Raw genomic sequence first — 209,278 nt, forward strand, 5'->3', positions numbered from 1 at the left:
ACTCAATAGCTGAACTTACTTCTTGCTGATTTGGGCTTTGTGAGCCCGTGCCTGTTTCGCTGATAACCTGTGATGCTTGGCGTTTCATCACTGCGGCAATACTGGTTTTTACTGATTCGGGCAACATACTTTCATTACCAGACCCTGATTTTAAAATTGTAGTGCTGGCTTTATTAGCACTACCTAATGCACTACCAATTGAGTTCATCGTACTGCCGATACCGGAAACACCTAACATAACAATAAGTACTGTGCCTACAGACCACACAGTTAGGCCGTGTAGGGCACCTATTCTATCATCAGCAGTTCCTGCCATTTTTGCAGCAAGTACACCACCTGCAAACGTAGAGAAAATAGTGGTTATTAATATCCAAATAATCGACCCTATGCCTAATCCGTTACCCATTGCAGATAGGTCTGTAGCATCTGCGATACCCACGCCAATAGCAGAGCCCAAAAGGAGCATAAGCCAACCCAACGCAATCATTAACATAATACCAGCAATGATAGCGCCCCAACTGATGCGATGCCCTATTGGAAGGCTAAAATTAGCGGCCGTTGAGCTTGGTGTTCCAACGATTTCTCTTTCCATAATGAATTCCTCTAATAAATGAAGGACGGCGTATTTAAACCTTGCCATCGTAGTGCTAATACTGAACGCACTATTAAAATGGCAATAACTAAGCCAGAGAGCAGAAGTCGTTAGAAGTTTATTAGAGGTGCCTTAATGGCTGCGGTGTGCGTCGATTCTTCAATATCAATTAAACTTAAGTAAATGAAGAAAATGTAATAATTAATGCAATACTTACCAAGCATTAAGTAACATTTACATTTAGTATTATATCTTGGAAATTATATTTAATAGAGATGGTGTAGCAAGAAATAAATGTTAATAAATGGACTGTTAAATATATCTAAATACTTGTAGTTGATTACATGTAAATGCATGTCAGTACATTTAAAATCGTGGTTCTATTTTCATGGCGGCTATTTTTAAAGAAAAGGGGGGTGGAGTTTTTTACTTATTTTTGATGTTGTTATTTATTTAAAAGTGTCGAATTATTAATGTCGAATAAAAACCCTGGAGCTCCAGTAATTTGACTTCGCATAAATAGCGTTAAGTGGATTATAATTTGCTGCTATTGAAGACATTGCTTAGTAATGCTCGAGCACAATGGTACGTGCCATATCACCGCTGTTGCGATAGAGGAGTGAATAGAATAGGTGCTAGCAATATTAAGTGAAATCAACAATAGTTAATCTTTAAGAAGCAGGAGGGGAAATTACCTTAGCTGGCTATCTTTGCTTCCTCGTCGATTAAAGGCCGATTCAACCTTAGTCGCCTTTTCCAATTTAGCTTGACAGTTTATACACAGCTGCACACCGAGCACAGCTACTCGTCTTCGTTCTGGTATACGAGCGTCACATTCTTCACAGAACTCTGCACTTTCACCCTGATACATGCTGTTTTTAGCACGCGCCACGGCATCTTCAACGCTTGCATCTATCTGATCTTGTACTGCCCCGTCTTTTGCCCAGCCACCGGCCATGTTTCCTCCCAATTGTTGCTTGTGGGTCTTGCTAATAAATAATATCCAATCCATCGGTATCAAAACCAATCAGCATCGATACTCATCACTAGCGCTAACGATAGAATGAAGCAAAAACAGTGCCGAGCCTTTCCTCAAGAATTTTTGGTAATAGTTACAGAAGGTTAAGGTAGGTGAAGAAAGGTAAAGTAATGTAGGGAGCCCGGAGTGCCCGTAGTCTTTACTGAATGCAGTGAAATATTTGCTTCGTTCTATGATGGAATGGTCTAAGACAGAGTGGTCGAAAACAAAACAGCCTTGTTTGAAGAAAACACTAAAAGGAGCAAGAGCTCCTTTTAGTATTCTTACTGTTTTGGCTTAAGCTTACTTATCAGTGCCCGCCGTTAATGGCTGGTCAAGTTTATAGTCGAGCTGCACTAACAAACCTGTTTGCCTGCGGGCTACACCACCTTTAATTGCTGGTTTGTATTTCCATTGCTCAAGCGCAGCTTTTGCACTTTCATCAAATATACCTTCGGGAGTGGCATTAACTACAGTGACATTGTCGGTGTTACCGTTTTTAGTAATATCAAACTGCAGTACGACGAAACCTTCAATATTTCCTTTTTCGGCCGATTTGGGGTATTCAGGCGATACAAATTCTACCGGGGCTGCTTCGTCAACTTTCGACTGTTTGTGTTCAGTATTTTGAAGTGGCACATTGGCTAACGCCATGTTGGCCGTTACTAAGGCAAAAATAGCAGCTGTGCCAGCGGCAAGTAATTTATTACCTTTATGCGGGGTTTTAATCGCGTTTAATCTTTTAATCATTGTATTTTTCTCTCCAAAGGTTGGGTACAGGTTTACTGCTTGTGAATTATGCTCGGCACAACATACAAGTGCTTTTGCATAAATGAGTTTCTCGGTTGGTGATTTGTTGGCGAGCACTGCGTTATCGCATGCTAATTCTTGACTGCTACGAAACGATTTCAACGCAATCCAGAGCACGGGGTTAAACCAAAAAAGCACCGCAAACGCTAACGCAATAGCATTCCATAGGTTATCTTTGTGTTGGTTATGGACACTTTCATGTTCAAGTATTAATGATTGTTGGGAGTTTGAAAAAGCGGTCTTAAAGTAACTTGGCAGCAGTACGGCTGGTTTCAAGAAGCCAAAGAGCATAGGCGTAGAAGCTTTATCAGAATAATAAGCGCGAAGGGAAGGTGATGTATTTGAAGTTACCGGAACCGTTGCGCTAGGCGCTCGCACAAGGTGCTTTTTATCAATAGATCTTAATATACTTATATGGTTTGCCGCTATGTAAGCCGCTACTGCGCTAGCACCCGTTGCCCATAACCAAAACAGCACATTAAACTGCCCACCGGATACATTAGGGTTAATACCTACTAAATAGCGGCTAATGCTATTAGCGGGAATAGAAACCAAATCAATTGGTAGGTTGTTCATCACAAGTGCAGCCGGAAGTAGTAACCATGCTTTGTAAACAAACGTAGTGCCTAGTTGGGGAGTGAGGAATCGCTCACAAAGAATCAATAGCGCCAGAACAACGGTTAACATAGTTTGCTGAGAAATCATCCACTCAATCATTGTTTTTCTCCCATTGCTTGATCACCGCTTTAAGCTCATCGATATCTTCTTTAGATAACTCGTTTTGGTTGGCAAAGCCTGCAATCATTGGCGCAACTTTACCTTTGAAGAGTCGGCTTAAAAAGCTACTGGTTTCTTCTTGAACATATTCTTCGCGGGCAATTAAGGGGTAGTAAAGGTATTGGCGCTGCTGCTTGTGAAAACTGATAGCCCCCTTTTTTACTAAGCGTCCAAGCAAGGTTTTCACCGTTTTTTCATGCCACGGTTTATGTTGATTAAGGCGCTCAATGACCTCGTTAGACGAAATCGGGTTGCTGTCCCAAATCACGTCTAATACTTCAAACTCGGTATTGCTAATATCTGGCTGCGCTTTAGGTGTGTTCATAATTATTTCGCTTTAACCAATGTGGTAGTGACTTTTCTATAAATGGATTACATGTGTAGTCTTAATTAAAGATTACATGTGTAATTCTAAAGCGCAAGTTTTTATCGCGTTTTTTTTAATCAGTGCTGGAGGGAAGGAGGCTGGCCTGTCACGGGAGTGGCCTATCAGTGGAGCAGGAAAGTGTGAGTGGTAGGGCGAGAGGGGATAACTAGTAACTATTCATGCCCATCTATTTCATTTTGTAGGGTGTCTAGCTCATCCAGTACTCTCATAAACTTTCTGCCAAACTCAGTGACCTCGTACTCAACTCGGGGCGGAACTTCGTTGTAAGAAACGCGGGCTAAAATATTAAACTCGATATTTTTGCGTAAACATTGGTTGAGTACTTTTGTGGTAAGGCCATCTACGCACCGCACCATTTCGCCGGGGCGATTAATACCATTATTCAGAAGTTGGTAAATGGTAAGCGACCATTTACAGCCATAAATAGTTTCTACCATTTGAGCCGCTTTGCTTGGTGCTAATTTTTTTGAAAAATTCTTCTCTAATGTTTTCATTAAGATGTACCAAAAAGTACCTACCTTACCGATAAGTACTTACTTTTTAAGCCTATTAATTACCGTTAAATTCGCCACACAGTTTAACATAACCAAGGTAATTAATTATGCATACTTCAAACATAGCACTAATAGTAGGTGGCTCTAGTGGAATGGGATTGGCCACCGCCAAGCAACTTATTGCTAAAGGTATTAGTGTTGTTATTTTAGGTAATAAAGGTAGCAAATTGGCTACTGCTAAATCTGATTTAGAAGCGATATCGAAAGGTGGCGCTACGGTAGAAATTATTCAAGCAAATTTATATCTTAAGCAAGACATAGACAGAGTTATTCATAGTATAAACACTGAAAATCGACATATTCAGCACCTAGTGAACGCTGCTGGCTACTTTAACCCTAAGCCCTTTTTATCTCACGAGGGCAGTGATTACGATACTTATGCAAGCTTAAATCGCGCTACTTTTTTTATTAGTCAGGCAGTGGCGAATAATATGATTAAGCATGGCGGCGGCGCTATTGTGCATATTGGTTCTATGTGGGCGAAACAGGCAATAAAAGCAACACCGTCTTCTGCCTATTCAATGGCAAAAGCAGGCTTGCATGCATTAACGCAACATATGGCTATGGAACTAGCAGAGCATAATATACGGGTAAATGCAGTATCGCCTGCGGTAGTTAAAACGCCTATTTATGAGTCGTTTATTGACCCATCTGAACTTGATGATGCGCTAGCCGGCTTCAACGGTTTTCATCCAATAGGTCGCATTGGAACACCTGATGATATCGCTAATAGTATTGTCTTCCTGTTACAAGAACAAACGAGTTGGGTAACCGGTGCGATTTGGGATGTTGATGGCGGTGTTATCGCTGGGCGAAATTAAGCGGATTATTTCATTGCAAATTGGTAGCTAGCAAGATCGCTTATTCGAAGGCGTTTAATTGGCTGTTTTACTGTCATTAAACGCCGCGAATTTTCTTGAAAATACTAGCGGACAATAACGATAAAAGCCCTGTAACTATACCCGCAAGTAAGCCAACCCAAATAGCGTGCAGGGGAATAAAAAGAAGTGCCAATGCGGCTGTCGATGATAGGCGCTCACCATTATAGGAAGGGTAATTTAAGCCCCAATATCCCCAAAAATGAAAAAGCGCTATTGCTATTAGTGCTCCCCAAAATGCCATTTTTTCATGAACAGAATAATAGTCACCAAGGAAAGCAGCTAGGCTAGTAAGTAGCAAGTAAGGAATGAGCCGAAAGGGAGCCGATTCAAAGTAAGCAAAAGGAGAGGAATATCGAAAGATATGCTCGAAGCTGGCTTCGAAACCATAACCGCCAATGGTAATGGCGAGTAACCAATCTACTGTTATCTCATTGATTACAATAAAGCAGAAAATCAATACACCCCAAAACCATTTGTTCATATCTCGCTCCTTTTTGATTCAGTGCAATCATTGCTTAGTATCTGAAACCTTAATTAACTTCCCGCAAAAGTGCCTTAGGCTTTACGTTTTTTTGCTGGAAATTTACACAAAATAACAAAGCAGCAGTTCTGAGTATCGAAGTTATTTTGCCCCATCAAGTAAGGTAATTAGAGGTGCGGTATGCACAAGGCGTAGCCAACAGAAATACACACCATTAAATCATGTGGTTTAACAATTGCTTCAATTGGCTGCGATAGACTCCTTATGATTCAAATTTAGTGAAATACGATGTTTTTCTTTTCAATGTAGGCCTAGTAGTGAGCGTGATTTCATGAGTGTAGTGCCGGAGTATTTAAACCGTAGGCGGGCGTTAAAAACCCTAATTGGTGGGGTGTTAGGAACCTTTGCGGCGTCAAAATTGGTTCATTCTAATAGTAAAGTTGCATCATCGACCACCGCTAAGTTACCCCCAAGACCTAATAATATATCGCCCGAGTTGCTGGCAAAAGATGAATCATTTTGGGCACAAGTTGCACTGAATTATGACAAAGCGCAGCGGATAGTTAATTTAGAACATGGTTACTGGGGAAAGATGTCTAAGCAGGTGCAGGAAGTATTTGTTGATAAAACGAAAATGGTGAATACACAACTTTCCGTTTATGCACGTAAGCATTTCTCTGAGGACCTAAAGCTAAGCGCTGGCAAAATCGCACAAGCGCTAGGTGCTAATTATGATGAAGTCGTTATCACTCGTAACGCGACGGAATCGATTCATAACTTAATGCGTCAGTACAACGACTTTAATGCTAACGACACCGTATTATTTGCCGACATCGATTATCCTAGCTTTAAAGACACCATGCGGTGGTTGGCTAAAACGCAGAGCGTCGAACCTGTGGAAGTCACGTTGCCCGCGCAAACCAATCAAGCAGAGATCCTCAAGGTATACACGAAAGCCTTTGATGAAAACCCTAATTTGAAGCTAATGCTGCTTACTCATGTGAGTAATCAGCACGGCCTCATATTGCCTGTTGCTGATATCGCTAAAGCCGCAAAAGCCCGTGGTATAGATGTTATTTGTGATTGTGCCCAATCGTGGGGGTTGCTCGACTTTAACATTACCGACTTAAATGTGGACTGGGCAGGCTTCAACTTGCACAAATGGATAGGCAGCCCAGTGGGGGTGGGAGCGCTTTATATGAAGAAGGGCACGTTAGGCAAAATATCTCCATACCCCGGTGAGACCGACCCTACCAATACGTTGGCTCACAAACGGGTTCATACTGCCACATCAAATTTTGCGTCTGTTTTAACGATTCCTGCCGCTATCGACTTTCATCAGTCTATTGGGGCTGCCAATAAAGAAGCGAGGTTGCGTTACTTGCGCAATTTGTGGGTAGAAGAAGCAAGAAAACTGCCTAATATTGAAGTGTTGGGCGGCGAAGATGACGCATCAAGCACAGGAATGGGAGCATTTAGAATGAGAGAGAAAGTGTCGTTAAACGACGCAAAGGTGCTGAAGAAAAGACTGGAAAATGAATTCAACGTATTTACGGTATTGAGAGTAGGGCTAGCCAGTGGTTGTTGTATACGAGTTACACCGCAGATATTCATTTCAGCTGAAGAAATAAATCACTTAATTCTCGCTTTAAAAAGCCTGTAGAAAGGAAAAATGATGAAAAAATTTATAGTATCGACAGCAGCTTTATTAATATTAATGCCTTTAGTTGCAAGCGCGAATTCGCCAGAGGAAAACCTCAAAGCGGCGGGGTTTACTTTGCCAGCGCCAGTGAAGCCGATAGCCAATTACGTAACATGGCGACGTGCGGGAAACATATTGTACTTATCGGGTCACGGGGCCTGTGAAGGCAAGAGTGTACTTGGCAAATTGGGGCAAGACGTATCGGTAGAGCAGGGTTACGATGCTGCTCAATTGGTGGGGCTATGCGCGTTGGCAACGATTAAAGAAGCCACTGGCGATTTGAGCACGGTAAAACAAGTGCTACAGATAACGGGGATGGTAAATGCCACTGATGATTTCACTGGGCATTCACTCGTGATAAATGGCTTTTCCGATATTTTTGTCACTGCGTTTGGTGATGATGGTAAAGCAGCAAGAGCCGCCGTTGGCATGAGTAGCTTGCCGGGCAATATGGCGGTTGAAGTGAGCGCAGTTCTTGAATTGAATGGGAGTTAAACGAGGAGCTTGAGGGAGAGCTCTACAGTGGCTAAATCTAAGTTCGCATGTACGCGGCACTAATATTTGAGAGTTTTTTAAAGATGGTGATCAGTGTTGTGTGCATACACATCCATGCTACGCCATTTCTCACCTAGACAGAGAATACACATCCATGCTACGCCATTTCTCACCTAGACAGAGAATACATGGCCGGCTTGCCCGGCTTCACGTATTAACCCCTCAACAATATAACGACCCAGAGCTCAGCTTTTTATGTGGAACATCGCCGAGCCTAATATGCCAAAATCTTGGCAAGGCTAACCCCGATCTCTCAATTCGCTTTTTAGTAAGAAAGGTCTATTTTTGAATGAGATAATTGCGAAGACTTGCGCTTGATTTTTATGAAGTATGTGGCGAACTTGATGCCTAAGAGTAAGAATTATCTGAGTTTTTACTATGTTTATACATTGTTAATTAAATCTTAGTCTAAAACGATTAAGTTAATGGTGGGTAAAAACTAAAATTAAAATGAACTTTTTTATCTTGTTAGTTTTTTGTATAAGGTTCTGATTTTTATGTATTTGTAATTTTAGTTTGCTAATAGGGTGAAATGGATTTGGTCATTTTTTTAAACAAATATTTTACATAATGCAATTTTTCTAGTAATCTTTTGCTTAATCGATTAAGTCAATGTTTGTTAATTTATGGTTTTAGTTCTCTTTCGCTTCTTTCTATAAAGCTGAGCGCAAGAGAATTTCGCTTAGCTTTGGAGAATACCCATGCATACAACATTTAATAAAAGCGCATTGGGCATTGCAGTGTTATTAGGCCTGAATGGCGCTGCTTTAGCTCAGGACTCTTTAGTTCAAAAGAATTTATCTCAAGAGAATTCATCTCAAGAGAAGAAAGCAAAAGAAACGTATGAACAGATCGTGGTAACAGCCAGCCCCGCGGGTGTTTCCGCACAAGAGGCAAGTGTCTCTGTTAGTTCGTTTGATGAAGAAGAAGTCATGAAGCTTGCACCTCGCTCAACGGCTGAGGTGTTCCGTGCGCTGCCAGGTATTCGTGCCGAATCATCAGGCGGTGGCGGTAACGCAAACATCACTATTCGTGGTATTCCTTTGGCTACCGGCGGCTCTAAATTCATGCAAATTCATGAAGATGGCCTTCCCGTTTTAGAGTACGGCGATATTAACTTCGGTAACGCAGATAACTTCTTACGTTATGACTGGTCTGTAGAACGGGTGGAATCGGTACGTGGTGGTTCAGCATCTACATTTGCCAGTAACTCACCGGGTGGGGTCATCAACATGATCAGCGCAACGGGTGAACAAGGTGGTGGTGCAATCGGCACATCCTTTGGTCTTGACTACGAAGAGTTTCGTTTAGACTTCGCTTACGGCGGTGAAGTAAACGACGACCTCTATTTCCACATTGGTGGTTTTGCGCGCGGTGGTGAAGGTGTTCGTGACACCGGCTATAACGGCGACCAAGGTGGCCAAGTAAAAATCAACTTCACTCAACTACTCGAAAACGGTCATTTACGCTTTTACTTCAAGCATTTAGACGACAGAGTAACGACCTATTTACCAGCTCCGGTATTGGTAAAAGGTAACGGCAGCTATGGCGCAGTAGATAACTTCGATGCAAGCAGCCAAACACTGCATTCTGCTTACACTACCAATGTTTCGACTTTCGATTCTTTCGGTAACCCAGTTAATCGTGATCTAACGGACGGTATTGAATCTGAGGTGACCTCTTTCGGCTTTGAAGCTGATTTGGAAGTGGCAGAAGATCTTTACCTGCTTAACAAATTCAGAACGTCTGATGTAGGCGGTGGATTCGTATCTCCATTCACTGATACTTTCGGAGCTTATGGACCGCAGTCTGCTAGCAGTATGGCTACCGCAATTTGTGCTTCAGCCTTAGACGGTGATGGTAATGCGTTCAACTGTGATTCAACCAGCGTAACGCTTGCGAATGGTCCAAATGCCGGTGAAGAGTACAACGGCTTAGCTTTCCTTAATTTATTGTTCGATACGACTTACAATGATTTAGGTAATATGATCAACGACTTGAGTCTTCGTAAAGAGTACGCCAATGGGGTAACGCTAACCGCAGGTTATTACTACTCTAAGCAAGATATCGCTATTAGCTGGAACAGCTGGAATACGTTTATCCAAACGGTTGACGGTACTAACTCTCAGTATCTTCATATTGAAGATGCCGACGGTACTGCACTTGTTGACCAGGGGCTTTGGGCTCCAAGCTTCCTTTCATGGGAATGGGATTTAAACTACACCACTACGGCGCCGTACATTAACGTAGGCTTCGAAGTAGGTGATAACTGGTTGTTTGACGTGAGTGCACGTCGTGACACAGTGCAAGCGAATGGCGAACTTATTAACTCGTGTTGCGGCGGTAATACCGATGTAGACATTAATGGTGATGGGGTTATTTCAGGTAATACTGAAGATGCATCTGCATCAAATGGCTTTGGCTTCGGTGGTGGTGTAATTCGTTTGAACCGAGCTAACGCAACAAGTCAAATTGTTGATTACGAAGCAAGTAACACATCATTCTCACTTGGTGGTTCATACCTGTACAGCGATTCTGTGACTTTCTTTGGTCGCTATAGTGAAGGTGGCCGGGCTCTCGCCGATAGACTACTTCAAATTGCTGGTACCCTTAATGCCGATGGCAGCTTAACAAGCACAACGAGTGGTTTCGACGAAACAGAGCAGTTAGAGTTTGGTGTCAAGTACGGTACGCGAGACTTCAAATTTAACGCGACGTTGTTCAATACGGTAACCCAAGATACTCAAGCTGAAGTGACAAGCGGTTTAACCTTTATTCGTGAATACGAAGCAACAGGTTTAGAACTTGAAAGTAAGTACGATTTTGGTAACGGTTTCACAATGTCAGGAAATGCAACGTGGACAGATGCAGAAATTAGTGAAGACAAGTTCAATCCTGCATTAGTAGGTAAGACTCCTCGTCGTCAAGCTGATTTCATCTACACGGTTATTCCACAGTATGACTTTGAAAACTTCAGTATTGGTGCGTCGTTACAAGGCTCAACAGAGTACTATGTTCAAGACTCAAACGAGCTTAAGCAAGACGCTTACGTAGTAGCTAACTTATTTGCCACTTGGTATGTATCTGACCAATTCTCAGTATCGTTGAATGTAAACAACGCCACCGATGAGTTTGTTATTACTGAGTCTGAAGAAAGTGCTGCATCAGCTGGCGACATCATTCGTGCTCGCCCGATTAGCGGAAGAACGTCTTCAATTCAATTGAAGTACGCCTTCTATTAATGGTCGTTAAAACTATTCGCTGCGGCGCTTTTTAATAAGCGCCGTAAGTGATAGTTCTGGTATTTCGCTGCAAGCGCTACATAAGATAATTCGCCGCAGCAATGCATTTTATCTTTCTTTAGTTTCAAAGGTAAATCTTCATGTCTACTAACCAAACGAGCGAGCATAACTACGGGTTAATTCGCTGGTTAACCTATTTGATGTTTATGATGTTTGCGATGACATCCGACTCGGTAGGCGAAATCATAAAAGAAGTAAAAATTGAGTTTGCAGTGACCAATACGCAAGCGAGTCTAATGCACTCTTTGTTCATGATTGGTATTGCATTTTCTGGGCTATTTCTTGGCTTTTTGGCCGACAAATTTGGTCGCAAAAAAACGCTTATCTTGGGCTTAGCTTTATTCGCGATATCTTGTTATCTGTTTATGGTAGGCAGTACCTTTGCGTTTATTCTAAGTTTGGTAACTTTGTCAGGCTTGGCTGTTGGGGTGTTTAAAACCGCTGCACTTGCCTTAATCGGCGATATTTCACGCTCAACTAAAGAACATACTGGCACCATGAACGGTGCTGAAGCATTCTTTGGTGTGGGCGCAATAATAGGTCCAATTCTGGTCGCCTGGCTGATTACCCAGGGTGTTCATTGGACTTGGCTATACGTGATTGCAGGTGGTTTATGCACCGTGCTCATTTGCATGGCACTGATGGTTGAATATCCAGAAAGCAAGGCGATAAAAGAAAAGCCTACTAGTCTTGTCGATAGCTTAAAGTTACTAAAAGACCCTTACGCACTAGGTTTCTCAATCGGCGCGTTTCTTTATGTTGCGGCCGAAAGTGCAATTTATGTGTGGATGCCAAGCTACTTAATTTGTGACGCTAATTCGGCATCAGATATTTACAGCTGCTACGCCAATGAATCTACCCAAACACTTGCCATTTACGCCGTTTCCGTATTTTTCGCGTTGCGCGCGGTAGGTCGGTTTGTTGGTATTTGGATGATGCAGCACTTCGAGTGGACCAAAGTGCTTCTGTTATTTAGTTTCATGATAATGATGTGTTTTGTGGTTGGCTTAATAGCAGGCCAAACGCTAGCCGTTTTCCTTTTTCCATTAAGCGGCATATTTATGTCAGTCATTTATCCTACTTTTAATTCCAAAGGCATTAGCTGCTTCGAGAAGCGACAGCACGGTTCAGTGGCGGGGGTTATTTTATTCTTTACTGCGGCGGGTGCTGCGGCTGGGCCTTTTATTATGGGTGTGGTAAGTGATGCCAATGGCGGCGATGCCAAGTATGGATTTGTCGTAGCCACGGGCTTTTCTATTTTGTTATTCCTAGGCTTACTTTACAACGCTATTGCTCAGCCAACGCGAGAGCGTCTCGCCATGATTGAGAAAAGAGAATATGGAGTGCCTCAACACACCTAGCCAGAGCATTATCAAGTTCCACTATTTACATTAAATCAATGCAGTGCTTCTTGTTGCTATAGGAAACACTGCAAATCTTCGGTGCATTTTTGCTTTTTAATAAGGCGCACCCCCGTTAATTGGAGAGTTTTCATGCCTTTACGCAATGGCGTTCAACTTATTACCTATGCAGACCGTTTAGGTAAGGGAAATATGACAGGCCTCAACACGCTGCTAAGCACCACGTTGAAAGGGCTATTTACAGGCGTTCATATTTTACCTTTCTATTACCCCTTCGATGGTGAAGATGCAGGTTTTGATCCTATCGATCACACGACCGTTGATTCGCGCTTGGGCAGCTGGGCCGATGTGAAGCAGATTGGCGAGTCGATGAATATTATGGCAGACCTAATAGTGAATCACATGTCTGCGCAAAGTGAGCCATTTTTAGATGTAATTAAACACGGCCGTGAATCACAATACTGGCCGCTATTTTTAACAAAACAATCTGTATTTAGCGAAGATGATGCGGCTAATATTGCCAATATTGGAAAGGTATTTAGGCCTCGCCCTACGCCATTTTTCTCTGAGTATGAGCTAGATAACAAAGAGGTTGTGCCTTTTTGGACAACGTTCACCGCCAATCAAATCGATATTGATGTTGAGTCTGATTTGGGTAAAGCATACCTAGAATCAATCCTAGAAGCTTTTACACAAAGTAATGTCGATTTAATTCGTTTAGATGCAGCAGGTTATGCCATTAAACGCGCTGGCACTAACTGTTTTATGTTAGAAGAAACCTTTGAGTTTATTGAGGCATTAAGCAAGCGTGCACACGCGATGGGCATTCAAAGCTTGGTTGAAATTCACAGTCATTATGAAACTCAAATTGCTATTGCGTCTCGTTGTGACAGCGTTTATGACTTTGCGCTTCCACCATTGGTGTTGCACACCCTATTTAGCAAAGACGCATCTGCCTTGGCGCATTGGTTGTCTATTTCCCCTCGCAATTGCTTCACCGTACTAGATACCCATGATGGAATTGGTATTGTTGATGTAGGAGCCAGCGGTGATAAGCCAGGGCTTTTAACTAACTCGCAAATCGATAATTTGGTAGAAACCATTCATGTTAACTCGAATGGCGAGTCGAGAAAGGCCACTGGGGATGCGGCAAGTAATGTCGACCTGTATCAAATTAACTGCACTTATTATGATGCGCTAGGAAAAGACGATTATAAATACTTGCTTGCGCGTGCGATACAGTTTTTCAGTCCAGGGGTACCACAAGTGTATTATGCTGGGATGCTAGGGGCGACTAACGACATGGAGCTACTTGCGAAAACCAATGTGGGGCGTGATATCAATAGACCTTATTTAAGTGAAAGCGATATTGATGAAGCTCTCGCTAAGCCAGAGGTAAAAGGCCTAATTGAATTGATTCATATTCGTAACAATACGAATGCGTTTAACGGTGATTTCTCTGTTACTGAAGATGCAGGTACTTTGTTATTAGTCTGGACTTTAGGTGAAGACCGCGCCGAATTACGGATAGAAATGAACACGCTTGATGCAACTATCACATTGCTAGAAGGTGGACTTAAATCCACCCTATCTTTAGCGAAACTTACGGCATAGCCCTTGTTCTAGCCCGAACAAAAACAAAAAAACGGTAGTGACTTCTTTTATTTAATCGAAGTCACTACCGATTATTCATTATTAAATTCAGCTTGTTACCTTCATAAATAATTGCATAGCCCAATCCTTTTAACGCTACGTTTATCACTCTCTTCATATAACACACAAAACTGAAACTGAATTGGTTGTATTTTGTACAAATAATGTTAAGTTAATATTTAACCAGTTTAAATAATAACCATCGAAATGAAGTATGTTTCAAGGTTGCATGGACACAACCCAATGCACTTCACCACTTCAGAGCGACTAAAACGAATTCAACAACACTTAGGTGTGTCACCTGATGGTGTACTTGGTGGGGAAACCCTTTCAGCCCTTGAAAAGCGGTTACTTCCCATCGCAGAGCGCCTAACCCAAGTTACTTCAACAACAACGCCAGCCAGCTCAGATGAAATAAGCCTTACGCTTTCACAAAAGGGGATAAACCTCATAGTGCAACATGAGATCAGTTCAAAGCAATATTATGAGAAACGGCTTACCCGTCCAACATGGCCTAAAGGTGAGTCTGGGATAACAATCGGTATTGGCTACGATTTAGGTTACGCGAGTAAGAGTCAATTTCAATCAGACTGGCAGTCTCTCCTTAGTACCTTTGATATGGTGAAACTTACCCGAGTATGTGGCCTGAAGGGGCAAGCGGCTAAAATTCATGTCTCCTCTTTACGTTCTGTCACTGTGCCCTTCGATGCCGCGAAGCATGTATTTGTGCACTCATCACTGCCGAAATATGCACAAAAAACAAAATCTACTTTCCCTGGTGTCGAGTACTTGAATGCTGATGCTCAAGCTGCCTTGGTATCGTTAGTATATAACCGTGGTGGGAGCCTAAAAGGGGATTCACGACGAGAAATGGCTGCCATAAAGCCTTTGGTGGCAAGCAAAGATTATATTGGCATTGCGCAGCAAATTACGAAGATGAAGCGATTGTGGCAGGGCAGAGGGCTCGATGGTTTATTACACCGGCGAGACGATGAAGCTAACCTAGTCAGGCATTCAGATAGAAAGTATATCGCTGGCGACCTAGTAAGGGTTGCGTAATGAAAACGCTTCAGCACGATTTACATTTACGGTACGAAGCCTACACCCGAGCACATCAGCGTTTTGCTGAAAGGGGAGAGTTTCGGGTTGAAATCTACCAAGGCAGATTGGAAATCGACAATCAGCATGACTTTAAACATTTGGCGACTTATCCATTTTCACAGGAAACGGAAGAAAGCCCAGTGATACCAGCATCTTTACCCGTATCTATACCAGCAAATCAGGGTACCGCTTTGCCTTTGTTTAACGCGCTGTTCAATACAAACTTTGTTAAGGCAATAAAGCTACTTTTTTATTAATTTATAGAAGGAATTTTATGATGGGAAAGTTCAAAGACGCAATGCAAACCATGGCTGACGGGATTGGTGATTTGTCTAAGCTTGATGTGGTGACATTTCAAGGCTCAGTCACATTGAACGCGACGGATACCGCGCCGTTAAAATTTGATGCCGTGATGTCGTCTGCAATGGGAAACGCCACCGTGGCGGTTAAGGTACTCGCTAGTACTCAAACCAGTATTGATGGTGACATTGTTGCTTTCTACGATAAGGATATCACCGAAGAGCAGCGACTTGCTCATGCTGATTTGGTGCTCGCGGGTGCTGAATCTCGAGCCGCATCTATTGAGTTCGTGAGATCTATCGTAGGGGAAATTGCGGATTTGTAGTGATGGACGACAAGTTTGGCATAATCGACAAGTTAGGAAGAGGGCTTGATGCTTCGGTATCTAAGCATTATTTGCCCAACGCAACGTTAGCTTCCGATAACCCTAACAAGACAGATTCTTCTGCCTATATTCGCGCCATAAGAGCCCGTTTAATTGAGCTTGGTTACTTAGGAGAAGGGCATAAATTCGCAAATCGACATAACCCGCAGACTGACCGCATACTGATTAAAAAAATAAAGCAGTTTCAACATGATGCTGGTATTACCCAAGACGGTTGGGCCGGAAAGCTTACATGGCGGGTTTTGGAGTGCCTAGTAAGTTTTGAAAATCAGCAAAGCCCTGCACTATGGGGGACTGTTTGGCGAAAAGCTGCTAGCGAGAAATGGAGAAGCTTATGGCAGCAATCAACACAGGAAAATCAACACCACATTTGGTTATTAAAAGGTGAGGTACTACAAAACAAAACCGTGATGCGAGCGGTGTACTGCCGCTTGTACACGCTCGGCTTTTTCACCGATTGGGATAAACATCGTATTCACACCAAAACTATTATCAACCCTAGCGAAAATGCCGACTTTCAAAATGCGATTGACCAGTTTTGTGTGTTTGCCAAACAGCTAAAATTAGTGAAAAACGCGTGCTCCGGATTGGATATAAATTTACTCAATGCCATGTTTGAATACGATAATATCGTTGCTAGGTTAGGCGACAATACACACTTTGCACCAGCATTTACTGCGTATCCTAACACTATAGAAGCGATAGCCAGAGTAGAGCTTTGGTTGCTCGGTTATGATATCTCACCGGGGAAAGAACAGACGATTAGAAGGGCTACCAGAAGATTCAAAAAACGCACCTTTGCGAGTGTATCTAAAACTCAACTCGCGGTTAGGCAGTTTTATTCTGACTACCCTGTGGTGCGCCTAAGTGATAATGAAAATGATAAAATATATGATGAAAGAAGCGACAATAGACAGCCTCTAAATGCTGCTTTAATGGCGGCATTCTCCGCACTTTCCACCAGTATTGAAGTGACTGATAGCGACAATGAAAGCTTAAATGCTTCGGTAAGCCAATTATGGCAAAGTAAAAGTAAGCAAAATGCGTTAAGAACGCAATTTAACAAACTAGCCAATGGTATTTTCGACGGATTAAAGCGAATGGTAAGTTGGCTTTTTGGTGCAGTAAAGCGCGTGCTTGAAAAAACAAAGGAAGTGATTGCGAATATTGCACGTTACATTAGTAAAAAAGCACGCACATGTTACTTGAGTGTGGTGAAAGCGTTCGATATTGTTTATTCAGGCATGTCGTATTTAAAAGGTCATGCATTTCATTATGGGGCACCCTCTAAAACGTGCTTTGCTCATGATAATGACTTTGATCAGTTTTGCTGCATAGACTCAAAAGCGCTGCCCCACCAAATTAGTTTTGATAGAACCCAGTATGGTTTCCAAGCCAAACTCTATGCTGCAGGACTGACGATTGTTGGTCATCTGTTGCGTATAGCGCAGCGAATAGTAAGAACAGTCTCTTCACCCGTTGGATGGCTTTTAGCCCTGCTTTCATTGGCAAATGTTGCTAACGCTATTAAGGCAATAAACCAGCAAATAAGCCTTGTTGAGAAGTATGAACTTGACGTTACACATCGAAAGTCTTTATTTAAAACCCGTATCTCTTAATATCATATATTGTCTTTTACTCGCCTGTTTTTAACTTCCACTTTTTCTCCACATTGTTTCCCTTTCTAATTTAGTAAGGTAGTTGCCCAGTCATTATTTATTGCCTGAATCTGCCCCTGTGCCGGCTAAGTACTTGTTTACCTAGCTGGTTATAGATATGCGGCGGTAAATTGAATTTATGCCCTATATTTTACAAAGGAATTAACGTGAATAACAATCTGCTCAAAATTGCTTTTATTTCACTATCTTTGTTTTTAACTGCCTGTGGCGGTTCAAGCGATTCAAGTACTGAAGTCACCGACAGTAGTGCAAGTGAAGGCTCTGATGATAGTTCAGCCAGTGACGATAGCTCTGATGACGACGCGCAAGATGAGAATGCAGGATTGGATGTGGATGCGACTTTGTTTCTTACTGGAGAAAACGTCAGCATCGATACCGTATCTTGTACCTTGGTGAATGGTACGCAAACGTTGTGCTACGAAATAACATCGAAGCACACGGCAGAAGAGCACGATATGGGCCCCTGGTGCCCAGAGACAATTTACGATACGGCTGAAGAGGGCGGGCTTTGGTTTGATAAAGGTGAAATAAATGACCTAGATGGCGCTTTTATTGAAAACTTGGCCACCTATTATGATGACCCCGGCTTTAAGATGTATGAAGATGACGGCACAGTGCGCCGTATGGAAACCGCCGAGGAGTGCGCCGAGGGTGCAGATCCTAATATTGAAGATAAATATACGAACATGTGTGCTCAGTGTTTGCCTGAGTGGGTAAGTACACAAGTGACCTACCTCATTCCTATTACACCCATTAAGCAAGACGAACCGGTTGAGCTAAGCGATGGCCCTACGTTAGAAGTGGCTGGCGTTGAATACGGACCTTCAGTAAGGGGCTTGGCATTCAATGGTGTTAGATTCGATCATCCCGCCGACATCGATATTATTCTAGCTGGGTATCAAATTGCGCCGGTAGATGATGCAGGTGGGCACGTGAACAACAGCTTGGGTTATCACTATCATGGTGATACCGGAATGACTACACGTATTGAGCAATCGGACGGTCACGCGGCAATGATTGGCTATGCCCTTGATGGTTTTGGTTTGTACGCAAAGTTAGATGACAACGGTAATGAAGCAGAAGATATGGATGAATGCCGGGGGCACAACGATGACACACGTGGCTACCATTACCACGTATTGTCGCTAGAAAGTAATGAGTTCTTAGATTGCTTTTATGGCGCGTGGGCAGAGTAATCCAGCAGGTATATTATGAATGTAGTTAAACAGTCGGTGTTATTTATCACCTTGTTATGGTGGTCAATTAGCGTTCATGCCCACGGATTCGATTATTCTGTTGTTAGGTTAACAGAAACAGAAAACCATACGTGGCGCTTAGCCATAACCTCATCATTAGATGCTTTTAGAAAAGAAGTGCGTTTGCACTTCTCCAAAACCCCTTACACTACTCCAGAGGAATTTAACGAGCAGCTTCTTAACCATATTAGCGCCACGTTGAGTATCAACGCAGAACTTAAATCTATTCCACTTGGTGAAGGTACGGTATCTCTTGGGCACGAAACGTCGGTTGTTTTTACCCAAATCAAGCTTCCCAAAAGCGCCAAGCAAGTTGTGCTTACTAACGGCGCAGTAAAAGATATCTACCGTCACACCACTAAGCTAATTGTTACGCCATGGGCTGCAAATAAACAGTCATTTATTTTAAATAAGTCGAACAATTTTACGGCAACTATCCCTATACGTTGAACTGATTGAAGCGCGGCTATAAAAATTGGGCATAACTTTTCGTTAAAATTCGTTACCATGGCCTTATAGCATCGATTTTAGCAGTCAGTTTGATGTACTTATTCATATTGCATCTTCCATCTTGCAGATTCGGTTTCTGTGGGGTGTAAATGGCGTGATATTTGATTAAGCGAAATTTGATTGTGTGAAATTCGGGATAGTGTAAAAGAAAGGACACGTAAATGAGTAAAAACACAAAGCTTGTTGTAGGCGTTTTAGTTGCACTTGGCGTTTGTTATGTAGGAGGAAATGTTTATGCTTCCTCAAAAGCCAAAGACGCAGTAGATGAAATGATCGCCGACCTCCCTGCTACCACCCAGGTTTCTTACGGCCATGTAAGTGCGACTATTTTTGGTGATGTGTCCATTGACGATATTCGCATTGGTGATGCCAGACAGGGAGATATTCTGGTCGATAACATAGCGCTTTCGGGCTTTGAAGCCGAGTTGGAAAATACCACAGAAGGTGAAGTGCATTTTTCGGGAGTTTCTTTTTTAGAATTTAAAGGCCAGGGTGTTGATGATACGCCTGACGATATTCAAGAGATTCTGGTTCACATGCTGATGAAAGAAGGAAAAACGCTAGATCAACGTTTTTCCTTTGAAGTAAATGAAGAAGACAACGAATATCGTATTAAAGAGCTTTCTTTCGATGTAGAAGATGCTGGTCGCGTTTCACTTTCAACCGATCTTTTCACTAAAGCACCGATATCAACAGCCCCCGAGTTAATGGCACAGCATTTAATGGCCGCCATTGAAATTGGCGCGTTTGAGTTTTCGTTAGCAGATGATGGATTAGTAGATAGACTATTTGCTTCTCAAGCTACTGCTGAAAAAGACGGCGATAATTTACGTGATGAAGCGATAGAAGAGTTAAAATTAGCGCTGGAGCAAGCTGAGGAACCAAGACAAATGATATTGGAAGGAATGCTTGCGCTACTTGAAGGCGAGGAGGTCACTCTTTACCGTGATAGTGATGAACCTTTTTCAGTTGTACCTATGATGATGATGTCAGATCCCAATGGCGCATTTGCTACTTTCATGCGAGATGGTAAGTTTAAAATTAATACCAAATAGACAGACTGAAAAATCTATTTAAAAGGCTGTTCTACAACAATAGAACAGCCTTTTTTTGTACTTCGCTTATGGCTTCCACAGCTCATACTGCGTCATTACTTTATTAAACATAACACTTTGTATATAACTGTTTAGCCACTGCTTTAGGTTAGGGTAGGGCGATTCTCGATACCATTTTCGTTCAACTTTAGAAAATTGGCGAATAAAGGGCAGTAGGGCGATATCTGCTAGGCTTTCTTTTGTGCCAAAAATAAACCGCTTCGATTGTGCATCTTCGAGGCCTTGTTGAGCACTTCCTTCAATGCTATTAGCACCTAAACGCGCTTCTAAATCTTGCAGGTATACTTCACAGGCTTGCCTGCACTCGGTGACATTATTTTCGTGATAACGTTTAGCAGCTTTGTAAGCATTTAACTGTGTTTTGAATTCGTCATCGAATATTTTAATTAATGCCAGCATGGCGGGCAGAGCGTTGGGGTCTTGCTGATGCAGTAGGTCTTCTGGATCGTTTTGATGCAGTGCCCACAGCATCACATCCAAACTTTCATCTATCACGGTATTAGTGCCATCTGAATTTGGCAATACGAGAGTGGGCACCGTACCTTTGGCAGACGCTTCAATCATGGCATCGGGCTTATTGCTTAATACCACTTCACGCACTTCAACGTCTTGCGCCGCTTTAAACAAACCAATTCTTCCGCGCATGGCATAAGGGCAATTACGTAAAGAATAAAGTATGGGGCGCTGCCCACGTATAGGTTCATATTTTTGTGCAATTGCAGGTGCGTTTTTGTGATTAGGTTGTAGCGTAGCAGGTGGCTTTGACGGTGGCATTGGGTGTTTTATCTCCATTTACCGCGATTAATCTGCCGTTATGATATTCATTGGGCAAATATGCAGGTAAAATCCTCGGCATAAAGTTTCCCACAATATAGCATCTACATGAACAGTACTCACACGAATCCGAAAATTGAATTATTAGCCCCAGGTGGCGATGTTGATGCGATTAAAGCCGCCATTATTGCAGGCGCCAATGCGGTGTACTGCGGGTTAGATAATTTTAATGCGCGAAATCGTGCGTCTAATATTTCATTTGATGCGCTGGTGGGCGTTATTCGCTTGGCGCACCAATACGACTGCGAAATCTTTTTAACGTTGAATATCGTTATTCTTGAAAAAGAATTTCCCACTCTTGCAAAGCTACTAAGCAAGTTGGTAAATACCACGCTTGATGGCGTGATTGTGCAAGATATTGGCATGTTCAATCTTATCAAAAAGCATTTTCCTACGCTTGATATTCATGCTTCTACCCAAATGACCACGCATAACATCGGTCAAATCCCTTTCCTTAAAAAACTAGGGGCTTCACGGGTTAATTTGTCGAGAGAATTAAACCTGCGGGAAATTACTGCCATTACCAAAGTAAGCCGCGAACACGACGTGCTAACCGAGGTGTTTGTGCATGGGTCTTTATGTGTGGCGTTCTCAGGGCTATGTTATTCAACCTCTGCGAGTGCCGGAAACTCGGGTAACCGAGGCCGCTGCAGTCAGGCTTGCCGCGAAGAATATGAAACCACCGAATCGGGGCATAATTTTCCGCTAAATATTAAAGACAATTCAGCCTTTTTCGACCTGCCTGCATTGATAGAAGCTGGCGTGTATTCTTTTAAAGTAGAAGGGCGGATAAAAGGCGCAAGTTACGTTCATACCGTTATTGATAGTTTTAGAAAGCAGATAGATGGCTTTTTAGAAACAGGCGAATTGTTAGAAGACGGCGAACGCCTTTATAAGGTTTTCAACCGAGACTTTTCTAACGCGTTCTTACGTGGCGATTTGAATCAATCGATGTTTATTGATAATCCACGTGATAACTCAAAAAATCATGCCATTGAAAAAGCGGTTCAAACGGAAAGCGCAAATGATGCGTCGGCGAAAGACGTTAATCGTATTTCAGTGGTGCAAATACAAGAAGTGAAGCAAACTCTTTATCAAGAAAAGAACGAGCTACACGACTTGGTAAGAGAGAAAATTCAATACTTATCTATTGATAAAATACCTACAACACTAGTGTTTTCAGGTGAAGAGGGAAGTTGCTTAACCCTGACTATCAAATCCCATGGGTTAGCAGCAGGCAACTCTTCTAATACTGAAGATGTTCAAGGCGAGTCTGGTAAGGACAGTATCAACACCATTGCTCCTAAAACCATTACGCTACGTTCTGAAGGTGTGTTGTCTAAAAGCGAGAAAAACGCGCTAGACGAAACCTTGTTAGAGAAGCGTTTTAGAAGTTTAGGCACAGGCGAATATGGCATCGCCGACCTTGATGTCACACAATTAGGTACAGGCCTTAGTTTGCCGTTTCGCGATGTAACGGCGCTTAAAAACGAAGCCATGAAGCAGCTTAACGGTGAACAGTCGTTAATACCTGAAGTGATATTACCAAAACTCACGAGTTACCCTAAAAGCGAAGCCGATAAACAGCCCGCGCTTTCGTTGCTAATCTGTGATGAGGCAGACGTGCATTTAGCTGATGAGACGGATGCTGATATCTACTTTAAGTTGCCAGATGCTTACAAGCGTAATTGCACTAAATATATAGGCTTTTTACAAGACAACCCCCGCTTAATTCCGTGGTTTCCTGCAGTACTTATTGGCAAAGACTACGATGTGGCAGTGAACATTCTTGAACAAGTCATGCCGCCATTAATTATAACCAACAATACCGGTATTGCTTTTAAAGCGAATGAACTGGGTATCAAGTGGATTGCAGGGCCTTTCTTAAATACCACTAACTCGTATGCTTTAATGGCCATGAAAGAAGATTTCGATTGTCACGGTGCGTTTATTTCAAACGAGCTAAACCGCATGCAAATGAAGAACATTGCACGGCCTGAAAACTTCAAACTGTTTTACAGTATTTATCACCCTATTTTGTTGATGACCAGCCGTCAGTGTTTTTTCCAGCAAAGTGTAGGTTGCGAGAAGCCGCGTATCGATAACGGGTGTATGCTCTCTTGTGACAAATCAACCAGCATTACTAATATGAAAGGTATGTCGTTCGCCATCGATAAGCAAAAAGCCGGTTATCCGAGTATTTATAACGAAGACCAGTTTTTAAATATGGAAGTAATGAACGATTTATCTGACTTGTTCGACGGCTTCATGATTGATTTAACCAACATTGGTGCGGGAGACAAAGTATCGCCAGACAAGGTAGCGCTAATTCGCCAATTCGAACAGCTATTAGCCGGTGATAAACAAGTTGAAGACACGCTAAATAGTATGGTGCCAGCGTCAACAGTAAGCCAGTACCACGCAGGATTGTAGGCTAGCGCATACCTGTGTAAGCATTAATAAAAGCCCTTGGTTGTTGCAAAACACCAAGGGCTTTTTTGTATCTTACTCTTGGGTATAAGACGCATCTTTGTCGAAGGTGATGGTGCAGCGCTGTTTATCAAGCAATACAAAGTCTTCTTTTGGAATGAAGTCGTCGTGTTCTTTTTGTATTCTTGCCTGCGCTTCTCGTTTTACTTTATTACGCTTAATCGTTGTGACAAAATGACGCATTTCGTGAGGGTTACTGAGTTCAAGCTCGGGCACTTTTACTGGCACACCGTTGTCGTCTTTAGCCACCATCGTGAAAAAGCTGTTATTGGTATGCTTCACTTTATTGGTCTTGATGTTCTCAGACGTGACTTTAATACCCACCACCAATGAAGTGTTTCCGACGTAATGCACAGTAGCATCTAGCGATAATAGTTCGCCCACTTCCACAGGCTGTAAAAACTCAACGCCATCAACGGTAACCGTAACGCAATAGGCGCCAGCGTGCTTACTGGCACAGGCGTAGGCCACTTTATCCATTAAAGACAAAATAATTCCGCCATGGACTTTTCCACCGAAGTTGGCAAAAGAAGGAACCATTAGCTCAGTTAAGCGTGTTCTTGAAAATGCGACAGTACGTGGGCTCATAGTTAACCTTTATATTGTGATAGTTGATGAAGTTGTAGGGTAGGTGGCTATTTAGGGTAAAAGTGTTTTTATCATAAGCGCGCTTAGGTTTGACCTTCTAACAATGCGAGCGACTTCTTTTATCGCGTTAACGATGTAATGAGCTTACTGTGCTGAGGAAATTGCTTAATTAACTCAGCGCGTTCGCCCAACTGCATATCAATATATTCGAAACCAGGCGCTACCGCTTCTCCTATTAGGCCGTAACCATAGGAGCCGGTAGTCAGTATTTTTGACGCCTTCCAGGTTCCGCCTTTTACCACCATTTGCATCTTGTGGCCTTGCGTAGGATCGGGGCCTAATACATGGGTTTCAAGGCTGCCATCTTGGTTAATGAGGTAATACGTAATGGGGTCTCCCATGTGGAAGTAATGCATGATGTCAGAACGATTCATATGAAAATGTCCTATAGGAGATTGGGCACTTAGCAGGTAATAAATAGAGGTCATATTCACTCTATCGCCGGTTTCTGTACTTATTAGCGGCCTGTGATCTGCTTTAAAAGTTTGGCGAAAAAAACCGCCTTCAACGTGGCCGGTTAAATCAAGAGACTCGATGAGTTGTTCTGCGGTGAGTTTTTTATCGAGAGACTTTGCCGATTGAGTAGTGGTAGTAACGTTAGTGCAGGCACTTAGCAGGGTACACAGCAAGGTTACTGACAAAACAAAAGGGAGAACGGATGTTTGGGTTTTAGTTTTTAGCATGGTAGCCCCACAACGTAATACGTAGTTTTGTTTTCTAGCATACCTAGATAAACAAAAAAATATTAGCTTTTTCAGGTTCAAGATAAGTAATCTTATGGCATGCCTAGCTAAAGTGGCTGTTTGGCAATAAAGAGAGGCGCAGAATAGAAGGGGGAGAACACAGGGGACGTGTTTAGTGAATAAGTGAAAAACTCACACCAGTGGATTCTAAAAACTCACCTTGAATGCGAGCCTGCTGATTTCCGCGAGGCACCATGGCATAACAAGGCGGTGCAGGCTCCGTTTCTTCAAGCTCAAACCAGAGTGTATCAAGCACATCTTTCCCGTGGAATAAAAAGGTTTCGCCCCACGATGTGGTATACAACACAGAGACTTCTTCAACGCTCGCCTTTTGCCTAAGCGTGTTGAAATTTACAACAGCTAAGCAGGTTGTAATGCGAGCGCTAGTGAGCAAATTATCTCTTTGCAGCGAAGAGACTTTAATGGGCGGAAAGTAGCGGCAGATATGTTTCAATAAGTCGTTCAAATCCAGTTCGCTTACCTCTGTGGCATTGTAATCAAGGTAGATGGTGGTTTTTGCGTCGATAATACGATTTGCTACGCACCATACAATTAACTCAATAGCAGAGGATGTTTGCGTTATCTTTTGATTTTGCGATACTTTTCCCGACTTGCTGAGCAAATCAGTGGCATACACAGTCCAAGTTTCTTGCCCTGTTTTACTTTGCTTCAACGCCACGGTTACCGTTTCGCAGTAAAGGTTTTCATCAAACGCGCGGCGTAGAAATTCAATTTTGTTCGGTTTCTTGCCATAAAACGTACTCAGTCGACGACCTAGCACGGTCATGTCTTCTTTACTCATTGTTTGTTGTTCAGCACCAAGCTGACTTGAAATACGTCGATAGCATTTCAAAAGAAACCGATGAATACGTCGGCTTAATTGAACCCGCTCATGAAACGACCATTCGTGCTGATTATCTAAATGATAAAGGTCTTGTTTTGTCCACCCCCACTTTTTAGCATAGGCCGCTATTATCTTGCGTTTAAACGTTGAGGTTTCGCCACGTAGCGGCGGTTGGCTGAGTTTGCAATTGCATTTGAGGTATAGGCACTGTTGAAGCAATAACATGTCTTCAGGCTGCCCCTCTTTTTCATAATGTTCAATAAGTTGGTCGAACATCAGCGCATAAGGGTCGATAACTGCGACTTTTCCAGGTGCTTCGGCACCTCGGTGAACATGCTTTTTAAGCAAGCTGCATAAAGGCTGACCGTGCTCAATATGAGCAAGATAAACTTCTAACTTCGCTATTTTTAGTACCGACTTGAACGGCGAATCCATGGCCTTGCTTAACTGCCATATTGCAGCACCAAACAACTCGCTGGCGTCGAGCTTTTCAAGGTTACCAAGGTCCATAAACCAACTTAAATCTGGAGATCCACCGTCTTCTAGGTGATCTTTTAATGCTGCATATTGCTGATCATTTGTTTTTTCTGGGGTTAACCACCAAAAAGGAGCCTTTCCAGCCACTACAATATTGGTGGTGTAAAACTCAGCTTTAAGAAACAGGGATTGAGCGGAGCCTGCGCTTTCTCCATCGGCGATACCAAAGTCGTTACGTCGCACATTGTCAATTTCAGATAGGAAAAAGTGCACTTCTATACCGAATTTGCTGTCTGCCCAACTTTCAATGGCAGTTAATTTTTCTTGTAGTTTAGTAAGCGATGTTTCTGATAGTTGCTTACCATCGACACACACCCAATAGTCGAAATCAGAGGTGTCAGTTTGTGCAATGGTGCCAATACTTCCCATAAGCACTAACGCATCAATCGCTCGCTGACGGGGCCACAGAGGCTTGATATCAGAGAGCAAATCACGCTTATCTGGGAAGCATTGCAAAAGTGCATTTTCAACAACATCGCGAAATGAGTAGTTATGAATACCAAAGGGAATATTTTCACCTTCAATATAACCTGGAAGCTCAGGATGATTTACGTGCAGTAAAAACGGCAGTACATGGAACAACGGCTTGTGCTCAGCAGGCATAAGCATAAGTGCACGTTCTACTCGTGCCTTGTTGTACCTAAGTACACGTAACAGGCGTATTGTTAGATTCTTTTTAATTGATAGAGACTGCTGCTCTGTCATTACTGCTCTTTAGTATCGATAGTGATTTCAAAAATAGCGCGATTTTCTATTGTCTGCCTCCTATTTCTAGTATGGCAGTGAAAAATAGACGTTTAGCCTGCGCTTCCATTATCAAAAATTTGTTTAAACTCATTCAATCATTACTGGGCTTATCGTCTTTAGTATAACTCGTTAAACTTCTCTGCATCTAAAGTATTCGCATTAAATATTAGGAATTAGTTATGTCTAACCAAATTATCAGTGATTTAAACCAGCGTTATACCGTTAAAAAGTACGACAGTAGCAAACGTATTTCTTCAGAAGACTTAACCACTATATTGGAAGCATTAAGGTTATCAGCCTCTTCTATAAACTCTCAACCTTGGAAGTTTGTTGTGGTTGAAAGTGACAGTGCAAAACAGCGCCTACACGACACTTTTGCTAACAAGCACCAGTTCAACCAATTGCATGCAAAAGAAGCATCTCACACAATCTTATTTGCTTACGACCCTAAGTTTACCAAAGAGAAATTTGTTAAACGTGTTGATGCTGAAGTGGCGTCTGGTCACTTACCAGAAGCAATGCGAGACTCGTTTATGGGGGCTTACGCTTTTGCAGAAGCTAATACTGATGAGAACGGCTACAACGGCGCATGGACAAAAGCTCAAGTTTATCTAGCATTTGGAAACTTGCTCCACACTCTAGCCCGCCTTGGTATTGCTTCTACACCGATGGAAGGCGTGGACGCTGACTTGATTGGTGAATTGTTTAGCGAAGAGTTAGACGGACATGTTTGTGAAGTGGCGCTTGCACTTGGCTATGCAGACGAAGAGCAGGACTGGAACCACGGTTTACCTAAAGCACGTTTGCCAATGGAAGATGTGATTACCGTTGTATAGTTACGTTAGTCTTGCGCTCTAGCAAGAGCCTCGCTCCACAAGGTGACCCGATTACGGCCTAATGATTTCGACTTAAATAATGCGAGATCGGCTTGGTCTATAAACTCAGAAGGCGTCGTCGCGTTAAAGCGAATAGATGATACGCCTAAGCTGCAGGTAATCGCGATATCATCAAAGCGACAAACTTGAATAGTTTCTCGCATATTTTCCGCTATACGCATGGCTTGGTGTGAGGAGGTATCTGGCAATACAATGCAGAACTCCTCCCCACCAAACCTTGCAACAATGTCGTTCTGACGAACACACTTTTGTAAAGTTTTAGCAACGCCTCGAAGTACTAAGTCACCGATGGTATGCCCGTAACTATCATTGATAGATTTAAAATAATCGATATCTATCATTATCACGCAATAGTCTTCAGGCTTTGGCTTTCTTGCAAAATCTCGTTCCATTAAATCAAACAGAACGCGGCGATTAAAGCAGTTCGTCAATGGGTCTCGCGTGGCTAAATAGTCGAGTTCCCTGTTGTGTTGTTTCGACAACATAAAGCGACGATAAATTAACAGTATAGCTGCTAAACAAACGGCCAATAACAATGCTAATGCGACACTGGCATATCTATTTTTAGTTAATTCAAGTTCTGAAATGGTGGTGGCTTGCTGGGCTATCTCAATTTCATTGTTCTTTCGGGCCAGTTCAAGTTTATCGAGTTTGTTTTTTTCTCGCAGAGTTTCTAACTCTATTTCTAGTCTTAATGAATGTAGCTTGGCTTTCTCCAGCGCGAGTTCGTTGTTACTGGTGTCTTCTTGAATAACTTCGCTTAAGGCAATTTCTTGTTCAGCGTATTGTAAAGATGCCGCTGTATTGCCTCTACGTTTCTCTGCTAGTCGCAAATAACGATAACTTTCTAACGTATAGGCTTTGTAGCCATTTTTACGTGCTAATGTCAGGGCGCTTTTTAACAGCTTAATAGCCTCTTCCATGTCGGTATCAATGAGCATACCTGCTAATGGAATGAGCGTTTTAATTTGATAAAAATCACTTTCGATCTCTGTGGCTAAAGCCAGTGATTCTTTATAATAATCAAGCGCGCCGGAAACGTTATTTTCGTCTCGTTTGATGTTCGCCAATATTCGCTGGGTTATTGATTGCTTTGCCTTGTCATTGCTGTCCCGATAAATATCATCTGCTTTTTGCGCTAACAAGGTTGCCGAAGCATAGTTACCCTTGTTGTAATCGATAATCGCGCTTTCTCTTAGCGCGGTAGCAAGGGTTTTAGGCTCAACTTTTTCCTCTGGCAAGCTAATGGACTGCATGTAGAACGAGCGGGCTTGGTCGAATTGTTCCAGCCTAAAATATATATGACCTATCTGATTCGACGTTTTTGCTATGCCCGTCGCATCATTGACCTTCTTATAATACTTATGAGCTTGATGTACATGCTTTAAAGACTGTTCATAGCGGCCTATGTAGCGGTAAATAATCCCTGCTCCCATCAACGCTTTAGCGCGGCCCTCAGCATCATCTATTTGGCCGTGAAGGGCTAAACTTTGTAATGCGTAGTCTAGCGCAAGTACTAAGTTACCAAGGTATCGTTGTGCTTCAGCCAGTGTATTAAAGGTACGTGCCATAGACTTTATTTCATTTAAGTCTGTATATATAGCTAATGCTTTTTCATAATATTCAACGGTTTTTTCTCGGTTTTCTAATCGCTTGTAGGCCTCAGCAATTCTGACGAGGGTTCTTGCGTTTAGTTTCTGAATGTGGCTTTCGTTGACCGTAAGATATTCAATAGCCATCAAATATTGCACAACCGCAATAGTGTATTCTGCCCGTGCGAAATGGTAATCACCTTTGGCTTTTAAGGTAATCCCAATAGGGAAATCTACGCCGTATTGAAAAGCCAATGGCACTAGCGTTGTAATCGCGTTTTCCGCTTTGGTGAATTGTTTATCTTTCACCAATACATCGATATAGCCCACATTCGACGATATATAATTTTCCGTATCGTTGAGCTTTTCGAATATAGCTGACGCGGTAAAAAAATGGTGCTGTGATTTTTTGTATTGATCGGTTCGACTCGTTAGTTTTCCAAGTAGAAAATGCGCTTGTGCTGACGTGCTAACGTCGTCTATTTCTTCCGATATTTTTAGGGCTTGATTAGCCCATATAGTGCTGCGTTTTGGTGAGGAATCTTGTGCTTGTTGTGCCTGGGAAAGTAATGTTTCAGCGCGCTGAAATGAAGCTTCATCCTGAGAAGGCAAGGGGCTAGCCTGCTGCGAACGGGCGGAAGTACAAATGACCAGTAACAGGATCAAAACAAAAAAGCGCATTTACTATGAGTTCGGGTTATGCCAACTGAATAAACAAAGTATAAATGTTCAGGCTTTGTACTAACAGAGAGAATGTGCTGCTATCAAAGGTCCAATAGTCTAAGCCGTTGTACAATAAAACATCTATTGCTGCTTTCATTGTTGCTTATAGCTTTGATTGCCCCCATTTAAAGCACTGACGAAGTCACTTAACTAAGGATACTATTTCAATGAGCCGACATTTTGATAACGCCGAAGGATTGTGTGAAGACAAGGATAAGGCGACAGAAGGGTTTATTTTCAACCAGACCATGCTACGTATTGCCGACCCTGCACGTTCACTCGATTTTTATACACGAGTAATGGGAATGACCTTGCTAAAACGTCTTGACTTTGAAGGGATGAAATTTAGCCTTTATTTCTTAGCAGCGGGTGACGATTTTTCTGATATTAGCAAAGATGACAGTGAGCGAACCGCCCAAACCTTTGGTCGTCCAGCCATGTTAGAACTCACTCATAACTGGGGCGATACCGCAGACACGGTTCATTATCATAATGGCAATAGCGAACCGAAAGGCTTTGGTCATATTGGCTTTCACGTACCGAATCTAGACGCTGCATGTGAAAGGTTTGAAGCGCTAGGTGTCCCTTTCCAAAAACGTCCTAACGATGGTTCGATGAAAGGCATCGCATTTATTAAAGATCCAGATGATTATTGGATTGAAATATTCGATGCTAAGCAAACGGCTAAGGTATGCGCCCCGCATTTAGCTAAGTAGCGTAAGGCGCCCCGTCTTGTAATGCCAAACTTAGTCAGCATAGCCCCATGGTGCCGCAGGTACGGGTATAGGTTGGGTTAAATCAAAATCGACCCGGAACTCTCTGCCTTCTCTAATCAATCGGTAGGTAAAGGTTTCCGGGTAAATAAACATTTGCCAAATATTGGAGCTTGATTGGGGAATGCCACTTTTCGCAAACAAGGCTTTAGAGTAGGCATCGGCGGGAAAAGATTGAACTTGGGGCCAACCAGCATCAAGGGTATGGCCGCCGTACATGGTCGATTCCGAGTAGCTACCATCTTTATGGCGATGATCATGCTTGAGCGACAACCCAGAGCCCGTTTTTGTAATGATCCACGTCCGAGATGCATCCTCACCCACGTGGAAGGGGATATATAACACATCGTCTTTACAGCGCCTGACATGCATAACCAAAGGTTTATCAGTCATGCTGCTAGTGGGCTGGTTATCAACCGTTACTTTCCCCGCAAACGCTTTACCACACAGCGCGCGTATACTGTCAAAAAAACTATCGTGGCTGGCAATCGACACTAAAGGGGCTGGCTGAATAATAGGGACAGTCGCCATTTTTTCTGCGCTAAAAGCGGTTGCTGGCATTAGTATTGGCGTCATTATTAGCGCTAAGGTGCCCAGTGCGACTAATCGAGGTGCTATTTGAAGCAGTGTTAAGCTAATTTTCATGCGTTACCTTATTATTATTTTTTATTATGGCCTAGTTATTCCAGTTTCTTGGTACTAATTGAACAGCACCCTCAACCACTTTCATGTCTAGCGGTACTTTGCTTAATAGCGCCACTTTAGGGTTATTCATATCTAATTTATAAACAGGGTTAACCGCCAGAAAAGCGTTGAGTAAATTCATCACTTCATTGTTTAATGGTTTTAGATTCCCCTTATAGCTTCCTGCTTCTACGCTTGAGTCGAGTAAATTAAGGTTGCGGAGAAATACGGCTTTTTGCTCACTATCATAGTAAGGGCTGCCTTCAATCTGAAAGGTTAAACGTACCGGATATTTAAAGGCGAAAGCATTAATTTCTGCCCCTGTGTCTAACCCCAGTGATATGACATCGCGGTTATCTGGGCCAATATTTACGCTCACATCATTCACATTGAGCTGTACAGGCAAGCCCATAAGATTAACGTTTTCAGTTAAATTAGGCATTTGCTTGGTAAGCAACGACTGAACTTCAGCATTTGAAAAAGAGAAAACCGCTAAGCCGTTAGTGCTTGCACATCCAGTGAGAAAAAGTGTGATAGCAAATAATATAACTTTCATAAAAAACCTTCTGTATAGAGTTTATAGCCTACGATGAAAACAAGAGAGTGTCTTATAACAAGCAAGCTAACTATTCTCATTATGTCATGTGCCCGACATAAGTGACTTTTATTTTGCTGGAAAGGCTTCAAGTAAATTGGCCACTAACTCGCCAAGTTTATTTTGGATAGTGACTGAATCGGTAGATTCTACTTCTACACTACCCAACGCACTGTAAATAAAGGTATCGCCTCTTACTACGTCGATTTGAAGATTTTGATATTGCGTCACACGCTCACCAATAGGTACGCTGAATATACTGCCAAGAGAGATGCCACCAGAACGCCCAAACACACCCGTGCCTAATCCTAGATTTAACCGCGTGTCATTTTCTTCACTGGCGGTAGAAGGAAGGAAACCTACCAGTACATCTGCCCCTTCTTCTGGCGAGGGCTTGAGCCCCTTGGCGATAAGAGCTCGGCTAATCGCTGATGTAAGTTGGCTTTCTATTTCTGGGTTCAAACTATTAAGTGGTGGTCGAACAAAAAATGTATTGATTTCAGCAAAATTTTGGCTTTCATCAATGTTAATTTGGGGGCCCTTGCTGGCACACCCAGCTAAGAAGCTTACCGCCAATAAGACTAAAATCAGGTAAAAGGGTTTGCTTGCCGTATGTTTACTTTTATTTGTTGGTGTCATAAGTACGCCGAATAAAGAGCTGCTTTAGTAGTTTAAAGAAGAAAACCACCAATTAGGATCGATTTATTACCGTAAATAACACGAATTAAACATAAAGCCGAATCAAATCACGCAAACCCGCGCTTTTAATTCGCGGTCTATTAGCCATTGCGATAAACTACGCCATAATAAATGAGCCACCTCTAGATTAAGACTAAAAACCATGATCCACAATGATGTTCTACGACGCCTACGTTTTGCTTTGGCAATTAACGATACCGCTGCTATCGGTATTTTCAAGTTAGTAGATTACGACATGGATGTAGACTACCTTCATTCAATTATGAAAAAAGAAGGTGAAGAAGGGTATCTACCTTGCAGAGACAAAATCATTTCTTTGTTCTTAGACGGCTTAATCATTAAAAGACGTGGCAAACAAGAAGGTGTTGAGCCTGTTATTTTAAAAGCCGGTGAGCGTTTGAGTAACAACGAAGTGCTTCGAAAAATCCGTATTGCTATGAGCTACAAAGACGAAGACATGATTAACGCGCTTCAAATGGCTGATTTCAGATTAAGCAAGAACGAACTTTCTGCGTTTTTCAGAAAACCCGATCACAGAAACTATAAAGTGGCTGGCGACCAAGTTGTGCGAAATTTATTGCAAGGCATGGTGAAAAAATACCGCCCTGATGCGAAAAAAACAGCGCATACGAAAGAGCAAGTACGCGAGAACGTAAAAGCGGATATGCAGGCCCAAAAAGCGAAAGAGAAAGCGAAAGAGAAAGCCAATAAGCCAAGTTCAGTGTGGGGTAAAACCTCTTAAGCGTAAGCTGGTAATCATCGAGCGTTGCGCTTTGCACTGTGTTCATAGAGTGTAATAGTTTGAAAGTTCAAACATACGCGCAACGCTATCTTCCTCGGCAACAATCATTTAAAAACCTGTATGCAACGGTCCTCACCGCTTACCAAATATCAAGCGTTAGTCGATTCGGGTAAACTTCAAAAAGACCCATCACAAGAACACGCCATTGTATTACTTCAGCAACTGTATCTTTCGTTACAGGGTGCTCACGAAGACGCTTCTCATAAAAGTAAGCAACCACAGAGTAAAGGCATTTATTTGTGGGGCAAGGTAGGGCGGGGCAAAACCTTTTTAATGGACTTGCTAGACGCGTGTTTGCCTAGCGCTTTGTGTAAACGACAACATTTCCATCATTTTATGCAGGATGTGCATAAGCGTCTTACTGAGCTATCCGGTAAGTCTGAGCCCCTGCGCCATATTGCCAAGCAGCTAAGTAAGCAGTACAAGGTTCTGTGCTTTGACGAATTCTTTGTCTCTGATATTGGCGATGCCATGTTACTAGGTAACTTACTGCAGTACATGTTTGAACTTAACATGGTAGTGGTGTGTACCAGCAATTGTGCGCCAAACGAGCTTTATCGAAATGGATTACAGCGCTCACGTTTTTTACCCGCTATCGCGGCCATTGAAGCCCATTTACACGTGCTGCATCTTAATGGTGAACAAGATCATAGAAAGCGTGCTCTTAATTACCTTCAACGTTATTTCGAATTACCTAAGCCATTGCAAGCGCAGGCGGAATTGCATCAAACCCTCCTTCGTCAGTACGACTTAACATTCAATGATGTGGCGTCAAGCGTAACGGTGTTGGGGCGAACTATTAATATCATCGCCCAAAGTGACGCTGATACAAGCAACTCAGGCATAAGCCATAAGGCAGTTTGCTTTGATTTTTCCTCGTTGTGTGAAGGGCCTCGTAGTCACTTTGATTACGTAGAGTTAGCCAAGTTGTACAAAACCATATTAGTGTTCAACGTACCGCCTATGAGTGGCCAGGCATACGAGAGAATTAAAGCGCGGGGCACTGAAGATAATGGTTCGAATATCAACATCGCCTCTGCTGAAACCGGAGAGCGGGAAGTGGTTTTAGCGCCAATGGATGATGCATTACGCCGATTTATTGCATTGGTAGACGAATGTTATGACAGTAAAACTAACTTGGTCATGACGGCTTACGTACCTCAGGATGAGATTTATACTAGCGGCTCACTGATGTTCGAGTTTGAGCGTACTAAAAGCCGGTTGATAGAGATGGCATCAGAAGATTATTTACAATTAGTGTCGAGTTGTTGATGTTGCGGTAATTATTTAAATTACCGTTTTAGTGGGTTACGAAGAAGGTAAATATTGGCATACGAACATGCACTTTTATAAAGGGCTAAAATTTAGTGAGAATGACTATTCAATAGTGTTAATGAGAAAGGTTAAAATCCGATAAATACCCTGATTCGGCTTAACTTGTTGATTTTACTTATTTAAAAATATTGGCATTTAGGTTGCAAAATTAACTTCGACTTAACCTAAAGGATGACAATGATGAATACTCTCACTAAAACACTAGCTACAATTACACTTTCTTTATCTACTATTGGTATGGCAAACGCAGCAGATTCTTTATTTGCAGCAGACGAATCAGTATCTTCTAAATTATGTGTTGTTGCAGCACAAGGTAGCAAGATTCAATTGCACAAATCGATTAAAGATTCTGGTTTGAGCAAGCGCTATATTGCTGAAAATGTTACCTGTAACGATCAAAATATTTTAGCCTTTGTACAAGATTATGCTAAAGATCCCGATGAAATGAACAATGCTTTAACCAATGGTAAATTTAATACTAACGTTGAAATTATTGATTTGGCCGCAGCGAATACAAAAAAGTAGTAAGAGGTAAAATTGAAGCCTGAGTATGTCGTTTTTGTTTTTATTGTTGTTGCTCAGCACATAATTTAAAAAAGGTGGCCATGGCCACCTTTTTGCTGTTTTGAATATATCTACCGAGGTCTAGTATCTTACTCTCTAGATTGCAAGCAAATAGGCTTACATACTTTTAAGTGCATCAATAATATCTTGCGGCTCTGAACGAGTTCTATAATCAACATCCACATAACGCCAGGTTACGTCGCCATTTTGATTGAGCACAAAGGTTGCTGGAATAGGCAGAATGTTACCATTACCGTTGTTGATGGTTTCTAGATCGAGTTGCCTATCATTTTTCATGTGCTCAATGAGAAATTCAGGCACTTCCCATGCTACGCCGTACTGGCCTGCAACTTTGGCACTTTGATCTGACAATACGATAAAATCCATCTTGCTAATTTCATCTTCACTGAGCGAATCATCGGGCACCTGCGGGCTTATAGCCACTAACGTTGCCCCTAGACTTTTAATATCGTCTAATCGAGACTGTAGGGCACGAAGCTGCAAATTACAGTACGGACACCAACTCCCGCGATAAAAAGTGACTACAACAGGCCCTTGGTTTAATAGAGAAGTGAGTGAAACAGTATTCAATTTTGCATCTGGCAGCGTGAACTCAGGTGCTTTATCACCCAATGCCAATGCATCACTGCCTTGCTGAAACGATTTAGCTTTTGCTATTTCTGCATCAACCCCTTTCATGAAATCTGGGTTGCCTTTACGGCCAGCTTCAACCTTCGCTTCAGTTTGTTCTTTTAACGTTGCCATACAAGCCTCATGGTTTACTACATCATAATGACGTATCAAAATAGTGATATTGGAGTAAAGTTAACGCCTTCCTAGTAGTAATGAAACCTATTTGCACTACATTTACGACTACCTTCGCCATAAATGCGGTACGGCGCAAAAGTGCGCCTGTTTTCATAATATATTGGATATTAGTCGGATATTAGTCTGGACACCCACACTTATTTAGTTATTAACTAGCAGTTCACTTACCGAGCATTACCACTTTGTGTCATTAAGGATTAACTATGAGCCTTCAGCAGGAAAACAAAGCCATTCCACAAGAAGCTTTCGATTGGTACGACGCTTATGCCCACGGTGGCATGGACAGACGCACATTCATGACCAAACTCACAGGATTAGTTGCCCTTGGCTATTCCATGTCCTTCTTAACCTCGTCATTACTGCCTAATTACGCGTTGGCTGAACAAATATCCTTTAACGATCCCGACATAACCGCAATCTACGAAACCTTTCCTTCACCCCATGGACACGGCGAAGGTAAGGGATATTTAGTGGTCCCAAATGCTTTAACCCAAAATGAAACCACGCAAAAAAAAGCGCCAGTAGTATTGGTAATACACGAAAATCGTGGATTAAACCCTTACGTTAAAGATGTAGCCAGAAGGCTTGCGAAGGCAGGTTTTATCGCGTTTGCTCCCGATGCTTTATTTCCGTTAGGCGGTTATCCGGGTAACGATGACGAAGGGCGCGCGATGCAGCGTAGTCTAGAGCGTTCAAAAATAGAGCATGATTTTGTTGCCGCCGCTGAATTTATCAAAGCGCACGAATTGTCTAATGGAAAATTAGGCGCTGTGGGGTTTTGTTTTGGTGGTTACATGGTGAATTACCTAGCTGCCGTCGATAGCGACCTTATAGATGCAGGTGTTCCTTTTTACGGTACGCCAGCAGCCAAAGAGTTACGTAAAAATATTGAGGCGCCTTTACTTATTCAACTTGGTGAATTAGATGAGCGAGTAAATGCAACTTGGCCAGGATACGAAGAAGATTTGAAAGCAAATAATGTGTCGTATGAAATGCACATGTATAAAAACGCGAATCATGGTTTTCATAATGATTCTACTGGGCGGTTTGACAAAGACAATGCTGAGCTAGCATGGTCTAGAACCATTGCATTTTTTAACGCTAAGTTGGCGTAAACTAACTATTTTACTTAAGCATTACAGCAGATATTCCCAAGCGTAAAGCTTAAGAAACATAATTTAAGACTCATATCATCAACGCAAGGTCTTTAAAATAAGCCGCTTTTATCAAGGGTTTTAGGAGTGATGAGGACCTTGCTTATACTATTCGCTTTTTGCCTCTCCACAATGTGCTTTTATGATACGGCACATCGTGTTCGATGGCTTTTTGTCTAATGAAGTTTTCTACCATTGTCCGACTACACTGGAATTTTTGTATATCAATATAGATACGTTTTTCTCTGTTATTTGAATCAAAAGATACGCTGGTATGATATCTGGTTCGGGAGTACTCGATGGACGTAATATCAACCCATACTAATCTAGCATCTTGCCCTTTTAAGCAATAAAGCACGCCATCTTCATTTAATATGAAGTGATCCTGAGCGTGAATTTTCCACTTTTTCTTGTAATACCAATATAAAAAAGGGGAAGCGGGTAGCAATAAGGCGCCAACTATATGCCTAAAATCATCTTCGCTTTCTTTAAATAGCATCCAGGCGCATACCGCACCAATTACCGAACTAAATAAAAATAGTATGAGGCTAATATCTTTGTAGTCTCCGCGAATAGATGCGCTAGTGCTGTTCTGAGTTAGTGTAGCTAATCTAGCTTTAATGCTATCGACTCGCTCGGGGTATGCGTGATGGTCAATAGTTTCTAGTACCTCTAGTAACTCATTGTAGGAGTAATTGGCGTAATTCGGTTCCATGAAGTTTGAATTAGTTGGTTGATGTCATTATTTAAGCAATATAAAAATTGCAAAAGTGAATAGCAAGCATACCGCAGTTTTTACACTCAATAATGTGTTGTAAAAATAGCGTGATCGGCACGACAGACTTAATGTCTTAGCTGTTTAAAATTAAAGAGTGTTTTAATTTTTTAAGGCAAGTAATTCACTGTTGTGGTGCACCTTTCATTACCAGCGGCGATCTCTTGGTGCATTGCTATAACGTAATGGTGGTTAATGTGAATGGTTATCTTCCAAAACGATTGAGAATGAACTCATCAGATGAGTTGCTTAGGCTAGGTGGCTGCTCGCCTGATTAAAATGCCGCCTATATTTATACTAAAGTCTAACGTTGTTGGTATGTTTATTGTGATGTGTTGATAGAACTCCCACTCGGTTTTCCTCCGAGTTGGTACGTAGTTGCAGTCACAGCAGGAAACACACTCATGATAAAAACCAATAAAACGTTCCGTCCCACACTATTAAGTGTCTCTATTGCGGCAATGTTTGCCGTCAGCCCTGCGTATGCACAAGAAAGTGAAACCGCCAGTGCTGAAACTGAAGAAGAAAAAATTCAAGTAGTAGGGCGTCGTATCTCTACTACCGAGGTCGCCATTGGTACGGGTGAAGTGACCAATACGCTGGCCGTTACCCGAGAAGCGTTGTTGTCGGCCCCAGGCGGTATATCTGGGCTTAAAATGTTAGAAAGTTTACCAGGGTTTAATGTGCAAACGGACGGTGCATTAGGGTTATATGAGTTTGGAAACTCTGTGAATGTGCGCGCATTCAATTTGAGTCAGATGGGCTTTGTGCTAAATGGCGTTCCAATGGGGCGTTCAGATGCTTTCGGCGGTAGCCCTATTTTCAGATATGTAGATAATGAGAACTTAGCGTCTGTAGTGGCTTCTCCAGGTGCAGGCGATGTTTCCGCACCAAGTTATTCTACCTTAGGGCCTATAGCTTCGTACTATTCGGTAGACCCGTCTGACGAAGCCGGTGGCATGATGTCTTATACCATTGGTGATGATGATTTAAATCGCTCTTTCGTTAAATTAGAAACCGGAGATATTAATGGTTTCAAGGCTTATGTAAGTCGCTCGAAAACCGACAGCGATTTATGGCGCGGGCCAGGTACCATCGACAGAGAACACATTGAGGGTAAAGCAATTTATGCCTTTAGTGACGAGACTACATTTACCGTTAGCTATGTGGCGAATGACTTCTTCGATTATGATTCGCCATCAGGTACCGAAGCGACTTTTGACGATAACTATTATTACAGCTACTTAGATGCCATTCCGGAAGGCTGTATTGCACCACTACCCGGTGTTTACGATTTCAACCAAGATGGAGTGGCTGATGAAAGCGACTTTACCCCTGTGTTCACCGGCAGTAACTGTACAAGTTATTACGAAGACCGCGTAAACGTTCGCGACGATAAGCTTTATTCTGCACAGCTTGAAACCTACTTGTTAGATAACTTGTTATTTACCGGTACTTATTATTTTGAAGATAAAGATGGTTATGGTGTTTCTCCCGATTCTTACAGTAACACCTTAAGTATTTATGAAGATCAGGCGGCAGCAGGGCTAGATGTAGTGCACCCACGCGGCGTGCAATATGGCTTATCGTCAGTAGGTGGTGATAGAAAAGGCTTTGTTGCTGATTTCAACTTAACGCTCGATGCCCACGATATACAATTTGGTGGCTGGCAGGAAAAAGACACTTACCATCGTACGCAACAGCGTTTGAATAAAACCGGCGGTAGTGCTGACGGTGACGTGATTTGGGATGAGGTGGCATATTATCGTCGAGATTATACCTCGGTACGTGAAACTACGCAGTTGTACGTGAAAGATACCATTAGCTTAATGGACGATAATTTAAAGCTTGAAGTGGGTATAAAGTCATTAAGTGTGGATTATTCACTTGATGGATATCGTGATTATGATGATTACGAAATTGACGGTGAAGCGGGCTATGGGCCTCAATCTGTGGGCGGCAAATTTAGTAACCATTTCTTACCTTCAATAGGCGCGGTATACACCCTAAATGACACCGACCAACTCTTCGCGTCTTACTCGAAAAACTACGCGCTACCTAATGGTACAGATGACATTTATGACAATGCGGTTAGCTTTGAACCCGATACTCCCGAAGGTGAAGAAGCCGATAATATTGAATTAGGCTACCGTACCAACAAAGAAAACTTTAACGCGGCATTAGCGTTATTCTATACCCGCTTTGATAATCGTTTGTTTGCCAGTAACGTATTAAACCCCGCCACTGGGCAGCCAGAGAGCTTCTATATTAATGGCGGCGCTTCAGAAGCCTACGGCTTTGAATTATCAGGTGTTTATCAGCCTGACGTATTCAAAAAACAGTTATACATGAATGCCAATATCTCGTACAAAAATGCCAGCTTAGTAGATGGCTTTGGTAGTAATCCTGAAGGCAGCGCCTTGGCTGATAGCCCAGACTGGGTGATGACAGGTGGCATTACCTACGAGCCAACAGAATGGCTAGTAGCGAATGTATCGGCAAAATATACCAGCAGTCGTTATACTGATTACGCCGAAACCTATGAAATGGATAGCTACACCACGGTAAGTGCCTATGTGGATTTAGGCGGTGTGAACCCCTTCGGTATGCCTGAAAATGTGAGCTTACGGTTAAACGTAGATAACCTTTTCGATAAAGAAGTGTTGTCGTTTGCGTTTGTAGGATCGGCTTTCTATCGCCCTTTAAGCCCACGCAATGTTCAAGCATCATTAACGGTGGCTTTCTAACATGACAACTAAAACGAATACAAAACTGTATCAATTAAACAAAGCAATGATTGGGGTAGTGGTAGCCTTAGGTCTTGGAACCACGATGGCGAGTTCTGTAACACAGGCAGCCGATAAGGTATCTCTAGAAGAAGCCGAAGCTATTCAGCGAAAACTCGTGACCTTGGACACCCACCTAGATACGCCTGCGCATTTGGTCAGGCCCGGGTTTGATATCATGGAGCGTCATACCTATGGCCACGACTTTTCGCAAGTTGATGTACCACGTATGCAAGAAGGGGCACTAGATGGTGGTTTTTGGGTGCTTTATACCCCACAAGGCCCGCTTACTACAGAAGGTTATCAACAAAGCCGTGATACCGCTTTACTACGGGCGCTTGCTGTTCGCACCATGGTTACCGAACATCCAGAAACCTTTGCATTAGCACTAGAGCCCGATGATGCTAGTGAGATTAAAAAAGCCGGCAAACATATTGTCTATATGAGTATGGAAAATTCCTATCCCCTCGGGACGGATATGAGCCTACTTGAAACTTTTTATAAGTTTGGGCTACGAATGGCGGGGCCAGTACATTTTAAAAACAATCAGCTTGGTGATAGTTCTACCGATCCCGAAGGGGTGAAGTGGGGCGGGCTTTCGCCGTTAGGTGAAACCTTTGTGAGCGAAGCCAATAGATTGGGTATTGTACTTGACGGTTCCCACGCTCACGATGAAACCGTTAAAGACATGATTAAGCTGTCTAAAACTCCCATCATTTTGTCCCACACCGGCGTGAAAGCAATTTACGATCATCCGCGAAACATTGACGACGACTTACTGAAGCAGCTTGCGGAATCTGGCGGTGTCATTCAAATGAATGCTTACAGCGACTACCTTACTGCACTGCCTGAAAACCCCGAGCGAAAAGAAGCTTACAAGGGGTTAATGGCCATGGTCAAACAAGGTGCTGATCACAAGGATTTGTTAGAAAAGCGCAGGGACATTGAGCATGAGCATCCCGCGGTTAAAGCGTCTTTTGATGTTTACATGAAGCACTTTTTACATGCGTTAGCGGTGGTAGGACCTAAGCATGTAGGAATTGGCGCTGACTGGGATGGCGGCGGCGGTGTAGACGATATGATGGATGTGGTTAATTTACCCATGATCACACAGCGATTGTTAGAAGAGGGCTATACCAAAGAAGACTTAGCAGATATATGGAGTGGTAATGCATTAAGAGTGCTTCAACAGGCTCAAGACTATGCTGCTAGTTTGAAAACAGCGAGTAAATAGTTTCACTGAATTGTAAACGCGCTCTATTCATTTGGTGAGTAGGGCGCTTTTTTATTTCTGATTAATAACGTGGAGTATGCATGAAATCGTTACCTCTTTTAGCCTCAACACTTGCCGCAGTATCTGCTTTATCGACGCCATTGTTTGCCCATGCGGGCACTGATGATTTTGCCGCAGGCCCCGTTTTTAATAACTATGGCAAGCATGCACCTGTGCCAGGTGTGAGTGTGTCGCCTCAGCAACAATTTAAAGTTGCCTTCGATGTGGCTAAAGGGGCAGATGCGGGCAAGGTAAACCGCAAATTTGACTCGCTTGCCCGTTTTATTAATATGCATGTCGCCAATGGCGCTAAGCTTGAAAATATTCAACTAGCGTTAGTGGTTCACGGATCAGCTACCCTAGATGTTATTGATAACGCGGCCTATCAAAAGCGAAAAGGTGAAGATAACGGTAACTTAAGTTTATTGCGTGCACTAATAGATAAAGGCGTACGTGTAATCGTGTGCGGCCAATCATCAGCGGCTAACGATGTAAGTACTGAAATGTTAATAGAGGGCGTTGAAATGGACTTATCTGCAATGACAGCCCATGCCCGCTTGAGTGAACAGGGTTACAGTACTAACCCGTTTTAATCTTTAACACAGCTGAGCATTCCTTTTTTAATAATATCAAGAAAAGGCGTGTTAGCAGGCAGTGTTCCATAAGCTAAACCCTGCTGTTTGCCTAACCTTGCTTCGCAAAAAGTGTTCGCCATTACGCTATCGCTCTCGTTAAGTAACAAGGCGCCTTGCATGGCAAGGGCGGTTTGCTCTGTAATTAATCGACTGCGAATTTCTAGGTTGGTAACATCCTCGAATGAATCTAAAAGACGTTGAAGGTGGGTGTCGTAGAAAGCGTTTTTCCCTTTTGCACTGTGCAATAAATCAAAAAGCGCCGCTTTAGATTCAGGCTCTTTGTGCAATGCGCGAAGTACATCTAAGCATTGTACATTACCACTGCCTTCCCAAATTGAATTAAGCGGAGCTTGGCGATATAGCCGAGGCAAAATATTCTCTTCAACATAGCCAATGCCCCCCAAGCACTCTTGGGCCTCGTTAATAAATGCCGGGGTTCGCTTACAAATCCAGTATTTACCAATCGCCGTTGCGATACGTGCTAGTGCGGCTTCTTTCGGATTGGTTTTACTTGCATCAACGGCGCGGGCGACCCGCATGGTAAGTGCCAATGATGCGGTACATTCAAGAGTCAGGTCGGCGATGACATTTTGCATTAAAGGCTGGTCAATAAGTGTTGCACCAAAGGCTTCTCGATTACTAACATGATGATAGGCTTGCACTAACCCTTGTCTCATAGTAGCCGAAGAGCCAATCATACAATCAAGGCGAGTAAGCGATACCATGTCGATAATCACCCGTACGCCTCGACCTTCTTCACCTATTAAGTACGCAGTAGCGCCTTGAAACTCTACTTCTGATGAAGCATTGCTCCAGTCGCCTAATTTGTCTTTCAAGCGTTGAATGCGTACTTCGTTTAAGGTGCCATCAGGCATAACCCTAGGCAATAAAAAGCACCCTAGGCCAGCGTTGGTTTGCGCAAGAATTAAATGGCCGTCACACATGGGTGCAGAAAAGAAGAACTTGTGCCCCACAATGCGGTAGCTGCCATCTTGTTGTTTTGTGGCCGTGGTCGTGTTGCGGCGAACATCTGAGCCCCCTTGTTTTTCAGTCATTCCCATACCGATAGACAGGCCATGCTTGTGCTCTGCTGGCAAGGTGCGGTCATCGTATTGGCCATGCACTACCTTATCTACCCAATAATTTGGTAAGCCTTTAGCTTGTCGTAGTGCAGGAATAGCAGCATGGGTCATGGTTAGGGGGCAGGTTGTGCCCGCATCAGCTTGAGAATGCATGAAAATTAACGCCGCTCTTATGACATGCGCGCCTTGTTGACTTTCATGCTGCCACGAATAATTGTGTAAGTTACCCTTCATGGCCGCACTCATAAGCGTGTGGTAGCTAGGGTGAAATGCTACATCATCGATTCTGCGACCATACCGATCGAAGGGGTGGAACTCGGGTTTATTTTTGTTAGCAATTTCACCGTGTGCCATTAATTCATAGCCCGCGGCTTGCCCAAATACACCTAGTTTTAATTCTACGTCAGCGTTTGGCGACGTTATATTAGCCATCACAGCGTGCTTAAGCAGGGGGTCATCCAGCCACAAGTTATACGCGGGTAGGGGATGTGGCTGATTCTCAACAACATGGGTATTGAACAATGTAGGTGAAGACATAACAAACTCGTCTTAGAAATTTATTAAACATTACTCCTTGTGTCTTTTTGTGTCAAATTGTGTAATTTGATTGGCTGCTGGTAGTAAGAAAGCGGGTTCAAGAGGCTTTACGCTAAACGTTCTGCATAAGGGGCCGTTCGGGTGCTTTGTTTAAGTGCTAAGTTTAAGTGCTCTGTTTAAGTGCTTTTGAACACGAGTTTATATTCACGTGCCTAGGTTCACATGCTTATGGGCAAGTAAGAAAGCGGAAAAAGGATATACTTTGTAAATGCATGGCATTTAGGTAAAGTGCTCACTTGATGTCGTTTTAATTACTAAAAGATTGGTAAAGCAATATGTTACCCGAAAAACCTACCGGTAAACCCGTAGCCCGCCACTTGTTAATGAAGCTACTTGGTTCACGCCCCGGTATAAAAATGGATGCAGCCAGCGCGGTTAGAGTAGGCGCCTTGTTTGGCATTTCGGAAAATAACATACGCGTTACCCTTACTCGCTTACAGTCGGCTAAATTGCTCAAGGTGGTAGAGCGTGGTTATTATCAGTTAGGCAAAGAGGGCGAGCAATTTGCTGGCGAGATCAGCAGTTGGCATACGGCAGAATCTAGATTATGTGAATGGCGTGGTGATTGGCTTACCGTGCTAACCACCGCGTTAGCAAAAAGTGATCGTAAGGCCACACGGGCACAAGACAGGGCGCTTAAATTAATGGGTTTAAAAAAGCTCTCTGCAGACTTTTATGTTAGGCCTAACAACCTTAACGATACGGTGGGAACAACACGAGAGCGCTTGTACCGATTAGGGTTAGATAAAAGCGCTGTGGTGTTTAATGCATCTGACTTTGCTGACGCGACGGAAAAAAAGGCAGCAGGGTTATGGCAGACCAAAAACCTTGAAGCCAGTTACGAAGAAGGATTAATTGAACTCGCGCGGTCGCGCAAGCGTATAGAAGGCTTATCACTAGATGATGCAGCAAAGGAATATTATATCGTCGGCGATAATGCCCTAAAACGATTAGTGTTCGACCCACTGCTTCCAGCACCTTTGGTTAATGTCGACCTTCGCAGAGCATTTCGCGCAAAAGTAGAAGAGTACGATAAGGCTGGCGCTGAAGTCTGGTATGAATTTTTAAATATAAAGAAGTGAGGAAAGAGGTATGAGCACGGAGGTGCTTGCCTGATGCTATCTTTGTGGCACACTGTCATTTGAATTACCGATAAACGGTTGCATAGATACGCACAGATTTTCCAACTTAAATACGTGACATGGAATAAGTAGTATGACGTCAAACCGCCCCCTGTTTAAACACATTCGGAACCACACCGCGCTTTTCAGTGAATTGTCGCGTTATCGTAACATCGCGGTGCAGGGTCTAGGCCTTTCTCAGTACGAATTTCACAAGACCCCAAAGTTCGTTGCAGAAGATGGACGTCGGCTTACCATTGAGCCGGAGCGAAGTATTGTTTTGCCTAATGTAGAGCAACTTAAAGGCGTAAAGAGTAAGCTTGAAAAAGCCATACCTACACTCACAATGGTTGAGCACAGCGAGATTGGTTATCGCTATCCTACCGCCGCGCTGGCGGGGTTAGATGCCCCTTTTATCAAGCGAATGCGCTCTGAGTACTTTCATAAAGTTGATGAAGATCGCAGTATTTGCAGGCCGGTAAATTTATCTTACGGCATTAAAAGCCGTGGAAAAGCAGATAATCGCCAAGAGTATGAAGTGTGGATGCCTGACGAGGCACCAGAGCAAAACCCCTTGCCACTGTTAATCGATCTTTATGGCGAAGACCTACCTAACGATGTGCGCCATTTTGTAGAGCAACCTTCGAAAGTGCATGGTTGGATGGGCGTTAAGCGAGCAGCATTTGAAGCCTTATACCAAAACAAAGAAATATGTGGCGATTTGGTGATTTGTGTTGCCATGAGTGTAGACGCATACAATATTGGCGCGCGCCCTGACTTGTCGTTCTCGCCAGAAGCAGAAAGCAGTATTGCGGCTAGCAATGCAGAGCTAGAGTGGGAAATAGAAGGCTATTATGCGCCACGTGACTGGGAGTTTGACCACGATATGGTGTGGTCGGCAATTAATCACACCCTGGCAGCGATTAATGCGCCTTTAAATGATTTATACGGCAATACCATTTTGCCAGTGGTAGAAAGCAAAACAGAACGTATTTTGTCTACGCTTAAAAGCTTAGGTGTTCAACAGGACGAGATTGATGATATGAATCTACAACCGTGGGAGTTTATGCTTAATGAAAGTTCCCATAGGGTTAAATCTCACGATCCATCCAGACCTGTTAATCTTTTAGGTAGGCTAAATCGTTTGTTCTACCAAGAAGACCGCAAACTTCCTTCGTTAAACTGGATGCACGATTTAATCACCTAGTCGTGAAAGTATAAAACCAGTTGCAGCTATTAACTTAATTATTGATGCCTGCCGCACAAAGTCGGTGGGCATTTTTGTATCTAAAGCCTCATTGCCTTTCTGATCACGCATTATAAATACCTACCATCACTCTCGCACTATTTCGATTAGTACATGAAACAGTGTAAGCACGTCGATTACTTCAAATAGGTACCTTCAGGCTACAGGATATAGCCGTATCCAATATTAGATAACAATAATGTAGGTTACATATATTCGCATTTTGTAGCAACGATTGTTAAAAAGGTTAAATTCTGTAAAAAACTTACATAACTGATGTGAAAATACAGTTTTTTGTCAATTTATGTAATTTAATTACAAAATAAGCTTTCTTTTACGTGATTTTTGGTCATAATGTACTCGTTGCTTAAGAAAACTCTAATTTTGTTACACAATAGGAATTACATTATGAAACTGTCAACTTTCGCCATTGCTCTTATCTCTTCAGTAGCGTCTTTAAATGCTTTTGCTCAAGACGTTCGTTTAAACCCAGTTAATCAAAACATTGAAACGCAAGCTTGCTACACAGCCGCGACAGAAGGCTACAGAGCAGCAAAACGTTTAATTCGTGACAACGGATTAAATGTTGAGTCTTTCAGTGCATCATTGCTTTGTAACGATGTAAGCTTGAGAAAGTTTGCTGATTTATACAGCGATAAAACTACTAATGAAACTAAAGGCATTGCCCTTGTTGCTAAGAACGAAGATATCGCTTCTAAAGCTTGTTTAGATGCTGTTTCAATCGGTACAGAAAAAGCACTTGCTAAGCACGGCTTAGAAGGCGAAACCATTATTTGTAATCACAAAGAAATGTCAGCATTTGTTCGTTCTTATAACGCTGAAACAGTTGTTGTACGTCCATTCTCTGAATAGTATAGCCTCACTGATTTAACGTTTGTTTACAGTTTCATGGCCCACTCGGCAACTGGGTGGGCCAGTAACTTATTTTAATCACCACGCTTACTGGTGTTAGAAAATATCCCTCGAAAAAACTCCCAGCGAAAATCTTCACTTGAACGATAATCCCTCTTTGAAATATAAATCATCGAACCCATTTTCTTAACCTAAAAATAATAAATACGACTTACCCTTAACACCGCGCTATTCGTTTTGAAACCTGTACTTTTGTATCCAGTTACCTATACGTCTTCCCATCAAAATCTCCATTGAATATGCACATTGTGCACGCAAGCGCTGTGCTAGTTTATTGATTACTCACGTTCCTTACGTTTGTTTGCACTGGGCATAAGCGTAAGAATACAGCGACAACAAATATCAATAGAGAGAATCATTATGTCGAAAAGTCACTACGCAATACGTACATTGTTATGCGTAAGCATTCTATCAGTGTTAGCTGCTTGCGGCGGGGGCTCATCAACTGACGAAACTGTAGACAGCGACACCAGTGTTGATGCGGGCACCGGAACAGACACGGGTAACGACAGCGACTCGAGTACCACAACGTGCGACTCACCGATGACAGAGCTTTCAAGTGCCTATCTTGAATTTGTTGCGGCACCAAATGTCACTATTGTGTTGTCTGAAGATGGATGCACAGTGTCGCTCGAGTCGGCAGGTAAACCCGATCACACATCATCATATTGGGATTCAGGCAATGCCAGCGGCTTATATGTTGAGCCTGAAGATGAAACTCTATTCAATCAAAAGCGCTCACCGGGTGATATTGAAGATTACCTAAATGATTTTGATTTAACCGTCCCCGTATCGCCGGAACTAGCCGCCACATCATCGGCCACGCCGTTAGGTGCAATAGGTATTGCTTTGAGCGGCGCGCCCATTTTCAACGATTCCGAAGGTACGGGAGATGTATCGATAGGCGTGATACAAGGTTTTGATCGCAATGGTGCGCATACTGGCCCGCAAACTTACCATTACCATTTAGAGCCACAAGCTATCTCTTATGATGATGATTCGCTGGTAGGTATTATGGCAGATGGATTTTTCATATTTGGAAGACGTTGCTATTCAACCGTAGACTACCCCACCGATTTAGATGAATCGAACGGCCATACGTCAGTCACCCTTTATACAGGTGCTTCAGAGGAAGATGCTGAATATCACTACCACATATCAAATGAACAATACTTAAACGGCGAGTATTACCTAATTTTCCCGGGTAACTTCCAAGGTACGCCGAGTGACATTAACTAAATCAACAGGTTACAAAGTACTCCTGTTTTGTGCACTTTGGCTGGCAGCAACTTCTGGGTCGGTATCCTTTAGCGATAGAGCACAACTAGTGGTGTATGAAAATGCCATATCGCTGAATAAGCAAGGCGTTCGTATATATCAAAACGCCCCGTTTACAGGAAAAGTGGTGAGCTACCACTCAACAGGCGCCCTTGCTACAGAAGATGAGTTTGTAGCCGGTCGCCGCGCCGGGGTGGCAAGAAAGTGGTTTTCGAACGGTACCTTAGGTTACGAGGCCTATTATGCGTCTGGCGCCAGAGAGGGTAGTGTAAAAACCTGGTGGGTTAACGGAAACCTTCGGTCGGCATTTGTGTATGAAAACGGCAAGGTCGAAGGTGAAGGCTGGCGTTGGTACAGAAGTGGAGCCAAATTCAAGAAATTTAACTACCACGAAGGGCAACCGGTAGGCTTGCAGCAAGCGTGGCGAAAAAATGGCACCTTATACTCTAATTTTGAATACAAGAATGGGCGGATCTATGGGCTTAGAAAAGCAAACAACTGTGTGGGGCTTGAAGATGAGGTTATCTCTGTTGATTACTACCAAAATCAAGCCAGTCTTCGTTTCTAGTGCATTGCTGTTGCTATGCAGTACCAGTGCAATAACGGTAAATTCAGCCCATAGCGCGGACGAACTATCCTACCAATTACCTTATTACAACAGCAAAGAATTTACACCGCACTGGATTGAAAGCGGTAGTGAAGCGCTTGATGGTTTTCACAAAATACCGCCCTTTAGTTTCACCAATCAAGATGGGGAAGAAGTTAGCGAGAAAGACTTTGAGAATAAAATCTATGTGGCAGGCTTTTTCTTCAGCACGTGCCCGGGAATTTGCCCCATGATCCGGTCTAAGTTGGCCAAGGTGCAAGAGGCATTTATTGACGACGATAGCGTAAAAATTCTTCAGCATTCGATTAGGCCGAATACTGACACGGTCGATTTGCTTAAAGCTTATGCAGATAAAAACGGCATTTTAAGTAATAAATGGTATTTGGCAACCGGAGAGCGGGACGCTATTTATTCTCTGGCAAAAAGCGCGTACTTCGCCAGCGACGACTTGGGTAACTTGCAAAATACAGAAGATTTTTTGCATACCGAAAGCCTATTATTAATAGATCAGAATCGTCATATTCGCGGCATATACAACGGGCTCAATAGTGCTTCTGTCGATTATTTGATAGCGGATATTAAAGCGCTGAACGCTCAGTGATAGTTTAGCTTAACAACTGCATATACGCCTGAGCATTTAATTTAGCGCGTTTATCGTGACTAGAGAGCATCAAATAAACGCGCTGTTGTAACTAACGGCTACTCCGCTGATGAAATAAGATGCAGTACTTTTTGTCTTCCGTCGAGATACTCTACTTTTTCACCATCAAAAAACGCATCTTCTTCTAACATAATGCGTATGTCTTTATCCCATTCTGGAATATAGGTGGCGGCATTTAGCTCTATAGAGTAAACCGTGTTTGGATACACAGGGTAGTCGCCCTGAACGGGAACCCCTTCTTGTGCATCCCACATACCAATGGTGGGGCCTGCTGCATGACCATGAAATCCCAGTGGGTGAGTATAAATAGCAGGGGTTAGCCCTTCTTCTATGGCTTGCTCTCGAGACATTTTCAAAATCTCATTGCCGGTGCGTCCAACCTTAAAATTGTTGGTAAGAATATCTTGCAATCGGTTTCCTGCTGCAAAAGCTTCAATTATGCTTTTAGGGGGCGCGGTTTCATCGGGTTTTAACACGTATGCATGCTGTTGTTGGTCGGTGTTTAAACGCAGGTAAGTAATACCAAAATCAACATGGATAAGGTCTCCTGGCTGTATAATATTTTCACCAGCGCGCTTACTAAACGCTTTTATTTGATCAAATTTTTCATTGTCTGCACGTTGAATAGACACTGAAGGATGAAACCAGTTTTCTAACCCTAATGCCTTGCTTTGGTCACGCAACCACCATATGACATCGTCGGTAGTAGTGATTCCAGGAGTAACAACTTCATTTGAAAAATCCGTTGCTATAAGTTGGTGGCCAATTTGAGTCAGGGAAGGGTAGTGTTGCATTTCAAGCTTACTACGAGTTTCTAGCCAAGCAATGGCCAGTTTTTCACCCGATACCACACGGTCTTTAAATTTAGGAGAAAGGGCGGCTATGAACTTGCTGTTTTCGGTGCTACTCATACCGTCAGCAAGTGCAAATGCATCTGACACATTCACTGCAATTCGTTTGGGGTCGCGCGCTTCAATAACATCAGCAAGTGCTTCCCACTGATTAGGCTGAGCTTCTTTGTCCCATGCTTTTTCGAATAAATCAGCCACGGCATACCGAGCTACCGCTAAACGTTCTAGAGGCTTTCCTTCGCCAGGGTTAAAAATGACCAACATGGTATGCCTGCGGGCCGATAGCCACGTTGATGGCAGCATGGTTTTGATGACGGGGTCTTCGTTGTATTCCCGCGACATGATTACCCACATATCAATATTAGTACGCTGCATAAGACTGGGTAAAACCTGCTCGAATCGTTGTGCTAGTATTTCATCGACCAACTCGCTCCTAGCTTGCATATCCATGACATCCTTGGCCATAGATTGCAAACTCACTAGCAGTAACACAAGCGTACAAACTGCTCTCATTCTCTTTCCTTATTAGTTTGAATTATAAGCATGTAATCATTAAAACTAGCACAAGCTGTTTGGCTTAAGCAATGGTGGCTACAATTAAATAAGGGAGCAACTGGTGTGGATTATTATTGAAAATATGGCGAAGATTTAACCACTGCATAGCCTGTATTTATAGTCACTATAAGGCTACGAAGATTGGTAACACTACTCATATTGATACGGATCAATACTTAAAACCGAAATCCCTAGTCTACTTAACGCTAGCACGTTTGGCATGTTGTAGAATTTTTTGAATTCAATGTCGGCAATTTTCCTTCAGTAGATAAATTAAATTGTGATTGCAGTTTAATCATCATCGATTTAGGTATTACCCTAGCCGGAGACAGTTATGAATGCAGAGATTGATTTACAGCAAATAATAGAAAATACCATGGTGTTAGTGCTGGCAGGTGGGCAGGGCTCACGGTTAAAAGCACTTACTGAAACCCGGGCTAAACCGGTACTAGAGTTTGGCAGTCATTGTCGAATCATCGATTTTCCCCTTTCAAACTGTGTTAATTCAGGCCTAAATCAAATTGCGGTACTCACCCAATATAAGTCTCAGTGTTTAATTCGGCATTTGATGCAACATTGGGGCACATTGAATAACAGTTTTGGGGGGCGATTAGATATTCTTCCTGCATCCCAGCAACAGTCTGAAAGCTGGTACCAAGGTACTGCAGATGCGTGTTTTCAGAATATTGACTATATCAAATCCAGAGCACCTAAATATGTGATGATCTTATCGGGGGATCACGTATATCAAATGGATTATCGAAAACTGCTGGCTGAACATGTGAAAAACGGCGCCGAAATGACAGTATCTTGCATAGAAGTGCCTACTAAGAATGCGGCAAATCAGCTGGGCGTATTAAGTGCTGATAGCAAAGGTCGGGTAACCGCTTTCGATGAAAAGCCATGTAAACCACACCCATTATTAGATGCGCCAGAGTATTGTTTAGCTTCAATGGGCAATTATGTAGTGAATGCTGAAGTGCTTTATCGGCTACTTAAAGCAGATGCCAAAGCGTTGGAATCTGATCACGACTTCGGTAAAAACGTAATTCCAAATATTATTGAGCAGCACAAAGTGTTTGCGCATCGATTCAGAGGCGCCGATGGTTGCCAAATTCCCTATTGGCGAGATGTAGGCACCATTGATAGTTACTGGCGGGCTCATATGGATTTGCTGAACAACAGCGATATGTTGAATTTAGCTGACCCGTCTTGGCCTATCTGGGGAAGTGCTTTATCTAGCGCGCCAACCCAAATACGGGGCGGGACTCAAAAAGGCCAGTGCGACCTCAATCAGATTTTGATTGGCACCGGTTGCCAATTAACTAATTGCCGTATCCATCACACTGTTTTGTCATCCAATTGCGCAATCGGTGATGGCGCTTCACTTCAAGGGTGTGTATTGCTGCCTGATGTGACTATCGAGGCCGGCGCTAAATTAAAAAACGTTATCGTAGATAAAGGTGTGACGGTGCCCGCTAATTTAGCCATTGACGATATTAATATTGCTAAGCACTTCGGATTTTCAGTTAGCGAGAAGGGGGTTGTTTTAATTACCCAACAAGTAATAGATAGTTTTGCCGATGTGGAAATATATTTTGACGTACCGCAAAAGTCGACGAGTGTAAGTCCAATTAGACCAATGCATTCAGAGCTATCAACTCGAAACATCGTTCGTACTCATGTACCCAGCGCACTGAACGAGCGTTAAGAACGCAAAGGCAACGCCTGTGCGTTGCCTTTGATCTGGCTATTTAATTAGCTTCACTGCGCTGGTTGGCGCATTAGCCGCGTATAGAACTTAACGGCATCTTCCATATTTTTAATATCAATTCTCTCGTTAGTGCCGTGAAACCCTGACAAATAAGCAGGTGTCAGATTAATCGGATTAAAGCGATAAGCATCAGTTATTTTTGAGTAAAACTGGCTATCTGTCGCGGCAATAGTTAACCCAGGTGTGACGATAATATCGCCCTGAACATCCCGTGTTACTGCGGCAATATTTTTAAACCCCTGACTGTCACTATTGGCCACGTTTGACGGCTTAAATGCTTGCGATGTTTTAATGGTGATTCGAGGATCGTTGATGGCAGCTTCTACCCAACTGGTAACACTTTCAATAGTGTCTCTAGGATGAATACGAAAATTGATAGTGGCTGTCGCGGTAGCCGGCAATACATTCGCTTTAACACTACCCGAGAGCATGGTAGGGGCTGTGGTGGTGCGCAACATCGCATTGCCCGCAGGCGACTGAGATACTGATGTCTCAATCAATGGCTTGAACAGCCATTGATTGGCAAAGAGCATACGCTTGAAGAAATCCATGTGCTTAGCGATATTGGTGTACATAGTTTCGCCAAGGCCTTCTAACCCGCCAGGTACCGGTGAGTTTTTAACGTTGACGATGGCTTCAGCTAAAATGCTTACAGCCGTATCTTGAGGTGGCATTGAGCTATGTCCACCTTCACCTTTTGCGATAAGCTCAAGCGTAAGAAAACCTTTCTCAGCCACATTAATACTGGCGACACGCTTGTCTGACCCAGGTACTAAGCCATCAAGAATAAATGAGCCCTCATCAAGCGACCACGCTAGTTTGATGTTTTGCTCAACAACATATTCTGAAACTGCTTTTGCGCCATATTGGCTGCCAATCTCTTCATCGTGAGTAAAAGCAATATAGATGTCTTGCTCTGGGGTATAAGCCGCTTCTAGCAGCAAGGTAACAGATTCCATTAGAGCTATCACTGCGCTTTTATCATCGAGCGCCCCACGGCCCCAAATAATACCGTCTTGAATTACACCACCAAATGGCGGGTGCTGCCATTGAGATTCAGTACCTGGATTAATCGGAACCACATCATAATGAGCTGAATACAATACGCTAGGTTTGGAAGGTGCTTTACCGCGCCATTTAAAAAGTAGGGTGTAGTCGTTCAGCAAAGTAAGGGTTAAGCTTTCGTGCACTTCAGGATAAGTACTGGCCAACCATGCGATAAATTTTTGAAATTCAGCACGGTCGCGGTCTTCAGCATGTTCATAAGAGATAGTTTGAATTTGAATAGCCTGTGAAAGGTGCTCTGCTATCACGCTGCCATCTGGCGATATCATAGTGGTGTCGGGGGAAGGCTGGTAGGTTTCTGGAGTGAAAGTTACAGTGCGCACTAACACAACTACAACCAAAGCTAAAAGCACTATGCTAAGCCCCAGTAATCCTTTTTTTATTATTGTCATAGGGAGTCCCTTAAGATGCCAGTTTCATTGTCTGTACATGCAAATATTGCAGTTGTCGCAACGTTGTCATTTAGTGTATCTGCAATAGTAGGTTTGAGTATATTGAAAATAGTGAGTACATCAGAAAATAAATAAAACGCAGACAAAAAAATAGGCGCTTTAAGCGCCTATTTTTATTCTTTAACCATAAACAATGTGGCAGTTAATGACTAATCAATTAACGGCTCATCGTCGTCTTCTTCTTCCTGCTTCTCGTATTTCTCTTCTTCTACTGGAATAACTTCCTCAGAAGAATAGTAAACACTGACAGGCGCTGAATAGTTTGGCACGTCGTCATAGGCAAACACAGAATAATACTTTTCAACATTCGGGTTACCAAAGTTGTCATAGGTATATTCATCAGAACCTGCGTAAAGCTTCACACCATCAAGCGGGGAGCGCGGCGAGTGGAAGCGATTTCTTACCACAAACGCACCCACTAAATCGGCATGCTTCGGATTGCTCCAACTTAGCTTAACCTGACGATTTTCTAAGGTTACGCTTAAGTTCGCTGGTGCCGGTAAAGGCTCTTTGCGACGCTCAATGTACTTAATCACCAACTTACACACATTGTTACTGTGTAAGTCGTGCCAATTTACTAGCATGTTCTTTTCAGCACTTGATGACGTTGAGCGAACCACGAAATGGAAAGGCGCATGCTTCGCATGCATATCTTCGAGCGCTTCACGGCAATAACTATCAAAAATAAAGTTATGAGAGTTTTTGTCTTTAAGCTGAGCATTACTCACCTCGTAGCCAATAAACTCTTTTTTCTCTCTATTTTTAACGCTTTCATAATCAAGATCTTCAAGACCAGCCAATTCAATGGTGAAACGAATATCTTGCGATGTAGGCAAGGCATTGTCGTTACTCATCGTTAAATAAGCTTCCGTGATCACGGTTTTCTTAGGATCAGGCAGATTTTCGGTTAAGAAGGTCATTTGCCCATACACCACATCGCCATTTGCATCGAAACCAGACTGCAGTTCGTTTTTCTTAACCTCGGCTTTTGATACCGTGCTAAGAGATGATGGCGTTAGCTCTACTTGTTTGCTTGGAAGGGTATAAATAACTTCCAAGTTAGGGCGGTAATGGATACCTGAACCAAACTTTCCGTACCCAATATCAAACTGCATCATTTGCGAGTCTGCACCAAGAGGCAGTTTTCTTGGACCTTCAACGCGAAGCAACAAGGTACCGTTCTTAATAGATTTGCGAATAATGCGACGCTCGGCCACATTTAAATCCCAATGAGACCAAATACCTTGAGTTAGCTTATCTGAGCGAATTTCATCACCAAGCGTTTGAATAGGCTTCGCTTGATGAATTTGGTTGAAATCGGTGATGTCAGATATTTCTGATGGGTCAAGAATTGATACTGTCCATTCACCAAAATTTTCTACTTTGGCGTTAACACGGTTCATCGGATACAAGGAGAAACTCGCATTCTTAATACGGGCTTCTTCCGGTAAGTTTTCCATATTAAACGCAATCACACCGTAACAAATACCACGGCGTTTATTCACACCTACAAACAACGAGTTGTAGCCGAAATGGTCGCGGTTTTTCTCGAGAGTATATTGGCCTACATAACCAATACCACGCTTCGATGGGAACAAACCTCTGAAATATTCATCTTCAGATAACTGCGTTTTCAGCTTAATTTCAGGGCTGAAAGGCGACTTGGTATCAGTAACTTTATTAACTGCACGTATATTGTAGAAGTATTTCTGACCACTTTTAAGCTGCACATCGGTGAACGTGTGTTTGCCAATAATCGCAATAAGATTATCTTCGCGACAAGGGCTTTTCACAGTTTCGGAGCGATACAGTTCAAAATAGATATCATCAGACTCTGGGTAATCCCAGCACAGGGTCGCTTCGTAAACGCCCACTGATTCAATTGTGAAGTTATCTACCCGAGCAGGTGCTTCATCAGAGTAGTTTTTCGCTTCTGAAAGTGCATAAAGTACCGCAGGCACATTCTCATCTACACTTTGCGACATATTCGCCATGTAATCAGGAATGTTGCGCGTGCCCACTTCTACCACAGCCGAGATAATACCTAACGAGTAATAATACTCACGGCCACTACCGTTAATCAGGTTCGTAGGTGGCTTGCCACGGTGAATACCGTATTGGCGACCCGTTACCTTATGGATTTCACGGTTCATATTGGCGCACAATACGTTTAAGTCGGTGCCTTCAATTTCAGACTCGTGATTAAACTTATGGGCAGGGAAGAACACGTTACCTTGCGAATGGTAATCCAGCGCAATAGTGATGTTCTTATGTTCCAATACGAAGTCGCGTATAGCGGCGGTTTCTGGCTCAGAGAACGCGGCTGGGCCTGAGTAGGTGTTTACCGTGGTATCGGCAGAGCGCTTAAAGCGAACACCGAAGTTACGGTTTAAATCTACACCAAAGGTGCCATCGCCGTTGTCACGTCTATTCTTGCGCCAAAAAGAGAAGTGGGTGCGAGAATACTCAAACCCATCAGGGTTCAAACAAGGCACCATATATAGCGTATTGCGGCTTAATGCCTGTTGTATAGATGGGTTGTGGTCAATATTGGTTAGCACATTATCAATAAACTTAATGGCTAACTCATTTCCAATCCACTCACGAGCGTGGATGGTTCCTGTAAAAAGCAGAGCGGGTTTACTGTCCGCAGTTTCAATGTTAGCAGAAAGGGTCGCCATCATGATTGGCCTGCCTTCCCACGTCGTTCCAATGCTATGCACGCGAATAAGCTCAGGGTACTTTTCCTGAGCTTGTTCTAAAAACGCCATTGTTTCTTGATACGAGGTATATTGTTTTTTCATTGTTTCTTCTTAGCTAAGAGAAATCAGTGGTTACCAGCGTAGTCTTAAAATTATCCCAATGCGCGATAATTGCATCGACTTTCTTTTGCTGAATGTTTTTAACCGTCAGAAACACGCTTGGATCAGCGGTTATAGCTTCTGACGTACCCTTTTCACCCAGAGTACTGATTATCACCTCTGTAAGTTTAGGGCCTATACCTTTTACGCCAGCAAAAAAATTTTCTAACTCTGACGTAGTTAAAATGAGTTCGCCCGCATCTACTTCGGCGTCGACTTCAAACTCATCGTTGCTATCATTTAATACACGTTCTAGTCCATCACCGATGACGTCTTCTAGGCCATCATCTTCACTCACATCTTGGTTTTCTAAATGCAAGTCGGTTACTATTTTGGCCTTACTTTTGGGCGTGTAATTATCTTGAAAATTCCAGGATTCACTTGGCCACTCTTCATCGAGCTGTAGTTCAACGGGTAACAAAGGATAAAGTTCAGGATTAGTTACCGCTGCTGAGTCTGCACTATCACTACTTGGAGTATATTCGCCAAAAGTAATATTTCTCATGGTGCGTAATAGCGGCGTGCGAATCTTACCCAGTTCCTCCCAGTTATACAAAGGAATATGCGGCTTCTTAAAGCGCTCTGAACACAAGGTCCACATTATATACTGGCCAATCCAATCACGAATGTAAGGGAAGGCGGCAAACGCAGTTGCACATTCTAAAATACGGTATTTGCCGTCTACACCCAAGGCAATATCAGATGCCCAATATTCAGCTTTTGCGGCTTTAGACGCATTCACTGCTATTTGTAACGCTTCTTTGGGCACATCAGAATAATCCATCGAGCCACCCTGACTGGTATTGGTTAGCCATTCACCTTCAGGTGGACGACGCCAAAACGCACAAACAGGCTTGTGGCCAATTAGCATCACGCGAATATCGGCCTTCATTGGCACAAATTCTTGCGCGTAAATCGGGTGGTATTTCTTTTTATTAAGCAGTTCAACCACTTCTTTAAAGCTATCTACTTTATGTACGAAGTAGCCGCCATAGTTAGATGGGCCATAAGATTTTTTAATAATTTTTGGATAACTGGTTTTACGTAAAAACGCCATAGCTTCGTCTTTTTCGTAAAAAATATCAGTTTTCGGAATAGGCAAGTCGTGCTTTTCGCAAAAATGGGTCACATTTTCTTTCGACTTGTTGGCAAACTGCGTATCCATTGAAGGCAAAAAGCGCACGTCTGGCAGTTCGCGAGCAATTTCACGGAACGTCTCATAAGCCGTAGCAGGAATATTACCAATAAGAATATCGATATTTTTGCTTTTCACTTCACGAACAAAGCGGGCTTTGTCGTTGCCCCAGTGGTAACACACAGTTTCAATTTTATCTGGCCAGCTTTTAAAGTTAGACTTGTCGAAAAAGCGCAGTACATGGTCTAGGTAGAGAAGGCCAATAGTAGGTAGTTTAGTCGTAGACATTTTACTTTCTCGTTTAAAGTTGAGAGGTTAGCGCAGCTTGCAAACTTGCGCGCTTTTCAATTGCTTTTCGCTCAATCAAGTTAACGATCCGCTCGATTTTTCCATCATTAAACGTCAAGCCTGCAGCTTCTTGCTCAGGCGTGGCGAATGCAGGAATACCGTTTACTTCTAGTACTACATATTCTTCATGTTCTTGGTCATAAATTACATCAACTCCAGCGATATCTAGGCCGGTAACTTTTGCTGCTTTAATGGCTAGGGCAACTAATTCATCATTGGGTTCACGGCGAATAACAGAGCCGCCGCTGGTGACATTGGTTTTCCAGTCGTCTTTAGGTGCTTTGCGTCCATAACAGCCTACAAATTCACCATCTACAATGTCGATGCGATAATCTGTCATGTCGTAATTGATAAAACGTTCGACATAGAAGTGGGGAATATTGGTTTGATCCAAAAAAGGGATAAGCATATCTAAAGAACGCTCATCTTCCACTTTTACTATGCCCATTCCACCCCAGCCGTCGGTAGGCTTGTAAACCAAGCGTCCGCCCCATTCGCGGATGGTATTTTTAAGCATGGGTTTGTCTTTGGTATTACATAGTCGGTAATCAGGTGTACGAATACCTGCTCGAGATAAGCGATGCGAAGTGCGAAGTTTATCTTCAGATAACGAAAAAGACTCAAAACTGTTAAGGCACGGAATTGATTCGTTCAATACTTGATAAAGAAAAACTTGATAAGGTGTTTGTTGACCTGCATTGTATGAAAAGAACGCATCTAATTCTTCCATATTCACGTTATGACACGTAATGGTTCCGTTGTGTGCGTTTGCATGGCCTAAATTAAGATCGGTAATTGCTTCGATATCGCGATCTCGTAATTGGTTGACGATTTTAGCCTGTATGGCAGTACCGCCGCTGTTGCTGTACATCCACATCCCGACTGTATACTTTGGCACGACTTTTAACCCTGTTTTTATGAATCGATGAATTGACATTCTGTTCGATTTAAGTGAGAAGATTTCTCAAAATAAAATTCTGCACCAAAATGGGTGGTAAATATCTATTTTAGATGAGAAATATGACATATATTAGACTTCAGGGTACGTCTTGGTACGAGGAGTCCCTCCCAAAAGCGGCGCTATTAAACGGCTAAATTGCGAACTATTCAAGTTTAATTTTTGCTCAACTGGAATTAATTTCAATATTTGTAACTTTAACGTTTAAAGCATGTGTTATTACTGTGAATAGCTCAATTAAAACAAGGGCTTTAGCGTAGTTTGGTTTTAATCAATACTTGGAATAAATATCATGAATAGTAGTCTGGACTTTACCGAACTTGCCTCAATTATATCGCTCAACTCTTACACTAAAAATAAAGCGGGTGTAGATCACAATGCTGACATCTTTAATGCGTGGATGGAGCAACTTGGATTCTCTGTAGAAACGCATCGACGTGAAGCAATAGGTAACCATGTTCACTACCTGTCTAAAAAGAGTGAAGGTGCAAAATTACTGCTACTTGGCCACCTAGATACCGTTTTTCCGCCAGACACTTTTACCGAATTCCGTGAAGATAAAGAATGGATTTACGGCCCTGGCGTATGTGATATGAAAGGCGGCAATTACATCGCTCTTGCCGCACTTCGAAATGTATTTGCCGAACAAGGCCACATCGCGAACATTGATATGCTATTGGTAAGCGATGAAGAAAGTGGCAGTGACGACAGTAAGCTGCTTACCAGTGAATTAGCCAAAGCCTACGATGCCTGTATGGTTTTTGAAGCGGCGGGCCCCGATCATGATGTGGTTATCTCTCGCAAGGGTATTGCGACTTTTCAAATCGAATTCGAAGGTAAAGGCGCTCACGCGGGTAATCATTATACCGACGGTATTAATGCGAACTTGGCTGCGGCTCATATGTTAATTGCATTGACTAATCTAACCGACCTAGAAAAAGGCACCACGGTTAACGCCGGTAAAATGAAAGGTGGATTAGGCGCAAACACTATTTCGCCTAGTGCTAGCTTAACGGTAGAAGCGCGGTTTACTCAATCAGAAGAGCGAGACAGAGTATTAGCCGCGTTTGAAGAAGTAACCCAAAACCCTGCTGTCGAAGGGGTAAAAGTAGCGGTAACTGGTGGATTGCAGCGTGATGTCATGCAGCCTACAGAAGCACAGGCACAGTTTATCGCCGAGCTAGAAAACGTGTTAGGTGCCCCCCTTAAGCTGGAAAAACGTGGTGGGGTGAGTGATGCGAATGTGGTATCGGCTGCCGGTGTGCCAACCCTTGATGGTTTTGGCCCATACGGAGATGGCGATCATACCATTCATGAACGTGCAAGCAAGGCTAGCTTTGAACGGCGTATAGGCGAGGTAAGTAAAATTTTAGCGCACTTTAATGGTTGCTAAGTAATTAATAATTAGGCAAAACGATGCAAGGTCAGAGTTGGTTTTATTAACTCTGACCTTAAAGATTAGTATAGTTTAGCTAGTATACGACACCACTTCAGCTTCAAGACCCTCTCCAAGCATGAAATAAAAGCGCCTTCCAGGTTCATAATCACCGTGGTTGTAAGTATTAAATCCTAAAGCGAATACCTTTTTTTCTACCTCGTCTAAATTATCAACCACAATACCTAAGTGATTAACGTGGGCTACCGTGGTGTGATCGAATGTGTTCTCGGCACTTGAGTTCGACGCTAGTCCATTTTGATTGTAGTGATTCGAGCTAAACTGTTTTGGCTTATACAGCGCTAAATAAGCGGTATCTGATCCCACGTGCACCGTATAACCATCGTCTTTGGCTGGGCCGCGCCAACGTATGTGCCAATTGAACAACTGGCACAAGGCATCAGCAATAGCATCTGGGTTAGTGACGGTAATATTGGCGTGTTCAAGTGAGGCTGCTTGCATCGTATTTCCTTATTTTCTGTTGTGTGTTTTTCACCGGTAACTTTTTCGATAAAAAAGCGCAGTGGATTAATAGACAGCAACAGCTTAATATCTAAAGCTAACTTTAGATCAAGCGTTAAATGCAGATTTTTAAAATGGCCCCTGAACCCCTAGTAAGTATTGGCTTTGTTGCAAAGCGAACCGGTAACGCAGTATCGCTTATTCGCTATTATGCCAACGAATCCCTTATTCCTTCCGTGCGAACCCAAGGCGGAAATAGAATGTTTCCTCGTTCAGTCATTCGCAGGGTATCGTTTATTTTGATTGCACAAAACATGGGGTATGCACTTGATGATATTCGACAACTGCTGCAAACCCTGCCAGATAATCGCACGCCGAATAAGGAAGATTGGGCTACGCTTAGTGAAGTATTTAACACACACATTACAAAGCGTATTGCTGAGCTAACGGCATTGAAATCTTCGTTAGAGGGCTGTATTGGTTGTGGTTGTTTGTCTTTAGATAAGTGCAAGCTGTACAATAAGCACGATCGCATTGCCGAGAAAGGGGCGGGCGCTCGGTTTTTACTAGGCGATAGCCCTAGCGATGCTGTTATAAAATAGCCTTTTCTCATCTATTTAGTTATTTCTGATGTGGTGCCTGTAGCCTCGACGGCGACTAAACATTTATTAGAAATTCACTTAGCCAAATACCTAAAAATAGGATAGTCGCCTTGGTAGACTCCACACCTAACAGCAACTCAAGTTCAACCAGTAAAACCAGACCCAAAACAAAAAGTTCGCCTAAGTCTTCGTCTAAGTCCACGACTAAGGCCGGCTCTACCATGCATGTTCGTAATGTACATAAAGATGGTTACCCCATGGCGGCGTTGTGCCAGGCACACCCAGCATTATCTGGCTATGTGATTAATGCAAAAAGCGGCAAGAAGAGTATCGATTTTGCCAACCAAGACGCGGTTAAAACCCTCAATGCAGCATTGCTTATTCATTACTACGGATTGAAAACGTGGGACATACCTAATGGTTATTTATGCCCTCCCGTACCGGGTCGTGCTGATTATATTCATGGCATTGCCGATATATTGGCATCTAGCAATAAAGGCGTTATCCCTCAAGGGAATAGCGTAAGAGGGCTGGATGTAGGCATAGGCGCTAATGCTATTTACCCCATTATTGGCAGTCAAAGCTATGGTTGGCAGTTTGTGGGAAGCGACATCGATGCGGTATCGGTAAAATCGGCGAAATCTATTGCTAACAAAAACCCAAAGCTTACCCCTTTATTGTCGGTTCGAAAGCAGTCGAATAAAGCGAAAATCTTTGAAGGTATTATTCAGCCTAACGAGCACTTCACTTTTACTATGTGTAATCCGCCGTTTCATAAATCTGCCGAAGCGGCAGCGCTGGGAAGCGAGCGCAAGGCCATTGGCCTTAAGGGAAATAAGCACAAGCGAAGTGGTAAAAAGCCTCGTGCTGATATTAACGCTCATGCCAATGCTAGTACATACGCGAAGACCTTTGCTAAAGCGAAGCCCGATACCAGTAACATAAAGCTAAACTTTGCAGGAACTGGCAACGAATTGTGGTGCGAAGGAGGCGAACTTGCCTTCATTCAGCGTATGATTATTGAAAGTGTGGCCTATAAAAACCAAGTAGATTGGTTCACCTGCTTAGTGTCAAAAAGCGAGCACTTAAAGCCCATTGAAACCAGTATAAATTACTACGGTGCAAAGAAATTTTTAAAAGTAGATATGGGGCAAGGCCACAAACAAAGCCGCTTTGTGGCGTGGACGTTTAGTGAATAAACGCATTGATTAATGGGGACAGAGTCTGAGGGATCCCCACGAATTTAATTTCATGTGCCTCTGGCCCAGGCCTAGTCTACTAAGGAGCAGTACTACTTTAGTGCGGCTCTCCATTGTTTGCAGTAAAACGTAACTGGCACGCGTTAGCGCTGATCCTAAGATAGTGGAACGATAACACGCTTTGGGTCTCAGTATTCGTTTGGAAACGACGATATTTATTTGAGACTACTAGCACGATTCCAAGAAATATAGCGGCTAGAGGAGCTATCATTGTCAGTAGTGTAAGATATTGTTTGTAAGTATTTTATTTTTCGTAGCCAAGCCGAACCTTGTGCTTTTTATATCCTTGAAGCCCCCTGTAATCTGCATAAGTTACCGATAGATAGTGACAACCTGTTCAGATAAATGACGATGAGAAGCAAGTGATGTGGCTAACAGCGACGGTACTCTCGATCCTTGGGGATGTATTTTCGAGCGTTTTGATGCTGGCGTGTTCCACTGTAGGGCCATAACCTCCCTAAACCGAGGCGATTAAAATCCTGCATCGGTAACGATAATAGGCCGACAATGTGAGGGTATTATGGCGTGTGAAGTCTTTAAAATACCTTATGTGTTGCAGCTTTCTCTTTGCGCTTGTTGCAGTGAACTAGCTTCGAATCTGCGCATGACAGCGTAAAGCGTGCCAAAAAAGAAAAGTGGTTTACGTGTTTGATTTAAAATTGAACATTTGAAAGTGATTAAAAACGATTTTAATTGTTATCATTCTCTGTCTTTACGAATAAGGATAATGGACATGGGAGAGAACTTTAGCCACTTGTTTTCTCTGAACTATCTGACTTTCATCTGTCTTTTCTACTAAGACGTCGCGTGAGTGGAACACACACTCCAACGCCGTCAGCAATTAGTGTTTCTCTTCTCATTACGAAAGCGAGCCGTGCGCTGCTTAAAAAAACACCCGCAGCCCGCTTTTAATCTAAATTTTCGTGCCAATCGAACTTCGAAAAGTGTTAATCACTTCTCTGGGATTACGAGACTATAGTATTATTTCATTTTAAATTTAGTAAATCGTTTACCATAAATATTCTTTTATTAATCAGTGTTTTATTTTTATTTGTTTATATTTTATGGTTTATTTATGGTAAACGTTTACCATGCTATGTTATAAATATGTTATCCGTTGGTGGGGTGCTGTTTTTGCACTGAACATTATTTATAAATTTAAGGGTTGCTATGAAGCCATTTTTTAAACTGAGTGTAACTGCGTTCGCCATCGCTCAGTGTTTTCATGTTCCGACGTTATTTGCACAAGAGTTAGAAAATGAGAATCAAAAAGCGTCGATACCTGAAAATACAGAAGTGATTGAAGTTCGCGGTTTTGGCAGCACACTAACCCGCTCTCTTCAACACAAAAAATTAGCCGACAGTACAGTTGAGATTATCTCTACTGACGACTTGGGGCAGCTTCCGGATGTCACAATAACTGACGCGTTAGCTCGCTTGCCAGGAATTGCGGCAGATCGAGATCGTGGAAATGCGAGCCAAATTTCAATTCGAGGAATGGGGCCTCGACTTAATTTAGCCACAATGAATGGGCGCGAAATCGTTAGTGGTGAACCTAGTAGAAGTGTTCGATATGAGCAATTTCCAGCTGAGCTGATTACCTCGGTTGAGGTATTTAAAAGCCCGCTTGCAAGTAACATTGAAGGTGGAATTTCTGGATTAGTCGACATGAAATTTGTTAAGCCTCTAGATAGAGACGAGCGAGCGGTCAACGTAAGTGGACACATTATGGATTATCCTCTTGCAGACGATATTGAAACCGCTGACTCTAGAGGGTATCGGGCCAATTTTAGTTATATTGAGCCTCTCTCTGACTCCCTCGGTTTTGCATTTGGGATCGCATATCAAGATCAGCCCTCTTTGCAGAAAGATGTAACCTCATGGGAATATAACAATGACGCTTCGGCACAAGGTGACGTTGACGGGAATGGCATTACAGAATCGGTACCTTGGGGCGGACAAATCGCTACAAAAGGAGGAGAAAATGAACGTGTTGGGGCAATGACAGTGCTTCAATGGTTGCCTACCGATACTCTTGAAGTGAAATACGATTTGTTTTACTCAAAATTTGAAATCGAAGAGCGGGAGGATCAACTTTGGTTCGATGGCTGGGGTAATTGGGGAGGGCTCAATAACTGGAATATTGCTAACGCTAGTAACCCACCGCAAATTATTACGAAAGACGATGGCAGCGAACAAGTTGTAGCAGGGGGAATGTTATGGGGCGGAAGTCATACAGCGAATAATTCCACATGGTTTCAAGAGAATGAACTCATTAGCTCTGGCTTAAATATAGAGTGGTTGGGTGACAAATGGAAAGTTAATGCAGATTTTGGGTTTTCTGAGGCTTCAATAACGTCGCGCTGGGTTAATATGCAGTCGTGGTTTTGGATCCCTGAAGCGGACAGCGAAGGAATGAATTACAGCTGGGACACTACTGGAGAAAAGCTTGCTATTGATACAGCGTACGATATTGGTAACGTTGACGATTATGGGCTCAGTAGTATGCAAGTGGACAATGATCGCGAACTAAAGGATGAAATGTTTACTGCAAAAGTAGATCTTTCTAGGGAAGTTGAATGGGGGCTAGTAGAAGATGTTAGCTTTGGTATTAGGTTCAGTGATCGTGAAAAAGATAACGACGTTGTAAGCTGGGACCAATCGGTTACAGACACCTCCGCAGCCGTTGATGCGCATACCTACTCGCTAGGCAGTGCCTACGATGTGCCCGCCATTTATAGTATTCGGAATTGGCGAGAGGTTGCGAACACAGCATTTGGTGGTATCGATAACCGTTCCGACCATACTAAAGAAAATGGCGACTACCTTAACTCTTGGAATGTTGAGGAATCTAGCTTTGCAGCTTATGTGATGTTTGATCTAATAGGGACATTGGCAGGCGTTGATTACACTGGAAACGTGGGCGTGCGTTATGTCACTACTGATTCAACATCGTCTGGCTATCAAACCACTATCGATGGTGGGTTGTCGCCACTATCGGTCGACCACAGCTACAGCGAAGTGTTGCCGTCACTAAACTTGAGATTCAGTGTGACTGAGGCATCACAAATTCGTGTCGGACTAGCGCGAACTATGGCACGTGCGCCCCTTATAGAAATGCGAACGGGATATAGCTTTAGTACTGATGGTACAGTAAATACAGCCTCTGGCGGAAATCCCGAGCTAGACCCTTTTATTGCAAATCAACTCGATCTTGGTTACGAGTATTTCTTTGCTGACGATGCAGCATTGACTCTGTCACTTTTTTATAAAGACTTACAGAGCCATATCGGGACGCAAACTGAGGTAGTGAATTTTGATGGTGTTGATTACCAATTTTCTCGGCCCGTAAATGGTGAAGGCGGCTCGATTCGAGGATTTGAGGTTATGTATCAACAGGCATTCTCTATGCTGTCAGCTCCTTTTGATGGCTTAGGTATCTATACGAACTACAGCTATACCGATAGCAATGTAAACGAATTTGAGCCTGAGGCCACCCCACTTTCATTAGGTGGACTTTCAGAGAAAGTGGGAAGTCTAACACTCTGGTATTACAAAAAAGGGGTTGATGCAAAAATTTCCTACAACTATCGAAGTGCTTATACCAGTGTGGGCAGCTGGGACCCTGGCGCTATCTTTACCATTGATGATGAAGCTACCCTTGACGCTAGTATTTCTTATGAATTTACCAGTAACTTTAAGGTTATGTTGCAAGGGCAAAATCTGACTAACGAAGCCTCGCAGTCTTATTTTGATAATGACGTTTCGCGTCCTAGACAATATGCCGAGTGGGGTAGACGCTATTTATTAGGCTTTCAATACGCGATGTAAATCACTGTGTAGGTCGCCTTTTGCGACCATTTTCTCCGGCCACCTATGTGGCCGGTTTTTTGTCCGCGCTATCCACTGTCATAGTGCTTTTTATCGTCTCTTAACCTGAGGTCCATTTTGTGCAGAAATATGCATCTTTTTTGCTCTTGTTTTCTCTTTCATTGCTAATTGGGTGCTCGCCCAAGCCACAATTGACAAACGTGAGCGACGTAACGTTGCCTCAAACATCGATAGCGCACGTAGAGTCTTTTAATAAAGGTTGGATGTTTAGACGGTCGACTCGTCAAGCTGAATCCATTAATGATGATACTGTGTGGCAGAAGGTAGATTTACCTCATACGCCTAAACTAGAGCCTGAAATCGTCAACAGTCAATGGCAAGGAATAGCACGGTATCAAAAGTCCTTTAATGTCCCAAAAAGCTGGGAAAATAAAGTGGTGTTAGTTCGCTTTGAAGCAGCAATGAATGTAGCTGATATATGGGTTAATGACAAAAAGGTCGGGCACCACAAAGGGGGCTATCTTCCTTTCACATTAGACATTACCGATGTGCTCCAAAAAGGAGCGAATATGATAAGTGTGCATCTAGATAATCGAGACAACGAAATTACTGGGCCGAAGCCTTTAAAGTTACTGGATTTCAACACTTACGGTGGAATTTATCGAGGAGTAAGCTTATTGATAAAAGATAAGTTAATGATTACCGACGAGATGTTAGCTAACGAGGTTGCAGGGGGAGGTGTTTTTGTGACATACCCGACGGTAAGTAAAGCTATGTCCACAGTTAATGTTAAATCTCATATACAAAACCAATACAGCCAAGCGCAACGTGTTCGTATCGAACAAGTGTTAGTAGATAACCATCACATCGTTGCGAAAGGCGCAAGAAGCTGGGTTATCGACGGTAACACGCAAGAGTATGCATCGGTGGATTTTGATGTTATAGAACCTTCCTTATGGAGCCCCAAATCGCCTCACCTTTATCAGCTTAAAACTCGTCTTTATAGAGAGGATATACTGGTGGAGGAGCAGAGTAGAAAAATTGGGATTAGAGAGTTTAGCTTCTCTGAAAACCATGAATTGCTCATCAACGGTGAAAAAGTGTTTCTCAGGGGGGTTAACCGTCATCAGGAATATCCTCATGTTGGTTATGCCATATCGGAGCAGGCGGACTATCGAGATGCGGTAAAAATAAAATCTGCAGGTTTCGATTATGTTCGTCTATCCCATTACCCGCACTCAACTGCTTTTATGGAGGCTGCAGATGAGCTGGGCCTAGTAATTTTAGATGCCGTTCTTGGCTGGCAATACTACAATGATGAACCAGCCTTTCGACAGCACATAGTCAACAGTTGTGCTGACCTTATTCGAAGAGATAGAAACCATGCAAGCGTACTAGCATGGGAATGCTCGTTGAATGAATCTGCTATGCCACAGGATTTTGTTGCTGAACTAAATAACACAGTAAAACAAGAGTTTCCGGGCGCTTTTTCAGCTGGATGGATGAAGGGATACGATATTTATCTACAAGCGCGGCAGCATAGGCTTCAGCACTATGAAGCGCCGTCTCAGCCCTATGTAGTATCTGAATACGGAGACTGGGAATATTACGCCCAAAATGCAGGACTCAATCAAGATAGTTGGTCTGGGCTGAAAAACCAAGATCGCACTAGTAGACAACTACTAAATAGCGGTGAAAAGCGCTTACTTCAGCAAGCATTAAATATTCAAGAGGCGCATAACGATAACTTAAATGTACCGGCCTTTGCTGACGGTTATTGGGTAATGTTTGACTATAATCGAGGTTATGCGGACAACATCGAAGCTTCAGGCATCATGAGTCTGTACCGCCAGCCAAAATATAGCTATTACTTCTTTGCTAGTCAACGAGATGCAGACGAAGTAAGTGGCCGATTTCAAAGTGGGCCGATGGTGTATATCGCAAGTGAGTGGACCGCTGCTTCATCTACCAATATTCGTGTATTCAGCAACGCAGACAAAGTTGCCTTGTACTTAAATGATACGCTTATTAGTAAGCAAAGTACCAGTAAGGGAAAGTACTCTACCCACCTTCGTCACCCACCATTTGAATTTCAGGTAGACGCATTTCAAGCAGGCACTCTTCGCGCCGAAGCTTTTATAAATGGGGTCCGGGTAGCCATTCATGAAGTTACCACTCCAGATGTTCCTTATTCACTTAACCTTACCACTGATATTAGTGGCGTCGCGCCAGAGGTAGGCGTGAAAGATATCATATTTGTCTACGCTCAAGTGCTCGACAAGCATGGGAATGTGGTGCCAATCAATGGTTTACCTCTATCCGTCACTTTAAGTGGCGACATTAAACTATTAAATCAGTCCACGGTTTTAACATCAAAGGGGCAAGGTGCATTACTCATTCAAGTTGGGGACTCACTCAAAAATGCGCAAATAAGCGTGTCAGCTTCAGGTCTAAGAGATGCCATTTGGCGTTAGATTAATCATTGAGAGTTTCGGAATATTTTCATCATGAAATATAGTGAATTTTGCTTAAGTTATTTTAAAGAAAACCGTATCAACGAGGATGTTCAATGTTGTTAGCATCAATAGATATCGCTGTTGTCGTTTCTTATGTCGTAGCCTTATTAGGCTTAGCTTGGTGGGTCTCTCGGGAAAAACCGGGGCATGATAAAAATACACAAGATTATTTTTTGGCCAGTAAAAGTTTGCCGTGGTGGGCAATTGGAGCTTCTTTGGTAGCTTCGAATATCTCTGCTGAGCAAATTATTGGTATGTCGGGCTCGGGTTACGCCATTGGTTTGGCTATCGCATCCTATGAATGGATGGCGGCGATTACTTTGATAATTGTAGGTGCGTGGTTATTGCCAGTATTTCTTAAGCGTGAAATTTACACCATGCCACAATTTTTACAACAACGTTACGACAGTCGTGTTCGAGTAACGATGGCCCTGTTCTGGTTGGGGGTGTATATTTTTGTAAACCTCACCGCTGTTCTCTGGCTTGGAGCGCTAGCAATAAGCACTTTAACTAGTTTAAGTATTACGGTTAGTCTAGTCCTTTTGGCCATATTGTCTCTAGCCTATTCTTTATATGGTGGTTTGAAAGCAGTAGCTCTAACTGACATTATTCAAGTAGTGTTATTGGTGTTGGGTGGATTGTTTCTTTCTTATATTTCGCTTGAGCAATTGGGGCAGGGCAATGGCGCCTTTGCCGGTTTTGAACATCTGACACAAGCGCTACCTGAAAAATTTGATATGATCCTCACACCCGATAATCCGCACTATGCAAGCTTGCCAGGTATTTCTGTATTGCTTGGCGGGTTATGGGTTATAAATCTGTCTTATTGGGGTTTTAATCAATACATTATTCAACGTGCTTTGGCAGCAAAAAACTTAACAGAGGCGAGAAAAGGCATTGCGTTTGCAGCATTTTTAAAGCTGTTGATGCCCGTTATCGTTGTGCTACCGGGGATTGCAGCAGTACTTCTTCTTCCTCCGCTAGAGAGATCCGATCAGGCATATCCTCAGTTAATGGCGCTAATGCCTGTTGGGTTAAGAGGGCTGATCTTCGCTGCTTTATTAGCTGCGATATTATCTAGTCTTGCATCTATGACCAATAGTATATCGACTATATTTACTATGGATCTTTATGCCCCGTTGTATCCTCGAAAGTCGCAGCATCATTATGTGAAAATAGGACGCTCAACAAGCGTTAGTGCAATTGTTATAGCGCTATTCACGGCTAGGCCTTTATTGGGTAACGCGGAACAAGCTTTCCAATACATTCAAGAGTTTACAGGTTTTTTTACACCTGGCATTGTTGTGCTGTTCTTACTTGGCCTATTTTGGAAAAAAGCAACTGCAAATGGCGCATTATCGGCCGCGATAAGTTCTGCTGTACTCTCGCTTTTAGCTAAACTTTGGCTCCCGCATGTGCCATTCATGGACCGTGTAGGTTACGTATTTATTGTGTGTTTAACGATCGCGGTTGTTGTGTCGTTAGTTCAGGGCGAAGGCCGAGACCATCCTGGGGCCGTTAAATTAAACGATATCGAATTCAATGCGGCAAAGAGTTATAAATTGAGTGCTGCAGTTATCTCTCTCATCCTTATTTGTTTCTACGCAACGTGGTGGTAAAAATGAAAAAACAACAACGTTTAGTGTTGGTCGGTATTTGTTTATCTATTTTTAGTTTGATGAGTTCGAAGGTTGGGGCCACCGACCGAAGCGCGTCAGTGGTAAATGGTGAATTACAATGGAGCAATGGTGAATCAGTCCACCTTTTTGGGGTGAATTATAGTCTTCCATTCGCCTTTGGCTACCGTGCGGCTAAACAGCTTGGTATCGATCACAAAGCGGCCATCGATATGGATGTAGATCATATTGCTAGGCTAAAGCTAGATGCTTATCGTGTGCATGTGTGGGATAGGTTAATAAGTGATAAACAAGGTAACATAATAAATAACGAGCATTTGGCATTATTTGATTATTTGATGATGCGCTTGGCTGAAGAAAACATTACCGCCATAATCACACCGGTTGCATGGTGGGGGTCTGGCTACCCCGCTCCCGACCCCCTCGAGCCTGGTTTTTCAGCAGACTATTCTAAAGCACAAATGAATCAGGAACCTAGTGCAATAGCTGCTACAAAAAATTATTTGAAACAGTTGCTTACACACAAAAATCGTTATACGGGGCAGCAGTTGTTTAACGATCCCAATATTATCGCTTTTGAACTTTTTAATGAGCCAAAACACACAGCCTCAGCTAGTGAAAGTATTCGCTATGTTGAATCTTTACTCAGCACGGTACGCACCTTAGGAGGTGATAAACCACTATTTTACAATATTAGTGAACAAGGGAATGATCAAGAGTATGCCAAGGCGCTATGTAAAAGTTCGGTAGATGGTATTGCTTACCAGTGGTATCCCACTGGCTTAGTTAAAAATAGTACTCTAAATGGGAATATGCTGCCTGCGGTCTCGCACTATACTAATCCTTTTTCGTCCATTACAGAGTGCGATAACAAAGCGAAAATGATATATGAATTTGACGCCGCTGACATCACTCAAAGTGTAATGTATCCGGCCATGGCGCGAAGTTTTCGTGAAGCTGGCTTTCAGTGGGCTACGCAGTTCGCTTACGACCCTGCGGTTATTGCTCATACCAACGCAGAATACAATACACACTACTTAAATTTGCTTTATACACCAGAAAAAGCCATTAGCATGTTAATTGCCGGAGAAGTTTTCAGACAATTACCTCTTAATTATCAGTCTCGAGAGTATCCAGCAAGCAATGTGTTTGGTGATACACAATTAGATTATCAACAAAATGCGAGTATTTTCAATGATGAAACCCAATATTATTATACTCGCACGACGACTATACCAGTAAAAAAGCCAACTACGCTCGAACATATTGCGGGCGTTGGCAGTTCAAGCTTAGTTAGCTACGCGGGCACAGGAGCTTACTTCCTAGATAAAATTGAGAACGGAATTTGGCGCCTTGAGGTATATCCAGATGTACTTGCGTTATCGGACCCACATCAGTCTTCTAGTCTTCGACGAGAAGTAGCACGATTGTATGTAAATACACATAAAATGTCAGTTAATGTGAACAATTTAGGGGAGCAATTTTTTGTGACTCAAGTCGACGAAATGTCGTTAGGTAACCAGAAAAAGAAAAGGCAGCGAGCAAGCAATCACACTTTTGAGGTGGGGCCGGGTGTCTATTTACTGACGAAAAAAGAAGAAGGGTCAGTTGGCAATGTCGATAAACGCTATCTTTTGCCAAGTATACACGTGCGTGAATTGGCGTTGGTGCACCAACCACAACGCCAACGAAACGTCTCAGATAAGATAACTTTTGAAGTGACGCTAGCGGGTAATAGTGCTAATGATAAGGTGTCGCTGGCTATCAGGTACCAAGGTCATCGGGATTTTACATTGCTTCCCATGCAGAAAACCGATAGTGCTCAGCATTATAGCGTATCACTACCCAAGGAAAATTCATGGCAACAACCGGGTGTTCTTGAATACGGATTTGTTGTGACACAAAAAGATCAAACATTCACTTGGCCAGGTAATAAAAAGGGACATCCTAATGATTGGGATTTTGTGGCCAATACATATTACTCTACACTATTAACGCCATCAGGTAGCCCCATCAATTTATTGAATACGGGCGAAGATCGCCAAGCAATATTTACTCCTAAGTACCCAAAGGCATGGCCAGCGTCTTCTGCAATAGAAGATGGCGCCACGATCACGCTAAGTTACTTTGATGAGGATAAAAGCACCCCAGGTGCATTGCTGCGCACTACGCTGGCGAACAACAATCAGCTCAAAGGACGGGATTTGGCTGGCTACAATGGACTCGTGATACGTGTACGTTCGTTAAGCGGCAACGACAGAGTAAAAATCGGATTAATTGCGCAAGACGGTTTGGCATGGGGCACCGATTTTCCGGTTAAACCAGAATGGCAAACACTAGTTATACCTATAAAACAGCTGTTACCTACTCCAGTATTGATGGCAAATGCATATCCCACTTTTATGCCATTCACGGTTGGGCCGTACAACATGCAGAATGACATAAACCTTAACGCGCTAAATGGATTGCAATTGATGATGGGAGAGCGTTTGTCAAATAAGGCGACGGAAAGGGGAATAGAGCTATTGGATGTTACGCTAGTGCAGTTATAGGAGATTAAGTAGCAGAACGGGCATGTATTTAAGTCTGTCTCATGACGTACTTTAGTGCTGGCGTTATACTGGCGCCAGCACTTTGGCGATTGAATATAGGGGAACCGTTCTACTTTGACTTATACCATAACGCTGGGAAAACAGAAATTGGCACTAGGTGCTGGTTTTTTTTCTATGACCTTTGCCAGTAATGCTGTTGTTGTGCTTGCTATCCCATTTTATCAAATGACCATGGGCGTAGACCCCTTTTTGCTAAGTTTAGCTATGGCACTTCCAATAGGGCTTGGAATTATAGCCTCACCATTTATTGGGCATTTAAGCGACCAAAGTACAAGTCGCTTTGGTCGCAGAAAGCCCTTTATCGCCGCAGGAGCTTTTGTTAGTGCCATAAGTTTTGGGGCTATGTGGATGGTTCCGCAGAGTTGGTCAAGTGACGCTCAAATAGTGTATTTTAGTGTGACTTACTTACTGTTTTATTTTGCTTCGTTGTTAGTTGCTATTCCTACCACTAGCTTAAGCTATGAAGTGAGCAAAGATCCGACACATAGAATGTCGATTATGGTAATTAATACTTATTTTATTAAAGCTGCATCTTTGCTTTATCAGTGGCTTTACCCTGTAGCGGGGCTGGCTTCTTTTAGCTCGATATTGGTGGGAATCAAATGGGTGGGGTGGAGTGTTGCTATTGTTCTAATTGGCGCGATGGCCTTGCTGCCCACGCTAGTATGTAAGGAATCTACGAAGATAGCCGCCCGCGTTTCTGATGTATCATTTTCAGTAACATGGCGGCTATTAATAGCCAATCGAGCATTGCGTTGGTTAATGGGAATTTGTTTGCTGCAACTTGGTGGCAGCGTATTTGCTGCCAGTATGGATTATTACTTGCTGGTGTACTATGTGTACGATGGAGATATAGCACAGGGTGCGGTATGGAAGGGCATACTGTCGACTGCATATGCGGTTGTTGGCTTTGCTAGTGTCCCTTTTGTAAGTCTAATTTCGCGTAAAATAGGTAAAGAAAAAAGCTTACAAATATTGTTGCTGATGAGTATTTTTGGCGGAGTCTTAAAATGGTTTCTTTTTGTACCCGGAATAGGTTGGTGGATTATTTTAGATGCCATACTCTGCAGTAGTGTTTGGACCGCGTTAACTACGATTATCCCTGTGTTGAATGCGCAGCTAAGTGACGAACATAAATCTAGTCACAGACGGCCTGCGGCTGGTATGTTTGCTGCCGCTTTCAGTTCAGTAGCTGCGCTTGCTGGTATTCTCGCTTTGGTCACCTCTGGTATCGTGCTTAATACCATTGGCTTTGATGCAAACAACGGCGCCCAGCAAACAGATTTTACCTTGCATGCTATGCGGCTAATTCTCTCGTTAGGGACCTGTATTTTTGGCATGCTATCGTTGCTATGTTTATTGAATTATAGAAGTACTAAAAATGATTAAGTTCAATGATTTATGTTTACTTTGGATGAGTGAATTTAATGGTAACTATTAAGGATGTAGCCCGAGTGGCTGGTGTTTCTACGGCCACAGTATCTAGGGTGATACACGATGGTGGGCATGTGGGAGCTGCGTGTAAGGCTCGTGTCAAAAAAGTGATAGATGAGCTTGGCTACCGGCCCAATACCAATGCGCAGGCATTAGTAAAAAGAACGACCTATACATTGGGTGTGGTTACACCAAAATTATCAATGTCGTTTTTTGGTACGTTAGCTAGTGGGGTTGAAGACTCAGCCAGAGAAAAAGGCTATAAACTCTTAATGTCTAACTCTTTGTATAAAACAGAATCTGAACTTGATGCAATTAACTCACTCAGAAATCACGATTGTCAGGGCATTATTCTTCATAGTGAATACTCAGATGAGGAAACGTTAATCAAATTGGCTAAGGATGTTCCGGGTTTAGTGTTAATTAATCGGTATATCCCTTCATTGGCGAATCGGTGTGTGTGGTTAGATAACGAAAGCGGTGCTAAAAAGGCCACTGAATATTTACTTGCATACGGACATCGTCAATTCGCAGTGGTTACCAGTATCTACCAGAATCGGGATCCTAGCACGCGGTTAGAGAGTGTTAAAAACACATTAGAAAGCTATGGTTTAACCCTTCCCAAAAAAGCGGTCGCGGAATCTACGGCGAACATTGACGGGGGCGAATTGGCGATAAAAGAACTTCTTGCTAAAGGGGTAAAATTTACTGCAGTTGTTGCTTACAATGATTTGATGGCGATTGGTGCTATTCACGCTTTATTTGATGCTGGTTTACGCGTACCAGAAGATGTTTCTGTCATTGGTTTTGATGATTTACCTGCAGCACGCTCGTGTCGGCCAAGACTAACGACCATGCATTACCCTATAGAGGAGATGGCTGCATACGCCGCAAAGCTTGCCATCTCATTGAGCGATCCCGCTAATTCACCTGGAAGCAAAACTCATTTATTTATCCCTGAGTTAGTAGAAAGAGACTCAGTCTCCCAGATGGGAGGAACGAATAAATAACGTTGATTGTTATGGCGTAAACATTAGCAAAAATTTAGCTCCCCAATTGAGAGGCGAGTATTAAGTATAAAATGGGTCCTCACGCATTATTTAGAACCGATGTATGCTCAATACACATTCCGTGTGGGAGCAGCACAACTGCTATCGTTATGGGTACTTAGCTCTAAAGTGTCTTGTTTCATCATCCTAGTATGGCGCAGTGGCAGTGTGCAGGATCTATTGACCATGTACGCCAGAGCATTCAGCGCGTATACCCTTTATCGGTTATTGTCGAAATCAGAAGGGAACATGATAAATTTTACTTTGTCGTTCATCTGCTTGCGTACAATCGATTATTAATGAGGTCTCTGGCGCGTTTTTAACTTCCTTTTCTAGGTGGTAATTTCACCCCTGAGTTCGCATTGCTTTATAGTTTTCGGATTCGTTTAATTTCAGCTGCATCTATACCAAGGGACTCCAAAAACTTTTGCTGCCATTTCAGTATCTCGATCTTATTACCCATTTCGTGGATGTGATGCTTCAAAAAATGGTACTGAGATTGTACTTCCTTTCGGTGTAGTAAATTCAGAATTTGCGCTACCGGCATTCCGGAAGAACGGTAAGCTAAAATTGTGCATGGTCGTTCCTCCTCGCTTATTCCATACCATCAGTAACTGTTAGCTGTGCGGGTTTGGGCAAAAGAAGGCCTTCGCGCTCGTAATAGAGTAGCGTTGCTCGTGAGATACTATATTTTCTAGCGAGTTGAGTTACTGTAAGCATATATTTTTACCTGAACTTACTATCCGAAGCGCTATCTTCATTTGCAGTTAATAGCCCGTTGTCAGATGAACCTTTTAGCCTTGTTAAAGGTTAGGAAAGCAATGAAAATAAAGTTTGCGATAGAAAGGTTGGTGAGGAAGCATTCGTGTTGATTAAAGATGATGTAGAGCTAAAAGCTTCTATAACCGAGCTTTTAGGCGCATTGTAAGTCGTTCATAAAAACATGCGCTGCACGGTTTATTTCTCAAGTCGGAAAAAGTAACCCATTATATTTTAAGGAGAGCTCAATTGTTTATCAAACTGGTTCGAAATCTCGTACTTCTTAGCTCAACATTGCTCTTTTGTTCTATTTCTACTGCTGATTCTAAAATAGAGCGAAAAATGTATAACCCGTGGGAGGCAGAAATTGGTTACTCCCAAGTTGTTATTGCAGGTAACAACGTTTACTTATCTGGTATCGCAAGTGATAAAGCTACGCTGGAAGAGCAAGTTAGAGAAATCTATACCCTTATACAAAATACCCTTAAAGATAATAACCTAGGCATGGAAAGTATCGTAAAACAGGTAATTTATACCACTGATATTGAAGCGTTCAAAAAGCTGGGCAAGGTGCGAAAAGAAAAATTTAGAGAGGGCCAGTATCCAAGCTCTACGCTAGTAGAGGTACAAAGGCTATATAGCCCAAACCACCTGGTTGAGATAGAGGTGGTTGCATTTAAAGAGTTGACGTATCAGGGGATTAATTTAGTCATTGATTGAATTGTGAGAATGTAACAAAAAAGAATGGTACGGCTCTACAAAGCAACTTAACACCTCAAATGGAGTAGCGATATGAAACGGATATTCATTGTTCTGATACTGATGTTTACCCAACACGTTAATGCTGACGCTGTAAGAGAAATAGAAGAAAGAGACGTTTTCTCTAAAGTGTTAAACGAGCAGCTTTCGCTGTTTATTCAGCTTCCCCTTTATTACCACAAGAATGCTGACTATGCCTATCCAGTGCTGTATCTATTAGATGCGCCTGTAGGTATCACATTGAATTCCGGTATTCTCGACCCCTTAATTGGTTACAATAATGCGCCTCAAATGATTATTGTTGGGGTGTCTACAAATGATAGAGACAGAGATTTTACCCCCACCAACGACCGCAAATATGCAGAAAATAGTGGTGGCGCAGGTGCATATCTGAAATTTATTGAAGCGGAAGTTATTCCCTACGTAGATGCTAATTTTAGAACCGAAGATTACAGAATATTTTCTGGGCACTCTTTCGGCGGCCTGCTAGTGGCCCACGCATTTTATTCAGCACCAGACCTTTTTGACGCCTATTTTGCATTTAGTCCTAGTTTGTTTTGGGATGAGAAGTTAGTGGCTAAATCCCTAGTATCATTCACCGCTAAACAACAAAGTAATCACAGTGTGCTTTACCTGAATATTGGGAATGAAGGGAATGCGGAAGTTAAATCTCCAGAGGGTAAAGCAATGCTAGAAGGTATTAAGTTTATTGATAGCGCCTTAAGCCAACACACACCTAAAGGTCTTCGCTATAAAAGTGATTACTTTTCACAAGAGCCCCACCAAGTAACCCAAATTATTGGTACCTATCACGCTTTTAGGCACCTCTACCCATCATGGGATGTGCCTTATGAAGCTTATTTATCTGGATACAATGCAGTTGCTGCTCACTTTGCATCATTAAGCGACATGTATGGTTATCATATGGAGGCTAAAGACTGGCAACTATCTGATGCAGCGCTATACGAACTGCACGAGCGTAATAACCCTAATGAAGCCATCAAATATTTACACGCGCTGTTAGAACAACACCCTGGAGATATTGAATATATGGCTACGCTCGCATTGGCCTATGAAAAGAGTGGCGCCCTGCCAGAAGCTTTAAATACGCTTAATGAAATAAACGGGCTGATAGGTGAAGAAGACGAAATGTACACCGACATCGCTGTAAGAATTAGCAGAATTTCTAAGTTACTGAGTGCAAGTTAAAAAGATAAGAGCTGCAGTGGAGAAGCATTATTTGTCGGCATGTTGGCAGCCTACAAGTGGAAGAATAGATTCTTACTTTCGGAATTAGAGCCATAAATAGTAGAGGCAGAGTATATTAGTAACCAGTAAAGTACTCTGCCCCCATTTCGATTTACTCGCCCACTATATCTGTGGTTTCCAGCGCTACATCAATACTATTCGCTACCCCAGGGTAAGCTGATGATAAAGTGCTTCCATTTTCATTGGTTAAATCGCGGATATTTTTCTGAACGGTAATGATAGAAAATAAGCTAAGTATAAATGCCATACCGTAAAATCCTTTTTCACTTAGAAACATGTCGGCATTAAAAAGACCTATACCCAGCAGGGCAACTGCACTAAAAAAAGCTGCCCAACACATACCAACGAAAACAGTGGTAGTTGGTAGGCCTTCTTGTTTATCTCTTACCGTCTTTTGTAAGGTTACAGCTGAAAACATGGCTAAAATGAATATAGCTAAATAATAGCCTTTTCATTAAGTAGAATGTTGGCGTTCCTCAATCACAAGCTTGTCGCAATAAGTCTCTAGCTTGTAGGTGGTCTACCGCAAAACGGCTTACTGAAGATATTCTGATTTTACAAGCAATTACACGGAAGGTTAGTTTCCAAAAAATACTGAAGCAAATATACGAACATTAATTGTATTAGTAAATACTAAAGCTCGAATCTGCCTAATAGTGTTTGATGCAGCCTCTAGGGGGTGGTACCTAAGGGCTAGTACCTAGAGAGTAATAAATAGAAACTAAAAAATAGAGAATAATAAATTTTGCCATTTCGCAGTAACGCTTTCATTAATAGATGTAAATCTTTAGTAAATAGAATTCGCTCAACATTTTTCAGTATAATATTTGAACATGACTGTGTACTAAGGAGCGTGAAATGAAGCATTTAACTTTGTGTGTTTTGTTATTAAGTAGCGGTTTATTTAGCCATCATGTGTTTGCGTGTTCATTTAATTGTGTAACCGCAGAGCGATCGGGGAATACGTTAACCGTGACAGGGTATAACGCCGACGGGGAGGCGATATATGTTGAAACCGTATCACTTGAAGAAACACTAAGTCCTAACATCACGGAGCTTCCAGCAACTGAGAACCCCGTCACTGCAGTGCCTACTGGCACTGATATATCAACGACCACCACGTCTTTGGCGGATGGAGGAAGTGTGTTAACCACTGTGAGTACTTTTACCACTATCAAGAGTTTTGTGATTGTTACTAGTACTGAGGTTTATGATTTAAATGGGGAGTTGACGTTTGTTGATACAGACACAAAAACATACGAAAGATTTAAAATAGAAGAACAAATAACCGAACGTAAAAAGGGCATCATTTGATGCCCTTTAGTATTTATACCGGTTTTCCTATCTACTAAAGCTAAAGCTAAAGCTAAAGCTAAAGCTAAAGCTAAAGCTAAAGCTAAAGACTAAAAGCGATAAGTAGCCGATACGCCAACAGTTCTAGGATCGACAACTGCGGCATAACCGCTAGGATAACGTGTGCTAACAGGCTCTTGCGAAACTAATGCGGTTTCATCGAACGCGTTATCTAAATACGCAGTAAGCAGCCAGTTGTCAGAGGTATAGTTAGCGGTGAAGCGGGCTATTGTATAATCGCCGGCAACCCGTTCTGCGGTATTGGTGAAGTCGCCAAAGTATTCGCCAATGTAACGAACAGAGCCGCCAACGCTGATGGCATCTGTCACCCAATATTTGGCACCTACATTAGCGTTAAAGCTTGGGGCTGAGTTTAATTCATTGCCCTGCGCATCGGTGTAATCCGCACCGGCATCCTTAATCTCTGATTGAAGAAACCCCATTCCAGCGTTCACTTCTATGCTATCTGTTACGTTGGCATGTACTTCTAACTCAGCGCCGTATGTCGCCACACTTGGCATATTGGTAATGAAGCGTGTAGAGCTTAGTGCTTGAAAGCCATCGTAGTCGTTGTAGAAAATGTTGGCACTAACAAAACCCGCGCCATTTTCAAACTGTGTGCGGCTGCTTAGCTCGAACGTATTTACCTTCTCTTCTTCATAGTAATAGTACTCTTGCGCGGTAAAGTTCAGCGCACCGCCGCCTGCGTTGTATCCTTTACGCGCACTAAACGCTAACGTGGTTTGTGGTGTAAATGCATATTGAATAACGAATTTCGGCAAAAATATGTTGGTATCATCATCCAGTTCAGAATCTATGGGTTCATAAACAAAATGTCTGAACTGACTCTCACGTTCTACCCGTACACCGGCAATAATGTTAAGTTTGTCAGAAAGCGCAAACGTGGTTTCACCATACACTGCGATAGATTCGCTTTCATCGCTACCGTAGTAGGGGTAAGCGCCTGTGCTTAAAATATCTTGCTCACGCTCGAAATAATACAAACCAACAAAACCATCAATGTTGTTACTCGGTAAGGCAAAGTTAATTTTTGCATCTACCGTTACATTGGTTTCATCAAAAATTAGGGTTTGCTCAGCATCGTCAGAGGCTTCGTAAGAATCAAAGCCCCACTTGTAATCCATGAATGAAATGAGCAGGTCTAAAGATACATTGTCAGAAATCACGTACTGGGTATTCAACGCAGTTGTCGAAGATTCTGTGCTGATATCGCGAAAATAAATACGGTTGTATTCTTCCAAATTCTCTAGCGCATAATAAACGCGGCCAGTATCGCCTTCTTCATTATTGTAGGTATGAGACAGCGTGAAAGATAAATCATCAGATGGTGTCCAAAGTAATTTACCACGTACGCGCTGGGTTTCAATTTTATCAATATCATAGTCTGGTGGGTTAGATTCATAACCCTCACCATCGGTAATAGTATCGGCATTCAAGTTTTGAACGCTCAAACGAAACGCGAGTTCATCTTCAATAAGCGGCCCTGAAATTACTCCTGCAGTATCTATGTATTGGTCGTTATTTCTATAACCTACACGCGCTGCACCTTCCCATTCTTGGCTAGGATCGTTAGTTTTAATATAGACTGCGCCACCAATGCTGTTGCGCCCATTACTGGTAGATTGCGGGCCGCGGTATACTTCAATTTGTTGTAAATCCCACATGCCAGAGTCGCCGGTTAAATCAGCCACAAAAGGTTGTGATACACCATCAATTAACGTCATCACCCGGCCATTTGCGCCGCCAGATATAGAATTAAATCCACCCGCTGCACCATTGCCTGACACACCTCGAATATCAGGTAAAGAGCCTGTTTGAACCACGACATTTGCAATATCAGATATGGCATCAGACACCGATTTATATTGGGTGTTATTAATAGCCTCTTCATTAAAAACGGAAATCGATGTAGTTGAGTCTTTTAATGAGCGATTCGCTTTTTCACCAATAACCACAATCTTTTCAATATCAGTAATATCTCTATCTGGGGTTTGTATCTCTTGTGCATGCACGCCGCTTATGGCAGAGGAAATGGCGAGTGCTAGCAAAGATGTACTTGGTAACAGCCTTGTTGATAGCCGTGTGGATTTTCTATTTGATACGTTTTCTGTTGAGCAGAAAGTCATAGTAATTTTCCTTTAAGTCAGTGTAAATGAGTAATGTGGCAACCTTCAAAGGTGCTCTTATTCTTAAGGTCTTGGTGCAAAAGTGCGGTTTACAGTGGGTAAGTTGCGCCAACGGCTAGCGCAAAGACCTACAAGGTGAAAATACTCATCTCATTTGCAATTTTCCTAAGTATCTTGTTATCTGGTTAAGCCCACACCGAGTCGATAGGAATAGCCGAACGGCGGTTTTGTAAATGACGGGCGGTAAATAGAAGTGTGAGCAATATGATTGCTGACACTAAGCAAACCCCAATATCAATGCTTGCAGATAAACTACTGCTGCTGAAATAAAGGGTAATGCCAATAGTGGCAAGGAGCAGCAAGCTCGATAGGTAGAGTGAATCGATAGCGGCTTTTATTGGCGTCACAACGAAGCTGTAAAGTACAGGCGTGAAAAAACCGATGTAATAAGCGATAAGCTGATAAGTACGAATATTGGGGTTATCGATTGAGAACACTTTCGCTGCTAGCAATGACAATACAATACCTACAACCGCACCGGCACACACGCCAATGGTAAGCCGTGCCATAATACGAACTGAGCGTCTTTGCTCTGCCGGAGCTTTATTCTGAATTTGTTTTTTGCGCCTGGATTCAACCCAAACCACATTGCCCGTTAGAAATAACAGTGCGCCGCTTAAGCCCATAGCAAAGTAAACCCAGTGAATAAACGCGCCACCAAATCCGCCAAAGTGCAGGGTAAAGAAACTATTCACGACCTTGCCCGGCACACCAGAAATAGACGGTAGCATCGCGGTATAACCTGAAGAGGCAGTGTAGGGATCGGTAACCCAGAAAGCGTAATCGGGCCCACGTATTATTTCTCCTACTAACTCTCCACCTACTAGCACCCTTGCACGGGGAGTCCCTAGGCCTGCAAAGCGAAGCTCTGCAATCTCGAATTCGGGTTCAATATCGGTAATTTCTTTGGTGAGCTGGGCAATTGAAATTAGATTATCAACGCCTCGGTCCATCTCGGTAGGAGCGGGGCGGTTAAACATAGGGCTGTCTTTATAAACCCATTGTTGCATGCTGCCATATAGAATGTCGTGGTAAGCAAAGACCACGGTAGTGATGGCAATAATAATATGAAAAGGCAAAGCGGTAATGCCCAGAATATTATGAAAATCGACCCAAAATCTTTTTCCGTTCTTCTTTTTCCGTAAGCTAAATAAATCTTTAAACCATGTGGGTAGGAAAATGATTAAACCTGACACTATGGCCACAAAGTACAAAATCGATACAAATCCCATCACGAAAATGCCTAACGCATCATGATCATCGCCGCCAGGAATACCCGCGGTACGGTGTATATGATCGAGAAAATCGCCAATAGCTGAAATATGAGTTTGTTTGCTTACCAATTCCCCTGAGCTATCTAATGAAGCATGCCAAAAGGTGTGTGTATGTGTGGCTTCGTCTTCAATAGTCCAAGTAACTGGGGCATGGTTTGGCTGGGCAGAAGGAAGATAAACCGTCATCTCTCTGCTAGCGTCGGGGTGAGTCTGTAAAACGGTTTTAATTAGGCTGTCATATTGGTTTAGTTCAATAGCTGGTAGCGCATTTTTTTCGTGCATAGCCCATACGTTTAGTGGCGCCTTGAACATGGTTAACGCACCGGCCACAAAGCAAATGAATAACAGTAAGCCTGAAATAATGCCGGTCCAAATGTGTACTTGCTGATAACTTTTATAATTCTGTAATTTCATTAGTGTTACCCCAGAACCTGTAAAACGGTAAATTCAAACAGTGTAATAAGCGTCAGCAGAGCCAACGGAAGCCAAGGTTTTTTAGCAAAAAAGATAAGGCTTAACGGGGTTAACCAAAAAGGGACTATCAGCCACATTAAAAATTGGCTCTTCACATCAAGAGGTGTGTGAGAAAGAAAAAGAAAACTAATTAAACTGCTAGTGAATAGTGCAAAGGGAAAACTAATTAATGTTGCACCAGTAGTTTTTAACCACCAGTGCGCCTTAAAGGTAGTGTAACTTTCATCTCTAGTGAGCCCTGTACCGCGAGAGCGTCCAGATTTAAGAGGCGCGGTGTAACGGGTAAAGAAAGGAATGGTTCCCAACAGCAGCATACACAGCGTAATAACGGTATAGATGGCGGCAGGTAATGAAAACGTGAAGCTGAATATTGCCGTGCTTAAGATCAATAGCGCCAAGGCAATTAACAGTGTGGTATTAAATGATAGTGGCCTTTTCTTAAACCATTGTTGGTTCGGACAGCCTGCGTAAAACACTAGATTAGCCAGCAAACAGCCTAGCGTCCCCATGAGAATTGCAGCATTCACCTTTGTTGCTCCTTGCAAATACATTTATATTTTTCGTACGCTGTTTTGAACAGCATGTTTTAAAGTGGAGCTAGAATAAAGTTTAAAATCATTTAGTGCAAATGGAAATCATTTTTATTTACAAAATTTGCATTAAGTGGTGCTAAGGCAAGATAACCTCAATAATCGCGACGCTTTGTTTTCTAGTTACTTTGCAACCCGAAATAAGTATATCTGGTCTTGTTTTGGTATCTAGATATCCAACTTTTTTGTAGGTTAGTTGACTCGATTTTCAAAAATTTCAAACAGCAGGTGGCATATGGAAAATGTAAAGGTAGCTTTGGTAACAGGTGGCGCGAAAGGCATTGGCGCAAGTATTGTTGAAAAGTTAGCGGCAAATAATTTTGCCGTGGTGATTAATTATGTCAGTAGTAGCGATGCGGCAAACGAACTTGCTGATAAAATCAAAAGTAAAGGTGGGCAAGCGATTGCGGTGCAAGCTGATGTGTCGAAACCCACTCAGGCAGAAAGCTTGTTTGAAGCAGCGTTACAGGCATTTGGTAAGGTAGACGTACTGGTGAACAATGCGGGCGTGATGGCGCTTTCAACACTTAACGAAACGAGCGATGACGATTTTAATGAACAATTCGACGTTAATATGAAAGGGGTATTCAACATGCTTCGCTTAGCCTCGAAACATCTTCATCAAGGTGGCAGTATTATTAATTTATCCACCAGTGTAGTGGGGCTGAAATTAGAGCGTTACGGCGTTTATGCTGCTACAAAATCTGCGGTTGAAACCATGTCGGCTATTTTGTCGAAAGAGCTTAGAGGTAAGGATATCGCGGTAAATTGTGTAGCGCCGGGGCCTACTGAAACTGATTTGTTTACCGAGGGAAAATCCCAAGAACTCATCGATAAGCTTGCCAATATGAGCCCCATGGAAAGGCTAGGGCAGCCAGAAGATATTGCCAATGTAGTTAACTTTTTAGCCAGTGACGAAGGGCATTGGGTTAATGGGCAAGTGTTACGGGCAAATGGTGGAATTATTTAACATATCGCGATAAATATTTTAATGAAAGTAAAGTTCCTAAAACGCAATTGAAAATGATTATCATTTGAGTTAAAGTGCGGCCAAATTTTATCCGTTTATACTTTAGTGGAATATAAAAAATGTCGCGCAGCACTACCTCACTTGGAATTTTTCTTTCTGGCTTATCTGGGTTCGTTTCTCTTGGACTTAGTTCTACTAATGTTTACGCTCAATCTGCTATACCCCCACAAGCTGCAGTTCTTGCAGAGTCTAATGGACAGGCTCAAGAGGGTGAACCTGACACGGTAGAGCGTGTTGAAGTAAAAGGGCGGGCGCAGCAGTTTTATTTAGATACTAAAACCAAAATTGGTACTAAAACTGATGCCGATCTCATCGATATTCCCATGTCAGCACAAGTACTTAGTGCGCAGCTTATTGCTGACCAGGCTGCTCGTGATATTACCGACTTGTATCGCTCTATCGCTGGCGTCAGCGAGTACAGCTATTCCGGCGTGTCATTTCGCGGCTTTCGAGACGAAGACAACGTATTTTATGATGGTGTAAGGGGCGACCCTTACTCAGGCTTTAGTGTGCCTGACTTATTCAATGTCGCCAGAGTAGAAGTACTGAAAGGTCCTGCGGCAGCGTTATACGGCGGTGGTGAACCTGGAGGCATGATTAATTACGTCACCAAAAAACCTACCTTTACCGAAAATAAAGAAATAACCCTAACAGGTGGTAACTATGACCTTCGCGGTATTTCAGGTGAAGCGACAGGTGGGCTAACAGAAGATGTAGCCTATCGAATTGGTGGCTTTTATGAAGTCCAAGATAGCTTTAGAAATAACGCAGATATGGAAAATATCGAACTTGCTGGCGGCTTACTTTACGATGTTAGCGACAACACTCGATTAACCACTACCTTCGATTACATAGTACAAAACCTAGGTGGTCATCGACTTCGCGGCGTACCGGTAGATGATGAAGGTAATTTCCTTGTTGATTTAACCTATAACGCGAATGAAGAAAGTGACTTTCAAGATATGGAAGCATTTGTTTTTCAAACCCAGTTAGCACATACCTTTAGCGACGCATTAAAAGTTAATTCTACCCTTCGCTATTTAACGAATGAGCGAGATCAGGCTTATCACGAGTCCCGCAGTTGGGTTGATGTTAACGGTGACGGCGAAGCCAATATTGATGACGAGACCATTCAACGTGAATATCGAGACCAATACCGCGCTAACGATGAAGTCAGCTTAACCACCGACTTTGTTTACGATTTCAACGCAGCTGGTGTGGAGCATCAGTTCCTGTTTGGTGGCGATTGGCACTATATGGACACAGAGTACGATTACTTACGTGCTCGGTATGAAGCTGACGGCGTGGCCAACTTAAATATCTTCACCTTAAATTATGGCGAAACCGACCCTAGTACCTATAACCTGACCGACTTAGATAGAGACGGCATACGTCGTAATCGTCAGGGGTTGTACATTCAGGATATGATGCACCTGACAGATAATATTATTGTAATGGCTGGCGCACGCTTCGATAGGTTTGACGAGCGAGACAAAGAAACTGGCACCGAATACGACGATTCAGATGTAACGTATCGTGCCGGTATTACTTACAAACCTTTTAAAGCGATGTCGATGTACGCCAACTATTCCGAAAGCTTCAATCCTGTTGATGCTACTGACCAAGCTGATGCCAATGTTACCGCACTAGAGCCGGTTAGCGGTGATGCCATTGAGTTCGGTGTGAAAAACGAATGGTTGAACGGCAGCATTATGACCACATTCGCCGTGTACCACATAAGTAAAGAAAACTTAGTGTATAGCAACCCAGACTATATTGAAGGCGTGAATGACGATACCGAGTCAGCACTTATCAATTTTGGTGTAGTAGAAAGTGACGGTGCTGAATTTACCTTGGTAGGCGATATAAGCAATACCATCAGCGTAACTGCAAATTACGCGTACAATGATACTATTGTGGTTGACGGTAGCTCAAGTAACACTTTTGGTGCGGGCGATAGATTTGTAAATGCACCTCGTCATCAAGCCGGTTTGTGGACAAGATATGCCATCGACAGTATCGACTCATCGATTGCTTTTGGAGTGAATTATGTGAGCGAGCAAATAAGTGCAGATGCACAAAAGGTGAAGCCTTTCACTGTATTTGATGCAAGCTGGACAACGCGATGGGACGCGGTTTTACTTAGCGTAAACGTGAACAACCTGTTTGATAAAGAATATGCAGTAAGCGGATTTAGCGAAAGAAATGGCCACTTTCCAGGGCAACCCCGCGAAATTATCGCTCAGCTTCAATATAACTTTTAATAAGTGCTAAGCAAGTCTACATGGATTGCAATTCACAGTTGGGTGGGCGTTAAGCTTTCCATCCTGCTGTGCTTTATTGTAGCTACCGGTACGCTTTCTGTGGTGTCACACGAAATTGATTGGTTAGCTAACCCTGCAAAACGGATTGCCCCATCAACCGTAAGTGATATGAATTTGCAGGCGGTTTATGTACAAGCTCTTAATGAAACTGCGAAATTAGCCACCCCTGTACGAAAAATAGAATCTATCCACGCGCCTCTTCACCCTTGGTTCAGTGCAGAAGTTATCTATCGAGATAAGGATAGCTTGCGGCATCGCTTGTTTTTTCATCCCACAACCGGTGAATATTTAGGTGACGGACGCTGGTTAAATTGGCAGCGTTTTTTTCGTGTAACCCACCGGCATCTAATGTTACCGCTAACCCTTGGTATTACCATTGTAAGTGCCTTTTCTATTGCTATATTAGCCCTACTGATATCTAGCTTATATATTTATAGGCACTGGTGGAAGGGCTTCTTTCGCAAGCCTCGTTGGCGGCACAGACAAACCCGTTGGGGCGACTTACATCGAATCGTGGGTGTTTGGAGCTTGTGGTTTTTGCTTGTGATAGGGCTTACCGGCAGCTGGTATTTAGCTGAGCGTTGGGGCGCAGCCGCTCCTAGTACAGACAAAGGTTACGCTGTAACCGATGACGCGATAAATGAACCTGTAATGCCAACGCAAACCTCGCTTAACACTATGCTGCATATTGCTCGCGTGCAATTCCCAGCCCTTAGTATCAAAGAAGTGCGCTTTCCTAACAAAGCGGGTGGGGTAGTGGCGTTTCAAGGGCAAGCTAGTGCAATACTGGTACGAAACCGAGCGAACACTATTCAATTTGACCCCGTTTCTGCTGAAGCCGTTTTTAAGCAAGATGGTAGTGATTTCTCGTTACATACCCGTGTTTCAGAAGCAGCCGACCCGTTGCATTTTGGCGTGTGGGGGGAAGTGCAAGGAAATACGGCTAAGTTATTGAGTAAGCTTCTGTATTTTGTATTTGGTGTTTTTCTTACTGGCCTTTGTATAACTGGCACTTACCTGTACGGATTGCGAGTAGGGCGAAAAGGCAAAAGTATTTCTTCTAAAAGCTCACCGATGAAAAATGCCCGGCTAACAGTCAAATCACTACCCAATACTCCGTTTCGGACCTGGCAAGCCGCTTTACAAAAGGTGGGGTGGGTAGCGTGGTTCTTTACTTCTGCTGTTATTACTTGCTTGGGCTATGGAGCCTATATCTATCTACCTTTTGGCGGTTAGTAAAGACTTTCTTCTCTATTTTTATCAATACAGATATTAGCTTATCTTAAAAATAATTATCTGAATGTGAATGTTTATCATTTGTGTTTGTGGTAGCATCGCGTTTTTTGAAAGCTACTGTCAGTTTTGTGTAAAGGGAAAATAAAGATGCAACTTAGTCGCACATCAGTAAAAGTTCGTTTAGGCCTCAAGTTAGGCAAAAGTTTGGGTCTAGGCTTGGGTCTGAGCGTTGGGGGCATTGCATTATCGAATGCGGCTTACGCAGAAGAAACAATGACAAGCGAAAGCGAAGTAGAAGTAATCAAGGTAAAAGGTACCTATTTTAACGACTATAAAGTAGGTGATGCTTCCGGTGCTATGCGTGCTAATGTCTCATTGCTTGAAACCTCTCAAGCAGTAACAGTAATCCCAGAAACTATTATTGATGAGCAGCTTGCCACCACGTTAGGGGAAGTCCTCAATAACGATGCAAGTTTGTCGCCGGGCTCTAAACAGCGAAACCGTGAAGTATTCAGCTCTCGTGGCTTTGAATTAAGCTCTTCTACCGGCTATTTACGTGACGGACATCAGCATTGGTCGCACTACCAACAGCCTATAGAAACGCTTTCAAGAGTAGAGGTTATTAAAGGCCCATCTAGTATTTTATATGGTCAGTCTGCACCTGGTGGGCTTATTAATATGGTAACTAAGCAACCGACTGCATCTCGTTTGCTGGAAATTAGCGCAGACACCGACCAATATGGTTCTACGCGATTTATGCTAGATGCTGGTGGCGAGATTACTGAAGACACCGGCTATCGCGCAGTATTGGTGAAACAAGATGTTAATTTCGATCGTGAATATCAAAATGGCGAAACAAGAGAGCGTGATCGTTTCCTTGGTTCATTGGTGCTTGAGCATAAAATTAATGACAGCTTAATAGTGAATGCTTATTACGATCGCACTAACGATAAAGCGGGTTTAGATACAGGCGCTTGGTTAGATGAAGATGCTAATGTAATTAGCAATAGAAATACCATTAACGATTTTTCTTGGGCGTTCACGGATATCCACGTTGAGAACAAAGGCGTTAAGTTAACTTATTTCATGAACCCAGAGTGGCAAGTGAAGGTGGGGTACAATGAGCAATCGTTTGAAAGACAACGTTTTGAATCATCGCCTCGTCTTCCTTCTGATTATGAAATTGGTAACAGCTATACCTCTAATCCTTACGATCGTTCAGACGATTGGCAGTTCAAAACCGCATTTATAGATATTAATGGTGAAGTATCGTTTGGTGGTATCGAGCACAATATTCTGATTGGTGCGAACGCACTAGATTATTACTACGGTCAACTTATTGAAAGAGGGGATTCAATCACTTACACCGTAGGGCAACCCGAACCGGCCAAACCAGATTTAAATTTCAATAATGATGAAACGTTAAGTACCACTGAATACGATTATTACGGTGTTTATTTTCAAGATTTGATGACCTTTAATGACCAATGGCAAGTTGCTATTGGCGGGCGCTTCGATAAGCAGAGTCGTGAAGGCGCTGACAACGAATCTTTACTGCCAAAAGTTGGGGTGTTGTATCACCCAGCAGAGAACAGCACGATTTATGTGAACTATTCAGAAGGGTTTGAGCCTCAATCAAGTGAAACCATTGAAGACGAACTTGATCAAAACTTTGGTATGGAATTAGATGCAACAACGTCGAAGCAAATTGAGTTGGGCGCGAAATGGGAAGTATCAGAACGTCTATTGTTGAATGGTGCACTATTTAATATAGAAAAAACGGGAACCCTTATTTCAGAGCAGTTATTGAACGACCCACTTTACACCACGGTTACCACCCAATCAGGTAAGCAAACTCACCAAGGTTTAGAGCTTGCAGCACAAGGTGCAGTTACTGATAAGTGGTTTGTGATGACATCAATGATGTACTTAGATGCAGAGTATGAAAAAGATGAGAACTTTGAAGGCAATACGCCAGTTGATGCGCCTAAATGGTCAGCATCGTTATGGAGCCGCTACGAAGTTACTGAAAAATTAGCATTGAATGCGGGTATCTTTTACCAGGGTGAACGCTATGCAGACAACGCAAATACTGTGTTAAAAGACGCTTATAGTCGTGTTGATATAGGTGCTACATACCGAACTGATATTATGGATAAGCAAGTTGATGTAAGGCTAAATGTAGAAAACGTATTTGATACTGATTACCTTGTTGGTGGCGGCATTAACAACGTCACCATTGGTGATGGGGCTACTGCACGTATAGAGCTTAAAATGTCGCTGTAATAGCGGTTAGTAGTGTAATAAAAAGCATCGCCTTAGCTTGTTCAAGCTAAGGCGATGCTTTATTTAAAATTCTCTCACGCACAATTTGAGAAATTAACCCTTCAATCACTTCCTTGTTTCAAATCGCCTTAGAATATTTTTCATATTAAGTAGCCACTGCGTCAAGCAACCCTTAGCTTGTCCCTGCAAACTTGACTTACGCATTGTATTGGCTAAGCACACGTTTGTTTATCACAACGGTCACTAGTTCTCTCTGCACTTTAATACCCAGTTGTTAAGGACTGAGTATTTAGTGATTGCACGAGAGCATTTGGCGCATCTACACATAAATACACTTCAGTTGGGCGTTCACAAAAGGTACCCATTAGCGTGAACCAGTAAACGGGTGCTGAAAAAGTGAGCTTAATATTTGCGGTGCCCCGACCCACTTTCAATTGTTCTTTGTCACATTCCCACTTACCTGCCTCACAGGTTTGAAGGTGAGATAACGGGATAAAAAGCAAATTGAAAAAACTGGCATTCACCACAAGGTGATTGTTGTGACAATAAACAGAAAAATGTCTGCTAATCCGATGACTTGCCGTAACACTAACGATGCCGTAGAAAATGACTGACGCGACAATAATGGCGGCAATTTCACTCCATAATATTAACAAAGAATAAGACACACACGTCAGCGCCACTAAACCTAACAATACCAATGCGAAATGCCACCGTTTGGCGCTTAGCAGCGATAGGTTAGCTAAAACGGGCGTGTGGGCTTTTGTGAATTTAGGAATAGCGTAATACCAACTCGCCGGCTCGCTAGCCATTATTAAGGTAATTTCTCTTTTCTTATCGTCTGCATCAATGTTGTCAATTAGCGCGTTAATCCGTGGGTCACCTTTTAGCTTTCTTGATTTCCAAAGCATGGAAACCACGTGATAGATAACCACAAACTCAATAATAAGCAGTACGGCGATAACCGGATAGCGCACCCAGCTTAAAAATTCAAAGTAGCTAGCAAGAGAAACCGGCATTGAATAGCGTGCCACAACACTGGCGAGACTAAAGGGAATGATGATCTTCCATTTTTTCTGCTCACCGACCTTAATAACGCAGTACCAAAACAGAGCTGGTAGAACAATGAAGTAGGCAAACAGGAAGCCAGCAGAAAGTATCTGGTCGAATGAAGAATTAATAGTTTCTGGTAGTAGTATGAAGCCTAAAATGTAGGTGGCTATAGCAAACAGTAAATAAAGTACTCTAAAGCGAACGGACTTGCGCATTAAACATCCTTGTTGAGTTTATAACTTTATGTTTTTATTGTTTAATCACTACCTTAGAAGGTAAGTTATATTACGCAATAAGGCAATTTTAAGTGATATTGGCGTAGAAGACTTTTCTTTTAATCTGAGGTTCGGCCTACTAGTGCCCACCATGTGATGCACTGTTTCGAAATATTCGAAGAAGATACACAAAGCAAAATAAGTGCATTAACTTCACTTGTCTATCTACGCTACCCCCTAGTTTGTTATCAATTTGAATTAATTGTCGGCTTTACGACAGTGTGAAGTGCTTTTTCTCTATAGTCTCTTTTCAGTATAAGAAAAAGTTTATAGGTAGCTAAATGAAAACGCTTGAGCAGCATCTAAGTGAGTACGCAAAATATCATAGAGATCAGCGTAATATTTTCACCCATTACATTGGTATTCCCCTTATTGTTTTTGCGTTTTTAAGCTTGTTAAGCCGCCCGGCTTTTGAAGTGACAGCGCCAGTTGTAGGGGTATTATTGCTAAGCCCTGCGTTATTCGTGTGGGTTATCGGTAATGTGTTTTATTTAAAGTTAGATGTGAAGTTAGGTCTTACCATGGTGGTGTTAACAGGGGTATTGCTTTACATCGCACAACCTTTAGCACAAAGCGCAACGTGGGTATGGCTATCTGTCTCAATTGGTATATTCGTAGGTGGTTGGATTTTACAATTCGTTGGCCATCATTTTGAAGGTAAAAAACCAGCCTTTGTAGACGATATTATGGGGCTAGCCATTGGACCGCTATTTGTAGTCGCCGAGCTTGGTTTCGAACTGGGTTTGCGAGGAGAGCTTCAAGCAAAAATTGAAGAAACCTCAGGTGCAGTGCATTAGTTACCTGTTTAGTAGGTAAAACTAGAATGGCACCTCAAGGGTGCCATTTATTATTAGGCTACTTCAACCTAAATGGATTCTAGGTGTATTCTAAGCAATTCTTTGCGTACTAGTTACGTTGAATACCTAAGCGTTGAATGTCTAAGTTTTGATACCTAAGTTGCAAGGCCTAAATCTCAATGCCTAATTTGCAAGGCGAGACTAGCTGCGCATTTTAGATAGGGTTTCTTTGCGAAGTTGTAGCTTAGATTCAGCAAACGCTTTTGCAGGCAACATTTTAAGCTTTTCAGCATATCCCATAGCGGTAGCAAGTACTTGCTCTTGCGGCACTGCAGCATCTAAATAGCCTACTTTTACCGCATCCTTCCCTTGGTATACCCGTGAAAAGAGTAACGCTTCTGTTAATGAAGTAGGGGCTAAACGTGATTTCGCCAATTCCATCCCAAACGCAGGTAATACCATGCCAATAGCGGTCTCGGTTAAGCCATATTTGGTGTCGCCGTCTTTACCAATACGTAGGTCAGCGGCCATCAAGAATATTGCACCCAATGCGATACTATGGCCTTCAGCAGCAACAATAAGGGGTTTTGGATAGCCGTACAGCCTTACAATTAAATCAGCGCCTGCCTGAACCAGTTTTACCTGTTCGGTCTTATCTTCAGCTTTCATCACTGAAAGGTCGAAGCCGCCGCAAAACTTATCCGCACCGCCATACATCACTACTGCATCAGCGTTTTGCTCAGCTTCATCTAATGCGTTATTCAATGCGTCAATAAGAGAAAAGCCTACTGCGTTTACCTTGCCGTCATCAAAGGTAATCAGTGCTACCTTGTTTTCAATTTTTAATTCGAAAGCCATTACTGCCTCTTTGTTATTAGTACTATAGGTGGAGTTTGTTTTTAGTGGTGCAAAGAAGCAAGTTTTTTTAAGTAATGCAGGGGAGTAGTCATTGCTTATAAACTCAAAAACAGCAGTATTCCGCCGCCCGCCATATTATCTCTGTGTTTGTAATTAAAGTGATTAGCCAATGTGTTAGGTAGCATTATGGAAGATGTTCATTTAACGAATTTGAGAGCGACCGCAGAACAGTTGGGCGATGATTGATTGCTTAATCAAAGCCGATAAATGAAAGGGCCTAATGGCCCTTTTTTATTAAAAATGGTTAAAACTGCTCGATAACTAAGCCGAAGATCAGTATTTTACTTTCTCTCCTGTTAGTAAGCTTTCCTTGCTAGACAACACTAGCGAATTAATTGAATACCTAAAAAGGAAAGCAAGGATATGAAACAACTTACTGAATTAGAGTTAAATCAAGTGGCTGGTGGCTATGAATGGGAGCAAATCGGCGTTGGAATTGCTATGGTAGGGCTTGGAATTGCAATAGTATCTACCGCTGGATTAGCAACCGTTCCTATTGCCTTAGCGGGTGCAGCAACGATTGGCGAAATTGGATTAGGAGCAGCAGGTATAGGCCTAGCCGGTATGGGGGGCTTCGCCGCGGGTGGAGGCATCAGTGGCGGTTCAAGCAGCTCTAGCAGTACAAAAATGCCAGAATCTGAAACCGAAGACGAATAGAGCCAACTATGTATAAAGTCATTGTAAGTGGGAACAATATTGATACGGTATCTGCACTAAAAGTGCTGCGCACACTGGTTGATTTACCACTATCGAAAGTGATTCAAATGGCTAAAGCCATTAGTTCATTAGAGCGTTTTACCTTGGTAAGTGGTGTAGATGAAGTATATGCCCAGCAGTTAGTACTTGAACTTAACAATGTTCAGGTGGATGCCAAAATCGAGCCTTGCGATACTGAAGAGCGGGTAGTAAGAATTCCGCTGGCACAGCATCGCAAGAAATGGCGTTTATTTGGTTTGCTTAAATGACTCCCTAACGGTCAGTAATAAAAACTGACCGTATTCCCCCATATAAGCAATGGAGGAAATGCTACTGGGAGTTAGGTATTAGAATCTGAAGGCACCAAAGCCAGTGCTACCGCTTCTGCAACGCGAATTCCATCAATACCTGCAGACCAAATACCACCAGCATAACCCGCACCTTCACCGGCAGGGTACAAGCCTTCAATATTCACGCTTTCGTATTGTTTATCACGTTTAATACATACAGGTGATGAAGTACGTGTTTCAACGCCTGTAAGCATACCGTCAGCTTTAGCAAAGCCTTTAATTTGACGATTGAATGCGGGAATGGCTTCGCGGATAGATTCGATAACAAAGTCGGGAACAACCTTACTTAAATCAGTCAGGGTAATACCTGGGGTATAAGAGGGCTTCACGTCGCCTAATTCTTTACTCGGCTTGCCATCTAAGAAGTCGCCAATAAGCTGCGCAGGTGCATGATAATTCTCACCGCCCACTTTAAATGCCAGCTCTTCCAATTTGCGCTGAAGATCTATGCCTGCCAAGGGGTGTGCGGGGTAGTCTTTTTCGGGCGTAATACCTACCACAATAGCACTGTTGGCATTTCGTTCATGACGAGAGTACTGGCTCATACCATTAGTAACTACGCGGCCAGGTTCAGACGCCGCTGCCACCACGGTGCCGCCCGGGCACATACAAAAGCTGTATACGGTACGTCCATTTCTACAGTGGTGAACGAGCTTGTAATCGGCTGCGCCCAAAATAGGGTTACCAGCGTTCTCACCAAATCGACAGCTGTCGATCATGCTTTGCTCGTGTTCAATTCTAAAACCAATGGAAAAAGGTTTGGCCTCTATGTATACACCTTGGTCATAAAGCGATTGAAAAGTATCGCGGGCACTATGACCAATAGCCATAATGACTTTGGTGCAGGGTAGGTAGCTGCCATCAGATAAGAATAGCCCTTTAATTTTATGGCTTTTTGAGTCTGTGCTTGCTTCATCAGCTGGTTTTGAATTCGCGCTGTCTAAATCTAAGCTTTCAACACGGGTGCTGAAACGAATTTCACCACCTAGAGAAATGATTTGCTCACGCATTTTCTCTACCATGCTCACCAGTTTGAATGTACCGATATGTGGCTTACTCACATACATGATTTCTTCAGGTGCGCCAGCAGCAACAAATTCGTTCAATACCTTACGGCCATAGTGCTTGCGATCTTTCACCTGACTATATAGCTTACCGTCAGAAAAGGTGCCTGCGCCACCTTCGCCAAATTGTACATTCGACTCTGGGTTTAGCGGTTGTTTACGCCAAAAACCAAAGGTGTCTTTGGTGCGTTCGCGAACGGCTTTGCCTCGCTCAAGCACAATAGGTTTGAAGCCCATTTGGGCTAAAATAAGCGCAGCGAATAATCCACAAGGGCCAAGGCCAACTACCACTGGGCGGTCGGTTACTTCTTCAGGAGCGGTAGCCACAAACTTATAGCGCATATCAGGGGTTACCCGCACGCTGGTATCTTTGGCGAATTTTTCAAGCAGCGCAGCTTCGTCTTCTACCGTTACATCAAGGGTGTAAATAAGTTGGATGTCTCTATTATTGCGCGCATCGTAACCGCGTTTAAATACCGTGGTTTCAAGAAGCATCGATTTTGTGATTTGAAGCTTATGTAAAATTGCGTTTTCTATTGCAACTTCATCGTGATCTAGCGGTAATTTAATATCGGTTAAACGCAACATAATAATAGGTACTCTTGGCTTTGCCGGACGGCCTCTCCGTCAGGGCGCGCGTATGGTAAATCAGCAACAAGACTAATACTAGCTGCAATCACGGGTAAGCAGTGGGTTAATTAGCTTATTTACCCTAGAATAATAGAGTAAAAAGAAATTTGAGTTTTACACAGGCTAATTTAAACTTGGCACCCTGAAATAATAACCCAAGCATGTAGGTGCAAATGACCTTTGTAGTGACAGACAATTGCATAAACTGTAAGTACACAGACTGTGTTGCAGTATGCCCAGTAGATGCATTCTTTGAAGGACCTAATTTTTTAGCCATAGATCCTGCTATATGTATCGATTGTGCGCTTTGTGTACCTGAATGTCCTGCCGACGCCATTGTTCAAGATACGCATCTCACTGATGCGCAAAAGCCGTATTTGGCTATTAATGAAGAGCTTGCAGCGAAGTGGCCTAATATTATTGAGCTAAAAGCGCCGCCTGAAGACGCCGATGTATGGAATGGTGTGCCAGATAAACTCGCCCTGCTTGAGCACGAATAGCGTGCAAGGTTAATAAATAACAATGCACCTGTGCGCTTCGCCTCCTAAAACGGAAAAATAGAATGATGAAACTTGACGATGTTAAAAAGCTGCATCAGAAAAAATACCGTGGGCAATTTGGCTTTTATTTGGTGGAAGGCGAACATCTAGTTTTAGAATTAGTAAAAGCCGTTAGGACCAATGCTTACAGAAATACGAGTAGTGCTCCATCAGCTGAATTTATCACCCTTTATATTACCGATGACTTTGAGCAAAAGGCGAGGGCGCTTGATTCGGGGTTTACCCTAGTAAACGTCACTCAAAAGCAAATGTCACAGCTTAGTGATACTAAAACCCCGCAAGGTATTATTGCCTGTGTGCCATTACCTCGTTCTACCGCTGGCGCGACCAATACTCTAGAGCAAGTGTCGGACAAACATTCGAATCAAGCTTTTGGACATAAAGATAAGCCGCGCTACGTATACTTGCACGAAGTTCAAGATCCAGGAAATTTGGGCACCATATTAAGAACATTAGCCTGGTTTGATAATTTCTCCTTGTTACTAAGCCCCAATAGTGTGGATCCCTTTAATTCTAAAGTGGTGCGTTCGAGTATGGGGGCAATATTTCACGTGCCTATTGAATTAGATGTGAGCCTAGATGCATTGCAAACTCGCTTCAGCCGGTTCGCCTATTTAGATATGTCAGGTGAAGCCGTTACCGCACCGTCGTTTTCAGATTTCGACTGCTACTTGTTTGGTAATGAAGCGAGGGGTGTTCCCAAAGCAGCGCTTTCGACATTTAATGCCAAGGCATACACCATTGCGGGTAGCGGAAAAATAGATTCGCTCAACTTGGCCAGTGCCGTGAATATGTGTGTTTATGAGTTGTCCCGTTAGCCTTTTGCTAATGCTATTCAGACGCTCACATTAGCGCTGCTATTTGCAGTTTATATATTATTGAACATTTAATGCGGATTAGCGTTATGCGCTTGCTTCTCATTAGCTTGATAACAGCCCAGGCATTAGCGAAGTGCTAATAGCTTGGTATCACCACCCCCTAAAAGGATAATAACAGTGGCCTTACAATGGTTTCCTGGGCACATGCACAAAGCCCTTAAAGAGATTAAGGAATCGCTTAGTCAGGTAGATGTACTGATTGAGGTGCTTGATGCACGCATACCGTTTTCAAGCGAAAATCCAGAGATTGCAAAATTGCGAGGCGATAAGCCGTGCATAAAAATTTTGAACAAGTACGACTTGGCTGACCCTGAAATAACAGCGCAGTGGCAAGCGCATTTAGAGTCTGAGCGCGGGGTTAAAACCCTGACTACCTCTAGCGACAACCCCGCTAGCAGTAAACAAGTCATGGGGCTGATTAAAACCATTTGTGCACACAAAGACGTGCAGCATAAAGTGATTAAAGCCATGATCACGGGCATTCCAAACGTAGGGAAGTCTACCCTCATCAATATTTTGGCCGATCGTATTATTGCTAAAACCGGTAACGAGCCAGCGGTGACTAAAAGCCAGCAACGTATTAACTTAGGTGATGGTATTGTACTTTTCGACACCCCTGGGGTGTTATGGCCAAAACTGGAAAATCCTAATTCCATATATCGTCTAGCCTCTTCAGGTGCAGTGAAGAACACGGCAATGGAATATGATGACGTGGGTTTTTATGCTGCCGATTACCTGATTAAAGCTTACCCAGATGTGTTAAAAGCGAATTATAAGCTTGAAGAAATTCCCGACACTGAAATAGAGTTTTTAGAAGCCGCGGCGAAAAAGCGGGGCGCTATAATGACCGGCGGCCGTGTTAATCTTCATAAAATATGTGAAGTGTTATTGAACGAACTACAATCGGGTAAATTAGGCAGAATAACCCTAGAAACGCCAGAGATGATTGAAGTCGAAAAGCGTGAAATAGCTGAAGCGGCAGCAAAGAAAGCCGCTGATAACGCGAAGCGAAAGCAACGGTTTAAAGATGGCTCGCTCACGCCAGATAAACAAGCTAGAAAAGAAAAACGAAATGAAAAACGTGAAGCGCAAAGTAAAAGAATGAAGAAAAACGCGAAGTAGAACGCACAAAAGAATATAGAAATATTCGCATAAAAAACGTATGGTCAATGGTATGAGCAGCCAGTGCGCTTTCTTAATCAGTGACAAATATCAAGGAACGACTATTTATGAAGTTAGGCAGTATTGTTACCTCTTTATCTTTCTCAAGTTTGTTGGCGTTTAACGTAAGCGCTGTTGAATTAGTCAACCTTAGTGATTTTCCAGACTGGTTCAAAGAGGCAATGGCTAGAGATACCAAGGTGACTAACACTTCACCTATTGAAATAGCTGATTTTCAGGTAAATAGTTCGGTGTTGGGGCAAGCGACTGCACAAGAAGCTTCTGACGGTACTTGGTACTACACCATCGATATAGGTACTGATTCACCAGTCGAATGTTACGCATTTAATGAATTTGATGGCCCAGCTAACTCGCTATATTCAATTGTTGAATATAGCTTGTCGGGTGTGGAAACTTTAAATGAAAAAACGCTTTCTGGACAATTTAACTATGCCATGGATTCGGGTGTGGTCGACGCAACGCCTTACCTCTCACTCGATACGTTGTATACGGTAGGTGAGGGCGATGAAAAGGTCTCCGGCCTTTTAAAAGGCCTCTCTGCTGAAACTGATAATAGTTTGCAAGTTTGCATCCATAACGAAATGGGTTATCAAAGCGCTTTTGTCGCTGTATTTAAGTCGTTCGTACGCGCGTTTACTGCGGCTCAGCCTTCCCCTGAATTTTACCGTTCTACCTATCAGATAGTCATTAATGATATCCCTATGGGTTTCACCCGTGAAAAATATATAGAAGATAGCGATGGTGATATTGAAATTGTGGTAGGGACAGCGTTTATGATCCCCGTAGATGAAACATCAATTGCTCGTTCAGATTCAGTCGCTTTTTCGTGGAGTAACCCAGACGGTTCTCTGATTAATGCAAGTGAATACACCATTGAAAACAGCACGATGACATCAAGCTTTAATATTAGTTACGTTGAAGACGCTTGGCAGGTTAAAGGGGAGTTGCAGGGTAAATCTTTAGAAATAGAACTGGCCCATAAAGACTGGTTACTATCCAGCTACGGCAGCTATTTAGAATCGGTCAATCTGCTTAACTCAGACAATAACTCAGGCAGTTTTTATATGTGGACGGCAGATGCCGACCCAACCGCAGCCATTGAGGTTGTGATAAGCGAAGAGGCAGGCAATCCTAGTGGCAACCTTAAAATAGATATGGGGCCACTGGTAATGACCATGCAGTCTGACAAAAAGGGCGTCATTAGCAAGGGTGTTATGCAACAAGGCGGTCTCAAGATGGACATGGTATTGATGCACTCCTACGGAACCCCCACACTGTAATGCGGTCCTCAACTAGGTTATCTATTGGGTTTAGCCTACTATTTGGTTTTGTTGGTTTTGCGTTTACTCATACAGTAAGCGCGCAGTCTGTGCCGTCTATGGCTGAAATAGGTATCGAGCTTGCTGAAGGTCAGGTGTTACCACTTTCAAAACAGATTAATTTTGAGCTGGTATCATCAAACTCAAATAAGCTGGCTATCAACTTAGCAAATTGGGAAGGTGTGACTGCTGAACAGGTGAGCGATAATCGCTTATCGATTACCTTATCTCCAATGCCTCGTTTTATTAAACCAGTTCAAGATAAACACAGCGCAGATAGCTTTGTTGTAGATTTGAGTGAGCCCAGTACAAAAACATTTGTTGCTAGCTATCAACAAGCTTACGCAGATGTCCCCTTTGAGCTAGAACATCTTACCGCCTTTGTTGATGGCTATATTGTTGATCCAAATTATATTCACGGTTTTAATATTGCCTCGGTTGTTGCTAGCCAGCGCAGTGGTGATTGTACCGAATATGCGGTGCTTACGGCAGCGTTAGCCCGCGCGTTAGGCATGTCAGCCAAGGTTATAATTGGTACGGTGATAGTGGAGCAAAACGATAGTGTAAATGCGTTTGGGCATGCATGGACTGAAGTTTGGCACGACGGGCAATGGCACATTGTAGATTCAGCCTTATACCGCTTAGAAGCGACACAGCACTTTTACTTACCAGCCTCTGAACTAGACAACGAAGGTCCGGGTTATGAAATGGGGCTCATTAGGGCTTTTGTGCTGATGCCCGAGCAACTTCTTTCGCTTCGTAGTAAGCCTAAGTCTTAAGTCCTACACTCCTCACTAAAATAACGACTCAGCCCCGTACGAATAAGTGCTAGGGCATAGTTTTATCCTTTTGCCTAATTGTGATAATTACAAATACCTATAAAATTATGGCTCTTGAAATCACTAAGGATGGATTGTTGGCAGAGCTTTTGTTTCCTGCTCACAATAAAAATAATGATGAAAAAAATCTACGCTCTTGTTTTAGTATCAGGACTTGCCGTTGCTCCACAAAGCCATGCTGAAGGATGGTTGGATTCTCTGAAAGGCTTGTTTGGTATGACCGAAGAGGTTGAAGCAGTGCCGAATATTTCTGATATGACACGCTCAGTTAGTGATGCGGTAGGCATTACCGAGTCTCAAGCGACAGGTGGCTTAGCATCTATCTTCAACTACGCAAAAGACAATATTTCAACTAGCCAGTTCAGTGAACTAAGCAACGCATTGCCGGGGCTTGAGTCTTTACTAGGTTCAGTACCCGATATCAGCAATGTAACCTCTGAAGGCGGTTTAAGCAGTATTCTTGATAAAGCCGCAAGTTATAGCGATAGCTTTAAGTCAGTTAATGAATTAAACAAGCAATTTGAAGCGCTAGGCCTAGAGCCAGCACAGATCATGCAAATTGTGAATAGTGCAAAAGCTTACCTTGATACCGAACAAGGGCAAGAGATTAAAGCACTGTTGGTTGAAGGTTTAGGCAAGTTCAGCGGCTAAACTACTAGGGTAACTGAACACGCTAAGCCGAGGGCTTAGACCGTTCTTTAAATGACAAAGGCGAGCAATAAGCTCGTCTTTTTGCTTTTTCAGCACCGTAAATGCTAACGTAAAGGTTGCACCAAAATACGAGGCTCCCTCGCTACACGAGCTTGCGCGTTAAGTTAAATGTTCAGCACTTTAGGGTAGTCAAATACCGGCAATCCCATTAATAAAGCAAAACAAGGAGAGTGTCATGCTTACCGATATTCAACTTTTTAATCACGCGCAGCGCAATGCACTTAAAGAAAGCGCCAAAGCAAGCTCAAGACGAAGGGCCAATCACAACGTCCACAAAAGTTACGAAGATTTAGTCCAGCGCCTATTTATTGCAATGGAGCCAGATTCTTATGTTCGTCCGCATCGCCATACCCAACAGCATAAGTGGGAATTTTTTATGGCTGTGGAAGGGAGTATCGATTTATTGTTTTTTGACGACAATGCTGTGCTAACTAAACGTATAACCTTAAGCGCTGGTGGTGATTGTGTAGGGGTAGAGATCCCACCTAATGTATGGCATGCCACGGTTTGCTTTGAACCCGTGGTATTTATGGAAGTAAAGCAAGGCCCCTACGAAGTCATGGATGATAAAGGTTTTGCAAGTTGGGCACCTGAAGAAGGCGATGTAGCGGTTGCGCCTTTTTTAGAGAAACTAAAAAAGGCTGAATTAGGTACGCAGTTTTAATGTTTTTTGTGCTTGGCACGAACACTTGCAACTTACAGTAAAAGCGTAGAGTTAAGCTTCTATCGAAAATGCGTTAGCACTTTTCCTATCTATGAGGCATAAAAAGTGATCGCCCACACTGCGATACAAAACAATATGAGCGATAATTTACCAATTAATAAGGATTTGCGAACTTGAGTTTATCTTCTTCTGACGCGGATTCTTGGCATTCGCCGAGTAGGTGATAACGGCCTTCAGTTTCATGGGTATCAATTTCAATATAGCCATTTCGGCAATATTGCGTTTCAAATAACTTTTCACTTAATGTATCGTAAAAAGCTTCCATACGTTCGGCATCGCGATCGTTACCGCCCCTTGCTTCTCCGCCACCGTCTCTGCCGCCTCGACCGCCACCATTACCACCTCGAGAAGGACGTTGGCCGCGGCCTTCATCCCGGTCTCCACGACTTGGCATACCGATGCTAAAAGCAAATAATTTGGTGCCATCGGGATTAATTTTGGTTTCGAAGAACACTTCACCTTGATCTCGATGGTCTGGTTTTCCGGCGCAGCCTGCTAACACGGCAGTAGCAACTAAAAAGGGAACAAGTAATTTCATAATTATAATTTTTGAGGTAGCTAAAGATAACCTTAAGAGAGATTTTAAAGGTGAAAGTTGCGAAGTAAAGTGTAAGTTTCTAGTAAAGGGCGCTTGTTAAAATGGGACAAACACCTGCTGTTTTTTCCTTATCTATGTCTCTCTTTTGCCTGGCTTTAGCCAAATCGACATGTTTCCACTAAATAATCAATGAGCGCTCTCGTTCTTGATGGTACATGCATTCGAGATGGATAAACCAAAGTGAACAAAAGCGGCGCGCTAGAAACACGAGGAAAAATACGTACAAGGCTGCCGTCTGCCACTTCATTTTTTACCGTAGAAGGAAGCAGCGTGCTAATACCTAAACCCGCTTTAACCATCTCCTGAATAAAATGGGGGGAGTTGCTAATCTCGTATTGGTCAGGGGTTATTTCAAAGGGTATTTCATCTAACATTAAATGCTGAGGTGCTCCGAGATTCAATTGTTTAAGTAAAATCCAACGGTGGTTCTGCAATGCATTTATACTCGATGGCTCTCCGTGCTTTTCAATATATTCCCTACTGGCATAGAGTGAAAACCTCTCTTGGTATAAAACCCGCCCTATCAAGGCGTCGTCTCGTGGAAGGCCAATACGAATACCAATATCAATATTTTGTGCAATAAGATCAAGGCGCTGATCGCTGGTAATGACATTCAAACTAATGTCAGGGTATTTTGCCTTGAAATCGGGTAGCAGAGGCAGAAGAAATTTATGCGCAATGTCATTGGTTACCGTAATTGAAACTCGACCAGACGGTATAGTTTCCACCAAGCTATGGTCGATATTTTGAATAATATCGTGCAGTTTCTTAGCTTCTGCATACACCATTTTTCCTTCCTCAGTGGTGGTGAGCTGTCTTGTAGAACGCTGGAGCAATCTCACGCCTAACTGAGACTCTAGTTGACTAATTTGCTCACTCACCCGTGAACGGCTGGATTGAACCCGTCTTGCCGCTTCCGCGAAACTTCCACAATCTACAACCAACGCGTAGGTGGCAAGCAGTCGCAAATGAGAAATGTTTATTGTACTCATATTCGGAACTATCTATTCGAAATTGATGGTCTTATCGATACGTATAGTTTTACGCATAATGTGCCTGTATTCAATAACTCAACACATTAAGGATGTACATAATGATTGCTATTACAGGTGCAAACGGTCAATTAGGCCAGAAAGTAATTACTTCACTTCTTCACACTATAGCGCCACAAGATGTAGTTGCTTTAGTACGAAGCCCTGAAAAGGCCAGCGCTTTGCGTGAACTGGGTGTTCAAATTCGTCAAGCCGATTACAACCAACCTGAAACACTGGCTGCCGCATTGAAAGGTGTGGACAAAGTATTGCTTATTTCTGGTAATGAGTTCGGTAAGCGTTTTGAGCAGCACAAAGCAGTAATAGATGCGGCTATTTCAGCGGGTGTGTCATTGCTAGCCTATACAAGCTTATTGAAAGCTAGTACGTCGCCACTTTTATTGGCAGCGGAGCACAAGCAAACCGAAGCCTATATTCAAGAATCAGGTATACCCGCCGTAGTATTGCGCAATGGTTGGTACAGTGAAAATTACACTGATGCGGTGCAAGGGGTGATTGATATGGGGGCGGTTGCTGGAGCAGCTAAAACAGGTAAATTGCATACCGCTTCACGTCAAGATTATGCAGACGCCGCTGCGGCAGTACTTGTTGCCAAAGAGTCTCAAGCTGGCAAGGTTTACGAGCTAGCGGGTGACCAAGGCTTTACCCTAGCTGAATATGCCGATGCTGTCGGTAAACTATCTGGTAAAGCGATAGGTTATATTGAAATGGAGCCAAATCTTTTTCAGTCTGCGTTGCTTGATGCTGGACTACCAGAAGGGTTGGCAGCCATGCTAGCTGACACGGAACATTATGCAGCAAAAGGTTGGTTACAAGATGATAGCCATACTCTTTCAACCTTGATTGGCCGCACGACAACACCTATTTCTGAAACGCTTGAGGCTACCATGGCGTAGTTACTGTTATTAACGATTAAAAGAGAGTCTATTGGCTCTTTTTTATGTTTCAGATTGCTGAAAATGTGTGGAATATATAGCGGCTACGCTATGCAGTGTTGGTAAGGGAGTACTAAATTCGTGCGCCCTTGTTTTAAAAGATTCCAAAATGGAAAGTTGTTGTGATTGCACTTAATAATGGTATGGTAAAGGATAAGTGAGCAGCGCAAGTGCGCATTTCAACCACGAAAGAGAATTCATCATGCAAAACGTTACTTTTAATTACTTTTATAATTATACCCAATAATAGCGCCTGACGCTGAGTGTTCAGGGGCAAGTATTCGCTTCTGGGCATAGCATAAAAGTAAGAATGTTTTGCAAAAGCCCAGAAAGGTTAAACTATCTGGGTTTTTTTATGCCCAAAATATATCGGCGGCAAAACAATGCGAGAATTAACGTTAGGTGAAATTAGAAAGCAACACAGAGTAAAACAAGAAGTGGTGGCGATGGCGCTTTGCGTTACTGCTTCTGGCGTAAGTAAACTTGAGTCGAAACGCATTCAAGATGTGCCTCTTCATAGAGCGTCGGCTTACCTAGCGGCGGTTGGGGGAAGCATCAAAATAGAGATGACATTACCTGACGGTAGCACCGTGAATGTAGGAGAAAATACGTTAGGTTAATTTTGCCTAATTGGAATGAGCGGTTAAACTGTGTAAAACAGATACTTAAGGAAGTAAAATGGCCGTTCATGAAATAACTCACCCATTAATTGCACACAAATTAGGGTTAATGCGTTATGCCAAAATTAGCAGCAAAGACTTTCGAGAGTTAGCATCAGAAGTAGGTAACTTACTGACATACGAGGCAACTCGAACACTACCCACAGAGCGAGCGGTGATAAAAAGTTGGTCTGGTGATGATGTTGAAGTTAAACAAATTAAAGGTAAGAAGATTACCGTAGTCCCTATTCTTCGTGCTGGGTTGGGCATGCTTGAGGGCGTATTAGAGCTAATCCCTAATGCAAAAATTAGTGTGGTTGGTTTGTATCGCGACGAAGATACACTGCAGCCTGTGGCTTACTTTGACAAAGTAGTAAAAAATATTGATGAACGCACCGCGTTAATCGTTGATCCAATGCTTGCGACTGGCGGTACGTTAATTGCCACTATCGACCTACTGAAGCAAAAGGGTTGTAAGAAAATCATGGGGCTTTTTTTAGTGGCAGCACCAGAAGGGATTAAAGCTGTGGTCGATGCCCATCCTGATGTAGAGATTTTCACTGCTGCTATTGACCATCGACTAGACGAAAAGGGCTACATATTGCCTGGATTAGGTGATGCAGGCGATAAAATATTTGGAACACGGTAATCACAACACTGATAGGGAACAAGGTAACATAGCCCAATAGTCTTCATGCCTCATTCGCTTAAAACCTTTCAGTCATAGGTATTCGATAAGAGGTGTGAATTAATCGTTTAAGTGGTGATATAGTTAAGGTTATCTTTACTGTAAATAGCGGGTAGCAAACAACTAGGTAAGCTTAAAGCGTGTTTTATGCGTAAGTAGTTACCGTTAGTGTTGTTGCTATAAACGCAGGGAATAGTACAAATAAAAATGACCAAAACAAAATTGACACTTAAAGATGTAGCGCTGCAGTTAGGTGTGTCCACCGCCACTATTTCAAATGCATTTAATAGGCCCGATCAACTTTCTAAAGCACGTCGAGAGCATATCCTTGCCGAGTGCGATCGCATTGGTTACACCGGGCCTAACAAAGCCGCACAAATCTTAAGAAAAGGGCGTTCTAATATTGTCGCCCTAGTACTGGCTGATAGTATTCCTTATACCGTCAGTGACCCTGTGGCCAGCACCTTCATCAAAGGGGTTTCAAGTATATTGCAGCAGCAAGGTAAGCACCTGCTTCTTTATGCGGGAGACTCAGAAAGTATCCTTGATGTGGTGGATTTCGTTGATGGGTTCATTTGTTACGGTGCACCACGAAATTATAAGTTAGCGGAAGAGCTGGCCAGACAAAGTAAACCTGCTATTACAGTAGATTTCGATATTGAAGGGCTTCCTTCCGTTAATATCGATAATTATAACGCCGCGTATCAAATCGCTAAAAAAGCCATTTCCCCAGGTGATCATGTCGCCATTTTAGGGCTGCGATTAATTGAATCTCCAAGTACCTGCCGCATTTATGACAGCCCGCTTATAGAAGTTCAAACCTCGATTTCTCATCGCCGATTAGACGGTTATATGAAAGCAATTGATGAAAGCGAAGCAACAATTTCAAATGATTGGGTTTGGCACATTCCAGAAAGTGAACGGAGCTTCGCAAAGCAAGCGGCTAAAGAGGTGTTAAACAGTAACCCTAGGCCAAATACCGTCTTATGTATGAGTGACATTATTGCCCTAGAACTACTGCAATCAGCGCTTTCAATGGGCATCAAAGTACCTGAAGAGCTAAAAATTACAGGCTTTGACGGTATTGAAGAAGCAGACAGAACGCGTCCTAATTTAACTACTGTTTGCCAATCAAGTGCACTTAAAGGCGAAATGGCCGCACAAGCCTTACTCAGCGAATCACTGAAAAGCACCGTGCTACCGTTTGACTTAAAAATGGGTGAAACCGTTAGCGCTTAGTTGTGAGGACTTAGTTGTGAAGGCTTAGTTGTGAGGACTTAGTTGTGAGTGCTAGATTTAATATCTAACTGTCGTAAAACATAGATGTTATTTGCGCCACACGCTTTAAGTTATCGATATCATTTTGAGACCATTGGATTGCACTGTGAGTCTTTTCGCAGCATATAACACCAATAGGGTTGAAGTGGTGGTGGAAGGTAAAATCCAGTAGTGAGTAAATGTCGTTTGGCTTAAAGTAATTTTCGTTGAAACACTTGGTGGCAGGGTGGTTGCGGGCATCTGAAGCTACTAACACACTTTGTTTTAGTATGTCGTCAAAATAATTGGGAATATCTTCTTCAGACAGCGATAAACCATGGGTTGGCAAATTTTGGCCATCCTGATTTAGCGTAAGGCACCGAATTCGGGTTTTGTTTTCTTCAAATCGCCATAAGCTTATTCGGTTCGCAGCTGGAATACTTAGTCGAAGGCACGACACTATCGCAGATAGTTTATCTTGCTCATCCAATCCGCGTTTTGATAATGAAATGACGAGTGTTGTATAGCGGTCTATATCCAAAGCGACACTCTTTGAGGTAATTCAAACGTAATAGTTGAAGTATATACTTACTTTCAAAGAGTGAAGTTTAAGAAACATTAAATTTTGTTTTTATCCCAGACCAACTCTTTAAAATGCTTTCTGCACATTGACTCGTAGCGATCGTTGCCACCAATTTGTACTTGATCTCCATCGGTAACCGCATTGCCGTCTTCATCTAGCCTTACCACGAAGTTCGCTTTGCGCCCACAGTGGCAAACCGTTTTAAGTTCGAACAATTTATCGGCCCAAGCCAGAAGGTAGTGGCTTCCTTCGAAAGTGCCACCCAAAAAGTCAGTACGTAATCCGTAAGCCAGAACGGGGATATCTAATTCGTCTACCACTTCTATTAACTGACGAACTTGAACTTGTGTTAAAAACTGTGCTTCATCAATGAAAATACAATCTAAGCGCTTTTCTTCATTGTCTTGTTTTATGGCTTCATATAGATCGTCATCATTGCCATAAAGTTTTGCGTCGGCTTGTAACCCAATTCTAGAGGTTACTTTTCCTACGCCGTAGCGGTCATCAAAGGCAGCGGTATAAATTAGAGAGTGCATGCCTCTCTCGCGATAGTTATAAGCTGATTGTAAAAGAGAGGTCGATTTCCCTGCGTTCATTGCAGAATAATAAAAATAAAGTTGAGCCATGAATATTATTTGTTTTCGTTATACCAGGTTTTAAGGTCGCTCAATGGCATTGGTTTAGCGTAAATAAAGCCTTGGATATAATCCACACCTAGGTTTTTGATGTGGTTCATTTGGTCTAAGGTTTCAATGCCCTCAGCAATGGTCTTGCAACCAAATTCGTTTGCGATAAGCATGGTTGCGCGCATAATAGTATCACTACCTTCATTGGTATTCTGTACAAATGAGCGATCAATTTTTATAAAATCACAAGGCATTGACTGCAATCTGCTCAATGAAGAGTATCCTGTACCAAAGTCATCGATTGATATTTTTACACCACGTTGTTTAACATTGTGTATTTGGTTTGCTACCGCATTAATATTATCAGCGAACACGCTTTCTGTTATTTCTAAATAAAGGCGGGAAGGGCTAATGCTGGTCGACGCTAGTACCTTGTCCAGCGTATTAATGAAAGTTTCATCGAGCAGCTGACTAATAGAAACATTTACAGATAACGCAATGTTGTCTTTGAATGGCCACTCAGTCGCATCTATACACGCGCGATTTAATACCCAAGAGCCTATTTCTGGCATTAAGCCCGTTCGCTCAGCAAGGGGAATAAAGCGCGCTGGGGAGATTACTTTACCATCACAATTCCAACGTAGTAGCGCTTCAACCGATGTTAACTTTTGTGTGTTGGCGCAAATAATGGGCTGATAGTGTACAGAAAACGCGTTTTTTTCTATAGCATGTCGTAATTGTTCACAAAGGCGCTGTTCACTTTTTATCTTTTCATGCAGGTCTTCACTAAAAACACCAATAGTGCCTCGTTGTTTGCGTTTTTGATCGTACATGGTCAAGTCAGCTTGTTGAATAAGCGTCATGGTGTCGTTGCCATGCTCCGGAAACATCGCAATACCAATGGTGGCATCCAGTGTTATTTGGTTTTCTAAAGCTATGATGGGCTCTGTGACCCCGCTGCGCATAGCATGAGCAACGGCCACTGCGGTATGAACGGTGGCGTAGGGCGTTACTGCAACAAATTCATCGCCACCCCATCGAGCGAGATGATCTTTTTCGCAATATTTGGCAAGTCGGTCAGCAATTTCTGCAAGTACAATATCGCCGACCTTATGCCCCAAACTATCGTTTACCTGCTTAAAACCATCCAAATCAATAAACAAAACGGCAAGGTTATTATCAAGCGCTTTGGTACTTTCAATGAGAGTATTTAACTGTTTAAACAACCCGTTTCTGTTCAGTAAATTAGTCAGCGGATCTCTATTAGATAACCGAAAAATATCAGCGGTACGTTTTTCAACTTCATCTTCTAAATTAGCATTAGCATCATCTAACTGTTCATTAGATTTACGCAGCATGGCGTTAATTTTAGCGGTCTCTTTCCTATCAGATTGCATCTGCTCTACAAGGCGGTTGTTCTTATACCTAAGGGATACAGTGTCAAAAAAGAATCGATGGTAACGTAAGGAACTAACAAGGCAACCTATACAAAAAATAATGCCTAATATACCCAAAACAACAAAATTTCTATCATCATCAAGCAAAGCTCTAATTGATATGGGCACAAGTAGTGAGGTGGTATAGACAAAAACGAAAATTTTACTTGGCGCTAATACTGATGCAGCGCCACCGGCCATGGCTCCAAGGACAACCATGGTTGTCGCCAACTCGACCGAGTTCATTGTGGAGTAGAGCAGAATTGAATAGAGCGCCCATACCGCAGATGCTAAACACACGCCAATCGCGAACCTAAACTTTACAGGTCGCACATCATATTCGGTGCCCTTTAATCTAGTTAGCCAGTAAAGGCCGTCTGTAAAACGAAAAAGAATAACAGTGCTCATTGCGATAAAAAGCAATACTTTTAAGCTTTGGTCTTTTTCGGTATCAAACCCGAAACCGAACGTTAAGCCTAGGAAGGCAACGAAGGTCATAGCTAATCCAGTAAACATATTACTGTTAAGCATATCTACCATGTCGCGCTGCATTTGCGGCGTTATAGGAATAGGAGAGGTTGTCCCTCTTTGTTCATCAGAGCTTTTCACTATAAATCTAAGTTCCAACTCAATAAGCTTTTACGCTTAATATGGTGTGAAGTCTTTATTGGTGTTGTTAGTAATAACAGCGAATCAGCTTTTATCGCTTTAAATTTACACACCTGCTTTGGTTAAATTACACTCATATTACAAAAATTGCTATGCGACGTAAGATGCAAGGGTATCCGATAGTAAGGGCGAATCATCAGACCCATAAGCTAAGCAATGATAAAAGTTAAAGCAGTGCTAAGAAGTTTTATTATTTGCATAATTTTCAATAATGGAAAATTGATACTTAAAGCGTAGATGTTAAAGGAGAAATTTTCATCCTTTATACAAGGTGAAAGGGATGTATATGTAAAGCGAGCATAGGGCGTCGTAAAGCGCTGACTAATGTTCTTTAATAAATACAAAAAAGCTCCGGCCAAAGGCCAGAGCTTTCTATAGATAACGTGCTAAATAAGAAATATTAAGCTGCGTTTTTTCCGCCATCAATTGCGCGTAGCGTTTCAGTTGCAGGCAATAATTCCATGTCGAACGTGTACTCATCAACACGAACAGCCAATTGGCGTTTCTCATTGTAATCATGCAACTGTGCAGCTTCTTCGGCATTAATAACGCCTTTCTCTTGAAGCTTGTTCAACGCATGCTCAAACGAAATAAACGGCACTACTGGCTCTTTGCGAAGTGCTTTTTGCACTTTACCTAATAGGTGTGCAACTGCATGTTTCGCTTTAAACGCTTGTTCGTTAATGTCGTTGCCATCACCTGGGCTAACGCGAACTAAGTGAGTAAGCTGTGCTTTTACGCTATTGTCTTGCATAGACGCCATAGACAATTCACGAACTAGGTCATCGCTGATACCCGCAACACTGTTAGAATAGGTGTTGGTAAGTAAACGCATTAGACCGCGAGTAGGCGTGTTCGGGAAATTGTTGATGAAGTTAACAATTGCCTGATCAGCTTGCTGTAATGACCACTGCATAGCGTATTCGAAATACGGTAGTGCAAGTTGACGATCTTCAATGCGCTGCTCGTAAAAACGAATAGCAGCCATTGCACCGTAAAGGTAGCTCATCACGTCACCCAGACGGGCCGAAAGTAACTCTGCCTTCTTAAGGTCGCCGCCAAGTACTGCTAGTGATAAGTCAGCAAGTGGTGCTAATTTAGCTGAAATGCTATTTACACGCTTTTCGTACTTACGTACTTCAGGCAATGCAGACTCTGAACCGCGTAGGAAAGGTAAGTAACCTTTACCAAAACTACGGAATGCATTCTTAACACTGAAGCCAACAGTTTTACGTAATACCTTGTTGAATTCTTTATCCGCAGAACTTTCGTTGCTGTGAATAAGGTCAACCATATCTTTCAAGTAAGGGTGACAACGCATTGCACCTTGACCGAAAATCATTAGGTTACGAGTAAGGATGTTTGCGCCTTCAACCGTAATAGCAATAGGAAGTGCTGCATATCCACCCGCAAGGGTATTTTGCGGGCCACGCTGAATTGCTTTACCTGCTTGAATATCCATAGCCGAGTTCATAACATCACGGCCAAGTTCGGTCATGTGATATTTAGCAATTGCAGTAACAACCGATGGTTTAACACCTAAGCCTAGGCCTTCAGTTGTTAAAACACGCATGGCTTCAAGTAAGAAAGTCTTACCAGCAATGTCTGCCATCTTCTCTTGAATACCTTCGAAGCGGCCAATCGGCACACCGAATTGTTCACGGACAAATGAATACTCAACCGTACCTTTAAATGCAGATTGTGCTGTCGCAACGCCCATCGCTGGAAGTGAAATACCACGACCTGCACCAAGACACGCTACTAGCATCTGCCAACCGCGGCCGATATTTTTCTGACCACCAATGATAAATTCCATAGGAATAAATACATCTTGACCGCGAGTTGTTCCGTTATAGAAGCGTACGCCCATAGGGTCGTGGCGATTACCAAGTTCTACACCAGGGTGAGACTTAGGTAATAAGGCACAGGTAATACCTAGCTCTAATTTGTCACCAAGCAATTGCTCTGGATCGAATACTTTAAATGCCAAGCCAAGTACGGTAGCAATTGGTGCTAGCGTGATATAACGCTTGTCCCAGCTGATACGAAGACCAAGTACTTCTTCGCCGTTGTACTCGCCTTTAGTGACGATAGCAGCATCAGGAATAGCACCGGCATCTGAACCCGCTTCAGGGCTGGTTAGGGCAAAACATGGAATATCACGACCATCTGAAAGGCGTGGTAACCAGTAATCTTGTTGCGCTGTAGTACCATAATGCATCAGTAACTCACCTGGGCCTAACGAGTTAGGTACCATAACGGTTACAGCGATTGCACCAGATTTAGCAGCAATAGTGGCAACGATAGTTGAGTTAGCGTAAGGGCTAAACTCAAGACCACCAAATTTCTTAGGGATGATCATTGAGAAGAAACGGTTTTTACCTAAGAAGTCTAAAACGTCTTGAGGAATGTGATCGCCGTTGTTTAACTCGAAATCATCAATCATACCCAGTAATTCAGTCACTGGGCCGTCCATAAATGCCTGCTCTTCCGCGCTCAATTTTGCTTGAGGAATATCACGAAGTGCCTGCATATCAGGTTTACCCTGATAAATAGAAGATTCAATCCAAACGTCACCTGCGTCTAACGCTTCCTGCTCTGTTACAGAAATTGGTGGTAACACTTTTTTTAAGCTAGTTCTAATACTCATATTTGACTCATCCGCTCATCTGACCAGTTGTATAGTGTTAATACTACATCAGTTTCAGAAAAGATCAAAAAAATTGCTCATAAATAGTTTCAAGAATGTAAAATTTAATAAAATGAAGTGATTACGATAGCGCTGGAAATGATAAAGGCGAGCTTATGTAAAAAATGTGAGGCGGCTTCCGAAAATATTCTGGTAACTGAGTTATGTTTATTAACCATTTACAGGTAAACTTTCGATAACAGAGCGAGTTACAGGAAGTAGTAATGCAAGATACATCATCGAACTCATCAAGGTGGTTTGCTTCACCAAAGTTAACTATCTGTGTGGTTATTGTTGCGATGTTAGTGGCAGTAGTCGGCGCAAAAAATTTATACTTTCGAGGCGACTACAAAGTATTCTTTGAGCCTGATAATCCGCAGCGTCTTGCCTTTGAAGAAATGCAGAACATATTTAATAAGAGCGAAAATGTCGCTTTTATGGTGGTGCCAGACGACGATAATGTGTTCAAACCGTCTACCTTATCTTTAGTTGTTGAGCTTACAGAAGCTGCATGGCAACTCCCTCTTTCTACCCGCGTGGAATCCATATCTAACTTCCAATACACCTACGCCGAAGATGACGATCTTATTGTAGAGGACTTAATTACTACGGGTTCGCTCTCGAATTCTGAAATATCTGATATTAAGGATGTACTAGATAGTACCCCTGAACTAACTGGAAGGTTAGTATCATACCCTGGAGATGTGTTGGTAGTGAACACTACCATTCAATTGCCCGACGGCGACCAAACGAAAGAGGTGATCGAAATCGCTACTGCTGCCACGGCGCTAAAACAGCAGTTAGAGGAAAAATACCCCGGTCACACTATCTATCTTACCGGAATGGTTGTAATGAACGATGCCTTCGCGGTGGCTGCGCAGCAAGATGCCAGTACGCTCATTCCACTTATGTTTTTCCTTATCATTGTGATGATAGGCGTGATTGTCCGTTCGGTGTTTGCAGCTCTCGCTACATTATTAGTGGTTATTGTATCTATCGCCACTTCCATTGGGGTATCTGGCTGGCTGGGCATGTTTCTAAGTACCGCTACGGTAAATGCACCGACTATGATAACGACACTGGCAGTGGCTGACTGTATCCACATCATCGTGGGGGTACAGTACTTTCTTGGTCGTGGCCTCACCAACGCTAATGCGATAAGTGAAAGCTTAAGAATTAATACCAAGCCTATTATTATTACCAGTGTTACCACAGCTATTGGCTTTTTAATGCTGAACTTTTCTGCCGTCCCCGTCTTGTCTGATTTAGGTAACATGACCGCATTTGGGGTAATGCTCGCCTGTGTATTATCACTTTGGTTTCTGCCAGCTTTATTACTATTAAAGCCATTGAAAGTGAAGGCGACAAAAAGTAACAAAGTCTTCGAGCGACTGGGAAATAAAGTCACGTCGAATTACCGCGCTTTGTTACCTATCTGTGCATTAGTGATCGTGGGGATCAGTGTCTTTGCTACCAATAACGAATTAAATGATGTTGCGGTGAAGTACTTCGACGATAGAAGTACGTTTGGCCAAGCGGTAGAGATAAATGAAGAGAAGCTTGGTGGTATGTCTAACATCGACTTCGTTATCTATTCAGATACCCCTTATGGTGCCACGGAGCCTGAATTTTTGGCACGAGTAGAATTACTGACTAAATGGCTTCGCGATAAAGAAGAAGTTCATCATGTGCTGTCCTTTGCCGATACACTAAAACGCTTAAATAAAAATATGCATGGTGATGACGATGCCTATTACCGGTTACCAGAAGATGGAGAGCTGGCTTCGCAGTATGTATTGTTGTACGAAATGTCGCTGCCATTTGGTCTAGACTTAAGCAATCAGTTAGATATTGATAAATCAGCAATGAGAATTATCGCCGTTATTGATAATTTAGGCAGTAAAGATTTAACCGCATTAGAGTCTGATGCTAAAGCATATTTTAAAAGCCTTGGCAGCGACAACCGTCTGGAAGCCGCCAGTCCGCCTTTAATGTTCGCGCATATTGGCGATCGAAATATGGAAAGTATGGTAAAGGGCTCTATTTATGCATTAGTCCTTATTTCTGTTTTGATTTTTTTCGCGTTACGTTCGTGGCGACTCGGGTTGGTAAGCTTGTTTACTAATTTGCTACCCGCCGCTATTGGCTTTGGCGTTTGGGGGTTAATCTCAGGCCAAATTAATATGGCGCTGTCGGTGGTCATCAGTATGACCATGGGCATTATCGTTGACGATACAGTGCACTTCTTGTCGAAGTATCAGTCGGCGAGGCTGACACGTAAATCGGTCAAAGAAAGTGTGCTTTATGCATTTAATACGGTTGGAATGGCACTGACCACTACCACAATAGTGCTGACAGTTGGTTTTGGTGTACTAGCGTCTTCAAGCTTCATGCTTAACGCGCACATGGGCATTTTAACCATTATTATTATCGTCGCGGCTTTGGCCGTTGACCTTATTTTCCTACCCGCGTTATTAATGTGGTTGGACAAAGATGAAACCCCGTTACCGGAGAAGAATAGTGAGATACATTAGCCTTGTTTTACTGGCGTCGTTCATATCTATCAGTGCATTGAATAGCGTTGCCGCCGAGAGTGAGCCTAGCGCTAAAGGACTAGAAATAGCGCAGGAGCGAAAAGCGAGAGATCGCGGGTGGAATAACTCAGAGGCCGAAATTTTAATGGTCCTGCGTAATGCGCAAGGCCAAGAGGCAACACGCAAACTCAACGTGAAATCGATGGAGTTGACCGATGACGGTGATAAAGCACTAACGGTTTTCCAATCCCCTCGGGATGTAAAAGGAACCGCATTCTTGAGTTTCTCCCATGTTTTTGATGCTGATGAGCAGTGGATATTTCTTCCTGCTTTAAAACGGGTAAAGCGTATAGCGTCAAAAAATAAAAGTGGGCCTTTTGTCGGCAGTGAATTTGCTTTTGAAGACATGACATCGTTCGAAGTAGAAAAATTTTCTTACACCTATGTCGGTGACGAGAAGATCAATGGTGAAGCGTGTTTTGTATTAGAGCAAACTCCTCAATATGACTATTCGGGTTACACGTTACAAAAAGTATGGATTGATAAGTCTCACTATCGTGTACACAAAGTTGAATTTTACGATAAGAAAGGGGCGCTACTTAAGGTACTTGAGCTAAAAGATTACGAGCTTTATAAAGAGAAGTACTGGCGACCGATACGTAGTGAAATGACGAACGTACAAACACGTAAGTCTACATCGCTAATTACAGAAAGCTTAATATTTGATACCGACTTGTCAGAATCAGATTTTGATAAGAACAGTTTAAAAAGAGCCCGGTAATTCGTGATTAAATCTATTGCTTTATTTGTATCAAGTATTACGGCTTCATTTTCTTTATTGGCCAATACGGAAGTGACAGGCTCCGCGGGTGGAGAGTTGCGCTACTTTATGCAAGACGCATTGTACGAGCCGCAAGAACGAACTTACGGTTCTGTCTTTTTCAGCCCCGAAACCTATACCGAGTGGAATGATGGAGAAGACAGTTTACTGTTTAAGCCCTTTTTCAGGGCTGACCAACACGACGAGGAAAGAACTCATTTCGACGTTCGGGAACTGCAGTGGATGCATGTGGCAGACACATGGGAAACCAAAGTAGGAATTGGGAAAGTATTCTGGGGGCAAACCGAGTCTATTCACCTTGTCGACATCGTTAATCAAACCGATGCAATTGAAGCGGTAGATGGTGAAGATAAGCTTGGGCAGCCAATGGTTAACGCTTCCTACTTTAGTGGTTTCGGCACGTTTTCAGTATTCGTGCTGCCCTATTTTAGAGAGCGTACCTTCGAAAGTACTGATGGCCGTCTTCGACCACCTGTTGCTGTAGGAGAAGCCTTGTACGAGTCAGATGGTGAGCAAAGCCATGTTGATTATGCGCTGAGATGGCAAGCAAGTATCAGTGATTGGGAAGTGGGGCTATCTTACTTTTCAGGTACAAGCCGAGAGCCAGAACTTGTTACCATCGTGAATGATGAAGGTCAGCCAGAAATTCTTCCCTATTACGCACAAATCAATCAAGTAGGCGTTGATTTACTGAATGTTTATGGGGCATGGTTACTTAAATTTGAGTCGATATATCGAGAAGGGCAGTCGGAAGATTTTGCTGCGGTAGTCACAGGTTTCGAGTACACCACACAAGGTATCTTCGACACGCAATATGGCCTTGGCGTATTAAGTGAATATCAGTTTGATGAGCGCAAAGATAACTTTTTTGCTTTAGGTCAAAACGACCTTATGGTGGGCTTGCGGTTTATATTCAACGACATTGACGGAACAGAAGTGTTAATGGGGTACGTTCAAGATTTAGATGAATCGAGTACCTCTAGTGCATTTATTGAAGCGTCCAGTCGTATTTCACCCCATTGGCGATGGAAACTGGATGGCTATTTCTTTTCAAGTGATGATACTGACGATACTTTTTATTTCCTAAGAAGAGATGATCATCTTCAATTTACCCTTGAGTACTTTTTTTAGTACAAGGCGTTATTTCTGATTTAAATTTAGCATTTACACTCGTAACCCTAGCTATTTAATAATAGGGTTATTCTTTTGTGGTTCTAACTTGAGGTTTTAATGAAGCAGTTTGTTGTTGGTTTTATAGCGCTTTTTTTTATATTTAACGCACACAGTGCTTCTACCAACTACGGTATTGCTTCAGTGGGGTATAGTGATTTTGAGTTCACAAATGTCGAGAATAGCGGGCTAACTTATAGTGTTGCTTTCGGGCGCCAAATTCATAGGCAGTGGTATGCAGAAGTGGGGTACCTTAATTTAACTAACGATAGTGACAATGACACCAAGCTTTCGGGTGACGCGCTTTACCTTGCAGTGCTCGGAAAAGCAAACAGTCAGTATGGGGAACTGTATTATAAATTAGGGGTTGCTAACGTTGATATTGCAAGTACCCGCTACTGTGGCAATTCAGAGTTTTCTGGTGATGCATGCTCATTTGATGAGGGTGTGGTTGCAGGTATTGCTGGCCTTGGATTTGATTATTATGTTGGTCTAAAATCTATGGTGCGACTTGAATACATTTATCTAGGTGGCGAAGACAACCTTTCAACGCATTTAGTGTCTTTGGGCTTTCGCTACAATTTTTAATCGCCAAAAGGGTAGGGCGACTAAATACATACAAAAATAGCGGTGTAATCCAAACGCTATTATTCAGCGTAAAAAGAGTGGCTAGTCAAAAACTAAGGAGCCATTTATGAAAAACGAATTAGACAGTAAATTTCTATTACAGGTGTTTGAAAAAATCCGAACCAACGGCGATAAGAAAGAAGATCAATACCACCTAAATGGCATTGTTGCGTACACCGACCTAGATGGCTACACGTTATTTATCGAAGATAAAAACTGCAAATTGCAATTTGGCTTCCATAATCAATATCACTTTGATTATGAAACTAACGACCACTTTCATACTTTTGAGAAAAAGCTGAAACAGATTGATAAAGAGTACGGCGCTGACTAAATAGGCTGATTGGGGAGAGCAACCCTCTTTAAAAATCTCACTTTATCGAAATTAGCAAATCAATGGATGGGACATTAAAAACAAAATCCTACGGCAGTAGTGTCGAATTATTCCACCAACGCACTTTCGACTTTAATTTGGTCTGCTACAATAGCGCTCCTCTTAATTTGTTAGGAATAGAGTGCGTTGGCTGCGGCAATTAAGGCTCCTAAATTCAAACTGTCTTTTCTTACTCCGAAATTTTGGCCTGTATGGCTAGGAGTATTTCTTCTTTATATCATCACTTGGCTCCCTCTTCCTGTCATACGGTTTATTGGCGGTGGTGCAGGTAAACTGATTGCGAAAATTGTTCCTAAGCGCGTTCGCGTGGCAAAGCGAAACCTTGAACTTTGGAACCCGTCGTTGTCAGAGTCAGAAGTGCAAGCGCTATTAAAAGAGAACGTGCGAAGAACCGGAATGGCCTTGTTTGAAACCGCTATGGGGTGGTGGTGGCCTGATTGGCGAGTAAAAAAAGCCATAGAAATTGAAGGTGCTGAGCATGTTGAGGCTGCCATAGCTAGCGGCAAAGGTGTGTTTGGCATGGCACTGCACAACATGAACCTTGAATTTGCATGTAGGGGAATTGGGTACTTCCACCCTAGTATCGCCTTCTATAGGAAGCATAATAATCCGCTAGTCGACTATTTACAGTACCATGGTCGTAATCGCTCAAATAAGTACATGATTGATAAGCGTAATGCAAAGGCCTTGTTAATGGCATTGGAAGACAAAGAACTGTGCCTATACCTTCCCGACCAAGACTATGGACCAAAGCAAAGCGCATTCGTCCCTTTTGGGGGAGTTGCTGAAACCGCGACCACCACAGCCACATTGATGTTTATTCGTCGCTCTACCAGTGTGCCTATGATGATTACGTCTCAGTACACTGCAAAAGGTTACAAAATCAAAATATACCCTCCATTGACCCATTTAGGGAAAATGGACGATATTGCTGCATTAACGGAATTGAACACGCATATCGACAAGGCAATTAAAGAGCAGCCTGAAAGTTACTTATGGATGCACAAGCGTTTCAAAACCAGACCCAGTAAAGACACACCGTCATTGTACTAACGGAGCAGTTACCTATTATACCGTTAGGTGTACAATGACTGATGTAGGGCGTTTTTTGTGCACAAGGTAAAAGCGAGGTAAGCTGTACTTTGGGTTTAAGTTATTGGAAGCATTAATAAAGTCATGGCTAAAAAGGTTTATTCAAATACATTATTTTGGGCGCGTCACGTAGCGCTGGCATTCGTATTGATAGTGATTGCGGGTGTGATGATATATTTGCAACAAAATAACAGTGATGACGTTCCTGCCGGTAAACCCGCTGAAGAAAAATCGGTGGCTAAGGGATTGAGCGAGTTTTACCGCGAATTTAGAATGTCTTCCACCGATCCCGTTAAGGAAGAGCAGGGTAATTTTGTTATAGAAACTGGCGGCGTTGACCCCCAACTCGATAGCAAACTTGAAAGCATGTCTAGCCTGAATACGACGGTAGACACTAGCTGGACCGGCGAGCAAAAATTCCGCACCTTCAAAGAAGGGAGCACATTGCGAGAGGCTATCTCTACTTTTGCGCAAGCGGAAGGCATGCAGCTGATATGGAATTTAGAGCAAGATTTCATAATCAAACATCAGTTTCAGTTGGATAACACGGTAGCTGGGTCGTTGGCAAAAATTGCTAGCGCTATCGACAGTAGTTTCGAAGGGGAGGTAAATGCCTATCTTTGCCCTGAGCAACGTTCATTGGTAGTGACCGCTGAAGAGACAGAGTTTTTATCTACCCGATGTACCCTAGTTCGCTGATTATTAGTTAAATCAAAGGAGAGCTACTGCTCACCTTTATTATCATTACTGCTATCAATGCTATCAATGCTAGCATTACTATTGGTTCAGCTGTCGGCAGCACTGCCAAATAACGCCTGCCAATATTCACTTACTGTTTCTCTCATTTGGCTCAAATGTTCGGTTTGTTCTGCATACTTAGTGTCTGCAAGGGTCAGGTGATGATATTGTTCTCTTAGCGCAAGGTAAGCTTGTTGTAGCGCGTGAGATTGTTTTTCATCAATAATGCCTGCGTTACGGGTCGCATCTAGTAAACGCAAATTATCTGAAAATTCAGTCAAGCTCTCAATCTTATTCGCATGTGCTAATACCCAGTATTGAGTCATAAATTCAATATCTGCTATGCCCCCCACGCACTGTTTTAAATCGACTTTTTGATTGCTGGTAGAGAGTAAATGTTTGCGCATTTTTGCGCGCATTTCACTCACTTCAGTAGATAGCGTAGCCTGGTCTCTTTGAATAGACAGAATGTTGTGACGCACAGTATTAAACGCACTAAGCAGCGATATATCACCGCAAATACCGCGGGCTCTCACTAGCGCTTGATGTTCCCATGTCCACGCCTCTTCTTGTTGGTAGCGCTCAAATCCATCAATGTGACAACAAAGTAGGCCCGCGTTACCAGATGGCCGCAAGCGTAAGTCTGTTTCATATAACTGACCAAACAAGGTTTTAGTATTCAGTAAGTGCATAATTCGCTGAGCAAGTTTGATGTAAAACTGCTGGGCTTCAATAGACTTAGCCCCATTGGTAGAGGACTGACGAGGCGCATTGTGCAAAAACACAAGGTCAAGATCAGAGCCATAACCAAGCTCGTAGCCACCCAGTTTGCCATAGCCAATAACTGCAAAGCCCAGCTCGCCATCGTTCAAATGACTCGGCACGCCAAAGCGCGCTGAAATTTGGTGCCACGCCGCTTCAATAACTTGCTCAAGCAAGACTTCCGCTAATACGGTAAGTTTATCGCTTACATTCGCAATGGGTAGCGAGCCACTGATATCACTGGCTGCAATGCGCAGCTGCTGACAAAGCTTAAACTGTCGCCATGTGTCCATAGCAAGCTCAACATCGTCGTGTTCAACCCGTAGCATGGTTTGCCGTAACTCTTGCGCGTATTCGTATTTGCTGGTGGTAATATCTGAATTTTGCTGTTGCAAATAGAGTGGGGTGAGCAGTTCATCTAACAGCAGCGGGAAGCGTTTGATTTCATTTGCTATCCACTCACTCCTGTCACACAGTTTTACCAACTGTTGCAGAACATTGGGGTTTTCCAGTAATAAATCTAAATAGGTTGTCCTGCCGGTGATCGCATCTATCACGCCGAAGATTCGTTTTAGTACATTGTTTGCTTTACTGGGATCGAATTTAATCAGCACATACAATATTTCCGGGATGAGTTTATTTAGCGTGTCTTCGCCTTTTTGACCCATTCGATATCCGCGCTGATTCGTTTTAAATTCTTGTAACTGGGTACAAATACCTTGCGCTTCGTCTACGCTAATAAAAGGGGTTAGCGTGATGCTAAATTCTTCTTTATCGAGGGAAAGTTGCCAAGCATCGCGGCAGGCATCAAATAAGGTATCTTCGCTAGTATGAGTATCTTGTGCTTCTTCAACTAATTCATTGAAGTGCCCATGTATTCTAGACATAGTGTTTTGCAGTTTTGCCATAAATTCATCATATGAACTGAAACCAAGCACGGCAATTAATGCGTTTTTCTCCCACTCACTACCAGGCAATGTTTGAGTTTGTCGGTCTTGGCATTGCTGAAGCGTGTGCTCAATTTTACGAAGAAATAAATAGTCTGTCCGTAGTTGTTCAGTCACATCAGACTCTACAACTTCAAATTCGGCAAGCTTATCAAGGGTAGTAAGTAGCGACTTACTTTGTAACTCAGGCTCTCTGCCACCATGAATAAGCTGAAAGCTTTGTGCGAAAAATTCAACCTCGCGAATACCGCCCGCACCAAGCTTAATGTTATTGCTCAAACGCCTACGTCTAATTTCCGTAGCAATAAGGTGCTTCATGCTTCTAAGCGCATCAATAGTGGTGAAGTCTAGGTAGCGCCTGAAGGTAAAGGGCTTAAGTATGCCGTTTAGCGAAGCTACATCAGTAGAATCATCATTATTGATCACCCGCGCTTTCACCATTGCAAAACGTTCCCAATGACGACCTTGCTCTTGATAATAATCTTCCATGGCGTCAAAGTGCATCACCAAAGGCCCCGACTCACCGAATGGCCGCAGTCTCATGTCTACACGATAGACTTGACCATCCGGAGTAACCTTGTTGAGCGCTTGTATCAATTTTTGCGCTAAGCGGGTAAAAAATTGCTGATTTTCAATAGGTTTCTTTTCACCATTTGTCATGCCTTTTTCGGGGTAGGCAAAAATCAAATCGATATCTGATGAAAAGTTAAGTTCGCGGCCGCCTAATTTCCCCATGCCCAAAATGTACATGTGAATAGAGCCATTTTCACCACAAGGCACACCATGTTTGTCACTTAGCATAGTGTAAAGCCATTGGTAAGCGGATGTAATTAATACATCAGCTAACGCCGAAACCTGCGTTAACGATTGTGTAATAGTCTGTTTGTTAAGTCCGTCACGCGCGGTGATAGCAGCCATATGAAAATGGCGGGATTGGCGAAGTGCGCTAAGCAGCTCGTCTTCGGATTTAACATTTTCCAGCTTTTGCGTAACAGCATGATTGTAAAAGCTTTGTGGCTCGTCAGGAATCGATTCAACCAGCATAGCGCCAACCCACTCAGGGTGCTGAAGGCAAGTCTCTGCAAAAAATAGCGATCGGCCGAATAGGGTAGTGAGATCATTTTGATAATGGGCTAAGTCACTATTAACGTGCTCATTATCTGAAAGCTTTTCCCAGGTTTCGTTAGCTTGTTGTGCATTGCTCATGGTAATTGTGTTGTCTGTTGGCATAATACTGGCTTCGACAATAATAAATATTTCAAAACATTGAGATAAAAAGAGTCTGTCACAGTTTTTGGGGCGTAACCACCCTAAGGTTGTGTTTAGGTAAAAGGAGTAATATTACGTGGATGCTTTAATTAAACTCGTGCCGCTAGGTTCTGACTTATGGATTTACCTTGCCATCGATGTAAGTATCGCCCTAGCACTGTTGGTGGTTATGAAGTGGGTGACTGGGCTTGTGAGAAAGAACTCAGTGACCGAAGAGCTTGGTATTAAAGACAATTTTGCTTTTGGTATTAGTATAGCCGGTGGCATGTTGTCGCTTTGTATCGTACTTAGTTCGGTAGTAGGTCGTCATATCGGCCAGGGTTACAGTGAAGCCGCTACAGGTATGGTGACATTCGGTATTGTTGGTATTCTGCTAGTGAAGTTTGGTCGTTTTGCTCATGACAAGTTAGTACTCAACCGCGTAGATACCCACGCTATGATTTCAGAGCGCAGTGTAAGTGTTGCACTGGTAGATGCTGCAAGCTTAGTGGCCAGTGCCATCGTGCTTAAGAATATTATGGTATGGGTAGATGGTAGTGACATGAATGCCATTATTGCCATCGTGACAGGATTCTCTGTCGTACTTACCATGTTACTGGTGATGACCCGTATTTTAGAAGTACGCTATGCAAAAGATAACCAAAACGACTCCTTTCAAGGCGCGCTTCGAAAAGGTCAGTTGGCGTTAGCCATAGAACACTCGGGCAATTTACTAGGCACTGCTATGATTGTTTCAGCAGCGAAAAACTTACTAATTTATAACCCTTCAGGTTATGTAAGTAACGTAACTGGCTGGTTAGTGGTAAGTGTAGCGTTAGCTATCGCATTGCATATATTAGTGCTTATTAATAAAAAAGTGATCATGTTTGGTATGAACTTTAGACAAGAAGTCGACCAGCAACATAATGTTGGCGTAGCTTCACTTGGCTTTACATTAAGCATTGGTACTGCCATGGTGATAAATGGTGTACTGGGCGGTTAAAGCAATTTTCAAGCTGTCAGCGTAACGTTGACAGCTATGACCAAACTAAATACTACTGATAATTAGAAGGGCAAATGTACTGGCTGTTGTCGCATAGGGCGATACATAGGCTTTTAGGCAAAACCTTCTGTTTGACGATAGCCCGTTTTTTCTCTTTAGAAAGTTGCTTTACCTTGTATTCAACTTTCGAGGCTGTCGACCTATCTCCAATTAAGAAAATGGCCCTAAATTGAAGCGGGCCTTTTCCCTTTAAAGCCCGCGCGCCACCAACAATTTCACCTCGATGCTGGGATATTCTTCGTTCCGGCGAAGTCGTAATGCCCGTATACAATTGCCCCAGTTTATTTTCTATAAGATAAAGATACCAAGTTGAAGGCTGCTGGTGGGTATTCACGTTGTTGGCTGTTATACTCATTGGCAATTTGAAATACATCGATAAAGTTGTCTCATCAATGATTTTACCAGATTTTAGTAAAGCGAAAGTGCTTATTGTAGGTGACCTAATGTTAGACCGCTATTGGAGCGGTGGCACAGGTCGTATTTCCCCTGAAGCGCCTGTTCCTGTAGTGAATGTGCAGTCTTCTGAAGACCGCCCAGGCGGCGCGGCAAACGTGGCTGTTAACGTGGCTACCCTTGGGGCAAAAGTCACCTTACTCGGTATGTGCGGTAACGATGAAAATGCCAAACTACTACGTGAGCGCTTAGAGTCATATTATATCGACTGCCAGTTTTTTGCGGTTGAAGGCCAAGATACAATAACTAAGCTTCGAGTGATGAGCCGTAATCAGCAATTGCTTCGGTTAGATTTTGAAAAGAGCTTTGCTGATTCAGATAAATCTGAACTAGAAAGCGCGTTCGATGGCGCCCTTGATGATGTTGATATTGTTATATTATCTGACTACGCCAAAGGGTGCTTAAGCAACCCCCAAGCGCTAATCCAAGCAGCTAAAGCAAAAGGTAAGCGCGTTATTGTCGACCCTAAAGGCAGTGACTTTAAAAAGTACGCTAACGCTACGCTTATCACACCGAACATGGAAGAACTAAACCATGTGGTAGGTGAGTCTACTTCTGAGAAATCATTAGTATCAAATGCACAGCAGGTTAAAACTGAGCTTAATTTGGATGCGCTACTGCTAACCCGCTCTGAACAAGGGATGACCTTGTTCGAAGGAAACAATGCAGAGTTTCATTTACCTGCAAAGGCCAAAGAAGTTTATGACGTAACGGGTGCCGGCGATACTGTGGTATCAACGCTAGCCGTGGCGCTCGCAAGCAAACTACCTCTGCAAGCGGCTTGTGTATTGGCCAACTTAGCGGCCAGTGTGGTGGTTGGGAAATTAGGTACGTCTACCGTTACCAATACCGAGTTAGCGCTAGCCTTAGGTGAACAATCTGTGCATCTCGATGGCGGTGTGATGACCGAAGGTCAGCTTGAGATGGCGATGGCTGCGGCGAAAGCTAGGGGCGAACGTATTGTAATGACGAACGGTTGTTTCGATATTCTCCATTCTGGTCATGTGGCTTATTTAGAAGAAGCCGCGCAGTTAGGTGACCGGCTTATTGTGGCAGTAAACACCGATGCTTCTGTGACGAAACTTAAAGGCCCTGGAAGGCCTGTAAACAACACTAATCGCCGTATGGCAGTACTAGCTGGCTTAAGTGCAGTTGATTGGGTTGTGCCCTTCACTGAAGATACGCCACAGCGATTAATTGCCTCGTTATTGCCAGATATATTGGTGAAAGGTGGTGATTATCAAATCGATGAAATCGCTGGCGGTAAAGAAGTGATTGCCAATGGCGGCGAGGTCCAAGTGTTAACGTTTGAAGATGGCGTTTCTACCACCGGGATCATTGAGCGTATAACACGAAACAAGTTAACCTAGCATTTTCGTCGCTACCTCAATCTTTATTTCAGTAAATATAAAATGTAGTCGTTTGCTAGCCCCTGAGTTAATCGGTGAGCTAGCAATGTGAGCAGTTTTTCAAACGGATATCAGCATGTACGAAAGTTACTACGGACTTAACGCTAAACCTTTTCAGTTAACACCAGACCCAGGCTTCTTTTTTGCCAGTAAGTGGCATAAGCGCGCCATGTCATACCTTCAGTACGGGTTGTCGCAGGCAGAAGGGTTTATTGTTATCACAGGTGATATTGGTACGGGGAAAACCACCGTCGCGAATAGTTTGCTGGCTGAAATTCAAGACGATATTTTTGCAGCCCAAATAGTCACCCCTAAACTGTCTCCTGATGAGCTGGTTAAAATGGTGGCGTCAAAGTTTGATATCAACACTGACGGAAGAAGCAAAGCTGAAATTTTAAAGATGCTTGAGGTGTTCTTATACGACCTAAGCACCCAAGGGCGCCGCGCATTACTGCTTGTTGATGAAGCGCAGAACTTACCCTTAGAGTCTATTGAAGAGCTTCGTATGCTGTCTAACTTTCAGCTTAATGGTAAGCCATTGATACAAAGTTTTTTATTAGGGCAAGAAGAGCTGCAACCTATTTTACGAGCACCCAATATGGAGCAGTTCAGGCAGCGTATAGTGGCTTCATGCCATTTAGCGCCGCTCACGTTAGATGAGTGCAAAGAGTATATTGAATATCGCTTACATCATGCTGGCTGGAACGGCGAAGATTTATTTTCAGAAGGGGCCTATGAGCGTATTTATCAGTTTACCCGCGGTGTGCCCCGCAAAATAAACACGCTGATGGATCGTATCATGCTGTTTGGCTTTTTAGAGGAGCTTAAAAGCTTTGATGAAGAGGCGGTAAGTGAGGTAATAGATGAAGTTAAAGCTGAAATGTTTGAGCCTGAGAGTGGGTTGGGCCATTCAACGTCCCAAACTCATGACTTTGCAGAGCACCCTGAAAACAAAACGATTATGACTCCCGGTGGGAATATCATACGAGATAGTAAGTACTATCTTGATATGTTGGCGGAGTTAGTAGATGCGTTAGACGATGCAATATCGCATAAGGTTAAAATGACGCAGTATGTAGATAAACTAATGAAGAAGAAGTTTAAAACGTACGTAAGACTGAAGAGTACTGATAAAAGTGAGTAGAGGTGCTAGAAAAATGCGTTTCCACTCATTGTCGATAAGGATTAGTCGAAGGTATAAGTTAAAGATGCTGTAATTCTTCTATCTTTATAGTTATTTCCGAACTGGGCAATGCCAGAGTTCAAATCACCTGATTGGTCCAGAACCGTCACTTGCAAGCTTGTAACTAGGTGCCGCCCCAACTCTCTTTGTATGCTAACACTACTGTTCCAATTGTCTGTTTCTCCTCTGGCGCTTATATCTCCCGAACGTTGTTCGATATTGGCAAAGGTTATATTTGTGCTTAATGTTGTGTAGCTGCCAAGGCTATAAGCTAGGCTAGTACCAAATGAATATGTTCTTCTTAATCTGTCTTGGTCAAGGTAATCATCTTCAGCATACCGCCAAGACAATCCTAACGTTAGCCTAGAAAAGCTATAACCAGCCTGAGCATTTGCCCCTTTGCGAAGAATTATGCTGTCGTCGAATTCCAAATTTTGGGAAGTGATTTCTACAAGCTGTTCAGACGCAGTTGGACTATAGCTCAAGCTGTTAGGCTGAAAGCATTCTGAAATAGACGCTGATGATATAGGACAGACAAAAACGCCTAGACTTTCCGGATCTGAAAGCAAACGTGACGTATTCGTCACTTCTTCTGAATAAGCAAATGATGATCTAAAGTGTTTAGAGTTATAATCGATATTGGCAGAAGCTGAGTCACCGTAAAATCGTCTTCCGAACGTCGCGCCTATCGAAGTTCTGGAGCTGAGTGCCCAAGAAAATTCTGCACCAACAAAGTCCTCATCGTCTTCTTCTATGCTCGAGTTACTCCGATTAAACGTGACGGCAATGTATCGAGTTTCACTTTGTCGATAGACTAGGCCTGCACCATAGCTTGTATACTCACGGACTGTGCTAGACGTATCATCTCTATTAGAAATTTGGTTTGCTTCATGTTGGGCAGCAAATCTTAATCCAAAATCGTTGTACAGAAGTGCATCTAAAAAGGCGTCACCCTCGCGAGTTATAAAACTACCAGAGCTATTCTGCGCACGGTCGGTATTTTGGTAGGCACCTTCTACATTCCACACTACGCTTTTGACTTTATCGCCATTTGATGCGCTTCCTGAGAGGCTTATCGTATCATTATCCAAAGCCTGGCCATCGACCAATGATGAGCGCTCTGAAGCCACGTCGGAGTAGCTGGCCACACCGTTTAATGCAACCCAATCGCCTTGTTGAATATTTAATTGTGCTAAAACTCTATTCGAGCGTGTTTTGCTAAGAGAATCAGAATTACTTAGAAAATCAGATACTAGATAGTTTGCAGAGCTGGTATTCCTATAAGCAAGAGCACCTGACGCCGAGATGACAAGTAAACGTTCTAGCGGTGCCCATTGTCCCCCATAGGAATACTCCGTATAGCTTTGCTCTCCATCCGATATGTCATTACTACGCTGTAAGTACGTCAATTTACTAGACCAAGCTCCTGAAAGAGTAGGTGACTGATAAGTAGCGTTTAATGTTGGGACTATTTTAAGTGTATCAATTGAAAAATTACCCAGAGACTCAGAGCTAACGTTTTGATGAATATAATCCGCATTTGTAGAGCCGCTCAATTCAACATTAGCGTAAAGTGAGCAGCTAAAAAGTGCCGAAAAGATAGCGGCTATTGGTTTAAGGTTCCTTGTAAGAGATATAGCCAAATGTGCTCTAATCTTCCCGCTCAGAATAATAGTATCCATAATATCCGCTTCCATCGGTGTCATAATGCACTGATTTGTTAACTACAAATCCAATTGCCATATCAGGGTTCAATCGTTCTACAGACATTTTAACGTCACTAAGTTTCGCTTTACCTTCCTCTACTACAACCACTGCTTGACCTGCGAAATTAGCTAAAATAGCGCTTTCATTAATACCGATAAGAGGAGGCGTGTCGAAAATAACGATTCGATCAGGGTATCGGTTAGCAAATTCATCAACTGTTTCATGCATTTTATGACTAGCAAGCATCTCCGTAGAAAGGTGATGCGAGCGACCAGCAGGAATAATTTTCAATTTGTCGATATTGGTAGAGTAAAGTACCTCAGAAATATCGTCGACCTCACCGACAAGATACTCCATTAACCCTTTGCGCCTTTCCAAACCTAATGTGTTTAGCACATTAGGTTTAAGAACGTCTGCGTCAACTAACAGGACGGTTTTATCTTGTTCTGCTGCAATACTCAATGCGAGGTTTGTCGCAGTGAATGTTTTACCTTCAGAAGGGCGACTGCTTGTAACCATTATTATATTAGGGTTATGAAGGGTTTTAGCGAGTGGGCCAAAAGCGTTAGCGAGTAACTTTCGCTTAATTTCTCGGTACTCTTCGTTAATTTGCCTACGCTCACCAGAAAGAGAGATGTGACCATTACCGCTTAGCCTCTGGAGATTAATTTTAAAACTACTTTTGGGGGATGTAGTCTCTGGCTTAGCAGCGTCAGTGGCTTCACGTTGAGGTTCGGGAACGTTATTACTTGCGCTTTCCTCATTCGAGTTATTTGCTAAAGCGTTTTTCTGTTTTTGTTTTAACAATGCTTTTTCAATTGTATTAGACATTAGAAAAACCTCTCGATTAAATTAATATTCATCATCTCTGCGGCCACTAATATACCATATTGCAGCAGAATCATCCCGCAGGACAAGGCGAAGATTAATAATCTAAATTTGTTTTTTTTCTGAATGTTCACAATATTCAAATGGCTGACCGTTCCCCAAATTGGATAATCAGATAGGCTGTTTAATTGTTTAGGTCTAATTAATATAGGGGAAAGTTGACTCACTAGAAACGCTACGCCTACACCAGAGCCAAAACCAGCAAGTAATACTGCGGTGTATAGGATGAGTCTATTTGGGCCTGACGGCGAACTGGCGGCAAGAGGCGGCTCTATAATACGAAACTGGAGTTCTTCAGCAGAAACCTCTGCCCGTCTTGAAAGCCCAGCGGCTTCTCGGCGTGACAATAATTCTTCGTATTTCTTCTTCGTTATTCCATAGTCTCTATTTAGCGCTGAAGACTCGGCTTCAATCTGTGGGATTAAGTCGACTTTAGATTCAAGCTCAGCAATTTTATTTTGTAAATCTGTCTCTTTTACCTCTAATGAAGCAACCTCGCTTTGAAGTTTACTCATTTCAAGCCGGATTTCCTGAGTTAGATCATTAAGGGGTAATTGGTCTTCTTCGTCAACACTTGAAAGGAATGCATCAATTTCTCGTTGGCGGGATTTTTCCAGACTAGATAAAAGCAAGTTAGCTTCAACCACATCGGGATGTTTTTCAGTAAATCTTAATTGAAGGCGGTCTAATTCTTCCTCCAGTTTTCGGATACGGTCATCATACCGTGTTTTTAAGCCTGAATTTTCTTGGTTAGATACAGCAAAGCTATCCGTTGCAGATGTTTTCTTGATTTGTGATCTAAGAGAATCTACCTGTTGCTTAGTCTGTTTTATATTCAAGCGAGTAAGCTCAAGTTCTGCATTGAGGCTTTGAAGACTGCTATAATATGTACCAGAAAGGGGAAGTATATTGTTGTACTGCCGTTTGAATTGGGCGAGTCGCTGTTCAGCTTCACTTAGTCGGCTTTCATATTCAGCTATTTGTTCTTCTAAGAAACGCCCCGCAGTATCAGTGTCTCGGCGGTTGTTTCCTAACGAGCCTTCTACAAAAAGGTCTAACGTTTCTTGCACAACCCGCTGAGCTGTAATCGCGTTAGCATTAGCAAATGAGATGTTATAGATATTGTCCCTGCCAGCTGAACGCAAAACAATTGATGAAGATAGTTGGGTTACTAAGTCTTCAAACTCTCGTTCTGAATTAGTGGTGATATCTAAATCACTCTCTCTGGCAATCGTTTCAACATTGGTTCTGCTTAAAAGCGTCCTAGCCATCATTTTGACTTCTTGATCGGGGTTGGACTGAATAGCAAGACCTTTCAAAAGTGGCTGGAGCACCGAACGGGTATCAACGTAAACCTTTGCTGTAGAGGTGTATTGATCGGGCAAGTTGGCAACCATGAAGAAGCCAATCGGGCAAATCATCCATGACATAATAATGACATGACGTTTCTTAATCCAAATCCCTTTTAGTAAATCTAAAAATTGGAGTAAGGTTTGTTGTAAATCCTGCATTTAAATGTTCCGTTTACTACTTAGAACTAAAACCAAGCTTCTGGAATAATAATTATATCGCCAGGGAGAATGTCTACATTTTGTTGAATGTCGCCGCTTCGAATTAAGTCGTCAATACTTAAGGAAAATGTGGATTGCTGACCATTGATCACGCGTACTAATTTTGCGTTATTACCGTCGGCAAACTCAGTTAATCCGCCAACAGCTATCATTAAATCGAGTAATGTCATGTGTTCAGTATAACTGACCGCGCTTGGGTTAGTGGCTTCCCCAATAACTCTTACTTGCTCACTTAACGGGCCAGAAAAGTTATTAACACTCACGGTAACGCGAGGGTTATTAATATAAATTGATAACTGTTCTTCAATTTCGCGAGCCAGCATAGAGGGCGTGCGTCCTGCCACATCGATATCTTCGACCAATGACGTGGTTACTTTCCCATCAGGTCTAACAATAAACTGACCGGATACTTCAGGGTTTCGCCAAACGAAAATGGTTAGCGAGTCGCCAGGGCCGATTAGGTATTGATATTCATTTACATCGGTTGTTAATGATGCTCTGGTGGTAGCTTGGGGGAGAGTTGAAGTATTCGAGCACCCAACAAGTATTGAAACTAGTAAAAATGCAAAGCTTAAATGCATGTTTTTTAAACGAAACATAAGAGATCATCCTACACTCATTATGGTTAAATTGTAGCTTTCGGTGTTTACCCTACGGCAAATCTCACTATAATGCCAATAACAATTCTAGTCTATTAGAATAAATCCCTCTATGATGGGGATTAGTTCGTAGTATTAAGGGGCCAGGGGTGGCAGTAAATAAGCGAAATCAAAATAAGCGCTCTAATATTCTTGTAGTAACAGAAGCGCTACTTATAGCTTATATGGGATACATTACGTACTTTATCCTCACACAGGTTGGGCTTGTTTCGAAAGTTCCACCGGAAAAGCTGATCATTAACGTAGGTTTACTTACTGTATCGATTCTTCTTTGCTCACTGTCTGTGGGTCTGTATGAAGCAAAACTTAGGGAAACTTTTCGCGGCATTATAAGACGGATTTTTGTCAGTGTGGGGCTAAGTTACTTCCTTGTTGAAATCGTCAGTAGGGCGTTGTTCGATAATCTGGTGATGGATGCCTATTTCCTGCCGGCTGCCGTATTTTCGATTATCATCACACTGGTCATTTTTCGCTACTTTACGAACCGCTTAGGGCTTTTAGGTTTAGGTAAAGTTCGTATAGTGGTGCTAGGGGCGGGTGAAAGAGCATCAATTATTGAAAAGCGGATGCGTCGCGATGTGGATAGAATCGGATTCGAAATGGTTGGGTTTGTGCCTATCCCTGGTGATAACCGAGAAGACGGTATTCGCAGAGAAAAAATCGTTCACATAAAGGTGGATGAGAACTTTCAGCAGTTTATAAACGACAATGATATTGAAGAAATTGTCATTGCGTGTGATCAACGTCGTGGCACCTTGCCCGTTGAAGTCCTTTTTGAATGTCGCCTGCGTGGTATTGAGGTTACCGAATTACTCGACTTCATGGAAAGGGAGACGGGGCAAATTGTAGTAAACTTGATGTATCCAAGTTGGGTTATCTACTCAAATGGTTTCCAGAGCCAAAATTACCTCAGAGATGCGCTTGACTACAGCCTTAACGCTTTACTGGCACTTTTTGTGTTTATATTTGTATGGCCAATCATGCTCACTACTGCACTCATCATCTATCTTGATGACGGTCGACGCACCGGGGTATCGGTGTTTTATGCTCAAGAGCGAGTTGGTTTAAATGGGCAGCTGTTCAAAATACTGAAGTTTCGAAGCATGCGACCTGATGCCGAAAAAGACGGTGCTAAATGGGCAAGTAAAAATGACGATCGAGTAACGCGAATTGGGCATTTCATTAGAAAGTATCGTATCGACGAACTACCTCAATTACTTAATGTGTTTAAAGGTGAAATGTCTTTCATTGGTCCTCGCCCTGAAAGGCCTCAGTTTGTTGAGCAGTTAGTAAAAGAAGTACCTTATTATAACCAGCGCCATAATGTTAAACCCGGGTTGGCTGGTTGGGCGCAACTCAATTACCCCTATGGGGCAAGTGTGGAAGACTCCATGGAAAAGCTTAAGTTCGACCTTTATTACGTTAAGCATCAAAGTCTTCTACTAGATATTCTTATACTTATCAGAACTGTTGAAGTGGTGTTATTTGGAAAAGGCAGATAGCCTTCAAATATTCAAATAGGGATTAAGAGTATGCTAGCAAGGAATGGCCTAATTGCGTTTGTTACAATGGCTACGGTCATATTGGGTTGGGCGTTATTAAACTTTCCCGTTATGAAGACATTGTGGGATAACGGCTTTGACGACGGCACGTACTCTCACGCTTACTTAATACCCGTTATTATTTTATATCTGATATACACTGCAGCTGAACAGCAAAAACTGATTTTTAGAACAAAAATTAGTTATGGATGGTTAGCTGCAGGCATTGTTATTGGTGGTTTATTTTGGATAAGTGTCTGGTCTCAAATTAGCCTTCTGTATTGGTCATTGTCCCTTTCGCTGCTTATTCTTTTGAGTTTACAAATTTTTAGATTGAGTTGGTCGCTCATATTTCCCCTCTCGTACTTAATTTTCATCTATCCCTTTTGGGGGGCATTCGCCGGCTTTTTTCAAGAACTTTCTGTATTTATGGTGACATTTATCATGTCATTTACGGATATTCCCGTTTTTGTAGAAAATGAATTTGTTACTATTCCAGCAGGTGTATTTGAAATCGCAAGGGGGTGTAGTGGTTTGCGGTATATCATCGTATCGCTTGCGATAAGTTCACTTTACGTATTTCTTTACCTTAGAACATTTAAAAGCGCTTTTATCTTCATATTGTTTGCAATCGTAGGCGCATTAGTAACTAACTGGCTAAGAATAGTTTTCCTTATTCTTATTGGAGATTATACCAATATGGAAAGCTCTCTAATGACTGACCACAACAACTTTGGTTGGTATATCTATGTTCCCGTGGCACTAATTCAGTTTTATCTGGGGGGAAAATTAGAACAGGCAGACGAAAGAATGCGTGTAATCAATCCCGTCACCGAGGTATCACCTGAAGCAGCAGAAAAAAATTCGCCACTAACGGCAACAGTAGTAATAGCAACAGTAATGATTCTCTGTTTTTCATCATATGCAGCGCAAATGTCTATTCAAAATAGTACCGTCCTACCTGAAAATTGTGAGGCTGAGTTTGATACCCGAAATCATATCAATTTAGACGTACTCAATTACTCTTTTGTCTGCAGCGTTGCCAGTGATGTTAATAACGAGCAAAAGCGTGTCTTTTATTTCAATGCCGAAGAATTAGATAACAAAGCATCATTCTACTTAAATACCATTATACCTAGCGACCACACGTCAATATCGAAAGTGATTTCTGACGGGGAAAATCAGGTAGTAAGTCGTGACAAGGTGGGGGATTTTTGGCTTATTAAGTATGTTTATATCATTGACGGCCAAACGTTTTCTTCTGTACGGAATTTTAAACTTGCTCGAATTAAAAGCGCATTGAAAGGGGTTAATACTCATCGTTTGGTGGTGACCGTGACTAAATGCCCCGATGATTGCTCTTCATCGAGCGCTACATCCTCAAAGAACTCCCCACATGCCGGTTTTTAAGTGATGGAAGTGCGCATTTTAGACTCAGAACAACAAATAGTAGAGAGCAAGGAGTCTTGGCAGAAGCTTTATGCTAGTGCAAGTAACAGCAATGTTTTTCTTAGTTATGAATGGATAACGACATGGATAAGTGTATTTAAAAACTGTGTGTCGGTATTGGCGGTAGTGACAGTCTGGGATCTTGATGAGCTAGTATGCTTATTGCCTCTTTATAAACGAGCAGGGGACCGCGCTGGCGTATTCTGGTTTGTAGGTAGCGGAGAACCAGAAGCTGCAGAAGTATGTAGTGAAGGCCTGGATATGCTGTCAGCTCGGTTAATTAGTACCGAGATTAACCAACTACTCAAAAAGGCGATTGACACTATTGGCCTTAAGAAATTAGTTGTTTCAAACTCAACAGAAAAAAATCAAGTTAGCATGATGTTTGAATATTTAGGGTATAAAAACCTTAAGGAGTTCAAAGGGAATCGGTATTTTATTAATACCGGAGATAGTAAAACCAAGCTCGAAAAAAGAACTTTCCGCTATCTTAAGGCTGCTGAAAAGCGTGGTATTACCTATCATGTTGTAGAAAATGTTTCGGATTTAGAGCTTGCCTTTGATGAATTGAAGCGTCTTCACAATACAAAATGGCGTCGACCTGGACACCCTTCTATTTTTGACCACCCGTTATTTGACGCCTTTCACAATAGTGTTTTGCAAAAGCTTTTAGCAGTTGAAAAGTTGTCTTTAATCGCTATAAAAAAAAATGAACAAACGATAGCGGTTAATTATTCAATGATATCCGGTGATGACCTAGTGTTTTACCAAAGTGGAGTAGACACCTCTTTTAAACCCAATATTTCTCCAGGTATGCTTCTGCATTGCGCTCAACTTCGACAGGCCCGCATATTAAACCTAAATAATTATGACTTTTTACTATCAATGCCTCCTAGCTACAAAGAAGACATTACGGAATATAAACAACCCATTTACAGCTTCACTTTTCATAAGTACAGCACTACATTTTTCTTCGAGTGTTGGCGAACCGCTATTATGAAAGCATTAAGTTACCTAAGAGTTCGAATCTTAGGGAGAGTGTCATGGTAAATAACAAAAGTATGCAAATGAATAGTAATTCTGCCAATCATGCCTCTTTCGGGTTCTTCCTACTTGCGATTTATACTTTTTTACTGCTCGCTCGTCCTCACGAATGGCCGATATTTGATATTGAATTTCCATTATTGAGAACGTTTCTGATACTGACGTTTTTCTCCTATTTAGTGAGCTTCAGGCCGAAGATTTGGAATGTCCAATGTACGTTATTAATTCTACTGCTTTTCTCTATGTTGCTATCAGAAATTCGTGCTTTTCGCTATTTTAGCGACCTGAGTAAGTTAATAGAATGGGTTAACGCCAACATTATTCCGTTTATTCTCTACTTCAGTTTACTGAGCACGGTCAAACGCCAGAATGTGATTTTTTTCATATTTTTAAGCTCGTCATTAATTATGGTTCAGCACGCCTACAGCCAAATACAAAGCCCGACAGGCCAAGGATGGGCTGAGTCAGTGGTTTACCGTTATGATGGTGGTGGGGAGTCGGTTCAGGCCCGGTTTGTTGGTACTTTTAACGACCCCAATGATATGGGAATGTTTCTTGTCATGAATATGCCTGTCGCTGTGTACTTCCTCTTAACTGGCAAAGGCGTGGTGACTAAAGTGGGGGCGCTGGCCTCAGTCTTAATGCTATGTATGGGAGTATATTGGAGTGGCAGTAGGGGCTCACTTCTAGGGCTCTTGAGTGTTTTCTTTTGTTTGTTTTACATAAAATTCGGTAAAGTTAAAGCCATAATTTTAGCGTCAATAAGTATTCCAGGTGTACTCGTTGCGATGGGGACTTTTCGGAAAATCAGTAAGGATGACGAGAGCGCAAGTCAACGTTTAACCGCATGGTACGAAGGTATACAAATGCTTAAACATCGACCCTTATTTGGCTTCGGTAAAGAACGCTTTTTAGAATATCATTCGAAGGTTGCACATAATACCTATGTCACGGTAATGGCGGAGCTTGGAATATTCGGATATGTCATGTGGGCTATGTTTATGATTACAGCCCTTTATATGCTTTTGAGTGTTATGAAATGCAATGATGTTAGCCCTGGACATGAAGAGGCGCTTAAAAAAGAGCAGGTCTTAAGCCAGTACTTGTTGGTTGCTTTAATTGGGTACGCTGTTACTGCATTTTTCATCAGCCGCAGTTATATAATGGTCGTGTACATTTTTGTCGCAATGGTAGCGGCGATGTATTACCGAGTCGGAAAAATTACGCCACTTTCACTTAACGGCGGCATAATAAGAAAAATTGGTGGGTTAGCAGTCCTAAGTTTAGGGGCGCTTTACTTTGCCATAAGAATATTACTATCACTGTAAACATAGATGAGAACAATCAATTGAATCAACTAAAAGCTAGTATCATTGTTGCTATGTACAACGGTGAGGCAACGGTAGAAAAGACGCTTAACAGTATCTTAGCTCAAGCCTATGAAAACTATGAAATTATTATAGTGGACGATGGCTCCACAGACTCATCCAAACATGTTGTAGAAAAATACCTTGATAGCCCTAAAGTTCGATATGTCTTCAAAGAGAATGGCGGAGTAGCAGCCGCGAGAAATGTAGGCATTGAGTACGCGGAAGGGGATATCGTTGGCTTTTGTGATCAAGACGATTTGTGGAAGCCAAACAAGCTTGAAAAGCAAATGGAAGCGTTTGAGCAGCACCCTGATGTTGGCGTTGTTTACAGTTGGATTGAAGTTGATAGAAACGGTGATTTTAGTATTAGTAAGCCGCGCTTTGAGGGTGAATGTTTTAAAGCCTTATTAATGCAAAATTTTATTTCATGTTGTACTGGAATGGCGAGGCGAAATTTACTTCTAGAAATAGGAGGCTTCGACGAAAGTCGAGAATTGCATGGTGTTGACGATCGGCATGTGTGGCTTCGGTTAGCAAGAATTACGCGCTTCGGCGTAGTGAGTGAACCCTTGGCAACTTACGTAATCCATGGTGCCAACTACTCACTCAATGAGGCAAAAATGCTTACAGCAGATTTAATTTGCATAAGTAAAATATCCTCAATTAGCGGTTTAACTGAACAAGAAAGAGCATGGTGTAAAGAAGCTAAGTACCGGGTTTATCGTCACTATGCGAGCAACTTTTTCTATATCAATGAGCTTAAAGAATGTTCCTCTTGCTATTCAAATGCATGGATGCTCAAAAGATACCGAATAGATTTATTAATCACATCCTTGATTCTAAAAGTGACGCCTCGCTCATTATTGGTGTCTATTAAGAAAATGAGAAAAAGAATCAAAGGGGAGGTGGCATGAAGCCAAATGCGATTGTAGTGGTCGGTATGCACAGAAGCGGGACTTCTGCCGTTTCGGGTCTTCTTTCCGAACTGGGTGTTTTTATGGGAAGTTCTTTGTTTGCACCCCAAAAAGGGGTCAACGAAAAAGGCTTCTTCGAAAACTCCTTACTTGTGGATCTTAATGACAGGCTTTTGGACGAGCAATTATTATCTTGGGATCACCCGTTAGCGCTTTGCATCACCCCTGAAGTCGCGGATTCTTTGGCAGGTTATAAAGCTCAAGCTCAACATCTTTTAGATAAAGATTATGCAAAAAAAAACCTTTGGGGTATGAAAGACCCAAGAACTACCTTGCTATTGCCTTTCTGGAGAGAGGTACTCGACAGTAAAGGAATCAAAATTAATTTTGTTTTGATGTTACGTTCACCAATGGAAGTTCATGGTTCGCTTAAAAAGCGAGATGGATTTTCTATTAATAAATCGATGCACCTTTGGCTAAATTATACGCTTTCTGGTTACATCGGAGCTAAAGGGCTGAACCCTTTCATCCTGAAGTATCAAGATTTGTTAAATACTCCAGATGATTCAGCAAGAAAAATATTTGAACATTTCGAAATATCTACTGGGAAAAATACCCCAAAGCAAAGTTTTATAGATAAAAAGTTAAAGAATCAAAAGGCAGTAGAGGTACCTAATGAGCCTCTTGTTCACCTTGCAATGGAAGTCTTTGAAATACTCAGTAGTGACGTGGTGGATGAAGCCCGCCTAGCCGAGTCAGTTAATGAATATAAAGTTTATTTAGCGTCTTTGTCGGGTGTGCTTTCCGAGCATTTGAATGCGGTCAAAACAGAAGAGGTTTATTTCAAACGTCACTTTTTAGATGCCTATGAATCTATTTGGTGGAAGCTAAGTTGGCCGCTCAAAAGAATTGAATCGTTTTTAAGAACCAAATATTGAGAAAGCCAGCCATGGAAAAAGTCACTATTGCTATTATCACTTGTAAAAGGCCTATTTGGTTAGCTCGGTTACTCGACGCTCTACAGGAGCAGGTATTTTCAGAAGATCTAACGCTTTCTATTTTAGTTGTCGATAACGCATGTGATAAAGAAACAAAGGACATTGTAGATAAGCGTCGTTCTGGCCGTATACCAATCCATTATGACGTTGAAGGACAGGCGGGCATTGTATACGCCCGTAATAAATGCGTTTCTATTACAACATCCATGAATAGCGATTATTTAATATTCATTGACGACGACGAATGGCCTAAAGAGAAAACTTGGGCTTCGGATTTGGTTTTAAGTGCCAAAAAGTACGCTGCAGATATCGTCACTAGCCATGTTATCTCGGTTGACGAAGCTGGAAAACAGAACTGGGCTACTGAAATTCTTTACCCAGCACCCGTTCAAAGCGAAGGACAGGAGTTAAGTGTTTTCTACACCAATAACTTACTGTTGAGTAAACACGTACTGGCTAAGATGTCACCCTGTTTTGATGAACGTTTCGCGATGACTGGGGCAAGTGATTATCATTTTGCGCTTAAATGTACCCATGCTGGGTTTAGGTGTATCTACACCGATGCCCCAGTTGTTGAAGAAATGCCTTCAAGCAGAAAAAATATAAAGTGGTTTTGTCGTCGCGGATTTCGTTCGGGGATCGGCTTTACACGTTCGCATATTTTTGAGGAATCGCTTTTAAAAGCTGTGTTAAAGAGCAGTATTTTGTCTATTGTCCGCGTGATACGCGGTGTTTTGCTAATAGTTAAAGCGTTATTTTTGCGCAGTAAAGGTACGCTTGTTGATGGGTTGTTCAGGGTGTGTTCTGGCGTTGGTACCTTTATGGGGCTATTTGGCGTTAAGCACGAAGAATATAAAAAGATTCATGGAAAATGACCCGTGTACTGCGTCGTTACGCGACTAGCTATTAAGCCCAAACACCATTAAAAATAGCCACTAAAAATATATCGGGACCGAAAATAATGATTCTTGCTTTATGTCGCGTAGTTAGCATACTCCTACTTTGTATAGTATTCGTGGTCAGTGGAGCTTTTATCCTTAATATAGAGCTATTTGATATTTTTTATTTTCTCGACTTTCTACCAGACTATGTTTTGCTTCTACTGTGTGTTCCTGCGTTAATATTTCTCGGAAAGTCAAAACGATACTTGGTCCCCTTAGCATTACTTGCCATATTTTTTGCTTCACCTTTTAACCTCTCTTTTTTCAGTAAAAAAGTTACCGCAGCGACGGAGCATGAAAATCAGCTCTCAATCGCATCTTACAATGTCGCTCAACGTATCGAAAAAGCAGAACTATACAATTGGTTCATAGAACAAGATTTAGATATTCTGTTTATCCAAGAGGCATCGCGCCTAGGTCAGTTCAAAGTAGGTGAAGATGACAGCGTTTATACTAATTGCGTTCAGCGCCTATGTATCTTATCGCGCTTTGAACTTGAGGAATTGGATAGTCTGGATAGAAAACCCTTGGGCGGATGGGGTCGGTTTGTTTCATTGCACAGTGCAAAAATCAGGGGGGATTCAGTCCTGTTAGCCAATGTTCATTTTGCCTCGATATCTAATTTTGGGTATAGGTTCAACACGTTGAAAGGATTTGAATCAAAAGTATCCTTGTTTAAGGATACAAAGGCTGTTGAATTTGGTCTAGCTCGCGCTTTATTAGATAAATGGACCGATAACGACGCAGTGATCATCGCTGGGGACTTTAACATCACTGATAGAAACTACCAATATGAACAGTATTGGGGTGACCTATACAACCTTTTCGCCGTTGGCGGTAATGGATATGGCTTAACGCGTAAAAATAGATTGTTAAGCCCGCGCATAGATCACCTACTTGTAAATAAAGCATTCATGCCTATTCATTCCGAGGTGGGAGAAGATATGGGTAGTGACCATTTACCAATTCTCGGGGTTGTAGTATTGAAGGGAGTCGAAAGTGAATAAGCTGAAATGTACTGTCTATGCTGATAATAACTCAAATCATTTGCAGCAAATCTATACGGGCTTAACTATGCTGCATCGCTAGGGTAGGTTCAAGGTATCCATGCGAGTTGGGAAAGAAGCACGTAAAAGTACTGTGCCGTTCAGCGTTCAGCCCAACATCCTGCATATCGAGCTTGCGGGTAAGAAGTTGTGCTTTGATACGTCTGATAGTGCGGCAATTGACCTTGAAGCGTACGCACTGACTGATCATTATTTTAAACGTTGTGCGCTTTTTTACAGCACCAAAGAGTGGAAAAAAGAGTTAATAAAACAAGTAGACTTTCTAGGGAAACTACATTTTAAAGCATCAGTTTCTAATATTAGTTCTACCCCTGTTTTAAGAGAACAGGCTAAAGTACTTTTTTTAGCTCGCCTCTGGGACACTGAGAGCGATAGTTATTTCCAAATTAGCGACCAGCAAAAAACGCAAAGAGAAGAAATCAATGTCCAGCGTGCTAAGTGTATTGAGCTTTTAAAAGATGAATTTGGGAGTCGATTTCCCTGAGGGTTAATTGCGACTGATTTCGCAGTCAACCAACACCCTCAATTAGTGGTTGATAGCGCTGGTCTAACGACAAAAAGTAATTAACAGAACACTGTGAAGTCTCATGATATTTATATTGCGTCAACGGGGCTTCACGGCTTTATAGGATGGAAGTTTGGTGAGTATAATGCTATGTCTAAATCGATTGTTACAGAAAAAACTTAAATTATGTTCCTGATTTAGCTGAAGGAAGTCACTACCTGGCGTTTACAACAGCACAAGAGTGCGTAGACCAAGCTATTAGGTTAGATGAAAGTACAGACACTAGGTTTTCTATGATGAAAGAGAATCACCGCTACTATGAGTCTAATTTGAGACCAGATGCCCTTTTAATTAAATGTTTTGAGCGCGTACTTTAGAATTTGAGATAGTCATGACAGTAAAAGTAGCAATTTGTTTTTTTGGAATAACTAGAGGTGTTTCTACTACATATAGAAACATTGAAGCGAATATATATTCTTCTATAGCGGCGCTCAATTTTGAACATAAAGTGTTTGCGCACTTCTTTGAGCAAACACGTGTTGAAAACAATAGAAGCGGAGAGAAGGGCACTATCGACCCTAACGATGCTTATTTACTTTCTCCTGATGATATATACTTTGAGCCGCCAGAGCTATTTCTAGCTGATTCTACTTACAAGAATGTAATAAAGTTTGGTGACTTCTGGGAAGATGAGAACAAGTCTATTAAAAATCTATACCATCAGCTTTATTCAATGGCCTCAGTGACTGATAAATGCCTTAAATGGCAGCCTGATATTGTATTGTTTTTACGTCCCGATTTGCATTACCACGATGACTTCAGGACCATCATCGAGCAAGCAAGTAAACGAATTCATAAAAACTCTCTTGCCCTACCTAATTGGCAGCATTGTGGTGGTTATAACGACAGGTTTGCTGTGGTCACTGGTGAAGAGGCCATAGTTGCCTATGGGAAACGATTTAATAAGATGCTTAAATTTTGTGAGGAAACTAATAGTCCAATCCACAGCGAAAGGTTAGTGAAATATTCCACATCCGCTTTTGATGTGTCTTTTATTCCTTTAAGAGCATCAAGGGTAAGATCTGATGGTAGCGAAGTTGAAGAGCTATTTTTACATTATAAGACCATGCTATTTTCGAGGTGGTTAGAAAACGTTAGTAGTGTAAGCCAGCACTATAGAAGAAAAATAGTTTGGCTCTACCAGAAGTTAAGATTCGGTGACCCTTATAAAGGTCTAGATTGAATACGCGATTATTGGGCGTTATATAAAGGACTTACCCAAACAAAGTGGACATCACCTATAGTTAGATAAGAGGTGGCTTATGGCTAGTAAAAAGAAGGTTCATGCATACACTGAAGAGTTTCGTAAGGAGGCTGTTCGCAGAGCAGATAAAAAAGGTAACTCCAACAATCAGTAGCCGCAGAGCTAGGTATTTCCGCGCAACAAATCTATAACTGTATTTTTCGCGGAGTAGTCAAAGAAAAATACGCGTTCATAATAGTTACGCTCAAAATCACTCAACCAAATTGATGAATAAAGTACTGTCGAAACAACGGCTCGCCTTCAATTACGATAACTCACTTAGGTGGAAAATAACGCCAATAAAATGATGAAAGTATCATTTTGCACATTTTAATTGAATTGATACTTCCTTCTCTCTTCATTTTTCTTATATGTAGAATTACATTCCTACGGTAGATTAACTTAGATGTATTTTTAACTTTCTCTGTGTCAGTAAGAAAACTTGATCTTGACTTAGGTAGTTGTCGGTAGAAGAAGAGAACTTCTGGTATGCGGTAAAAAAACATTTTTCGTTTTACAAATTGAAGCCAGAAATCCCAGTCCTCTCGACCGTGTATCAGATTTTCGCAATAGCCTCCAAGCTTTAGCCAATCGTTTTTACGGTATAGTGCTGAACAGTGAACCATATTTTTTTCGATAATCTCTAGTTCATCGAATGGAGGTAGTTGCCACCCTCCTGTTTTTTCACCAAAGTAATTTGCTTTACAATAAACAACGGAAATGGAGGGGTTTTCAATAAATACGGTTATCGCTCTCGCAATGTAAGATGGCGAGATTAAGTCATCACCATCTAAAGGGAGAATAAAAGAACCATTGGACATCTTAATAGCTAAATTTCTAACTGCTGCAGGTTTCGAGTTGAACGGCATTTGAGCGACGGTAAGCTTTTGGCAGCTTATTGAGAGAGACTTTAATACATTAAATGTATCATCAGAAGAGCAGTCATCGATACAAATAATTTCTATATTCTGATAGGTTTGCTTTAAACACGAATTTACAGTTTCTTCAATGAATTTTTCGCAGTTATATGCAGGAATTATAATCGATACTAACGGATTATTTTTTTTTGAATCGTTACACATCTATTCAACACTCAGTGTGAGGCATAAAGCCTTTAGATAGCAAAAGTTGATTAAATCTTTCCTCATATATTTTGAAGTCGATTTTTGAAAAATGTGATTTTTGTACTTTTTTTTGATTTGAGCGCATACCCACGAGATCTTGGATGTTAGGCATGACGTCAGTTAGACCCACGAAAGATATGAGTTCTTGTATTTTAGTTGGAGAATTCAAATCTTTAGTTTCTAAAAATAGCCAATCTATTTTATCGGCTGTGAGCAGTTTTGCTTTTGCAATTCTTTGCTCAGTTTCATACCAATACCAGAGGCATTTATAAAAATCATGTCTAAAATTCTCACTTGTAAGCTCTTGGCGGAGGTCCAATAGATTCCCATCCGCGAAGGGGTCAAGTAGAAATCTATCACCAGTGGGAGGTTTCCCAGGAATACTATTGATCGCATAAAACGATGATGCAACACTGAAAGGATCTCTTTTGACATGAATAATCTTTACTTTATCAGAGGGAAGAAATTCAGAAGCGATCTGAAAAAATGTTTTAATAAACATATGATTACTTTCGACATATGCCAGTTTGTAATTAGCAGCTTTTAAAATATTTAAATACTTACGCTTTAGTAAGCTAAGCTGCCTCTGCTGTACAAGGGGCAAATCGCTATGGTTCGAGTACATAGTTGGGTAGGGTTCATGCAAACTTGAAACTTCATTTGAATTTGCGAAAACATCAGATATCGTATTCGTACCACATCTTCCTGTCGAACAAACAAAAACATATGCTTTAACTGAACGGTTTCCTAAACCATACCACCATTTCATTAGGCGGTATGTCGCTTCATTATATCTAATTGCATTAAACATTTTGGCTATCCATATCATAAATTATAATTTGCTATACTTTGATTCTAACAATTAATGATTTCAAAAACTCTCGCGGAAGTAATAGCAAGCTCAATGAAGGTATTGCTATTAGGTTGAATAAAAATGCTGATAAGACTAAAGATGACCAATTTTGAATTGGATTTGAAATAAGCTCTGAATAAAAGCTTGCCAAGATACATATGGTAACGGAAAAAATAAAGAACGCGTCTGCTTTCAAAAGCGAAATTCTATTGAATCTCACAAAGATCATACGATTTAGCAAGAATTGTGTAATGTATGAAATAAATGTAAAGGCAAACGCTACACCAATTAATCCAAAAGCTCTACCCAATAATAAAGTTAAAGATATCGTGCTAATTGAGCCAATTATAGAAACATACATGAGATTTTTGTGATTCGCTTGAGCGATTAATATGTTTCTGAAAATTACAGAATAAGGTCGATTTAATAATGCGAATGATAGAATGACAATAATTTCAGAGGCTTGATTGAATCCTTTTCCTAGCCAAATACTAATAAACGGTTTGCTAAAGATAATTAAATTTAAAGTTAAAACTAAACATACCAAAAAGCAAAGTCTAGCAGTTTTAATTACATATTCATTTAGGTCATCACCTCTAGCAACCAATTTTGTGAAAAAAGCCGAAAAGGCTTGAAAAATTGAACTGTTGAGTGAATCAGCATGATTTATTAGGTTTTGAGCGACACCAAATATGGCGACGGCCTTAACGGACATAATATTGCTAATGAGTATAGGGGCAGAGCGCTGATTTACCATCCGAGCAAAAGCCATAATGATAATATATTTGGAAAAGTTAAAGAGCTCTAATACGCGACTGAGGCTAATATTACTAACATTTAAACTCCAATAAGGATAAATTTTTCTCGCCACGCCAATCTTCAAAAGGTTAATCGATACATCCGTTAAAACGGCACAATAAGCCATTGCTACAACACCATGCTGTCTTCCTATATAAAATATGAGCAATGACTTCACAATGACATTTAGCGTCGACAGGGCCGCATCCGCATCCACCCTTAAATGTGCAGAATAGATCGCATGGACTGGGTTCATGCTAAAGTCCATTACAATCTTCAGCGCGAAAATTAAAGCGACTTGCATCAAAGTATCTTGATAGTCATTACCTAACCCTAATAAAAGGGGGTAATTAAACACACAAATAGCCGACAGTGCTGATACGGTTCCCAAACTGAGAAACAGCAACAAAGACGTGGTAAGAAAGACGTTTGCCGTTTCTTTGTCACCTTTCTCTAAGTATAACGTAACAAATCGTTGAACCGCTGCGGGAAAGCCAAGTTCAATAATGTTAAAAAAAGCCATTAAAGAAAGTATTAACAGCCATAAGCCATAGCCGTCGCTGCCAATACTGGTGATAATACTAGGGGTCAGTATTAGCATGGCGGAAACAGTGACTATTTTTTCAATAAGTGAAAATAAGCCAGAGGAAAGAAGACGTTTTTTACTCAATGTAATCAGTACCTATCGATTTAAATTCAGTTCGGTGTGAATTAGCATCTGGTCTTGCGAAATAGTTCGCGTAGCCGTTTAGCATTTTCAATTGTCATTTTGAGCTCTTCCGGCAGCTTTTTCTTGCCCATTAAGCTCTTTTTAACATCGAATTTTGATTCTATGACTTTGGGTCTGCTATATAGGCCATCCCAGCAGTCTATCAGTGCGCCGATATCCAAAGCAATCCCACCTTGCCTTTGTATTTCGGCACAATAACCTTTTCCAATTAAACCTGCTGCAACTAGATAGGGCATTCCAGGATATTTTACGTTTATCTCACTTTTTATTCTATTGAAGTGAGCTGGGTAATGTGGAATGAGAGTTCCTACTTGCCTAGCTGATTTATCGGGGGTGATGTGTTCAATAACGTTGATGTTTAATGCTTTTCTGAGTTTGTCAGGAATATTTACACGAGCAGTAATCACTCCAATCTCACCTGCTCGTTCAAGCAAATTGGTCAGAGCTCCTGAAAGAAAATAGTCAAAAGGGATCCACTGTGTACATAACTTCTGCCGAGAATAAGCATTATTGTTTTTAATAGCTTTATAAAGTTTGGCAATACGCCTAGCATCCGAATAGCAAATATTTAACTCGGTGGCGCGCAGCGTAAAGGCTTGTTTAAACGCCGCTAAGAAAATCTGCTCATCGTTTTGTTTAAGTAAACCTTCGTCAAATGAGACGCCCAGTACATCATCTCTAATACCAACTATATTCGTATTATCGATGGCTTTTTCCAAGTTATTTTTCAATGTGGAAAGCTGTTTGATAGTCGCCTTTTTGCCTACGTGTTCTGACAAATATTCCATATCTTCCAATGAGCACTGCTCATCAAAATCTAATAAAGCACCTTCTCCATCACCGAGACGAATAAAGCTGAAAGGTTGCTTGCTTTCGAAAGCTTCGTTAACCGCAAATTCAAAGTCAGAGTAAGGTACTTGAACCAAAGAGTTGTATACTGTCATTGTTTAATTTCTAATAAAGATTGGATATGTTGCGCTGTGTTCGCCCAAGTAAGGTGAGAAATGGAAGCGCGTATTGCATTGCACTGCCATTCGGTATTCTTTGCCTTCAAGATGGCTTCCATAACCCCTTCACCACTGAGGGCGTTAATGAATACTCCGTTCGTGTTTTCTTGTACTACCTCTGGTATTCCTCCCACCTTGGTAACAATCACAGGCGTTCCAGTTGATAGTGACTCCATGACGACATTCGGGACACCTTCTCGGTAGCTTGGCAGAATTAAAGCGTCTGAATCATGAATGAAATTCATTAAGCTATCGTGGGGTATAGGACCGACTAGGTTTACGCTGTCGGCAACACCTAACTGGCTTATTCTTTCTTCAAGATCCTTCATCTGTGCGCCGGCGCCCAATAAGTTCAAATTTATGGTGCAGTTCTGTTTTTTCAATAATGCGATGGCGTCAATCAATTCAAAAATGCCTTTTGTCTTTATGACTGAACCTATAAATACGAGTTTAATTTCAGCTGATGTGAAGACGGGAGAGGATCTTAAGGTAAATGACTCGAAATCGACGCCATTGTAGACGACTTCTGCGTTTACTCGCGATGTATGGCTGTGAATGGCGGTGACCAAAGCCTGGCTTTTACCCGTTACAAAGGTGGCTTTTTTAAACGCCCATTTCATCTGACGTTTATGAAGCGGTTTCGTCATTAACGCATTAATGTCGCTCCCTAAACTCTCAATGATAAGTTTATTACCTACCAAGCCTTTAAAGAAAGCCGCACAAACACCTTCGGCATAAGCCCAACTTGCTATCACTCGATTAGCACTTAATAACCAAAGTAATGGCTTAACAGAGATAACTATGGAGATTCCAAGAAAGAGGGGGTGTAGCGAGGTCATCACCTTTGGAACGTAAAAAAAGGGGAATAAGCATGTGTTTTTATCAGTGCGATATCCATTAACCAATACTTGCTTTAACCATATAAACCAAGGTACAGGAATGAGTTTTTTTATGTTGTAATGCTCGCTTAGATGTTTAGTTTCTTCCAGGTTGTAAGTTGCTCTTGTCTCTTGCCAAGGGAGAGGGTGCAAATTGGTGAAGAACAGTAGAGGTTTCTTTTTGCTCATGAGTAGTAGCTCTCATATAGCATAGATACACTGTCAATCGAGTAGTTATTTGCGATAAAACGGTAAGCTTTTTCGCCCATTTCTTTCAGTTCTTTTCGTTCACCATTTAAATTGTTCAAATGTTTAAGCCAGGTGTTCATATCATTCCTGTCATAAATATATCCATTCTCTCCACTATTAATAACAGCACCAATATCACCTACATCGGTAGATAACGCGGGTATCCCTCTAGCCATTGCCTCGAGTAAGGACATGGGGAGACCTTCTGTAGTGGAGTTAATTAGCAATAAGTCCTTATCTTCGTAAATTGATTTTTCGTCCAAGACTGCGCCATGGAATGTCACAAACGGCGACATTGCCAACCTCTCTGTAAGTGTGGTTAGCTTTTCAAGCTCTGGACCATTTCCGTAGACATGTAAGTGGCTAAATTCGTGTGCTTTTTTGGCAGCAAAGTTCACGATAAGTTGTTCAATGTTTTTTAATGGCACTAGGCGAGAAACAGTACAAAGATTAAGTTTTTCACCGTGTCCTACCCTATGAGGGGCTTCTGCCACTTCTACACCATTTTTAACAACCTCGACAATGCTTGAGTGCCAGCCGTAGCGTTGAAAAATCCCAGCCTTTATAGGCTCAGAAACCGCAAATATTTTATCTAGATATATAGATGCAATTTTGTGAGAACCACGTAAAAAGCTTATAGGGGGTTCGACCTCCCCATGAATAGTGTAAATAGTATTTTTAAAAAGTAGTAAGGGAAAAATGGGGGCGAATGCTTTAATAACAGCAGGTGAATGTATATGTATTGATGAGTATTTTAATAAAACGATTATCAGTTTGAATAGACGTAGGATGATATTCCCATTCACATTGATCACATCAACGTTTTCCGATTCGATACTTTGCTGGAATGCATCATCTTTGTTTCCAAATGATAATACTGAAACGTCTAGCCCTTTATCTTTTTGTCTCGACACTAAATTTTTCACGCATTTTTCAGCACCGCCAACTTGCAGACTACTTACGCAATGGATAATTCTCATTTTTAAAATTTCCTGGCATAACCGAACATCTGCATCAAATCGGCTTCACTCATTCCAGGTGCAATTGGGAAACGATGTAAATCATAAGGTGAAGAAGAAGGGAGTTGATTTATGCCTGGTTGAAAATTAAAAGCTAATTCATAACCATTGTTTTTAAGGCCGTCTACAACATTATCATCATACGTAGAGCGGTTTCCTACGGGGTATGAAAACGCTGAAATCTTGCATTGTAAATTGGATTCTAAAAGCGCTTTTGAATGACTAAGTTCGTAAAATAGCTCATCAGTGGTTAGCTTGGTAAGAATATCATGGTTGTGGGAGTGAGCACCTAGTTCCATACCATTATCTATAAGTGCTTGTAAGTGACTCCAGTCCATAAACTCAGCGGCAGGGTACAAACCTGAATGGTTGAGATATGCTTCTAATTCCTTGATTTGTTCTTCCGCGGTGCGTTTACAGTGCTTAATAGATGCCAACACAGCACGGATAAAGTGATCACCATCGTGCTGGTTAATGACCTTTTCAGACCATCCCGAGAGTTTGATTGCTTTTGGGTCATACGTTTTAAGTAAATAGGCTACTTTGTCCCACCAAGGAACAACGGTATTTCCTATTAACCCTGTTGCTATGAAAAAGCTAGCAGTGACATTAAGGCTTTTGAGTATTGGGAGTGCATTGCTGTAATTATCTATATAACCATCGTCAAACGTTATACACATCACTCTTTCATTGATTTTTTCGTTAGTACGAAGGTATTCGCTAAGTGCGCTCAAACTAATTATTCGAAAGTGTTTTTTAAAAAATGTGAGATGCTGCTCTAATTCCTTCGTGGAACAAGAATAAACACAAGGGTCGAATTGCGTATCTGCACTATCTCCAATCCGATGGAAATTAACACTGTATAAGCCATTTGGTCTGGATGACCAAAAATACTTGTCCAGCCCTAACAAGTTTCCGAATTTCTTCTTAATACGAGACATCGTCAAACTTAAAGCCGCTTAAATGATGGGGAGGGTAAAATATAATCTCTATAAGCATTGGGGTTACCCTCTTCGCCTGCTTCTGCAGCTTTGATTATATTGTACATTTCTCGAGCCGAAACATAATGAAGTAAGTGATTTTCGCCATCGTTGTATTTCTCATTAAGGTGGCGATGCATTGCTTCAACAGGCTTTCCTAACAGCGTATCCATATCCCCATCTTGCGCACCGTGAGTATGAATTTTTATAAATACCCACTCAGGCTTGCCTTTAACATGTATGCCTTCGTCAACCCACAAATCGACACGGTTTGGCGTAGGGGGGAAGGTATGTCTGACGTCAGAATTTTCAATTTGCGGGAAAATTCCTTTTTTTCTAACCTTCCAATTCAGTCCTAAAATGCCTTGGATAAGAAGTAGGTCGCCCCACGCTTTTCCGCCTTTTTCAATTGGTTTGCCGGTTTCGTACGATTTCGGCTTATCAGGGTCATCTTTTGCGTAATAAATAGTATTAAGCATGGCAGGCTGAGATGTATCGGGAGACGGAAAAGTAAAATCCGCGTAGCAACCTGTTTCATTCAGTACAATTAGCTCATCATTGACACCACACCAATGACCTTCAGGGTGTGAGTTGTCCAGTACCCAGTTACCATGGATGAATGCGTAAGTGGGTTTTCCTGTTTCGGGATCAATGCTCAACGCATTGTGCTCTTCGTGTAGGCATTGAGCAAAACCGGAAAGGGTTTTCCTTAAATTGTCACTGGTATCATTCTCATGATGTAGATGGATTTCAATCTCGCCAAAGCCTTTGGCACAAAGGTCTGAGATTTTATCTAGATGTTCTTTTCTATATTCTTCTTCTGGGTAAAAAAAACTATGCTTGGGATGGCAACCATCTGAATCAGTAAATTTCGATGCCATCAAAGGATAATCAGTCATCCAACGGTCTACACGTTTTCTTTCTAATTCAATATTATCTTTGTTAAGCCATTGAGGCTCATAATGGTCAACGAAGCAAAACATAACATGCTTCGTTCCTGAAGGCTCTGGCGATGATGTAAATTGACTCTTGGTATAGTTCCATAGCCAACTTTGCATTTTCTTCTTTTTAATAATGAAAATAAAGGCTGCTATGAAGAGTGTGAGTATAATTATTGCAACAACTGCAATCATCGAGATGTCCTTTGCCAAGTAGCAGATAAATTGCTTGTTAAATATCTAATGTAGCCGCGAAAAAGCGAAATATTCATCGATACAAAAAACGTTATTAATGAGACTAAGCCACTAACAATAGGTATGTTTTTTAAAAGCTTAAGGCTTCCAAGTAGCCATAAGCAATAGAATGCAACCTGCGCGCTAAAAACGTAAGTGTAAATCGAATGGCTATGCCAAAGCAAAGCGAAATTCGTAGATAAAGAGATGATCATAAAATGCGGTACAAACCAACGCATGACTTTATGACTTATATAAGAAAACCATCGCCATTTATATTTAGGGTTGAGTAACCAAGTAAGTCTGGCAAAAGCTTGGTAATTGCCTGCGCCAATACGTATACGACGATTAGCTTCTTCTCGCATGCTTGGCGCTATCTCTTCTATCGCTTTTGCTTCTGGCGTGTAAACCACGGATTGGTTTTGGCGTGCGACATTCATTACAATACAAAAGTCATCGATAATCGTGTTACTTGGCAGTGGAACATAAAATTTAGTTTTGATGGCATAGATACCGCCATTCGCTCCTAATAGAGCATCTAATCTTGATTCATGGAATTTCAATACTTGTTCATACTTCCAATAAAGGTTGTCTTTATTGTCTCCAGAATGCGCATCAACGAGTACCAATTCTCCGCACACCGCCCCAACATTTTTCTGGTTGATAGACATAACAAGTTGAGTTACCGCGTCTTTTTCAAAGACGGTATTAGCATCTGAAAAAACAGTTACTTCTGAAGTAACACGTTCCATCAAGTCATTTAATACATTAATTTTGCCTCTATTCTCTTCGAAGCAAAAAGTACTCAGCCTTGGGTCGTCAAAAGATGACAATATGGCATTGGTATTGTCTGTGCTTCCGTCAGATGCAACAAATATATTGAGTTTTTCTGCTGGGTAATCCATTGAGAGTAAGTTTTCTACTCGTTCTTTTATACAAGACTCTTCGTTGAATGCAGAGATAACAATGGTGACTGAAGAGCTGTCAGAAATGTCAATACGACGTTCTTTTTTAATCAGCGTGTACTGTGTGTCTCTAACACATTGAACCAAGGCGCTGACCAAAATTAAAATCAAAGGATAGATAACATAGCTATAGATAATAGCTAACGAGACAACCCAGAATAAAATTTCAATATACTTCATTTATGCTTACTTTGATTTCGCGGGAATGCCAAGTGCAGTCTTGTTAGACTCTACGTCTTTTACTACTACTGCATTAGCGCCTACTTTTACATTATTACCCACAGTGATTGGACCAAAAACTTTAGCGCCAGCACCAATAAATATATGGCTGCCTAGGGTGGGAGACTTTCCTTTTTCATCACCCATTACAACACCGCTTTCTAAGGTGATATTGATACCCCCTTTTACTTTAGAGTTTATGACTACGCCGATAGGATGCATAATGACAAAACCTTCGCCGAAATCCGCATTTACACCGATAACACAGCCATTATAAACCCTATTTACGTGTTGAATTATCAACGCGATAGGAGCCAAAATTTTCGTCTTTGCGCACCTTGCAGCCAAGCGGAAAAGGATATTAGCACTAGTTCCATCAGTAAGACACGTCCTAAATAATGAAATTTCAGCGCCATCTTGATGGAAAATTTCCTGTTTTCTTTTTAAGTCGGATTTTATAAGTTGCAATGTAGATGGCATGGTTACGTGTCTTTACTTTCTTCTAAAATCTGTTTCACTTTCTTAAACATGTACTTTTGCAAAGGGTTTCTGTTTCCCCAAGGTCTCCATGTCTTTATCAAGTTATTTCGGTATGCATCAAAGTGGAGGCCTCGTGGAGCGCAGATTACCTCACCTCTATCTAATAGCAGTTTCAGTACATTGGTACACAAAACTCCCGCCGCTAACGAAATACCCATACACGTTGAAGGTACTTTCTTTTTCATAAAGTTAACGGATGAGTTTTGAACGAGATAATGCCTCTGTTGGACAGAAGGAGAAACGCCTATTACAAAGCGAACAATATTATCTTCGAAGTATCGCTCCTTAGTGACATCGTCAGCGCCATGGGGAGCGTCAACCATTGCAAAGTACTCGTCGAATGACATACCCCCTGGTTTGAAACATAGCATGGCAGTGCCCATACCCATTGGTGCGGCAGTAATGGTTGGTATACCTAATTCATAGCAGCGACGGAAGACTTGTCTTCTTATTTCTAAAGCAAAGATATCCAAACTGTCTATGTAAACATCAACACCATCTAAGAAAGCCTCAAGGTTTTCCAGCGAGATTCCTCTGTCAAAATTCTTAATATGTGCATCGGGATTAATATCTCGTAACGTTTTTTCCATCACAACTGATTTTTCTTCACCAATTGTAGATATAAAAGCACCAGCCTGACGATTGAAGTTGGCGTAATCATATTCGTCTAAATCAGAAATGTGAAAGTTTGAAATGCCCATTCGGGCACATACAATGGCGTGATCGCCTCCAACACCACCAAGTCCGCCGATAGCTACTTTAGTATTTTTAATCTTTTCTTGCTCAGCTTCTGTTACCCAGCCAATATTTCTCGAGAACGCTTCGTTATAATTGAACATGAGATATCTCGTCTTATTAATTATTAAAGATTTGTCTGAACCTTCAGTTCGTTAATCCTACGTTCGTGCTCTTGAGTTTTTGGGTTCAATTGCGTTAATACTTCTCGGGCTTCGCTGTCATTCTTAGCTTTCAGAAGTGCAACAACGTAATCGATACCAATATCGGGGGAATTTGCGCTAGTGTTAAACGCATTTTCAAGTAAGGCTAACGATTCATCTACTCGGTCTAGTTGTAGTAAAATTTTACCACGGGTCGCCATTATAGAAGGGTTCCCTGGAAGTATAGCTTGAGCTTTATCTGCGTACACTAAAGCGTCTTCATATTTTTCTGCTTCACTCAAAAGCCAAGCCAAATTGTTTAGCACAAGTGGGCTCTGCACTGGTTCATTTTCTACAAGGTATTTATAGTGAATAATCGCCTTTTCTGGGGCGGAATAAATCTGTTGATTGGCGGCAAATAAACGAATTTTATTGTGGCTTGGTACCATTGAAAGGTGTTTTTCACTGAATGCTAGCGCTTCAGCTTGTTTATCAGCCCTGAATAGCGCGGTATAAAGAATAGAGGCGACTTCTTGGCTTTTCACGTTCTGATAAACTCTCTCTATAACATCAATGGCTTCGTTATACTTGCGTTGTGCGATTAGTAGTTTGCTTTGAACTGTTAGCCCTAGTTCTGAGCTTTTAATAGCTGGGCTAAGTGAGTCGAAAACGGTAGCGGCTTGTTCAATTTTACTATCTAAAATTAAAATTCGAGCTTTAATCAGTTTAAGTTGTGTTTGTTCTGGGAATAGTGCAATACCTTCTTCCAATAGTTTAAGCGCGCCTTTGTAGTCTCTTGTGATTTCAGCCAATTCGATAGACTTTAAAAATGGCTTTGTGCTTTGCTCTAGTCCTCGCCATTTTTCAAGCGCCTGTGAGGCATTTACAAAGTCCTTTTTTTCCCAATAAGCGTCAGCTAGCATCATCCAATATTTTGGTTCTTTTTCCGCCTTGCTATGGATGTTTTCTAGTACTGAAAGCTGTTCATCTGTTTTATTTAGCTCTGCCAGAGCACCCGCGTAAAGCAATGCATACTTTATATCATCTGATGAGTTGCTCGCTTTTTTAAACGGCTTGAGTGCAGCGTCATAGTTTCCAAGTTCGCTTTGAATTTGAAAGTGTCGCATGAGGACAACGATATCTAGAGGGTGGTATTCCACTAACGATTCAATCTTAGCTTTAGCTGAACCTTGGTTGTTATCGCGAATGTCTTTCTCAACAAAAAATAAGTTTGCAGAAATGTGTTCAGGTTCTAATTCAAGAATTTTGTTATAGATGCCAGCTACCTTATTGGCGTTGCTAGTGCGTGAGCTCGCTTGCGCTTGAATATGTAGCGCCGATACAGTGTCGGGGTGAGCATCTAACCAATCTACTGCCAATTGTTCTGCGTTATCGAATTGCCCTGCGTTAAGATAGGCGAACGCTAGTACAAGGAAAGATTTCTCGGAATCGGTATCCTGCTGAAAACTGTTCTCTAACTCATCTATTCCAGTATCAGAAGTGAGTATTTTTAAAAGGCCAATACTTCTTAGAAGTTCGGCGTCTTGTACATCATCTGTGTTTATCTGTTCTATCAGGTTTTTGGCTTGCGCAATTTCACCTTCTTGAATAAGCAAAGATGAAGACTTTGCTAAATAGAGTGCTTCGTTGACAGGAATAGACCTAATATCATCCAAAGAGCCATCGCTGTCATTGCTATACCCTAATTTAATCTGAATGATGGAATATAGCTTATGAGAAAAATGCTCTGGTGGTAAGGTTTCTACTATTACCTTTAAGTTTTGATATGCCTGCTCTAAATTGTTTTCGTAGTAATTTGCTAACGCAGCTAAGAGTCGGGTTACGGAATTTGAACGACCATTTTTAATTGCGGTATCAAGGTAAATAAGCGAATTTTCAAAATCGTTTTTAGAAAACTCAATCGTTCCTTTCAATTGATTAAAATAAGGATGATTAGCAGAAAGTGACAAGAGCTGATTAACTAAAGGTTCAGCTCTATCATATTCTTTGTTATTTATTAATGCGTCTGCTAACTTTAACTTAATTTTGTAGTCATCAGCTCTTTTTTCAAGCAAGCCTGTTAAGGTATCAATAGCAAGGTTCCACTTCCCATCGACTGATTCCAAAATAGCTTTCAACTGAAGTGCTGGGATAAAGTCTGGTTCAGCTTCTACACTTTTATTGGTGTATTCAATTGCATCAGCAATTCTATTGTTTTGAACGGCTAAGTAGGCTTTTGCCAGTTGGGAAATTTTTGACAATTCATTGTCAGTAAGACGAGAAAAGCTAGCTGACGCTCTGAACTTTCCGCCACTATTGTACGTTGCAATTGCCTTATAAATTTCTAATTCAAAAAAGCTTTCAGTATTCTCTTCAGTGTTTGGGATAGATAACTTTTGTAGTTCGTCGAATGATTCAAGCCATAAGAATGTTTCTGCGAGGGATACGACACCATTAGGAGACAGGGAGGTGCCAGCGCGCACGAGCTCTTTTCTCGCCGCAGAATAAAGCCCTTGCTCCAAATACACTAAACCTAAGGACTCCCTAGCCGTTAAGTTATTTGGTTCTTCTTTAATAACGTTTTTTAAGGCTATTGACGCTTCTTGATACTTGCCTTCTTGTTTTAGTTGTTCAGCATCTAGAAGTACTTCTTTAGTCGATTTAGGGCTGCACGCAGTAAGGTTAAAGAGTAGAAGGGAGGTTAAAACCGCTAATTTAACTGAAGTATCCACATTAATTTCCTTATTATTTCTTTACACTAAACTAACGCATCAGAATAAATATACAAGATAATATGAATAATTAAATCGCTATAGTGTGGGTATATCTTTGTTAAGTGATTAAAAAAAACCGCTCAAGAAAGAGCGGCCTTTAATTAGATTACAATGTAATCAGAATTTTACTTTTGACGACGTCTGCGTGCAAAACCGAACATGCTCATAAGGCCAAGACCGAATACAGCTACGGTTGACGGCTCAGCTACCTGGAAAGTAACTGCTGCAGTGTGGTCATCAGATACTAAAACGGTAGTGCCGTCAGCGCTAACTGCTAAAGGAGCAAGAATGTTAGCTTCTAATTCTGCGATAGAAACCGTTTGCGCAGCGCTTAACACGATATCAGTCATCGTATCTTCAATGTACTCTTGGAAAGAAGTGAACACTGTGCCTGCAAGGTTAGAAAAGTAAAATACTTCTTCGCCTGCAGCAGTTAAGCTTGAGTCTGTCACAAGGCTTTCAACAACTTGTTCACCAACATTAATGCTGCTAAAGCTAAACTCGGTGCTCATTAGCAAAACAGGGCCGCTTAAAAAAGCAGTACCTGCATCTTGGTTGAATGGGTCAGATACATCGTAAGCGTAAATATCAAGTGAACCGCCAGTGTAATCAACACCAACACCAGAAACTAAATCACCATCAAGGGCAAGGTCAAACGATAAACGTGTTTGAGAAAAAGGGAAGGTGGTGAAATCAACGCCTAAGCCACCTGGTGAAGGCGTGTAAGTGAAAGTGTTCTGGATTGCTGTACCATCTAAAACCATATCAGCGAAATCGTCATAAACTGGAGACGATAATTGACCGCCAAAATCATAACCGATTAAAGATGTACCAGCACGAGTAGTCACTTGACCAGCATCTGTGCCAGAAGTAACAACTTCAGTGTAAGAATCGTAAGAAAGGTCAAGTTGTTCGATAGGACCTAAAGGATTAACAGTCGCATCGTCAGACAAATCAAGATAAAAAGGGGTAGCTGCGGCTTGTCCACTAAGCACTAAACCCGCAGCTGTAATCGTTGTAAGTAGTAACTTTTTCATTTCTACTCTCCGTAAGTATGCAGCGATCTAAATATTGCATTTTTACAAAGCAGTTAGCGTGCCATTATTTAAGTTGTTGATTTTTTTGATTAATAATTTTGGTCGAAAACGATCTGTAAATAAACTCGACAATTCTATCGGCGTTTCTAACAGAAAGGTCATTATTCGCAACATCATGGCCTAGTGAAGCTTGAATATGCTTAAACATAGCGGCAAAGCCTTTAGGTAGGTTTTTATGTAACATCTCTGGTGTTATATAATAAGCGGCACGCTTTCCATGATAATCAACTACAGGACCAATTTGTTCGAATTTTATCCCTATGAACCGCATAGAACGAGCCAATCGTGGCTCCATCATTACGTAGGTATGCTTAATCCCCGAATTAATTGATATAGATGCTGCTGCTAAGTACAACCCGATAGCAATAAAGGGGAAGCATCGAAGTTCAGTTTCCGAGTAGGTCGATGTATTGATTACACCTGTAGATGCACCATCATACTTATCGCTTTTACGACGGCGAAATTCTTCTGGTACCGCTAATCTAGATACTTCACAAATTTCGTGGCGCTTAAAATTTGCTGGGTTAAGTTCAGGATGGGTTATTGAAGAGGGGCAATATTTTTCAATAGGCAACAACTCATCTTCTTTTTGCGGGCGAACGAGTCGAACCGTACCAGCAAAACGCTGAGTCTTTTTATGTTCAATCATGCAAGCCGTAGAGTAAGCATCAAATTCATCAATTTCTAGTTTTGATTCTCTTTCCGGTTCAAAGCCTTCTTCTACGCAATAAACTTGATGCCTAATGCCATATGATTGTTCTTTTAGATCCTTATTGCTTGCAACAAGTGGCGTCAAATACGCAGAAAAGTGCGAAGAGATTTCTCTGACCTCTTGTAACTTTTGATATCCGCCTAGTGCTTTTGATATTCTACTTTTTTTTCCAAAGATTGTTTGGATCGTAGAAATTAATTTCCTTTTTTGCATGTTTATTCGTACCTATTTATAAAGACCATACATCCAGAAAGGCTATAAAGGTATCTGCAACCTAAGCAGTGCAACATACTAAGCAGTATAGATTGTATTCCTAATATTATGAACGTATTATTTTTGTAGTTGTATTTATTAGTAAATATAAGTGAAACTGTTAGTTATATTTTTCCCGGTGTCTACATTGATATCGATTAACCCAAAGGTGCATCGTGAAAACAGACTCGAAAAGCAGAAGCTTAATGGTATGCGTACTCATAATGGCTTGTATAATCTCGACACAAGCGCTAGCGAAAAACCTCGTTGAGCTGACTAAAAATTCGGTAAAATCTACGGTAGCCATTGCGCTTCATAGCCCTTTGAAACACACAACACCTCAAATAAAAGGGACTGGCTTTGTTGTTGCCGATGGTAAATACGTTGTTACAAACTACCACGTTGTTGACGAAGAGCTAGACCCTACTATAGTCGAACATTTCGTTGTAATGTTGCCAGATGGCAAACAAGTACGCTTCGATAAAGTGGAAATTTTGGCCATCGACGACAAGCATGATTTAGCTTTGCTAAAGGTGAATAATCCTTACCCCTCGTTTAAATTAGCCAGCAACACATTGGTTGATGCAGGCACGGAGCTAGCCATTTTTGGTTATCCATTAGGGGGAGCTTTAGGGTTGTTCCCTGCTGTACATAAAGGCATAGTTGCTACCATTACTCCTGATTATATGCCTTCTAATAATGCGAGATCGCTTACCGCGAAAAGTCTTGATAGACTCAAGAATCCAGATTTAATTTATCAGTTAGATGTGACCGCTTATCCAGGTAATTCAGGTAGCCCAGTTGTTAACGTTGAAACAGGGGAGGTGTTTGCGGTCATTAATAAAGTTTACGTTAGAGACAGTAAAGAAAGTGCGTTATCGCATCCTTCAGGCATTTCTTATGCCATTCCAATTGAGCACGTTCATGCACTGTTAAAGCGTGAAATGGAAAAATAGAAAATAGGACTTTTATGAAAATTCTGGTTACCGGCGCTGCAGGCTTTATTGGTGCAGCCGTTTCTCAATATTTAATTAATCGCGGTGACGATGTTGTTGGGATTGACAACATTAACGATTATTACGATATCGCGCTTAAACATGCCAGGCTTGAGCAAGTTCAAAATTCAGCGGCAGGTGAACGCTTTACATTTATTAAGATGGGTGTTGAAGATCGCCCTGAAATGGCAGCCTTATTCGAAGACCAAAAGTTCGACAAAGTGGTGCACTTAGCGGCGCAGGCAGGGGTACGGTATTCAATTGAAAACCCTAATGCTTATGTAGATGCCAACCTAGTTGGCTTTATGAACATCCTTGAGGGATGTCGCCATAATAAAGTAGGTCATTTGGTTTATGCATCATCAAGTTCTGTTTATGGTGCGAATGAAACAATGCCGTTCTCAGAACAGCATAATGTCGATCACCAAGTAAGCTTATACGCAGCGTCGAAGAAAGCGAACGAGCTAATGGCGCATACGTACAGCCATCTATACAACTTACCTACTACTGGATTACGTTTCTTTACGGTTTATGGCCCTTGGGGTCGCCCTGATATGGCGCTATTTAAATTTACTAAAGCCATACTGGAAGGCAAAACCATTCAGGTATACAACTTCGGTAACCATAGACGAGACTTCACCTACATTGATGATATCGTTGAAGGGGTTATTCGCTCATTAGATAACGTGGCGAAGCCAAACGAAAGTTGGGATGCAAGTGCGCCAGATCCAAGTTCAAGTAAAGCGCCTTACAAGGTTTATAACATTGGTGCACAAACACCAGTGCATTTGCTTAAATTTATCGAAACCTTAGAAGCGTCACTGGGTGTTGAAGCGAAAAAAGAGCTTTTACCATTACAACCTGGTGATGTTCCAGATACCTATGCAGATGTATCATCATTGGTTAATGACACAGGCTACAAGCCTTCTACGTCTATCGATGTTGGTGTTAAGAATTTTGTAGATTGGTACAAAGACTTTTACAACATCTAGAAAGCCAGGTTAAAGGACTTCCTAGCCAGTAGAGGCCACTTTGAGAGATTGAAAAGCGGCACATTTTTTAGGAAGAAATTCTTTCGTGGTTTCGTAACCAAGTTCAAATAAATGGTTCTTCATTTCAGCGGTTAGCGCAAAGTCTACCGCTGAAATTTCCCCCGTATTAATGACCACAGTGTTATGCCAGTACTTCGCGTTAATATATTCTCTTGATATGGCTGTCATAAAGGTGCGTATCAACATCGATAGATACTGCGGTAGCAATAGCACACCTTTCTTTATTATCTTACGTTTTTGAATGGCACTTTGAAGTCGAAAGCATACCGTCGGCGTGCCATCATGTTGCCAATCTTCAAACAAGGCATCTTCAGATAATATTGCGCCGTCTACCAACAAGTGTTCTTTGAAAGGTTTAAAGGAAAAGAGTAGAGGGATAGACATAGAATAACGTACAGCTTCTGAAACCTTCATGTCCGGCGTATTGTCTTTACCAAACAATACAGGGCCGCCACCGTTTACATCTGTGGCTAATATAGTGAGTGCGATGGGAAGTTCGGCAAAAGTAATTCCTTCAAGCTTATCATCAATCCAGCGTTCGAAATGATCTCCCGACGACAACCCGCCTTCTCGCAATAATCGCCACACGGAAAAAGCGGTAAATTGTTTAAAGTCGGTGGCAATTACTAACTCTCGCATATCTTCAATACTATGGCCTTTGGCGTACATCGCCGCAATGATTGAACCTCCAGATACCCCCACAAGTGTTTTAATTTCCACATTTAAATCTTTAAGTGCTTTTAAAATACCAATATGCGCACTAAGTCGAGTGCCCCCGCCCGACAAAATAGGCACGATAGTAGCGGGTACCTTAGCAACGGGTACCGATGAAGTTACCTGCATGTTTTTAACTCCAGTGATTATAGTAAAAGCGTAGTAGAGTTAGCCGAGCCTGCCACTTTATTGGCGTGCTGGTAGGTGACTTATTAATTAACTATGTACGAGTGTTGGCAGTGCTAAAGAAGCAAAAATGCCGAACTTATCTAATTAGTAATACTAGGTGAGATAAGCTCGGCATGGCGTTTATTGACTGGCGTAGCCATAGAAATAGCAACAACGAATACGCCGTTGATTTAGCCAGGTTAATCTCGTTGGGCTATTTTACAGAGACTAACTTCGCTTTCATTTCGCGGCGTCTTGTGTGCAATAAAGGCTCGGTATAACCACTTGGCTGTTCTTTCCCTTTAAAGATAAGATCGCTAGCGGCTAAGAAACCAATTGAGCTATCTAAATCAGGCATCATAGGGATATATTCTGCGTCGCCAGCATTTTGCTCATCAACTAACTTTGCCATTCTGCGAAGGGATTCATCAACTTGCGCGGCACTTACAATGCCGTGCTCAAGCCAGTTAGCGATGTGCTGCGATGAAATACGCAAAGTCGCTCTGTCTTCCATCAGCCCAACATTATTAATATCAGGTACTTTAGAGCAGCCTACTCCCTGATGTACCCAACGAACCACGTAACCTAAGATACCTTGCACATTATTATCTATTTCCCGCTGTATCGTGTCGGCTGATAGTGAATCTCTACTTTCTAGCAGTGGAATAGTCAAAATATCGTTAAGGCCTGAGAAATCTTGATCTAATCCCTTCTGAATGTCGAAGACATTAACATCATGATAATGCAGCGCATGCAAAGTGGCAGCGGTAGGTGAGGGTACCCATGCGGTATTTGCACCAGACTTTGGATGTCCAATTTTGGCATCCATCATATTTTGCATTTCATCGGGAATTGGCCACATGCCCTTGCCAATTTGCGCCTTACCTGACAGGCCACATCGAAGGCCGACGGCTACATTTGCGGTTTCATAGGCTTTAATCCACAGCATCGTCTTAAGGGTCGCTTTTTCGGCGAAAGGGCCTGCAAGCATAGACGTATGAATTTCATCGCCTGTTCTGTCTAAAAAGCCTGTATTAATAAATACAACGCGAGACTTCGCAGCATTGATGCAGGCGTCTAAATTCACGCTGGTGCGGCGTTCTTCATCCATAATACCCATTTTCAACGTGTTTTTAGGCACATTGATGACGGTTTCTATTTTGGCGAATAGCGCATCAGAAAAAGCCACTTCTTCAGGGCCATGCATTTTGGGTTTAACAATATAAATGCTGCCATGACGAGAGTTTTGGAATGGACTGTTATTCAGTAAGTCATGCTTGGCGATAAGCGAAGTCACTAAACCGTCCATAATACCTTCTGGTACTGGCTCACCATCGAATAGCATGGCGTCATTTGTCATTAAATGACCTACGTTACGTACAAACATAAGGCTGCGCGCAGATAAAGATAGTTGCTCTTGATTCGTTACATGTTTTGAAGGCGAATACACTCTATCTTCATGCATAGCCCGAACGATAGTTTTGCCACCTTTACTCATTTCAATGCTTAGCGAGCCTTTCATTAGCCCTAACCAGTTGCTATAAACCAAGGTTTTATCTTCGGCATCAACAGCGGCGACTGAGTCTTCGCAATCCATGATGGTAGTCAATGCAGCCTCAATCAGCACATCTTTAACGCCAGCGGCGTCAGTTTTACCGATAGGGCTGGTGGCATCTATCTGAATTTCAAAATGCAGGCCGTTGTGAACGAATAACAGCGCAGTAGGAGCTGTTATATCACCTTGGTAACCTTGCCATTGCTCGGTGTTCGCAAGTGTAGTGATGTCGCCATCAGTTAAGGAAATCGCCAATTTGCCTGTTTCTATTTTATAACCGACAACATCTGCGTGGCTTCCTTTTGCAAGTGGAAGCATACTATCTAAATAGCTTTTCGCTTTCGCTACCACTTTCTCGCCACGGATAGGGTTATAGCTTTTGCCGGGTTCTGCTCCGTTCTCGTTGCTAATAACATCAGTGCCGTATAAAGCATCATACAAACTCCCCCAGCGAGCATTAACAGCATTCAGTGCATAACGGGCGTTGTTAATTGGTACAACTAATTGAGGGCCAGCCATAGTAGCAATTTCTGCATCCACGTTTGTGGTATCGGCTTGTACCTTTTCAGGCTGCTCTACTAAGTAACCAATTTCTTTTAAGAAAGTTATATATTGCTCACCGAAAGCGGGGTTTCCCGCTTTGTGATAGTCATCGATAGCGCGTTGGAGTTGTTCTCTTTTTTCTAGCAGGGCACGATTTTGAGGAACGAATTCTGAAAAGAGGGCTTCTGCACCTTGCCAAAAAGCGTCTGATTGAACACCAGTGCCTGGCATTGCCTGTTGGTTGATGAAATCATCGAGTTGCTCAGCAACCTGTAAACGGCCTCGTGTAATATAATTTTGCATAACTACCTCTATACATTTTCTGTAGCTCTAGTGTAGAGAGTATAGAGGCAGTTTTTTAATTTATGGTTCCTATCTTTGCCATTTTTACAGTGAATGTTTGTGTGCATTTAGTATTCATATGTAAAATCTTAATGGCGAGACACTACAGGATGCTTTAGCTGTCACTCATTTCGTTCGCTACATCGCTAATCAAGCGACGTAACCAGATATGCCCCGCATCATGGTGCAATAGTGCACTCCATGCCATTTTTAACGCAATTGGGGGAATATCGAACGGTGGTTCTTTCACTACAACGCTTGGGTCGTCTTTAAATAACTTTGCCGCTTTGCTTGGCAAGGTGGCGATAAGCTTTTGCGTTTTAGCTATCTGTAATGCCGCGTGGTAATGTCGTGTAAATACGCGAATAGCCCGTTGCTTGCCTATTTTAGTTAGCTCTGCGTCTACCCAACCAAGTTTCTGTACTTCTGTTGGGTCGATACCCACGCCAACACCAAAGCCAGTTTTACTCACCCAAATATGTTGAGCGCTTAAGTAGCTGTCTAAGTCACACTTAGCAACAAGCGGGTGATCTGAACTCATTACACAACTAAAGGTATCGTACCAAATCACTTTTTGATGAAAAGACAGCGGCAGTTCTTCAAAGCGGTTAATGGCCATGTCGACCTTGCCTTGCTCTACATCGTGGAAGGTAACGTCACTAGGGGTAATTAAATCTAGCGTAATGTTTGGTGCTAGATCAGTTAGCCTGCCTACTAGTTCAAGTAATAGCGTGCTTTCTGCATAGTCACTTGTCATGATGCGAAAAGTGCGTTCGCTGGTTAGCGGATCAAAATCGGTCTCTGGTTGAATTGAACTTTCAAGTCGGCTGAGCACATCACGAATAGTGGGTTGAAGTTCAAGTGCCCGTTTTGTAGGCGTCATTCCGTCGCTGGTGCGCACCAATAAAGGATCTTTAAATAAGTCACGCAGGCGTTTTAACCCATTGCTCATCGCAGGTTGCGTGATGCTAAGCTGATTGGCCGCTTTTGTTACACTGCCTTCTCGCAGTAAAACATCTAAATATACCAGTAAATTTAAGTCGACCTTCGCTATATTCATTATTGTAATGCTCTTAATAAACTCAATTAGACAGGGCTATTATAAAGCCTTTTTTATCCGCTGTCAGATACGCTTTTGGTCTTACTCTTAAAAAGAATGAAAATTTCAAGTATCTGAAAAATATGAATATTTGTTTTCTATTGCTGATAATTACATTGATTTGTTAATTTGGATATGGAGCAAATTCAGATAAATTCCCTGAATAATAAAAAAAGGCACCCTAAGGTGCCTTTGAACAAAGTTGGGATACTTTGTGTTTAAACGTCGAACTGGTTCATGGTGTTATCATCACCAGAAGCTTTAAGTGCACCTTCACCAGAGAAGTACTCTTTGTGGGTATCACCTAAATCTGAACCTGCCATAGCTTGGTGTTTAACACATGCTAGGCCTTGGCGAATTTCTTGGCGCTGAACACCGCGAACATAAGCCAGCATACCTTCTTCACCAAAGTACCCTTTGGCCAAGTTGTCAGTAGACAACGCCGTAGTATGGTAAGTGGGTAGTGTAATAAGGTGATGGAAAATACCCGCTTCGCGAGCAGCGTCTGCTTGGAAGCTCTTAATTTTTTCATCAGCGGTAGTGGCTAACTCAGTCGCATCGTACTCTTCGCTCATCAATTTAGCGCGGTCGTATGCAGAAACATCTTTGCCTTCTTCAGTCCAAGTATCAAATACTTGCTGGCGGAAGTTCAGTGTCCAGTTGAAAGATGGAGAGTTGTTATAAACTAACTTCGCGTTTGGTACTTCTTTACGAATGGCGTTAACCATTTCAGCAATCTGACCAACGTGAGGTTTTTCAGTTTCAATCCACAACAAGTCTGCGCCGTGTTTAAGTGATGTTATACAATCTAGTACTACGCGGTCGAAACCAGAATTGTCCTTAAAGCGGAATAAGCCATTTGGTAAGCGCTCAGGCTTCACTAGTTGTCCACCTTGCTTCAATACAAGGTCGCCTTCAGATAAATCGTCAGCACCGTTAACAGGTGTTGTTTTTAAGAATGCATTGTACTGAGCAGCCAGGTCGCTTTCAGAGGTTGATACAGGGATTTTCTGCGTTAGGCCGGCACCTAGTGAATCGGTACGAGCAACAATAACGCCGTCATCTACGCCAAGCTCTAAGAATGCATAACGAACCGCATTAATTTTAGCTAGGAAATCTTCATGTGGAACCGTTACCTTTCCATCTTGGTGACCACATTGCTTTGCATCAGAAACTTGGTTTTCAATCTGGATACAACATGCACCGGCTTCAATCATTTGCTTAGCTAATAAGTAGGTCGCTTCTTCGTTACCGAAACCAGCGTCGATATCTGCAATGATAGGTACTACGTGGGTTTCGTAGTTATCAATTTGACTTTGAATAGCTGCAGTGTCGCCGCCTTTAGCTTTCGCGTCGTCTAGCTGATGGAACAAATCGCCTAATTCACGAGCGTCCGCTTGGCGCAAGAAAGTGTATAGCTCTTCAATGAGTGAAGAAACGGTTGTCTTTTCATGCATTGATTGGTCTGGAAGTGGCCCGAATTCAGAGCGAAGCGCGGCTACCATCCAGCCTGAAAGGTATAAGTAGCTTTTATCGGTAGTACCTTGGTGTTTCTTCACTGCCAACATTTTTTGCTGACCGACAAATCCGTGCCAGCAACCTAAAGACTGAGTGTATTGCGCTGTGTCAGCATCATAATCTGCCATGTCTTTTCGCATGATTGCAGCAGTGTAGCGCGCAATGTCTAAACCAGTCTTGAACCGGTTTTGGATTTTCATTCTAGCAGCGTACTCAGGGCTAATGCCTTCCCAAGCACCTTTTTGTGCTGCTTTTAACGTGGCGAAGTTATCAATATCTTGTTGATACTGCGACATGAGCGTTTCTCCCTACTATAATTAGTTTCAATGTTGTTTTGAGATTTCGCATTGGTGCGTTCTCTTAAGCTTCCATTTCATCCTAGTGTGGCAGTCGTAATAATAAAAGCGTATATTTTTGATTGCCATCATTCATGGTGTGAATAAATAAGGGGGGATTAAACTGGTAGTAGTTTCCATCAATATTCGTAAGAAAGTGATTTGTAGGCTAGCTTTTACCTAAGAGAGTAAAAATTAGGCGGGTTATTAGCATAATTGCTAATGGGTTTCTGATTGCATGACGTGTAAATTCTTTTGACACTTCGCTGCAATTCAGTAATTGGCAGTAGGTTTTCCGAGTAATTGATTTTGAGAATTAAAGTGAGTAACGATGAGTAACGGCGTCCTTTCCTCAGTTGATCAGCGCACTAAGCTAGTGGGTGAAAACAGGCTTGAATTGCTGATGTTTCAGTTGGGTTCTCGTCATATCTTTGCCATGAATGTCTTCAAAATTAAAGAAGTTATCAACATTCCTAAATTCAATAGCATGCCTGGTTCTCACCAGAACCTTAAAGGCGTAATGAATTATCGAGGCAGCGCTATTCCTATCATTGATATACGCCAAGCGATTAAAATGCGAGGCGGCTCAATAGGTAGCGATGCGCATAACGTTATCATTACGGAATATAACCGAAGCGTCCAAGGGTTCATTATTGGTAAAGTAATGAATATCGTGAACACATCGTGGGATACCATTCAACCGCCACCTAGTGGAATGGGGAAGACAAATTACCTTACTGCCATTACGCAAGTTGATGTGCAAGGTAAAAGCGAAATTGTTGAAATTATCGATGTGGAAAAAGTACTTGCCGAAATCATAGACTACGACATCTCTATATCTGAGGAAGTACTTGATGCAGATATCGTTAATCACTTCAAAGATAAAAAAGTATTAATTGTCGATGATTCAAGTACTGCAAGAAAACAAGTCAGAGACACGCTAGAGCAATTAGGAATAACCATCATTGAGAGAAAAAATGGGGCTGAGGCTTTAGCGTTACTCAAGGAGTGGGCGGATGCTGGAAAGCGACCCAGCGATGAGATATTGATGATGTTTACCGATGCTGAGATGCCGGAAATGGACGGTTATATGCTGACTTCAGAAGTACGAAATGACCCTAGAATGCACGATCTCTTCATTACATTAAACACGTCTCTAAGTGGTAGTTTCAATGATGCTATGGTCGAAAAAGTGGGATGCGACCGTTTTATTTCCAAATTCCAACCCGACATGCTTGTAGAGGTTGCTCAACAGCGACTTCGACAGTACCTCTCAGAAAGTTAGCAATTTTCCTTGTCACTAACCCTTCTGACGATACTATTTACCCTTAATGCTTTGAGAAATGGGTAGGTCTGCCTTACACTAACGCCTTCAATAATAAGCATGTTCAACATTCTCGCCGTCATCTGGTGAATATTTTGTGCAATGTGTGAAATGACACAATTCTTAAATGCGACCCATTTAGGATGAGGGTCGTCCGCGCCCACGTTTTTTTGATATGGCGCTTTTTCAGTTCTCAGGGAAGTTTCATGATTTATAGTAAACGCAAATTATTAACCACCTTTACGCTATGCGGCTCGCTTTTAGCACTGTCTGGGTGTGGCTCTACCTCAAATGAAAGTGCGCAAAAGACTGTTGCGCAAAACTCAGCACCTAACAATATTATCATGGTAGTAGCTGATGGAATGGGGCCTGCTTTCACTACGGCGTACCGTAATTATGTTGATGATAAAAACACCCCTGAAGTGGATGCGGTCGTATTCGATGATATTTTGATGGGGAATGCATCTACTTATCCAGCACCCGTTTCTGGTTACGTAACTGATTCAGCTGCCGCAGCTACTGCACTGGCGTCTGGTGTGAAATCTTATAACGGTGCTATTGGTGTTGATGTAGATAAGCAGCCTGTTAAATCTGTCATGCATTACGCGAAATTGAAAGGTATGCGAACAGGCTTAGCGGTCACCTCACAAATTGTTCACGCTACGCCAGCGGCTTATATTGCTCACGACGAAAGTCGCCAGAACTACAATGCTATCGCCGACGATTTTTTCGATGTGCGCGTAAATGGTGAACTTGTCGCCGATGTGATGTTAGGTGGTGGTACTGATTTTTTTGAGCGGGAAGATCGTAATATCATTGGTGAGTTTATTGATGCCGGTTATGAATATACCGACACTTACAACCGTTTAGCGACAGTGCCTAAAGGCAGCAACGTACTGGGGTTATTTGCACCTGTAGCCTTACCTGCCATGCTAGACGACAGCCGTGATAATCGCCTTAAATACCTAACAGAACATGCTATTAAGCACTTAGAAAACGACAACGGGTATTTCTTACTGGTTGAAGCAAGCCAAGTAGACTGGGCAGGGCATGCCAATGATATCGCGTCGGCGATGGCTGAAATGCAAGACCTTGCCTACACCATAGGATTCTTAAAGACCTACGTGCAAGCGCACCCAGATACCTTGGTTATTCTAACGGCCGATCACAGCACTGGCGGTTTAACCATAGGTGCTCGAGGTGACTATAGCTGGAGCCCAGAGTATTTACACAACTTGAAAGCGTCATTGGGTACCATAGCGAAGAATATGGTTGAACACGATAATCCTGGTGATTATGTTGCAACGACTTTTGGTTTTGATGTTACCGATGAAGAAATCGCCACGCTCGATAGTATTGCACAGCAAGATGTGAAAGCGCGCTTTAATGCCCTGAAGGTATTTTTAGACAACAAAACCAACACAGGCTGGACAACATCGGGCCATACTGGTGTAGACGTAGAAGTATTCGCATTTGGCGCTGGTCACGACGATTTTATGGGCCAAATTGATAATACGGATATCGCTAAGAAGATTTTTAACTTCATTGATAATCGCAATACCACTACCCAAGGTATTTCAACAAACGTTGAGTTGATAAAAGCAACGGATAGAAAAGACGGCACAAACGCAAGCTGCGACTTTAAAGAAAATTGGCGTTGTAACTAAACGTATAGGAATACTGCGCTAATGCTGGAATTGTTAGAAGCCATTTTTGATGAAGTAAAACCTATGCTAGGGGAGGGTAAAGTCGCAGACTATATTCCTGCGCTTGCCAGTGTCGATCCTCATCAATTTGGCATCGCTATCTGTGATATTGAAGGGCACATTACGTCAATTGGTGATGCTGATGTGCCTTTTTCTATTCAAAGTATATCTAAAGTCTTCAACTTAGTGCTTGCCATGAATCACTATGGCGAGGGCATGTGGGAACGGGTAGGTTGCGAACCGTCGGGTCTGCCATTTAACTCGCTAGTACAGTTGGAATACGAAGACGGTATACCACGGAACCCGTTTATTAATGCGGGGGCATTAGTGGTGAGTGACATGACACAGTCTCGTTTCGCCTCGCCTCATATTGGTATGCGAGACTTCGTCAGGCGCTTAGCGTGTAATGAGCAAATCTTTGCTAATAAAGTGGTTGCCGATTCAGAGTTTGAACATCGGGCTAGAAATGCCGCTATGGCGTATTTAATGAAAGCTTACAATAACTTCGAGAACGAAGTTGAAGATGTATTGCATAGCTATTTTAACAACTGTGCCTTGGAAATGAGTTGTGTTGATTTAGCGCGAGCCACAAACTTCTTAGCAAATAGAGGTTACTCTAAATGTGCCGACGAACAGGTACTAAGCCCAGACCAAAATCGTCAAGTAAATGCGTTGTTAGCTACAAGCGGTATGTACGACGAAGCGGGGAGTTTTGCTTTTAAGGTTGGCTTACCAGGGAAAAGCGGGGTTGGCGGGGGAGTAATAGCCGTAGTACCTGGTCGCTTTTCTATTTGTGTGTTTTCACCTGCGCTAAACGCGGTGGGGAACTCTCATTTAGGTGTAGCTGCGCTTACGTCATTGAGCAAGCGCATTAATTGGTCGGTCTACTGATTAATAAAATCATCTAACTCTTCGCCAGTTATCTTCTTAATCTGGCTGAATAAATACCATAGTGCGGTAATAAGCAATATCATGCTGGGTATGACAATGACGGGGTAGCTTAAGGCTGTCATTCGGCCTAGTTCTTCGGTATAAGCCGTAGTGCCTGGCTCGCTAACCAAAATCACCTTGGCTAAAATGTAGTTTAAGGCAGAAGATAAAAAGAACGAGCTTGCCACAATGTATGAACTTACTGCGACTTTACGTTTAAACAAAGCCTGTTTGTTTTGTTCATCGAGTACGCGGTTCAAGTGAGGCCAGTTTATAATTTGGTCGTTTAAGATCAGCATTTTGACCAGCGGCTTTTCAGTATATTGGGTTATCAATACCGCCAAACCAATAGCCGCAGGAATAGCTGCCTCTTTAATGGCGATATACTCGGCAGGCAGTTTTAACAAACTAAAACCACCCGTTAGCAATACGCTGATAATACCTAAAACAGAAAACCCGTTTACTTTGCCTGATGCTTTCAAATCCCATAGCCCATAACCTATGGGGAAAGCGAGTGCGGCGACAATACTCCATTCGGGGCCTAAATAATCTTCAGAGCTTGCATAGCTCATTAGCACCACGGGTATAATAATATTGAAAGCAAGGTTGCCGAAAAAGCCCTGATTTTTTTGCTGCGATTGTACTTCTGCCATAACGCCTTTATCTTTCTCTTATTTGCCGCACTGTTTAATTGAGCACAATTATACGGCATCCATTCATCGTGCCCAGTGCCAAGCGGCAAATAACCCACCTAAAAAGCCAAATAGATGATATTCAAATGAAATAAATCTAGAGGTTGGCAATATACCTACCAGCATTCCGCCGTAAAGGATGGCAACAATGATAGAAATAAGCAGGTATTTCACTTTCTTACTCTTAAAACCAGCTAATACTAGGAAGCCGAAGTAGCCGTAAACCATACCACTTGCGCCAATATGCATAGCACTACGACCAAAAATCCACACCCCCAGTCCGCCAATAATCAACGTACTTGCGGTGGCGATGAGAAAGGTGCGCTTTCCCCACTGCATAGTAAGCCACATAAACAGCAATAAGGGGATAAAGTTAGCCATTAAGTGGGACGGCGTACCGTGTAAAAATGGGGCTGTGAAGATATAGGGCAAATGAGACAAGGAGCGTGGATATACGCCAAACTGATTCAAGCTATTTCCCGTTACCAGGTTCACTATCTCAATGACGATAAGAAATGCAGCCAAGGTAAGTAACACGCGAAGTTGAAAAGACAGTGGCTTCATAAACAATTTTTATTCCTTCGTTATAACACTTGCCTAGTATGGAAGTATTGCTGGGCGGCTATGCTCATTAAACAACAGCGTTTTGTTGTTCAGCTACAATCAACTACAAGATGATGTGGGGTAAATATCGAGACAAGTCTTGCGTAATCGCATTGCTGTCTTCACGCACCGAAATGCCTGCTGGCATGTCATCTACCAACCAGCTACCAATGAGTGTATGGTTTCCATCAAACACAGGAAGGGGGTGAAAAGCTTGTACAATAAACCCTTCATCTCCATACGGACCTGGGCTTAATTCCGATTCCTTTCCATTTTCAATTAATGAAATATTCGCACCTTCTCTTGAAAATAATGGCTTTTTGACCCACTTGCCGCCGTGCGTGGCATTATGAGGGGTTTTATGATGGATATTATGAGGAATATCGTCGGCGAAATAGGCAGGGAGTAAATTAGGGTGGCCTTTAAATTTCTGCCATAACAAAGGCAGTAGTGCTTTGTTTGAAATAATAGACTTCCACGCAGGTTCTAACCAATTTACCTTTGCATCAGCGAGTGAGTCACCAAACTCTTCGCGCAGGATAAACTCCCAAGGATATAACTTGAAACAATCGGTAATGGGGGCATCAGCCAGGTCGGTAAATACCCCTGTATCTGCCAAACCAATGTCTTCAATAAAAACGAAGTCGCTTTGAATACCAGCTTCTTTTGCGCAGTCTTGAAGGTATTGCACCGTCCCTCGGTCTTCTTCGGTATCTTTGCAGCAAGAGAAGTGCATTTGATTTAATTGATAATGCTGGGCTATTTCACCGAAGCGAAACACCAGCTTTTCCTGCAAGCTATTAAACTGATCAGCATTTCGCGCCAGTACACCCGCATTCACTTGTTGTTCTAACCATAGCCATTGCCAAAAACCTGATTCGTACAAGCTGGTGGGCGTATCTGCATTGTTTTCAAGCAGTTTTGCGGGGCCTTTGCCGGAATAAACTAAATCTAAGCGGGAATACAAACTAGGGTCGCGGTTGCGCCAACTGTCTTTAACTAATCCCCAGTGGGCTTCGGGAATAGAAAAGCGGGTGAGTAACTGCTCACTATTAACCACATCATCTACCACAGCTAAGCACATTTGATGAAGCTCAGCGGTGGGGTCTTCAATGTCTTTTTCAATCTGAGCAAGCGTAAATTGATAATAGGCGCGCTCATCCCAATAGGGTTCGCCATACATGGTATGAAAATGAAACCCAAATTCGCCGGCCAATTGCTGCCAACCTTTGCGAGGCTGGCATGGCATTCTAAACATGGCTTATCCGCCCCAACTGCCCTTGCGTGAGCTACTTCCCCACGATGATTTTGCCCTTACACTGCTACCAAAACCGCCGCGCTTCATTGTGCGATTTACCGTAGGTTTGGGTTTCAGTGTATCTGAGCCCACTTTGTAATTGCGCTTGCGAATATCACCGCTAAACACATTTCCATCAGCCGTAACCCAACGAGAGCGATATGAAGAGTAGGGTGAATATGAGGTATAGAGAGGCTGTGAGTAATAGCGATTTGGCGATAACAACTGACTTACCATGAAGCCTGCCATAAAGGGCATAAATACACTGCCTGAATTGGTATTCACCGTGCGGCATTGGTTGGCACCAAATTCGTACTCACAATCGTATTCGCTATTAAAGCGAGGGCTAGTACGCATGGCTTCTTCTGTCGCGGTTTTATAAGCTGCATCACAGCGCTCTACTGCATCAGGGAAATCTCGCTTGCAGTCTTCCAGTGAAGTGTAAATTTGTGCGTCTTGTTTCTCTTCACCACAAGCACTTAGGAAAACGCTGGCAATACCAATAGCGAGAGGCTTTAACGCGTAGCTTTTGCGCATACGAGAAAGGTTAATACCTGAGCTACGTTTTCGGCTGGTGGCAGAACCACTTGACTGATTATCTGTCATAGCATCTTGTGCTGCGTGTGATTTATTAGAGTTTGTCATGGGTCCCCCTTAATAGGTCATGCATGCCGCATTTAATAAACCCACTGCAATAGACATACTGGCTAGCATCACGCCTGCAGAAACTTCATTTTCGTTAATACGCTGAGCAATTTTAGGCATAAAGGTAAAACGTAATAACGCAAAGGCTAACGATTGCGCAATAATAGCGACAACAGCCCAAATAATGAAATCGACAATAGCGACTGAGTGTGTCGCTGCGCTAGCAAGTGCAATAGCAAAACCAACAATCGCGCCGCCAAAACCAATTGCAGCTGCTACGTTTTTCTCTTCTTTAACTAGTTTCCACTCATCATGTGGGGTCACTAGGGCATACACCAGTTTGAAGACGAATAAGAAAACAATTGAGAGGCCGAAATACACCGCAAAGTTATCTAATCCTGCCAATGAGTCCATAATAGTGTTCATAGAACGTCCTTACCTTTATATGTCGATTAACCGTTTATCGTAATGTCTGCGGGTTCTACGTCAAACCCCGTGGAAATAACTAGGCAGCGGTCGAAATTGCTACCCACTATCTTTTCTTCGCCCGCCACCAGTAATGACTCCACTCTATCATTTTCTATCTCTCGTTCGTAGAGCATCATAAACTGATCGGTAGTGCTGATATCTTCATCTTCTTCGTAGGTGGTTTCTGTCACTGCTACGGGCGGTGATTCTGCCCCTACGGCCTCCCAGACTCGCTTAAATACTTTGCCATCAAGAGTATAAGTAGGTTGGCTAATCAGGGTATTTACGCACGATTTCCATTGCTGTTCACTGCCAATGGTTTCAGTACTGTAAAAATGCCAAAGTTTAACGTCGGTAATATGATTCTCTGTAAGCCCGCCATCAAGTACTACTTGTAAAAAACCATCATCGTCTGTGTAAAAGCGCAGCAAAGTACCGCCAGTATCAAGTGGTGCTTCACCCACGGCTTGAATCAGCTGAGAGCGAGCGGCTCCCTCGATGGTAAGGGAAGGCTCTAATAACGACAGCTTTAAATTATCTAGCTCGAATGAACCACCTAAATACAAGCCCATCACTTCAGGCGCTTTGGGTTTTTCTGGCGCTTTTTTCTTAAATAATTTACTAAACACAATACACTCCTGTGCTATTCGGCGTCTAACGATGGCCAATTGATAGCATTAATGCGCCTGTCGGCAATGTAAAATAAGGTATCGCCTGGTGCTAGGGTTGAGTCTAACGGCGGGTTCACCACCATGTCTTTCACTTGGCCGTGTGGGGCATAACCAATAAATATGGCATCGTGTCGGCGCTTTAAGTTCATAAATAGTTTGGCAACGGAAATAGAAGGACTGTCTTTAGGTATTTTCACTGAGAACTGCGCTTGCCCTTCGCCAATGCTTAATAAGTCGTGATGCAGCATACTGGAACCGGGATCGAATGCCGCTTTCGCCAGCATTTCAACGGCAACACTAGGTGTACATTCCACTTTTGGGCAGTGTTCTTGTAGCAAGCCTACTAGGCTATCATCATTGAAATAAGCAACTTGATGGGCTTGCGGATTTCGTTTCGAACAATACAGCGCAGTGGTCATAGTGACATCATCTTGTGGATTGTCGATGAGAATTGTTTGAGCCGCGTCAATACACGCCCGATCCATATCGTCGTCTTTGTTAAACGAGTCTACTTTAACGAATTCTATAATACCTGGCATGGGGTTGGTGATATCCGCTTTTACACACAGAACAATGTCGGGCCGTTCGGTCATGGCTTCGCGTTCTTGCAATAACAAATTTAACAACAACATAGTGCGTTGCTCATTCCAACCAATCACCAATATATGTTTACTAACATTTAGGCTTGTCATGCCCATTACCCCTTTTTTCCATTGTTCAGATACCCAGGCTGCAATTCGGCCAATTACCATGGCAAAAATACTTAGTCCTAAGGGAATAACGTAAAGTGCTACGATGAGCTTGCCGGCGGAGGTCGTGGGTGATAAATCGCCATAACCCACCGTCGATGCGGTAACAGCTAACCAGTAGATAAAATCGGCTTGTGCAATTAATGCATTTTCGTTGGCGGCATAGAGTAGCCAATAACTACTCACACCATAGAAGGCGGTAGCGCCTAAAATCGTGTACCAACGAGATTCGGCGAAATACTGCAGCATGATTTTGCGCAGCTGTATCCATTGCGACATAGCGAGAAACAACCTTTGTTTGTCTTTCTTTAACTGTGCCTTTAAGCGAGGAATATGTCTATAAAAGACGAAACGGGAGCCTAAGCTCCCGTTAAATATTAATTTATTTGCCTAAAATACGAGCAAGTTCATCATTGGCGGAGGTTTTTCCCCCTTTTATACCGGCTTCAGAAAGGCGCTTTTCTAAATCGCTGCTCGACTCTTCAGTGGCAAGTTCTTCCGCCGCTTGAAGTTCAGCGTTGCGCATCTTCTGCTTATCTTGAATGCGTGAAAGCGATTCCGTTGCAGTTTTCATCTTGCTGTTCGCGCCCATGTGGCGAGACGAAACAGCAACTTGGGCCTTTTGTACACTTTCAGTGGCTTTCACCATATCCACTTGCTGCTCTAAACGGCGTAAGTTTGCTTTTGCTTGCTGGATATTCTGTGCCAATTGCTTCTCTGATTGTTGGAACTGATCAAGATACGCTTGTTCTTGCGCTTGCTCTTCTTTCAACTCAGATACCTTTTGGGCACAATCAAGGGCTAACTGACGATCGTTATCAATAGCTTTGCGTGCATGCGCTTCGTATTCTTCAATGGAAGAATTAAAGCTAGCGACTTTTTGCTGAGACAACTTACATTTCGCTAAAATCTGCGTTCTAGCATGATCAGATTTACGTAACTCTTCTTTAGCTTCTCTAATTTCCTGCTCCAGAATACGGATAGCCTGGCTATCTACTACCGACTGTGCCGCTTCGTTGGCACCACCCTTTACTGCAGTAACTAATTTTTTCCAAACTGACATTCGCTTCTCCTTCGAAGTAAATATTAACTAAGGTGTGTTTCGTAGGCATCTAAAAATGATGCAACGTTCTGAAACAGTGTTTCTACTTCAATCACAATACTTTCTGATTTCGATTGGGCACTAAGCGCACCAAAGGCAACGTAGTATTCCTCATCGCCAACAGTGGAAATACCAACCGTAGTTAACGGGAACAACATATGGGTAGATAAAATTTCGTGATCTAAAGCCGCTTTGTCTTTCACTTCCGATGAAGCAAACAATAAAGTTTCCACTAAAATTTGCTCGCCGCTAATAGCCAGCCACGCGTCTATACCGTCTTGATTCGCAATGAGTAAACAGTTTTCCTCACGCGTCACCACAAAGTCATCGTGCTCTTTAAACAAAGATTCGATGCTCTCTAGATCCCAACTCATACAGTTCTCCTTTTCGATTGAAGCGATAATGTCGAGTGCCACTGTAACCACAATTTACGCACTCGCCAATATTCTTGACTTGCAGTGTAGACGTATTATGCCATAATCGTCAATAACGAATATGCTTTTAATGTGTAAAAAAGTGTGTTTTTGTAAAATATACGTCACAAATGGGGTGTTTAATTGAGTGCTAAAAATGCATGGCGACAAACCGTAGCGCGACTCGTTAAGTCTGAAATGTCTGTGCGTGGAGTGAAATATCAAGCGCTCAGTCAGCGTTTAGCCGACATTGGTGTAGAACAAAGTGCTGATAATTTAAGAAATAAGGTGAATAAAGGCATTATGGGCGCAGATTTGTTAGTACAAATATTATACGTCCTTAAAGCGCGAGCGGTAGATGCGGCGTTAATAGAAGAAATCTTAACTGATCTTGACGATACAAACAGGTAAAATGCTTCATTACAAAAAGGATATGAAGTGAAACGTTCGCTTAAGAAGTCGATACCAATCGACAAGCGAAAAAAAACCCGACAAATGTCGGGTCTAAGATAAGGAATGTTAAGGGAGAACATCATCACTATCTGGGACGAATCTTAACCGTTTAAGGTTTTTTCTTCTATCTTTGTTTGATATTCGACCGTATTGGGTTCCATAAGTAGGTGTAGTAAATTATACATGGCTACTTTAGGCTAATAAAAATAACAGGTTGGATGATTGAGTGGAGTTGTATTTCGGTTGAGTTAACCAATGTGCATAAAACTTAAATTTACTTAATATTCAACTTTTGTCTTAATTCTTTAGTTCAATTTTAGCGTTTTAAATAGTAAATATGAAATTATCAGATTATCGCTTCACACTACCAGAAAACCTGATTGCCAAGTACCCAACAGAAAATAGAACGGCAAGCCGTTTACTTCAGTTGAATGGTAAGTCGGGCGCAGTTACTCACGCTATGTTTAACGACATGCTGTCGTTAGTAGACGAGGGTGACCTTCTGGTTTTTAATAACACCCGTGTGATACCTGCGCGGCTGTTAGGCAAGAAAGAAACCGGTGGCCACGTTGAAGTGCTTATTGAACGTATTTTAACCGAGCACACCGCACTTGCGCATGTTCGAGCCAGTAAAGCACCAAAGCCTGGTACCCGTTTGTTGCTAGAAGAGCATGTAAATATCACGGTTGAAGGGCGTGATGATGCTTTGTTCTTGCTGCGCTTCGACCATGAAGAAACGGCACTTTCATTGTTAGAGCAGTATGGCCATATGCCATTGCCACCCTATATTGACCGCCCTGATGAGTCTACCGACAAAGAACGCTATCAAACGGTTTACAATGAAACGCCAGGCGCAGTTGCAGCGCCAACGGCGGGCTTACACTTTGATGACAATATGCTAGCGGCGTTAAAAGCAAAAGGCGTGAACTTGGCCTTTGTTACCTTGCACGTTGGTGCAGGTACGTTCCAACCTGTAAGGGTGGAAAATATTGAAGAGCATAAAATGCATGCTGAGTATGCCGAGGTATCTCAAGAAGTGGTAGATGCCGTATTGGCAACCAAAGCAAAAGGTAAGCGGGTGATTGCGGTAGGCACTACATCGGTACGTTCGTTAGAATCTGCGGCAAAAGCCAGTGTAGAGCGATCAATCGAAAATAATACAGGTGAAAACCCTGTGATTGCTCCGTTTTACTCAGATACTGAAATTTTTATTTATCCGGGTTTTACCTTCAAAGTAGTCGATGCCATGTTTACCAATTTTCATTTGCCCGAATCGACACTAATGATGCTGATAAGTGCTTTTGCTGGTAGAGAAAATGTGATGAATGCTTATCAAGAAGCCATCGAGAACGAGTACAGGTTCTTTAGTTATGGCGACAGTATGTTTATCGAAAAAGCCTAATTGAAAGATAAAGCTTCACGATATTTTAGGGAATAGGGCAGAGGATGACCGCCCTATTTCTTTATCTCAACGATAAACATGCGTATTGGGCATGATCTCAGAAGAATAACTGGTATAATCGCCCACAATTTCGTTTGACCCAGCGCCAGAGCGCGCACCTAATTGGGAACGCTTTACATGCAATTTGAGTTGTTGAAAACCGATGGTAAAGCCAGACGCGGACGTCTGGTTTTTGATCGTGGTGTGGTAGAAACCCCAGCATTTATGCCAGTGGGAACCTACGGCACAGTGAAAGGGATGACCCCTGAAGAATTAGAAGACAGTGGTGCACATATTTGCCTTGGCAATACATTCCACTTGATGCTGCGCCCTGGCACAGGCGTTATACGCCAGCATGGCGACCTGCATGATTTTATGCATTGGGATAAGCCTATCCTTACCGATTCAGGTGGCTTCCAAGTATTCAGTCTAGGTGATTTGCGTAAAATCACTGAGGAAGGGGTAACCTTCCGCTCGCCAATTAACGGTGAGAAGATTTTACTTACGCCAGAAAAATCAATGGAAGTGCAACGCGATCTGGGTTCCGATATCGTGATGATTTTCGATGAGTGCACGCCTTTTCCTGCTACTGAGCAAGAAGCACGCGTTTCTATGGAAATGTCATTACGCTGGGCGAAGCGAAGCAAGGAATCTCATGGCGACAGTCCTGCTGCTTTGTTTGGTATCATCCAAGGTGGCATGTATGAAGGTCTGCGTGATGTATCGCTGGCTGGGCTAGAAGCTATTGGCTTCGATGGTTATGCCATTGGCGGCTTATCGGTTGGTGAGCCTAAAGAAGATATGATCCGCATTATCGACCATACCGCGCCGCAAATTCCAGAAGACAAACCACGCTATTTAATGGGTGTCGGTAAACCAGAAGATATTGTAGAAGCGGTGCGCCGTGGTATCGATATGTTCGATTGCGTTATGCCAACCCGTAATGCAAGAAACGGTCATTTGTTTGTTACCGATGGCGTAGTAAAAATTCGTAATGCGGTGCACCGCAACGATACGTCACCTCTTGATGAAAATTGTGACTGTTACACTTGTAAAAACTATTCTCGCTCTTATCTACATCATTTAGATAAGTGTAATGAGATTTTGGGTGCGCGTTTAAACACCATCCATAACCTTCGTTACTACCAACGTGTTATGCAAGGCCTTCGCGATGCTATTGAAGCAGATTCGTTGGACGAATTCGTACACACTTTCTATGAACAAAAAAATATGCCGGTTCCGGCACTATAACAACGAAAATAATTGGGGAATTTTATGAGCCTATTTATCTCAAGCGCACACGCGCAAGCTTCTGGCGGCGCTGCACAAGGCGGTGGCATGGAAATGATCATCATGTTGGCCGTATTCGGTTTAATCTTTTACTTCCTACTTTATCGCCCTCAAGCGAAGCGTGTAAAAGAGCATAAAAACTTAGTTACCTCACTGGGTAAAGGCGATGAAGTGCTAACGCAAGGTGGCATTGTTGGTCGTATTACTAAAGTGTCTGACGACAAAGATTTTATCGAAATTTCTCTTAACGACACGAACAACATCGTTGTGCAGAAGTCGTCTGTAACAGCTGTGTTGCCAAAAGGCACGATGAAGTCGCTGTAATTGACAAACGCCGGGGCCGGGACCTTCCCGGTACTGGCACGAAAGGAACTATCCAGTGCTAAATAAAAATTCAATCTGGAAAGTGCTAAGTACGCTTGTCGTCATTGGACTATGCGCACTTTATGCACTTCCCAATATCTACGGTGAAGATCACGCAGTGCAGATTTCTGCAGGCCGTGACGCTGTCGTAACCGAGTCAATGATAGGCCAAGTTGAGTCTACGTTGGCGGCAAAAGGTATTACTCCCAAGCGCATCGAATTCGAAGATGAGCAAATTCTCGTTCGTATCTCAGATTCAGACACTCAATTAGTTGCCCGTGAAGCATTAGAAGATGCATTAGGTGACGATTACTTTGTGGCAATGAACCTTGCACCTGATACGCCAGAATGGCTTGAAGGGTTAGGTGGCACGCCAATGAAACTTGGTTTGGATTTACGAGGTGGGGTTCATTTCTTAATGGAAGTGGACATGACCGAAGTCATCACGAAGTCGTTAGAAGATGCTGAAAGTGGATTTCGCACCTCTTTGCGTGAAGAAGGCATTCGCTATCGCGGTGTTACGCAAAAAGAAGACTACGTAGAAATTACGTTCCGTGATGAAGAAACGCTTGATAAAGCAGAGTTTTTCTTACGTAATCAAAATCGCGACCTTACGCTAAGCCAAACTGACGACCTAGTACTTAGAGCTGTTTTCTCTGAAGCTAAACTTCAAGAGATTCGCGAGAACGCGGTTAAGCAAAACATTACGATTATTCGTAACCGTGTTAACCAGTTAGGTGTTGCTGAGCCTTTAGTTCAAAAGCAAGGTGCCGACCGTATTGTTGTGCAACTTCCTGGTATTCAAGATACGGCCCGTGCGAAAGAAATTCTAAACGCAACCGCAACTTTAGAATTTAGAATGGTTGATCAGAAAAACGACGTGCGTGACGCTATTAGCGGTCGTGTACCAGCGGGTTCTCAAGTTATTGAAGACCAGCAAGGTATTCCTCAGTTGCTTGAAAAGCGCATTATGCTTACTGGAAGTCATATCATTGATGCCAATAGTGGTGTAGATGAATACGGTTTGCCTAACGTTAATATTTCTCTTGATTCAGAGGGCGGCAATAAAATGTCTCGCTCGACTCGAGGCAATATTGGTAAGCCGATGGCTACGGTATTTATTGAATACAAGTCGAACGGCGAGCGTAATAAAGACGACAAGCTAATCTTCGAAAAGCACGAACAGGTTATTTCCGTAGCCACTATTCGTGCACAGTTAGGCAGTAAGTTTCAAATTACGGGTCTAGATTCACCGAAAGAAGCCCGCGACTTAGCCTTGTTACTCCGTGCCGGAGCATTGATTGCGCCTATTCAAATTGTTGAAGAGCGCACAGTAGGGCCAAGTTTAGGTAAAGAGAACATTGAGCTTGGTACACAAGCTATTGTGTATGGTTTGTTGGCGGTACTTGTGTTTATGCTCATTTACTACAAAGCCTTTGGTATTGTGGCAAACATTGCACTTATCACCAACTTGGTGATGATTGTGGGTATTATGTCTATGATCCCTGGTGCGACGCTAACCTTACCGGGTATGGCGGGTATTGTTCTTACCGTTGGTATGGCGGTAGATGCTAACGTACTTATATTCGAGCGTATTCGCGAAGAGATACGTGATGGAAGAAGCCCTCAACAGGCCATTCATCATGGCTATGACAGCGCGTTCTCTACCATTTTAGATGCTAACATCACAACGTTCATTGCGGGTCTTATTCTGTTCGCTGTAGGAACCGGTCCAATTAAAGGCTTCTCTATTACGCTAATGATTGGCATTGCTACCTCTATGTTTACTGCCATTTTACTAACACGCGTTATCGTTAACGCTGTGTGGGGCGGTCGACGTAATGTACAGAAATTAGCGATATAGGAGCAGGACATGCAATTATTAAAGTTATCTGAAACCATTAATTTCATGCGTCTGCGTGTGCCAGCGATGGTGCTATCTACCATTCTTATTTTAGGCTCATTCGTCTCTTTGGGCGTTAACAGTCTTAATTGGGGATTAGATTTCACTGGCGGAACGTTAATTGAAGTGGGTTATGAAGATTCGGCAAACCTAGAATCGATTCGTGCGTTACTTAACAACGCGGAATTCGAAGACGCTATTGTACAAAACTTTGGCAGCAGCCAAGAGGTGCTAATTCGTATTGCACCTCGTGACGGTGTTAAAGCGGCCACCATTGGTGAGCAAGTATTAGCAGCGTTACGTGCCGACGGCACTGCGGTTGATATGCGTCGTATTGAATTCGTAGGGCCAAATGTGGGTGAAGAGCTTACTGAGCAGGGTGGTTTGGCCATGCTAGTGGCGCTCATCTGTATATTGGTTTACGTTGCCATGCGTTTTGAATGGCGTTTCGCGCTAGGTTCGGTATCGGCCCTTGCTCATGATGTTATTCTAACCTTGGGGTTATTTTCGATACTTCAAATTGAATTTGATTTAACGGTACTCGCAGCGGTATTAGCGGTAATTGGTTACTCGCTTAACGATACCATTGTTGTCTCTGATCGTATTCGTGAAAACTTCCGCAAAATTCGTAAAGGCGAGCCCATTGATATTATCAATATTTCGCTTACGCAAACCTTGAATCGTACAATCATTACATCACTCACCACGGTATTAGTGTTGATTGCCTTGTTCTATAAAGGCGGCGCACTCATTCATGGTTTTGCTACTGCATTGTTGTTTGGTGTTGTTGTTGGTACGTATTCTTCCGTTTATATTGCAAGCTCAGTTGCACTAGCACTGGGTATTAGTAAAGAAGATTTGATGCCACCTCAGGTAGAAAAAGAAGGCGCTGATTTAGACCCAATGCCCTAATTTTTGACGCTAGGTTCACAGGTTACAAAAAGCTAGTCAGCAATTGACTAGCTTTTTTTTGCTTTCAATTTACGCGGCAAGAGTTAAGCGGGCTTTTAAGGCGTCTTTGTAACGCCTAGAGACGGGAACTTCAGTGCCATTTAACAATGTTAAAGTGCCATCTCCGCTGTCTTCAAATCGTATATTATCTATAAGTGTGCTTTGCACCGCATAGGAACGATGAACACGAATGAAGCCTTTTTCACTAGCGTGTTCACAGAAATGTTTCATGGTATACCGTAATGGAAAGGTCGATTTAACCGTGTGCAGATTAATATAATTGCCTGATGCTTCTACCCAATAGACGTCACTAAGTTTTACTAAAAATTCTCTGTTTAGCTTCTTTACCAATAAATTGTCAGGCATGCCCGAGGTGGGGGTATCCCCTCTAGCGCCACTAACTTCCCCAGGCGCATCATGCTCCCGAATAGCAGAAGCCTCTCCTATAAGTCTTCTATAACTGAACATCATGATGTAATAAAAGGTGATAAGAGTGATATAACCCCATAAATCCTTACGGTACTCATAGAAAAGTTCGCTGGCTATAGGCCCGAAATTATATTCTTTGTCCGATAGTAAATAGCACAGCTCTCTAAAGGCCACCATCAAAGTGACATGTGCAAATGAAAAAAGGCTCGCAAACGCAAAATGCCAAAGTAACCATGTCCTAATCCCAAATGCGTAAGTATCAAGTTTGCGGATGAAATAAATAAGGGGGACGACTAATAATGCAGTGGCCAATGCGCTGCTATATTCCCACAGATAAGGCTCCCACAACGAAGTGCTGTTATTTGAATCTCTCGAGAGCTCTGTCCAATCTGATGCAGCATTAATCGAGTTATTCAAAAATAGATAAATCACCAGCAGTACAAAGGCTGCCCATTTATGATATCGCTCTGTATCGCGAAAAAACTGACTGAGTTTTTCGTCACTGCTACCCACCGCTCACCCCCAATTACTCATTCTCTCGTCACTCTACGCTAGTGTAAGTAAGAAAATCTACGTTATATCAAACCCTATTACTACATTATTGAATAGGGCAGACAGTAATGACACAAGCAATAAGTCGCAGCGAATCAACCCGGTTTCATGAACTCGATGCACTAAGAGTGATCGCCTTTGGTGTGTTAATTCTCTATCACATTGGTATGTACTACGTTTTGGAATGGGGGTGGCATATCAAAAGTGAACAGCCTCAAGCGTGGCTGCAAGACGTGATGATTTTAACTAATCAGTGGCGAATGTCGCTGTTATTTCTAATTTCTTCGATGGTACTCACGGTATTGTTGACGCGCGTAGAGCCTAAACCGCTTCTATTCCTAAAACGGGCAGGGAAGTTGATAATTCAGCGAACCCAACGTTTAATGATTCCGTTATTATTTGGCATGTTTGTGATAGTTGCCCCACAAGTTTATATTGAGTGGACGGTAAATGGGGTGATAGACACCACTTTTACGCAGTTCTATTTAGAATACATTAACCCTAATACACAATGGCTTACCGAGCGTCATTCTGACATTGGCTTACTCACATGGAATCACCTTTGGTTTCTCCCTTACTTGTGGGTGTATTCCTTATTGTTAATTTTGCTGTTTCCGATAATGGCTCAGTTGGCAAAACTCCAGATTGGAATAATAAGCTTTTCTTTTGCATCCTCTACAGCAATGGTCGCAATATGGCTAATGCTGCGAAATACATACCCCACTACACACGATTTGCTAAATGACTGGTACAGCCATGCTAAATACTTCCTTGTTATGGTGGTAGGTGCCGTTATCATTTTGCAGCCCAAACTATGGGAAGCACTAGAGCGTACTCGTTATGTAAGCGCGGTGGTGGCGTTGTGCATGTATTCACTTATTATCGCAGATAGGCATGACATGTTTGGGCCTGTTGGCGACTGGATGACTGAGTATTGGTGGTTCAGAGTGATGGTCGGTTATATTGTAGTGCTGAATCATTGGGCTTGGTTAGCGGCGATACTAGGTTTTGGTAAGCGTTATTTAAATAAACCCATGGGTTGGGTAAAATACCTTAATAGCGGTGTGCTTTCTTACTATATGATGCACCAAACACTGATTGTGGTGGCCGCGTATAGCCTTCATTCAATAGGCTTTCCAGTAGGCATTCAGTTTGTGCTCATTTTACTATTTACGTTAGTTGGTTGTGCGCTAACTTATGAACTTGCCAAAAGAAACATGGTTACACGAGTACTATTTGGGTTGAAGGCTAGGTCGCAACGACCTAACCAAGACATTGATACAACCATTACGCTATCTTCTGCATCGGCTTATTCAAAGACAGGGTCTAAGCCGCCTACAAAAGCCAGCTTATAAACAGGCACAAAAAAAGCGGTGTATGAACACCGCTTTTTTTTCATTTTATACGAGACGCTAAATCAATGAGCTGCCTTCTAAATGCAAAGGCTATTTTAAATGCTTAACTAAGCCTTGAACTACCTTGGCGCTACCAGCAACAATTTCACCGCTATAAAGTGGATCGTTACCGCCTTTAAAGTCGGTGACTAGGCCACCAGCTTCACGAACAATAAGTTCGCCTGCTGCGATATCCCACGTTTTAATACCACGTTCCCAGTAGCCATCATGACGGCCAGCAGCAACGTAGGCTAAATCTAACGCTGCACTACCTGCACGGCGAATGTCGCCACACTCATGGAAAATTTTGTTTAGGCTTAGCGCATACTCGCCAAACTTAGCTTTGTTTTTAAACGGCATGCCAGTGGCGAGAATAGTCTCATTTAAATCACGAGGCTTAGACGCACGAATACGGTAACCATTTAGCTGAGCGCCTTGTCCACGGCTAGCTGTGAATAACTCGCTACGAATAGGATCGAATACAACAGCTTGGTCTAGACGACCTTTGTGAAGTAATGCAATTGATACGGCAAAATGAGGAATGCCTTTAATGAAATTGGTGGTGCCATCTAATGGGTCAATAATCCACTGGAAATCTGTATCTGCGCCGGCAGTTTCGCCAGACTCTTCGCCCATAAAGCAGTGATTTGGGAATGATTGCTGAATTTTAGCAATAATAGCTTGTTCAGCATCTTTATCGATTTGCGTAACGAAATCGTTAGCGCCTTTTGATTCAGTTGCTACTTCGTTGTGTTTTTCGAAACCACGAACAATAATTGTGCCAGCCGCACGCGCTGCGCGCACCGCAATATTCAGCATAGGATGCATAGATAAACCACCAATTGTAAAAGACCAAAGAACAGACCTTGACCATAGGTTAGCCCAACATGCGTTTTACGCAAGTGACCCACAAGGTAAGGTGTTCAAAACGCGCGCATCTTAACCAGAATGCTCGTGTGATGCAAATGAAATGTGGGTAGGTCGCACAACTACGGATGATGCCGACTGGTTTGAGGCATCAATGTAGGCCTTCAGATAGCCATCTATACCGCCATTGTGCTACTATTCGCTCAATATTGACGAGGCTACAGGTAATAAAAAGCATGCTCGAGAACATCCGTATTATTTTGGTGAGTACATCACACACTGGCAACATTGGCTCTACAGCGAGAGCAATGAAAACCATGGGCTTGAGTAGCCTTTATTTAGTTAATCCTGTTCATGAGCCTGATGGCCAAGCAAGTGCCTTGGCAGCAGGTGCTGGAGACGTCCTCGCCAATGCTAAAATAGTGAGTACATTAGAAGAAGCCGTGTCTGATTGTGGTTTGGTGGTCGGTACTTCGGCCCGTTCTAGAACCCATTCATGGCCTATGCTTGGGCCACGTGAATGCGGCGAAAAACTAGTACAGGAAGTCAGTAATTTCCCCGTAGCACTGGTATTTGGTCGTGAAAATAGTGGATTAAGCAACGAAGAGTTGCAGCAGTGTCACTTCCATATGTGTATTCCAGCAAATCCTGAATATAGCTCGCTTAACTTAGCTGCCGCGGTACAAACCTTATGTTATGAAATTCGTATGGCCTATCTTAATCGCGAAACCTACCCCAGCGTTGAAGAAGAGTACCCACTAAACGAAGATTTAGAGCGTTTCTATACCCATCTGGAAACGACTTTGGAAAGCACCTCTTTCATTCGTAAAAGCCATCCTGGTGTAGTGATGACTAAACTTCGACGTTTGTTCAATCGCGCGCGTCCTGAGTCTCAAGAACTGAACATACTACGTGGTATATTGGCGTCTATCGATAAATCGGTGAAAGCGCCAGCGCCTGAACCTGAGCCTGAAATTGATAACGATAATGAATCACCTAACTAGACGAGGCACTCGTGTTCTCTAGAATTAAAGATGACATTCAAGGGGTATTTCATCGCGATCCTGCGGCACGAAATACCTTTGAGGTTTTAACCAACTATCCAGGTTTACATGCGGTATGGCTGCATCGTGTTAGCCACAAATTGTGGAAAGCCAACTGGAAATGGTTGGCACGTAGCCTCTCTACATTTAACCGTTGGCTGACTGGGATTGAAATTCACCCCGGTGCTACCTTAGGGCGCCGTGTATTTATCGACCATGGCATGGGCGTAGTGATTGGTGAAACTGCAGAAGTGGGCGACGATGTTACTTTGTATCACGGGGTGACATTGGGCGGTACAAGTTGGACGCCGGGGAAACGTCATCCTACGTTAGAAAAAGGCGCCGTAGTGGGCGCGGGCGCTAAAGTGCTTGGTCCTATTACCATAGGGGAAAATGCCAAAGTAGGCTCAAACTCCGTAGTGGTGAAAGATATACCTGCGGGGGCAACTGCAGTGGGTATTCCTGGGCGTATAATTATCTCTAAACAACAAAGTGATGCAGCGCAGGTTAACCCCAACCGCAATAAAATTGCGGAAAAATATGGGTTCGATGCTTATGCAGTTGCGCCTGACAATCCAGATCCTGTCGCTAATGCCATGGGCATCATGCTGGAGCATATGCATCAAATGGATACCAAGGTGGAAGAGATGTGCAAAGTGATTCAATCACTCGGCGGTGACGTTTGTACTGATAACTTGCATAACATATCTGCGCAAGATTTCGCTGATACGGGTATTGAGTTTGCAGATGAGAGTAAAGCTAAAGCTGGCCAAGAGGCGTTTGACCCAACAATCTAATCATTAGAGGTTTGTTAAACTAACGGTATTTAAGTTACTAATTTTAGAGCTTAAATAGTTCAGCGGTAAAACCCTTTTTACGCTAGCCGCTGCTCGAGAAATGGTAGTAGAGCGCGACATGTATGACAAAATCATTGTCGCGCGTGTCTGACAGAAATTACCTATTCCATTGGCTTTCTACCGAACAGAGTAAGAAAAATTGCTGCCCTGGCTGGCGGCTATAACCGATTCACTTGAAGTGCTTCACAAACATGACGAGAACGCTAAAGGCCTGTGAACTACATTCTGAAAAAAGCCAACCGTCTGTATTGACCGAAAGGCCAACGCTATTATTGTTCGATCACTGACTTCATGTTGCCATACCGATAAAATTAAAACTGGCTGTTCCAACCTCCTCTTGATATATTTCCATGCTCAATAAACAAGGCCAGAAGTAACATGGACGTGCCGTAGTGGGAATACCAGACAAACATAAACAGGAAATTTCTCTATTACACGGCTTTATTGCCCTTTTCTTAATTCTCGTTGTTAGTGGTTTTACTTCTTATGCGCTGAACCTAAGTTGGGGATGGCTTCGTCAGGCGCTAGCCCTTGTGCACCTGTTTGCAGGTTATGTAATTGGTGCCATTTTCTTTTTTTACTCCTATAAGCATTTTAAACGAACGGTGGGTTTTCGACGGACTGGCTCGATCATTCTTGGCGTGATTTTATTTCTTGCAATCTGCTATCTCGCGCTAACAGGTGTTCTGATCAGTTTTACCGGAGTATTAAAAAAACAAGCTTGGTTGCTCGACAGCCACATAGTGTGTGCAATCCTAACGCTTTTCCTGTTAGTCTTTCATTTAATTTGGCATTACATAACATTCCCAAGAAACAGACGTTCAAGCGTTCCGTCTGGGTTTATTACGCTTTCTAATAAAATAATCAAACCTATTTTAGTTGTAGTAGGGGTTGCATGTGCTATCACCATTACCCTGTTGACTGGAAACTACTTAATCCAAAATAATTACCCAAATAATACGGTGGACGATTATCTTTATGCTTATGGCGACGGTCCTTTTTTGCCCAGCTTAACTATGACCGAGAGTGGTACTTTTGTACAACGAAGGTATATTGCAGAATCTGCACAATGTATTGAATGCCATAAAGGGATAGGTGAGCAATGGATGGCTTCTACGCACAGACATGCGGCGGATGACCCTACATACGTACGAAACGTGAATTTGCTGACGGAATCTAAGGGCATTGCACCAACCCGATATTGTGAGGGGTGTCACGCACCAGTGGCTTTGTTAACTGGACAGTTAACACCGGGGGGGAGCCATGGAGGTAAACTAGGTACTGTTGCAAACAAAGAAGGGATCAGCTGCATGTCATGTCATGGCGTGAGTCACTTAACTAGCTCAGAAGGGGTGGCAAGTTATCATTTTTCCCCCAGAGAATCATATCTGTTTGCCAATGTGGATGTATGGCCTCTTAATTTTTTACATCAACAGGCGCTAAAGTTGGTTCCACAGCGTCATGCGAAGGATCTCTTATCACCGCTGCTGCAAGAGTCGCAATTTTGCAGTTCATGTCATATCCAGTTTATGGATAAATCCATGAATAACTGGGGCTGGGTAAAAATGCAGGATGAATTTCTAGCCTGGTCAAACAGTAAGTTTAATTCGCCTAAAGAGCTGAGGTTTTCTCATCCACAAAACAAACAATGCCAAGACTGCCACATGCCGATGATAAAGGCTGACGACATCGCAGCCGATGGCGCAGGGCAAGTACGTTCTCACTACTTTGTCGGTGCCAACGTAATGTTGGCGAAACATTTCGGTAACGAAACATTATTTGAAATGACCAAAGAATTTCTGCAGCAAGACAAAATTCAGTTGTCGATTGAGCCTCCCGAAGATGAGCAGGCCAAACAAAGCGCACTGTACCTTAAAGCTGAGCTGAGAAACCAGCACAAATATCCGGTTGCGATGTATCGGGGAGAGCACAAAAAAATCAAAGTGTTATTGACGAATCAAGGCGTTGGGCATAGTTTTCCCGGTGGCACCATAGACTTAAATGAAGCTTGGATTGACTTTAAGGTATATGACGGACAGCAACGTCTTGTCACCTCCAGTGGTCAGTTGCAAACAGACGGGTCCTTGGGGGCAGACACGGTTGTTTACAAAGAAATCGCAATCGACAGACACGGTAAAGAAGTATGGCGTCACGACTTGTTCAATATGGTTGGGCGAAGTTATGTTAATGTGATCCCTGCGGGGTCTACTGACGTCGTAGAATTTGATCTCATAGTGCCAGACTGGGCCACATCACCACTTACTATTTCAGCCACACTTAAGTTTCGCAAACTCAACCAGAAGTATTTAGATTGGGTTAATCTAAAACAATCAGTTGATACGAATCCAATTATAGATATTGCACGAGACAGTGTCAGCGTAAAAGTGCTCAAAGCACCAGCGAGTCAGTAGTTTTTTTTGATGCGAGCACATAATGCTGGCGCCACTGCGAATCAAGTACATAACCTTTAGCTTGCGCGTAACGGATAAAGCTAGCAATCCAAACATTATTTACCTGATTAGTAGAGACACCGGTGTAACTGTGCTGAAGATACAAAAACTCAAAAATTCTGGTCAGCTGTGGGCTTTGTTCTGTTAACCCTTCTTTGTGTACATTTCGCGCAGCACGGGCCAGTTGATTTATCACTACCCGTTTTTTCACCTTTGAGTCGGATTGCATCAAGTAACTAAGTGCCATGGGGTTGTCTTCCAAGATAGCACTAAAACCACTTCTAAGGTACTTCATGTCTGGCTCAAAGCGTTGCTTACAATACTCTGTTAAAGAAGCGCGAATACGACACTCTTTTGATATAGCTGACCGAAATGCTGGGGAGTACTGGTTTAAATCTTGGTTTTCGAAAAAGGACTGTAAGCTTTGCAAAGTTAAGTAAGGAATAAACCAAGATTGCTCAGGATAATGCTCTAGTAGTAACTGTGAGTAATCTTCAGATAGGGGCAGACCGAGTTGGTTCATTTTTAAGATAATGCGTTCAATATCCTTTTCTGAGCGCAACCGATTGAGTTGACTTATCGCTCGCAATTTATCCTGCTCTGTTGCTGCTGAGACAATATCGATAGTATGGGCGATGGAAAAATGACTAAACAGAGTCGAATTAAGGTAGGTGCTGACCCACGAAGTTTTAGTTGGGTCCGATTCCGTCGTTATTGTGGGCCCAAAAACGTTTTGTAAAACAAGTCTGTCAGTATGAAGCCTGAATACCAATTCATCATTTTCAGTCCGCTCAACAATAGATTTTATCCTGCCAGGTTTTACGTCAAGTTTAGTTAACGTCACTACGCATTCGGCTTTAAGAACCGGTTCGTTAACGTTGGAACAGATCTGCGTTAATGGGGCTAGTGCTTTTCGGTACTTCAAAAAGCCAATTGTTCTAATGACGGATGCAATTAGGGCGTTTGATGCGTGTTGATTCTGTTGGTCCTGGCGAAGAAATGCCATGAGCGAAGCGCCTATTGTTGGGTCTTCGCTCGCGCTCAAAGCATGAAGCGCACAAATTGTCTCAGACTCGAAGGGCGTTCTCAGCGCGCGGTGCAATAACTGAGACTTCAGTACTGGCTTATTTAATGGAGCCACCTCTTCTTCCCAGAACCAGTAATTAAGGTTATCTGTTAGTTGGCAAAATTGTGGTTCTGGCAGTGAACGAATCAAATAATCCAAGTGTTCTACAAACAGATCACTTTCGGTTTTACTGATTAACTCAATAAGCATGGCATAAAGTTCACCACGCTGCTGCGATGGCGGAAATCGCTGCATCTGGTTAAATAACCAACTGATTAATGTGATGACTTCCTGACTTCTCGCCTGCGAAGTTTTCACTGTTACAAATTTATCATGGTTTAATTGTCTGGCAAATGTCAGCAGTGAGCTAAGCGAGGGATCAATTGTTTGCGATAGCGCGGGAATAAGTTCATTTACCGGTAAATCTATATACGCAAAAAAATTGTAATGGCCGGCCTCAATTGAGTCAGTATGGCTTCTTGTTTTTTTCGAGATAATGTCGATCTTGCCTTGTGCCAAACTCAACTGATAAATGTTGTTTAGTGCTAAGTTTTCAAAAATATTTTTGTTATCAGGTCCTGTCACTTTAAGAGATACGTTAGATTCAAATTGACCTAGGCCGAAATGCACCCTGCGTTGGCTTGAAGACAGAAAGGGCTGAGGCTTCACTAATGTCTTGGTTGCTAACTGCGTGTTTGACTCAGTGTTTAAAGTAAATTCTACTAGATTACAGAGGTTTATTGGCTGACAGGTGAAAGATATCCAATTATTATTGGTGTCAGTGCGATTCATATACAGTGACAGCGCACCATTATTGTTGTTTACGGCGTAATCAAGTTTCCCATCGTTGTCAAAATCAGCAGACGCGATCCCTCGGGAGGAACGTTTTAGTGTGGGAAACTGGGAAAATAAAGTTGACTCAAATCGCCCATTGGCTATCTGAAGTCTTCCGGAATTGACATTTCCTACTGGCACATAAGGGGTGTCAATATGGGGTTCTGCGTTGCCCTTTGCTATGATGAAGTCTTCACGGCCATCATTATTTAAATCCTCAACAATTGCTCCCCAAGATTGCACTGAAGCGTCCTTATCGGACGTTGCGAATAATTGCCAAGCTCTGTCCTTGTTTACTTGTTCACCTGCCAAATGCAATTGAGTGCTTCCCCCTCCAAAGGGGATGAACAACAATGCAGTTTTATCTGAAACCTTTATAGAACTGAGTTGAACGTTGGGGGACTTCTTAAAACTCAATAGTTTGGTAAAGAGGTCACTTGACTGGTTATCGCCAAAACCAATAAAGTCTGAATTTGAACCTGAGCCGTTTGCAATATAGTAGCCGCTTGAAGCGGACTTATTTCCGGCAATAATTTGTTTGGGTATAATACTTAAAGTTCGGTCATAACTTGATAGTTGCAGAGTTTCGAATAGAGGAGTAGGTGTGTTGGCTTGGGTACCGCTATTCAGCAGAATTGCGTTTCTTAATCCATTGTAGTTTTCAGCATTAAATTGCGAATCGGTTTCATACCCGTATTCCTGGTTCCCTATCTTTATGTCATTCTCATAATCTAGAAAGTTGGCGACGAGAATATCCTGCTTGCCATCTAAATTGTGATCCCAAATAGTGATCGATAGCGGCCAGTAAGGTTTTGGGATCTCACCTATTGTGGACCGACTAAAAGTTTTGCCATTTATGTTAGTGAGCAAGATTAATTCGTTAGTTTTACCATAAACTAGCTCTGGATATCCATCGTCATTCAAATCGCCAACAGCACAGCCATATCCACCAGGTAACTGCGCTTCTCCTGCTAAGGTGGTGACATCTGTAAAATACTGTCCGGCGATATTCTGATAAAGCTTGGAACCTGTCGGGTTGTTCCACCAATGTTGTTTTCCATATCGACGAGTAACGCCTTCGCCACCCACAACAAATACATCTTCATACCCATCTTGATTGAAATCTATGACACATACACCTGAACCCATTGCATCTTTGATACCGGATAGCTTTTCAGTGCGCTGAATATGTTTGAACATGATGCCCTTTACAAAGGCTGATTCTACAAATTGAACAGGCGTTTGCTCAGTTTGAAAATTGATAGGATTTACTGACTTGGAGGTTGTCGAAAAAGTAAAATCAAAAATGAGATTTAGTGATAAACAGATAACACTTATCAATCCAAAGGTAGGTAGTACTTTGATATTAAGAAGAGCTTTTTTCACAACAATCCTTGTTTTTCAATAAACTGTAACACTTTACGGGGAAGATGCCTTTAACGAAAGTCTATTCCGTTCACAGAATAGCAACAAGAAAAAAGAATATTCTTTACTTGAAAAAGTGACAAGTGTAATATTTACCTGTTGGTGTGAAAAATATACAATTTCTAGTGCTTTACTCATACGTCGATGATTTGCACTAGGTCTTAAGGTTCATGAAATACGACCCCGTGGGTGCAGGCTGGGCGTAATTTGTACGGAAAAAATAATAACAGAATGGATGCGGTTTATGGAAAGCAGTAAAATAACTAAAGCCTGTATTGTGCTTTTATGTCTTGTGCAATCTCTCTTTTTTAGTACGGCAGCACTTGCGACCCTAATTAATAATGGTGATTTTTCATCAGGACTGAATGACTGGAGCGACGCGAGTTTCACTGGCTCAGTGACAGAGAATGACGGTCAGGCTATTTTATCATCAGGTGATAATACTGACCCGTTTGCAGCCGTCCTAATACAAGGTGATGATGGAAGCTTCCTTTTTGATTCTCCAATCATGGTTGACCCTAATGTATCAATGTTAAGTGTCGATGCGGCGCTACTAAGTATGCTTTTTGATCCAACAGAGCAAGGCGGCTCTGCTTTCAGTGACACGCTTTTTTTGGCAATTTATGATGCGGTTGACTACACCTTTGATGCTGTGTTTGAAATTCCTGCACTTGGAAATGTAGCTGAAACCTTCTTATTTGATATGAGTGATTGGTTAGGCCGAGGAATTGCCATCTCATTTGAACTTGCCGATGAAGATGATGGTTTTAATCTTTCCTACTCAGTAGACAATGTCCTCTTTACTTACAATAACACGCCGGTGCCTGTGCCGGAACCAGAGTCCTTCATTATGTTACTCGTTGGCCTCACGCTGTTAGCTCGTTGTCGCAAGTCTGCGTAAACAAAAAACAAATTTATTATAGGGGCTAATTAGGTCCTTTTTAAGGAAGACGCTCGTTCTTTTAAAAGATCGAGTTATCAGGGAGATAAAAGTTTGAACACGGTTAAGTCACTACTTTTCATATTCGTTTGTTCGGTTGCTGCTTTACTCGTGAACGTAGGTAAGGCGAATGCGCAAGCGAATTCAGATGGTTGGGTAAAAGATACAAATATAGAAGTAAGCTGGAATAACCCAACACGTAGTAGGCGCTCACCCGATGCTACCGTTACGGCACAAATCACAAACAATAGTGATGAACCGATACACGGCCCGGTCCGCTTTGTTATCGAATCGCTTACGCCAGCTACTATATCGGTTGGCAATGCTGACGGCGAGTTAGGCGAACTGGACTATGTTGTAGCACTTCCGCAAAACCAGATACTGGAACCCGGTCAAAGCTTGACGGTTGGTCCCATCACTATTGTTGGTGGGCGCAGCAGTTTCGATATCAGTGGCTCTGCCTATGTTCAGGTATCATTAGAGCCTGTAGCACTGGAAGTGGATATCCTTTCACCCACCACGTTGTCCACCTTTGGAAGTTCGCCAGTAAATGTTACGGGTACTATTAATCAGGAAAATGCGGAATTAACATTAAATGGTGCAGTCATTGCGCATGATGGCAAACAATTTAGTGCCAATGTTGAACTAATCGAAGGATTTAATACCGTCGTAGCACGAGCGACCAATGCAAGTGGTGAGCAAACAACCGATTCTATTTCTGTATCACTGGACTTAACCCCTCCTTACATAACAATCGAATCTCATACAGAAGCACAAGAAGTTTACAGTGACAAAATAACTGTAACAGGCCTAGTTAATGATATTGTGCGCGGAACCGTCTCTGAAGAACAGGCAACGGTTGAAGTTAATGGCATTAAAGCGACCGTGTCTAACCGTAGCTATGCCGCAACGGATGTGCCCTTAAACGAGGGCGAAAATGTTCTTACGGTTACCGCTATCGATGAATCAGGCAACAGCGCATCTATATCGCAAAAAGTTATCTACAAAATTGCAACAGATAAACGCTTAGTATTGGTAAGTGGCCAAAACCAGACTGCACAAATCGGCAATAAACTACCTGAACGACTAATTGTAAAATTGGTTGATGGCTCTGATGCGCCAATCGCAGATGCAACTGTTGTTTTCAGGGTAACGCAAGGTGCGGGAATTGTTGGCAGCACGCCAGAAACATCCGGCCGAGCTATCATTGCGACGACTGACGCTGAAGGTATGGCGCGCACTGAATTTCAGGTGGGCTATCGCACAGGTGTCGCTAACCATAAGGTTCGCGCTAAAGTTGTTGGGGTTGAAAACGAGGTTGTTTTCCCTGCTTCAGCAACCAGCGTAACGGGCGACAAAATCAGCGTTAACTCAGGTAATAATCAGCGTGGTGTTGTAGGACAAACCTTACCAGCTCCGTTTGTTGTTGCAGTAACAGACAGTGGTGCCAATGTAGTGCAAGGAGCACGTGTACGATTTGATGTGATTAAAGGCGAGGGTGCTTTCCAAAATGAAGAAAGCAGCTATGAAACCTCGACCGACAGCGATGGTCGTGCGTCGGCGCAACTTACTTTAGGTTCACTTACGGGCATAGATGCCCAGCGCGTTGAAGCTGTATTGATTGACTCGCTTGAGGGTATGGATTTATTGGCAGGTTTCTCTGCGACAGCATTTGTACCAGCAGACGCCGGAATCACTAGCGTAAGTGGTGTTGTACTGGACAATCAAGACAAACCTTTGCCCGGTGTGACGGTGCGTATAGAAGGCACAGACAGGACCGCATTTACAGATCAACAAGGTCAGTTCACTGTTAATCAAGCGCCAGTTGGACCGGTTCATTTAATCGTGGATGGCTCAACCACGACTGCTTTTGGTGAGTATCCGACGTTAAGCTATCATATTGTAACCGTGTCAGGTGTGGACAACCCACTTTCTGGCCCGATCTACATGGTCAAACTAGACACAGATAATGGTGTGTATGCGGGTAAAGAAGACGTAGTACTTACTCTTGATAACTTCCCAGGATTTAAACTGGAAATCGCAAAAGATTCAGTGACATTCCCAGACGGTTCGCGTGAAGGGATTATTTCAGTCACACCTGTAAATGCTTCAAAAGTACCAATGGCGCCGCCCAATGGCATGCAACCTCAATTCATCGTAACAATCCAGCCAGTTGGCGCGACCTTCTCTCCTGCTGCGAAATTAACGCTACCTAATGTAGATGGCCATGCGCCAGGTGCACAGGTTGAAATGTATTCTTTTGATCACGACTTAGAAGAATTCGTAGCTATAGGTTTGGGTACAGTTTCGGAAGATGGCTCAGTTGTTTCATCCAACCCTGGTGTGGGTGTTGTGAAAGCAGGCTGGCACTGTGGTTCACAGCCGGGCGGTTCAGGTACAGCCCACAACTGTCCAGAGTGTCAGAAGTGTCAAGGCAGTTCATGTGTAAGAGATCCTGCACAGGATAATAAACCTCGTTCTCAGCAGACGCCAGAAGATTGTAAAACACAGTTGTGCAAGGGCTCTAAACCAAATCCGGGCGACATTCCGGTAAGTGCAGATGTGAAATACGATTGCAAAAAGCCAGGGTGCGATGGGGAAAATCCAATTTTTGATGTTCCAGATGATGGAGATATATCTGAAGACGACAAAAAGTGCGGAATGTGCTCTGGCGGTGAAAAAGTGCCAGATGAAAGTAAGAATAAACAGGAATGTGGTGACGGTTCCGATGCTAAAGCGTGTTACACCTGTAAAGATGGAAGTTGTGGAAACCATTGCGAAGCAAGTAATGAAAAAATAACAAAGTCCATTGAGGTAAAAGGCGATCACCCTTTGTTAAAAGGACTTGATGTTTTAAACAATGGTATGCCGTACGCAAAGCTTGAAATGAAAGGTTCATTTGCATTAAACGAAGAAAGTGGTGAAAAGTGCTGCAAAGATTGCTCTATTGGCAAAAACCCGAAACCATACACTAAAACCGAATTAAAGGGCTCAGGTTCACTGGAAGCGACCTTTATTGTTCCTGGACTAGGCCTATTGTATAAGTTGCCAATCAAAACCTATGGCCCAGTTAAACTAGGTGGTGAGGTTGAGTTTGGGCCTGGTGCGAAAGGTAATTTAGGTGTTTCTGCATCTGGTTCAACAGAAGAATCAGAGTGTGACCCAGAAACGTGCGGTTTATTGAAGCTCGGAACCTCAGGGTCGCTAGCTTTAGGTGTTTTTGCAAAGGTCGCAGGCGCGGTCGAATACTGTAATATTTTTAATGAACAAGACTGTGACAAATTAATTGCAGGTGAAGCTGAAGCTTCATCAACTATTAATGTTGGTGCTTCTGCAGATTACAAAGACTATAAAGGTGAAAAATGCACCAGCTCTGATTGTTATAGCTATAGCTATGGCAAAGCGGAGTTTAAAGCAAATGCTCAGTATAAAGTTGAAGTAGGTGGGTTATATAAATATCAATATCAAAACGAAGTTTCAGTAACTTTTGGTGAGGCTGGTTCAGGAGGTACGTGTGGATAGCACGAGAATTTTTAAAGCTTTATTTTTTTGTATTTTCTTAAGCTCATATTCAATTGGTGCATTAGCAGAGCAAAAGAGAACCTCATTTATTTTGGCCGAATCGCCCAGAGGTGAGGTTTCAGTTGCTGGTAGCATTGTTGTAGATAATTTGTTTCATAAAACTCAACTGTCGTTGAATGAGAGCGATACTAAAAACAGTATTCAAACCTTATCTAGGTATTACACACTTGCGAAGGAAAACGACAAGGCAAAGTTGCGAAAGTTGTCGTATGTTAAAGATGGTTCTTATTCTTGGATGAGTAGAGAACTGAATAATATCCCTGATAAATTCGAGGGGTTTGCTAAGTTGCGAAAAGCTGATGCCACTCACAAATTGTTTTGGGGAGATTACGAACTTTTTATTGTTGATTGGTTCACCGAAGCTCCTCAGAAAGTTATGAGCTGGTACGAGGCGGTTATATGTGCAGAAAATAGCCAATGCCACATCAGCAATTTATTGCTTAATGGGAAAACTTCGAGTTCTATCTTCTCCAGTGTGCTTACAGATGTTTACGCTAAGCCACTAAAAAAAGTGCCAAACCTGCCATACTCTGTTAGCTATAGACCCAAGCCAATTAGTGATTCTAATCAAAATGCGCTCGTTTTTAATTTTGAAGTTGAGTGGTTGAACGAGCCATTGAACTTTAATGCAGATAAAAAAAGTAAACTACAAGATAAGAATGTTCAGTTCACACATTTAGAGTCATTCCTGAGAGAACTTTGGGCTGTGCGCGGAGATACAGTAAAAAGAATAGTTAAAGAAAAGACATATAAAACGTCTTTAGATGCCCATTGGCTCGATTTTTCTACGAGAAATCTTATTCCTGTGATAGATCCTCGCTTGGGTTATAGCCTAAGCAACTACACGCCTGTTGCTTATTTGGACAGGTTGTCCAAAATTGATGAAGTGAAAGTTGAGGGTGTACTTCATGCTAGAAATGAAATGTACGTCATCATTACTGCTTCACTACTAAATCAACAGCAGTTAGTTATTATTACTTTGGATCGAAAAACTAAAAAACTAAAACAAACACCAAACAACTTTAAACTTCAAGAGATTGTTAATTCTCCAGAGTTTTATAGAAAAATGGCTTCTATCGTTAATAAGAGAGCTTAAATTTGAAAGCGGGCGACGAAATTGATGCTACAGGCAACCTAGTTGCTTCTAGTTATTGCAACGCCAAATTGAACATAAATAAAGATGTAGTCGCTATCACTCCTAACCTCAGAAGTTATTTGTTTGAATGGGGATTACACATATTTTGTTGGACAGTGTGCATATTTATGTCGGTTAAAGTTTGGCAGTTGGAGCCAAACCTTGATTCGAAAACCGAATTCGTTATTGTCGTGTTTACACTGGGGGGACTCTTTAGTTTAGGTACGGCCTTTATATGCAGAAGAAGCAGAAGAAAATTCTATTTTGACCTAAACGAAAGAGTGCTGAATGTCGGCAGTTCGAATAGCCCGAAAACTAAAGTTGCTTTTGATTCGTTTGAAAAGCTTCTGCTTGTTACAACTCGAATATATAGTACTGAGTCGCCACTCACTTGTTTTGAACTAAGCGTTCTAACCAATAACCAAAAAAGAGTTGTTTTAATGTATCACAGTGATTATCACCAAATCCAAAATGATTCAGATGTACTCGCTGAAATACTGGGATTAGAAGTGGAAAGTCTAGAGGCTTGACACCACCAATAATTAGTTTTGCTCACATTAAAATGATTGCAATTGCAGTAAAGTTGCTTGTTTAAGTTAACCAATATACACCACAATGAGTGTCGCAGGGATAGAGATGAGAAAGGGACAATTAAACTTACTTTTACTCACTGGTTTATGTTTTTCAGCATTTTTTCTCAAGACTAATGCAACAGAGCTTGATAAAAACTGTGTCATAAATATTTTAAATCGTACCATTCAAGTAAGTGAAGATGGTGGCTGGGCTTTACCAAACGTTCCTTCCAATATGGGGCAAATCAGAGCCAGAGCGACCTGTAAACTGGAAGATGGCCGCACCGTCTCTGGTCAAAGTGATTATTTTAATGTGGTACGTAACGGCATTACAAAAGTTGGTGATATCAAGTTTGAAAAATTGGATCCTATCCCCGTATCATTGCGTTTTTCGACAACGGATACGCTCCTTCTAGACAATCCAAAACAAACCTTCCCTTTAACCGTCACTGGTTTTTTTGCCGATGGCAGTGTAGATGACTTAACTGCAGGGGACAAAGGAACAAACTACTCAAGTACAAACGAGACTATTGCTTCTGTTAGTACAGACGGTGTGGTTACAGCTAGAGCTAATGGTGTTGCACTCATAAGTGCTAGGAAGGATGGCGTGCTAGCAAGCCGTCGAGTAGAAGTCAGAATCGGTGGCGATATGGATTCAGACGGAATTCCGGATGATGCAGAACGTGCGCTTGGACTTAATCCAAATGACCCAATTGATGCGTTAGAAGATCACGACAACGATGGGTTATCGGCGCTCGAAGAGTATCAGGCGGGTACCAACATTTTTGAAGCCGACACAGATGGTGATGGTCTTACTGATTTAGAAGAACTTACTGGTGGAACGAATGGTTTTGTTACTAATCCGCTTTTAGCTGACTCCGATGGAGATGGTATTTCTGATGGACTGGAAATAGCCGGTGGTTCAGATCCGAATGATTCAGAAAGCGGCAATTTGACAGACTATCTTGATTTCATAACGGTATCCCCAGAGAACTTACTCCTAACTTATAATGCCATTGATGGTGAAGCTAGCGGCAAGCTTTCTGTCACAGGCTACATGCTTGACGGCACTTCTGTAGATTTAACTCAGCAATCTAGTGGTACTCGCTATACTACCGACGATATAACCATTGCTAACTTCGGCTTATCAGACGGCGAAATTTTTGCGGGTCAATCAGGCGAAACGACAATAACGGTGACCAACCGTGACGAGAGTTTCGTTGTTAATGTGACGGTGACTCAGTTCGATCCAGTTGTGCAATCTACGGTGTCTATTCCGGGCTACGCAAATAATGTCGATATTCAAGGTAACTTAGCTTATATAGCCGCTGGCGATTCTGGGCTGCAAGTGATTAGCGTCGTAGATACCTTGAATCCTGAAATCATTGGAAGTGTAGATACACAGGGTATTAGCATCGATGTTAAAGCAGTTGGATCCTACGCTTATTTGGCTGACGGTTCTGAGGGTGTGCAAATAGTAGATATATCTGAACCTGAAAACGCGAAAATTGTATCAAAACTTGACACTGCTGGCACTGCGCAAGACTTATCGGTAAAAGGAGACTTCGTTTTTGTTGCGGATGGCTCTGCCGGTATCGAAATATTCAATGTTGCGAATCCTAACAAACCTTTTGCAATTGGTTCTACCGAACACCTTACCGATGTAAAAGGTATTGCTGTAGAAAACAACTTTATGGTCGCCGTGGGTGGAACAACGTTATCCTTATTTGATATTGAAGACCCATCAGCGCCATTACACCTTTCTTCGGTTAATATCGGCACAGTTAAAGACGTCGAAATCAGTAATGAATATGTTTATGTTGCAGCTTACAGCACTGGCTATCGTATTTATAAGATCACGGATGCTGGAATGTTGGAACTCAAAGGCGGAGACAGGACCTTCGTTCCACGCGATGTTGCGGTGACAAATGGCTTTACCTTTTTTGCTGAGCAATTATTCCCAAATGTTGTTGCTTATGTGAATACTAAAAATCCTGACGAACCATTCTTCCAGGATACGATCAATCTTTCTCCTTTAGGTGATTACGCAGGTACCGGTATTGCGCTTAACGCAACCCATGCTTTTATTACAGAAGAAAGATATGTTGTGGGCTCAGACTACAAAGCGACGGGCGATACGAAACTGTTTATCGCGCAATATAGAGAGCTAAACGATGCGAATGGAATACCTCCAACTGTCTCGCTAGTTGAGCCTGCAACAGACGGCGTTACAGTTGAAGGTGCAAGACTAACGTTAACTGCAGATGCACAGGATGACATTGCCGTTGGCAAAGTCGATTTTTATGTCAATAATTTGCTCGTTGCACAGGACACTACCTATCCGTATTCCGTTCCTTTCACTGTTCCTCAGAATGTTGGAAATATTGCGGTTAAAGCAGTAGCAACAGATCTGGGCTCTAACAGTACAACAACGGTTACCGTTACGCTTGAAGTGCAAAATGATGAAGACGGTGACGGTCTCGGTGATGAAGAAGAAGCTAACACCTGGATGACGGACGCCAATAACCCTGACACCGATGGGGATGGTCTGATAGACGGGGAAGAAGTAGCGCGTGGGATTAACCCTAACAATCAGGATTCCGATGGCGATGGCAGAAAAGACGGCGATGAGGTTGCAGCAGGTACCGACCCAGCGAACCCCGATATTATTGCGCCTACCACAGTTGCAACTGAGCCGACTACTGATGAAACTGAGGTGGCGGAAAACAGTGCTATTATTGTTACTTTTTCAGAGGCTCTATCGCGTAAGTCTGTCAACGCTAATTCTATCCGTGTGTATGGAGACGGTGGAGTACCAGTTCCGGGTAATGTTAAGTTAATTGGCGGTGATACGCAGGTATTGTTTACGCCTAATGCACTAATGGCAGATTACACAGTGCATGAAGTTGTTATCGGTATTGTAAAAGACACTGCAGGTAATCCGTTGGCACAAGAACAACGGTTTACTTTCGAAACCGGAAATACTGTTGATACAGTTAGACCAACTGTTAGCAATATTAACCCAGTTCACAACGCAAAAGACGTTCCCGTTAATATTGCATTAACTGTGGTGATGAGTGAACGGATCGACCCGGAAAGTGTAACCAGTGATAGCTTCTATATCGAAGATAACTCGACAAGGGAACGTATTGAAGGGTTAATAGATGTTAAGGACGATAGCACGACTATCACTTTTACCCCTAATGCGGCGTTTCTTGTAGGAAGGCAACACAGAATATATTTGAGAAGTGGAATTAAAGACCTCTTTGGTAATTCCATGTCTAACCGTAATTACTATTTTACTACAGCGTTTGATGCTGATGGTGTTGCTCCACTGATCAGTAGTATTAGTGTTAATGAAGGAGAAACATCTGTACCTGTTAATGCCAGGTTGAATGTGAGGTTTGATGAAGCGATAAACAGCTATTCAACTAAGAACATACAACTCTTTAAGGGTGATGAAATTGTTGCAGTAGACCTTACCAATAGCAGTGATCTGCGCACAGCAACCTTAAAGCCTAAGTTAAACTTGGAGCCTGAGACAGGCTATACCCTAGTTGTTGATGGTATTTCTGATCTTAGTGGTAATCTGCTTGAATCTGCACAATCAACTTCTTTCACCACAGGTACTCAAACTGATACACAAACAGGGTCATTG

At 42.4% G+C, this 209,278-nt stretch carries 174 protein-coding genes and 2 pseudogenes (1 of these 176 running past the window's edge); 101 read left to right on the plus strand and 75 right to left on the minus strand.

Features of this window, described 5'->3' with window-relative positions; translation table 11 throughout:
* The 5 genes from C7Y69_RS01695 to C7Y69_RS01715 all read right to left on the minus strand — a co-directional run.
* Positions 1-592, minus strand: the 5' portion of a protein-coding gene (locus C7Y69_RS01695; RefSeq protein ID WP_013783090.1) for a hypothetical protein. Its footprint begins 611 nt before the window's first position; 592 of the gene's 1,203 nt are visible here — the first part of the coding sequence; the start codon lies at positions 590-592; the stop codon falls past the left edge of the window.
* A 691-nt stretch (positions 593-1,283) separates the two neighbouring features.
* Positions 1,284-1,550 (minus strand): DksA/TraR family C4-type zinc finger protein, encoded by a 267-nt coding sequence (locus tag C7Y69_RS01700; RefSeq protein WP_013783091.1) that lies wholly within the window; start codon positions 1,548-1,550, stop codon positions 1,284-1,286.
* Positions 1,551-1,913: 363 nt separating this feature from the next.
* Complete coding sequence (locus C7Y69_RS01705; protein WP_013783092.1) at positions 1,914-3,137, minus strand: TonB family protein; 1,224 nt, start codon at positions 3,135-3,137, stop codon at positions 1,914-1,916.
* Complete coding sequence (locus tag C7Y69_RS01710; protein WP_013783093.1) at positions 3,130-3,522, minus strand: BlaI/MecI/CopY family transcriptional regulator; 393 nt, start codon at positions 3,520-3,522, stop codon at positions 3,130-3,132. The genes C7Y69_RS01705 and C7Y69_RS01710 overlap by 8 nt, the downstream gene beginning before the upstream one ends.
* Positions 3,523-3,737: 215 nt before the next feature.
* Positions 3,738-4,079: a winged helix-turn-helix transcriptional regulator gene (locus C7Y69_RS01715; RefSeq protein WP_013783094.1), complete on the minus strand. Its 342-nt coding sequence runs from the start codon at positions 4,077-4,079 to the stop codon at positions 3,738-3,740.
* A 107-nt stretch (positions 4,080-4,186) separates the two neighbouring features.
* On the opposite strand from C7Y69_RS01715, the gene C7Y69_RS01720 reads away from it, so the two are divergent.
* Entirely contained in the window at positions 4,187-4,960 is a 774-nt protein-coding gene (locus C7Y69_RS01720; RefSeq protein WP_013783095.1) for an SDR family NAD(P)-dependent oxidoreductase, read from the plus strand.
* A 76-nt stretch (positions 4,961-5,036) separates the two neighbouring features.
* Here the strand turns inward: C7Y69_RS01720 and C7Y69_RS01725 are convergent, their stop codons facing one another.
* Positions 5,037-5,501, minus strand: coding sequence for a hypothetical protein (locus C7Y69_RS01725; protein ID WP_013783096.1), 465 nt, complete (start codon positions 5,499-5,501; stop codon positions 5,037-5,039).
* Between the two features lie 331 nt (positions 5,502-5,832).
* Here C7Y69_RS01725 and C7Y69_RS01730 point away from each other — a divergent pair, with 331 nt between their 5' ends.
* The 12 genes from C7Y69_RS01730 to C7Y69_RS01785 all read left to right on the plus strand — a co-directional run bounded on the left by C7Y69_RS01730 (position 5,833) and on the right by C7Y69_RS01785 (position 20,360).
* Positions 5,833-7,164 (plus strand): aminotransferase class V-fold PLP-dependent enzyme, encoded by a 1,332-nt coding sequence (locus tag C7Y69_RS01730; RefSeq protein ID WP_013783097.1) that lies wholly within the window; start codon positions 5,833-5,835, stop codon positions 7,162-7,164.
* Positions 7,165-7,176: 12 nt separating this feature from the next.
* Positions 7,177-7,698 carry a RidA family protein gene (locus tag C7Y69_RS01735; protein ID WP_013783098.1) on the plus strand — a complete coding sequence of 174 codons (522 nt, stop codon included), beginning with the start codon at positions 7,177-7,179 and terminating at the stop codon, positions 7,696-7,698.
* Positions 7,699-8,459: 761 nt separating this feature from the next.
* A complete protein-coding gene (locus tag C7Y69_RS01740; RefSeq protein WP_013783099.1) occupies positions 8,460-11,000 on the plus strand; it encodes a TonB-dependent receptor in 2,541 nt (846 codons plus the stop codon).
* 200 nt (positions 11,001-11,200) lie between these two features.
* Positions 11,201-12,421: a sugar MFS transporter gene (locus C7Y69_RS01745; RefSeq protein WP_244361101.1), complete on the plus strand. Its 1,221-nt coding sequence runs from the start codon at positions 11,201-11,203 to the stop codon at positions 12,419-12,421.
* Between the two features lie 132 nt (positions 12,422-12,553).
* On the plus strand, positions 12,554-14,035 hold the full coding sequence (gene gtfA / locus C7Y69_RS01750; protein ID WP_126871587.1) for a sucrose phosphorylase: 1,482 nt from the start codon (positions 12,554-12,556) through the stop codon (positions 14,033-14,035).
* 282 nt (positions 14,036-14,317) lie between these two features.
* The gene (locus C7Y69_RS01755) at positions 14,318-15,133 is read left to right on the plus strand and encodes a glycoside hydrolase family protein (protein WP_185864119.1); all 816 of its coding nucleotides are present in this window, start codon (positions 14,318-14,320) and stop codon (positions 15,131-15,133) included.
* Entirely contained in the window at positions 15,133-15,432 is a 300-nt protein-coding gene (locus C7Y69_RS01760) for a hypothetical protein (protein ID WP_126871589.1), read from the plus strand. Before C7Y69_RS01755 ends, C7Y69_RS01760 begins: the two co-directional genes overlap by 1 nt.
* Before the next feature lie 17 nt (positions 15,433-15,449).
* The gene (locus C7Y69_RS01765; protein ID WP_126871590.1) at positions 15,450-15,800 is read left to right on the plus strand and encodes a hypothetical protein; all 351 of its coding nucleotides are present in this window, start codon (positions 15,450-15,452) and stop codon (positions 15,798-15,800) included.
* 2 nt (positions 15,801-15,802) lie between these two features.
* Positions 15,803-17,479: a peptidoglycan-binding domain-containing protein gene (locus C7Y69_RS01770; RefSeq protein WP_126871591.1), complete on the plus strand. Its 1,677-nt coding sequence runs from the start codon at positions 15,803-15,805 to the stop codon at positions 17,477-17,479.
* Positions 17,480-17,685: 206 nt separating this feature from the next.
* Positions 17,686-18,735 carry a YHYH protein gene (locus tag C7Y69_RS01775; protein ID WP_126871592.1) on the plus strand — a complete coding sequence of 350 codons (1,050 nt, stop codon included), beginning with the start codon at positions 17,686-17,688 and terminating at the stop codon, positions 18,733-18,735.
* Between the two features lie 15 nt (positions 18,736-18,750).
* On the plus strand, positions 18,751-19,245 hold the full coding sequence (locus C7Y69_RS01780; RefSeq protein WP_013783108.1) for a hypothetical protein: 495 nt from the start codon (positions 18,751-18,753) through the stop codon (positions 19,243-19,245).
* 221 nt (positions 19,246-19,466) lie between these two features.
* Positions 19,467-20,360: a hypothetical protein gene (locus C7Y69_RS01785; protein ID WP_126871593.1), complete on the plus strand. Its 894-nt coding sequence runs from the start codon at positions 19,467-19,469 to the stop codon at positions 20,358-20,360.
* Between the two features lie 66 nt (positions 20,361-20,426).
* On the opposite strand, the gene C7Y69_RS01790 is transcribed toward C7Y69_RS01785, so the two are convergent.
* Entirely contained in the window at positions 20,427-21,194 is a 768-nt protein-coding gene (locus C7Y69_RS01790) for a glutathione S-transferase (RefSeq protein ID WP_013783110.1), read from the minus strand.
* 108 nt (positions 21,195-21,302) lie between these two features.
* Between C7Y69_RS01790 and C7Y69_RS01795 the strand changes: the two genes are divergently transcribed.
* Positions 21,303-23,687 (plus strand): peptidase U32 family protein, encoded by a 2,385-nt coding sequence (locus tag C7Y69_RS01795; RefSeq protein ID WP_013783111.1) that lies wholly within the window; start codon positions 21,303-21,305, stop codon positions 23,685-23,687.
* A gap of 72 nt (positions 23,688-23,759) precedes the next feature.
* On the opposite strand, the gene C7Y69_RS01800 is transcribed toward C7Y69_RS01795, so the two are convergent.
* The 3 genes and pseudogenes from C7Y69_RS01800 to C7Y69_RS01810 form a co-directional block, all read right to left on the minus strand.
* The gene (locus C7Y69_RS01800; RefSeq protein WP_013783112.1) at positions 23,760-24,332 is read right to left on the minus strand and encodes an acyl-CoA thioesterase; all 573 of its coding nucleotides are present in this window, start codon (positions 24,330-24,332) and stop codon (positions 23,760-23,762) included.
* A gap of 119 nt (positions 24,333-24,451) precedes the next feature.
* A pseudogene (locus C7Y69_RS01805) lies at positions 24,452-24,955 on the minus strand (cupin domain-containing protein); the annotation flags it as partial.
* Positions 24,956-25,247: 292 nt separating this feature from the next.
* Positions 25,248-27,221: a class I adenylate cyclase gene (locus tag C7Y69_RS01810; RefSeq protein WP_126871595.1), complete on the minus strand. Its 1,974-nt coding sequence runs from the start codon at positions 27,219-27,221 to the stop codon at positions 25,248-25,250.
* Between the two features lie 221 nt (positions 27,222-27,442).
* Here C7Y69_RS01810 and C7Y69_RS01815 point away from each other — a divergent pair, with 221 nt between their 5' ends.
* Complete coding sequence (locus C7Y69_RS01815) at positions 27,443-28,099, plus strand: NAD(P)H-dependent oxidoreductase (protein WP_013783115.1); 657 nt, start codon at positions 27,443-27,445, stop codon at positions 28,097-28,099.
* 5 nt (positions 28,100-28,104) lie between these two features.
* Here the strand turns inward: C7Y69_RS01815 and C7Y69_RS01820 are convergent, their stop codons facing one another.
* On the minus strand, positions 28,105-30,363 hold the full coding sequence (locus tag C7Y69_RS01820; RefSeq protein ID WP_260563402.1) for a tetratricopeptide repeat-containing diguanylate cyclase: 2,259 nt from the start codon (positions 30,361-30,363) through the stop codon (positions 28,105-28,107).
* Between the two features lie 278 nt (positions 30,364-30,641).
* Between C7Y69_RS01820 and gloA the strand changes: the two genes are divergently transcribed.
* Positions 30,642-31,190 (plus strand): lactoylglutathione lyase, encoded by a 549-nt coding sequence (gloA, locus tag C7Y69_RS01825; RefSeq protein ID WP_013783118.1) that lies wholly within the window; start codon positions 30,642-30,644, stop codon positions 31,188-31,190.
* A 30-nt stretch (positions 31,191-31,220) separates the two neighbouring features.
* On the opposite strand, the gene C7Y69_RS01830 is transcribed toward gloA, so the two are convergent.
* From C7Y69_RS01830 to C7Y69_RS01840, 3 genes are all read right to left on the minus strand, one after another.
* A complete protein-coding gene (locus C7Y69_RS01830; RefSeq protein WP_126871699.1) occupies positions 31,221-31,808 on the minus strand; it encodes a hypothetical protein in 588 nt (195 codons plus the stop codon).
* Positions 31,809-31,923: 115 nt separating this feature from the next.
* The gene (locus tag C7Y69_RS01835; RefSeq protein ID WP_013783119.1) at positions 31,924-32,487 is read right to left on the minus strand and encodes a DUF1439 domain-containing protein; all 564 of its coding nucleotides are present in this window, start codon (positions 32,485-32,487) and stop codon (positions 31,924-31,926) included.
* Positions 32,488-32,595: 108 nt separating this feature from the next.
* On the minus strand, positions 32,596-33,165 hold the full coding sequence (locus C7Y69_RS01840) for a DUF4136 domain-containing protein (RefSeq protein ID WP_126871597.1): 570 nt from the start codon (positions 33,163-33,165) through the stop codon (positions 32,596-32,598).
* Positions 33,166-33,367: 202 nt separating this feature from the next.
* Here C7Y69_RS01840 and C7Y69_RS01845 point away from each other — a divergent pair, with 202 nt between their 5' ends.
* The 3 genes from C7Y69_RS01845 (at position 33,368) to C7Y69_RS01855 (ending at position 35,887) form a co-directional block, all read left to right on the plus strand.
* Positions 33,368-33,967, plus strand: a complete 600-nt coding sequence (locus C7Y69_RS01845; RefSeq protein ID WP_013783121.1) for a DUF1456 family protein — start codon at positions 33,368-33,370, stop codon at positions 33,965-33,967.
* A gap of 120 nt (positions 33,968-34,087) precedes the next feature.
* Entirely contained in the window at positions 34,088-35,299 is a 1,212-nt protein-coding gene (gene zapE / locus C7Y69_RS01850) for a cell division protein ZapE (protein ID WP_013783122.1), read from the plus strand.
* A 240-nt stretch (positions 35,300-35,539) separates the two neighbouring features.
* Positions 35,540-35,887 (plus strand): DUF3718 domain-containing protein, encoded by a 348-nt coding sequence (locus tag C7Y69_RS01855; protein ID WP_158306759.1) that lies wholly within the window; start codon positions 35,540-35,542, stop codon positions 35,885-35,887.
* Positions 35,888-36,043: 156 nt separating this feature from the next.
* On the opposite strand, the gene C7Y69_RS01860 is transcribed toward C7Y69_RS01855, so the two are convergent.
* Positions 36,044-36,691 (minus strand): peroxiredoxin-like family protein, encoded by a 648-nt coding sequence (locus C7Y69_RS01860; RefSeq protein ID WP_013783124.1) that lies wholly within the window; start codon positions 36,689-36,691, stop codon positions 36,044-36,046.
* A 266-nt stretch (positions 36,692-36,957) separates the two neighbouring features.
* Here C7Y69_RS01860 and C7Y69_RS01865 point away from each other — a divergent pair, with 266 nt between their 5' ends.
* Positions 36,958-37,869, plus strand: coding sequence for a dienelactone hydrolase family protein (locus C7Y69_RS01865; RefSeq protein ID WP_013783125.1), 912 nt, complete (start codon positions 36,958-36,960; stop codon positions 37,867-37,869).
* Between the two features lie 142 nt (positions 37,870-38,011).
* Here C7Y69_RS01865 and C7Y69_RS01870 read toward each other — a convergent pair whose 3' ends face one another.
* Positions 38,012-38,623: a hypothetical protein gene (locus tag C7Y69_RS01870; protein ID WP_013783126.1), complete on the minus strand. Its 612-nt coding sequence runs from the start codon at positions 38,621-38,623 to the stop codon at positions 38,012-38,014.
* 464 nt (positions 38,624-39,087) lie between these two features.
* On the opposite strand from C7Y69_RS01870, the gene C7Y69_RS01875 reads away from it, so the two are divergent.
* The 3 genes from C7Y69_RS01875 (at position 39,088) to C7Y69_RS01885 (ending at position 43,335) form a co-directional block, all read left to right on the plus strand.
* On the plus strand, positions 39,088-41,430 hold the full coding sequence (locus tag C7Y69_RS01875; RefSeq protein ID WP_013783127.1) for a TonB-dependent receptor: 2,343 nt from the start codon (positions 39,088-39,090) through the stop codon (positions 41,428-41,430).
* A gap of 1 nt (position 41,431) precedes the next feature.
* Positions 41,432-42,703 carry a dipeptidase gene (locus C7Y69_RS01880; RefSeq protein ID WP_126871599.1) on the plus strand — a complete coding sequence of 424 codons (1,272 nt, stop codon included), beginning with the start codon at positions 41,432-41,434 and terminating at the stop codon, positions 42,701-42,703.
* 80 nt (positions 42,704-42,783) lie between these two features.
* On the plus strand, positions 42,784-43,335 hold the full coding sequence (locus tag C7Y69_RS01885) for a DsrE family protein (protein WP_260563403.1): 552 nt from the start codon (positions 42,784-42,786) through the stop codon (positions 43,333-43,335).
* On the opposite strand, the gene C7Y69_RS01890 is transcribed toward C7Y69_RS01885, so the two are convergent.
* A complete protein-coding gene (locus C7Y69_RS01890) occupies positions 43,332-44,996 on the minus strand; it encodes an isovaleryl-CoA dehydrogenase (protein WP_126871600.1) in 1,665 nt (554 codons plus the stop codon). The genes C7Y69_RS01885 and C7Y69_RS01890 overlap by 4 nt on opposite strands.
* A 335-nt stretch (positions 44,997-45,331) precedes the next feature.
* Here C7Y69_RS01890 and C7Y69_RS01895 point away from each other — a divergent pair, with 335 nt between their 5' ends.
* From C7Y69_RS01895 to C7Y69_RS01920, 6 genes are all read left to right on the plus strand, one after another.
* Positions 45,332-46,138, plus strand: a complete 807-nt coding sequence (locus tag C7Y69_RS01895; protein ID WP_126871601.1) for a PaaX family transcriptional regulator — start codon at positions 45,332-45,334, stop codon at positions 46,136-46,138.
* A 133-nt stretch (positions 46,139-46,271) separates the two neighbouring features.
* On the plus strand, positions 46,272-47,384 hold the full coding sequence (locus tag C7Y69_RS01900; protein ID WP_126871602.1) for a hypothetical protein: 1,113 nt from the start codon (positions 46,272-46,274) through the stop codon (positions 47,382-47,384).
* A 447-nt stretch (positions 47,385-47,831) separates the two neighbouring features.
* Positions 47,832-48,296 carry a hypothetical protein gene (locus C7Y69_RS01905; protein ID WP_057790348.1) on the plus strand — a complete coding sequence of 155 codons (465 nt, stop codon included), beginning with the start codon at positions 47,832-47,834 and terminating at the stop codon, positions 48,294-48,296.
* A gap of 420 nt (positions 48,297-48,716) precedes the next feature.
* Positions 48,717-49,595, plus strand: coding sequence for a YHYH protein (locus C7Y69_RS01910; protein ID WP_062087793.1), 879 nt, complete (start codon positions 48,717-48,719; stop codon positions 49,593-49,595).
* Complete coding sequence (locus tag C7Y69_RS01915; protein ID WP_126871603.1) at positions 49,582-50,202, plus strand: toxin-antitoxin system YwqK family antitoxin; 621 nt, start codon at positions 49,582-49,584, stop codon at positions 50,200-50,202. Before C7Y69_RS01910 ends, C7Y69_RS01915 begins: the two co-directional genes overlap by 14 nt.
* Positions 50,165-50,842 (plus strand): SCO family protein, encoded by a 678-nt coding sequence (locus C7Y69_RS01920; RefSeq protein ID WP_231518125.1) that lies wholly within the window; start codon positions 50,165-50,167, stop codon positions 50,840-50,842. Before C7Y69_RS01915 ends, C7Y69_RS01920 begins: the two co-directional genes overlap by 38 nt.
* A 98-nt stretch (positions 50,843-50,940) precedes the next feature.
* Here the strand turns inward: C7Y69_RS01920 and C7Y69_RS01925 are convergent, their stop codons facing one another.
* Positions 50,941-52,266, minus strand: a complete 1,326-nt coding sequence (locus C7Y69_RS01925; RefSeq protein WP_126871605.1) for a M24 family metallopeptidase — start codon at positions 52,264-52,266, stop codon at positions 50,941-50,943.
* Positions 52,267-52,642: 376 nt separating this feature from the next.
* On the opposite strand from C7Y69_RS01925, the gene glgC reads away from it, so the two are divergent.
* The gene (gene glgC, locus C7Y69_RS01930) at positions 52,643-54,019 is read left to right on the plus strand and encodes a glucose-1-phosphate adenylyltransferase (RefSeq protein WP_126871606.1); all 1,377 of its coding nucleotides are present in this window, start codon (positions 52,643-52,645) and stop codon (positions 54,017-54,019) included.
* Positions 54,020-54,072: 53 nt separating this feature from the next.
* Here glgC and C7Y69_RS01935 read toward each other — a convergent pair whose 3' ends face one another.
* From C7Y69_RS01935 to C7Y69_RS01950, 4 genes are all read right to left on the minus strand, one after another.
* Positions 54,073-55,539 (minus strand): M20 family peptidase, encoded by a 1,467-nt coding sequence (locus C7Y69_RS01935; RefSeq protein WP_126871607.1) that lies wholly within the window; start codon positions 55,537-55,539, stop codon positions 54,073-54,075.
* Positions 55,540-55,748: 209 nt separating this feature from the next.
* A complete protein-coding gene (locus C7Y69_RS01940) occupies positions 55,749-58,403 on the minus strand; it encodes a M14 family zinc carboxypeptidase (RefSeq protein WP_126871608.1) in 2,655 nt (884 codons plus the stop codon).
* Positions 58,404-58,416: 13 nt separating this feature from the next.
* On the minus strand, positions 58,417-59,883 hold the full coding sequence (locus tag C7Y69_RS01945) for a RimK family alpha-L-glutamate ligase (RefSeq protein WP_126871609.1): 1,467 nt from the start codon (positions 59,881-59,883) through the stop codon (positions 58,417-58,419).
* A gap of 13 nt (positions 59,884-59,896) precedes the next feature.
* A complete protein-coding gene (locus tag C7Y69_RS01950; protein WP_126871610.1) occupies positions 59,897-60,841 on the minus strand; it encodes a RimK family alpha-L-glutamate ligase in 945 nt (314 codons plus the stop codon).
* 352 nt (positions 60,842-61,193) lie between these two features.
* Between C7Y69_RS01950 and C7Y69_RS01955 the strand changes: the two genes are divergently transcribed.
* Positions 61,194-62,294: a M20 family metallopeptidase gene (locus C7Y69_RS01955; protein WP_126871611.1), complete on the plus strand. Its 1,101-nt coding sequence runs from the start codon at positions 61,194-61,196 to the stop codon at positions 62,292-62,294.
* Positions 62,295-62,369: 75 nt separating this feature from the next.
* Here the strand turns inward: C7Y69_RS01955 and C7Y69_RS01960 are convergent, their stop codons facing one another.
* The gene (locus C7Y69_RS01960) at positions 62,370-62,798 is read right to left on the minus strand and encodes a VOC family protein (RefSeq protein ID WP_057790368.1); all 429 of its coding nucleotides are present in this window, start codon (positions 62,796-62,798) and stop codon (positions 62,370-62,372) included.
* Between the two features lie 134 nt (positions 62,799-62,932).
* Between C7Y69_RS01960 and soxR the strand changes: the two genes are divergently transcribed.
* A complete protein-coding gene (gene soxR / locus C7Y69_RS01965; RefSeq protein ID WP_126871701.1) occupies positions 62,933-63,400 on the plus strand; it encodes a redox-sensitive transcriptional activator SoxR in 468 nt (155 codons plus the stop codon).
* A 55-nt stretch (positions 63,401-63,455) separates the two neighbouring features.
* Here the strand turns inward: soxR and C7Y69_RS21485 are convergent, their stop codons facing one another.
* Positions 63,456-63,623 carry a hypothetical protein gene (locus C7Y69_RS21485; protein ID WP_185864120.1) on the minus strand — a complete coding sequence of 56 codons (168 nt, stop codon included), beginning with the start codon at positions 63,621-63,623 and terminating at the stop codon, positions 63,456-63,458.
* Between C7Y69_RS21485 and rlmF the strand changes: the two genes are divergently transcribed.
* Positions 63,622-64,599 carry a 23S rRNA (adenine(1618)-N(6))-methyltransferase RlmF gene (gene rlmF, locus C7Y69_RS01970; protein ID WP_185864121.1) on the plus strand — a complete coding sequence of 326 codons (978 nt, stop codon included), beginning with the start codon at positions 63,622-63,624 and terminating at the stop codon, positions 64,597-64,599. The two genes, C7Y69_RS21485 and rlmF, sit on opposite strands and share 2 nt — an antisense overlap.
* A gap of 372 nt (positions 64,600-64,971) precedes the next feature.
* On the opposite strand, the gene C7Y69_RS21490 is transcribed toward rlmF, so the two are convergent.
* Complete coding sequence (locus C7Y69_RS21490) at positions 64,972-65,109, minus strand: hypothetical protein (protein WP_185864122.1); 138 nt, start codon at positions 65,107-65,109, stop codon at positions 64,972-64,974.
* A gap of 720 nt (positions 65,110-65,829) precedes the next feature.
* Here C7Y69_RS21490 and C7Y69_RS01975 point away from each other — a divergent pair.
* From C7Y69_RS01975 to C7Y69_RS02000, 6 genes are all read left to right on the plus strand, one after another.
* Positions 65,830-68,490 (plus strand): TonB-dependent receptor, encoded by a 2,661-nt coding sequence (locus C7Y69_RS01975; protein WP_126871613.1) that lies wholly within the window; start codon positions 65,830-65,832, stop codon positions 68,488-68,490.
* Between the two features lie 200 nt (positions 68,491-68,690).
* Positions 68,691-70,964, plus strand: coding sequence for a glycoside hydrolase family 2 protein (locus tag C7Y69_RS01980; RefSeq protein ID WP_260563404.1), 2,274 nt, complete (start codon positions 68,691-68,693; stop codon positions 70,962-70,964).
* Between the two features lie 95 nt (positions 70,965-71,059).
* A complete protein-coding gene (locus tag C7Y69_RS01985; protein ID WP_063456855.1) occupies positions 71,060-72,625 on the plus strand; it encodes a sodium/sugar symporter in 1,566 nt (521 codons plus the stop codon).
* Between the two features lie 2 nt (positions 72,626-72,627).
* Positions 72,628-75,195 (plus strand): hypothetical protein, encoded by a 2,568-nt coding sequence (locus C7Y69_RS01990; protein ID WP_126871614.1) that lies wholly within the window; start codon positions 72,628-72,630, stop codon positions 75,193-75,195.
* Positions 75,196-75,309: 114 nt separating this feature from the next.
* A complete protein-coding gene (locus C7Y69_RS01995) occupies positions 75,310-76,644 on the plus strand; it encodes an MFS transporter (RefSeq protein ID WP_126871615.1) in 1,335 nt (444 codons plus the stop codon).
* A 38-nt stretch (positions 76,645-76,682) separates the two neighbouring features.
* Positions 76,683-77,699 carry a LacI family DNA-binding transcriptional regulator gene (locus tag C7Y69_RS02000; RefSeq protein WP_126871616.1) on the plus strand — a complete coding sequence of 339 codons (1,017 nt, stop codon included), beginning with the start codon at positions 76,683-76,685 and terminating at the stop codon, positions 77,697-77,699.
* 633 nt (positions 77,700-78,332) lie between these two features.
* On the opposite strand, the gene C7Y69_RS21760 is transcribed toward C7Y69_RS02000, so the two are convergent.
* Positions 78,333-78,458, minus strand: a complete 126-nt coding sequence (locus C7Y69_RS21760; RefSeq protein WP_231884920.1) for a MerR family DNA-binding transcriptional regulator — start codon at positions 78,456-78,458, stop codon at positions 78,333-78,335.
* 288 nt (positions 78,459-78,746) lie between these two features.
* Here C7Y69_RS21760 and C7Y69_RS02010 point away from each other — a divergent pair, with 288 nt between their 5' ends.
* Both C7Y69_RS02010 and C7Y69_RS02015 read left to right on the plus strand, forming a co-directional pair.
* Positions 78,747-79,217 (plus strand): RidA family protein, encoded by a 471-nt coding sequence (locus tag C7Y69_RS02010; protein ID WP_126871617.1) that lies wholly within the window; start codon positions 78,747-78,749, stop codon positions 79,215-79,217.
* A 72-nt stretch (positions 79,218-79,289) separates the two neighbouring features.
* Positions 79,290-80,465, plus strand: a complete 1,176-nt coding sequence (locus C7Y69_RS02015) for an alpha/beta hydrolase-fold protein (RefSeq protein ID WP_126871618.1) — start codon at positions 79,290-79,292, stop codon at positions 80,463-80,465.
* Between the two features lie 151 nt (positions 80,466-80,616).
* On the opposite strand, the gene C7Y69_RS02020 is transcribed toward C7Y69_RS02015, so the two are convergent.
* Positions 80,617-80,943, minus strand: a complete 327-nt coding sequence (locus C7Y69_RS02020) for a YiaA/YiaB family inner membrane protein (protein WP_208805766.1) — start codon at positions 80,941-80,943, stop codon at positions 80,617-80,619.
* Between the two features lie 440 nt (positions 80,944-81,383).
* Here C7Y69_RS02020 and C7Y69_RS02025 point away from each other — a divergent pair, with 440 nt between their 5' ends.
* Entirely contained in the window at positions 81,384-81,839 is a 456-nt protein-coding gene (locus C7Y69_RS02025; RefSeq protein WP_126871619.1) for a hypothetical protein, read from the plus strand.
* Positions 81,840-81,928: 89 nt separating this feature from the next.
* On the opposite strand, the gene C7Y69_RS02030 is transcribed toward C7Y69_RS02025, so the two are convergent.
* The 3 genes from C7Y69_RS02030 to C7Y69_RS02040 form a co-directional block, all read right to left on the minus strand.
* Positions 81,929-84,025 (minus strand): TonB-dependent receptor, encoded by a 2,097-nt coding sequence (locus C7Y69_RS02030; RefSeq protein ID WP_126871620.1) that lies wholly within the window; start codon positions 84,023-84,025, stop codon positions 81,929-81,931.
* A 185-nt stretch (positions 84,026-84,210) separates the two neighbouring features.
* Positions 84,211-85,773: a PepSY-associated TM helix domain-containing protein gene (locus C7Y69_RS02035; protein WP_126871621.1), complete on the minus strand. Its 1,563-nt coding sequence runs from the start codon at positions 85,771-85,773 to the stop codon at positions 84,211-84,213.
* 5 nt (positions 85,774-85,778) lie between these two features.
* Complete coding sequence (locus C7Y69_RS02040) at positions 85,779-86,360, minus strand: hypothetical protein (protein ID WP_126871622.1); 582 nt, start codon at positions 86,358-86,360, stop codon at positions 85,779-85,781.
* A gap of 298 nt (positions 86,361-86,658) precedes the next feature.
* Between C7Y69_RS02040 and C7Y69_RS02045 the strand changes: the two genes are divergently transcribed.
* The 4 genes from C7Y69_RS02045 (at position 86,659) to C7Y69_RS02060 (ending at position 93,299) form a co-directional block, all read left to right on the plus strand.
* Entirely contained in the window at positions 86,659-87,393 is a 735-nt protein-coding gene (locus C7Y69_RS02045; protein WP_126871623.1) for an SDR family oxidoreductase, read from the plus strand.
* Between the two features lie 119 nt (positions 87,394-87,512).
* Entirely contained in the window at positions 87,513-89,717 is a 2,205-nt protein-coding gene (locus tag C7Y69_RS02050; RefSeq protein ID WP_126871624.1) for a TonB-dependent siderophore receptor, read from the plus strand.
* A gap of 3 nt (positions 89,718-89,720) precedes the next feature.
* Entirely contained in the window at positions 89,721-91,013 is a 1,293-nt protein-coding gene (locus C7Y69_RS02055) for a PepSY-associated TM helix domain-containing protein (RefSeq protein ID WP_126871625.1), read from the plus strand.
* Between the two features lie 216 nt (positions 91,014-91,229).
* Positions 91,230-93,299 (plus strand): TonB-dependent receptor, encoded by a 2,070-nt coding sequence (locus tag C7Y69_RS02060; RefSeq protein WP_409513412.1) that lies wholly within the window; start codon positions 91,230-91,232, stop codon positions 93,297-93,299.
* Positions 93,300-93,559: 260 nt separating this feature from the next.
* On the opposite strand, the gene C7Y69_RS02065 is transcribed toward C7Y69_RS02060, so the two are convergent.
* Positions 93,560-94,567: a hypothetical protein gene (locus C7Y69_RS02065; RefSeq protein WP_126871626.1), complete on the minus strand. Its 1,008-nt coding sequence runs from the start codon at positions 94,565-94,567 to the stop codon at positions 93,560-93,562.
* 341 nt (positions 94,568-94,908) lie between these two features.
* Here C7Y69_RS02065 and C7Y69_RS02070 point away from each other — a divergent pair, with 341 nt between their 5' ends.
* Positions 94,909-95,424: a DUF962 domain-containing protein gene (locus C7Y69_RS02070; RefSeq protein WP_126871627.1), complete on the plus strand. Its 516-nt coding sequence runs from the start codon at positions 94,909-94,911 to the stop codon at positions 95,422-95,424.
* 201 nt (positions 95,425-95,625) lie between these two features.
* On the opposite strand, the gene C7Y69_RS02075 is transcribed toward C7Y69_RS02070, so the two are convergent.
* The gene (locus C7Y69_RS02075; RefSeq protein WP_126871628.1) at positions 95,626-96,282 is read right to left on the minus strand and encodes a crotonase/enoyl-CoA hydratase family protein; all 657 of its coding nucleotides are present in this window, start codon (positions 96,280-96,282) and stop codon (positions 95,626-95,628) included.
* A 423-nt stretch (positions 96,283-96,705) separates the two neighbouring features.
* Here C7Y69_RS02075 and C7Y69_RS02080 point away from each other — a divergent pair, with 423 nt between their 5' ends.
* Together C7Y69_RS02080 and C7Y69_RS02085 are read left to right on the plus strand one after the other, a co-directional pair.
* Positions 96,706-96,999 carry a hypothetical protein gene (locus tag C7Y69_RS02080; protein ID WP_126871629.1) on the plus strand — a complete coding sequence of 98 codons (294 nt, stop codon included), beginning with the start codon at positions 96,706-96,708 and terminating at the stop codon, positions 96,997-96,999.
* Positions 97,000-97,007: 8 nt separating this feature from the next.
* Positions 97,008-97,307 (plus strand): hypothetical protein, encoded by a 300-nt coding sequence (locus C7Y69_RS02085; RefSeq protein WP_126871630.1) that lies wholly within the window; start codon positions 97,008-97,010, stop codon positions 97,305-97,307.
* A gap of 71 nt (positions 97,308-97,378) precedes the next feature.
* Here C7Y69_RS02085 and C7Y69_RS02090 read toward each other — a convergent pair whose 3' ends face one another.
* On the minus strand, positions 97,379-99,040 hold the full coding sequence (locus C7Y69_RS02090) for an NAD(P)/FAD-dependent oxidoreductase (protein WP_126871631.1): 1,662 nt from the start codon (positions 99,038-99,040) through the stop codon (positions 97,379-97,381).
* A gap of 215 nt (positions 99,041-99,255) precedes the next feature.
* Between C7Y69_RS02090 and fdxA the strand changes: the two genes are divergently transcribed.
* The 7 genes from fdxA to C7Y69_RS02125 all read left to right on the plus strand — a co-directional run bounded on the left by fdxA (position 99,256) and on the right by C7Y69_RS02125 (position 105,235).
* Complete coding sequence (fdxA, locus tag C7Y69_RS02095) at positions 99,256-99,582, plus strand: ferredoxin FdxA (protein ID WP_013783175.1); 327 nt, start codon at positions 99,256-99,258, stop codon at positions 99,580-99,582.
* A gap of 65 nt (positions 99,583-99,647) precedes the next feature.
* Complete coding sequence (locus C7Y69_RS02100; protein ID WP_126871704.1) at positions 99,648-100,460, plus strand: TrmH family RNA methyltransferase; 813 nt, start codon at positions 99,648-99,650, stop codon at positions 100,458-100,460.
* A 177-nt stretch (positions 100,461-100,637) separates the two neighbouring features.
* Complete coding sequence (ylqF, locus tag C7Y69_RS02105; protein WP_126871632.1) at positions 100,638-101,642, plus strand: ribosome biogenesis GTPase YlqF; 1,005 nt, start codon at positions 100,638-100,640, stop codon at positions 101,640-101,642.
* Between the two features lie 107 nt (positions 101,643-101,749).
* The gene (locus C7Y69_RS02110; protein WP_126871633.1) at positions 101,750-102,982 is read left to right on the plus strand and encodes a hypothetical protein; all 1,233 of its coding nucleotides are present in this window, start codon (positions 101,750-101,752) and stop codon (positions 102,980-102,982) included.
* Complete coding sequence (locus C7Y69_RS02115; RefSeq protein ID WP_126871634.1) at positions 102,982-103,800, plus strand: transglutaminase-like domain-containing protein; 819 nt, start codon at positions 102,982-102,984, stop codon at positions 103,798-103,800. The genes C7Y69_RS02110 and C7Y69_RS02115 overlap by 1 nt, the downstream gene beginning before the upstream one ends.
* 174 nt (positions 103,801-103,974) lie before the next feature.
* Positions 103,975-104,511: a DUF2780 domain-containing protein gene (locus C7Y69_RS02120; protein ID WP_232043466.1), complete on the plus strand. Its 537-nt coding sequence runs from the start codon at positions 103,975-103,977 to the stop codon at positions 104,509-104,511.
* A gap of 235 nt (positions 104,512-104,746) precedes the next feature.
* Positions 104,747-105,235, plus strand: a complete 489-nt coding sequence (locus tag C7Y69_RS02125; protein WP_126871635.1) for a WbuC family cupin fold metalloprotein — start codon at positions 104,747-104,749, stop codon at positions 105,233-105,235.
* 154 nt (positions 105,236-105,389) lie between these two features.
* On the opposite strand, the gene C7Y69_RS02130 is transcribed toward C7Y69_RS02125, so the two are convergent.
* On the minus strand, positions 105,390-105,833 hold the full coding sequence (locus tag C7Y69_RS02130; RefSeq protein ID WP_260563405.1) for a hypothetical protein: 444 nt from the start codon (positions 105,831-105,833) through the stop codon (positions 105,390-105,392).
* A gap of 155 nt (positions 105,834-105,988) precedes the next feature.
* Complete coding sequence (locus C7Y69_RS02135) at positions 105,989-106,885, minus strand: LysR family transcriptional regulator (protein WP_126871636.1); 897 nt, start codon at positions 106,883-106,885, stop codon at positions 105,989-105,991.
* Between the two features lie 101 nt (positions 106,886-106,986).
* Between C7Y69_RS02135 and C7Y69_RS02140 the strand changes: the two genes are divergently transcribed.
* The 4 genes from C7Y69_RS02140 to C7Y69_RS02155 all read left to right on the plus strand — a co-directional run bounded on the left by C7Y69_RS02140 (position 106,987) and on the right by C7Y69_RS02155 (position 110,466).
* Positions 106,987-107,841 carry an SDR family oxidoreductase gene (locus tag C7Y69_RS02140; RefSeq protein WP_126871637.1) on the plus strand — a complete coding sequence of 285 codons (855 nt, stop codon included), beginning with the start codon at positions 106,987-106,989 and terminating at the stop codon, positions 107,839-107,841.
* 422 nt (positions 107,842-108,263) lie between these two features.
* On the plus strand, positions 108,264-108,500 hold the full coding sequence (locus tag C7Y69_RS02145) for an XRE family transcriptional regulator (protein ID WP_057790426.1): 237 nt from the start codon (positions 108,264-108,266) through the stop codon (positions 108,498-108,500).
* A 58-nt stretch (positions 108,501-108,558) separates the two neighbouring features.
* Positions 108,559-109,188 (plus strand): uracil phosphoribosyltransferase, encoded by a 630-nt coding sequence (gene upp / locus C7Y69_RS02150; protein WP_057790428.1) that lies wholly within the window; start codon positions 108,559-108,561, stop codon positions 109,186-109,188.
* Positions 109,189-109,434: 246 nt separating this feature from the next.
* Positions 109,435-110,466, plus strand: a complete 1,032-nt coding sequence (locus tag C7Y69_RS02155) for a LacI family DNA-binding transcriptional regulator (RefSeq protein WP_126871638.1) — start codon at positions 109,435-109,437, stop codon at positions 110,464-110,466.
* Between the two features lie 64 nt (positions 110,467-110,530).
* Here the strand turns inward: C7Y69_RS02155 and C7Y69_RS02160 are convergent, their stop codons facing one another.
* The 4 genes from C7Y69_RS02160 to C7Y69_RS02175 all read right to left on the minus strand — a co-directional run bounded on the left by C7Y69_RS02160 (position 110,531) and on the right by C7Y69_RS02175 (position 116,448).
* On the minus strand, positions 110,531-111,025 hold the full coding sequence (locus tag C7Y69_RS02160) for a hypothetical protein (RefSeq protein WP_126871639.1): 495 nt from the start codon (positions 111,023-111,025) through the stop codon (positions 110,531-110,533).
* A 77-nt stretch (positions 111,026-111,102) separates the two neighbouring features.
* Positions 111,103-111,693, minus strand: coding sequence for a thymidine kinase (locus C7Y69_RS02165; protein ID WP_126871640.1), 591 nt, complete (start codon positions 111,691-111,693; stop codon positions 111,103-111,105).
* Positions 111,694-111,698: 5 nt separating this feature from the next.
* Positions 111,699-113,738 carry a putative bifunctional diguanylate cyclase/phosphodiesterase gene (locus C7Y69_RS02170; RefSeq protein ID WP_260563407.1) on the minus strand — a complete coding sequence of 680 codons (2,040 nt, stop codon included), beginning with the start codon at positions 113,736-113,738 and terminating at the stop codon, positions 111,699-111,701.
* 460 nt (positions 113,739-114,198) lie between these two features.
* Positions 114,199-116,448, minus strand: coding sequence for an acyl-CoA dehydrogenase (locus C7Y69_RS02175; protein ID WP_126871641.1), 2,250 nt, complete (start codon positions 116,446-116,448; stop codon positions 114,199-114,201).
* 263 nt (positions 116,449-116,711) lie between these two features.
* On the opposite strand from C7Y69_RS02175, the gene C7Y69_RS02180 reads away from it, so the two are divergent.
* The 7 genes from C7Y69_RS02180 (at position 116,712) to C7Y69_RS02210 (ending at position 123,844) form a co-directional block, all read left to right on the plus strand.
* Positions 116,712-119,021, plus strand: coding sequence for an efflux RND transporter permease subunit (locus C7Y69_RS02180; RefSeq protein WP_126871642.1), 2,310 nt, complete (start codon positions 116,712-116,714; stop codon positions 119,019-119,021).
* Positions 119,008-119,802 (plus strand): outer membrane lipoprotein-sorting protein, encoded by a 795-nt coding sequence (locus tag C7Y69_RS02185; protein WP_221885319.1) that lies wholly within the window; start codon positions 119,008-119,010, stop codon positions 119,800-119,802. The genes C7Y69_RS02180 and C7Y69_RS02185 overlap by 14 nt, the downstream gene beginning before the upstream one ends.
* A 3-nt stretch (positions 119,803-119,805) precedes the next feature.
* Positions 119,806-120,993 carry a hypothetical protein gene (locus C7Y69_RS02190; RefSeq protein WP_126871644.1) on the plus strand — a complete coding sequence of 396 codons (1,188 nt, stop codon included), beginning with the start codon at positions 119,806-119,808 and terminating at the stop codon, positions 120,991-120,993.
* A 99-nt stretch (positions 120,994-121,092) separates the two neighbouring features.
* Positions 121,093-121,620 (plus strand): hypothetical protein, encoded by a 528-nt coding sequence (locus tag C7Y69_RS02195; protein WP_126871645.1) that lies wholly within the window; start codon positions 121,093-121,095, stop codon positions 121,618-121,620.
* Between the two features lie 106 nt (positions 121,621-121,726).
* Complete coding sequence (locus C7Y69_RS02200; protein WP_126871646.1) at positions 121,727-121,993, plus strand: DUF3081 family protein; 267 nt, start codon at positions 121,727-121,729, stop codon at positions 121,991-121,993.
* Positions 121,994-122,179: 186 nt separating this feature from the next.
* Positions 122,180-123,106: an LpxL/LpxP family Kdo(2)-lipid IV(A) lauroyl/palmitoleoyl acyltransferase gene (gene lpxL / locus C7Y69_RS02205; protein ID WP_126871647.1), complete on the plus strand. Its 927-nt coding sequence runs from the start codon at positions 122,180-122,182 to the stop codon at positions 123,104-123,106.
* 123 nt (positions 123,107-123,229) lie between these two features.
* Entirely contained in the window at positions 123,230-123,844 is a 615-nt protein-coding gene (locus C7Y69_RS02210) for a TcpQ domain-containing protein (protein WP_126871648.1), read from the plus strand.
* 86 nt (positions 123,845-123,930) lie between these two features.
* On the opposite strand, the gene glnE is transcribed toward C7Y69_RS02210, so the two are convergent.
* Positions 123,931-126,822 carry a bifunctional [glutamate--ammonia ligase]-adenylyl-L-tyrosine phosphorylase/[glutamate--ammonia-ligase] adenylyltransferase gene (gene glnE, locus C7Y69_RS02215; RefSeq protein WP_126871649.1) on the minus strand — a complete coding sequence of 964 codons (2,892 nt, stop codon included), beginning with the start codon at positions 126,820-126,822 and terminating at the stop codon, positions 123,931-123,933.
* A gap of 115 nt (positions 126,823-126,937) precedes the next feature.
* On the opposite strand from glnE, the gene C7Y69_RS02220 reads away from it, so the two are divergent.
* Positions 126,938-127,843, plus strand: a complete 906-nt coding sequence (locus C7Y69_RS02220) for a DUF350 domain-containing protein (RefSeq protein ID WP_126871650.1) — start codon at positions 126,938-126,940, stop codon at positions 127,841-127,843.
* 52 nt (positions 127,844-127,895) lie between these two features.
* On the opposite strand, the gene C7Y69_RS02225 is transcribed toward C7Y69_RS02220, so the two are convergent.
* Positions 127,896-128,276: a GIY-YIG nuclease family protein gene (locus C7Y69_RS02225; RefSeq protein ID WP_126871651.1), complete on the minus strand. Its 381-nt coding sequence runs from the start codon at positions 128,274-128,276 to the stop codon at positions 127,896-127,898.
* 19 nt (positions 128,277-128,295) lie between these two features.
* On the opposite strand from C7Y69_RS02225, the gene hldE reads away from it, so the two are divergent.
* Entirely contained in the window at positions 128,296-129,726 is a 1,431-nt protein-coding gene (gene hldE, locus C7Y69_RS02230; RefSeq protein ID WP_126871652.1) for a bifunctional D-glycero-beta-D-manno-heptose-7-phosphate kinase/D-glycero-beta-D-manno-heptose 1-phosphate adenylyltransferase HldE, read from the plus strand.
* A 115-nt stretch (positions 129,727-129,841) separates the two neighbouring features.
* The gene (locus C7Y69_RS02235) at positions 129,842-130,909 is read left to right on the plus strand and encodes an XrtA/PEP-CTERM system-associated ATPase (protein ID WP_126871653.1); all 1,068 of its coding nucleotides are present in this window, start codon (positions 129,842-129,844) and stop codon (positions 130,907-130,909) included.
* Between the two features lie 41 nt (positions 130,910-130,950).
* Here the strand turns inward: C7Y69_RS02235 and C7Y69_RS02240 are convergent, their stop codons facing one another.
* From C7Y69_RS02240 to C7Y69_RS02255, 4 genes are all read right to left on the minus strand, one after another.
* A complete protein-coding gene (locus C7Y69_RS02240; RefSeq protein WP_232370653.1) occupies positions 130,951-132,357 on the minus strand; it encodes a TIGR03016 family PEP-CTERM system-associated outer membrane protein in 1,407 nt (468 codons plus the stop codon).
* Between the two features lie 241 nt (positions 132,358-132,598).
* Positions 132,599-133,486, minus strand: coding sequence for an XrtA-associated tyrosine autokinase (locus tag C7Y69_RS02245; protein ID WP_126871655.1), 888 nt, complete (start codon positions 133,484-133,486; stop codon positions 132,599-132,601).
* Positions 133,486-135,054 carry an XrtA system polysaccharide chain length determinant gene (locus C7Y69_RS02250; protein WP_126871656.1) on the minus strand — a complete coding sequence of 523 codons (1,569 nt, stop codon included), beginning with the start codon at positions 135,052-135,054 and terminating at the stop codon, positions 133,486-133,488. The genes C7Y69_RS02245 and C7Y69_RS02250 overlap by 1 nt, the downstream gene beginning before the upstream one ends.
* 26 nt (positions 135,055-135,080) lie before the next feature.
* Complete coding sequence (locus C7Y69_RS02255; protein ID WP_185864123.1) at positions 135,081-135,713, minus strand: XrtA/PEP-CTERM system exopolysaccharide export protein; 633 nt, start codon at positions 135,711-135,713, stop codon at positions 135,081-135,083.
* Between the two features lie 149 nt (positions 135,714-135,862).
* Here C7Y69_RS02255 and C7Y69_RS02260 point away from each other — a divergent pair, with 149 nt between their 5' ends.
* From C7Y69_RS02260 to C7Y69_RS02305, 10 genes are all read left to right on the plus strand, one after another.
* The gene (locus C7Y69_RS02260; RefSeq protein WP_126871657.1) at positions 135,863-137,275 is read left to right on the plus strand and encodes a TIGR03013 family XrtA/PEP-CTERM system glycosyltransferase; all 1,413 of its coding nucleotides are present in this window, start codon (positions 135,863-135,865) and stop codon (positions 137,273-137,275) included.
* 81 nt (positions 137,276-137,356) lie between these two features.
* Positions 137,357-138,724, plus strand: a complete 1,368-nt coding sequence (gene xrt / locus C7Y69_RS02265) for an exosortase (RefSeq protein WP_185864124.1) — start codon at positions 137,357-137,359, stop codon at positions 138,722-138,724.
* Positions 138,725-138,727: 3 nt separating this feature from the next.
* On the plus strand, positions 138,728-139,813 hold the full coding sequence (locus C7Y69_RS02270) for a GNAT family N-acetyltransferase (protein ID WP_126871659.1): 1,086 nt from the start codon (positions 138,728-138,730) through the stop codon (positions 139,811-139,813).
* Positions 139,807-141,135: an O-antigen ligase family protein gene (locus tag C7Y69_RS02275; RefSeq protein WP_126871660.1), complete on the plus strand. Its 1,329-nt coding sequence runs from the start codon at positions 139,807-139,809 to the stop codon at positions 141,133-141,135. The genes C7Y69_RS02270 and C7Y69_RS02275 overlap by 7 nt, the downstream gene beginning before the upstream one ends.
* A 20-nt stretch (positions 141,136-141,155) precedes the next feature.
* Entirely contained in the window at positions 141,156-142,091 is a 936-nt protein-coding gene (locus tag C7Y69_RS02280; protein ID WP_126871661.1) for a glycosyltransferase family 2 protein, read from the plus strand.
* A complete protein-coding gene (locus C7Y69_RS02285; RefSeq protein WP_126871662.1) occupies positions 142,088-143,029 on the plus strand; it encodes a sulfotransferase family protein in 942 nt (313 codons plus the stop codon). The genes C7Y69_RS02280 and C7Y69_RS02285 overlap by 4 nt, the downstream gene beginning before the upstream one ends.
* On the plus strand, positions 143,026-143,964 hold the full coding sequence (locus tag C7Y69_RS02290) for a glycosyltransferase family 2 protein (protein ID WP_232370652.1): 939 nt from the start codon (positions 143,026-143,028) through the stop codon (positions 143,962-143,964). The genes C7Y69_RS02285 and C7Y69_RS02290 overlap by 4 nt, the downstream gene beginning before the upstream one ends.
* Positions 143,965-144,050: 86 nt before the next feature.
* Complete coding sequence (locus C7Y69_RS02295) at positions 144,051-145,037, plus strand: endonuclease/exonuclease/phosphatase family protein (RefSeq protein WP_126871663.1); 987 nt, start codon at positions 144,051-144,053, stop codon at positions 145,035-145,037.
* Positions 145,038-145,137: 100 nt separating this feature from the next.
* Positions 145,138-145,581 carry a hypothetical protein gene (locus C7Y69_RS02300; RefSeq protein WP_126871664.1) on the plus strand — a complete coding sequence of 148 codons (444 nt, stop codon included), beginning with the start codon at positions 145,138-145,140 and terminating at the stop codon, positions 145,579-145,581.
* A 412-nt stretch (positions 145,582-145,993) separates the two neighbouring features.
* Positions 145,994-146,845: a hypothetical protein gene (locus C7Y69_RS02305; RefSeq protein ID WP_126871665.1), complete on the plus strand. Its 852-nt coding sequence runs from the start codon at positions 145,994-145,996 to the stop codon at positions 146,843-146,845.
* Positions 146,846-147,180: 335 nt separating this feature from the next.
* Here C7Y69_RS02305 and C7Y69_RS02310 read toward each other — a convergent pair whose 3' ends face one another.
* The 14 genes from C7Y69_RS02310 to C7Y69_RS02375 form a co-directional block, all read right to left on the minus strand.
* Positions 147,181-147,987, minus strand: a complete 807-nt coding sequence (locus tag C7Y69_RS02310; protein ID WP_126871666.1) for a glycosyltransferase family A protein — start codon at positions 147,985-147,987, stop codon at positions 147,181-147,183.
* Between the two features lie 4 nt (positions 147,988-147,991).
* Positions 147,992-148,840 carry a sulfotransferase domain-containing protein gene (locus tag C7Y69_RS02315; protein WP_185864125.1) on the minus strand — a complete coding sequence of 283 codons (849 nt, stop codon included), beginning with the start codon at positions 148,838-148,840 and terminating at the stop codon, positions 147,992-147,994.
* Positions 148,841-148,871: 31 nt separating this feature from the next.
* Positions 148,872-150,350, minus strand: a complete 1,479-nt coding sequence (locus C7Y69_RS02320; protein WP_126871668.1) for a lipopolysaccharide biosynthesis protein — start codon at positions 150,348-150,350, stop codon at positions 148,872-148,874.
* Between the two features lie 41 nt (positions 150,351-150,391).
* Positions 150,392-151,354 carry a hypothetical protein gene (locus C7Y69_RS02325; protein ID WP_126871669.1) on the minus strand — a complete coding sequence of 321 codons (963 nt, stop codon included), beginning with the start codon at positions 151,352-151,354 and terminating at the stop codon, positions 150,392-150,394.
* On the minus strand, positions 151,351-152,484 hold the full coding sequence (locus tag C7Y69_RS02330) for a glycosyltransferase (protein WP_126871670.1): 1,134 nt from the start codon (positions 152,482-152,484) through the stop codon (positions 151,351-151,353). Before C7Y69_RS02330 ends, C7Y69_RS02325 begins: the two co-directional genes overlap by 4 nt.
* Positions 152,481-153,524 carry a glycosyltransferase family 4 protein gene (locus tag C7Y69_RS02335; RefSeq protein ID WP_126871671.1) on the minus strand — a complete coding sequence of 348 codons (1,044 nt, stop codon included), beginning with the start codon at positions 153,522-153,524 and terminating at the stop codon, positions 152,481-152,483. Before C7Y69_RS02335 ends, C7Y69_RS02330 begins: the two co-directional genes overlap by 4 nt.
* A gap of 2 nt (positions 153,525-153,526) precedes the next feature.
* The gene (locus C7Y69_RS02340) at positions 153,527-154,504 is read right to left on the minus strand and encodes a polysaccharide deacetylase family protein (protein ID WP_126871672.1); all 978 of its coding nucleotides are present in this window, start codon (positions 154,502-154,504) and stop codon (positions 153,527-153,529) included.
* An 8-nt stretch (positions 154,505-154,512) separates the two neighbouring features.
* Positions 154,513-155,676, minus strand: a complete 1,164-nt coding sequence (locus C7Y69_RS02345) for a hypothetical protein (protein ID WP_126871673.1) — start codon at positions 155,674-155,676, stop codon at positions 154,513-154,515.
* Positions 155,673-156,860 carry a glycosyltransferase family 2 protein gene (locus C7Y69_RS02350; RefSeq protein ID WP_126871674.1) on the minus strand — a complete coding sequence of 396 codons (1,188 nt, stop codon included), beginning with the start codon at positions 156,858-156,860 and terminating at the stop codon, positions 155,673-155,675. The genes C7Y69_RS02345 and C7Y69_RS02350 overlap by 4 nt, the downstream gene beginning before the upstream one ends.
* A 6-nt stretch (positions 156,861-156,866) precedes the next feature.
* Complete coding sequence (locus C7Y69_RS02355) at positions 156,867-157,379, minus strand: serine O-acetyltransferase (RefSeq protein WP_126871675.1); 513 nt, start codon at positions 157,377-157,379, stop codon at positions 156,867-156,869.
* Positions 157,380-157,381: 2 nt separating this feature from the next.
* Positions 157,382-158,278 carry a ThiF family adenylyltransferase gene (locus C7Y69_RS02360; RefSeq protein ID WP_126871676.1) on the minus strand — a complete coding sequence of 299 codons (897 nt, stop codon included), beginning with the start codon at positions 158,276-158,278 and terminating at the stop codon, positions 157,382-157,384.
* A 23-nt stretch (positions 158,279-158,301) separates the two neighbouring features.
* Positions 158,302-161,049 (minus strand): XrtA/PEP-CTERM system TPR-repeat protein PrsT, encoded by a 2,748-nt coding sequence (gene prsT / locus C7Y69_RS02365; RefSeq protein ID WP_185864126.1) that lies wholly within the window; start codon positions 161,047-161,049, stop codon positions 158,302-158,304.
* A 167-nt stretch (positions 161,050-161,216) separates the two neighbouring features.
* Entirely contained in the window at positions 161,217-162,128 is a 912-nt protein-coding gene (locus C7Y69_RS02370) for a PEP-CTERM sorting domain-containing protein (RefSeq protein WP_126871678.1), read from the minus strand.
* Positions 162,129-162,192: 64 nt separating this feature from the next.
* Positions 162,193-163,113 carry a PEP-CTERM/exosortase system-associated acyltransferase gene (locus C7Y69_RS02375; protein WP_126871679.1) on the minus strand — a complete coding sequence of 307 codons (921 nt, stop codon included), beginning with the start codon at positions 163,111-163,113 and terminating at the stop codon, positions 162,193-162,195.
* A 263-nt stretch (positions 163,114-163,376) separates the two neighbouring features.
* On the opposite strand from C7Y69_RS02375, the gene C7Y69_RS02380 reads away from it, so the two are divergent.
* Complete coding sequence (locus tag C7Y69_RS02380) at positions 163,377-164,108, plus strand: serine protease (RefSeq protein ID WP_260563410.1); 732 nt, start codon at positions 163,377-163,379, stop codon at positions 164,106-164,108.
* Between the two features lie 14 nt (positions 164,109-164,122).
* Positions 164,123-165,139 carry an NAD-dependent epimerase gene (locus C7Y69_RS02385; protein ID WP_013783233.1) on the plus strand — a complete coding sequence of 339 codons (1,017 nt, stop codon included), beginning with the start codon at positions 164,123-164,125 and terminating at the stop codon, positions 165,137-165,139.
* A gap of 21 nt (positions 165,140-165,160) precedes the next feature.
* On the opposite strand, the gene C7Y69_RS02390 is transcribed toward C7Y69_RS02385, so the two are convergent.
* From C7Y69_RS02390 to C7Y69_RS02405, 4 genes are all read right to left on the minus strand, one after another.
* A complete protein-coding gene (locus C7Y69_RS02390; RefSeq protein ID WP_126871680.1) occupies positions 165,161-166,042 on the minus strand; it encodes a patatin-like phospholipase family protein in 882 nt (293 codons plus the stop codon).
* Positions 166,043-166,295: 253 nt separating this feature from the next.
* Positions 166,296-168,482, minus strand: coding sequence for a malate synthase G (locus tag C7Y69_RS02395; protein ID WP_126871681.1), 2,187 nt, complete (start codon positions 168,480-168,482; stop codon positions 166,296-166,298).
* A 154-nt stretch (positions 168,483-168,636) separates the two neighbouring features.
* Entirely contained in the window at positions 168,637-169,581 is a 945-nt protein-coding gene (locus C7Y69_RS02400) for a LysR family transcriptional regulator (RefSeq protein WP_013783236.1), read from the minus strand.
* Between the two features lie 257 nt (positions 169,582-169,838).
* Complete coding sequence (locus C7Y69_RS02405) at positions 169,839-171,434, minus strand: isocitrate lyase (protein WP_013783237.1); 1,596 nt, start codon at positions 171,432-171,434, stop codon at positions 169,839-169,841.
* Positions 171,435-171,804: 370 nt separating this feature from the next.
* Here C7Y69_RS02405 and C7Y69_RS02410 point away from each other — a divergent pair, with 370 nt between their 5' ends.
* From C7Y69_RS02410 to glsB, 3 genes are all read left to right on the plus strand, one after another.
* Positions 171,805-172,758 carry a chemotaxis protein CheV gene (locus C7Y69_RS02410; RefSeq protein WP_126871682.1) on the plus strand — a complete coding sequence of 318 codons (954 nt, stop codon included), beginning with the start codon at positions 171,805-171,807 and terminating at the stop codon, positions 172,756-172,758.
* A gap of 245 nt (positions 172,759-173,003) precedes the next feature.
* Positions 173,004-174,464, plus strand: coding sequence for an alkaline phosphatase (locus C7Y69_RS02415; RefSeq protein WP_126871683.1), 1,461 nt, complete (start codon positions 173,004-173,006; stop codon positions 174,462-174,464).
* Positions 174,465-174,485: 21 nt separating this feature from the next.
* Positions 174,486-175,394 carry a glutaminase B gene (glsB, locus tag C7Y69_RS02420; protein ID WP_126871684.1) on the plus strand — a complete coding sequence of 303 codons (909 nt, stop codon included), beginning with the start codon at positions 174,486-174,488 and terminating at the stop codon, positions 175,392-175,394.
* Here glsB and C7Y69_RS02425 read toward each other — a convergent pair.
* The 9 genes from C7Y69_RS02425 to C7Y69_RS02465 all read right to left on the minus strand — a co-directional run bounded on the left by C7Y69_RS02425 (position 175,388) and on the right by C7Y69_RS02465 (position 182,034).
* Positions 175,388-176,086 carry a VC0807 family protein gene (locus C7Y69_RS02425; protein ID WP_126871685.1) on the minus strand — a complete coding sequence of 233 codons (699 nt, stop codon included), beginning with the start codon at positions 176,084-176,086 and terminating at the stop codon, positions 175,388-175,390. The genes glsB and C7Y69_RS02425 overlap by 7 nt on opposite strands.
* A gap of 63 nt (positions 176,087-176,149) precedes the next feature.
* On the minus strand, positions 176,150-176,689 hold the full coding sequence (locus C7Y69_RS02430; protein WP_126871686.1) for a rhomboid family intramembrane serine protease: 540 nt from the start codon (positions 176,687-176,689) through the stop codon (positions 176,150-176,152).
* A 103-nt stretch (positions 176,690-176,792) separates the two neighbouring features.
* Entirely contained in the window at positions 176,793-177,986 is a 1,194-nt protein-coding gene (locus C7Y69_RS02435; protein ID WP_126871687.1) for a glutathionylspermidine synthase family protein, read from the minus strand.
* A gap of 3 nt (positions 177,987-177,989) precedes the next feature.
* Positions 177,990-178,631 carry a DUF1190 family protein gene (locus tag C7Y69_RS02440; RefSeq protein ID WP_041452750.1) on the minus strand — a complete coding sequence of 214 codons (642 nt, stop codon included), beginning with the start codon at positions 178,629-178,631 and terminating at the stop codon, positions 177,990-177,992.
* Positions 178,632-178,679: 48 nt separating this feature from the next.
* The gene (locus C7Y69_RS02445; protein ID WP_126871688.1) at positions 178,680-179,096 is read right to left on the minus strand and encodes a DUF350 domain-containing protein; all 417 of its coding nucleotides are present in this window, start codon (positions 179,094-179,096) and stop codon (positions 178,680-178,682) included.
* A 26-nt stretch (positions 179,097-179,122) separates the two neighbouring features.
* Positions 179,123-179,767 carry a YjfK family protein gene (locus C7Y69_RS02450; protein WP_013783246.1) on the minus strand — a complete coding sequence of 215 codons (645 nt, stop codon included), beginning with the start codon at positions 179,765-179,767 and terminating at the stop codon, positions 179,123-179,125.
* A 14-nt stretch (positions 179,768-179,781) separates the two neighbouring features.
* A complete protein-coding gene (locus C7Y69_RS02455) occupies positions 179,782-180,837 on the minus strand; it encodes a potassium channel family protein (protein ID WP_185864127.1) in 1,056 nt (351 codons plus the stop codon).
* 103 nt (positions 180,838-180,940) lie between these two features.
* Positions 180,941-181,621, minus strand: a complete 681-nt coding sequence (locus tag C7Y69_RS02460; RefSeq protein ID WP_126871689.1) for a PspA/IM30 family protein — start codon at positions 181,619-181,621, stop codon at positions 180,941-180,943.
* Between the two features lie 23 nt (positions 181,622-181,644).
* Positions 181,645-182,034 (minus strand): DUF2170 family protein, encoded by a 390-nt coding sequence (locus tag C7Y69_RS02465; protein ID WP_013783249.1) that lies wholly within the window; start codon positions 182,032-182,034, stop codon positions 181,645-181,647.
* A 237-nt stretch (positions 182,035-182,271) separates the two neighbouring features.
* Here C7Y69_RS02465 and C7Y69_RS02470 point away from each other — a divergent pair, with 237 nt between their 5' ends.
* From C7Y69_RS02470 to secF, 6 genes are all read left to right on the plus strand, one after another.
* Positions 182,272-182,484 (plus strand): DUF6471 domain-containing protein, encoded by a 213-nt coding sequence (locus tag C7Y69_RS02470; protein WP_232043593.1) that lies wholly within the window; start codon positions 182,272-182,274, stop codon positions 182,482-182,484.
* Positions 182,485-182,863: 379 nt separating this feature from the next.
* Positions 182,864-183,928: a tRNA preQ1(34) S-adenosylmethionine ribosyltransferase-isomerase QueA gene (gene queA, locus C7Y69_RS02475; protein ID WP_126871690.1), complete on the plus strand. Its 1,065-nt coding sequence runs from the start codon at positions 182,864-182,866 to the stop codon at positions 183,926-183,928.
* 177 nt (positions 183,929-184,105) lie between these two features.
* Positions 184,106-185,218: a tRNA guanosine(34) transglycosylase Tgt gene (gene tgt / locus C7Y69_RS02480; RefSeq protein WP_013783252.1), complete on the plus strand. Its 1,113-nt coding sequence runs from the start codon at positions 184,106-184,108 to the stop codon at positions 185,216-185,218.
* A gap of 24 nt (positions 185,219-185,242) precedes the next feature.
* Positions 185,243-185,581: a preprotein translocase subunit YajC gene (gene yajC, locus C7Y69_RS02485; RefSeq protein ID WP_013783253.1), complete on the plus strand. Its 339-nt coding sequence runs from the start codon at positions 185,243-185,245 to the stop codon at positions 185,579-185,581.
* A gap of 55 nt (positions 185,582-185,636) precedes the next feature.
* Entirely contained in the window at positions 185,637-187,484 is a 1,848-nt protein-coding gene (gene secD / locus C7Y69_RS02490; protein ID WP_126871691.1) for a protein translocase subunit SecD, read from the plus strand.
* A gap of 9 nt (positions 187,485-187,493) precedes the next feature.
* Entirely contained in the window at positions 187,494-188,435 is a 942-nt protein-coding gene (gene secF, locus C7Y69_RS02495; protein ID WP_126871692.1) for a protein translocase subunit SecF, read from the plus strand.
* Positions 188,436-188,504: 69 nt separating this feature from the next.
* Here the strand turns inward: secF and C7Y69_RS02500 are convergent, their stop codons facing one another.
* Positions 188,505-189,416, minus strand: a complete 912-nt coding sequence (locus C7Y69_RS02500; RefSeq protein WP_126871693.1) for a LytR/AlgR family response regulator transcription factor — start codon at positions 189,414-189,416, stop codon at positions 188,505-188,507.
* A 107-nt stretch (positions 189,417-189,523) separates the two neighbouring features.
* Between C7Y69_RS02500 and C7Y69_RS02505 the strand changes: the two genes are divergently transcribed.
* Positions 189,524-190,810: an acyltransferase family protein gene (locus C7Y69_RS02505; protein WP_126871694.1), complete on the plus strand. Its 1,287-nt coding sequence runs from the start codon at positions 189,524-189,526 to the stop codon at positions 190,808-190,810.
* A gap of 90 nt (positions 190,811-190,900) precedes the next feature.
* Here the strand turns inward: C7Y69_RS02505 and suhB are convergent, their stop codons facing one another.
* The gene (gene suhB / locus C7Y69_RS02510; RefSeq protein ID WP_013783261.1) at positions 190,901-191,677 is read right to left on the minus strand and encodes an inositol-1-monophosphatase; all 777 of its coding nucleotides are present in this window, start codon (positions 191,675-191,677) and stop codon (positions 190,901-190,903) included.
* Positions 191,678-191,952: 275 nt separating this feature from the next.
* Between suhB and trmJ the strand changes: the two genes are divergently transcribed.
* The 4 genes and pseudogenes from trmJ to C7Y69_RS02525 all read left to right on the plus strand — a co-directional run bounded on the left by trmJ (position 191,953) and on the right by C7Y69_RS02525 (position 196,027).
* The gene (gene trmJ / locus C7Y69_RS02515; protein ID WP_013783262.1) at positions 191,953-192,720 is read left to right on the plus strand and encodes a tRNA (cytosine(32)/uridine(32)-2'-O)-methyltransferase TrmJ; all 768 of its coding nucleotides are present in this window, start codon (positions 191,953-191,955) and stop codon (positions 192,718-192,720) included.
* A gap of 11 nt (positions 192,721-192,731) precedes the next feature.
* Positions 192,732-193,556 carry a serine O-acetyltransferase gene (gene cysE, locus C7Y69_RS02520; protein ID WP_013783263.1) on the plus strand — a complete coding sequence of 275 codons (825 nt, stop codon included), beginning with the start codon at positions 192,732-192,734 and terminating at the stop codon, positions 193,554-193,556.
* 61 nt (positions 193,557-193,617) lie between these two features.
* Positions 193,618-193,865 (plus strand): annotated as a pseudogene (locus C7Y69_RS21765) (PhoH family protein); the annotation flags it as partial.
* Positions 193,866-194,008: 143 nt separating this feature from the next.
* A complete protein-coding gene (locus C7Y69_RS02525) occupies positions 194,009-196,027 on the plus strand; it encodes a multiheme c-type cytochrome (RefSeq protein ID WP_126871695.1) in 2,019 nt (672 codons plus the stop codon).
* Here the strand turns inward: C7Y69_RS02525 and C7Y69_RS02530 are convergent.
* On the minus strand, positions 196,005-199,352 hold the full coding sequence (locus C7Y69_RS02530) for a CRTAC1 family protein (protein ID WP_126871696.1): 3,348 nt from the start codon (positions 199,350-199,352) through the stop codon (positions 196,005-196,007). The genes C7Y69_RS02525 and C7Y69_RS02530 overlap by 23 nt on opposite strands.
* Before the next feature lie 283 nt (positions 199,353-199,635).
* Here C7Y69_RS02530 and C7Y69_RS02535 point away from each other — a divergent pair, with 283 nt between their 5' ends.
* From C7Y69_RS02535 to C7Y69_RS02555, 5 genes are all read left to right on the plus strand, one after another.
* Positions 199,636-200,292 (plus strand): PEP-CTERM sorting domain-containing protein, encoded by a 657-nt coding sequence (locus C7Y69_RS02535; protein WP_013783266.1) that lies wholly within the window; start codon positions 199,636-199,638, stop codon positions 200,290-200,292.
* 93 nt (positions 200,293-200,385) lie between these two features.
* Complete coding sequence (locus tag C7Y69_RS02540; protein ID WP_013783267.1) at positions 200,386-203,853, plus strand: carboxypeptidase-like regulatory domain-containing protein; 3,468 nt, start codon at positions 200,386-200,388, stop codon at positions 203,851-203,853.
* Positions 203,846-205,009, plus strand: a complete 1,164-nt coding sequence (locus C7Y69_RS02545) for a hypothetical protein (RefSeq protein ID WP_013783268.1) — start codon at positions 203,846-203,848, stop codon at positions 205,007-205,009. The genes C7Y69_RS02540 and C7Y69_RS02545 overlap by 8 nt, the downstream gene beginning before the upstream one ends.
* 2 nt (positions 205,010-205,011) lie before the next feature.
* Complete coding sequence (locus tag C7Y69_RS02550; protein ID WP_013783269.1) at positions 205,012-205,578, plus strand: hypothetical protein; 567 nt, start codon at positions 205,012-205,014, stop codon at positions 205,576-205,578.
* A 106-nt stretch (positions 205,579-205,684) separates the two neighbouring features.
* Positions 205,685-209,278, plus strand: a 3,594-nt coding sequence (locus C7Y69_RS02555) for an Ig-like domain-containing protein (RefSeq protein ID WP_185864128.1), incomplete at its 3' end; no start/stop codon positions are given.

This window comes from Alteromonas sp. KS69, from assembly GCF_003989595.1.
Taxonomy (GTDB): Bacteria; Pseudomonadota; Gammaproteobacteria; order Enterobacterales; family Alteromonadaceae; genus Alteromonas; species Alteromonas naphthalenivorans.

Bases quoted from the DNA above. Each gene is read 5' to 3' on its own strand.
- C7Y69_RS01785 (WP_126871593.1), top strand. From the start codon at position 19,467: ATGAGTAAAAACACAAAGCTTGTTGTAGGCGTTTTAGTTGCACTTGGC.
- C7Y69_RS02110 (WP_126871633.1), top strand. From the start codon at position 101,750: ATGAAGTTAGGCAGTATTGTTACCTCTTTATCTTTCTCAAGTTTGTTG.
- C7Y69_RS02000 (WP_126871616.1), top strand. From the start codon at position 76,683: ATGGTAACTATTAAGGATGTAGCCCGAGTGGCTGGTGTTTCTACGGCC.
- C7Y69_RS02305 (WP_126871665.1), top strand. From the start codon at position 145,994: ATGACAGTAAAAGTAGCAATTTGTTTTTTTGGAATAACTAGAGGTGTT.
- zapE (WP_013783122.1), top strand. From the start codon at position 34,088: ATGCAACGGTCCTCACCGCTTACCAAATATCAAGCGTTAGTCGATTCG.
- C7Y69_RS02345 (WP_126871673.1), bottom strand. From the start codon at position 155,676: ATGATTGCAGTTGTTGCAATAATTATACTCACACTCTTCATAGCAGCC.
- C7Y69_RS02535 (WP_013783266.1), top strand. From the start codon at position 199,636: ATGGAAAGCAGTAAAATAACTAAAGCCTGTATTGTGCTTTTATGTCTT.
- C7Y69_RS02070 (WP_126871627.1), top strand. From the start codon at position 94,909: ATGAAAACGCTTGAGCAGCATCTAAGTGAGTACGCAAAATATCATAGA.
- C7Y69_RS01740 (WP_013783099.1), top strand. From the start codon at position 8,460: ATGCATACAACATTTAATAAAAGCGCATTGGGCATTGCAGTGTTATTA.
- C7Y69_RS02335 (WP_126871671.1), bottom strand. From the start codon at position 153,524: ATGAGAATTATCCATTGCGTAAGTAGTCTGCAAGTTGGCGGTGCTGAA.
- C7Y69_RS02410 (WP_126871682.1), top strand. From the start codon at position 171,805: ATGAGTAACGGCGTCCTTTCCTCAGTTGATCAGCGCACTAAGCTAGTG.
- C7Y69_RS02225 (WP_126871651.1), bottom strand. From the start codon at position 128,276: ATGTATTTCAAATTGCCAATGAGTATAACAGCCAACAACGTGAATACC.
- C7Y69_RS01955 (WP_126871611.1), top strand. From the start codon at position 61,194: ATGAATAGTAGTCTGGACTTTACCGAACTTGCCTCAATTATATCGCTC.
- C7Y69_RS01900 (WP_126871602.1), top strand. From the start codon at position 46,272: ATGACGTCAAACCGCCCCCTGTTTAAACACATTCGGAACCACACCGCG.
- C7Y69_RS02440 (WP_041452750.1), bottom strand. From the start codon at position 178,631: ATGACAGATAATCAGTCAAGTGGTTCTGCCACCAGCCGAAAACGTAGC.
- glsB (WP_126871684.1), top strand. From the start codon at position 174,486: ATGCTGGAATTGTTAGAAGCCATTTTTGATGAAGTAAAACCTATGCTA.
- C7Y69_RS02400 (WP_013783236.1), bottom strand. From the start codon at position 169,581: ATGAATATAGCGAAGGTCGACTTAAATTTACTGGTATATTTAGATGTT.
- C7Y69_RS02135 (WP_126871636.1), bottom strand. From the start codon at position 106,885: ATGAGTACAATAAACATTTCTCATTTGCGACTGCTTGCCACCTACGCG.
- C7Y69_RS01790 (WP_013783110.1), bottom strand. From the start codon at position 21,194: ATGCCACCGTCAAAGCCACCTGCTACGCTACAACCTAATCACAAAAAC.
- glgC (WP_126871606.1), top strand. From the start codon at position 52,643: ATGAATGCAGAGATTGATTTACAGCAAATAATAGAAAATACCATGGTG.
- C7Y69_RS02465 (WP_013783249.1), bottom strand. From the start codon at position 182,034: ATGAGTTGGGATCTAGAGAGCATCGAATCTTTGTTTAAAGAGCACGAT.
- C7Y69_RS01895 (WP_126871601.1), top strand. From the start codon at position 45,332: ATGTTACCCGAAAAACCTACCGGTAAACCCGTAGCCCGCCACTTGTTA.
- C7Y69_RS01705 (WP_013783092.1), bottom strand. From the start codon at position 3,137: ATGATTGAGTGGATGATTTCTCAGCAAACTATGTTAACCGTTGTTCTG.
- C7Y69_RS02125 (WP_126871635.1), top strand. From the start codon at position 104,747: ATGCTTACCGATATTCAACTTTTTAATCACGCGCAGCGCAATGCACTT.
- C7Y69_RS02275 (WP_126871660.1), top strand. From the start codon at position 139,807: ATGGTAAATAACAAAAGTATGCAAATGAATAGTAATTCTGCCAATCAT.
- C7Y69_RS02025 (WP_126871619.1), top strand. From the start codon at position 81,384: ATGAAGCATTTAACTTTGTGTGTTTTGTTATTAAGTAGCGGTTTATTT.
- C7Y69_RS01715 (WP_013783094.1), bottom strand. From the start codon at position 4,079: ATGAAAACATTAGAGAAGAATTTTTCAAAAAAATTAGCACCAAGCAAA.
- C7Y69_RS01765 (WP_126871590.1), top strand. From the start codon at position 15,450: ATGATGGGAAAGTTCAAAGACGCAATGCAAACCATGGCTGACGGGATT.
- C7Y69_RS02145 (WP_057790426.1), top strand. From the start codon at position 108,264: ATGCGAGAATTAACGTTAGGTGAAATTAGAAAGCAACACAGAGTAAAA.
- C7Y69_RS02235 (WP_126871653.1), top strand. From the start codon at position 129,842: ATGTACGAAAGTTACTACGGACTTAACGCTAAACCTTTTCAGTTAACA.
- C7Y69_RS01810 (WP_126871595.1), bottom strand. From the start codon at position 27,221: ATGACAGAGCAGCAGTCTCTATCAATTAAAAAGAATCTAACAATACGC.
- C7Y69_RS02315 (WP_185864125.1), bottom strand. From the start codon at position 148,840: ATGTTTAATGCAATTAGATATAATGAAGCGACATACCGCCTAATGAAA.
- fdxA (WP_013783175.1), top strand. From the start codon at position 99,256: ATGACCTTTGTAGTGACAGACAATTGCATAAACTGTAAGTACACAGAC.
- C7Y69_RS01925 (WP_126871605.1), bottom strand. From the start codon at position 52,266: ATGAGAGCAGTTTGTACGCTTGTGTTACTGCTAGTGAGTTTGCAATCT.
- C7Y69_RS01975 (WP_126871613.1), top strand. From the start codon at position 65,830: ATGAAGCCATTTTTTAAACTGAGTGTAACTGCGTTCGCCATCGCTCAG.
- C7Y69_RS02285 (WP_126871662.1), top strand. From the start codon at position 142,088: ATGAAGCCAAATGCGATTGTAGTGGTCGGTATGCACAGAAGCGGGACT.
- C7Y69_RS02020 (WP_208805766.1), bottom strand. From the start codon at position 80,943: ATGTTTTCAGCTGTAACCTTACAAAAGACGGTAAGAGATAAACAAGAA.
- queA (WP_126871690.1), top strand. From the start codon at position 182,864: ATGAAATTATCAGATTATCGCTTCACACTACCAGAAAACCTGATTGCC.
- C7Y69_RS01890 (WP_126871600.1), bottom strand. From the start codon at position 44,996: ATGTCTTCACCTACATTGTTCAATACCCATGTTGTTGAGAATCAGCCA.
- C7Y69_RS01725 (WP_013783096.1), bottom strand. From the start codon at position 5,501: ATGAACAAATGGTTTTGGGGTGTATTGATTTTCTGCTTTATTGTAATC.
- C7Y69_RS02050 (WP_126871624.1), top strand. From the start codon at position 87,513: ATGTCGCGCAGCACTACCTCACTTGGAATTTTTCTTTCTGGCTTATCT.
- C7Y69_RS02350 (WP_126871674.1), bottom strand. From the start codon at position 156,860: ATGAAGTATATTGAAATTTTATTCTGGGTTGTCTCGTTAGCTATTATC.
- C7Y69_RS02310 (WP_126871666.1), bottom strand. From the start codon at position 147,987: ATGTGTAACGATTCAAAAAAAAATAATCCGTTAGTATCGATTATAATT.
- C7Y69_RS02395 (WP_126871681.1), bottom strand. From the start codon at position 168,482: ATGCAAAATTATATTACACGAGGCCGTTTACAGGTTGCTGAGCAACTC.
- C7Y69_RS01945 (WP_126871609.1), bottom strand. From the start codon at position 59,883: ATGTCTACGACTAAACTACCTACTATTGGCCTTCTCTACCTAGACCAT.
- C7Y69_RS01760 (WP_126871589.1), top strand. From the start codon at position 15,133: ATGAAAACGCTTCAGCACGATTTACATTTACGGTACGAAGCCTACACC.
- C7Y69_RS01905 (WP_057790348.1), top strand. From the start codon at position 47,832: ATGAAACTGTCAACTTTCGCCATTGCTCTTATCTCTTCAGTAGCGTCT.
- C7Y69_RS02255 (WP_185864123.1), bottom strand. From the start codon at position 135,713: ATGTTTCGTTTAAAAAACATGCATTTAAGCTTTGCATTTTTACTAGTT.
- C7Y69_RS02505 (WP_126871694.1), top strand. From the start codon at position 189,524: ATGACACAAGCAATAAGTCGCAGCGAATCAACCCGGTTTCATGAACTC.
- C7Y69_RS21490 (WP_185864122.1), bottom strand. From the start codon at position 65,109: ATGGCCCTACAGTGGAACACGCCAGCATCAAAACGCTCGAAAATACAT.
- C7Y69_RS01910 (WP_062087793.1), top strand. From the start codon at position 48,717: ATGTCGAAAAGTCACTACGCAATACGTACATTGTTATGCGTAAGCATT.
- C7Y69_RS01985 (WP_063456855.1), top strand. From the start codon at position 71,060: ATGTTGTTAGCATCAATAGATATCGCTGTTGTCGTTTCTTATGTCGTA.
- C7Y69_RS21485 (WP_185864120.1), bottom strand. From the start codon at position 63,623: ATGGTAGAGCCGGCCTTAGTCGTGGACTTAGACGAAGACTTAGGCGAA.
- C7Y69_RS02130 (WP_260563405.1), bottom strand. From the start codon at position 105,833: ATGAAATTACTTGTTCCCTTTTTAGTTGCTACTGCCGTGTTAGCAGGC.
- C7Y69_RS02175 (WP_126871641.1), bottom strand. From the start codon at position 116,448: ATGAGTATTAGAACTAGCTTAAAAAAAGTGTTACCACCAATTTCTGTA.
- C7Y69_RS01990 (WP_126871614.1), top strand. From the start codon at position 72,628: ATGAAAAAACAACAACGTTTAGTGTTGGTCGGTATTTGTTTATCTATT.
- C7Y69_RS01795 (WP_013783111.1), top strand. From the start codon at position 21,303: ATGAACAGTACTCACACGAATCCGAAAATTGAATTATTAGCCCCAGGT.
- C7Y69_RS02180 (WP_126871642.1), top strand. From the start codon at position 116,712: ATGCAAGATACATCATCGAACTCATCAAGGTGGTTTGCTTCACCAAAG.
- C7Y69_RS01935 (WP_126871607.1), bottom strand. From the start codon at position 55,539: ATGACAATAATAAAAAAAGGATTACTGGGGCTTAGCATAGTGCTTTTA.
- C7Y69_RS02390 (WP_126871680.1), bottom strand. From the start codon at position 166,042: ATGCAGGTAACTTCATCGGTACCCGTTGCTAAGGTACCCGCTACTATC.
- gtfA (WP_126871587.1), top strand. From the start codon at position 12,554: ATGCCTTTACGCAATGGCGTTCAACTTATTACCTATGCAGACCGTTTA.
- C7Y69_RS02115 (WP_126871634.1), top strand. From the start codon at position 102,982: ATGCGGTCCTCAACTAGGTTATCTATTGGGTTTAGCCTACTATTTGGT.
- C7Y69_RS02460 (WP_126871689.1), bottom strand. From the start codon at position 181,621: ATGTCAGTTTGGAAAAAATTAGTTACTGCAGTAAAGGGTGGTGCCAAC.
- C7Y69_RS02065 (WP_126871626.1), bottom strand. From the start codon at position 94,567: ATGCGCAAGTCCGTTCGCTTTAGAGTACTTTATTTACTGTTTGCTATA.
- C7Y69_RS02375 (WP_126871679.1), bottom strand. From the start codon at position 163,113: ATGCAAAAAAGGAAATTAATTTCTACGATCCAAACAATCTTTGGAAAA.
- C7Y69_RS02360 (WP_126871676.1), bottom strand. From the start codon at position 158,278: ATGTTCAATTATAACGAAGCGTTCTCGAGAAATATTGGCTGGGTAACA.
- C7Y69_RS02195 (WP_126871645.1), top strand. From the start codon at position 121,093: ATGAAGCAGTTTGTTGTTGGTTTTATAGCGCTTTTTTTTATATTTAAC.
- C7Y69_RS02100 (WP_126871704.1), top strand. From the start codon at position 99,648: ATGAAACTTGACGATGTTAAAAAGCTGCATCAGAAAAAATACCGTGGG.
- C7Y69_RS01940 (WP_126871608.1), bottom strand. From the start codon at position 58,403: ATGAAAAAACAATATACCTCGTATCAAGAAACAATGGCGTTTTTAGAA.
- tgt (WP_013783252.1), top strand. From the start codon at position 184,106: ATGCAATTTGAGTTGTTGAAAACCGATGGTAAAGCCAGACGCGGACGT.
- C7Y69_RS02030 (WP_126871620.1), bottom strand. From the start codon at position 84,025: ATGACTTTCTGCTCAACAGAAAACGTATCAAATAGAAAATCCACACGG.
- C7Y69_RS02155 (WP_126871638.1), top strand. From the start codon at position 109,435: ATGACCAAAACAAAATTGACACTTAAAGATGTAGCGCTGCAGTTAGGT.
- C7Y69_RS02470 (WP_232043593.1), top strand. From the start codon at position 182,272: ATGTCTGTGCGTGGAGTGAAATATCAAGCGCTCAGTCAGCGTTTAGCC.
- gloA (WP_013783118.1), top strand. From the start codon at position 30,642: ATGAGCCGACATTTTGATAACGCCGAAGGATTGTGTGAAGACAAGGAT.
- C7Y69_RS01835 (WP_013783119.1), bottom strand. From the start codon at position 32,487: ATGAAAGTTATATTATTTGCTATCACACTTTTTCTCACTGGATGTGCA.
- C7Y69_RS02140 (WP_126871637.1), top strand. From the start codon at position 106,987: ATGATTGCTATTACAGGTGCAAACGGTCAATTAGGCCAGAAAGTAATT.
- C7Y69_RS01800 (WP_013783112.1), bottom strand. From the start codon at position 24,332: ATGAGCCCACGTACTGTCGCATTTTCAAGAACACGCTTAACTGAGCTA.
- C7Y69_RS02405 (WP_013783237.1), bottom strand. From the start codon at position 171,434: ATGTCGCAGTATCAACAAGATATTGATAACTTCGCCACGTTAAAAGCA.
- C7Y69_RS02425 (WP_126871685.1), bottom strand. From the start codon at position 176,086: ATGGCAGAAGTACAATCGCAGCAAAAAAATCAGGGCTTTTTCGGCAAC.
- C7Y69_RS02445 (WP_126871688.1), bottom strand. From the start codon at position 179,096: ATGAACACTATTATGGACTCATTGGCAGGATTAGATAACTTTGCGGTG.
- C7Y69_RS01770 (WP_126871591.1), top strand. From the start codon at position 15,803: ATGGACGACAAGTTTGGCATAATCGACAAGTTAGGAAGAGGGCTTGAT.
- C7Y69_RS02200 (WP_126871646.1), top strand. From the start codon at position 121,727: ATGAAAAACGAATTAGACAGTAAATTTCTATTACAGGTGTTTGAAAAA.
- C7Y69_RS01845 (WP_013783121.1), top strand. From the start codon at position 33,368: ATGATCCACAATGATGTTCTACGACGCCTACGTTTTGCTTTGGCAATT.
- C7Y69_RS01840 (WP_126871597.1), bottom strand. From the start codon at position 33,165: ATGACACCAACAAATAAAAGTAAACATACGGCAAGCAAACCCTTTTAC.
- C7Y69_RS02370 (WP_126871678.1), bottom strand. From the start codon at position 162,128: ATGAAAAAGTTACTACTTACAACGATTACAGCTGCGGGTTTAGTGCTT.
- C7Y69_RS02295 (WP_126871663.1), top strand. From the start codon at position 144,051: ATGATTCTTGCTTTATGTCGCGTAGTTAGCATACTCCTACTTTGTATA.
- hldE (WP_126871652.1), top strand. From the start codon at position 128,296: ATGATTTTACCAGATTTTAGTAAAGCGAAAGTGCTTATTGTAGGTGAC.
- C7Y69_RS02075 (WP_126871628.1), bottom strand. From the start codon at position 96,282: ATGGCTTTCGAATTAAAAATTGAAAACAAGGTAGCACTGATTACCTTT.
- C7Y69_RS01710 (WP_013783093.1), bottom strand. From the start codon at position 3,522: ATGAACACACCTAAAGCGCAGCCAGATATTAGCAATACCGAGTTTGAA.
- C7Y69_RS02300 (WP_126871664.1), top strand. From the start codon at position 145,138: ATGCGAGTTGGGAAAGAAGCACGTAAAAGTACTGTGCCGTTCAGCGTT.
- C7Y69_RS02415 (WP_126871683.1), top strand. From the start codon at position 173,004: ATGATTTATAGTAAACGCAAATTATTAACCACCTTTACGCTATGCGGC.
- trmJ (WP_013783262.1), top strand. From the start codon at position 191,953: ATGCTCGAGAACATCCGTATTATTTTGGTGAGTACATCACACACTGGC.
- C7Y69_RS01885 (WP_260563403.1), top strand. From the start codon at position 42,784: ATGAAATCGTTACCTCTTTTAGCCTCAACACTTGCCGCAGTATCTGCT.
- soxR (WP_126871701.1), top strand. From the start codon at position 62,933: ATGGCCCCTGAACCCCTAGTAAGTATTGGCTTTGTTGCAAAGCGAACC.
- C7Y69_RS01755 (WP_185864119.1), top strand. From the start codon at position 14,318: ATGCACTTCACCACTTCAGAGCGACTAAAACGAATTCAACAACACTTA.
- C7Y69_RS02080 (WP_126871629.1), top strand. From the start codon at position 96,706: ATGAAACAACTTACTGAATTAGAGTTAAATCAAGTGGCTGGTGGCTAT.
- C7Y69_RS02380 (WP_260563410.1), top strand. From the start codon at position 163,377: ATGGCTTGTATAATCTCGACACAAGCGCTAGCGAAAAACCTCGTTGAG.
- upp (WP_057790428.1), top strand. From the start codon at position 108,559: ATGGCCGTTCATGAAATAACTCACCCATTAATTGCACACAAATTAGGG.
- C7Y69_RS02015 (WP_126871618.1), top strand. From the start codon at position 79,290: ATGAAACGGATATTCATTGTTCTGATACTGATGTTTACCCAACACGTT.
- C7Y69_RS02045 (WP_126871623.1), top strand. From the start codon at position 86,659: ATGGAAAATGTAAAGGTAGCTTTGGTAACAGGTGGCGCGAAAGGCATT.
- C7Y69_RS02455 (WP_185864127.1), bottom strand. From the start codon at position 180,837: ATGTCGCAATGGATACAGCTGCGCAAAATCATGCTGCAGTATTTCGCC.
- C7Y69_RS02120 (WP_232043466.1), top strand. From the start codon at position 103,975: ATGATGAAAAAAATCTACGCTCTTGTTTTAGTATCAGGACTTGCCGTT.
- yajC (WP_013783253.1), top strand. From the start codon at position 185,243: ATGAGCCTATTTATCTCAAGCGCACACGCGCAAGCTTCTGGCGGCGCT.
- C7Y69_RS02035 (WP_126871621.1), bottom strand. From the start codon at position 85,773: ATGAAATTACAGAATTATAAAAGTTATCAGCAAGTACACATTTGGACC.
- C7Y69_RS01860 (WP_013783124.1), bottom strand. From the start codon at position 36,691: ATGGCAACGTTAAAAGAACAAACTGAAGCGAAGGTTGAAGCTGGCCGT.
- C7Y69_RS01735 (WP_013783098.1), top strand. From the start codon at position 7,177: ATGAAAAAATTTATAGTATCGACAGCAGCTTTATTAATATTAATGCCT.
- C7Y69_RS01815 (WP_013783115.1), top strand. From the start codon at position 27,443: ATGTCTAACCAAATTATCAGTGATTTAAACCAGCGTTATACCGTTAAA.
- glnE (WP_126871649.1), bottom strand. From the start codon at position 126,822: ATGCCAACAGACAACACAATTACCATGAGCAATGCACAACAAGCTAAC.
- C7Y69_RS01720 (WP_013783095.1), top strand. From the start codon at position 4,187: ATGCATACTTCAAACATAGCACTAATAGTAGGTGGCTCTAGTGGAATG.
- C7Y69_RS01855 (WP_158306759.1), top strand. From the start codon at position 35,540: ATGATGAATACTCTCACTAAAACACTAGCTACAATTACACTTTCTTTA.
- C7Y69_RS01875 (WP_013783127.1), top strand. From the start codon at position 39,088: ATGATAAAAACCAATAAAACGTTCCGTCCCACACTATTAAGTGTCTCT.
- C7Y69_RS02245 (WP_126871655.1), bottom strand. From the start codon at position 133,486: ATGTCTAATACAATTGAAAAAGCATTGTTAAAACAAAAACAGAAAAAC.
- C7Y69_RS01960 (WP_057790368.1), bottom strand. From the start codon at position 62,798: ATGCAAGCAGCCTCACTTGAACACGCCAATATTACCGTCACTAACCCA.
- C7Y69_RS21760 (WP_231884920.1), bottom strand. From the start codon at position 78,458: ATGCTTACAGTAACTCAACTCGCTAGAAAATATAGTATCTCACGAGCA.
- secF (WP_126871692.1), top strand. From the start codon at position 187,494: ATGCAATTATTAAAGTTATCTGAAACCATTAATTTCATGCGTCTGCGT.
- C7Y69_RS02250 (WP_126871656.1), bottom strand. From the start codon at position 135,054: ATGCAGGATTTACAACAAACCTTACTCCAATTTTTAGATTTACTAAAA.
- C7Y69_RS01870 (WP_013783126.1), bottom strand. From the start codon at position 38,623: ATGGAACCGAATTACGCCAATTACTCCTACAATGAGTTACTAGAGGTA.
- rlmF (WP_185864121.1), top strand. From the start codon at position 63,622: ATGCATGTTCGTAATGTACATAAAGATGGTTACCCCATGGCGGCGTTG.
- C7Y69_RS02330 (WP_126871670.1), bottom strand. From the start codon at position 152,484: ATGAGCAAAAAGAAACCTCTACTGTTCTTCACCAATTTGCACCCTCTC.
- C7Y69_RS01865 (WP_013783125.1), top strand. From the start codon at position 36,958: ATGAGCCTTCAGCAGGAAAACAAAGCCATTCCACAAGAAGCTTTCGAT.
- C7Y69_RS01830 (WP_126871699.1), bottom strand. From the start codon at position 31,808: ATGCCAGCAACCGCTTTTAGCGCAGAAAAAATGGCGACTGTCCCTATT.
- C7Y69_RS01745 (WP_244361101.1), top strand. From the start codon at position 11,201: ATGTTTATGATGTTTGCGATGACATCCGACTCGGTAGGCGAAATCATA.
- C7Y69_RS02210 (WP_126871648.1), top strand. From the start codon at position 123,230: ATGGCTAAAAAGGTTTATTCAAATACATTATTTTGGGCGCGTCACGTA.
- C7Y69_RS02165 (WP_126871640.1), bottom strand. From the start codon at position 111,693: ATGGCTCAACTTTATTTTTATTATTCTGCAATGAACGCAGGGAAATCG.
- C7Y69_RS02355 (WP_126871675.1), bottom strand. From the start codon at position 157,379: ATGCCATCTACATTGCAACTTATAAAATCCGACTTAAAAAGAAAACAG.
- C7Y69_RS01730 (WP_013783097.1), top strand. From the start codon at position 5,833: ATGAGTGTAGTGCCGGAGTATTTAAACCGTAGGCGGGCGTTAAAAACC.
- suhB (WP_013783261.1), bottom strand. From the start codon at position 191,677: ATGCATCCTATGCTGAATATTGCGGTGCGCGCAGCGCGTGCGGCTGGC.
- C7Y69_RS02340 (WP_126871672.1), bottom strand. From the start codon at position 154,504: ATGTCTCGTATTAAGAAGAAATTCGGAAACTTGTTAGGGCTGGACAAG.
- C7Y69_RS01880 (WP_126871599.1), top strand. From the start codon at position 41,432: ATGACAACTAAAACGAATACAAAACTGTATCAATTAAACAAAGCAATG.
- C7Y69_RS01700 (WP_013783091.1), bottom strand. From the start codon at position 1,550: ATGGCCGGTGGCTGGGCAAAAGACGGGGCAGTACAAGATCAGATAGAT.
- C7Y69_RS02270 (WP_126871659.1), top strand. From the start codon at position 138,728: ATGGAAGTGCGCATTTTAGACTCAGAACAACAAATAGTAGAGAGCAAG.
- C7Y69_RS02385 (WP_013783233.1), top strand. From the start codon at position 164,123: ATGAAAATTCTGGTTACCGGCGCTGCAGGCTTTATTGGTGCAGCCGTT.
- C7Y69_RS02435 (WP_126871687.1), bottom strand. From the start codon at position 177,986: ATGTTTAGAATGCCATGCCAGCCTCGCAAAGGTTGGCAGCAATTGGCC.
- C7Y69_RS02430 (WP_126871686.1), bottom strand. From the start codon at position 176,689: ATGAAGCCACTGTCTTTTCAACTTCGCGTGTTACTTACCTTGGCTGCA.
- C7Y69_RS02325 (WP_126871669.1), bottom strand. From the start codon at position 151,354: ATGACAGTATACAACTCTTTGGTTCAAGTACCTTACTCTGACTTTGAA.
- C7Y69_RS02090 (WP_126871631.1), bottom strand. From the start codon at position 99,040: ATGTTGCGTTTAACCGATATTAAATTACCGCTAGATCACGATGAAGTT.
- C7Y69_RS01780 (WP_013783108.1), top strand. From the start codon at position 18,751: ATGAATGTAGTTAAACAGTCGGTGTTATTTATCACCTTGTTATGGTGG.
- C7Y69_RS02085 (WP_126871630.1), top strand. From the start codon at position 97,008: ATGTATAAAGTCATTGTAAGTGGGAACAATATTGATACGGTATCTGCA.